The 230,686-nt window shown below is 58.1% G+C and carries 204 protein-coding genes, 1 tRNA gene, 1 pseudogene and 1 riboswitch (1 of these 207 cut by a window edge); of the genes and pseudogenes, 111 read left to right on the plus strand and 95 right to left on the minus strand.

The window, feature by feature from the left end:
• The 3 genes in view from spoT to gmk are tightly spaced (at most 54 nt apart) and all read right to left on the minus strand, a layout consistent with a single transcriptional unit that may run on beyond the window.
• Positions 1 to 351, minus strand: the 5' portion of a protein-coding gene (gene spoT, locus LGL98_RS00545) for a bifunctional GTP diphosphokinase/guanosine-3',5'-bis pyrophosphate 3'-pyrophosphohydrolase (RefSeq protein WP_004205080.1). 1,770 nt of this gene lie to the left of the window's left edge; only the first 351 of its 2,121 coding nucleotides appear in the window; its start codon is at positions 349 to 351; its stop codon lies off the left edge, out of view.
• An 18-nt stretch (positions 352 to 369) separates the two neighbouring features.
• A complete protein-coding gene (gene rpoZ, locus LGL98_RS00550) occupies positions 370 to 645 on the minus strand; it encodes a DNA-directed RNA polymerase subunit omega (protein ID WP_000135058.1) in 276 nt (91 codons plus the stop codon).
• A gap of 54 nt (positions 646 to 699) precedes the next feature.
• Positions 700 to 1,323, minus strand: coding sequence for a guanylate kinase (gene gmk, locus LGL98_RS00555; RefSeq protein WP_002922664.1), 624 nt, complete (start codon positions 1,321 to 1,323; stop codon positions 700 to 702).
• A 257-nt stretch (positions 1,324 to 1,580) separates the two neighbouring features.
• Between gmk and ligB the strand changes: the two genes are divergently transcribed.
• Entirely contained in the window at positions 1,581 to 3,257 is a 1,677-nt protein-coding gene (gene ligB, locus LGL98_RS00560; RefSeq protein ID WP_136033973.1) for an NAD-dependent DNA ligase LigB, read from the plus strand.
• A 5-nt stretch (positions 3,258 to 3,262) separates the two neighbouring features.
• On the opposite strand, the gene LGL98_RS00565 is transcribed toward ligB, so the two are convergent.
• Positions 3,263 to 3,880: a trimeric intracellular cation channel family protein gene (locus LGL98_RS00565; RefSeq protein WP_136033971.1), complete on the minus strand. Its 618-nt coding sequence runs from the start codon at positions 3,878 to 3,880 to the stop codon at positions 3,263 to 3,265.
• 275 nt (positions 3,881 to 4,155) lie between these two features.
• Here LGL98_RS00565 and LGL98_RS00570 point away from each other — a divergent pair, with 275 nt between their 5' ends.
• Positions 4,156 to 5,415 (plus strand): chloride channel protein, encoded by a 1,260-nt coding sequence (locus LGL98_RS00570; RefSeq protein ID WP_136033969.1) that lies wholly within the window; start codon positions 4,156 to 4,158, stop codon positions 5,413 to 5,415.
• A 49-nt stretch (positions 5,416 to 5,464) separates the two neighbouring features.
• Here LGL98_RS00570 and LGL98_RS00575 read toward each other — a convergent pair whose 3' ends face one another.
• On the minus strand, positions 5,465 to 6,328 hold the full coding sequence (locus LGL98_RS00575) for a YicC/YloC family endoribonuclease (protein ID WP_136033967.1): 864 nt from the start codon (positions 6,326 to 6,328) through the stop codon (positions 5,465 to 5,467).
• Between the two features lie 613 nt (positions 6,329 to 6,941).
• Between LGL98_RS00575 and LGL98_RS00580 the strand changes: the two genes are divergently transcribed.
• The 6 genes from LGL98_RS00580 (at position 6,942) to pyrE (ending at position 13,296) form a co-directional block, all read left to right on the plus strand.
• On the plus strand, positions 6,942 to 8,642 hold the full coding sequence (locus tag LGL98_RS00580) for a bifunctional lysophospholipid acyltransferase family protein/GNAT family N-acetyltransferase (RefSeq protein WP_136033964.1): 1,701 nt from the start codon (positions 6,942 to 6,944) through the stop codon (positions 8,640 to 8,642).
• A gap of 87 nt (positions 8,643 to 8,729) precedes the next feature.
• A complete protein-coding gene (locus tag LGL98_RS00585) occupies positions 8,730 to 9,695 on the plus strand; it encodes an HlyD family secretion protein (RefSeq protein WP_136034007.1) in 966 nt (321 codons plus the stop codon).
• Positions 9,688 to 10,605, plus strand: coding sequence for an ABC transporter ATP-binding protein (locus LGL98_RS00590; RefSeq protein ID WP_136033962.1), 918 nt, complete (start codon positions 9,688 to 9,690; stop codon positions 10,603 to 10,605). The genes LGL98_RS00585 and LGL98_RS00590 overlap by 8 nt, the downstream gene beginning before the upstream one ends.
• The gene (locus tag LGL98_RS00595; RefSeq protein WP_136033961.1) at positions 10,592 to 11,731 is read left to right on the plus strand and encodes an ABC transporter permease; all 1,140 of its coding nucleotides are present in this window, start codon (positions 10,592 to 10,594) and stop codon (positions 11,729 to 11,731) included. The genes LGL98_RS00590 and LGL98_RS00595 overlap by 14 nt, the downstream gene beginning before the upstream one ends.
• 96 nt (positions 11,732 to 11,827) lie before the next feature.
• Positions 11,828 to 12,544, plus strand: coding sequence for a ribonuclease PH (gene rph / locus LGL98_RS00600; protein WP_002922602.1), 717 nt, complete (start codon positions 11,828 to 11,830; stop codon positions 12,542 to 12,544).
• Positions 12,545 to 12,654: 110 nt separating this feature from the next.
• Positions 12,655 to 13,296, plus strand: a complete 642-nt coding sequence (gene pyrE / locus LGL98_RS00605) for an orotate phosphoribosyltransferase (RefSeq protein ID WP_025712203.1) — start codon at positions 12,655 to 12,657, stop codon at positions 13,294 to 13,296.
• A gap of 37 nt (positions 13,297 to 13,333) precedes the next feature.
• Here pyrE and LGL98_RS00610 read toward each other — a convergent pair whose 3' ends face one another.
• The 4 genes from LGL98_RS00610 to coaBC form a co-directional block, all read right to left on the minus strand.
• The gene (locus LGL98_RS00610; protein WP_136033958.1) at positions 13,334 to 14,350 is read right to left on the minus strand and encodes an SMP-30/gluconolactonase/LRE family protein; all 1,017 of its coding nucleotides are present in this window, start codon (positions 14,348 to 14,350) and stop codon (positions 13,334 to 13,336) included.
• 175 nt (positions 14,351 to 14,525) lie between these two features.
• A complete protein-coding gene (gene slmA / locus LGL98_RS00615) occupies positions 14,526 to 15,122 on the minus strand; it encodes a nucleoid occlusion factor SlmA (RefSeq protein ID WP_015369151.1) in 597 nt (198 codons plus the stop codon).
• A gap of 124 nt (positions 15,123 to 15,246) precedes the next feature.
• Positions 15,247 to 15,705: a dUTP diphosphatase gene (gene dut / locus LGL98_RS00620; RefSeq protein ID WP_017900056.1), complete on the minus strand. Its 459-nt coding sequence runs from the start codon at positions 15,703 to 15,705 to the stop codon at positions 15,247 to 15,249.
• On the minus strand, positions 15,683 to 16,897 hold the full coding sequence (gene coaBC, locus LGL98_RS00625) for a bifunctional phosphopantothenoylcysteine decarboxylase/phosphopantothenate--cysteine ligase CoaBC (RefSeq protein ID WP_136034006.1): 1,215 nt from the start codon (positions 16,895 to 16,897) through the stop codon (positions 15,683 to 15,685). The genes dut and coaBC overlap by 23 nt, the downstream gene beginning before the upstream one ends.
• Before the next feature lie 172 nt (positions 16,898 to 17,069).
• Here coaBC and radC point away from each other — a divergent pair, with 172 nt between their 5' ends.
• From radC to mutM, 8 genes are all read left to right on the plus strand, one after another.
• Positions 17,070 to 17,735, plus strand: coding sequence for a RadC family protein (gene radC / locus LGL98_RS00630; protein WP_025712198.1), 666 nt, complete (start codon positions 17,070 to 17,072; stop codon positions 17,733 to 17,735).
• Between the two features lie 216 nt (positions 17,736 to 17,951).
• On the plus strand, positions 17,952 to 18,188 hold the full coding sequence (gene rpmB / locus LGL98_RS00635; protein WP_000091955.1) for a 50S ribosomal protein L28: 237 nt from the start codon (positions 17,952 to 17,954) through the stop codon (positions 18,186 to 18,188).
• 20 nt (positions 18,189 to 18,208) lie between these two features.
• Positions 18,209 to 18,376: a 50S ribosomal protein L33 gene (gene rpmG, locus LGL98_RS00640; protein ID WP_002922510.1), complete on the plus strand. Its 168-nt coding sequence runs from the start codon at positions 18,209 to 18,211 to the stop codon at positions 18,374 to 18,376.
• A 204-nt stretch (positions 18,377 to 18,580) separates the two neighbouring features.
• The gene (locus LGL98_RS00645; protein WP_016529878.1) at positions 18,581 to 19,258 is read left to right on the plus strand and encodes a vWA domain-containing protein; all 678 of its coding nucleotides are present in this window, start codon (positions 18,581 to 18,583) and stop codon (positions 19,256 to 19,258) included.
• Positions 19,259 to 19,292: 34 nt separating this feature from the next.
• Complete coding sequence (locus LGL98_RS00650) at positions 19,293 to 19,988, plus strand: PP2C family serine/threonine-protein phosphatase (protein WP_042940972.1); 696 nt, start codon at positions 19,293 to 19,295, stop codon at positions 19,986 to 19,988.
• Complete coding sequence (locus tag LGL98_RS00655; protein WP_136033956.1) at positions 19,978 to 21,351, plus strand: DNA-binding protein; 1,374 nt, start codon at positions 19,978 to 19,980, stop codon at positions 21,349 to 21,351. The genes LGL98_RS00650 and LGL98_RS00655 overlap by 11 nt, the downstream gene beginning before the upstream one ends.
• Positions 21,352 to 23,685, plus strand: coding sequence for a TonB family protein (locus LGL98_RS00660; RefSeq protein WP_136033954.1), 2,334 nt, complete (start codon positions 21,352 to 21,354; stop codon positions 23,683 to 23,685).
• Positions 23,686 to 23,748: 63 nt separating this feature from the next.
• Positions 23,749 to 24,558, plus strand: coding sequence for a bifunctional DNA-formamidopyrimidine glycosylase/DNA-(apurinic or apyrimidinic site) lyase (gene mutM / locus LGL98_RS00665; protein ID WP_136033952.1), 810 nt, complete (start codon positions 23,749 to 23,751; stop codon positions 24,556 to 24,558).
• Between the two features lie 79 nt (positions 24,559 to 24,637).
• Here the strand turns inward: mutM and coaD are convergent, their stop codons facing one another.
• The 7 genes from coaD to rfaQ form a co-directional block, all read right to left on the minus strand.
• Positions 24,638 to 25,117 (minus strand): pantetheine-phosphate adenylyltransferase, encoded by a 480-nt coding sequence (gene coaD, locus LGL98_RS00670; protein ID WP_025712191.1) that lies wholly within the window; start codon positions 25,115 to 25,117, stop codon positions 24,638 to 24,640.
• Positions 25,114 to 25,890 carry a glycosyltransferase family 2 protein gene (locus LGL98_RS00675; RefSeq protein ID WP_136033950.1) on the minus strand — a complete coding sequence of 259 codons (777 nt, stop codon included), beginning with the start codon at positions 25,888 to 25,890 and terminating at the stop codon, positions 25,114 to 25,116. The genes coaD and LGL98_RS00675 overlap by 4 nt, the downstream gene beginning before the upstream one ends.
• On the minus strand, positions 25,890 to 27,164 hold the full coding sequence (gene waaA / locus LGL98_RS00680; RefSeq protein ID WP_136033948.1) for a lipid IV(A) 3-deoxy-D-manno-octulosonic acid transferase: 1,275 nt from the start codon (positions 27,162 to 27,164) through the stop codon (positions 25,890 to 25,892). Before waaA ends, LGL98_RS00675 begins: the two co-directional genes overlap by 1 nt.
• 91 nt (positions 27,165 to 27,255) lie before the next feature.
• Positions 27,256 to 28,245 (minus strand): glycosyltransferase, encoded by a 990-nt coding sequence (locus tag LGL98_RS00685; RefSeq protein WP_136033946.1) that lies wholly within the window; start codon positions 28,243 to 28,245, stop codon positions 27,256 to 27,258.
• 29 nt (positions 28,246 to 28,274) lie between these two features.
• Positions 28,275 to 29,369, minus strand: coding sequence for a glycosyltransferase (locus tag LGL98_RS00690; protein ID WP_136033944.1), 1,095 nt, complete (start codon positions 29,367 to 29,369; stop codon positions 28,275 to 28,277).
• A 2-nt stretch (positions 29,370 to 29,371) separates the two neighbouring features.
• The gene (locus LGL98_RS00695) at positions 29,372 to 30,499 is read right to left on the minus strand and encodes a glycosyltransferase family 4 protein (protein ID WP_136033942.1); all 1,128 of its coding nucleotides are present in this window, start codon (positions 30,497 to 30,499) and stop codon (positions 29,372 to 29,374) included.
• Positions 30,496 to 31,572: a putative lipopolysaccharide heptosyltransferase III gene (gene rfaQ, locus LGL98_RS00700; protein ID WP_136033941.1), complete on the minus strand. Its 1,077-nt coding sequence runs from the start codon at positions 31,570 to 31,572 to the stop codon at positions 30,496 to 30,498. The genes LGL98_RS00695 and rfaQ overlap by 4 nt, the downstream gene beginning before the upstream one ends.
• A gap of 111 nt (positions 31,573 to 31,683) precedes the next feature.
• On the opposite strand from rfaQ, the gene LGL98_RS00705 reads away from it, so the two are divergent.
• Entirely contained in the window at positions 31,684 to 32,646 is a 963-nt protein-coding gene (locus LGL98_RS00705; RefSeq protein WP_136033939.1) for a polysaccharide deacetylase family protein, read from the plus strand.
• A gap of 18 nt (positions 32,647 to 32,664) precedes the next feature.
• Positions 32,665 to 33,744, plus strand: coding sequence for a glycosyltransferase family 9 protein (locus LGL98_RS00710; RefSeq protein ID WP_025712182.1), 1,080 nt, complete (start codon positions 32,665 to 32,667; stop codon positions 33,742 to 33,744).
• A 41-nt stretch (positions 33,745 to 33,785) separates the two neighbouring features.
• Here the strand turns inward: LGL98_RS00710 and LGL98_RS00715 are convergent, their stop codons facing one another.
• From LGL98_RS00715 to rfaD, 5 genes are read right to left on the minus strand one after another with little or no spacing between them, the layout of a single operon-like run.
• Complete coding sequence (locus tag LGL98_RS00715; protein ID WP_168435390.1) at positions 33,786 to 34,955, minus strand: O-antigen ligase family protein; 1,170 nt, start codon at positions 34,953 to 34,955, stop codon at positions 33,786 to 33,788.
• The gene (locus tag LGL98_RS00720; RefSeq protein ID WP_136033937.1) at positions 34,933 to 35,841 is read right to left on the minus strand and encodes a WaaZ-like lipopolysaccharide core biosynthesis protein; all 909 of its coding nucleotides are present in this window, start codon (positions 35,839 to 35,841) and stop codon (positions 34,933 to 34,935) included. Before LGL98_RS00720 ends, LGL98_RS00715 begins: the two co-directional genes overlap by 23 nt.
• Positions 35,841 to 36,812, minus strand: a complete 972-nt coding sequence (gene rfaC / locus LGL98_RS00725; protein WP_136033935.1) for a lipopolysaccharide heptosyltransferase RfaC — start codon at positions 36,810 to 36,812, stop codon at positions 35,841 to 35,843. The genes LGL98_RS00720 and rfaC overlap by 1 nt, the downstream gene beginning before the upstream one ends.
• Before the next feature lie 3 nt (positions 36,813 to 36,815).
• Positions 36,816 to 37,874: an ADP-heptose--LPS heptosyltransferase RfaF gene (gene rfaF, locus LGL98_RS00730; protein WP_025712178.1), complete on the minus strand. Its 1,059-nt coding sequence runs from the start codon at positions 37,872 to 37,874 to the stop codon at positions 36,816 to 36,818.
• Positions 37,875 to 37,883: 9 nt separating this feature from the next.
• Positions 37,884 to 38,816 carry an ADP-glyceromanno-heptose 6-epimerase gene (gene rfaD, locus LGL98_RS00735; protein WP_023291355.1) on the minus strand — a complete coding sequence of 311 codons (933 nt, stop codon included), beginning with the start codon at positions 38,814 to 38,816 and terminating at the stop codon, positions 37,884 to 37,886.
• 213 nt (positions 38,817 to 39,029) lie between these two features.
• Here rfaD and kbl point away from each other — a divergent pair, with 213 nt between their 5' ends.
• The 3 genes from kbl (at position 39,030) to LGL98_RS00750 (ending at position 42,219) form a co-directional block, all read left to right on the plus strand.
• Positions 39,030 to 40,223, plus strand: coding sequence for a glycine C-acetyltransferase (gene kbl, locus LGL98_RS00740; protein ID WP_012967063.1), 1,194 nt, complete (start codon positions 39,030 to 39,032; stop codon positions 40,221 to 40,223).
• 12 nt (positions 40,224 to 40,235) lie between these two features.
• The gene (tdh, locus tag LGL98_RS00745) at positions 40,236 to 41,261 is read left to right on the plus strand and encodes an L-threonine 3-dehydrogenase (RefSeq protein ID WP_025712176.1); all 1,026 of its coding nucleotides are present in this window, start codon (positions 40,236 to 40,238) and stop codon (positions 41,259 to 41,261) included.
• A gap of 169 nt (positions 41,262 to 41,430) precedes the next feature.
• Complete coding sequence (locus tag LGL98_RS00750) at positions 41,431 to 42,219, plus strand: glycosyltransferase family 2 protein (RefSeq protein ID WP_136033933.1); 789 nt, start codon at positions 41,431 to 41,433, stop codon at positions 42,217 to 42,219.
• A gap of 5 nt (positions 42,220 to 42,224) precedes the next feature.
• On the opposite strand, the gene LGL98_RS00755 is transcribed toward LGL98_RS00750, so the two are convergent.
• From LGL98_RS00755 to gpmM, 3 genes are read right to left on the minus strand one after another with little or no spacing between them, the layout of a single operon-like run.
• A complete protein-coding gene (locus tag LGL98_RS00755) occupies positions 42,225 to 43,181 on the minus strand; it encodes a divergent polysaccharide deacetylase family protein (RefSeq protein WP_136033932.1) in 957 nt (318 codons plus the stop codon).
• A 3-nt stretch (positions 43,182 to 43,184) separates the two neighbouring features.
• Entirely contained in the window at positions 43,185 to 44,456 is a 1,272-nt protein-coding gene (envC, locus tag LGL98_RS00760; protein WP_025712172.1) for a murein hydrolase activator EnvC, read from the minus strand.
• Between the two features lie 9 nt (positions 44,457 to 44,465).
• A complete protein-coding gene (gpmM, locus tag LGL98_RS00765; protein ID WP_136033930.1) occupies positions 44,466 to 46,010 on the minus strand; it encodes a 2,3-bisphosphoglycerate-independent phosphoglycerate mutase in 1,545 nt (514 codons plus the stop codon).
• A 245-nt stretch (positions 46,011 to 46,255) separates the two neighbouring features.
• Here gpmM and LGL98_RS00770 point away from each other — a divergent pair, with 245 nt between their 5' ends.
• The 5 genes from LGL98_RS00770 to cysE all read left to right on the plus strand — a co-directional run bounded on the left by LGL98_RS00770 (position 46,256) and on the right by cysE (position 49,485).
• On the plus strand, positions 46,256 to 46,687 hold the full coding sequence (locus LGL98_RS00770; protein ID WP_136033929.1) for a rhodanese-like domain-containing protein: 432 nt from the start codon (positions 46,256 to 46,258) through the stop codon (positions 46,685 to 46,687).
• Positions 46,688 to 46,791: 104 nt separating this feature from the next.
• Positions 46,792 to 47,043: a glutaredoxin 3 gene (grxC, locus tag LGL98_RS00775; RefSeq protein ID WP_008806856.1), complete on the plus strand. Its 252-nt coding sequence runs from the start codon at positions 46,792 to 46,794 to the stop codon at positions 47,041 to 47,043.
• A gap of 60 nt (positions 47,044 to 47,103) precedes the next feature.
• Positions 47,104 to 47,571 carry a protein-export chaperone SecB gene (gene secB, locus LGL98_RS00780; protein ID WP_023291349.1) on the plus strand — a complete coding sequence of 156 codons (468 nt, stop codon included), beginning with the start codon at positions 47,104 to 47,106 and terminating at the stop codon, positions 47,569 to 47,571.
• A complete protein-coding gene (gene gpsA / locus LGL98_RS00785; RefSeq protein WP_004205045.1) occupies positions 47,571 to 48,590 on the plus strand; it encodes an NAD(P)H-dependent glycerol-3-phosphate dehydrogenase in 1,020 nt (339 codons plus the stop codon). Before secB ends, gpsA begins: the two co-directional genes overlap by 1 nt.
• Positions 48,591 to 48,663: 73 nt before the next feature.
• Entirely contained in the window at positions 48,664 to 49,485 is an 822-nt protein-coding gene (cysE, locus tag LGL98_RS00790; RefSeq protein WP_002922426.1) for a serine O-acetyltransferase, read from the plus strand.
• A gap of 81 nt (positions 49,486 to 49,566) precedes the next feature.
• Here cysE and trmL read toward each other — a convergent pair whose 3' ends face one another.
• The 5 genes from trmL to LGL98_RS00815 all read right to left on the minus strand — a co-directional run bounded on the left by trmL (position 49,567) and on the right by LGL98_RS00815 (position 54,623).
• Positions 49,567 to 50,040 (minus strand): tRNA (uridine(34)/cytosine(34)/5-carboxymethylaminomethyluridine(34)-2'-O)-methyltransferase TrmL, encoded by a 474-nt coding sequence (gene trmL / locus LGL98_RS00795; protein WP_002922423.1) that lies wholly within the window; start codon positions 50,038 to 50,040, stop codon positions 49,567 to 49,569.
• Between the two features lie 328 nt (positions 50,041 to 50,368).
• Complete coding sequence (gene lldD / locus LGL98_RS00800) at positions 50,369 to 51,553, minus strand: FMN-dependent L-lactate dehydrogenase LldD (protein ID WP_136034002.1); 1,185 nt, start codon at positions 51,551 to 51,553, stop codon at positions 50,369 to 50,371.
• Complete coding sequence (lldR, locus tag LGL98_RS00805) at positions 51,553 to 52,326, minus strand: transcriptional regulator LldR (protein ID WP_136033927.1); 774 nt, start codon at positions 52,324 to 52,326, stop codon at positions 51,553 to 51,555. The genes lldD and lldR overlap by 1 nt, the downstream gene beginning before the upstream one ends.
• Positions 52,323 to 53,978 (minus strand): L-lactate permease, encoded by a 1,656-nt coding sequence (lldP, locus tag LGL98_RS00810; RefSeq protein WP_032439039.1) that lies wholly within the window; start codon positions 53,976 to 53,978, stop codon positions 52,323 to 52,325. Before lldP ends, lldR begins: the two co-directional genes overlap by 4 nt.
• A gap of 282 nt (positions 53,979 to 54,260) precedes the next feature.
• Entirely contained in the window at positions 54,261 to 54,623 is a 363-nt protein-coding gene (locus LGL98_RS00815; RefSeq protein WP_002922410.1) for a YibL family ribosome-associated protein, read from the minus strand.
• 272 nt (positions 54,624 to 54,895) lie between these two features.
• Between LGL98_RS00815 and LGL98_RS00820 the strand changes: the two genes are divergently transcribed.
• Positions 54,896 to 55,120, plus strand: coding sequence for a hypothetical protein (locus tag LGL98_RS00820; protein WP_002922402.1), 225 nt, complete (start codon positions 54,896 to 54,898; stop codon positions 55,118 to 55,120).
• Here LGL98_RS00820 and mtlR read toward each other — a convergent pair.
• From mtlR to mtlA, 3 genes are all read right to left on the minus strand, one after another.
• On the minus strand, positions 55,109 to 55,705 hold the full coding sequence (gene mtlR / locus LGL98_RS00825) for a mannitol operon repressor MtlR (RefSeq protein WP_020801978.1): 597 nt from the start codon (positions 55,703 to 55,705) through the stop codon (positions 55,109 to 55,111). The genes LGL98_RS00820 and mtlR overlap by 12 nt on opposite strands.
• Positions 55,705 to 56,853, minus strand: a complete 1,149-nt coding sequence (gene mtlD / locus LGL98_RS00830; protein ID WP_136033925.1) for a mannitol-1-phosphate 5-dehydrogenase — start codon at positions 56,851 to 56,853, stop codon at positions 55,705 to 55,707. Before mtlD ends, mtlR begins: the two co-directional genes overlap by 1 nt.
• A gap of 100 nt (positions 56,854 to 56,953) precedes the next feature.
• Positions 56,954 to 58,861, minus strand: coding sequence for a PTS mannitol transporter subunit IICBA (gene mtlA / locus LGL98_RS00835; protein ID WP_136033923.1), 1,908 nt, complete (start codon positions 58,859 to 58,861; stop codon positions 56,954 to 56,956).
• Positions 58,862 to 59,397: 536 nt separating this feature from the next.
• Between mtlA and LGL98_RS00840 the strand changes: the two genes are divergently transcribed.
• The 5 genes from LGL98_RS00840 to selB all read left to right on the plus strand — a co-directional run bounded on the left by LGL98_RS00840 (position 59,398) and on the right by selB (position 64,953).
• Positions 59,398 to 59,766: a DUF3302 domain-containing protein gene (locus LGL98_RS00840; protein WP_136033921.1), complete on the plus strand. Its 369-nt coding sequence runs from the start codon at positions 59,398 to 59,400 to the stop codon at positions 59,764 to 59,766.
• A gap of 3 nt (positions 59,767 to 59,769) precedes the next feature.
• On the plus strand, positions 59,770 to 60,906 hold the full coding sequence (locus LGL98_RS00845; RefSeq protein WP_136033919.1) for an HlyD family secretion protein: 1,137 nt from the start codon (positions 59,770 to 59,772) through the stop codon (positions 60,904 to 60,906).
• A 106-nt stretch (positions 60,907 to 61,012) separates the two neighbouring features.
• On the plus strand, positions 61,013 to 61,621 hold the full coding sequence (locus LGL98_RS00850; protein ID WP_136033917.1) for a glutathione S-transferase: 609 nt from the start codon (positions 61,013 to 61,015) through the stop codon (positions 61,619 to 61,621).
• Between the two features lie 105 nt (positions 61,622 to 61,726).
• The gene (selA, locus tag LGL98_RS00855; protein ID WP_136033915.1) at positions 61,727 to 63,115 is read left to right on the plus strand and encodes an L-seryl-tRNA(Sec) selenium transferase; all 1,389 of its coding nucleotides are present in this window, start codon (positions 61,727 to 61,729) and stop codon (positions 63,113 to 63,115) included.
• The gene (selB, locus tag LGL98_RS00860) at positions 63,112 to 64,953 is read left to right on the plus strand and encodes a selenocysteine-specific translation elongation factor (RefSeq protein ID WP_136033913.1); all 1,842 of its coding nucleotides are present in this window, start codon (positions 63,112 to 63,114) and stop codon (positions 64,951 to 64,953) included. Before selA ends, selB begins: the two co-directional genes overlap by 4 nt.
• A gap of 51 nt (positions 64,954 to 65,004) precedes the next feature.
• Here selB and araD read toward each other — a convergent pair whose 3' ends face one another.
• The 8 genes from araD to yiaK form a co-directional block, all read right to left on the minus strand.
• Complete coding sequence (araD, locus tag LGL98_RS00865) at positions 65,005 to 65,703, minus strand: L-ribulose-5-phosphate 4-epimerase (protein WP_136033910.1); 699 nt, start codon at positions 65,701 to 65,703, stop codon at positions 65,005 to 65,007.
• Positions 65,697 to 66,557 (minus strand): L-ribulose-5-phosphate 3-epimerase, encoded by an 861-nt coding sequence (locus LGL98_RS00870; protein WP_136033908.1) that lies wholly within the window; start codon positions 66,555 to 66,557, stop codon positions 65,697 to 65,699. Before LGL98_RS00870 ends, araD begins: the two co-directional genes overlap by 7 nt.
• On the minus strand, positions 66,550 to 67,212 hold the full coding sequence (gene ulaD / locus LGL98_RS00875; protein WP_136033906.1) for a 3-keto-L-gulonate-6-phosphate decarboxylase UlaD: 663 nt from the start codon (positions 67,210 to 67,212) through the stop codon (positions 66,550 to 66,552). Before ulaD ends, LGL98_RS00870 begins: the two co-directional genes overlap by 8 nt.
• Entirely contained in the window at positions 67,209 to 68,714 is a 1,506-nt protein-coding gene (locus tag LGL98_RS00880; RefSeq protein WP_136033904.1) for an FGGY-family carbohydrate kinase, read from the minus strand. The genes ulaD and LGL98_RS00880 overlap by 4 nt, the downstream gene beginning before the upstream one ends.
• A 78-nt stretch (positions 68,715 to 68,792) precedes the next feature.
• Complete coding sequence (locus LGL98_RS00885) at positions 68,793 to 70,112, minus strand: MFS transporter (RefSeq protein WP_136033902.1); 1,320 nt, start codon at positions 70,110 to 70,112, stop codon at positions 68,793 to 68,795.
• A 37-nt stretch (positions 70,113 to 70,149) separates the two neighbouring features.
• Positions 70,150 to 71,079, minus strand: coding sequence for a DUF4862 family protein (locus tag LGL98_RS00890; RefSeq protein WP_136033900.1), 930 nt, complete (start codon positions 71,077 to 71,079; stop codon positions 70,150 to 70,152).
• A 24-nt stretch (positions 71,080 to 71,103) separates the two neighbouring features.
• A complete protein-coding gene (locus tag LGL98_RS00895; protein ID WP_136033898.1) occupies positions 71,104 to 71,568 on the minus strand; it encodes a YhcH/YjgK/YiaL family protein in 465 nt (154 codons plus the stop codon).
• A gap of 11 nt (positions 71,569 to 71,579) precedes the next feature.
• Positions 71,580 to 72,578, minus strand: a complete 999-nt coding sequence (gene yiaK / locus LGL98_RS00900) for a 3-dehydro-L-gulonate 2-dehydrogenase (protein WP_136033896.1) — start codon at positions 72,576 to 72,578, stop codon at positions 71,580 to 71,582.
• A gap of 218 nt (positions 72,579 to 72,796) precedes the next feature.
• Here yiaK and yiaJ point away from each other — a divergent pair, with 218 nt between their 5' ends.
• Positions 72,797 to 73,624: an IclR family transcriptional regulator YiaJ gene (yiaJ, locus tag LGL98_RS00905; protein ID WP_136033894.1), complete on the plus strand. Its 828-nt coding sequence runs from the start codon at positions 72,797 to 72,799 to the stop codon at positions 73,622 to 73,624.
• 109 nt (positions 73,625 to 73,733) lie between these two features.
• Positions 73,734 to 74,219, plus strand: a complete 486-nt coding sequence (locus tag LGL98_RS00910; protein ID WP_136033892.1) for a 4Fe-4S dicluster domain-containing protein — start codon at positions 73,734 to 73,736, stop codon at positions 74,217 to 74,219.
• Between the two features lie 42 nt (positions 74,220 to 74,261).
• Here the strand turns inward: LGL98_RS00910 and avtA are convergent, their stop codons facing one another.
• Together avtA and LGL98_RS00920 are read right to left on the minus strand one after the other, a co-directional pair.
• Positions 74,262 to 75,518: a valine--pyruvate transaminase gene (gene avtA / locus LGL98_RS00915; RefSeq protein WP_025714093.1), complete on the minus strand. Its 1,257-nt coding sequence runs from the start codon at positions 75,516 to 75,518 to the stop codon at positions 74,262 to 74,264.
• Between the two features lie 167 nt (positions 75,519 to 75,685).
• Entirely contained in the window at positions 75,686 to 77,719 is a 2,034-nt protein-coding gene (locus tag LGL98_RS00920; RefSeq protein ID WP_136033889.1) for an alpha-amylase, read from the minus strand.
• Between the two features lie 313 nt (positions 77,720 to 78,032).
• On the opposite strand from LGL98_RS00920, the gene LGL98_RS00925 reads away from it, so the two are divergent.
• Positions 78,033 to 78,851 carry a protein bax gene (locus LGL98_RS00925; protein WP_136033887.1) on the plus strand — a complete coding sequence of 273 codons (819 nt, stop codon included), beginning with the start codon at positions 78,033 to 78,035 and terminating at the stop codon, positions 78,849 to 78,851.
• Positions 78,852 to 78,889: 38 nt separating this feature from the next.
• On the opposite strand, the gene xylR is transcribed toward LGL98_RS00925, so the two are convergent.
• From xylR to xylF, 4 genes are all read right to left on the minus strand, one after another.
• A complete protein-coding gene (gene xylR / locus LGL98_RS00930) occupies positions 78,890 to 80,068 on the minus strand; it encodes a D-xylose utilization transcriptional activator XylR (RefSeq protein WP_004145231.1) in 1,179 nt (392 codons plus the stop codon).
• A 231-nt stretch (positions 80,069 to 80,299) separates the two neighbouring features.
• Positions 80,300 to 81,481, minus strand: a complete 1,182-nt coding sequence (xylH, locus tag LGL98_RS00935; RefSeq protein WP_136033885.1) for a xylose ABC transporter permease XylH — start codon at positions 81,479 to 81,481, stop codon at positions 80,300 to 80,302.
• Positions 81,459 to 83,000, minus strand: a complete 1,542-nt coding sequence (locus tag LGL98_RS00940; RefSeq protein ID WP_136033883.1) for a xylose ABC transporter ATP-binding protein — start codon at positions 82,998 to 83,000, stop codon at positions 81,459 to 81,461. The genes xylH and LGL98_RS00940 overlap by 23 nt, the downstream gene beginning before the upstream one ends.
• Before the next feature lie 64 nt (positions 83,001 to 83,064).
• Positions 83,065 to 84,060: a D-xylose ABC transporter substrate-binding protein gene (gene xylF / locus LGL98_RS00945; protein ID WP_004152040.1), complete on the minus strand. Its 996-nt coding sequence runs from the start codon at positions 84,058 to 84,060 to the stop codon at positions 83,065 to 83,067.
• Positions 84,061 to 84,553: 493 nt separating this feature from the next.
• Here xylF and xylA point away from each other — a divergent pair, with 493 nt between their 5' ends.
• The 3 genes from xylA to yiaB all read left to right on the plus strand — a co-directional run bounded on the left by xylA (position 84,554) and on the right by yiaB (position 87,961).
• A complete protein-coding gene (xylA, locus tag LGL98_RS00950; protein WP_087804723.1) occupies positions 84,554 to 85,876 on the plus strand; it encodes a xylose isomerase in 1,323 nt (440 codons plus the stop codon).
• A 92-nt stretch (positions 85,877 to 85,968) separates the two neighbouring features.
• A complete protein-coding gene (gene xylB / locus LGL98_RS00955) occupies positions 85,969 to 87,423 on the plus strand; it encodes a xylulokinase (RefSeq protein WP_136033881.1) in 1,455 nt (484 codons plus the stop codon).
• A gap of 166 nt (positions 87,424 to 87,589) precedes the next feature.
• Positions 87,590 to 87,961 carry an inner membrane protein YiaB gene (gene yiaB, locus LGL98_RS00960; protein WP_136033879.1) on the plus strand — a complete coding sequence of 124 codons (372 nt, stop codon included), beginning with the start codon at positions 87,590 to 87,592 and terminating at the stop codon, positions 87,959 to 87,961.
• Between the two features lie 35 nt (positions 87,962 to 87,996).
• Here the strand turns inward: yiaB and LGL98_RS00965 are convergent, their stop codons facing one another.
• Positions 87,997 to 88,992 carry an acyltransferase gene (locus LGL98_RS00965; RefSeq protein ID WP_136033878.1) on the minus strand — a complete coding sequence of 332 codons (996 nt, stop codon included), beginning with the start codon at positions 88,990 to 88,992 and terminating at the stop codon, positions 87,997 to 87,999.
• A 179-nt stretch (positions 88,993 to 89,171) separates the two neighbouring features.
• Here LGL98_RS00965 and LGL98_RS00970 point away from each other — a divergent pair, with 179 nt between their 5' ends.
• From LGL98_RS00970 to LGL98_RS00990, 5 genes are all read left to right on the plus strand, one after another.
• Positions 89,172 to 89,471, plus strand: a complete 300-nt coding sequence (locus LGL98_RS00970; RefSeq protein WP_136033876.1) for a YsaB family lipoprotein — start codon at positions 89,172 to 89,174, stop codon at positions 89,469 to 89,471.
• 127 nt (positions 89,472 to 89,598) lie between these two features.
• Positions 89,599 to 90,510: a glycine--tRNA ligase subunit alpha gene (gene glyQ, locus LGL98_RS00975; protein ID WP_136033874.1), complete on the plus strand. Its 912-nt coding sequence runs from the start codon at positions 89,599 to 89,601 to the stop codon at positions 90,508 to 90,510.
• 9 nt (positions 90,511 to 90,519) lie between these two features.
• Positions 90,520 to 92,589 (plus strand): glycine--tRNA ligase subunit beta, encoded by a 2,070-nt coding sequence (gene glyS, locus LGL98_RS00980; RefSeq protein ID WP_023291325.1) that lies wholly within the window; start codon positions 90,520 to 90,522, stop codon positions 92,587 to 92,589.
• A 326-nt stretch (positions 92,590 to 92,915) separates the two neighbouring features.
• Positions 92,916 to 93,068 carry a type I toxin-antitoxin system toxin HokA gene (gene hokA, locus LGL98_RS00985; RefSeq protein ID WP_012967075.1) on the plus strand — a complete coding sequence of 51 codons (153 nt, stop codon included), beginning with the start codon at positions 92,916 to 92,918 and terminating at the stop codon, positions 93,066 to 93,068.
• A 301-nt stretch (positions 93,069 to 93,369) separates the two neighbouring features.
• Positions 93,370 to 94,989, plus strand: a complete 1,620-nt coding sequence (locus LGL98_RS00990) for an ATP-binding cassette domain-containing protein (protein ID WP_136033872.1) — start codon at positions 93,370 to 93,372, stop codon at positions 94,987 to 94,989.
• A gap of 98 nt (positions 94,990 to 95,087) precedes the next feature.
• Here the strand turns inward: LGL98_RS00990 and cspE are convergent, their stop codons facing one another.
• From cspE to LGL98_RS01005, 3 genes are all read right to left on the minus strand, one after another.
• Positions 95,088 to 95,300, minus strand: a complete 213-nt coding sequence (gene cspE, locus LGL98_RS00995) for a transcription antiterminator/RNA stability regulator CspE (protein WP_000014594.1) — start codon at positions 95,298 to 95,300, stop codon at positions 95,088 to 95,090.
• A gap of 252 nt (positions 95,301 to 95,552) precedes the next feature.
• Positions 95,553 to 95,843, minus strand: a complete 291-nt coding sequence (locus LGL98_RS01000) for an HTH-type transcriptional regulator (protein ID WP_136033870.1) — start codon at positions 95,841 to 95,843, stop codon at positions 95,553 to 95,555.
• A gap of 245 nt (positions 95,844 to 96,088) precedes the next feature.
• Entirely contained in the window at positions 96,089 to 97,444 is a 1,356-nt protein-coding gene (locus tag LGL98_RS01005; protein WP_136033868.1) for an MFS transporter, read from the minus strand.
• A 440-nt stretch (positions 97,445 to 97,884) separates the two neighbouring features.
• Here LGL98_RS01005 and LGL98_RS01010 point away from each other — a divergent pair, with 440 nt between their 5' ends.
• Positions 97,885 to 98,595 carry a DUF3053 domain-containing protein gene (locus LGL98_RS01010; protein ID WP_002921929.1) on the plus strand — a complete coding sequence of 237 codons (711 nt, stop codon included), beginning with the start codon at positions 97,885 to 97,887 and terminating at the stop codon, positions 98,593 to 98,595.
• Positions 98,596 to 98,703: 108 nt separating this feature from the next.
• Here the strand turns inward: LGL98_RS01010 and ghrB are convergent, their stop codons facing one another.
• The 6 genes from ghrB to LGL98_RS01040 all read right to left on the minus strand — a co-directional run bounded on the left by ghrB (position 98,704) and on the right by LGL98_RS01040 (position 104,667).
• On the minus strand, positions 98,704 to 99,675 hold the full coding sequence (gene ghrB, locus LGL98_RS01015) for a glyoxylate/hydroxypyruvate reductase GhrB (RefSeq protein ID WP_136033864.1): 972 nt from the start codon (positions 99,673 to 99,675) through the stop codon (positions 98,704 to 98,706).
• 24 nt (positions 99,676 to 99,699) lie between these two features.
• A complete protein-coding gene (locus LGL98_RS01020) occupies positions 99,700 to 100,980 on the minus strand; it encodes an MFS transporter (protein ID WP_136033862.1) in 1,281 nt (426 codons plus the stop codon).
• A gap of 104 nt (positions 100,981 to 101,084) precedes the next feature.
• A complete protein-coding gene (locus tag LGL98_RS01025; RefSeq protein ID WP_136033860.1) occupies positions 101,085 to 102,020 on the minus strand; it encodes a sugar kinase in 936 nt (311 codons plus the stop codon).
• Positions 102,021 to 102,023: 3 nt separating this feature from the next.
• Entirely contained in the window at positions 102,024 to 102,773 is a 750-nt protein-coding gene (locus LGL98_RS01030; RefSeq protein ID WP_136033858.1) for a sugar phosphate isomerase/epimerase family protein, read from the minus strand.
• Positions 102,774 to 102,884: 111 nt separating this feature from the next.
• Positions 102,885 to 103,901 carry a LacI family DNA-binding transcriptional regulator gene (locus LGL98_RS01035; RefSeq protein ID WP_002921918.1) on the minus strand — a complete coding sequence of 339 codons (1,017 nt, stop codon included), beginning with the start codon at positions 103,899 to 103,901 and terminating at the stop codon, positions 102,885 to 102,887.
• A gap of 103 nt (positions 103,902 to 104,004) precedes the next feature.
• Complete coding sequence (locus LGL98_RS01040) at positions 104,005 to 104,667, minus strand: OmpA family lipoprotein (protein WP_130946469.1); 663 nt, start codon at positions 104,665 to 104,667, stop codon at positions 104,005 to 104,007.
• Between the two features lie 166 nt (positions 104,668 to 104,833).
• Between LGL98_RS01040 and LGL98_RS01045 the strand changes: the two genes are divergently transcribed.
• On the plus strand, positions 104,834 to 107,164 hold the full coding sequence (locus LGL98_RS01045; RefSeq protein WP_136033856.1) for a molybdopterin guanine dinucleotide-containing S/N-oxide reductase: 2,331 nt from the start codon (positions 104,834 to 104,836) through the stop codon (positions 107,162 to 107,164).
• Here LGL98_RS01045 and LGL98_RS01050 read toward each other — a convergent pair.
• Both LGL98_RS01050 and tag read right to left on the minus strand, forming a co-directional pair.
• Complete coding sequence (locus LGL98_RS01050; RefSeq protein WP_136033854.1) at positions 107,133 to 107,573, minus strand: N-acetyltransferase; 441 nt, start codon at positions 107,571 to 107,573, stop codon at positions 107,133 to 107,135. The two genes, LGL98_RS01045 and LGL98_RS01050, sit on opposite strands and share 32 nt — an antisense overlap.
• Positions 107,551 to 108,132 (minus strand): DNA-3-methyladenine glycosylase I, encoded by a 582-nt coding sequence (gene tag, locus LGL98_RS01055; protein ID WP_136033852.1) that lies wholly within the window; start codon positions 108,130 to 108,132, stop codon positions 107,551 to 107,553. The genes LGL98_RS01050 and tag overlap by 23 nt, the downstream gene beginning before the upstream one ends.
• 206 nt (positions 108,133 to 108,338) lie before the next feature.
• Between tag and LGL98_RS01060 the strand changes: the two genes are divergently transcribed.
• The 17 genes and pseudogenes from LGL98_RS01060 (at position 108,339) to LGL98_RS01145 (ending at position 132,416) form a co-directional block, all read left to right on the plus strand.
• Positions 108,339 to 108,920 (plus strand): autotransporter outer membrane beta-barrel domain-containing protein, encoded by a 582-nt coding sequence (locus tag LGL98_RS01060; protein WP_168435387.1) that lies wholly within the window; start codon positions 108,339 to 108,341, stop codon positions 108,918 to 108,920.
• A 241-nt stretch (positions 108,921 to 109,161) separates the two neighbouring features.
• Positions 109,162 to 110,367 carry an L-lactate MFS transporter gene (locus LGL98_RS01065; protein WP_136033850.1) on the plus strand — a complete coding sequence of 402 codons (1,206 nt, stop codon included), beginning with the start codon at positions 109,162 to 109,164 and terminating at the stop codon, positions 110,365 to 110,367.
• 243 nt (positions 110,368 to 110,610) lie between these two features.
• Positions 110,611 to 112,284, plus strand: coding sequence for a kdo(2)-lipid A phosphoethanolamine 7''-transferase (eptB, locus tag LGL98_RS01070; RefSeq protein ID WP_136033848.1), 1,674 nt, complete (start codon positions 110,611 to 110,613; stop codon positions 112,282 to 112,284).
• A 195-nt stretch (positions 112,285 to 112,479) separates the two neighbouring features.
• The gene (locus LGL98_RS01075) at positions 112,480 to 113,874 is read left to right on the plus strand and encodes an ankyrin repeat domain-containing protein (RefSeq protein ID WP_136033846.1); all 1,395 of its coding nucleotides are present in this window, start codon (positions 112,480 to 112,482) and stop codon (positions 113,872 to 113,874) included.
• 119 nt (positions 113,875 to 113,993) lie between these two features.
• Positions 113,994 to 114,070, plus strand: a tRNA-Pro gene (locus tag LGL98_RS01080).
• 715 nt (positions 114,071 to 114,785) lie between these two features.
• Complete coding sequence (gene dppA, locus LGL98_RS01085) at positions 114,786 to 116,393, plus strand: dipeptide ABC transporter periplasmic-binding protein DppA (RefSeq protein WP_136033844.1); 1,608 nt, start codon at positions 114,786 to 114,788, stop codon at positions 116,391 to 116,393.
• Positions 116,394 to 116,527: 134 nt separating this feature from the next.
• Positions 116,528 to 117,547, plus strand: coding sequence for a dipeptide ABC transporter permease DppB (gene dppB / locus LGL98_RS01090; protein ID WP_008806900.1), 1,020 nt, complete (start codon positions 116,528 to 116,530; stop codon positions 117,545 to 117,547).
• A gap of 9 nt (positions 117,548 to 117,556) precedes the next feature.
• Positions 117,557 to 118,459, plus strand: a complete 903-nt coding sequence (gene dppC, locus LGL98_RS01095) for a dipeptide ABC transporter permease DppC (protein WP_004145207.1) — start codon at positions 117,557 to 117,559, stop codon at positions 118,457 to 118,459.
• Positions 118,460 to 118,469: 10 nt separating this feature from the next.
• The gene (dppD, locus tag LGL98_RS01100) at positions 118,470 to 119,453 is read left to right on the plus strand and encodes a dipeptide ABC transporter ATP-binding protein (protein ID WP_136033842.1); all 984 of its coding nucleotides are present in this window, start codon (positions 118,470 to 118,472) and stop codon (positions 119,451 to 119,453) included.
• The gene (gene dppF, locus LGL98_RS01105) at positions 119,450 to 120,463 is read left to right on the plus strand and encodes a dipeptide ABC transporter ATP-binding subunit DppF (protein ID WP_087806108.1); all 1,014 of its coding nucleotides are present in this window, start codon (positions 119,450 to 119,452) and stop codon (positions 120,461 to 120,463) included. Before dppD ends, dppF begins: the two co-directional genes overlap by 4 nt.
• 512 nt (positions 120,464 to 120,975) lie before the next feature.
• Complete coding sequence (bcsO, locus tag LGL98_RS01115; RefSeq protein ID WP_136033840.1) at positions 120,976 to 121,521, plus strand: cellulose biosynthesis protein BcsO; 546 nt, start codon at positions 120,976 to 120,978, stop codon at positions 121,519 to 121,521.
• A gap of 1 nt (position 121,522) precedes the next feature.
• A pseudogene (locus LGL98_RS01120) lies at positions 121,523 to 122,315 on the plus strand (cellulose synthase operon protein YhjQ/BcsQ).
• A 19-nt stretch (positions 122,316 to 122,334) separates the two neighbouring features.
• On the plus strand, positions 122,335 to 124,446 hold the full coding sequence (gene bcsA, locus LGL98_RS01125; protein ID WP_136033838.1) for a UDP-forming cellulose synthase catalytic subunit: 2,112 nt from the start codon (positions 122,335 to 122,337) through the stop codon (positions 124,444 to 124,446).
• Positions 124,443 to 126,878, plus strand: a complete 2,436-nt coding sequence (gene bcsB / locus LGL98_RS01130) for a cellulose biosynthesis cyclic di-GMP-binding regulatory protein BcsB (RefSeq protein WP_136033836.1) — start codon at positions 124,443 to 124,445, stop codon at positions 126,876 to 126,878. The genes bcsA (LGL98_RS01125) and bcsB (LGL98_RS01130) overlap by 4 nt, the downstream gene beginning before the upstream one ends.
• Positions 126,875 to 130,927 carry a cellulose biosynthesis protein BcsC gene (locus LGL98_RS01135; RefSeq protein WP_136033834.1) on the plus strand — a complete coding sequence of 1,351 codons (4,053 nt, stop codon included), beginning with the start codon at positions 126,875 to 126,877 and terminating at the stop codon, positions 130,925 to 130,927. Before bcsB (LGL98_RS01130) ends, LGL98_RS01135 begins: the two co-directional genes overlap by 4 nt.
• The gene (gene bcsD, locus LGL98_RS01140; RefSeq protein ID WP_136033833.1) at positions 130,927 to 131,403 is read left to right on the plus strand and encodes a cellulose biosynthesis protein BcsD; all 477 of its coding nucleotides are present in this window, start codon (positions 130,927 to 130,929) and stop codon (positions 131,401 to 131,403) included. Before LGL98_RS01135 ends, bcsD begins: the two co-directional genes overlap by 1 nt.
• Positions 131,404 to 131,414: 11 nt before the next feature.
• Complete coding sequence (locus LGL98_RS01145; RefSeq protein ID WP_136033831.1) at positions 131,415 to 132,416, plus strand: family 8 glycosyl hydrolase; 1,002 nt, start codon at positions 131,415 to 131,417, stop codon at positions 132,414 to 132,416.
• 107 nt (positions 132,417 to 132,523) lie between these two features.
• Here LGL98_RS01145 and bcsG read toward each other — a convergent pair whose 3' ends face one another.
• Genes bcsG through bcsE form a run of 3 tightly spaced genes read right to left on the minus strand, consistent with a single transcriptional unit; the run spans position 132,524 to position 135,950 of the window.
• Entirely contained in the window at positions 132,524 to 134,203 is a 1,680-nt protein-coding gene (bcsG, locus tag LGL98_RS01150; protein WP_136033829.1) for a cellulose biosynthesis protein BcsG, read from the minus strand.
• Complete coding sequence (gene bcsF / locus LGL98_RS01155; RefSeq protein ID WP_136033827.1) at positions 134,200 to 134,397, minus strand: cellulose biosynthesis protein BcsF; 198 nt, start codon at positions 134,395 to 134,397, stop codon at positions 134,200 to 134,202. The genes bcsG and bcsF overlap by 4 nt, the downstream gene beginning before the upstream one ends.
• On the minus strand, positions 134,397 to 135,950 hold the full coding sequence (gene bcsE / locus LGL98_RS01160; RefSeq protein ID WP_136033826.1) for a cellulose biosynthesis protein BcsE: 1,554 nt from the start codon (positions 135,948 to 135,950) through the stop codon (positions 134,397 to 134,399). The genes bcsF and bcsE overlap by 1 nt, the downstream gene beginning before the upstream one ends.
• Before the next feature lie 168 nt (positions 135,951 to 136,118).
• Between bcsE and bcsR the strand changes: the two genes are divergently transcribed.
• From bcsR to LGL98_RS01205, 9 genes are all read left to right on the plus strand, one after another.
• A complete protein-coding gene (bcsR, locus tag LGL98_RS01165) occupies positions 136,119 to 136,307 on the plus strand; it encodes a cellulose biosynthesis protein BcsR (RefSeq protein WP_002921513.1) in 189 nt (62 codons plus the stop codon).
• An 11-nt stretch (positions 136,308 to 136,318) separates the two neighbouring features.
• Positions 136,319 to 137,050 (plus strand): cellulose biosynthesis protein BcsQ, encoded by a 732-nt coding sequence (bcsQ, locus tag LGL98_RS01170; RefSeq protein ID WP_136033825.1) that lies wholly within the window; start codon positions 136,319 to 136,321, stop codon positions 137,048 to 137,050.
• Entirely contained in the window at positions 137,047 to 139,665 is a 2,619-nt protein-coding gene (gene bcsA, locus LGL98_RS01175; RefSeq protein ID WP_136033823.1) for a UDP-forming cellulose synthase catalytic subunit, read from the plus strand. The genes bcsQ and bcsA (LGL98_RS01175) overlap by 4 nt, the downstream gene beginning before the upstream one ends.
• A gap of 10 nt (positions 139,666 to 139,675) precedes the next feature.
• A complete protein-coding gene (gene bcsB, locus LGL98_RS01180) occupies positions 139,676 to 142,021 on the plus strand; it encodes a cellulose biosynthesis cyclic di-GMP-binding regulatory protein BcsB (protein ID WP_136033821.1) in 2,346 nt (781 codons plus the stop codon).
• A 3-nt stretch (positions 142,022 to 142,024) separates the two neighbouring features.
• Entirely contained in the window at positions 142,025 to 143,134 is a 1,110-nt protein-coding gene (gene bcsZ / locus LGL98_RS01185; protein ID WP_168435386.1) for a cellulose synthase complex periplasmic endoglucanase BcsZ, read from the plus strand.
• Positions 143,116 to 146,595: a cellulose synthase complex outer membrane protein BcsC gene (bcsC, locus tag LGL98_RS01190; RefSeq protein ID WP_136033819.1), complete on the plus strand. Its 3,480-nt coding sequence runs from the start codon at positions 143,116 to 143,118 to the stop codon at positions 146,593 to 146,595. The genes bcsZ and bcsC overlap by 19 nt, the downstream gene beginning before the upstream one ends.
• A 243-nt stretch (positions 146,596 to 146,838) precedes the next feature.
• Entirely contained in the window at positions 146,839 to 148,845 is a 2,007-nt protein-coding gene (gene hmsP, locus LGL98_RS01195; RefSeq protein ID WP_136033818.1) for a biofilm formation regulator HmsP, read from the plus strand.
• A gap of 156 nt (positions 148,846 to 149,001) precedes the next feature.
• Positions 149,002 to 150,288: a dicarboxylate/amino acid:cation symporter gene (locus LGL98_RS01200; protein ID WP_002921438.1), complete on the plus strand. Its 1,287-nt coding sequence runs from the start codon at positions 149,002 to 149,004 to the stop codon at positions 150,286 to 150,288.
• A gap of 219 nt (positions 150,289 to 150,507) precedes the next feature.
• Positions 150,508 to 152,010, plus strand: coding sequence for a M16 family metallopeptidase (locus LGL98_RS01205; protein WP_136033816.1), 1,503 nt, complete (start codon positions 150,508 to 150,510; stop codon positions 152,008 to 152,010).
• A 55-nt stretch (positions 152,011 to 152,065) separates the two neighbouring features.
• Here LGL98_RS01205 and kdgK read toward each other — a convergent pair whose 3' ends face one another.
• Positions 152,066 to 152,995, minus strand: a complete 930-nt coding sequence (gene kdgK, locus LGL98_RS01210) for a 2-dehydro-3-deoxygluconokinase (RefSeq protein WP_136033813.1) — start codon at positions 152,993 to 152,995, stop codon at positions 152,066 to 152,068.
• Positions 152,996 to 153,189: 194 nt separating this feature from the next.
• On the opposite strand from kdgK, the gene LGL98_RS01215 reads away from it, so the two are divergent.
• Positions 153,190 to 155,241: an AsmA family protein gene (locus tag LGL98_RS01215; RefSeq protein ID WP_136033812.1), complete on the plus strand. Its 2,052-nt coding sequence runs from the start codon at positions 153,190 to 153,192 to the stop codon at positions 155,239 to 155,241.
• Positions 155,242 to 155,278: 37 nt separating this feature from the next.
• Here LGL98_RS01215 and LGL98_RS01220 read toward each other — a convergent pair whose 3' ends face one another.
• The 3 genes from LGL98_RS01220 to LGL98_RS01230 form a co-directional block, all read right to left on the minus strand.
• A complete protein-coding gene (locus tag LGL98_RS01220) occupies positions 155,279 to 156,601 on the minus strand; it encodes an MFS transporter (protein WP_017900001.1) in 1,323 nt (440 codons plus the stop codon).
• Between the two features lie 271 nt (positions 156,602 to 156,872).
• On the minus strand, positions 156,873 to 157,904 hold the full coding sequence (gene yhjD, locus LGL98_RS01225) for an inner membrane protein YhjD (protein ID WP_025710716.1): 1,032 nt from the start codon (positions 157,902 to 157,904) through the stop codon (positions 156,873 to 156,875).
• Positions 157,905 to 158,009: 105 nt separating this feature from the next.
• Positions 158,010 to 158,909 (minus strand): LysR family transcriptional regulator, encoded by a 900-nt coding sequence (locus tag LGL98_RS01230; protein ID WP_025710717.1) that lies wholly within the window; start codon positions 158,907 to 158,909, stop codon positions 158,010 to 158,012.
• Between the two features lie 119 nt (positions 158,910 to 159,028).
• On the opposite strand from LGL98_RS01230, the gene LGL98_RS01235 reads away from it, so the two are divergent.
• Positions 159,029 to 159,787 carry an SDR family NAD(P)-dependent oxidoreductase gene (locus LGL98_RS01235; RefSeq protein ID WP_136033811.1) on the plus strand — a complete coding sequence of 253 codons (759 nt, stop codon included), beginning with the start codon at positions 159,029 to 159,031 and terminating at the stop codon, positions 159,785 to 159,787.
• Positions 159,788 to 159,811: 24 nt separating this feature from the next.
• Here LGL98_RS01235 and LGL98_RS01240 read toward each other — a convergent pair whose 3' ends face one another.
• The 3 genes from LGL98_RS01240 to LGL98_RS01250 form a co-directional block, all read right to left on the minus strand.
• The gene (locus LGL98_RS01240) at positions 159,812 to 160,345 is read right to left on the minus strand and encodes a GNAT family N-acetyltransferase (protein WP_136033810.1); all 534 of its coding nucleotides are present in this window, start codon (positions 160,343 to 160,345) and stop codon (positions 159,812 to 159,814) included.
• A gap of 66 nt (positions 160,346 to 160,411) precedes the next feature.
• Positions 160,412 to 162,064, minus strand: a complete 1,653-nt coding sequence (locus LGL98_RS01245; RefSeq protein WP_136033809.1) for an alpha,alpha-trehalase — start codon at positions 162,062 to 162,064, stop codon at positions 160,412 to 160,414.
• 239 nt (positions 162,065 to 162,303) lie between these two features.
• Positions 162,304 to 163,452 carry an iron-containing alcohol dehydrogenase gene (locus LGL98_RS01250; RefSeq protein ID WP_136033808.1) on the minus strand — a complete coding sequence of 383 codons (1,149 nt, stop codon included), beginning with the start codon at positions 163,450 to 163,452 and terminating at the stop codon, positions 162,304 to 162,306.
• A 126-nt stretch (positions 163,453 to 163,578) separates the two neighbouring features.
• Between LGL98_RS01250 and LGL98_RS01255 the strand changes: the two genes are divergently transcribed.
• Positions 163,579 to 164,202 (plus strand): glutathione S-transferase family protein, encoded by a 624-nt coding sequence (locus LGL98_RS01255; protein ID WP_136033807.1) that lies wholly within the window; start codon positions 163,579 to 163,581, stop codon positions 164,200 to 164,202.
• 53 nt (positions 164,203 to 164,255) lie between these two features.
• Here LGL98_RS01255 and gorA read toward each other — a convergent pair whose 3' ends face one another.
• Complete coding sequence (gene gorA, locus LGL98_RS01260; RefSeq protein ID WP_136033806.1) at positions 164,256 to 165,608, minus strand: glutathione-disulfide reductase; 1,353 nt, start codon at positions 165,606 to 165,608, stop codon at positions 164,256 to 164,258.
• 72 nt (positions 165,609 to 165,680) lie between these two features.
• Positions 165,681 to 166,523, minus strand: a complete 843-nt coding sequence (locus LGL98_RS01265; RefSeq protein WP_136033805.1) for a 23S rRNA (adenine(2030)-N(6))-methyltransferase RlmJ — start codon at positions 166,521 to 166,523, stop codon at positions 165,681 to 165,683.
• 193 nt (positions 166,524 to 166,716) lie between these two features.
• Here LGL98_RS01265 and LGL98_RS01270 point away from each other — a divergent pair, with 193 nt between their 5' ends.
• The 3 genes from LGL98_RS01270 to rsmJ all read left to right on the plus strand — a co-directional run bounded on the left by LGL98_RS01270 (position 166,717) and on the right by rsmJ (position 170,973).
• Entirely contained in the window at positions 166,717 to 167,988 is a 1,272-nt protein-coding gene (locus LGL98_RS01270) for an acid phosphatase (protein WP_136033804.1), read from the plus strand.
• 182 nt (positions 167,989 to 168,170) lie between these two features.
• A complete protein-coding gene (gene prlC, locus LGL98_RS01275) occupies positions 168,171 to 170,213 on the plus strand; it encodes an oligopeptidase A (protein ID WP_136033803.1) in 2,043 nt (680 codons plus the stop codon).
• 7 nt (positions 170,214 to 170,220) lie between these two features.
• Positions 170,221 to 170,973, plus strand: coding sequence for a 16S rRNA (guanine(1516)-N(2))-methyltransferase RsmJ (gene rsmJ, locus LGL98_RS01280; protein WP_136033802.1), 753 nt, complete (start codon positions 170,221 to 170,223; stop codon positions 170,971 to 170,973).
• Positions 170,974 to 171,118: 145 nt separating this feature from the next.
• Here rsmJ and dtpB read toward each other — a convergent pair whose 3' ends face one another.
• Both dtpB and uspA read right to left on the minus strand, forming a co-directional pair.
• Positions 171,119 to 172,591 (minus strand): dipeptide/tripeptide permease DtpB, encoded by a 1,473-nt coding sequence (gene dtpB / locus LGL98_RS01285; protein WP_002921264.1) that lies wholly within the window; start codon positions 172,589 to 172,591, stop codon positions 171,119 to 171,121.
• Between the two features lie 257 nt (positions 172,592 to 172,848).
• Positions 172,849 to 173,286, minus strand: a complete 438-nt coding sequence (gene uspA, locus LGL98_RS01290) for a universal stress protein UspA (RefSeq protein WP_004145166.1) — start codon at positions 173,284 to 173,286, stop codon at positions 172,849 to 172,851.
• A 382-nt stretch (positions 173,287 to 173,668) separates the two neighbouring features.
• Here uspA and uspB point away from each other — a divergent pair, with 382 nt between their 5' ends.
• Complete coding sequence (uspB, locus tag LGL98_RS01295) at positions 173,669 to 174,004, plus strand: universal stress protein UspB (RefSeq protein WP_002921203.1); 336 nt, start codon at positions 173,669 to 173,671, stop codon at positions 174,002 to 174,004.
• A 59-nt stretch (positions 174,005 to 174,063) separates the two neighbouring features.
• On the opposite strand, the gene pitA is transcribed toward uspB, so the two are convergent.
• On the minus strand, positions 174,064 to 175,560 hold the full coding sequence (gene pitA, locus LGL98_RS01300; RefSeq protein WP_025710729.1) for an inorganic phosphate transporter PitA: 1,497 nt from the start codon (positions 175,558 to 175,560) through the stop codon (positions 174,064 to 174,066).
• 229 nt (positions 175,561 to 175,789) lie between these two features.
• Between pitA and LGL98_RS01305 the strand changes: the two genes are divergently transcribed.
• Positions 175,790 to 176,983: a BaiN/RdsA family NAD(P)/FAD-dependent oxidoreductase gene (locus LGL98_RS01305; protein WP_136033801.1), complete on the plus strand. Its 1,194-nt coding sequence runs from the start codon at positions 175,790 to 175,792 to the stop codon at positions 176,981 to 176,983.
• 39 nt (positions 176,984 to 177,022) lie between these two features.
• Here the strand turns inward: LGL98_RS01305 and LGL98_RS01310 are convergent, their stop codons facing one another.
• Positions 177,023 to 178,036: a magnesium transporter gene (locus tag LGL98_RS01310; RefSeq protein ID WP_136033799.1), complete on the minus strand. Its 1,014-nt coding sequence runs from the start codon at positions 178,034 to 178,036 to the stop codon at positions 177,023 to 177,025.
• 55 nt (positions 178,037 to 178,091) lie between these two features.
• A riboswitch (M-box (ykoK) riboswitch) is annotated at positions 178,092 to 178,273 on the minus strand.
• Between the two features lie 158 nt (positions 178,274 to 178,431).
• On the opposite strand from LGL98_RS01310, the gene LGL98_RS01315 reads away from it, so the two are divergent.
• Positions 178,432 to 178,707: a type II toxin-antitoxin system HicA family toxin gene (locus LGL98_RS01315; protein WP_136033797.1), complete on the plus strand. Its 276-nt coding sequence runs from the start codon at positions 178,432 to 178,434 to the stop codon at positions 178,705 to 178,707.
• A complete protein-coding gene (locus LGL98_RS01320) occupies positions 178,704 to 179,063 on the plus strand; it encodes a type II toxin-antitoxin system HicB family antitoxin (protein WP_004181489.1) in 360 nt (119 codons plus the stop codon). Before LGL98_RS01315 ends, LGL98_RS01320 begins: the two co-directional genes overlap by 4 nt.
• 27 nt (positions 179,064 to 179,090) lie before the next feature.
• Here LGL98_RS01320 and nikR read toward each other — a convergent pair whose 3' ends face one another.
• From nikR to LGL98_RS01355, 7 genes are all read right to left on the minus strand, one after another.
• Positions 179,091 to 179,492, minus strand: coding sequence for a nickel-responsive transcriptional regulator NikR (gene nikR / locus LGL98_RS01325; RefSeq protein WP_004181488.1), 402 nt, complete (start codon positions 179,490 to 179,492; stop codon positions 179,091 to 179,093).
• Positions 179,480 to 180,271, minus strand: a complete 792-nt coding sequence (gene nikE / locus LGL98_RS01330) for a nickel import ATP-binding protein NikE (protein WP_136033795.1) — start codon at positions 180,269 to 180,271, stop codon at positions 179,480 to 179,482. Before nikE ends, nikR begins: the two co-directional genes overlap by 13 nt.
• The gene (nikD, locus tag LGL98_RS01335; protein ID WP_136033793.1) at positions 180,268 to 181,032 is read right to left on the minus strand and encodes a nickel import ATP-binding protein NikD; all 765 of its coding nucleotides are present in this window, start codon (positions 181,030 to 181,032) and stop codon (positions 180,268 to 180,270) included. The genes nikE and nikD overlap by 4 nt, the downstream gene beginning before the upstream one ends.
• Positions 181,032 to 181,865 carry a nickel ABC transporter permease subunit NikC gene (nikC, locus tag LGL98_RS01340; RefSeq protein WP_136033791.1) on the minus strand — a complete coding sequence of 278 codons (834 nt, stop codon included), beginning with the start codon at positions 181,863 to 181,865 and terminating at the stop codon, positions 181,032 to 181,034. The genes nikD and nikC overlap by 1 nt, the downstream gene beginning before the upstream one ends.
• Complete coding sequence (gene nikB / locus LGL98_RS01345) at positions 181,862 to 182,806, minus strand: nickel ABC transporter permease subunit NikB (protein WP_136033789.1); 945 nt, start codon at positions 182,804 to 182,806, stop codon at positions 181,862 to 181,864. Before nikB ends, nikC begins: the two co-directional genes overlap by 4 nt.
• The gene (gene nikA / locus LGL98_RS01350) at positions 182,806 to 184,374 is read right to left on the minus strand and encodes a nickel ABC transporter substrate-binding protein (protein WP_136033787.1); all 1,569 of its coding nucleotides are present in this window, start codon (positions 184,372 to 184,374) and stop codon (positions 182,806 to 182,808) included. The genes nikB and nikA overlap by 1 nt, the downstream gene beginning before the upstream one ends.
• Before the next feature lie 138 nt (positions 184,375 to 184,512).
• Positions 184,513 to 185,373 carry a LysR family transcriptional regulator gene (locus LGL98_RS01355; RefSeq protein ID WP_136033783.1) on the minus strand — a complete coding sequence of 287 codons (861 nt, stop codon included), beginning with the start codon at positions 185,371 to 185,373 and terminating at the stop codon, positions 184,513 to 184,515.
• A 97-nt stretch (positions 185,374 to 185,470) separates the two neighbouring features.
• Here LGL98_RS01355 and LGL98_RS01360 point away from each other — a divergent pair, with 97 nt between their 5' ends.
• From LGL98_RS01360 to arnF, 8 genes are all read left to right on the plus strand, one after another.
• Positions 185,471 to 185,977: a phenolic acid decarboxylase gene (locus tag LGL98_RS01360; RefSeq protein WP_004181483.1), complete on the plus strand. Its 507-nt coding sequence runs from the start codon at positions 185,471 to 185,473 to the stop codon at positions 185,975 to 185,977.
• Positions 185,978 to 186,373: 396 nt separating this feature from the next.
• On the plus strand, positions 186,374 to 187,513 hold the full coding sequence (gene arnB / locus LGL98_RS01365; RefSeq protein WP_136033781.1) for a UDP-4-amino-4-deoxy-L-arabinose aminotransferase: 1,140 nt from the start codon (positions 186,374 to 186,376) through the stop codon (positions 187,511 to 187,513).
• 1 nt (position 187,514) lies between these two features.
• Positions 187,515 to 188,498, plus strand: coding sequence for an undecaprenyl-phosphate 4-deoxy-4-formamido-L-arabinose transferase (gene arnC / locus LGL98_RS01370; protein ID WP_002921035.1), 984 nt, complete (start codon positions 187,515 to 187,517; stop codon positions 188,496 to 188,498).
• Complete coding sequence (gene arnA, locus LGL98_RS01375) at positions 188,495 to 190,480, plus strand: bifunctional UDP-4-amino-4-deoxy-L-arabinose formyltransferase/UDP-glucuronic acid oxidase ArnA (RefSeq protein WP_136033779.1); 1,986 nt, start codon at positions 188,495 to 188,497, stop codon at positions 190,478 to 190,480. Before arnC ends, arnA begins: the two co-directional genes overlap by 4 nt.
• Entirely contained in the window at positions 190,477 to 191,379 is a 903-nt protein-coding gene (arnD, locus tag LGL98_RS01380) for a 4-deoxy-4-formamido-L-arabinose-phosphoundecaprenol deformylase (protein ID WP_136033777.1), read from the plus strand. The genes arnA and arnD overlap by 4 nt, the downstream gene beginning before the upstream one ends.
• Entirely contained in the window at positions 191,379 to 193,034 is a 1,656-nt protein-coding gene (gene arnT, locus LGL98_RS01385; protein WP_136033776.1) for a lipid IV(A) 4-amino-4-deoxy-L-arabinosyltransferase, read from the plus strand. The genes arnD and arnT overlap by 1 nt, the downstream gene beginning before the upstream one ends.
• Positions 193,031 to 193,369, plus strand: a complete 339-nt coding sequence (gene arnE / locus LGL98_RS01390) for a 4-amino-4-deoxy-L-arabinose-phosphoundecaprenol flippase subunit ArnE (protein ID WP_115188571.1) — start codon at positions 193,031 to 193,033, stop codon at positions 193,367 to 193,369. Before arnT ends, arnE begins: the two co-directional genes overlap by 4 nt.
• Complete coding sequence (gene arnF, locus LGL98_RS01395) at positions 193,369 to 193,749, plus strand: 4-amino-4-deoxy-L-arabinose-phosphoundecaprenol flippase subunit ArnF (RefSeq protein ID WP_136033774.1); 381 nt, start codon at positions 193,369 to 193,371, stop codon at positions 193,747 to 193,749. The genes arnE and arnF overlap by 1 nt, the downstream gene beginning before the upstream one ends.
• Here arnF and LGL98_RS01400 read toward each other — a convergent pair.
• A complete protein-coding gene (locus LGL98_RS01400; RefSeq protein ID WP_117126353.1) occupies positions 193,746 to 194,795 on the minus strand; it encodes an AI-2E family transporter in 1,050 nt (349 codons plus the stop codon). The two genes, arnF and LGL98_RS01400, sit on opposite strands and share 4 nt — an antisense overlap.
• A 133-nt stretch (positions 194,796 to 194,928) precedes the next feature.
• Between LGL98_RS01400 and LGL98_RS01405 the strand changes: the two genes are divergently transcribed.
• Positions 194,929 to 196,149, plus strand: a complete 1,221-nt coding sequence (locus LGL98_RS01405; protein WP_136033772.1) for an MFS transporter — start codon at positions 194,929 to 194,931, stop codon at positions 196,147 to 196,149.
• Here LGL98_RS01405 and LGL98_RS01410 read toward each other — a convergent pair whose 3' ends face one another.
• Entirely contained in the window at positions 196,150 to 196,707 is a 558-nt protein-coding gene (locus LGL98_RS01410) for a DcrB family lipoprotein (RefSeq protein WP_136033770.1), read from the minus strand.
• A gap of 73 nt (positions 196,708 to 196,780) precedes the next feature.
• On the minus strand, positions 196,781 to 197,446 hold the full coding sequence (locus LGL98_RS01415; RefSeq protein ID WP_136033768.1) for a 7-cyano-7-deazaguanine/7-aminomethyl-7-deazaguanine transporter: 666 nt from the start codon (positions 197,444 to 197,446) through the stop codon (positions 196,781 to 196,783).
• A 206-nt stretch (positions 197,447 to 197,652) separates the two neighbouring features.
• Between LGL98_RS01415 and tusA the strand changes: the two genes are divergently transcribed.
• A complete protein-coding gene (tusA, locus tag LGL98_RS01420) occupies positions 197,653 to 197,898 on the plus strand; it encodes a sulfurtransferase TusA (RefSeq protein WP_002920858.1) in 246 nt (81 codons plus the stop codon).
• A 190-nt stretch (positions 197,899 to 198,088) separates the two neighbouring features.
• Here tusA and zntA read toward each other — a convergent pair whose 3' ends face one another.
• Both zntA and LGL98_RS01430 read right to left on the minus strand, forming a co-directional pair.
• A complete protein-coding gene (zntA, locus tag LGL98_RS01425) occupies positions 198,089 to 200,299 on the minus strand; it encodes a Zn(II)/Cd(II)/Pb(II) translocating P-type ATPase ZntA (RefSeq protein WP_136033766.1) in 2,211 nt (736 codons plus the stop codon).
• 78 nt (positions 200,300 to 200,377) lie between these two features.
• Positions 200,378 to 201,004, minus strand: a complete 627-nt coding sequence (locus LGL98_RS01430) for a lysoplasmalogenase (protein ID WP_004173987.1) — start codon at positions 201,002 to 201,004, stop codon at positions 200,378 to 200,380.
• A gap of 150 nt (positions 201,005 to 201,154) precedes the next feature.
• Between LGL98_RS01430 and LGL98_RS01435 the strand changes: the two genes are divergently transcribed.
• Complete coding sequence (locus LGL98_RS01435) at positions 201,155 to 201,505, plus strand: DUF2500 domain-containing protein (RefSeq protein WP_168435394.1); 351 nt, start codon at positions 201,155 to 201,157, stop codon at positions 201,503 to 201,505.
• Positions 201,506 to 201,518: 13 nt separating this feature from the next.
• Here the strand turns inward: LGL98_RS01435 and LGL98_RS01440 are convergent, their stop codons facing one another.
• Both LGL98_RS01440 and rsmD read right to left on the minus strand, forming a co-directional pair.
• Positions 201,519 to 201,794, minus strand: a complete 276-nt coding sequence (locus LGL98_RS01440) for a DUF1145 family protein (protein WP_002920822.1) — start codon at positions 201,792 to 201,794, stop codon at positions 201,519 to 201,521.
• On the minus strand, positions 201,784 to 202,380 hold the full coding sequence (gene rsmD, locus LGL98_RS01445) for a 16S rRNA (guanine(966)-N(2))-methyltransferase (RefSeq protein ID WP_117261090.1): 597 nt from the start codon (positions 202,378 to 202,380) through the stop codon (positions 201,784 to 201,786). The genes LGL98_RS01440 and rsmD overlap by 11 nt, the downstream gene beginning before the upstream one ends.
• Before the next feature lie 182 nt (positions 202,381 to 202,562).
• On the opposite strand from rsmD, the gene ftsY reads away from it, so the two are divergent.
• The 4 genes from ftsY to rpoH all read left to right on the plus strand — a co-directional run bounded on the left by ftsY (position 202,563) and on the right by rpoH (position 206,932).
• Positions 202,563 to 204,086, plus strand: coding sequence for a signal recognition particle-docking protein FtsY (gene ftsY, locus LGL98_RS01450; RefSeq protein ID WP_136033994.1), 1,524 nt, complete (start codon positions 202,563 to 202,565; stop codon positions 204,084 to 204,086).
• Positions 204,087 to 204,088: 2 nt separating this feature from the next.
• On the plus strand, positions 204,089 to 204,757 hold the full coding sequence (gene ftsE, locus LGL98_RS01455) for a cell division ATP-binding protein FtsE (protein ID WP_002920817.1): 669 nt from the start codon (positions 204,089 to 204,091) through the stop codon (positions 204,755 to 204,757).
• Complete coding sequence (gene ftsX / locus LGL98_RS01460; protein WP_136033762.1) at positions 204,750 to 205,808, plus strand: permease-like cell division protein FtsX; 1,059 nt, start codon at positions 204,750 to 204,752, stop codon at positions 205,806 to 205,808. Before ftsE ends, ftsX begins: the two co-directional genes overlap by 8 nt.
• Positions 205,809 to 206,077: 269 nt before the next feature.
• A complete protein-coding gene (rpoH, locus tag LGL98_RS01465; protein WP_002920815.1) occupies positions 206,078 to 206,932 on the plus strand; it encodes an RNA polymerase sigma factor RpoH in 855 nt (284 codons plus the stop codon).
• 52 nt (positions 206,933 to 206,984) lie between these two features.
• Here the strand turns inward: rpoH and pdxR are convergent, their stop codons facing one another.
• Entirely contained in the window at positions 206,985 to 208,508 is a 1,524-nt protein-coding gene (gene pdxR / locus LGL98_RS01470; RefSeq protein ID WP_136033760.1) for a MocR-like pyridoxine biosynthesis transcription factor PdxR, read from the minus strand.
• 118 nt (positions 208,509 to 208,626) lie between these two features.
• Here pdxR and LGL98_RS01475 point away from each other — a divergent pair, with 118 nt between their 5' ends.
• The 3 genes from LGL98_RS01475 (at position 208,627) to livJ (ending at position 212,645) form a co-directional block, all read left to right on the plus strand.
• Positions 208,627 to 209,892, plus strand: a complete 1,266-nt coding sequence (locus tag LGL98_RS01475) for a 4-aminobutyrate--2-oxoglutarate transaminase (RefSeq protein ID WP_004181475.1) — start codon at positions 208,627 to 208,629, stop codon at positions 209,890 to 209,892.
• A gap of 147 nt (positions 209,893 to 210,039) precedes the next feature.
• Positions 210,040 to 211,284 (plus strand): aromatic amino acid transport family protein, encoded by a 1,245-nt coding sequence (locus LGL98_RS01480; protein ID WP_004150081.1) that lies wholly within the window; start codon positions 210,040 to 210,042, stop codon positions 211,282 to 211,284.
• A 257-nt stretch (positions 211,285 to 211,541) separates the two neighbouring features.
• A complete protein-coding gene (gene livJ, locus LGL98_RS01485; protein WP_136033758.1) occupies positions 211,542 to 212,645 on the plus strand; it encodes a branched chain amino acid ABC transporter substrate-binding protein LivJ in 1,104 nt (367 codons plus the stop codon).
• A gap of 424 nt (positions 212,646 to 213,069) precedes the next feature.
• Here livJ and LGL98_RS01490 read toward each other — a convergent pair whose 3' ends face one another.
• The 3 genes from LGL98_RS01490 to panM all read right to left on the minus strand — a co-directional run bounded on the left by LGL98_RS01490 (position 213,070) and on the right by panM (position 216,358).
• Complete coding sequence (locus LGL98_RS01490) at positions 213,070 to 215,115, minus strand: DUF2207 domain-containing protein (RefSeq protein ID WP_136033756.1); 2,046 nt, start codon at positions 215,113 to 215,115, stop codon at positions 213,070 to 213,072.
• Positions 215,116 to 215,119: 4 nt separating this feature from the next.
• Positions 215,120 to 215,662 (minus strand): LemA family protein, encoded by a 543-nt coding sequence (locus LGL98_RS01495; RefSeq protein WP_136033754.1) that lies wholly within the window; start codon positions 215,660 to 215,662, stop codon positions 215,120 to 215,122.
• Between the two features lie 312 nt (positions 215,663 to 215,974).
• Complete coding sequence (panM, locus tag LGL98_RS01500) at positions 215,975 to 216,358, minus strand: aspartate 1-decarboxylase autocleavage activator PanM (protein WP_136033752.1); 384 nt, start codon at positions 216,356 to 216,358, stop codon at positions 215,975 to 215,977.
• Positions 216,359 to 216,781: 423 nt separating this feature from the next.
• Here panM and livK point away from each other — a divergent pair, with 423 nt between their 5' ends.
• From livK to ugpQ, 10 genes are all read left to right on the plus strand, one after another.
• Entirely contained in the window at positions 216,782 to 217,891 is a 1,110-nt protein-coding gene (livK, locus tag LGL98_RS01505) for a high-affinity branched-chain amino acid ABC transporter substrate-binding protein LivK (protein WP_025710759.1), read from the plus strand.
• A 61-nt stretch (positions 217,892 to 217,952) separates the two neighbouring features.
• Positions 217,953 to 218,879 (plus strand): high-affinity branched-chain amino acid ABC transporter permease LivH, encoded by a 927-nt coding sequence (gene livH, locus LGL98_RS01510; protein WP_012540389.1) that lies wholly within the window; start codon positions 217,953 to 217,955, stop codon positions 218,877 to 218,879.
• Complete coding sequence (gene livM / locus LGL98_RS01515) at positions 218,876 to 220,153, plus strand: branched chain amino acid ABC transporter permease LivM (RefSeq protein WP_136033751.1); 1,278 nt, start codon at positions 218,876 to 218,878, stop codon at positions 220,151 to 220,153. Before livH ends, livM begins: the two co-directional genes overlap by 4 nt.
• Positions 220,150 to 220,917, plus strand: a complete 768-nt coding sequence (gene livG / locus LGL98_RS01520) for a high-affinity branched-chain amino acid ABC transporter ATP-binding protein LivG (RefSeq protein WP_002920803.1) — start codon at positions 220,150 to 220,152, stop codon at positions 220,915 to 220,917. The genes livM and livG overlap by 4 nt, the downstream gene beginning before the upstream one ends.
• A 1-nt stretch (position 220,918) precedes the next feature.
• Positions 220,919 to 221,632, plus strand: a complete 714-nt coding sequence (livF, locus tag LGL98_RS01525) for a high-affinity branched-chain amino acid ABC transporter ATP-binding protein LivF (protein WP_004145133.1) — start codon at positions 220,919 to 220,921, stop codon at positions 221,630 to 221,632.
• A 271-nt stretch (positions 221,633 to 221,903) separates the two neighbouring features.
• Entirely contained in the window at positions 221,904 to 223,220 is a 1,317-nt protein-coding gene (gene ugpB, locus LGL98_RS01530) for a sn-glycerol-3-phosphate ABC transporter substrate-binding protein UgpB (protein ID WP_136033748.1), read from the plus strand.
• Between the two features lie 106 nt (positions 223,221 to 223,326).
• A complete protein-coding gene (gene ugpA, locus LGL98_RS01535) occupies positions 223,327 to 224,214 on the plus strand; it encodes a sn-glycerol-3-phosphate ABC transporter permease UgpA (protein WP_015369328.1) in 888 nt (295 codons plus the stop codon).
• The gene (ugpE, locus tag LGL98_RS01540; RefSeq protein WP_004185988.1) at positions 224,211 to 225,056 is read left to right on the plus strand and encodes a sn-glycerol-3-phosphate ABC transporter permease UgpE; all 846 of its coding nucleotides are present in this window, start codon (positions 224,211 to 224,213) and stop codon (positions 225,054 to 225,056) included. The genes ugpA and ugpE overlap by 4 nt, the downstream gene beginning before the upstream one ends.
• Position 225,057: 1 nt before the next feature.
• Positions 225,058 to 226,128 (plus strand): sn-glycerol-3-phosphate import ATP-binding protein UgpC, encoded by a 1,071-nt coding sequence (locus LGL98_RS01545; protein WP_004150074.1) that lies wholly within the window; start codon positions 225,058 to 225,060, stop codon positions 226,126 to 226,128.
• Positions 226,125 to 226,865 carry a glycerophosphodiester phosphodiesterase gene (gene ugpQ / locus LGL98_RS01550; protein ID WP_136033746.1) on the plus strand — a complete coding sequence of 247 codons (741 nt, stop codon included), beginning with the start codon at positions 226,125 to 226,127 and terminating at the stop codon, positions 226,863 to 226,865. Before LGL98_RS01545 ends, ugpQ begins: the two co-directional genes overlap by 4 nt.
• Positions 226,866 to 226,888: 23 nt before the next feature.
• Here the strand turns inward: ugpQ and LGL98_RS01555 are convergent, their stop codons facing one another.
• Positions 226,889 to 227,209, minus strand: coding sequence for a DUF2756 family protein (locus LGL98_RS01555; protein WP_061153080.1), 321 nt, complete (start codon positions 227,207 to 227,209; stop codon positions 226,889 to 226,891).
• Between the two features lie 123 nt (positions 227,210 to 227,332).
• On the opposite strand from LGL98_RS01555, the gene ggt reads away from it, so the two are divergent.
• Positions 227,333 to 229,072, plus strand: coding sequence for a gamma-glutamyltransferase (gene ggt / locus LGL98_RS01560; protein WP_136033744.1), 1,740 nt, complete (start codon positions 227,333 to 227,335; stop codon positions 229,070 to 229,072).
• A gap of 83 nt (positions 229,073 to 229,155) precedes the next feature.
• Here the strand turns inward: ggt and LGL98_RS01565 are convergent, their stop codons facing one another.
• Positions 229,156 to 229,632 carry a GNAT family N-acetyltransferase gene (locus tag LGL98_RS01565; RefSeq protein WP_168435393.1) on the minus strand — a complete coding sequence of 159 codons (477 nt, stop codon included), beginning with the start codon at positions 229,630 to 229,632 and terminating at the stop codon, positions 229,156 to 229,158.
• Positions 229,633 to 229,871: 239 nt separating this feature from the next.
• Positions 229,872 to 230,504, minus strand: a complete 633-nt coding sequence (locus LGL98_RS01570) for a bactofilin family protein (RefSeq protein ID WP_226651874.1) — start codon at positions 230,502 to 230,504, stop codon at positions 229,872 to 229,874.
• Here LGL98_RS01570 and LGL98_RS01575 point away from each other — a divergent pair.
• Positions 230,394 to 230,636, plus strand: a complete 243-nt coding sequence (locus LGL98_RS01575) for a hypothetical protein (protein ID WP_226651875.1) — start codon at positions 230,394 to 230,396, stop codon at positions 230,634 to 230,636. The two genes, LGL98_RS01570 and LGL98_RS01575, sit on opposite strands and share 111 nt — an antisense overlap.
• Positions 230,637 to 230,686 lie beyond the last annotated feature (50 nt).

Here is a 230,686-nt window from a genome sequence, read left to right on the forward strand (position 1 = left end):
TTCGGCCTGCGCCTCTTTCTTATCGCGGAACTTGAGCTTATCAAGTTTCGACACCCCCTCTACCAGCTCGGCGACGCTTTTACCAAAAAGCTGTTCCATGTCCTGGTAGGTGGCGGGGGTATCTTCAATCACATCATGCAGCAGCGCGGCCATCAGCGTTTCATAGTCGAGCTTCATCTCGGCCAGAATGCAGGCTACCGCGACCGGGTGCGTGATATAGGGTTCACCGCTTGAACGTGTCTGACCCTCGTGAGCGTCACGTGCAACGAGATACGCCTGCCGCAGACGCTTAATCTGGTCTTCCGGCAGGTAGTTTTGAATCAGCTGATTCAGGCTTTCAAACAGATACAAGGGCGACCCGCTGTGTGATTAACGACGACCTTCAGCAATCGCGGTAACGGCTTGTAATTCAGCGGCTTCCTGCTCTTGCTGTTCCTGGCGCTCACGTACGTCGAGGATCTGGTTGTTGATCAGACCTTCTTCGATTTCGCGCAGTGCGATAACGGTGGTTTTATCGTTTTCTTCCGGTACCAGCGGATCCTTTCCGCCTACCTGCATCTGACGAGCGCGACGCGCGGCGACCAGTACCAGGTCAAAACGGTTACCAATTTTCTCTACAGCGTCCTGAACAGTTACGCGTGCCATACTTAAAATGCTCCACAGGTGAAGAAATGACTGGGCATGATACTGAATGTGGGTTCAGTCTGCCAATAGTTTGGTGATTAAAGCGCCATGTCGCTGCTTTTGGCGGCTCATGCGCAGACGTTCAGCGCGGATGATATTTTTCAGGTCGCTCAGGGCGGTGTCAAAATCATCGTTCACAATCAGGTAATCATATTCCGCGTAATGGCTCATTTCCGCAACGGCCTGGGCCATCCGTTTCGCGATCACCTCTTCGCTGTCCTGGCCGCGGCCGCGCAGGCGACGGTCCAGTTCATCTTTTGACGGCGGCAGAATAAAAATGCTGCGTGCGCCGGGCATGCTTTTACGGATCTGCTGCGCGCCTTGCCAGTCGATATCGAGGAAGACATCGACGCCGGTCGCCAGCACCTGCTCAATCGCTTTACGCGACGTGCCGTAATAGTTGCCAAAGACCTCTGCATGTTCCAGAAACGCGTTTTCGCCAATCATCGAGCGGAATTCGTCGTGATTCACGAAGAAATAGTGTTCGCCGTGCACTTCACCCGGACGCGGCGCCCGCGTGGTATGGGAAACCGATACCTGGGTGTCATACAACGGTTGGGTTTTTAATAAAGCCTGAATCAGGCTGGATTTACCCGCGCCGCTAGGGGCGGAAACAATATAAAGCGTGCCTTGAGCCATGAGTGTCTTTTGTATGTGGTTATCGAAAGAGGTCCTACATACGAGCCTATTATACACGTCGCCGCGGCGTGACGCAGTCATTGTCACACTTTTTGCCGCTGTTTCTTTCATTTTGCCTACCGTTTTCCTGAATTCGCCAGCCGTTGTTGCAATAGGGCGTAAATCCTGGAAGGCGCTTCGCAAACCGAAAAAGTACCTGTCGCGGTTCGCGGTGCGCTACAGCAGACTCTCCGCCAGGTGATGAAGGAGGGACTGCAATGCGTAAAGGAGGGTGGTGGCTGGCGCTAGGGATGTTCTCTGCCAGCGCGCTGGCGACGTGTCCGGACTGGCCGCCGGCCAAAGGAAGGCAAGAGATTTCACGCCTTCATCAGCAAATTGTCGCCTGGAAAGAGGCCTACTGGCGTCAGGGCGCCAGTGAGGTGAGCGATGACGTTTACGACCAGCTCAGCCTGCGTCTTGCGCAATGGCGGCACTGTTTTCCGGGCGCAACGCCTGAAGATGACGATCTGCCTCCGCCGACGGGGGATACGCGTCACCCGGTGGCCCATACCGGTGTGCGCAAGCTGGCGGATGAGGCCAGCGTTGCCCGCTGGATGAAAAATAAAACCGACCTGTGGATACAGCCTAAAGTGGACGGCGTGGCGGTCACGCTAGTCTATCGGCAGGGGCGTCTGGTTCAGGCCATTAGCCGCGGCGATGGTCTGCGCGGTGAGGCATGGACCGCCCGAGCGCGGCAGATCCCAGCGCTGGCGAAAGTGACGACCGGTGAACTGGCCAACAGCGTGCTGCAGGGGGAGCTGTTTCTGCGCCGGGACGGCCATGTTCAGCAGCAGGCTGGAGGGATGAACGCGCGGGCGAAAGTCGCCGGGTTGATGATGCGAGCCGACGCGGCGGCTGCGCTTAGCCAACTGGACGTTTTTATCTGGGCCTGGCCAGACGGCCCGTCGGATATGCGCCGTCGGCAGGCAATGCTGACGCAGGCGGGGTTTAAGTACAGCGGGCAATATACCTACCCGGTGACACGCGTCGAGCAGGTGGCGCAGTGGCGCCAGCGCTGGTATCGCTCACCGCTGCCCTTCGTGAGCGACGGTGTGATTGTGCGCGAAGGTCGTGAGCCGCCGGGTCGAGTCTGGTCGCCCGGAAAGGGAGAATGGCTGGCAGCCTGGAAATATCCTCCGGCATCGCGGGTGATGGAGGTGCGGGCGATCCATTTCAGTACCGGCCGCAGCGGCAGACTCAACGTGGTGGCCCAGCTTGAACCCCTTCGGCTGGATGACAAACGGGTGCAGCGGGTTAACGTTGGCTCTGTATCCCGCTGGCTGGCGCTGGATATTGGAGTTGGCGATCAGCTGCAGATCAGTCTGGCGGGGCAGGGTATTCCTCGGATCGACGCCGTCGTCTGGCGGACGGCCGAGCGCCATAAACCGGCGCCGCCGGCGGCTAAATTCAATGCGCTAAGCTGCTATTTCGCCACCCCTGAGTGCAGCGAACAGTTTCTTTCCCGGCTGATCTGGCTGTCATCAAAGTCCGCGCTGGATGTCGATGGCGTGGGGGAAAATTTATGGCGCGCCATTCAGCAGCAAAACCCGATGACCCATATTTTTTCCTGGCTGGCGCTTACGGTGGAGCAGCTGCAGGCGGTGCCAGGGATCTCCGCCGCCCGCGGGCAGCACCTCTGGCATCAATTTGATCTCGTTCGCAAACGGCCTTTTATCCGCTGGGTGCTGGCGATGGGGCTCCCGGTACCTCAGGGGGCGCTGGCTCAGCTCGAAAGCGAGAACTGGCATCGGCTGGCGGCAAAAAGTGAAGCGCAATGGCGCGCGCTGCCGGGCGTGGGGGAGATCAGAGCCCGCCAGCTGGTGGCTTTCCTGCATCACCCGGACGTGGTGGCGCTGGCGCAATGGCTTAGTGGGCAGCGCATCCCCGGGTTTTGAGACAACTAGTGGATATCATGAGTGTAGTGGAAGACCGGTAGCCCCAGTTTCCAGCGCAGCGCCAGCATGCGGGCGGTAAAACCGAACAGCAGCGTGGCCAGTACCACCACATCGTGGCTGCTGACGTAATGTTGCAGGGCAATATAGAGCACGGCTGCGGCAAATGAGATCCCGGCATATAGCTCTTTCTGGAAGACCAGCGGAATGCGTTTGCAGAACATATCGCGCAGTACGCCGCCAAAAACGCCGGTGATGACCGCGGCGATAGAGGCGATGATCGGGCCTTCGCCCATATCCAGGGCGATCTGCGCGCCGATGATGGAAAACACGATCAGCCCCAGCGCGTCCAGCACCAGAAACAGCCGACGAAGATGCGGCATCACCGGAGCGGCAATGGTGGTGAGGACGGCGGCGACAGCGACAATAATGACATATTCCGGATGTTTCACCCAGCCGAGAGGATAATGTCCCAGTAGGATATCGCGAACAGAACCCCCGCCCAGCGCGGTCGCGGTGGCGATAATGATGACGCCAAACGTGTCCATCCGCCGGCGCCCGGCAGCCAGTGCGCCGGTCATGGCTTCCGCGGTGATACCGATTAAATACAGAACATGAAGCAGCATAGATCCCCCCAGGTAATGGCGGGCAGGTTAACGATTCGTGCGCAGGATCACGATTGAGATTTTCTAAAGCGAATCATTTACGCCAGGAAAAATTAATGAACACGGCGACGGTGATGGCTTTGTCTAAAGGTTTAATACTTTCTTATTAATTTTTATCGATTAGAAAAAGTAATGCCAAATGAAGCGATCAGCATCACTGTCGAAAACACGATGAATACTCAATGTTTAAGTATCGTCCTTTATTCTTTTATTTTTCTTTTTCAAGGCCTGAGAAAATGAGCGTCGCCGCCGGGAATAAAAACAATCTGACCCGCCTGATAGCCGTGGTAGTAACCGGGATTCTGGCCGGTGTGTCCGGTATGGTGTTGGCACTGATTTTACACGCGATTCAGCACCTGGCTTTTGGCTACAGTTACGGGCAGATCGTCGGTTCGGTGTCATTTTTACAGGGCGTCACGGAGTCATCCTGGCCACGCCGCATCGCGGCAATCGTGGTCGGCGGCGGCGTCGCCGGATTTGGCTGGTGGCTGCTTGGTCGCTATGGGCAGAAGCGGGTTTCCATTGCCGCGGCGGTGGCCAACCCTTCCGTACCCATGCCAGCGGGCACTACGACGATCCATGCGCTGCTGCAGATAGTCACCGTAGCGCTGGGTTCCCCGCTTGGCCGTGAAGTGGCGCCCCGGGAAATGGGCGCGCTGGGGGCGGGGATGGTGGCGCGTAAGCTGGGCCTGCTGGAAGATGAAACCCGCACGCTGATCGCCTGTGGAGCGGGCGCCGGTCTGGCTGCGGTGTATAACGTCCCGCTGGCAGGGGCGTTGTTCAGCCTTGAGGTCATGCTGCTGTCGTTTAGCTGGGAAAAAACGCTGGCGGCGATAATGACCTCGGCGATTGCCGCCTGGACGGCCACTCTGGGGTTAGGGGATGAATCGCAATACCATTTTGTTTCAAGCACACTTCCGTACACCTTTCTTTGGTGGGCGATTCTGGCGGGCCCGATTCTTGGCACCGGCGCCTGGCTCTTTCGTAAAGCGACTAGCGCGGCGCGTTCACGCGTACGAAGTAACTGGCAGATGCCGGTGTTCTGTCTGCTGGGGTTTTCCCTTCTTGCCATCCTGAGCCTTTATTTCCCCGAGCTTCCGGGCAACGGTAAGGGGCCGATGCAGCTGGCGCTCAGCGACGGGCTGCCTCTCTCCATGGTCGCTGTCCTGTTAGTGTTGAAGATGGTGGTGATTCTGGCGGTGCTGCGCGGCGGCGCGGAGGGCGGGTTGTTAACCCCGGGGCTGGCGGTGGGCGGGCTGGCCAGCCTGCTGCTCTGCGCGCTCTGGCAATCAGGGTTCCCTGGCGGAGATGAAAGCAGCTTCGCTCTGGTGGGGGCGGCCGCATTTCTCGCCGCCTCCATGCAGATGCCGCTGACCGCGGTGGTGCTGGTGATGGAGTTCACCCACATGGATCACAGCTATCTGGCCCCCACGCTGCTGTGCGCGGCAGGGGCGTTTTTAACCTGCAGGATCCTGGATAAAAAATATTTCTTCTGAAATAAATGAAAAAAGGCCGGAAAACCGGCCTTTAGTAGTGTGTCTGAGCTTACTCGATATTCTGGATCTGCTCGCGCATTTGCTCGATCAGGACTTTCAGCTCAATCGCGGAGTTGGTGACCTCGGCGTTAATCGATTTTGACGCCAGGGTGTTCGACTCACGGTTGAACTCCTGCATCATAAAGTCGAGACGGCGGCCCACGGCCTCTTTCTTCTTCAGAATGTTATAGGTCTCTTTCACGTGCGCTTCGAGGCGGTCCAGTTCTTCGGCAACGTCGATACGTTGCGCCATTAGCACCAGCTCTTGCTCGAGACGGTTATTTTCCAGCTGCACTTCTGCGTCTTCCAGTTTGGCGACCAGACGCTCACGCTGCCACTGGAGTATTTCCGGCATATGGGCGCGGACTTTTGCCACTTCGCTGCTCACGCCTTCAAGACGCTGCTCGATAAGCGCTTTAAGCGCCTGGCCTTCCGTTTCGCGAGCGACGATGAAGTCGTCCAATGCGCCGTCAAGAGCCGCCAGAATGTCAGCGGCGATGGCATCAAGATCCTGCTCTTTAGCTGCCATCACGCCCGGCCAGCGCAGAATATCAACCGGATTAATTTCTCCTTCATCGCTCTGCATTTTCACCCAGTTGGCAGCGTTAACCAGCTGCTTAGCGAGGTTTTCGTTGAGGATGAGTTCGCCCTGAGCGCTGGGGTCTTGTTCAAAACGCAGGGTACATTCGACTTTGCCGCGAGTCAGGCGGGCGCGAATGCGCTCGCGCACCACGGGCTCCAGGCTACGAAACTGCTCCGGCAGGCGGAAGTATGTTTCCAGATAGCGCTGGTTTACCGAGCGCAGCTCCCATGCGGCGCTACCCCAGTCACCCTTGATTTCACGGCGGGCATAGGCGGTCATACTGCGGATCATAGACGTTCCTGTTTTCGTAATAATGATTGTAACGATTATAGCTTTGCAGGAGAGGACTTAACAGGAATAGTAACGAAATACTTAGATACTAATTGTGGAAAGGACATGGTGGTAATGGATTTAATGCGTTAACGATATCGAACTGCCTGTGTCGGGAAAAATAAAGTGTGATACATGAATAACTTTACTGCAACCTTTTAACTTCTTTTATTATTTCGTTTGTTAAATTAATTCAGTCCGGACGATCCGCAGGCGAGTATCATCATTGCTTTTTTTATTAATATTTTCTGGGGTGGTTCACCTGTCTATGTCATTTAGACGCGCCAGGTAAATCATATTGCTGTCTGAAAGACGGATCCTGAGCAACTTGATGGGAAGTATAATTTCTGAAAATGCTAAGGTGTCTTAGCTTTACGTATTATGTATGTTTTTTTTGAATTTATTACGACTAATGCATTAAAGCCACTATTGATTACATTATTGGTGTGAATATTATGATTTTAATTATATTTAATCGTTTTGTATTAGTGGTTTTTAATTTTAGGCGGTATTGCTCGCTTGAAAGAAGACTAGTATAGTCGCTTAGGATGAGTTCTATAAAAAGGATTTTAATATGGACGCTATCTTTGACAGAGTCATTAGAGAGTTTTTTCCTAATAAAAATATTCCATATTGGAAGAAATGGATTTTCGAGACCGCGTTTGGCAATAAAATATTTTCTCTCTTAATAAATAATGATAAGTTATTCAACAGGCATGGGGTTGATTGGGTCAACTCCGTTGTTGAGCTTCTTGAATTGCAATGTGAAACGAAAAATGATGATTTTAATAACATACCCCGACATGGGGCGACGGTTATTATTGCAAATCACCCAACAGTTATCGATGGGCTTACGTTAATACATACTGTCTCGCGAGTCAGAGAAGACATAAAGATCATTGCTAACCATATTTTACCGATTATATTTCCGGAGGTGTCTGGACTTACCATTGGTATTGAAAATATGGCGGGTAAAATGAGTCATAAAAAATTCAGAGAGATGAATGACCACCTGAAAAATGGCGGAGTATTGATTATTTGCCCTGCGGGAAAACTGGCAAACTGGTCTCTTTCTGGTTTACAGGAACATACATGGAATCCTGGATTTTTACAGTTGGCTATCAGAAATAATGCAGCGTTAGTACCTGTGCATATTACCGGGAGAAACAGTAAAAGATACTATCTTACTGCAACGCTCTGGCGGCAATTGTCAAATATTATGGTTATTCGAGAAGCTTTGCGTCATCGTGGTAACATCATGAAAATAAAAATAGGGGAGCAAATATCCTTAACTTCTTTTAATCGCGATAATAAAGATTTTTCTGCTGTAGCAAGTACATGCAGATTGCATCTCCAAAGTATCGGAAAGAATGGACCAGCACTGGTAGATACAGTTTCGTCTCAGGAAACTATAGCGAGTAGAAAAGCGCTATTAAGTGAAATAGATGCGTGTGAAGTATTAAGACACTTTAATGATGGTAGAAAATTATTGATATATCGTTGCAACACTGGCGGTACCTCACCCATTATTGATGAATTGGGACGCTTACGTGAGCGTTGTTATCGTGATATTGGTGCAGGATCGGGTACAGATAAAGACAATGATATTTTTGATGAAACTTATTACCATATCATTTTATGGGATCCTTCGGAGGTAGAAATTCTCGGGGCCTATCGTCTCATTCCTGTTGGTGAGCAACTAGCCCGCTATGGAATAACGGGCTTATACAGTAATACCTTATTTAAATATCATGAGAGCGCGTATTCCTGCTTAGAGAAATGTGTGGAAATAGGCCGTGGTTTTATCCAAAAGCCCTATCAAAAAAGCAATGTGCTTGATTATTTATGGCGAGGAATATTTGATTTTATCAAAAGATATCCAGACTATAAGTATTTGTTAGGTGTATTGACTATTCCCGGCTCTTTTCCTGAGGATGTGCAAAAACTCATTGTCGCCTTTTATAATATGTACTTTGCCACCTCAATGGATTTTTGTACGCCTATAGAATTATTCAGTGCAGAAGATAAACAGAACGATAGTCCCTTTTGCGGAAAAGATTTTAGACACGACTGGAGTGTACTCCATCATCTTTTGAGAGACAAAGGTTATGAACTACCCTGGCCTTTTAAGCAGAGCGCCAAATGGTTTTCTCCAGGCGGTTCGACGATTATGTCATTCACAAAAGATAATTCTTTTAATTCGATAGCAGGATTAAATTTGAGCGCTATTGATAAACTGAATGAAATATATTTTAAGCATTATTTAAAGGATTAAACTGATGATGACCATCTGGGTTGGAATGAGAGTGCCTCACTCCAGGTGTCAGTAATGAAAAAATTATATGCGTACGGATACGTTTTAATGCAAAAGCCAGTAAACTTCTTTTTCATTTTGATAGCAATATGTCTCCTGTCGGGGTGTGATAATAAACCGGATAACATTTTATCTGGTTATTCACATGGTGATTTTATTTATCTTTCTTATTCAGGTAGTGAAAAAATAGAACGGCTATTGATTAATAAGGGAGATAATGTCGCAACAGGGCAGGAGTTAGTGAAGATTGATTCCTTCGATGCGCAAAATACTCTTCTACGGGCTGAAGAAAAACTTTCAGCAGAGAGCGCATTATTACGCAATTTAGAGTCGGGAGAACGGCCTGAAGAGCTGGATATTATACGTTCGCAGATTAAAAAAGCACAATCGGCAGAATCCCAGGTAAAGCGCCAGCTTGGGCGATATCGTAAACTGTATGCCACTCATGCCATATCGCTAGCGGAATGGGAGGATATCAGGGATGAGTTAACGCAAAAAGGTGCGCAGGTCGAAGAGTTAATCAATCAACTCAAGGCGCGGCAGTTGCCTGCCCGTCAGGATGAGATTAGCCAACAGCTCTCGCTGGTGGCTGCGGCAAAACTCGAACGTGATAAGGCGCTTTGGGATGTTCAGCAAACGACGATTGTTTCTCCGGTAAATGCCCAGGTCTTTGATATTATTTATCGTCCCGGGGAGCGGACCTCTGCCGGTAAACCAATCATCAGTCTGTTGCCACCTGAAAATATAAAAGTACGCTTTTTTATTCCCGAAGCGATGCTCGGTAAATTTAAAGTCGGCGCAAAGGTGAGACTTTTATGCGATGGATGTTCAGAGCCCATTTCTGGCGTTATTAACTATATCAGTCCTGAAGCAGAATTTACCCCTCCGGTGATCTATAGTACGAAACGCCGTGAGAAGCTTATTTTTATGGCTGAGGCTGTCCCCGTCCCGCAACAGGCTGAGCGGATGAAAATCGGGCAACCGTTTGATGTGGAGATTATTGCGGATGAATAATCTTTGTATTGATGTGAAAAATCTCAATAAGCATTTTGGCGAGCATCATGTCGTTAAGGATTTCTCTCTACAGGTGGAAAAAGGAGAAATTTATGGTTTCCTCGGCCCGAACGGTAGCGGAAAAACAACCTCTATTCGGATGATGTGCGGTTTGATTACGCCAGATTCAGGTGAAGGCACCTGTCTGGGTATGGACATCTTTACTCAGCGGGAAAAAATAAAAACAAATATAGGTTACATGACCCAGTATTTCTCGATGTGGGGAAATCTAACCATCCGGGAAAACTTACTCTTTATTTCCCGATTGTACAGCCTCGACCAGCGTAAAGTTAGGGTTGAACGTGCGCTCTCAGAGTTAGGTCTCATTTCCCGACAGCACCAGCTGGCTAAGGAGCTTTCTGGCGGCTGGAAGCAAAGAATGGCCCTTGCCGCTTGCATGTTACATGAACCGGTTTTGTTGTTTCTGGATGAACCAACCGCTGGCGTGGATCCAAAGGCGCGGCGGGAGTTTTGGCAAATGTTGCATCAGCTCTCTGACAGAGGGATCTCAATCCTGGTGAGCACGCATTATATGGATGAGGCTGAGCGCTGCCATAAGGTTGCCTATCTGTCTTATGGCCGACTGCTGGCGAATGGCACTATTGCGTCTATTATCGCGTCCCAGAATCTGATCACCATGCGAACCAGCGGTGCCGGTCTGACGGTACTTGAAAGCCAGCTACAGCGCTTGCCGGATATTGAGCAAACGGTGATTTTTGGCAACCAGCTTTATATTACCTCCAGAGATGAAGAGAAGTTAAAATCCACGCTTTTTGCATTTACGCAACTGGGTTATGAGTTCTGTAAGGTTGATACCAATCTGGAAGATGCATTTACCTACTTGATGAAAAATGATCGTGAAAAAAATTAACCTAAGTTTCTCCTTTACGCGCTGGATTGGCGTGGTTATTAAGGAAATCCACGAATTACGTCGTGATAAAGTCAGCATTAGTATGGTGCTCCTTACTCCCATTTTTCAGCTGATCATTCTCGGCTATGCCATAAATATGGATCCGCATAATCTTCCGACTGCATTATTAAATTATGATGCCGAAAGAATGAGCCAAATTTTTGTGACGGAAGCGCAAAATACAGGGTATTTTTCGATGATTCCTGTCGATTCAGAAGAGGCCGCTCAGAAGGCGTTTGTGCGGGGAGATGTCACTTTTATTGTGACGATCCCTGAAGGGTTTACGCGCAAAATGCTGCGTGGAGAAAAACCTCAACTGTTAATTCAGGGAGATGCCATCGATCCGATCACCACGGGGAATGCGCTCAGCGCACTTGTGCAGGTGGCAAAATCGATGTTTCAACACGATTTACCGGGTGACATGCGTGTCGCACAAAAAGAGGATGACTTTGAACTTATTATCCATCGAATGTTCAACCCTGAGGGTATTACCCAGTTTAATACTATTCCCGGTATTATGGGGTCGATACTCAGCACAACGTTGATTCTGATGACCGCCCTGTCTATTACTCGTGAACGAGAAAACGGCGCATTAGAGAATTTACTGGTCTCTCCGTTATCCGGGCTTGAGGTTATTATTGGTAAGATAACGCCTTTTGTTATTATTGGGCTGTTTCAGGCGACATTAATTCTGATTGCCGCCGTTTTATTGTTCGATATTCCCCTGCAAGGTAGCGTTGTCCTGCTTTTTTTGGTGTTGTTAATTTATGTCTTTCTTTGCCTGTCGATCGGCATTGGTATTTCTGGCTTAGCACAAAACCAGCTGCAGGCGCTGCAAATGTCGTCATTTTATTTCATCCCTTCACTTATGCTGTCCGGATTTGTCAGCCCCTTTATTAGTATGCCAGACTGGGCGAAAGCCATTGGCTCCTGTTTACCGCTGACCTACTTCATCCGCCTGGTTAAGGGCATTATGCTCAAAGGATATTCTGCAACGGCATTATTACCCGATCTATTGCCGCTGATAGGCCTGGCGGTGATCGTCATTGGCGTGGGGTTGAAATCTTATCGTAAAACGCTGGACTGACATTATCTGCGCGTCCGGCAGGGGTGGGCATAGGCTTTTTGCCATGAAATTCGTATAATGCGCCCTCACATTCGTTTCAAGCCGGAGATTTCTATCATGCGTCCAGCAGGCCGTAGCGCTAATCAGGTGCGTCCCGTCACCCTGACCCGTAATTACACAAAACACGCTGAAGGCTCCGTGCTGGTCGAATTCGGTGATACCAAAGTGCTCTGCACCGCCTCCATTGACGAAGGCGTTCCTCGCTTCCTTAAAGGCCAGGGCCAGGGCTGGATCACCGCCGAATATGGCATGCTGCCTCGTTCAACGCATACGCGTAACGCGCGTGAAGCCGCTAAAGGTAAGCAGGGCGGCCGGACGATGGAAATTCAGCGCCTGATCGCCCGCGCGCTACGTGCGGCGGTTGATCTGAAAGCGCTGGGCGAATTCACCATCACTCTTGACTGCGATGTGCTGCAGGCCGATGGCGGTACCCGTACTGCGTCTATTACCGGTGCCTGTGTGGCGCTGGCCGACGCGTTGAATAAGCTGGTGGCCGCCGGCAAGCTGAAAACCAACCCGATGAAAGGGATGGTAGCTGCGGTCTCCGTTGGTATCGTGAATGGCGAAGCCATCTGCGATCTGGAGTACATCGAAGACTCCGCCGCGGAAACCGACATGAACGTGGTGATGACCGAAGATGGCCGCATTATTGAGGTACAGGGTACGGCAGAAGGCGAGCCGTTCACCCATGAAGAGCTCCTCACTCTCCTGGCGTTAGCCCGAGGGGGGATCGAGTCCATTATCACGACGCAGAAGGCGGCGTTAGAAAATTAATGATTAAGGCGACTGAGAAGTCGCCTTTTTTTTGCGCGCTATCCTTCATCACACCTGCGAAGGGGAAGCGCGAAGTCTGACAATGATGAAAGTACGAAAGGAGCGAATCCATGAAGCCGTATCAGCGCCAGTTTATTGAGTTTGCGCTTAGCAAGCAGGTTCTTAAGTTTGGCGAGTTCACGCTGAAATCCGGGCGCAAGAGCCCCTATTTCTTCAACGCCGGCCTGTTTAACACCGGGCGCGATCTGGCTCTGCTGGGCCGTTTTTATGCCGAGGCGCTGGTGGATTCCGGGATTGAGTTCGACCTGCTGTTTGGCCCGGCCTATAAAGGTATTCCGATCGCCACTACCACCGCGGTAGCATTAGCCGAGCACCATGACCGCGATCTGCCTTACTGCTTTAACCGCAAAGAGGCAAAAACCCACGGTGAAGGCGGTAATCTGGTCGGTAGCCCGCTACAGGGTCGGGTGATGCTGGTGGATGATGTCATCACCGCCGGCACGGCGATCCGTGAATCAATGGAGATCATCCAGGCCCAGGGCGCGCAGCTGGCGGGTGTACTGATCTCCCTGGATCGTCAGGAACGCGGCCGCGGCGACATCTCTGCCATTCAGGAAGTGGAACAGGATTACGGCTGCCAGGTTATCTCGATCGTTACTCTGAAAGAGCTGATCGCTTACCTGGAAGAAAAACCGGAGATGGCGGAACACCTGGCGGCAGTCCGCGCCTATCGCGAAGCCTACGGCGTCTGATGATGCATCCGGCAGCCTCGGCTGCCGGATATTTCCATTATACCAGCTTAGCGCCCTGCGCATTGACGTACAGCGAATAGATTGACGTACTGGACGCCATAAACAGCCGATTGCGCTGTTCGCCGCCAAAGCACAAGTTCGCGCAGCGCTCCGGTAGTTGAATGGTGCCGATATGCTTACCCTGAGGGTTAAAGATCCGCACGCCGTCGAGTTCTTCGTTTCCGCTTCCCCATCCGCACCACAGATTGCCGTCCGCGTCGCAGGCGATCCCATCGGCGGTACCGTTGCCACAGTCGAGATACACCCGTTTATTTTTCAGCGTATTGCCTTCCACGTCCCACGCCAGAATTAAGCGGTTCGGTGTCGCCCGGCTTTCCACCACGTACAAGGTCTTTTCGTCCGGCGAGAAACACAAACCATTTGGCCCTTTTACGTCGCCCAGGACCACGCTTAGTTTGCGGCTTTCCGGCTCCAGGCAATAGACGTTTTGCGGCAATTCTGGGGTTGCTTTGTGGCCTTCGTAAAAGCCGCTGATGCCAAATGGCGGGTCGGTAAACCAGATGGTACCGTCTGACTTCACAACGATATCGTTTGGGGAATTGAGGCGCTTACCCTGGTAGCTATCGGCCAGTACGGTGACAGAACCGTCGTATTCGGTACGCGTAATACGGCGGGTATCGTGCTCGCAACTGATTAAGCGCCCCTGTCTGTCGCGGGCATGGCCATTGCTATAATTGGCCGGGTAGCGAAAGATGCTGGTTTCTCCACTGACTTCATCCCAGCGCATGATGGCGTTATTCGGAATGTCGCTCCACAGCAGCATTCGCATGTCGCCGAACCAGACCGGGCCTTCCGCCCAACGGAAGCCGCTGGCGATGCGTTCAACCTTTGCGCTGGCAAGCATATAGCGACGAAAGCTGTCATCGACGGCCACGATGCGTGGGTCAGGATAGCGTTCAGAGGGGACCCATGCTGCGAAGCTTTTTTGACTGACTAGTAGCGATGCGGTTGCCAACCCGCCTATCTTCAATAAATCCCGCCGTGACGTCGCCATCAAATCTCTCCTTGTCGGGTGGTGTTGGGGGAGGGTGAAACGATCAGCAAGCTGGATAGTAGGAAAGGAAAGCGGAAACGCGCATTGGGCAATTCAACCAATGGCCCTGGGATTTGCGACAAACTTACGCAGATTGCGAGGAGAATCATGCAGCCTGGCGGCTGCATGTGAGGATTTACTGAAGCTGTGCGGCGACCAGCGGCCAGCGGGCGTCGAAATCATCCGTTGGACGATATTTAAACTCGCTGCGCACAAAGCGCGATAACATGCCCTCGCAGAAGGCCAGCAGCTGGCTGGCCAGCAGGGTTTCGTCGAGGGTGTAGCCTTCGCCTTCGCGCATTTTTTTCTCGCGCATCACCTGGCGTAGCTGCACTTCGATGCGTTCAAAAAGCTGGTTGATGCGGCCCTGAAGCCGGTCCTGTTCGAACATCAGCGCGTGCCCGGTAAGGATACGCGTCAGCCCAGGATTACGCTCGCCAAACCCAAGAATCAGCAGGACGATCAGGCGCAGGCGCGCGGTAGTGTCCTTTTCATCTTTCAAAATCAAATTGATGCGCGTAATCAGACTGTCTTCAATGAACTCGATCAGGCTGTCAAACATGCGGGTTTTGCTGGGAAAATGGCGATACAGCGCGGCTTCGGAGACGCCGACGGAAGCCGCCAGTTTCGCGGTGGTAATACGCTGACTACCATCGCTGGATTCCAGCATTAGCGCCAGAGATTGAAGTATTTCTTCGCGACGATTCCGTTTCGCAGTTTGCTTTTCTGCCATGTTTTAAAATACCCCTGAAAATAAGCACTTGTCAGGCAGACATCCACAACGCGACCGCAAACCAGGGTTTGCGGTGATGTTATTGCATTATGCGCGTTAGGATGCAGATTCCGTGTTGCTGGGCTTATTTACGCCCTGAGTGACCGAAGCCGCCTTCGCCGCGGTCGGTGGCATCGAAGGATTCCACCAGGTTAAATTCTGCCTGAACGACCGGCACAAAGACCATCTGTGCGATACGTTCACCCGGCTCGATAACAAAACTCTGCTGGCCGCGGTTCCAGACGGACACCATCAGTTGTCCCTGATAATCGGAGTCGATAAGGCCCACCAGGTTACCCAGTACCACCCCATGCTTATGACCGAGGCCGGAGCGTGGCAGGATCACCGCCGCCAGAGAGGGATCGGCGATATGAATTGCCAGGCCGGTCGGCAACAGCGTGGTTGCCCCCGGCGCCAGCTCTACGGCGTCGTCGAGACAGGCTCGCAGGTCAAGTCCGGCGGAGCCGGAGGTGGCATAGGTCGGCAGCGGAAATTGCTGGCCGACACGCGGGTCCAGAATCTTAACGTCGATTTTTTTCATCATAACGGGTCACGATCTCGTCGAGTAATAATTGGCCCAGGAGTTCCTTGCGCTCAAGTGGTAAGCGCTTTTCTCCATCCTGCCAGAAAAGGTGTAATGCGTTGCTATCGCTATTAAATCCCTGATTAGGCTGGGAAACATCGTTGGCACAAATCAGGTCGAGGTTTTTGCGGGCACGTTTTTGCCGCGCATATTCTTCCACATTATTCGTTTCGGCGGCAAACCCAACGACGTAGGGGCGATGCGATTTTAGCGCCGCGACCCCGGCCACGATATCCGGGTTTTTAACCATTTTTATTGTTAATTCATCACCTTGTTTTTTTATTTTATCTTCGGCGATGACAGCGGCGCGGTAATCCGCCACCGCGGCGCAGCCAATAAAAATGTGCTGCTGCTGAGCGCCAGCCTGGACGGCCGCTTCCATCTCCAGCGCGCTAGTGACATCAATGCGCTGCACAAACGGCGGTGTTGGTAGCGATACCGGGCCGCTGATCAGGGTCACGTTCGCGCCGCGCTGGGCGGCGGCGGCGGCAATCGCGAAGCCCATCTTGCCAGAGCTGTGGTTGCTGATATAACGCACCGGATCCAACGGCTCACGGGTCGGGCCCGCGGTAATCATGAGGTTGAGATGTTGCAAATCTTTGACAGGGGCGGCGAAATGCTGCGCGGCCATGTCTACGATAGTTAACGGATCGAGCATTCTTCCCGGGCCGACGTCGCCGCAGGCCTGGCTACCGCTGTCCGGTCCCCACAGCAGCAGCCCGCGTGAAGCGAGCGTCTGCAGATTATGCTGGGTGACCTGCGCGCGATACATCTGCTGGTTCATGGCGGGCACCACGGCAACCGGGGATGGGGTGGCAAGACAGATCGTCGACACCAGATCGTTGGCCATGCCGGCCGCCACGCGAGCGATTAAATCGGCAGTCGCCGGGGCGAGGATCACCAGGTCGGCCCATTTACCGAGCTCAATATGGCCCATTGCCGCTTCCGCTGCCGGATCGAGCAGGCTGTCGGAAACCGGATAGCCGGATACCGCCTGCAGGCTGAGTGGGGTGATGAACGCTTTTGCCGCCTCCGTCATCGCGACACGTACCTCTGCGCCGCGTTCACGCAGCCGGCGCACCAGTTCCGGGGTTTTATACGCCGCGATGCCGCCGCTGACGCCCAGGACGATTTTTTTACCCGCCAGAGTCATCATGATGTCTTCCTGTTGCCGTAGACCAGAATCCGCGCATCTTATCACAATCCTGTCGCCGTCGTGCCTCTGGTGGGCATTCACTTTGCGAGCGGCTACGCAGGGTGAAAAGTAGCGGGTCGGCAGTGCCGCCAGGCTGTGCCAGGATAGGCTGATTGACGCAGGAGGGCGTATGGACGGAATGGAAAATCTGATGCCACGGGAGAAGATGTTGCAGTACGGCATCGAAACGCTAACGGATGTTGAGCTGCTGGCACTGTTTCTGCGCATCGGCACACGTCATCAGGATGTACTGAGTTATGCCCAGGCGTTACTGCAGCGTTTTGGTTCGCTTTACGCCCTGCTTTCCGCTGATAAAGCGCAACTGGTTGCTGTAGACGGACTAGGGCTGGCGAAATATGCGCAACTGAAGGGGATTGCCGAACTGGCGCGACGTTATTTTAGCTCGCAGCTGGTCGAGGAAGCTGCGCTTATTTCTCCCTCAATGACGCGAGAGTTTTTGCAAAGCCAGCTGACGGAAGAGGAGCGGGAGATCTTTATGGTGATCTTTTTAGATAATCAGAACCGGGTGTTGAAACATAGTCGTCTTTTTTCTGGTACTCTTAGCCACGTTGAGGTGCATCCGCGAGAAATTGTACGCGAAGCCATCAAAGTGAACGCCGCCGCCGTGATCCTTGCGCATAATCACCCCTCCGGTAGTCCGGAGCCGAGCCAGGCTGACAGGCTGATTACCGAAAGAGTGGTAAAATCTTGTCGATTCATGGAGATACGTGTGCTTGACCATCTGGTTATCGGCCGCGGTGCGTATGTATCTTTTGCCGAACGCGGCTGGATTTAGCGCCGAACTGGCGATCCTTCGGGATCTTTGTCTGTTCGGGACTTGAGCACATCGCCGAGTCAGCGTATACTACGCCACCTTTGAGAATCTCGGGTTTGGCATTTGGGCCTGGCAGTCGAGAGTTCACATTGAACTGCGATGACCAGGCTGTAAAGCCTGACGAGGCGCCAATACCCCATACGAAGCTCGAGCTAATTTGATTTTTGGAGAATAGACATGTCCCGAGTCTGCCAAGTTACTGGCAAGCGTCCGGTGACCGGTAACAACCGTTCCCACGCACTGAACGCGACTAAACGCCGTTTCCTGCCGAACCTGCACTCTCACCGTTTCTGGGTTGAGAGCGAGAAGCGTTTTGTCACCCTGCGCGTATCTGCTAAAGGTATGCGTGTAATCGATAAGAAAGGCATCGATACAGTTCTGGCTGAACTGCGTGCCCGTGGCGAAAAGTACTAAGTACTTAGAGGAAATAAATCATGGCTAAAGGTATTCGTGAGAAAATCAAGCTGGTTTCTTCCGCTGGTACTGGTCACTTCTACACCACCACGAAGAACAAGCGTACCAAACCGGAAAAAATGGAACTGAAAAAGTACGATCCGGTTGTACGTCAGCACGTTATCTACAAAGAAGCTAAAATTAAATAATTTTCGCCTCCTTGTAATAAAAACCCCGCCCAGGCGGGGTTTTTTATTGCCTTTTCTCGCTACACATCTGTAAAACTAATTATATATCCCTCTTTTGATAGTCTCGCCGTTATCAATTAACTATATGAATAAAAAGGTTTTTCTTGTCTTGTTTGTAGAGTCTGTCTATTCTTCCGGTACAGAAAACCAGCGACAAGGATTGTTATGGCCTCTTTTATTCCAGATGTTTCATTTATCGATAACAGCGAACAGCGTACCCCGTTAATTTTGGTCCTCGATTGCTCTGGCAGTATGCAGGGCCAGCCAATCGCGCAGTTGAACGAAGGGTTAAAGCTGCTGGAGGAAGAACTTAAGCAGGATGTCATCGCCGCGAAACGCGTTCGCCTGCTGGTGATTAAGTATGGCGGGTATGATGAATGTGAACTCTACGGTGACTGGTGTGATGCGATGGACTTCACCGCTCCGGTGCTTGAAGCCAATGGCCTGACGCCCACCGGGCAGGCTGTTAGCCTGGCGCTGGACGAAATTGAAGCTGAAAAGCAGCGCCTGAAAGCGGCTGGCGTCCCCTATACCCGGCCGTGGCTGTTTTTAATGTCGGATGGCGAACCTACGGACAACTGGCAGGCGGCTGCACAGGCGTGCCGTGATGCGCAGGCGGCAAACAAAGTCGCTGTGTTTCCGATTAGCGTAGGACTCGAAGCAACAGAGTCGATGGGGCAGTTCAGCCGTAGCGGTATTAACGGTGTGAAGCAGTTGAAGGGATTACAGTTCCGCGAGCTATTCCTCTGGCTCAGCGCCAGTATGCAGGTGGTGTCGCAGTCGACACCGGGCGGTAAAGCGCAGCTGCCGCCGACGGATAGCTGGTCAGAAATTTCGGTCTGACGCCATGAACTGGCGCGTATACGCAGCGTCGGTCATGGGGAGCAGCCACCGACAAAATCAACTTCCCTGCCAGGATGCCTTTTGCTACCGCAATTTGGGCGATCGGCTTGTCGCCGTTGTCTGTGATGGGGCGGGCTCTGCCGCGTATAGCGAGCAGGGCGCAGCCATGGTCGCGCATGATCTGGCTAATCGACTGGCGACGTTCACCACTGCACCGGATGAAAAGCAGCTGGTGGCGCTGGTCGGGAGCGTGCGTGAGACTGTTCTGTTACAGGCGCAGGCACAGGATATTTCCCCGGGCGATTTCGCCTGTACCGTTCTGGCCGCGTGGCTGGGCGAGACTGCCTCTGTGATAGTGCATATTGGCGATGGTGCTGCGGCGCTAGGTCTGGATGCCGAACAGCACTTCTCCCTGCCTGAAAACGGCGAATACGCTAACCAAACCTGGTTCCTGACCAGCGACGACTGGCGAGAGCATTTACATATCAGCCCGTTTTCTGGCAGAGCCACGCGGTTGGTAATGATGACTGACGGCGTACAGCCGTTCGCACTCAATCGGCGTGGGGATGCGCTGTTCTCTCCGTTTATCGATCCGGTTTTGCGTTATCTACAGCAATCTTCGGAGGCAGAGGGAAGCGAAGCGCTACGCGCCACGCTGGATGACCCGCGCACCTGGGCGATAACCGGTGATGACAAGACGCTTCTGGTAGCCCTGCGTCATGAACCATAAAAAACTGCCAGTCTGCTATACGGAACAGCGTCGCGCCGTACGTCTGGGGAAATTGATCAAGAGCGGTGGCGCGGGTAGCGTTTACTTCCTGGCGGATGACCCTTCCCGCGTTGCCAAACTTTACCATCCACACACCGATACCGCTTACTACCAGCGCAAGCTCAGCGCCATGTTGGCGCAGCGGCCCGAGATCCCCGCCCCCGCGGAAAATGCGTCGATTGTCCAGCTGGCGTGGCCCGACTATTTGCTCTACGACGAGCGCAAGCGCGTTGTGGGTTTTGTCATGCCGGTTCTGGACACCCAGCGCACCATTGAGCTGGAGTATATTTTACAGGCACGGCAGGCGAAGGCGCACCATCTGCCGGAAGGCATCGGTGCGAAGGTGAGCCTGGCTTGCAACCTTGCTACCCTGGTCTCTACGCTGCATGCGCGACAGCACCGGGTTATCGACATGAAGCCGGTCAACCTGCGCTTCTATCGCGACAGCCTGTATATCGCGCTGCTGGACTGCGATGGCTTTAGCATTCAGGGCGAGGGAGAGCGTTTCCCCGCAGGGCAGTTTACGCCGGATTATCTGGCGCCGGAGTTTCAGCGTATTGGGCAGGTGCCCGGTGAGCAAGAGGAGGCGCAGGACCGCTTTTCGCTGGCGGTGATTATTTTCCAGCTACTCAATCACGGAATTCATCCCTTCAGCGGTCGCTCGATATCGGCGAAGGTGCCTGATGATTTACCCGGTCGTATCGCTGCCGGTTGTTACGCCTACGGTATCAATGCGGCAAAAAGCAGTGTTCCGGTGCCAGGCAGTACCCACCATTTGTTGCCGGTTGAGCTGCGTAAGCTGTTCGATCGCGCATTCAGCGACTCGCCCGCCCGACGTCCTTCCGCCGATGAGTGGGCGCAGGAGCTGCGTCCTTATGCGCTACGCAGCACGCAAAAAATTATTCTTTGTCATCAAAAACACCAGCATTTCGCCGGGATGCCGTGTCTGGTCTGCGCGCGGAAAAAACAGGTTGTTGCGGGAATAAAACAGGCAAAACAGCGTAAACAAGCGGAAACCGATCGCCCGCGGGTTGCGCCTGTTGTGCGGCAGCCTAGCAGAGCGCCAGCCGCTGCCGTAGCTCGTCAGCCTATCGGGCCAGGGCCGATAACCCTGCTGTGGCGCAGTATTCGTAGCAACGTTCCTTCGTTTGCCTGGCATGGCGCGCTGGCGCTGATGGGAACGCTGATTATGGGGGGGCTGGCGCGCAGTTTTGCCCGGCTCCACGACGCTGGTCCAGCATGGTTTGATATTGCGGCGTTACTGATTATTTTTATCTGGGGGACGGCGCTGGTACTCCGGTCCATTATTCGGAGTAAGCCATAAATGACGCTGAAATTAAGATATCTCATTCTCTTTTTCGCGTTGCTGATGGCTTTTGTGGCGCCGGATCTCGTCTCCTTGCTGTGGTCCGCGCCATTTCGCTTAATGGATAAGCTGCCGCTGTTACCTGTCGCGCTCAATGATCCCCAGCGTTTATATCTCTATGGCCTGTGGCTGGGGGGAACGATCTATTTTTCCGCCCTGATGTGGGTGGCGGTTACCCGACGCAATAAAGGTTATCTGATAGTTGCTGTGGCGCAGATTGTTTTTGTCATCGGCATGACCTTATGCAAGGTGCCGATTGGCGAGCAAAACCAGCGGCGCTGGCAGAGTATGAATCAGCTGGAAACGCCCGTCTGGAGCGATTTTCTCTATGATCGTCATGCCCGTTTTATTCAGATAGCGCTGCGTGGAGGGGCGTTGAATCAGCACAAGATCACCGAGCAATTTCTCGCACAGAAGAAACCGCTGGCGGCGCTACCGCTTGGCTGGAATGAAGAAGATGCCGCCGCCGCGGATGCGCTCTGGCAGCAGGCGCTGGGCTATCGTGAACGGGAAGCGAAAGCATTACCCAAAATGATGGACTATTTGGCCTGGATGCCGGACCGTGGCGATCTGACGCTGGCCACGGCCATCCTGACGCTGACGAGCGAGGCGGATAAAGCGCGAGCAGAAACGGCGTTTCGTCGGGCCATTGCCATTGCGCCGGAAAACCCGGATGCCTGGCTGGGCTGGGCAGTCGCGTTAATCCAGGCCCGCGATGATGCGCGGGTGCGAAATTCGCAGTTTCAGGCGCTCACGCAAAGCATTACAACCGGATTGTTGATGGCGGAGGGGCTGGAGGAGAGTCCACGTCAGCCTGCGCTACAGCAGCGGCTGGCAGCATACATCGCGCAAATGCCGGTGGACGATCGGCAAATCCTGCACATTTTGCAGGCGCGCATGCAGACGCGCGCCTGCGATTTGCCACTGGATAAGTATGCAACGGAGCAGAGTGAAGCGAGCAAGGTGCTGCCTTTGGCAAAATCAATCGTGTTTAAAACCGCTCCCGTGCGTAGCGTCAGCCCGATTAACGAACGCTTTCCCGGCCACGTCAGCATTGATACGGAGCGCTATGGCATCAGGAAAGAGAGTTTGCAGGCGATGCCGTATCCGGCGATACATAAATACATCAAGTCAGCGACAACCATCCTCTCGCTGGATACTGACGCCAGCGGCGAGCTGTTAAACGTGGTCGTTGAGTGCAGCAGCGGCATTCCCGAGTTCGACCAGGCGGCGCTGCACTATGCGCAGCAGTGGCGTTTGGGTTCTCACCGGCAGGGAAAACGTGTGTTGCTGCCGGTGAGCTTTATCAGCGATCGTGTACCGCCGGAGGAGTACTATGAGGAGATGGAGGCGCGGGCGATGCGCATCTCCCGGCTGGCCGCTCGTCATAATAAAACGGGGATGGAAAGCGCCAGCCAGGAGATGATCGCGCGATTTACGCGAATGAAAGCGCTGTTTCCGCAACAGAAACTAAGTGCGAAAGAGGCGCATCAATTACAGCTTATCTACCTTAAAAAGCGGGATAAAACGACCAAAGGCAGAATGGAAAGCTTTACTGAAATGACGGAGGCGATGGAAGCCCTGGTGGATACGCATCCGTACTACGCGCCGCTACTAAAAGATCTGGCGTTCAGAAAAAGTTACGCTTCCTTTGAGGAGAAGAGGGCAGCATGGGCGCAGCTGCTGGCGCTGGCGCCAGAGGATCCGCAGGTGTGGATGGCCTGGGGGAGCGTGTGGGCCGATCGCGATCCAGAGCTGTACATGGGCGCGATGATCGCTTCCATGCTGCTACAGCCGCTCATCGAGGATACCGAGCAGAAAATAGCGAATATCAAAACGAAGCTCCTGATGCGGGTTGGCATGGGGCCACGTAAGACGATTCTTTCGGCAAAGGTCTACGCCGACTATGGCGATATCCTTGGGGAAAGAGCTAAAGGGGAAGATACGGCGAAGGCCGCGGCGATCTTACCCGCCAGTCAAAAACTGGATCGTCAGGAAACCGTCGCCCCCCTGTATCCAGCGCAGCGCATGACGGTTGATATCGATCGTGATGAGGTGTTGAATGCTCCTCTCTTCAACGTAGTGTGGAAAGCGCCGCAGCGGCCAGACGAACGGCGGGCGGAACTGACCGTTGATATCGATGACACTGGCATGCCGACGCTGGTACTCATCAGCAAAAGCAGCGAAGTGGAACAGTATGATGCGCAGGCGGTCAATATGCTGTGGCGCTGGAAGTTTAAACCGCAGCCTGATGGCAGGCGGATGACCGTTGGCGTGAATTTTCTCCACTAATCGCGTCGCTGCCTCCTGAACGAGGTAAAATAGTGACGCCTGCCTATGTAGATGAGGAAAATCATGCCTGAATTACCAGAGGTTGAAACCAGCCGTCGCGGCATCGAGCCGCACCTGGTTGGTGCAACCATTCTGCACGCCGTCGTGCGCAACGGACGGCTGCGCTGGCCGGTTTCCGAAGAGATTTATCGCCTGAGCGACGTTCCGGTTCTCAGCGTGCGTCGCCGCGCCAAATACCTGCTTTTGGAACTCCCGGACGGCTGGATCATCGTCCATCTCGGGATGTCGGGTAGCTTGCGCATCCTGAGCGAAGAACTGCCGGCAGAAAAACACGATCACGTTGACCTGGTCATGAGTAACGGCAAGGTGCTGCGCTACACCGATCCGCGCCGCTTTGGCGCCTGGCTGTGGACCAAAGAGCTGGAAGGCCACCCGGTGCTGGCGCATCTTGGCCCGGAGCCGCTCAGCGATGAATTTAACGCCGACTATCTCCAGCAAAAATGCGCGAGGAAGAAAACCGCGATCAAACCCTGGCTGATGGATAACAAGCTGGTGGTGGGGGTCGGCAATATCTACGCCAGTGAATCGCTGTTCTCCGCCGGGATCCATCCTGACCGGTTGGCGTCCTCGCTGTCGCGGGACGAGTGCGAGCAACTGGTGAAGGTGATCAAGCTGGTCCTGCTGCGTTCGATAGAGCAGGGCGGCACCACGCTGAAGGATTTCCTGCAAAGCGATGGCAAGCCGGGCTATTTTGCCCAGGAGCTGCAGGTCTATGGCCGCAAGGGCGAGCCATGCCGGATCTGCGGTACGCCGGTCGTCGGGACCAAACATGCCCAGCGGGCGACTTTTTATTGCCGCCAGTGTCAGAAGTAGTCTCAGGAACACGAACGTTTGTAGGCCAGGTCAGCGTAGCGCCACCTGGCACACAGACCGGGACAGAGCAGCTGATAGGTTACTTCAGCTTATTCAGCAGCGCCTGATGGACGTTCGCTGGCAGGAAGTGAGAAACATCACCTTGATGGCGCGCCACTTCCTTCACCAGTGAGGAAGAGATAAACGACCACTCTTTGCACGGCATCAGAAACACGCTCTCCAGCGTTGGCATCAGGTGGCGGTTCATATGGGCCAGCTGCATCTCGTACTCAAAATCCGCCACCGCCCGCAGGCCGCGAATGAGAATATTGGCCTGCTGCGCGCGGGCGAAATTGGCCATCAGATCGCTAAAGCCGACCACCTGGACGTTCACCAGATGGGCCGTCGCCTGCTCCGCCAGCGCAATGCGTTCATCAAGGCTGAACATCGGCTTTTTGCTCGGGCTGGCGGCGATAGCCAGCACCACTTTATCGAACATGCTCGCCGCGCGGGTGACAATATCGATATGGCCGTTGGTGATGGGATCGAAGGTACCCGGATAGATCGCTTTTGTGCTCATGATGACTCTTTCTCCGAGTAGCCGTGGTTCAGCGCCCACAGCTCGGTATATTTTGTAAACGTATACTGGGCATTGACCATCGCCAGTAACCAGCCCTGCTTGCCGTCCAGCACCCCACCGCGCAGCAGCAGCGTCTTGAGAAACGCGCCCAGCGTATGGCTGAAAATCCCTGCCATCGAGGTCTTCTTGCCCTTGCGGTGGCGCTCAAGCGCCCACGCGGCGGCATACGCCAGCTGTTTTTGCTGGAAGCCCGCAAAGTCGCGGCAGGTCAAGTGCAGGAGATCGCCGGTCAGCGGAATAACCTCGGCGCCAAGGCTATCCAGCGATTCATGGACCAGATTATCGTTATAGCGGTAACGGGCGCGTTCGTACAGGCGCAGGACGTGATCGGGATACCAGCCGCTGTGGCGCATAAAGCGTCCCAGGAAATAGTTGCGGCGAGCGATGCTGTAGATGGCGCCGCGCTGCGGCGCTGCCAGCACCTTGAGAATAGCCTGCCTGAGTTCAGGCGTGACGCGCTCATCGGTATCGATCATCAACACCCAGTCGCCAGTGGCATAGTCCTGCGCGCGCTGGCGCTGAATGCCATAGCCTCGCCAGTCGGTATGGGTATAGACCTGGGCGCCGAGGCGGCGGGCCAGCTCGACGGTATTGTCGGTACTGCCGGAGTCGAGGACGATAATTTCATCCGCCCAGCTAACGGAGTCGAGACAATCCGGCAGTAGATCGGCTGCATTTTTGGCGATCATCACCACGGAAAGCCGGTTCGACATTAATGACTCCGCTGCGGCAGGTAGGGTTGCAGTAACTGTAGCAGACGCGACAGCGCGCCCTGGTTTTGATGCAATACTTCCACCGCGTGACGGCCATACCACAGACGGTAGTCTTCATCAGTGAGGAGCGTGGACACCTCTCTGACCAGCGAATCGGCGTCGGTAACGGTAATCAGGCCATCGTCCTGCTGCAGCTTGGCGCAGATATCTTTGAAGTTGAAGGTGTGCGGCCCCATCAGCACCGGAATGGCGTGCGCCGCCGGCTCGAGCGGGTTATGGCCGCCGCGCTCCACCAGGCTGCCGCCGACGAAGGCGAGGTCGGCAATGCCGTAGAGCAGCATCAGTTCGCCCATGGTATCGCCAATCACCACCTGGGTACTGGAAGAAGGGATCTCGCCGGTGCTGCGCAGGGTGAAGCTCATCCCGGCTTTTAGCACCATCTCGCGGGCGTCCGGGAAGCGCTCCGGATGGCGGGGCACAAGGATCAGCAGCAGGTTCGGGAAGGTCTCCAGCAGCTTTTTATGCGCCTGCAGGATGATTTGCTCTTCGCCGTCGTGGGTGCTGGTGGCGATCCAGACTTTACGATGCGGCGCCCATTGCCGGCGCAGCGTCACCGCCCGGGCCGCCAGCTCAGGCGTGACCGAGATATCGAATTTCAGGCTACCGGTGACCGCGAGCTGGTTGCGCTTCAGCCCCAGCGAGAGGAAGCGGTTACCATCTTCTTCGTTCTGCGCCGCGATAAGCGTAATGCGGCTTAACAGGCGGCGCATAAAGCCGCCCAGTTTGGCATAGCCTTTAGCGGAACGTTCGGACAGGCGCGCGTTGGCGATCACCAGCGGGATCTTACGCTTATGCAGCGCGGCCACCATATTTGGCCACAGCTCGGTCTCCATCACAATCACCAGCTTCGGCTGAACGGTGTTCAGGAAACGGTTCATGGCGCCGGGCAGATCGTAGGGCAGATAGACGTGATGAACATCTTTGCCGAACGCCGACATGGCGCGCTCGGAGCCGGTCGGCGTCATGGTGGTGACAGTGATCGGCAGAGAAGGGTAGCGGTGGCGCAGGGCGCGAACCAGCGGAATGGCGGCTAAGGTCTCGCCGACGGAAACGGAGTGCAGCAGAATGCCATCCGGCTCTACCTTGTTCTGACAGTAGCCATAGCGTTCCGCCCAGCGTTTACGGTAGGCAGGAGCCTTACGGCTACGCAGCAGCAGCCGCAGCCACACCAGCGGCTGAATAAGGTAAAGTAGGGTGGTATAAAGCAATTCCAAACTATTTATCCGTTCTCTGTTTTGGCGGGCAAATTCTAAGCATTTCGCCCGCGTAAAGCTATCTCTTTGGCGGAAACAGCGGGTTTTTGGTCTATCCCGCGTGGCGATAACGCTTAATACGCAGATAGCGGCGTCCCAGGCGCCAGCGTAAACGGAAAGTACAGGCGTTTTTCCAGATTAACCGCCAGATACCGCGATCGAAGAATTCGTTAATAATAACATGCTTTTTCGACTCATCTTTCATGCTGTCGAAGGTATGGATGATCCCCAGGCCTTCTTTGGCAATCTGCCAGCGACAGGCGGCGATATGGCGCACTTTATCCGGGTAGCGCTGGTTGATCGCCTCCAGCATCTCCAGAATTTTCATGTAATGGCGCGCCGAACGCATCAGCGTGTCGTCGTTGTCCGGCTTATGCGACACCGACTCAGAGTGAATGTAGTAATCATAGAACTGCTGACTGGTGTACTGCACGCGCTCCGCGGCCAGCAGGGCCTCGGTGGTCCAGGGGATATCCTGATGGCGCAGGCCAGGCTCGAAATGGAAGTGATGCTGGCGGATAAAGTCGTGACGATAAATATTAAGCCAGGTGACGTGCAGAAACTTCCGCGAGTCCAGGGCCTGCTTAAGCCAGACATGGCCCGGCAGCACGCCGGTTGAGGGCAGGCGATCCAGCGGGAAAATCGGGTGGCTCTCGCGGCGCTTTTCGTACACATAGGTGCCGTTGCAGGTGGCGATATCGAGATGTTCTTTCTCGGCCATCTCCAGCAGCGTGCGATACATGCCTGGATAGAGTTTGTCGTCGATATCCGGAAACGCCAGATATTTGCCGCGGGCGGCGGCGAGGCCAGTATTGCGCGCGACCGAGACGCCCTGGTTTTCCTGCTCCAGCACCTGGACGTTCTGTAGCCGCTCCCGCCATTCAGCGACCACCGCCAGGCTGTTGTCCGTCGAACCATCGTTCACCAGGATCAGTTCATAGCTGTCCAGCTGCTGCTGTTCAAGGCACTCAAAGAATTGCGCAAGAAATTTCTCACCGTTGTAGACGGCAGCCACGATGCTCAATAAAGGCGTTTGACTCATAAATCTTCGATCCTGGTTAACTAACGGCGTCAGGTGCGCTGCAGCTGACGGTACTGCTGACAAATGGACACGACGCTGAATTTTTCCAGCGCGGCATCGTCGATGGCCGGCGGGTTATGGTAAATGCTTTGCATCGTCTGAGCCAGCGCCGGACTGGTCAGATCCGCCAGACCGCGGGCAAGTTCGCCGGTGAGGATCTCGGTGACGCCGCCGGGGCAGCGGGTGCTGGCGACCGGCGTATGCAACAGCAGCGCCTCCACCACCACATTGCCGAATCCTTCGCTATCCGAGCTCAAAACCAGCATCCGCGCGCCTTTGATCCACGGTAAGGGGTTTTTCTGAAAGCCTTTGAACCACACCAGGTCCTCAATCTGCAGCGTTTTCGCCAGCTGGCGCAGGCGCTGCTCTTGCTCCGGTTTTCCCTGGCCTAACAGCACCAGCGGTGCGTCGATGCCGCTTTGCGCATAGGCTTCGAGCAGACGGTCGTGGCGTTTGCCCGGATGGAAGCGGCCGACGTGAATCAGATAGTCACCGGCCGGGCGCTCGCTGTCGGCTTCCGCCTCAGCTCGCAGGGCAGTGATATCGAAGGGGTTGTAGATAGTCTTCAGCTGCGCCGGACGCAGGGCGAAGGCTTCAACCAGATCGCGCCCCACGGCGTCGGAAACCGTCACCACGTTGCGACCCTGGTAAATTCGCTTAATCTTCTGCTGCTTCATCCAGCGGTCAAAGCCGGTGCGATGTCCGAGGTAGGAGGCAGAGAAGACGCCGTGCAGGCAGAACCAGACGTTACGCTCGCGCAGTGCCCGGCTGCGGGCGACGATGCGGTCGGTTTTGTGCAGGTTGGAGAGCACAAGGTCAAATTGCCCCTGCTGTTCGGCCCGGATGACCGCGGCGTCCAGCTGGCGGGCGCGGCGGGACAGCTCGGTCAGCTTGCGCCACGGTTTACGGCAACGATCGGTCACCACCTGGTAGTCGAGCCCCTCGGGCAACGGATACTCGCAGACGTCGCGCAGCGAAATGAGCGACACCCGATCGCCGTCGCGCAGGAACTGTGCCGCCAGGGTCAGGACCACTTTTTCCGCGCCGCCGCCGGGTAAACCGTCAATCACAAATAAGATGCGCATCGTTATTTCACCAGATCCTGATAAAGAGAAAGCAGCTGGGTTGAGAGGCGCTCGCTGGTGCAGTCCATAATGCGCTCGCGGGCGCGGCTGCCTTCCGCGGAGCCCAGCGCGCGCGGCGGCAGGGCCATCACCGCCTGCTGCAGCGCCGGGATATCCAGGGCATCGCAGACGTAACCGTTGTGCCCCTCGACGATAAACTCCGCCCCGCCGCAGCCGGTGGTGGTGATCACCGGCAGACCGCAGGCCATCGCTTCGAGGATGACGTTGGGGAACGGATCGTAGAGGGTCGGCAGCAGCAGACCATCGGCCATCTGATAGAAGGGCAGCGTTTCCGACTGCATGCCGAAGAAGCGCACCCGCGCTTCGCAGCCGAGGCTCTTCGCCAGCGCCTGATAGCGCGGTTGATCCTTATCTTTGCCGACCACCAGCAGATAGCGATCGGTGGGAGCGATGGCGCGGATTGCCGCCGCCAGCCCTTTACGCTCAAAGCCGGAGCCGACGTAAATCAGGCAGGTCGCCTGCAGCGGCAGCTGCCATTTGGCGCGTAAGGCGGCAAAAGTCTCTTCGTCCGGCGGCAGGAAGCGCTGGTTGTCAATGGCGTTGTAAATAACGTGGATCTTGTCCGCCGGCAGGCCAAAGTCTTCGATGATCTCGCGCTTGATCATCTCGGCGTTGCAGATCACCCCGCGCAGGTGTGAGTCTTCATACATCTCGCGCTCCGCCTGCATGACGTAGCGGTGGTAACGGTCGGCGAACAGCAGGCGGCTTTTCCAGGCCGGTAAAATGCGCGAGCGCTGCTGCAGCCAGCGGCGATGAACGCCGTCGCCAGCGCGGTAGAGATCGCAGCCGGGAATACGTTCATGGCTCTGCACCAGGTCGAAGGACTCGCGCTGCCACAGCGCACGCGCGGCGTTGGCAAAGCCGCGCTCGCGGCTGATGCGCCCCCATTTCCGTGGGTTACAGATATGGATCTGCCAGTCCGGTTTCACCGGCCCCTGCCATTCGCGGGTGATGACGTTCAGCTGCAGATGACTGCTGTCGAGGGCTTCCAGCGCGCGGGAGACAAACCGTTCTGCGCCGCCGTCCGGGCGGTACTTCTGCCGCACCAGAGCCAGCCTGAATTTACTCATGCCAGTACCTTTTTCGCCGCCGCGATCACGGCGTCGGTAGGAATTAAATCGAGATAACGTTCGTCGGTGTTGGTGTTGATGTCATCCGGGTCGGGCAGCGGACCGAAGTCGCCGGCCCAGATCACCTCGCCTTTCGCCTGCCACGGGCGCCAGAAGGTCAGCTTCGAGGGGCCGAACAGGGCGACCAGCGGAGTGCCAAGAGCCGCAGCCATATGCATTGGCACCGAGTCGACGCCGATAAACAACCGGGCATGATCGATCACCGCTGCCAGCTGGCGCAGCGTTAACTGGCCGGCTAAAGAGTGCAGTCGCGCCTGCGGGCAGCCGGCGATGATGGTATCCACCATCTTCTTCTCTCTATCGTCAGGGCCGGAGGTAAGCACCACCGCGTACCCCTCGGCGGACAGCGCGTTGATCAGCGCACTCATACGATCTTCGCGCCAGCATTTAAAGAACCAGCGCGACGTCGGCTGGATGACGATGTAGTTTTCCCGGAACTCCTCTGGCAGCAGGGCGCGGCTGGTGGCCCAGTCTGCTTCGCTGTAGCCCATTCGCGCCGGCGCGTCGTGCAACTGGATACCAAGCGGAGCGAGGATAGAGAGATTCTGCTGTACCGTATGCAGCTGGTTGTGCTGTTGGGTTGAGGCCAGCGCGGTGTGGCAGTAGCGCCATAACGGGTGGCGGCGCTTTGGGAAATCAAAACCGATCCGCGTGGCGGCGCCGGTCAGTTTGCTGATAATCGCGCTCGGCCACTGGTCGGCAAGGTTAAGCACCATATCGTATCGCTGCTGGCGCAGCGTCTGAATGAGCTGCCATTGCATCTTTAGCTGATGCCTTTTTCCCTGCTTTTTCCAGCGGCGGTCGAGACCATAAATATGATGGATATCGGGGTTGGCGGCGAGCATATCCCGGGTCTCTTCATACAGCAGGACATCCACGCGGGCGGCGGGATACTGCTGTTTCAGCGCGTGAATAAGCGGCGTGATCAGCAGCATGTCGCCATGATGGCGCAGCTTAATGACCAGGATCCGCGCCGGGTTCAACGGGCCGCGGGAGAGGGTTTCAGGCGTCATACTCTGTTCTTCATCCAGGATAAGGGTTCCGATTCTAGGGGATCAGACAGATTGAGAGAAGCGTTGTATTGCTCTACCATGACCCGATACGTATGGCCTGAGGACGTTTTCGTGCACAATCCCGCATTTCTCATCACGATTGATACAGAGGGCGATAACCTCTGGCAAAAACATGACAGTATCACCACCGAGAATGCGCGCTATCTCCCGCGTTTTCAGCAGCTTTGCGAAAAGTATGGCTTTAAACCGGTCTATTTGACCAATTATGAAATGGCCATCGACCCTTTTTATATCGAATTTGCCAGAGACGTGATTGCCCGCGGTACCGCGGAAATCGGCATGCATCTGCATGCGTGGAACAGCCCGCCGACCGAGCCGCTGACCGCCGATGACTGGCGACATAAGCCTTATCTTATTGAATACAGCGATGCCATGATGCGTGAGAAGGTCGACTATATGACGCGTCTGCTGGAGGACACCTTCCAGACCAAAATGGTCAGCCATCGCGCCGGGCGCTGGGCCTTTGACGAGCGCTATGCGCGTCTGCTGGTGGAGCACGGGTATCAGGTGGATTGCTCGGTGACCCCGCGGGTGAACTGGAAGACCGCCAAGGGGGCGCCGCAGGGCGATGGCGGGACCGATTATCGCCGCTTCCCGCAGCATGCCTATTTCCTCGATGAAAATGATATCAGCCGCGAAGGCCACTCTCCGCTGCTGGAAGTGCCGATGAGCATTCAGTACAAGCACTCAGCGTGGATGAACAGCGTGAAGCAGGGTTACGATCGGCTGCGTGGCAAAGTGCGTTCTCCCTCCGTGCACTGGCTGCGTCCGATGGGTGGCAACGTGGAGACGATGAAAAAAGTCGTCGAACAAACGTTGACGCAGGGCAATGACTACGTGGAATATATGCTCCACTCTTCAGAGTATATGCCCGGCGGCAGCCCCACGTTCCAGAATGAACGGGATATTGAGCGTTTATACGCTGACCTTGAAGCCTTTTTTAGCTGGCTGGCGCCGCAGGTGAAGGGAATGACGTTGGCAGAATATTACCAGCGGAAAATTACACAGCGCTAACACAGCTCAAGGTACCGTATGCGTATCCTTAAACAATTAACGCGGAAAAAGAATGCTTTTTTCCGCGGCATTAAATTTAATTTAATTAACTATCGATACAGAAATAAGCCGGCGCGTAAAGCCTTTGACCCGGCGCCTGTGCACCGCGTACTGCTATTGCGTCTGGACGATAAAGTCGGTGATATGGTGGTTACGACCGGCTGCGCCAGAATACTGGCTGAACGGGGATATCAGGTTTCGGTGTTAACCGGACCAATATGCTGCGAAATATTAGCAGGCTCAGAATTCATTCAACAAGTATATTTATATCGGCCGCGCATGTCCTTAAATGTTTTAAGGGCGGTGGGCTTTGATGCGGTTATCGATTTTGATGACGTCACCAGCTATGAACGCTTTAAATTACTCGCCGATTTACGCGCGACCAGCGTGATTGGCTTTAATAAAGATCAATATAAACTTTACGATCATTCGATCGCTTTTTTTGACAGCAACAGCCATATTTCCCAGCGCTATAAACAGGTAGTGAAGCTGTTTGGCATCGTTGACGACCACCCGTATCACTATCATCTCCCCGGCTGCCGCCATGAGCGGGAGAAAGTAGCCCGCTTGCTTTCCCAGGCCGGAGAGGTCGAACTGCGTATCGCCATTAACCCTTTTACCGCGTCCGAGGATAAAGACTTCTGTCGTCACCAGGTGGCGACCCTGGTTGAGCGGTTACATGCTCTGCCTTACCGGGTCTGTATCGTGATGGTGGGGCGCAGTGAAAAAATCCGTCAGCTGGGACTGGATATGGCACTGTACATCGCCGACAGCACCATCAATTCCGCTGTCGAAGTGATCCGCAGCTGTGATTTAGTCATTACGCCGGACACCTCGATCGTGCATATTGCCCGGGCCTTCGATAAGCCGATGGTGGCGGTCTATAACAAACGCAAACTCAAAGATACCGGCCTGCCCGGCTATCACATCTGGGCGCCGGGCTATGACAAGGCGAAACAGATCGTCTGTGAAGAGGCAAATGTCGCCGATGTGGCGATTGAGTCGGTGTGGCCCGTGATTCAGGAGGAGGCCGACCGGCTGGTCGCTGCCCGCAGTTAATAGATAAGTTAATAAAAAAGGGCCGCTGACGGCCCTTTTTGTTAGCGTTTTTCCGCCAACCCTTTGCTGAGCGCAATGCCCAGCGGCAGCCAGAACAGCACCCAGGTTTCCCGGGGATTGCTGATGATAAACATCCCCTGCGAGGCCATAAATACCAGCGCGTAAAACAGGATTGCCAGGCTGTAGCGGCTGTCGGTGCGGCGCTTGCGCCACGCCTGCCATAGCCCGCAGGCAATGACCGCCAGCAGCAGCAGTAAACCCACGATGCCGCCTTTCAGCAGGGCGCCCATATACACGCTGTGAGTAGTGGTGATGTGCTCGCCGCTGTAGTTGATGAAGTCCAGTTCATAGCTGAAGCCACGGCCCAGCCAGGGCTGACTGGCCATCTCCGAGAGCGTATGGTGCCAGATGCTCAGTCGCAGCCCGCTTTGGGTGCCCAGCTCTTCAAAACGGGCGAGCAGCATATCGCCCACCGGCGTCACGACCAGGAGCAGCGCTACCAGCACAGCCAGCGCTGCGGCGATCAGCAGGTTGCGGCGGGTAAAAACGTGCAGGTGCAACGTACAGCAGACCGCCAGCACCAGGGCGATGATCGGCCCACGGCTCTGGGTCAGCAGCATCATTACCAGCATGATGGTGAGCGGCAGATAGAGCCAGTGGCTGGCTTTTTCTTTCAGTAGCATGCCGCAGATTAAAATGCCGATACCGCAGTAACCGGCAAGGTCGATAACGTTCGTTGGCCCAGGGTTCTCGGGGGAGACCGCACGTTCGGTAAGCACCAGCGTGTGGTCGATAATTAGCGTCCACAGCGAGAGCACAGTGATCCCGCCGACCACCGCCAGCATGGCCAGACGGCGGGTTCGTTCGTCGCTGAGCAGCAACGCCATCAGTAACAAATACCCGGTCAGATACACGCCATGGGTGATCGGCGAGTCGATATGCTGCGGCGTATGGCCCCACAGATTACTGAGGGCGTAATAAATAAAGAAGACCGCGAGCAGTGCCCATGTCGGCCACTGCTCGCGCAACACCCCGGCCAGCGCCTGGCGGTTTTCCTGGCGAACCAGCGACAGCAACAGCAGCAGGATCGATAAATGCAGCAGGTTATTGGTCCGGGTGGACATGCAAAAAATCGCGCTGAAAAATAAAAACAAAGGAAAGACGATCGAGTAACCCTGTCTGGCGAAGTTACTCACTTTTAAAGTACTCATTAAACGCAACCTTTTCGAAGATAGTGTCCGGCACAGCGCTTTCTGGGGAAAAATTAATCACCCGAATCTGGCGTTGCTGCAGTACCTGCGCGGCATGCGCAAAAGAGGGCATGACGAGGGTATCTACTTTCGTTGCCAGGTAAGAAGGCAATTTTTCTTGTTGTGTTTCGTAGAACCGCGGCTGGTTAAAGTTGGTCATATCCAGGCCGCTCACCAGGATCGTATTGAAGCCCAGCCAGGCGAGAATTTGCAGCGCCCAGTAGACCACCGTTCCGGCATCGAAAACCCCCTGGCGGATATCGGTGCTAAAGCAGATATCCGGGCGCTGAGGATGAAGGCACATCGCTGGATTCTGCTGGTAAGTGCGCTTTATCGCTTCGCTGGCGACTTTCGGCTGGTAAATCTTATAGCAACCGTCCTCAATCAACGCCAAACGGCAGCGCAGCGCGTCCCCATAGCGATCGACGATTTTGGCGATCCCGTGCATGGTGGTGAACAGCAAAATATCCGGCTGGCTGACAATGGCGCGGATAATGTCCGGCTTCTTATCGAAAAATTCCATGTCGACGATGGTATAGAGCGAAAAGTGCAGCCGGTCGGCAAGATGCCAGGCGCCATTGACGCCCATCACCGGGATCGTTTTCGACAACAGGGAAAAATCGATATTGCGGGTTGAAGGGCCGGTGGCGGTCAGCAGGACTTCGCCCTGCATGCTGTTTTTCAGCGCGCTCAGGCTGACCAGCGGCACCGTTTTCCCTTTATAGCGTAACGCGCTAATTTCGCCGCTCGGCGCGCGCGTAATGCGGGTAAAAGGCCACAGATTTTCATTGTGACGATAAGCGCGAGGGCGCGTGTAACGATAGATCTGCTTAAACAGGGATCCCATCAGAGCAGCCCCTGATTTTGCAGAAGAAGATGAACCCGGCTGGCCGGAATATCGCCGGTGCTGGTGCTATTTTCCGGCCGTACGATGTGCTGGTTTTTACCGTATCCGCCAATCAGTCCCGGATCGGTCGGGCCGTAGAGCGTGAAGTTCGGTTTATCCAGCGCGGCGGTCAGATGGCTCAGTCCGGTATCGACCGAGACGACGGCCCGGGCGCCGGCCAGAACCTGCGCCACCTGCTCAAGGCTCATGCGCGGCAGTACTTCAACATACTCCCGTCCTTCCGCCAGTCGTTTTGCCCGCGCCTCTTCGTGTGGGGCGCCCCACGGTAGCTTAATACGAACGCCGCTGTCGGCAAGCAGATCGAGCAGCTCCTGCCAGCGGGGTTCCGGCCAGTGTTTATCGTCGCGGGTGGTGGCGTGCAGGAACACCAGATAGGGGGCGGCAGCGCTAGCCTCATGCTGCAGGAAATGGCGCGCAATGGCGTAATCTCCCTGCGTCTGGGGTTTCGCGTAGCCGAGGCTTTTGGCGAACAGCTCGCGGGTACGCTCCACCGCGTGCTGCTGTTTCGCGATATGGTGGCGGCGGTTGTAAAACAGGCTGGCCAGCGGCTCGCGGGCCGTTTGCCAGTCCATACCGTGCTTGACGCCGTGCGCCAGGCGAGTAACCAGCGCGGCGCTTTTCACCAGCCCCTGGGCGTCGATGATGGCGTCATACTTTACCGCCTGAACGGCCTCGCGGAAGGCTTGACGCTCCGCTTTAATCGGCGCGGAAAACCAGGCTTTACGCCAGCGGCGGATCGCCACCGGGATCACCCGCTCGACGCTTTCATGCCAGGAGGGGATCTGCGCGAAACCCTCTTCAACCACCCAGTCGAAGCGGATGCCGGGGATAGCCTGCGCGGCGTCGGTTAGCGCGGGCAGCGTGTGCAGCACGTCGCCCATGGACGAGGTTTTTACGATCAATACCCGCATCCGTTACGCTTCCTCGTGCTCGGTTTTTTCCGCTAACAGTTCGTTCAGCTCTTGCAGGACGCGTTCTGGGGTGATGTCGATCAGGCTCTGATGATAGCCTTCCGCGGCATCGCCTTTGCGCACCTTGTGGTAGCCGGTAATCAGGCGGATAACCCGCGCTTTATGCGACAGCGGCGGGGTGAAGTCCGGGCTGCTCGGGCCATACAGTGCCACCAGTGGGCGGTCCAGCGCGGCGGCGACGTGCATCAGCCCCGAATCGTTAGTCACTACAGCTTTACAGGCGGCGATCAGAATGACCGCCTGCTCCAGCTGGGTTTCACCCGCCAGATTGCGGCACCAGGCCTGCTGCTCGCTGCTGAGCGCGGCGATGATCTCTTTGCCGGCCTCGTTATCTTTTGCCGAGCCAAATAGCGCAATCTGGTAGCCATCGTCGATGAGCTTTTTCGCCAGCGCAGCATAGTGATAGTGCGGCCAGCGTTTGGCCGGGCCGAACTCCGCGCCGGGACAGAAGCCGATGATCGGCCGGTCGTTCGACAGATTAAAGGCGCTGCAGGTCTGTGATTTTTCGCCATCGTTGACCTGCAGCTGCGGCCATAGCAGAGGTTGCGGCAGATCTTTGGCGCAGCGCATGACGCCGTTGTCATAGGCGAGCGCCACGTAGCGTTCCACCATCAACGGCCAGGCGTCTTTATCCAGCACCCGGGCGTCGTTGAGCAACCCGTAGCGCATCTCGCCGCGCCAGCCGGTGCGCAGCGGGATGTTGGCAAAGAAGGGGACTAATGCCGATTTAAACGAGTTCGGCAGCACGTAAGCGCGATCGTAGCGACGCTCGCGCAGGCTATGGCCGAGCTTGCGGCGTTCGCCGATAGCCAGCGCGCCGTGGCCCAGCGGCATCGGGATCGCTTCGTTCACTTCCGGCATGCGCGATAGCAACGGACGGCACCAGGCTGGCGCCATCACGTCGATAATCGCCTGGGGATAGCGCGCCCTGAGCGTACGATAAAGACTTTGCGACATCATCATGTCGCCCACCCAAGACGGGCCTATCACCAATATTTTCATGCTTGTTTCTTATGCGTCGCGGTTTAGCCAGGCCATATATTCCGTTACGCCTTCGGCAACGGTTTTGAACGGTTTGTCATAGCCCGCTTTGCGCAGGTTAGTCAGATCCGCTTGGGTGAATGCCTGGTAGCGGCCTTTCAGTTTGTCCGGGAACGGGATGTACTCGATGCTGCCTTTTTTGTGGTATGCCAGGGTCGCATCGGCGACGGCCTGGAAGGATTCCGCGCGGCCGGTGCCAAGGTTGAAGATGCCGGAAACGCCGTTTTCCCAGAACCACAGATTGACGTCAGCTACGTCGCCCACGTAAACGAAGTCGCGCTTGAAGCCGTCGCTGCCTTCGAACAGTTTCGGACTTTCGCCATTATTCAGCTGGGTATTGAGGTGGAAAGCCACGCTCGCCATGCTGCCTTTATGGCCTTCACGCGGTCCGTAGACGTTGAAGTAGCGGAAGCCGACGATCTGCGAATTGGCTTCCGGCAGGATCTGGCGCACGTATTCGTCGAACAGGAATTTGGAGTAGCCGTAGACGTTCAGCGGCTGTTCGTACTCGCGAGATTCGATGAAGTCGCTGGTGCGTCCGCCGTAGGTGGCCGCTGAAGAGGCGTACAGGAACGGAATTTCGCGCTCCAGGCAGTAGTGCAGCAGCTCTTTGGAGTACTGATAGTTGTTGTCCATCATGTACTTGCCGTCCCACTCTGTGGTGGAAGAGCATGCGCCTTCGTGGAAGATAGCGTCGATGTCGCCGAACTCTTCGCCCGCCATAATCTGGATCAGAAAATCTTCTTTATCCATGTAGTCAGCGATGTTCAGGTCAACCAGGTTCACAAACTTGGTGCCGTCTTTCAGATTGTCGACAACCAGAATGTCGGTAATCCCTTTGTCATTCAGCGCTTTAACGATGTTGCTGCCGATAAAGCCTGCGCCGCCGGTAACGATGATCATAACTGTACCTTTGAAGTTGGGAGCCCGGAGACAATCCGGACATGAATGCTCATATCATATCACCACATGAGCAAGCCTACAGCCATTCGCAGAATAAGGTGCTGGGCTGACGTGATTTATGCTGCAAATAATTCATTCAGGCCTGCATCATCTCGTATCAGCGTATAGCTTTGGGTAATATGTGCCAAATTTTGCCGAATCTGGAGAGTTGCAATGCGTGGTGATTTCTACAAACAGTTAACTAGCAATCTGGAGACCGCTCGGGCCGAAGGTTTGTTTAAAGAAGAGCGCATCATCACCTCGGCGCAGCAGGCGGATATTACCGTCGGCGACAGCCACGTGATTAACTTCTGCGCCAATAACTATCTGGGCCTGGCGAACCACCCGGAACTGATTGCCGCGGCGAAATCCGGCATGGACAGCCACGGTTTCGGGATGGCCTCCGTCCGCTTTATCTGCGGCACTCAGGATACGCACAAGCAGCTGGAGAAGAAGCTGGCCGATTTCCTCGGTATGGAAGACGCGATCCTCTACTCCTCCTGTTTCGACGCCAACGGCGGCCTGTTTGAAACGCTGCTCGGCCCGGAAGATGCCATTATCTCCGACGCCCTGAACCATGCCTCGATCATCGATGGCGTGCGTCTGTGTAAAGCGAAGCGCTTCCGCTATGCCAACAACGACATGCAGGAACTGGAAGCGCGTCTGAAAGAAGCCCGCGAAGCCGGCGCGCGCCACGTGCTGATTGCTACCGACGGCGTCTTCTCCATGGACGGCGTGATCGCCAACCTGAAAGGCGTTTGCGACCTGGCGGACAAATACGATGCGCTGGTGATGGTCGATGACTCCCACGCCGTCGGCTTCGTCGGCGAAAACGGCCGCGGCTCCCACGAATACTGCGACGTGATGGGGCGCGTCGACATCATCACCGGCACCCTCGGTAAAGCGCTGGGCGGCGCCTCCGGTGGCTACACCGCCGCGCGCAAAGAGGTGGTCGAGTGGCTGCGCCAGCGCTCCCGCCCGTATCTCTTCTCCAACTCTCTGGCGCCGGCCATCGTGGCCGCCTCCATTAAAGTGCTGGAGATGGTCGAAGAGGGGGCAGACCTGCGCGATCGCCTGTGGGCTAACGCGCGTCTGTTCCGCGAAAAAATGACCGCGGCAGGCTTCACGCTGGCGGGCGCCGACCATGCCATCATTCCGGTGATGCTGGGTGAAGCGGTGGTGGCGCAGAACTTTGCCCGCGAGCTGCAAAAAGAAGGGATTTATGTTACCGGCTTCTTCTATCCGGTGGTTCCGAAAGGCCAGGCGCGTATTCGCACCCAAATGTCGGCGGCGCATACCCCTGAACAAATTGAGCGTGCGGTGGAAGCCTTTACCCGCATCGGCAAACAACTGGGCGTCATCGCCTAATAAGGGTGTGAGATGAAAGCGTTATCCAAACTGAAAGCGGAAGAAGGCATCTGGATGACCGACGTACCGGAACCGGAAGTCGGCCATAACGATCTGCTGATTAAAATCCGCAAGACCGCCATTTGCGGGACCGACGTGCACATCTACAACTGGGATGAGTGGTCGCAGAAGACCATTCCGGTGCCGATGGTAGTTGGTCACGAATACGTCGGCGAAGTGGTCGGGATTGGTCAGGAAGTGCGCGGCTTTAAGATTGGCGACCGCGTCTCCGGTGAAGGGCATATTACCTGTGGCCATTGCCGTAACTGCCGCGCGGGCCGTACCCACCTGTGTCGCAACACCATCGGCGTGGGCGTCAACCGCCCGGGCTGCTTTGCCGAGTATCTGGTGATCCCGGCCTTTAACGCCTTTAAGATTCCCGACAATATCTCTGATGACCTGGCGTCTATTTTCGACCCGTTCGGCAACGCCGTGCACACCGCGCTCTCCTTCGATCTGGTAGGGGAAGATGTGCTGGTCTCCGGCGCCGGCCCGATCGGCGTGATGGCGGCGGCGGTGGCGAAACATGTCGGCGCGCGTAATGTGGTGATCACTGACGTCAACGAGTACCGTCTGGAGCTGGCGCGCAAAATGGGCGTCACCCGCGCGGTGAACGTGGCCAAAGAGAGTCTCAACGACGTGATGGCTGAGCTGGGCATGACCGAAGGTTTCGATGTGGGTCTGGAGATGTCCGGTGCGCCGCCGGCGTTTCGCAGCATGCTCGATACCATGAACCACGGCGGCCGTATTGCGATGCTGGGTATCCCACCGTCGGATATGTCCATCGACTGGACCAAGGTCATCTTCAAGGGGCTGTTTATTAAAGGTATCTATGGTCGCGAAATGTTCGAAACCTGGTACAAGATGGCGGCGCTGATCCAGTCTGGTCTCGACCTTTCGCCGATCATTACCCACCGCTTCGGCATTGACGACTTCCAGAAGGGCTTCGATGCGATGCGATCCGGCCAGTCCGGAAAAGTGGTATTGAGCTGGGAATAATTCCCTGGTGCTGTCGTAAAAATCAGCCCAAAAGGCGCCTGCGGGCGCCTTAATTTAGATTTGGATAACATTTTTAGCCTGCTTAATATTAAGCGCACAATTTCTACATCGATTTTCCGGTTATTCGCTTATACAGTGTGTTTAGTCGCAGTTTAACTTTGTAACTATCATGCTTAAACTCTCCGTATGCTTACTGACCTGTAATTCTGCGCGCCTGCTCAGGGAGGTGCTGCCGCCGCTGCTGAAGGTGGCTGATGAATGTATCGTCGTCGACTCCGGCAGTACAGACGACACGGTCTCTATTTGTCAGCAGTTTGGTCTCACCGTCCATCACCATGCCTACAAAGCTCACGGCGCGCAGATGAACTATGCCATCGGGCTGGCCAGCCATGACTGGGTGCTGTGCATGGACAGCGACGAAATTCTTGATAATGACGTGGTAGCGGCCATTCAGGTGCTAAAAGCGGGGGAGGAGCCCGACCCAACCTGTGCCTGGCGTCTGCCGCGCTACTGGTTTGTGCTTGGCAAACAGGTGCGGACGATCTACCCCATTTCCTCACCGGATTACCCGGTGCGCCTCTTTAACCGCCAGCAGGCGCGGTTTAACGACCGGCCGGTGGATGACCAGGTGGTCGGGCACGCACGCTCCGTCAGGTTGCCGGGCTTCGTTCGCCATGACACCTTTTATTCGCTGCATGAAGTATTTAATAAGCTGAACAGCTATACCACCCGGCTGGTGAAGCACCAGCAGGTCAAACCTTCGCTGACGCGGGGGATCGTCAGCGCCATTGGCGCTTTCTTTAAGTGGTATCTGTTTAGCGGAGCGTGGCGCTATGGCAAGGTCGGCGTGGTCACCGGGCTGTACGCCACGTTTTACAGCTTTCTCAAATATTTTAAGGCGTGGTACGCCCACGAAGATAACCAGGCGCCCGTCGCGCAAAAGCGAACGGACCCCTGAGTGGTCTAGTTACCCGGATTATCCCAGCCCTGCCATTTGAGGCGATAGTACTGGACCAGCGCGCTCTGGCTAATGCTGTCGCTGAGGATAGTGAAGAAGCGGCTGGCGTTCACGGGTTCCAGCGGGCGCTTCGGCTTGCAATACTTCACGCCGTGGAACGGATTACGCGGCTTCTGCTGCTGCGGCGGCGTTTGTTGCGCGGGCGGCTGAGCGTAGTTGGGCGTCGAGTTGTCGACCTGCGGCTCGTTCAGCAGGCTGCTCGGGCGCACCAGCGTGATATCCGGCGGCAGGTTATAGACCATCTGCTGCAGCACCCGCACCGTCGTCGGATGCGGATGGCCAATGGCTATCGCCGAGCCGTTGCGTCGCGCCAGCGCGACAGCGCGATTGAACTGGTTACGGATATCGGCTTCGTTCTGCGTATCGTCAAGAAACACCTTGCGCTTAATCACCTTCACCCCGGTACCCTGTGCGGCGCGCATGGCCTGGGTGTTGCCGATGGTGACGCTGTCGAGAAAATAGAGATTGTAGCGCTCCAGAGCCTGCATCACCTTCTGCATGCCAAACAGGTTGGAGGTCATCGCGCTGCCCATATGGTTATTCAGCCCGACGGCGTAGGGGACTTTGCCGTAAGCCTCGCGAATGATGCGCTCGATCTCCTCGCTGCTCATCTCAGGACGCAGGGTGTCTTTTTCCAGCGGCTGTTTGCTGAGTGGCGCCATCGGCAGATGAATGAGCACTTCATGGCCCAGATTATGCGCTTTAGTGGCCATTTCCCGGGCGTGCGGCGCGTTCGGCAGCACGGCGACGGAGATAGTGGATGGCAGCGCCAGCACCTGATTCTCGGTTTGCGGGCGGTAGCCGAAATCGTCAATAACGATGGAGAGTTTGCCAGCGAACGCTGGCGCCGCCAGAGCCAGCGAACCGGCTACGGCAAGAGCAATTGCGCGAAATTGAAGCAAAACTTATCTTCCCAACCACGGCTGTGGATTGACCGCCTGACCCTGGCGGCGAATTTCGAAATAGAGCGACGGACGGCCCTGACCGCCGCTGCTGCCTACGAGCGCGATAGGCTGGCCGGCACGAACCTGCGTACCGACGCTGACCAGCGCGCTTTGGTTATAGCCATACAGGCTCATGTCGCCTTTGCCATGTTCGACCACCACCACCAGACCATAACCCTGCAGCCAGTCGGCCAGAATGACCCGACCATCGGCAATGGCTCTGACTTCGGTGCCTTCAGACGCGGCGATAACCATCCCTTTCCAACGTAGTTCACCTTGCAGCTGTTCGCCATATCGATGAAGGAGAGGACCGCGAACCGGCCAGAATGCCTGACCGCGCGGCGAGCCCAGCCCGCCGGTGCGTGACATCAGCGAACGCTCGCTTTCCGTTGGTTTATAGGTGGTGCCTTTGCGCGACGCTTCCTGCTGGCGGTCGCGCACCGCCTGCGCGTCGCGTGCTTCCCGATCGGCGCGGGCTTTGGCGGCAGCTTCCGCCTGGGCAATACGACCGCGTAGGCGCGATTCGTTAGCCCGCATTTCGCTTAGCTGTTGCTGACCCTGCTGAATGGAGGACTCGAGTCCGGAAAGGGTCTTTTTCCGTTCGTTACGTGCTTGCTCCAGCTTCGCCTGCTGGGCTTTTTGCTCGTAGACCAGCGTCTGCTGTTGGCTCTGCTTCTCTTCGAGCATCGACTTCTGGACCGCCATCTCTTCACGCGTTTTCTTCAGCTCCGCGATGGTCTCCTGACGGGCCTGGTTGAAGTAGCTGAAATAGACCTGCATCCGCTGGTTGCGCTGACCTTCTTCACCGCTGAGCACCATCTGGATACCGGTGTGTGGCCCCTGACGGAACGCGGCATCGAGCTGCGCGGCGAGATTACGCTCCTGAGACGCGCGCTGGCGCTCCAGCTTTGCGAGCGTGGCGTTCATCTCGTCAATCTGCTTATTGAGCTGGTTCAGGGTATCCTGGGTTTCGCGGAGTTTGCGGGTTGCGGCGGCGATCGCCTCTTCCTGCGCTTTGAGCTGGGCAAGCAGGCTCGCGCGCTGCTGCTGCTGTTGCTTAATCGCCCGCTGCTTCGCGGCGATATCGGCCTGAATAGACTTTAGCTGATCGCGATCGTCGGCGTGAGCAGATGACGCGCACAGCAATACGCCAGCGCTGAGCGCGCTGGCGTAAAGGACGGATCGAACTGCCGTTGCGATCCATGTAGTTGAATACGTCGCCTTTCCCCTCATGGGGAAGGATTATTCCACGATGAACAGCGGCTTGCCAGTCATCTCTTGCGGGATTTCCATTCCCATCAGCGACAGCATGGTCGGGGCGATGTCGGAAAGTTTACCGCCGTTGACCGCTTTAACCGCTTTATTACCGACGTAGATCAGCGGAACCGGCAGGTTGGTGTGCGCGGTATGCGCCTGGCCGGTAGCCGGGTCGCGCATCTGCTCGGCGTTGCCGTGGTCGGCAGTGATCAGCAGCTGGCCGCCAACGGATTCCACCGCCTGAGCGACCTGGTCGATGCAGTGATCCAGCGCTTCAACCGCTTTCACTGCCGCTTCCATCACCCCGGTATGGCCAACCATGTCGCCGTTCGGGTAGTTACAGATGATGGTGTCGTATTTGCCGCCCTTGATGGCCGCAACCAGTTTCTCGGTCAGCTCGGCGGAGCTCATTTCCGGCTGCAGATCGTAGGTCGCCACTTTCGGCGAGTTAATCAGGATCCGCTCTTCACCTTTAAACGGCTCTTCTACGCCGCCGTTGAAGAAGAAGGTGACGTGAGCGTATTTCTCGGTTTCGGAGATGCGCAGCTGGGTTTTATCGTGCTTCGCCATCCACTCGCCGAAGGTGTTGGCCAGCGAGGCTGGCGGATAAGCGCAGGCGACTTTGATGTCGGCGGCGTATTCGGTGAGCATCACGAAATCGAGATTAACCACTTTCTTACGCGCGAAGCCGTCAAAGTCAGCATTGACGAAGGCGCGGGTGATTTCACGCGCGCGGTCAGCACGGAAGTTCATGAAGATCAGCGCGTCGCCGTCTTCCATCGCCGCATCGGCCTGGCCGGCTGCGCGGATAACGGTCGCTTTCACGAACTCGTCGTTTTCGTCACGGGCGTAGGCGGCCTGCAGACCGGCGACGGCGGTATCGGCCTGGAATTCGCCTTTGGCCAGGGTCATCAGGTCATAGGCCTGCTCAACGCGATCCCAGCGGTTGTCGCGGTCCATGGCGTAATAGCGGCCGATGAGCGACGCGATGCGGCCTTTGCCCAGCGCGGCAAATTTGGCTTCGAATTTCGCCAGCGTTTTTTCCGCGCTGCGCGGCGGGGTATCGCGGCCGTCGAGGAAGGCGTGGAGGTAGATCTTCTCAGCGCCGCGCTCTGCCGCCAGCTCCACCATCGCCATGATGTGATCTTCGTGGCTGTGGACGCCGCCCGGCGACATCAGGCCCATGATGTGGACCGCTTTGCCGGCAGCAACCGCTTTGTCGACCGCGGCGGTGAGTACCGGGTTGGCGAAGAAGGTGCGTTCTTTAATTTCCACATCGAGACGGGTCAGGTCCTGATAGACGATACGACCGGCGCCCAGGTTGACGTGGCCCACTTCGGAGTTGCCCATCTGACGGTCCGGCAGGCCGACTTCCAGGCCGGATGCATCGATCAGGGTATGCGGACGTTTGGCCCACAGGGCGTCCATTACCGGCGTTTTAGCGCTGTAAATAGCGTTATCCTGATGCTCTTCACGATAGCCGTAGCCATCCAGAATCACCAGTACCATAGGTTTTTTAGAAACCGACATTGCGACAACCTCATGCTCAAAGACAGAAATTTTGCATAATTTTACTACAGCTGAATCGTTTAAATCCCCGTGAAAGATCAAAGAAAGGGAAGGGGCGGCGTCAGAGGCGATGACGAAGGCAGCTTTTTTTCGTGACCGTCCGCAGAAAATACATTACATCGCGCTCACTGGCTGTAATTGCCGCAAGGCACAGGTATACTCCTTTCCTGGTTTTTTTCTCACTTAGTCGGGAGTTGTAACCCCCCATGCAAGAAATTATGCAATTCATCGGCCGTCACCCGGTCCTGAGCATCGCGTGGATCGCGCTGCTGGGTGCGGTACTGTTCACCACCTTCAAGGGCCTGATGTCGAAAGTTAAAGTCATCACCCGTGGTGAAGCGACGCGTCTTATCAATAAAGAAGACGCTGTGGTGGTCGACCTGCGTCAGCGTGACGATTTCCGTAAAGGCCATATTGCCGGCGCTATCAACCTGTTGCCCAGCGATATCAAAGCCAATAACGTCGGCGAGTTGGAAAAACACAAATCGCAACCCATTATTGTGGTAGACGGTTCCGGCATGCAGGCGCAAGAGCCCGCCAGCACGCTGAACAAAGCCGGGTTTGAAAAAGTCTTTGTACTGAAAGAGGGTATCGCAGGCTGGAGCGGCGAAAACCTTCCTCTGGTACGCGGCAAATAACTTACCTCGCGTGGTGATGCCGCCGCGTTTTCCCTGCATGCCTGACGTGAAGGGAAGCGCAGTCCGCGGCGTAAAACCCTCAGGGTAACAACAGGAGTGAAGTCATGGCCAATATTGAGATCTACACCAAAGCGACCTGCCCGTTCTGCGTTCGCGCGAAAGCGCTGCTGAACAGCAAAGGCGTAACGTTCCATGAGTTGCCGATCGATGGCGATGCCGCTAAGCGTGAGGAGATGATCCAGCGCAGCGGACGGACGACGGTTCCGCAGATTTTTATTGATGCGCAGCACATTGGCGGCTGTGACGACTTGTATGCGCTTGATTCACGTGGTGGACTTGATCCCCTCTTGCGCTAATTTTTGCGCGCTTTCCCTGGCGGAAGCGCGTATTTAAGGACAACACGAAAGGGTTTTACTATGTCAGAACAAAACAGCACCGAAATGACCTTCCAGATCCAGCGTATCTATACCAAAGATATCTCTTTTGAAGCGCCGAATGCGCCGCAAGTTTTCCAGAAAGACTGGCAGCCGGAAGTTAAACTTGATCTGGATACCGCCTCCACCCAGCTGGCTGAAGGCGTTTATGAAGTGGTGCTGCGTGTGACCGTGACCGCCTCGCTGGGCGAAGAAACCGCGTTCCTCTGTGAAGTACAGCAGGGCGGTATTTTCTCCATCGACGGCATCGAAGGCACCCAGATGGCGCACTGCCTCGGCGCATACTGCCCGAACATTCTGTTCCCGTACGCGCGCGAGTGCATCACCAGCCTGGTTTCCCGCGGTACCTTCCCGCAACTTAACCTTGCGCCAGTGAACTTCGACGCGCTGTTTATGAACTATCTGCAGCAGCAGGCTGGCGAAGGTGCAGAACAACATCAGGATGCCTGATGAACGCACTTAATGCTGCAATGACTGTGATCGGTGCCGGCTCTTACGGCACCGCTCTTGCCATCACCCTGGCAAGAAATGGCCACCACGTTGTGCTGTGGGGCCATGACCCAAAACATATCGCGACGCTGCAACACGATCGCTGCAACGCCGCGTTCCTTCCCGATGTGCCTTTTCCGGATACGCTGCATCTTGAAAGCGACCTGGCCACCGCGCTGGCCGCCAGCCGCGACATCCTTGTCGTGGTGCCAAGCCATGTGTTCGGCCAGGTGTTACGCCAGATTAAACCGCTGATGCGCCCCGACGCGCGGCTGGTGTGGGCGACCAAAGGCCTGGAGGCCGAAACCGGCCGTCTGCTGCAGGACGTGGCGCGTGAAGCGCTGGGCGATGATATCCCGCTGGCGGTGATCTCGGGGCCAACCTTCGCCAAAGAGCTGGCCGCCGGGTTGCCGACGGCGATTTCGCTGGCGGCGACGGATCCGCAGTTTGCCGAGGATCTGCAGCACCTGCTGCACTGCGGCAAAAGTTTCCGCGTCTACATCAACCCGGACTTTATTGGCGTGCAGCTCGGCGGCGCGGTAAAAAACGTCATTGCTATCGGGGCGGGTATGTCGGACGGCATCGGCTTCGGCGCTAATGCGCGTACGGCACTGATTACTCGCGGCCTGGTGGAAATGTCCCGCCTCGGCGCGGCGCTGGGCGCCGACCCGGAAACCTTTATGGGCATGGCCGGCCTCGGTGACCTGGTGCTCACCTGCACCGACAACCAGTCCCGTAACCGCCGCTTCGGCATGATGCTCGGCCAGGGGATGGACGTGCAAAGCGCTCAGGAAAAGATTGGCCAGGTGGTTGAAGGCTACCGCAATACCAAGGAAGTTCGCGTTCTGGCACAGCGTTTAGGTGTCGAAATGCCAATAACCGAGGAAATTTATCAGGTATTGTATTGCGGAAAAATTGCGCGCGAGGCAGCATTGACCTTATTGGGTCGCGCCCGCAAGGACGAGCGCAGCAGCAATTAGCTTTCCTTTGTCACCTGAATGACCCTGCCAGCGCAGAACTGGCAGGTCATTACTATATCGCCTGGAGTATGCAATGCCGTGTGAAGAACTGGATATCGTCTGGAATAATATTAAAGCCGAAGCCCGGGCTCTGGCTGACTGTGAGCCGATGCTCGCCAGTTTTTACCACGCAACGCTACTCAAGCATGAAAATCTGGGCAGTGCGCTGAGCTATATGCTGGCCAACAAGCTGGCTTCCCCGATTATGCCCGCGATCGCCATTCGTGAAGTGGTGGAAGAGGCCTACGCCGCCGATCCGGAAATGATCGCCTCCGCCGCCTGCGATATTCAGGCGGTGCGTACGCGTGACCCAGCGGTGGATAAATACTCCACGCCGCTGCTTTACCTGAAGGGTTTCCATGCCCTGCAGGCGTATCGTATCGGCCACTGGTTGTGGACTCAGGGCCGGCGTGCGCTGGCGATTTTCCTGCAAAATCAGGTCTCGGTCTCCTTCCAGGTGGATATCCACCCGGCGGCGAAAATTGGCCGCGGGATCATGCTCGACCACGCCACCGGCATTGTGGTCGGCGAAACGGCGGTGATTGAAGATGACGTGTCTATCCTGCAGTCGGTCACCCTCGGCGGGACCGGTAAAACCAGCGGCGACCGTCACCCGAAAATTCGCGAAGGCGTGATGATTGGCGCCGGGGCGAAGATCCTTGGCAATATTGAAGTCGGGCGTGGAGCGAAGATTGGCGCTGGTTCGGTGGTATTGCAGCCGGTTCCGCCGCACACCACCGCGGCGGGCGTCCCGGCGCGTATCGTCGGCAAGCCAGAGAGCGACAAGCCGGCGATGGATATGGATCAGCATTTCAACGGCATCCACCACACCTTCGAGTACGGCGACGGGATTTGATTTATTGCCATTTGTCGCTGCTAAGCACAGAAATGTCGCCCGGATAAGGCGCAACGCGCCGTAATCCGGGAACCGCTCAGGTTAGCTGCGCAAGACCGCGCCAGGATACCCCAGCTGGCGCCAGGCTTCATACACCACCACCGACACCGCGTTTGACAGGTTCATACTGCGGCTGTCCGGCATCATCGGAATACGGATTTTCTGCTCCGGCGGTAGGGCATCGAGGATGCTGGCCGGCAGACCGCGGGTTTCCGGGCCAAACATCAAGAAATCGCCATCCTGATAGCTCACTGCGCTGTGCGCCGGCGTGCCTTTGGTGGTCAGGGCGAACAGACGCTGCGGCTGCGCGCTGGCGACAAACGCCGCATAATCCGCATGGCGCTGCACGGCAGTGAACTCGTGATAGTCAAGTCCGGCGCGTCTCAGGCGTTTATCGTCCCAGGTGAAGCCCATCGGCTCAATGATATGCAGACTGAAGCCCGTGTTAGCGCACAGGCGGATAATATTCCCGGTATTCGGCGGGATCTCTGGTTCGAATAACACGATGTTCAGCATACTGCCCCCTTAATTGCGGGGGGCAGAATAGCAGATATTTGGCGAACCCTCACCCCGGCCCTCTCCCAAAGGGAGAGGGGGAGACCGGCGCTGACTGGTGAGCCGGAGGGGGCTGGTAAAGGGAACTCCCTCACCCCGGCCCTCTCCCAAAGGGAGAGGGGGAAAATCGGTGCCGGTCGGTGGGCTGGCGGGGGCTGGTAAAGGACTACCCATCAGTCGATACTTCTCGTGGACAGAGGGTCAGGGAAACACCGCCGCTAACCTGTCTGCCGGACAGTCCCCTCTCCCTTTGGGAGAGGGTTAGGGTGAGGGGAGAGAATAACGCCTTCTACGCGGCGTTATTCTGCTTCAGCGCATCGAAGGTCTGCAGCGCTTCGGCATTCTGCACCAGCGAATCGCGGCTGATATCCGCGATGGTTTTTGCCCCGGTCAGGGTCATCGCCACTTTCATCTCTTTCTCGATAAGATTGAGTAGATTCGCCACCCCCTGCTTGCCGTGGGTCGCCAGGGCATACAGGTAAGCGCGGCCGAGCAGCACGCTGTCGGCGCCCAGGGCGATCATCCGCACCACGTCGAGCCCGTTGCGGATGCCGCTGTCGGCGAGAATAGTGATATCGCCTTTCACCGCGTCGGCAATCGCCGGCAGGGCGCGGGCCGAGGAGAGCACGCCATCGAGCTGGCGGCCACCGTGGTTGGAAACCACAATACCGTCGGCGCCGAAGCGCACCGCGTCGCGAGCGTCTTCTGGATCGAGGATCCCTTTGATCACCATCGGACCGTCCCAGAAATCGCGGATCCACTCCAGGTCTTTCCATGAAATCGACGGATCGAAGTTATTCGCCAGCCAGCCGATGTAATCCTCAAGCCCGGTCGGTTTGCCGAGATAGGTGGAGATATTCCCCAAATCGTGCGGACGGCCGTTGAGGCCGACGTCCCACGCCCACTGCGGATGGGTAACCGCCTGCCAGTAGCGGCGCAGGGCGGCGTTTGGGCCGCTCATGCCGGAATGGGCATCGCGGTAGCGGGCGCCAGGAGTCGGCATATCGACGGTAAAGACCAGCGTCGAGCAGCCGGCGGCTTTGGCGCGCTCCAGCGCATTGCGCATAAAGCCGCGGTCGCGCAGGACGTACAGCTGGAACCACATCGGGCGCTTGATGGTCGGGGCGACCTCTTCGATCGGGCAGACGGAAACGGTAGAGAGGGTGAACGGAATGCCTTTCTCATCCGCCGCGCCAGCGGCCTGCACTTCGCCGCGGCGGGCGTACATCCCGCACAGTCCGACCGGCGCCAGCGCCGTCGGCATCGCCAGCTTCTCGTTGAATAACGTCGTTTCCAGGCTCAGATCCGACATATTGCGCAAAATACGCTGGCGCAGAGCGACATCGGAGAGATCTTCCACGTTGCGGCGCAGGGTGTGTTCGGCATAAGCCCCGCCGTCGATATAGTGGAACAGAAACGGCGGCAGGATACGCTGGGCGGCGGCGCGATAGTCGCTGGCGGCGGAAATAATCATCACGAATTCTCCCTGGAATGTTCATTGTGGTCACCGGGCAGGCGGGTAATTCGCGCCTGGCGGGCCTGGTCTTCATCAAAACGTTTAATGGTGGCGTGGACAAAACCTAAGTGGCCCATCATCGCCTGGCGCGCCGCCTCGGCGTCACCGGCAACAATGGCCTCCATAACGGCCTGGTGTTGTTCGGTCAAACGGGCAAACACCGGCGGCACCAGATACATGCGCTGGCGGCTCTGCTTAACGGAGGAGTGCAGCAGGTCGAAAAAGCCGCGCATGGTTTGCAGGAGCACTACGTTATGCGAGGCTTCGGCGATCGCCAGATGGAAGCGAACATCCGCCTGCGAGGCAATATCCGGGTCTTCACTCTGGGTCGCTTCAAAGCACAGGCGAATTTTTTCTTTATCGGCGTCGGTGGCCCGCATCGCCGCGTGCCACGCGGTGCTGGCTTCGATGGCGTGACGGGCTTCGAGGATATCGAAGCTGTAGTCCGGGTCATCGGCCAGCAGCGTCTTCAGCGGCTGGACGATGTTTTGCTCTGACCACGGCTCATGCTGAAAGCGGACGAAGGTGCCGCCGCCGCGACGGCTCAGCAGCACTCCTTCATTGACCAGCATCGCCAGCGCTTCGCGCAGGGAATTGCGCGAGACGCCGAGCTGGGCGGCGAGCTGGCGCTCGGCGGGCAGTCGCATGCCCGCCTCCAGCTGTTGTTCTTCAATCAGCGCCCGGACGCGACGCGCTACGTCGTCGGCCAGGCGTTTAGGCATCACTATCACGGGATCATCCAGGTTAAAACGTAGGCCTGCAGCGTGGTGATCAGCCCCACCATGCAGGTGAAGATCAGGCTGTGTTTGACGGTAAAGCGGAACAGATCCGACTCTTTACCCACCAGGCCTACCGCGGCGCAGGCGATAGCGATCGACTGCGGGGAAATCATCTTGCCGGTAACGCCGCCGGTGGTATTGGCTGCGACCAGCAGGATATCGGAGACGCCAATCTGCTGCGCGGCCGTTGCCTGCAGCGCGGCGAACAGGGCGTTAGACGAGGTGTCCGATCCGGTCAGGAATACCCCCAGCCAGCCAAGGAACGGTGAGAAGAAGGTAAACGCGTGGCCGGTATGGGCCAGCGCCAGGGCCAGGGTCGACGACAGCCCGGAGTAGTTAGAGATAAAGGCGAACGCTAGTACCATCCCGATAGAATAGATCGGCAGCGCCAGATCCTTCAGCGTCCCGGCGAAGGTGGTCAGCGCGTCTTTCGGCTTCATGCGTAGCCAGACGATGGACAGCAGGGCTGCGAACAGAATGGCGGTGCCGGTTGCCGACAGCCAGTCGAATTTATACACCGCGGCGTATGGCGTCGCGGCGCTAACCACCGGCGGCATACGGGCAACCATTTTGTCGAGGAACGGCACTGAAATATTGATGACGAAGTCATACATTGCGCCGCCCGGTGCGAACAGCGCTTTAAACGGCGGTACGCTCCACAGGGTCACGGTGGCGGTCAGGAACAGGAACGGCGACCAGGCGCGGATCACTTGTCCCGCCGTGTAGCGTGTGCGGGCCAGCGTCATATCCACCTGCGAGGCGCCGATGTCGCCAAAGCGGAAGATGCGTACCGGCTGCCAGCGTTTGAGGAACAGGGTCAGACAGACCAGGGAGACCAGCGACGAGATGATGTCCGGCAGCTCCGGGCCAAGGAAGTTCGAGCTGAGGTACTGGGCAATAGCGAACGAGCCACCCGCCACTATCACCGCCGGCCAGGTCTCTTTAATGCCCCGCCAGCCGTCCATAATCGCCATGATCCAGAACAGTACGATAATGGTCAGGAACGGCAGCTGACGGCCCACCATCTGGCCGATGGCGAAGCTATCGATACCGGTCACCTGGCCGGCGACCAGAATCGGGATGCCCATCGCGCCGAAGGCCACCGGCGCGGTGTTGACGATCAGGCACAGGCCAGCCGCATACAGCGGGTTAAACCCGAGACCAACCAGCAGCGCGGCGGTAATGGCGACCGGCGCGCCGAAACCCGCCGCCCCTTCGAGAAAGGCGCCGAAGGAGAAGCCGACGATCAGCATCTGCAGGCGCTGGTCCGGCGTAATCGACAGAATCGATGAGCGGATGATGTCGAACTGCCCGGTCTTCACCGAGATTTTATAGACAAAGACCGCGGCGATAATAATCCACGCGATAGGCCACAGGCCGTAGAAGAAGCCGTAGACCACCGAGGCTAAGGCGCGGTCCACCGGCATTTTATAGAACAGCAAGGCGACGACCAGCGCGATTGCGACGGTCCAGGTAGCAGCGATATAGCCTTTCAGTTTGAGCTTAATCAGCGCAAAAAAGAAAAACAGAATCGGTAGCGATGCGATAAGACTGGATAACCAGATATTACCGGCGGGATCGTAGTTTTGTTGCCAGAGATTCATGCAGGGTCTCCATCGGGCCGCCAGGAGAGGAGGGCTGAGTCTGCGCTCATTGCCGCTCGCATCCTGGGTAAAATTGGCCCGGCCAATTAGGGGTAGCAGGATTGATGACAACGAATGGTTAATCAGATGTTGCTCTTAAGCAACGTGTTTGTGATAGATTTTGATGGATTTGTGAACTGTCGGGGGTAGATGAAATTATTGGTTGGACCAATCGGCCTGGCTGAAGATAAAAAGTGGGGAGTGAAGCTAGAATGGCCCTCTCCGCACGGAGAGGGCTGGGGATCAGAATTCGCTGCGGGCGAAACCGGTCATCTCTTTCAGACCCATTTCCCGGCCCAGGGCGGTCATCGGATGGACCACCACCAGACCGCGGACGCTTTTTTTCAGTTTGCCCATATCGGCCTGCTCTTTTTTGGTAATCGCGCGGCGGAACGGCAGACTCATCAGCTTCTGTGCCTCTTTGCTCAGCTTCTGGCTCTGGACGGAACGCAGACGTTCAATCTCCGTTTCCAGAGTGGCTTTTTCTTTTTCCAGCTCAGCGTATTTGTCGGCGGCTTCCACCAGCGACAGCTCGGCTTGCTGGTGGCGGATGGCGTCGAGACGATCGCTCAGACGCTTGATTTCATTCTTTTCGACTTCTTTCATGGTGATTTGATCTGTTAATAAAGGGGCTTCATTCGCCTATAGTATGTGCCGTGACCGCTATTGTTGATAGCTATTTATCAAAAATTCGCCGTTTGTCGCCCGCGGAATGCAATATCATTCATCGCTAATAATTTGAATTTTATTAATATTCTGCCTAATACCCCTTCTAATTTCATTTCTGTGAAGCCTGTCGGCGGATAAGCACGTTTTCCTTAACCCGCGCCGGTGAATTGGCTAATGCTTAATCAGATTATTCCCAAAAGGAGGACGTGATGGCAAAGATCGGCGACGGCGTACCACGTTTAATCGACAAAGCGGTTGATTTTATGGCTTCCAGTCAGGCGTTTATGGAGTATTTGAAAAAGTCTCCGCGTCTGCAGCATGTACCGCGAGACATCCCTCAGGATAAGGAAGCATTGTTTCTGCAGCGTCTGGAATATTATCGTCAGCTTTACCGGCCGACCTGCGACCAGACGGAGCCGGAATCAGAGCGTTGATTTCTGGAAGGCTTTTTTTAAGCTGATTCGTGAAATCAGCTCAGTCAGGGACAACACCATTGTTGAGCGCACCATCTGCTGGTAACGCAGCTTCTGCATTGCCAGCAGTTCTGCATCGCTGTCATCAAACTGCGGCGTTGGCGGCAGGGCGGTGACGCAGTGCAGCTCGCCGAACGGACCGATAATTTCGTCGTCGGTGAAGCTGTACTCATTGCCGTCGTGGTTAAGCTCTTCGCGCAGGGCCATCAGCAGTTCAGCGTCTTCATACTCGGCACGACTTATCACCCCAAGGCCATAAATCAGCTTCAGGCGTACAGAGAGATCGCCGAGCGGCCCGCTGCCCTCCAGCAAGGGCTCGACGGCGTATTTCACCGCGTAGTCGTCTTTACGGAACACCTGAAGCACCAGAATATTGACCGCTTCCGTTAACAGCTCGACGGTGGCGATCAGGAAGCTTCGTACGGTTTTGCCAGCATTCAGACGCTCAAGCACACGGTTTTCAAATGCTTGTGTTTCTTCCATCATTGCCTGCATATCTGACAGGAGTCGTAATGGGCGCGACGTTGGTCGCGCCAGGTTGTGCATCATTTTTCCGCGTTGTAGTCGTTAACGGCCTCCGCGACGACATCGCTTGCGGCGTCCAGGCCGGAAATCTGCGCCAGCGCGGCCTGCGGCCCCTTGTCGGCGATCAGCGCCGCCAGCTCCTGAGCCTGCGGATCGTCTTCGCTACGGAAATGCATCGCCGCCGCAATCCCTTTCACCAGGTTGCGATGCGGCAGACCGTATTCCAGTGTACCCAGCAGCGGCTTAATTAAACGGTCGCCGGCGCTCAGTTTGCGCAGCGGCTGACGGCCAACGCGCTCAACATCGTCTTTCAGGTACGGGTTCTCGAAACGGCCAAGAATTTTCTGGATATAAGCCGCGTGCTTCTGCGGGTCGAAGGCGTAACGTTTGATCAGCACCGCGCCGCTCTCCTCCATCGCGCCCTGCACGACGGCCCGAATTTTCTCGTCGAGGATCGCATCGCGAATCGTCTGGTGGCCCGCCAGTTTTCCGAGGTAGGCGGTTATAGCATGCCCGGTGTTCAAGGTGAAGAGCTTGCGCTCGACAAATGCCATCAGGTTATCAGTTAATTCCATTCCCGGGATAGTCGGCAGCGCGCCTTTGAACTGAGTCTTATCGACAATCCACTCGCTGAAGGTTTCCACGGTGACTTCCAGCGGGTCATGAGTGGCGGAAGCTGATGGCGGCACAATACGGTCAACGGCAGAGTCGACAAAGCCGATATGCGCTTCCACCCAGGCTTTATCTTCTTCCGCCAGCGCGTTAAAGACGTGGCCTTTTAACTGCGTGGTGCCGCGCACCATATTTTCGCAGGCGATGATGTTCAGCGGGCGTTCGGTGCCCTGCGCTTTGCGTTTCGCCAGCCCTTTGGCGATCGCTGGCGCGATGCGCTCGAGCACGACGGGACCGACGGCGGTGGTGACCAGATCCACCTCAGCGATCAGGTCCACAACCTCATCGCTGATGCTGCTGACGGCATTGACGCCGGAGACGGTGTCCACCTGCTCATTCTCACCGACGACGTGAACCTGATAGCTATGACGGGCATTCAGGGCATCAAGTACGGTCTGATTGACATCGGCAAACGTCAGTTCGATGCCCGCGTCGGCCAGCAATTTACCGATAAAGCCACGTCCGATATTACCTGCGCCAAAATGTAATGCTTTCATAGTATTAACCTTCAATTAATGTTTTTACCTGAGAGGGCTGGGGTGAGGCATTTCCCCTCACCCCAACCCTCTCCTAAAGGAGAGGGTTGGATAGCGCTGATTATTTATTTAGCAGTGCCAGAACTTCGTCGACGCTGGTGGTTTTCGCCAGGCGCTCAATCACGGTTTCGTCATCCAGGGCGTTAGTCAGACTGGTGATAACCTGAATGTGCTCGTTATTGCGAGCGGCGATGCCGATGACCAGACGCGCTACTTCATCTTCTTCTTCACCGAAGCGCACGCCTTCCGGGTACTGGCAGAAGACGACGCCGGTTTTCAGCACGCGGTCCTTCGCTTCGATGGTGCCATGCGGTACCGCAATGGACTCGCCGAGATAGGTCGAGGTCAGTTTTTCGCGGTCCAGCATCGCCTGCACATATTCCGGCTCAACGTAACCGCCTTTCACCAGCTGCTCACCGGCGAAGCGAATCGCTTCTTCCTTGGTGGCCGCTTTGCGTCCGAGGAAGATGTTATCCGCGCCCAGCTGGAACAGGTTTTTGTTAGTATCGTCAAAGCTGTCTTTCAGGCTATCGGTGACTTTGACTTCGTTGTCGATGTGGCGCTGGGCCGCGACCAGGCGCTCAGTCAGACTGGTGTACAGACCGCTGTCGAGGAAGTTGGTCAGCGAAATATGCTGCGCCTGCGGTACCTGGCGCATGGCGCGCTCGGTAAGGTCGCGGTGGGTGATGACCAGGTCAACATCCGGCGGCAGATTATTGATTGCGCTGTTGGTGACCGAAATCTGGCTCAGCCCGGCATCCTGCACTTTCTTGCGCAGTACCCCGGCGCCCATGGCGCTGGAACCCATCCCGGCGTCGCAGGCGACGATGATTTTACGCACATGGCTCAGGTCGTTGGTGACATTACCGGCCGCCAGCGGGCTGGCGCCTTTGGATTCCGCTTTCATGTCATGCATACGACGCGTTGCGGCTTCGATATCGTCTTCTTCTTTGACTTTACTGGTCTTGAGCAGAACCGCAGAGACCACAAAGGAGACCGCCATCGCTGCGATAATCGCTGCGATGTTAGCGAAGTAGGCGCCTTTCGGCGTCATCGCCAGTACCGCCAGAATGGAACCCGGGGAAGCCGGGGAAACCAGACCGCCATTGAGGATAGTCAGGGTGAAGACACCGGTCATCCCGCCGAGGATAACGGCCAGGATCAGGCGCGGGTTCATCAGCACGTACGGGAAGTAGATTTCATGGATACCGCCCAGGAAGTGGATGATAGCCGCCCCGCCTGCAGACTGTTTTGCGCTGCCGCGGCCAAAGAACATGTACGCCAGCAGAACGCCCATCCCCGGACCCGGGTTAGCTTCAATCAGGAAGAAGATGGATTTACCCAGCTCATGGGACTGCTGAATACCCAGCGGCGAGAAGATACCGTGGTTGATGGCGTTGTTAAGGAACAGGATTTTTGCCGGTTCGACGAAGATAGACGCCAGCGGCAGCATGTCGTGCGCCACCATAAAGTTAACGCCAGCCGCCAGAATTTTCGACAGAACTTCGACCGCCGGGCCAATGCCGAGGAAGGCCAGAATGGCGAGGATCATCCCGATGATGCCGGCGGAGAAGTTATTCACCAGCATTTCAAAACCGGATTTGATCTTACCGTCTACCCAGTTATCGAATTTCTTGATGCAGTAGCCGCCCAGCGGGCCGGCAATCATGGAGCCGAGGAACATCGGCATGTCCGCGCCGACGATAACGCCCATGGTGGTGATCGCCCCGACCACGCCGCCACGTTCGCCGCCGACTAATTTACCGCCGGTGTAACCGATCAGCAGCGGCAGCAGATAGGTGATCATCGGACCGACCAGCTTCGCCAGCGTTTCGTTTGGCAACCACCCTGTCGGAATGAAAAGTGCAGTGATGATACCCCACGCGATAAACGCGCCGATATTTGGCATCACCATATTGCTGAGGAAACGACCAAAGCTTTGCACCTTGATCTTGATATCGGATGACATAAAACACCCCTTCTTCTGTTTTGCGTAGCGCGCAGGCTAAAAGCCCGAGGTTTGTTGTTAATGTGGCGGCAGAGGTAGCCGGGCCCTGATTGATAGTGCGAAATCTGGCACTGAATCGTTAAGCTGTCCAGCGGGTGCCTTTTTATGTGACATGCATCACATGAATATAGGGGGCTGAGCGTGTTTTATAGTGACTTTGATCACATAATGCTTGTGTAAAAAAACAACACAGTGCCTTTTTAGCCGCTCATCCGCTTTTTTGTGTGATATTTGTCACAATTTCGTTTCGTGGTTTTGTTGTTTGTTTGTGATTTTGATCACAAAGAATTTCGCGAGCGATTTACCCGGCTGTGATCTCGGCCCGGTTTTGCTTCCAGGGCGCGGAGCTCTGTAACTAAGCAACCTTGGCTGCTGAATAACTTTTTTACGCCGGATGGCAAAAATGAAAGGCGTGAATTATGCTCAAAATAGCGGCCTGGATATCAGCGGGTTGTGAATAAAATCATATAAGTGATTAGCGTAAAGCCGAGGGAATTATGTTTCTCAATTATTTTGCGCTGGGCGTTCTGATCTTCGTATTCCTGGTCATTTTTTATGGGATTATCATTATTCACGATATTCCCTATATGATTGCTAAAAAACGCAACCATCCCCATGCCGATGCTATTCATGTTGCCGGATGGGTGAGTCTTTTTACGCTCCACGTCATCTGGCCGTTTTTATGGATTTGGGCCACATTGTACCAGCCTGAGCGCGGCTGGGGCATGCAGCATAAGGCGAACATGGACGCAGGCGAAACCGGAAAAGATCCAGATATACAGCAACTTCGCCAACGACTCAGCGATCTCGAACACCAGATGGCGGCTATCCAGCGGCCAGATCCCTCCTCTACGGCGGAGAAATAATCTATGGATCTGTTAATTATTTTGACCTACGTCGCGATAGCCTGGTCGATATTTAAAATCTTTAAGATACCAGTAAATAAATGGACAGTACCCACCGCCGCGCTGGGTGGCGTATTTATTGTTAGCGCGCTTATTTTATTAATGAACTATAACCACCCGTATACGTTTCTGGCGCAAAAGGCGGTGATATCTATTCCTATTACGCCGCAGGTTACCGGGGTGGTGAACAGCGTCACTGACAAAGCGAATCAGCGCGTCAAAAAGGGCGATATGCTTTTTACTATTGACCCGGCGCGCTATCAGGCGCGGGTTGACCGCCTGCAGGCCGACCTGGTGACGGCGCTGCACAGTATTAACACCCTCAAAGCACAGCTCTCTGAAGCCCAGGCCAACACCACCCGCGTGTCGGCGGAACGCGATCGTTTATACAAGGACTATCAGCGTTACCTGAAAGGCAGCCAGGCGCGAGTGAACCCGTTCTCGGAAAGCGACATCGATAACGCCAGGCAGAATTACCTTGCCCAGGATGCGCTGGTCAAGGCGTCGGTAGCGGAGCAGGCGCAGATCCAGAGCCAGCTGGACAGTATGATCAATGGCGAGCAGTCTCAGGTGGTGAGCCTGCGCGCCCAGCTGGCTGAGGCAAAATACAATCTCGACCAGACCACCGTACGGGCGCCCAGCGATGGGTATATCACCCAGGTGTTGATCCGTCCGGGGACGTACGCCGCCTCATTACCGCTGCGCCCGGTGATGGTATTTATTCCGGAGCAAAAGCGGCTGATCGTCGCCCAGTTTCGGCAAAATTCCCTGTTAAGGCTGGAGAAAGGCGATGACGCGGAAGCGGTGTTCAATGCTCTGCCAGGGCAGGTGTTCCACGGCAAACTGGTGAGCATTTTACCGGTGGTGCCGGGGGGAAGTTATCAGGCGCAAGGGGCGTTGCAGTCGCTAACCGTCACGCCGGGCAGCGATGGCGTGCTGGCGACCATCGAGCTTGATCCTAATGCCGAAATTGATGCGCTACCTGATGGCATCTATGCGCAGGTGGCGGTCTACTCAGACCATTTCACCCACGTCTCGGTGATGCGTAAAGTGCTGCTGCGGATGACCAGCTGGATGCACTACCTCTATCTCGATCATTAATGCGATCGGCGGCAGGTTGAGCGGGATGCTCACCTGCCTTTTGCCCTGCCCTGAGCCATACTCATATCTTTGTTGACGATAATTTGTTGGCGATAAGGAGCAGGCTATGAAACTGATCGGCAGCTACACCAGTCCCTTTGTGCGCAAAATCTCCGTGATCCTGCTGGAAAAGCGCATCCCTTTTGAGTTTGTCAACGAATCCCCTTACAGCGAAAGCAACGATGTGGCGCGCTATAACCCGCTGGGCAAAGTGCCGGCGCTGGTGACGGACGACGGTGAGTGCTGGTTTGATTCTCCGGTCATCGCCCAGTATCTGGAGCTGCTGGGCGTGGCGCCGCCGATGATCCCCTCCGATCCCAGAGCCGCTCTCAGGATGCGTCAGCTTGAAGCGCTGGCGGATGGGGTGATGGAGGCCGCCCAGGCGCTGGTGCGCGAAAAAGCCCGCCCGGGCGCGCAGCAGTCAGAGCAAGAGCTGCTTCGTCAGCGGGAGAAAGTGGCTCGCGGTCTCGACAGGCTGGAAGCCTGCGCGGCAGACGGAACGCTGCGCGGCGACGAGGTCAATCTGGCGACCATTTCCACGGCCTGCGCCATTGCCTACCTGAACTTTCGCCGGGTAGCGCCCGGCTGGTGCGCCACCCGGCCGCAGCTGGTAAAGCTGGTGGATGCCCTGTTCCAGCGCGCCAGCTTTGCGCGTACCGAACCGCCGCGGACTTGACCCAGGCAGGTAACAGTTTGTGCAAGGAGGCGTTACAATCGCCGCTGATTGTTGACTCCCTCTCCCGTCGGGAGGGGGGAAAATAACTTACCGCCAGGCCCATTCATGACTACCGAAATTCGTGCGCTTTATACCCGGCTTCCGGCCATTGACCGCTTACTACGCGACCCCGCTTTTTCCTCTCTGCTGGCGCAGCACGGCCATTCGCAGGTAGTGGCGCAACTGCGCCAGATGCTCGATGAGGCGCGGGAGCAAATCCGCCAGCATCAGACGCTGCCGGACTGGAGCCATGACTGGCTGAACGCCTGCGCGCAGCGGCTGACCGCCAGTCGGCAGAGCGCCCTGCGTCCGGTGTTTAATCTCACCGGTACGGTATTGCATACTAATCTGGGACGCGCCATCCAGGCAGAGTCGGCCGTGGAGGCAGTTGCCAGTGCGATGCGCACGCCGGTGACCCTCGAATATGATCTCGACGACGCCGGGCGTGGCCATCGCGATCGCGCCATTGCCGATCTGCTGTGCCAGATCACCGGCGCGGAAGATGCCTGCATTGTGAACAACAACGCGGCGGCCGTTCTGTTGATGCTGGCGGCCACCGCCAGCGGCCGCGAAGTGGTGGTCTCCCGCGGCGAACTGGTGGAGATCGGCGGGGCATTTCGCATCCCCGACGTGATGCGCCAGGCGGGTTGTCAGCTGCACGAAGTGGGCACCACCAACCGCACCCATGCTAAAGATTATCGCCAGGCGGTGAATGACAATACTGCGCTGCTGATGAAGGTTCACACCAGCAACTACAGCATTGAAGGCTTTACCAAAGCCGTCGACGAAGCGGAGCTGGCGGCCATTGGCCGCGAACTGGACGTCCCGGTAGTGGCCGACCTGGGCAGCGGGTCGCTGGTGGATCTCAGTCAGTATGGCCTGCCAAAGGAGCCGATGCCGCAGGAGATGATTGCCGCCGGGGTGAGCCTGGTCAGTTTCTCCGGCGACAAGCTGCTCGGCGGCCCGCAGGCCGGGATTATTGTCGGCAAACGTACGCTTATTGCCCAGCTGCAAAGCCACCCGCTGAAGCGGGCCCTGCGCGCGGATAAAATGACCCTCGCGGCGCTGGAAGCCACGCTGCGCCTCTATCAGCACCCGGAGGCGCTGAGGGAGAAATTGCCGACGCTGCGCCTGCTCACCCGTCCGGCGGAGGAGATCCGCCGGCTGGCTGAACGTCTGCAGCCTGCCCTGGCGGCACACTATGCTGATTTTGCCGTCAGCGTGGCAGCCTGTCAGTCGCAGATTGGCAGCGGCTCGTTACCCGTCGACCGCCTGCCCAGCGCGGCGTTGACCTTTACCCCGCATGACGGCCGCGGCAGCCGGCTGGAGGCGCTGGCGGCCTGCTGGCGCGCGCTGCCGTGTCCGGTGATTGGCCGCATTTATGACGGTCGGCTCTGGCTGGACTTGCGCTGTCTGGAAGATGAAACCCGGTTTATGGAGATGTTGTTACGATGATTATTGCCACCGCTGGACATGTTGACCACGGCAAAACGACGCTGCTGCAGGCGATAACCGGCGTGAATGCCGATCGTCTGCCGGAAGAGAAAGCGCGGGGAATGACGATCGATCTCGGCTATGCCTACTGGCCGCAGCCGGACGGGCGGGTGCTGGGATTTATTGACGTTCCCGGGCACGAAAAGTTTTTGTCCAACATGCTGGCGGGGGTGGGTGGGATCGACCATGCGCTGCTGGTGGTGGCCTGCGATGACGGGGTGATGGCGCAAACCCGCGAACACCTGGCGATCCTGCAGCTGACCGGAAAGCCGACGCTGACCGTGGCGCTCACTAAAACGGACCGCGTGGCGGCCGCCAGGGTGGCGGAAGTTCAGGCAGAGGTCGAGCAGACCCTGCGCGAGCTGGGCTTTGACGCCGTCGCTTTCTTTCCCACCGCGGCACCGGAAAATATCGGTATTGCCGAACTGCGCAGCCATCTGCTGCAGCTTGCGGAGCGTTCCCACCCGCAGCAGCAGCGGTTTCGCCTGGCGCTGGACCGCGCTTTTACCGTCAAGGGGGCGGGGCTGGTGGTCACCGGGACGGCGCTCTCCGGCGAAGTACGGGTCGGGGATACCCTGTGGCTCACCGGCGTGAACACGCCGATGCGCGTCCGCGGTCTGCATGCCCAGAATCAAGCGGTTGAGCAGGCGCACGCCGGGCAGCGCATTGCGCTAAATATTGTCGGCGATGCGCAAAAAGAGGCCGTGCACCGTGGCGACTGGCTGCTCTCCTCACCGCCGCCGGAGGCCGCAGAGCGGGTGATTGTCGAGCTACAGTGCCATACGCCGCTCAGCCAGTGGCAGCCGCTGCATATTCACCACGCTGCCAGCCACATTACTGGCCGGGTGTCGCTCCTTGAGGGCAACCTGGCGGAGCTGGTGCTGGATACCCCGCTGTGGCTGGCGGATAACGACCGGCTGGTGCTCCGCGATATCTCCGCTCGCTTGACGCTGGCCGGCGCACGGGTGGTGACGCTGGATCCCCCGCGTCGCGGCAAACGGAAACCGGAATATCTGCAGTGGCTGCACGCCCTGGCGGCAGCTGGCGCTGACGACGCGCAGGCGCTGGAGCTGCATCTGCAGCGGGACGCCGTCCGCCTTGAGCGCTTCGCCTGGGCGCGGCAGCTCAGCGAAGCCGGAATGACGGCTTTGATCCAGCGACCGGACTATCTGCAGGCCGGACAGCGCCTGCTCAGCGCGCCGCTTGCCGCCCGCTGGCAGCGAAAATTGCTGGATGCCCTGGCACGCTACCATGAGCAGCATCGCGACGAGCCCGGTCCAGGCCGGGAGCGCCTGCGCCGCATCGCGCTGCCGATGGAAGATGAAGCGCTGGTGCCGCTGCTGATTGAGCAGATGCGCGAGAGCGGCTTAGTCCACAGCCACCACGGCTGGCTGCATTTGCCGGAGCATAAAGCCGGATTTACCGACGAGCAGCAGGCGGTCTGGCAGAAGGTGGAGACCCTGTTCGGCGATGACCCCTGGTGGGTGCGCGATCTTGCGCGCGAAGTCCATGTTGAAGAGTCGCTGATGCGCGCGGTGCTGCGTCAGGCCGCGCAGCAGGGGATGATAACCGCGATCGTCAAGGATCGTTACTACCGCAACGATCGCATTGTGCAGTTCGCCCAGCGGGTGCGCGAGCTGGATCAACTGCGCGGATCAACCTGCGCCGCGGATTTCCGCGATACCTTAAACGTCGGGCGGAAGCTGGCGATTCAGATCCTGGAGTATTTCGATCGGATTGGCTTCACCCGCCGTCGCGGCAACGATCATATCCTGCGCGATAAGGCATTGTTTCTGTAATCATTAACGCCAGCTCCCCGGCGTCCTGCCGGGGAAGAGAGGTGGTTGGCGTCAGTTTTGCCCGTAATAGGCGTTGGCGCCGTGCTTGCGCAAATAGTGTTTATCCAGCAATACCGACTGCATCTCCGGCAACTGCGGCGCGAGCTGGCGCGAGAACAGCCCCATATACGCGCACTCCTCCAGCACCACGGCGTTATGTACGGCGTCGGCGGCGTCTTTTCCCCAGGCGAACGGACCGTGCGAATGGACAAGTACCGCCGGAACCTGTGCTGGATCGAGGCGTCGTTCTTCAAAGGTCTGAATAATCACTTCACCGGTCTGATACTCATATTCCCCGTTAATTTCCTCTTCGGTCATCAGGCGGGTACAGGGGATCGCGCCATAGAAGTAGTCGGCGTGGGTGGTGCCCCAGGCGGGTAGATCGAGGCCCGCCTGCGACCAGATCGTGGCGTGGCGGGAGTGGGTATGCACGATCCCGCCGATCTGTGGATAGCGGCGGTAAAGCGCCAGATGGGTCGGGGTATCCGATGACGGTTTTTTGCCGCCGGCCACCACCTTGCCGCTGGCGATCTCGACCACCACCATATCCTCGGCGGTCATCACGTCGTATTCCACGCCGGAAGGTTTGATCACCATCAGCGTGCGCGTGTCATCAACCGCGCTGACGTTGCCCCAGGTAAACGTCACTAACTGGTGCGCCGGAAGCGCCAGGTTGGCCGCCAGCACCTCGGCTTTTAACTGTTCTAACATGCGAATCCTCCTTCCTGCATCCGCGCTTCTATCCAGCGTCGGGCCTCGATAATTTCCAGTACCGGTTCTTTGGCTTTTTCCGTCCACATTTCAATCAGGAATGCGCCGCGATAGTTCAGCTCATGCAGCGTTTTGAAGATGCCGACAAAATCCACACAGCCTTCGCCAAACGGTACGTCGCGGAACTGGCCAGGGCTTTGCGCGGTCACCGGCTGGGTATCTTTTAAGTGAATGGCGGCGATGCGATCGATACCCAGCTTCAGCTCGGCGGTGACGTCGTTTCCCCAGGCGCTAAGGTTGCCCACGTCCGGGTAGACTGAGAACCACGGCGAGGCGAGCATCTCATCCCACTTTTTCCATTTGCTGATGGAGTTCATAAAAGCGGTATCCATGATCTCCACCGCCAGCATCACCTGCGCCGCGGCGGCCTGTTCCACCGCCCACGCCAGCCCTTCGGCAAAGCGTTGCTGCGTGCCGTCATCGTGTTCTTCGTAGTAGACGTCATAGCCTGCCAGCTGAATGGTGCGAATGCCGAGATCGCGAGCCAGCTGAATGGCTTTGGTCATGATCTCTCGCGCCCGCTGGCGCACGGCCGCATCGCGGCTGCCAAACGGGAAACGGCGATGCGCAGAGAGGCACATCGACGGAATCGCCACCCCGGTTTCCAGCATAGCGGTGACCAGCGAGGCGCGCTGCGCCGGGCTCCAGTCGAGACGCGACAGCCGCTCGTCGGTCTCATCCACCGACATCTCGACGAAATCAAAGCCGCAGCTTTTCGCCAGCACCAGCCGCTCCGGCCAGCTGAGATCTTTCGCCAGTGCCTTCTCATAGATCCCTAACGGATGGTTACGCATGCTTATCTCCCCAGATAGCGTCGATCTGTGCATGAAACGCCGCGGCGACCTGCGCCGGTTGCGGTGCTCCGGCCAGCGCGCGTCCGGCAATAAACGCTTTCACCTGAATATCTTTGAACAAGGGCAGATCGGCCGGGGTGATGCCGCCGGTGATCGACAGCTGAAGGCCGATATCAGAGAGCGCTTTCATCCGCGCCAGATCGGCGTCACTCCACTGTTGTCCGCTGGCCTGGGCGTCGCGGCCGCGATGGTAAATCGCCTGACGGACGCCAGTGCGGTACCAGGAACGGGCGTCATCCAGCGTCCAGTTGCCGAACAGCTCGATCTGAATTTCTCCGCCGCAGTCCTGCGCGACGGCGTGGCCCTTCTCAACGGTGGCGAGCGGCGCAGCGCAGATGATGGTCATCCAGTTAGCGCCGGCGGCAAAGGCCTGCTGGGCCAGCGTTTCTCCCGCATCGGCGACCTTCCAGTCGGCAACGATGATTTTATCCGGACACTGGGCGCGCAGGGCTTTCACCGCACTGAGGCCTTCGGTTAAACAGAGTATGGTGCCGGCTTCAACGATATCGACATGGTCCTGTAACAGGGCGACATCGCGGCTGGCCGCTTCCAGGCTGGTGTGGTCGAGCGCCAGTTGCAGTAATGGTCGGCTCATAATGCATGCTCCTTAATGCGGGCGTGGTAGCCCTGTAGTGCTTCAATCAGATTCTGGTAATGGTGATATTTGCGCTGGTAGCGCGCGTGGGCGCTCATGTCAGGCAGCAGCGTGCGCACCGGGTGCTGAAGGTGGCGGCAGGCATCGTTGAAATCGCGATAGACGCCGGTGCCGACGCGGGCGGCGAGCGCGGCGCCAAAGCAGCCGGTCTCCTCAACCTGCGGCAGCTCGACGCGCAGGCCGCTGACGTCCGCCAGCATCTGCATCCAGACGTCAGAGTGCGCCGGGCCGCCGGTGACGCGCAGGGCCTGCACGTGGGTAAAGCGTTCGCGCATGCGGTTGAGGTGGGTCATGTGGCTGAACACCACACCCTCATAGATCGCCTGCAGCAGATGCGCGCGGGTGTGGAGCGCCTGCATGCCATAGAAGCCGGAGGTCATCTCCAGCCCGGCGTTGCTGCCGTAGAGAAATGGCAGAAAAAAGAGGCCGCTACCGGCCTTCGGCAGGCTGGCGATGGCCTGATTGATCTCGTCAAAAGAGAGTTCACCCCACTGGGCAGCGAACCATTCGAGGTTACCCGATGAGGTAGGGCTGGCTTCGTGAACGATGTACTGCCCGTCGTTGACGTAGCGGCCGTAGACGTAAGGGTGTGCTTCATGGTCGCGCAGGCCGTGGGTGATCCCGCTGGTGACGGCCCAGGTGCCCATCACCGCGTTGAGCGTGTATTCATCTTCGATACCGGCGCAGAGTGCGGTGGAGACCACATCAAACAGGCCGCCGACGACGGGGGTTCCCGCCGCCAGACCGGTGATGGCGGCTGCCTGAGGGGTGATCTCCCCGCCTTTTTCTGCTGAACCGACGACAGGCGGCAGCGCACTGTCAATTTCGCTGATCCCCAGCCATTGAGAAAGGCGTGGATCGTACTGGCCGCTGGTCATGTTGTAGAGATTGGACTCGGAGATGTTGCTCTCTTCGCACCCTTTCACGCCGGTTAAGCACCAGCGCAGATAGTCATGGCCCATCATCACGCAGCCAATTTGCGCGTAGCGCTGTGGTTCATGCTCTTTCACCCAACGCAGCAGCGAGGCCGGATGTCCGGTCCACAGGGTCTGGCGGGTGACGGGATAGAGTTTTTCCGGGATCCCGTCCTGCTGCCAGCGCTGGACGATCGCCAGCGCCCGGCGGTCGGAAGAGAGCATGGCATGGCCCAGCGGGCGATCCTGTTTATCAAGCAGGAACAGCCCCTTGCCCTGAGCAGAGATGCCCACGCCTTTAATTTGTTCACCGTGGATACCGGTACGTTGTAGCAGCCCGGCGATGGTGGCGGCGCATTGCTGCCAGAGCTGGTCCATGTCGCGTTCGGCGTAACCCGGCAAGGGCGATAGCGTCTGCAGCGATTGCCGGTTTATGCCGTGTTCACGGCCTTGCGCGTCATATAATCCCGCTTTCAGATACGTTCCGCCGCAATCGATGCCCAGCCAGAAGCGTGCTTTCTCACTCATTTTTCATCTCTCAATGTTGCCGGATGGCGCTGCGCTTAGCCGGCCTGTGGGAGGATGCCCCACAGGCCAGGCGCTTTATTACGCGGCGTGCTTCCGCGGGTTCACCGTATTGACGGGGGTGGCGCCGGCATCGCATTTCGCCGGCAGCAGCAGAGCCATCAGCGCGGCCAGCGCCAGGGAGATGGCCAGGCAATACACGCCCGCATCTTTGCTGTAGAGGGTGATCAGTACGCCCACCGCGTAGGGACCGCAGAAACCGCCGAGGTTACCGAGGGCGTTGATGACCCCGCGTGCGCCGCCGGCCATTTCAGCGCTGAACAGGCGCGCCGGAATGGTCCAGAACACGCCCGCCGCCGACTGCAGGAAGAATCCGCAGCCAACCAGCGCGGCGTAGGCCAGCCAGATCTGGCTCTTCAACGCCACCGACAGGAACATGCACAGGGCAAAGCCAATCAGCGGCAGACAGACAAACAGCTTGCGTTTGCCGGTACGATCCGAGAGGGAAGAGAACAGGAACATCCCGGCAATGGCGCCAACGTAGGGCAGAATGGCGAGGACTCCGACCTGGCCCATGCTGCTGTGGGTCAGCTCCTTGAGGATGGTGGGCAGCCACAGGGTGTAGCCGTAAATCCCGGTCTGATAGAAGAAGTTCAGCGCGATAAGCTGCCACATGGTTTTATCGGAAAGCACCGCGCCGAGAGAGGCATTTTTCACCTCGGTGCCGGCAATCGCCTTTTGCTCGGCGGCCAGTGTTTCCACCAGATAGTGCTTTTCGGCATCGGAGATCCAGCGCGCCTCCTGCGGGCGGTCATAGACGGTATAGGCCCAGAGCAGCAGAACGAGCACCGAGAGCAACCCTTCAATAATAAACAGCCAGCGCCAGTCGAGAACGGTGATGATCCAACCGGAAAGCGGGGCGGTGATGATCCCGGCGATGGGGACAAACATAATGACAATGGCGTTGGCGCGTCCGCGTTCGGCGTCCGGGAACCAGTTGCTGATCATGGTCAGCACCACCGGCAACATCCCGCCTTCCGCCACCCCCAGCAGGAAGCGCAGCACCAGCAGCTGATACTGGTTGGTGATTAATCCCGTCAGGACGGAGATCACCGCCCAGGCGACCAGCGACCAGCCAATAAACTTCTTGCCGCTACCGTGAACGGCAATCTTGCCGCCAGGTACCTGTAAAAACAGATAACCAATAAAGAAAATACCGCCGGCCAGTCCCGCCATGGTGGCGGAAATACCCAGTTCAGCATCCATACCGCCCGGCATCGCAAAAGCAATATTGACGCGGTCCATATAAGAGATAATACAGGCGATCAGAATTGGCGGAATAATTCGCAGCCAACGCTGACGTGGGACATCGTTTAGTCCTGGTCGAGAGGTCATATTCATATTTATAGTCTCGTAGAGTAAGTGTTCTGTTTTATTATTATTGTTGTGCTTTATTTAAGGCAGCGATGCCGTCGCGTAATATCGCTATGCGGTGGTTAACGTCCGCATCCTGATTAATTTCCAGCAATTTAATACCAATAAATTTCAGGGGGGCGCTGCCCGCGCAGGCGAATAATTCGCGGGCATGCGCGCTGGTCATTAAACTTTGTGCACAGAACGGAGAGAAGGGCGCGTGTAAATCCTGCCATTCACCATATTCGCCATTGAGCGTGGTGCCAGAGAACATTAACGCGCCAAGTTTACCGGCCAGTTTTACCTGCCGGGTATGGGTCAGCGGCAGAGTGGTGTCCTGGCCTTCAATCGCGGAGCGCGCCCAGTTTATGGCAACGCTGATCTCATAACCGGCAAGAGCTTCCAGCACGTTGTCCAAAGGCAGAAATCCCTTGCGCGGCGCGGCGCCGGTCATGGCATCGCAATGTTCCAGCACCAGATCGCACGACCAGTCCCAGCTGGCCACCTCCTTCAGCGAACGGGCAAAGGCATCGGTAGCCTGGGCGACGTTAGGGTTGCTGGCGCAGGGGGCGGCCTGGAGTTCCAGCGCCACGATTTTCCCGGCGTTTACCGCATTGATCGCATTGATTTTGTGGTAAAGGTGGCGGTAGTAGTCCACGCAGGCTTTACGCTGTTCTTCGTCGCTGGAGGCCAGGCCAAAGCCGCCGTTACCCCCGCGGCGGCGCATGGTTTCCATAATCGCTGTAACGACGATTTGCCACTCTCCCGGCGTGTGGCGTAATAACCACTCATCGCCCAGCGGGTGAAGATGTTCCAGACAGGGCTGCTCCAGCCCGCGAATATCCGGGGTATCAGCCAGTTGTCGCCAGAATGCTTTTTCTTCGTCTTCACTTTTCTGGTGAAAAGAGGGTGCACAGGGATACGCACCGATAATATAACCGGTATTATTTTTCATAATGTGCTCCTGAAAATAATGCTTTTATAAAGCGTCGATGGCCACTTTAACCACAATTTTCCTGATCGGCGTGGCGGCCGATTTATGACATCCCGGGCGATGAACATCCTGCGGGAAAAATATGACATAGCTTCCCGGCATCATTTCGAGGAAAGATTCATCTTCGCAGCCGTGATAGAAAATAATATCGCGCTGCGCTAATAGCGATTCGCTGATGGCGTTATTACCGTTATCAATAGCGAAACCTATTTTCTCCTCGCCCCAGGCCAGAAACTGAATATCCAGATAGCGGCGATGCACTTCCGGACGGTTTTCGGCAACGTCGCGGGTGGTTAAGTCGATAATCTGCGCGAAGATATTTTTGCCGTCGATCTCCACTACGCCGGGGGCCAGTTTGCTGAAATCGGTACTGCGCAGGAAATCCAGGGCTCGCTCAATTGCCGCAGGCAAACGGCACGGATTAGGCTGCGTGATATGACCAAAGATCATGGTTTATCTCCTTACAGCGCCTGAATTTTCGCCCACACGCTGTCATCGACGGTGATACCGTTGCGACGATTTTCTTCCAGCAGGCGGGTAAACTCATGGCCAGGTAAACGAACCGCCACGTTTTCATCGGCGCGTTCGGCGGTGGTGATGAAATCCATAATCCGCTGCAGCTTGGCATCGCGGGTTGGGCCGTCGATGAGCTTATCGACCTCAATGGCGATGAAAATCTGCGAAACGCCATATTCATCGCTATTTTCCTGAGTGACTTCGGCAACAGAAGATCCATTGGAAAGCAGGGTGGCGATCATATCCAGCACGATCGACAGGCCGGAGCCTTTCCAGTAGCCCATCGGCAAAATGCGGCGATTTTTCTCAATCACGCCCGGTTCTTTGGTCAGATTGCCTTCATCGTCGAATCCGCCGTCCACCGGCAGTTCGCGGCCCGCCAGGCGGTTCACCTCCAGCATGCCGTAGGAGAACATCGACATCGACATATCCACCATGGTGATCGGTGTGGACGGGATGGCGACGATCAGCGGGTTGGTGCCGATGCGGCACTCTTTGGCGCCCCACGGTGGCATCACGGCGATGGAGTTGGTCCAGCAGATGCCGATGTAGCCTTTTTCCGCTGCCTGCCAGCCGTAACTGCCCCCGCGCATCCAGTGGTTGGCGTTACGCAGCGCCACCAGCCCAATACCGTGATCGGACGCCAGCTCAATGGCCCGGTCCATCATCTTTTTCGCCGTCAGATTGCCGATGGACCGCTGGGCGTCCCACTGTTCAATCGCGCCGAGGCTGGTAATACGCTGCGGTTTGGCCTCCGGGATGATATCGCCGTTGTCCAGTTGCTGGATAAAGCGGGGAAAGCGGTTCACGCCGTGCGAATAGACGCCAGATTCCGTGGTACGGGCGAACATGTCCGCGCAGGCCTCGGCGGTTTCCGCCGCCACGCCGCGTTTGAGCAGGACCTGGTTGAAGGCCTCTTTTAACTGCGAAAAAGTTACTTTCATACGTTTTTCCCTGGTGTGTTCTGATCGCTTTTTTATCGTTAAATTTCACAATGCGAAATCTGATTTCAAATATAACGATCAAAATTGGCCAGATCAACGGCAGGGGCGTTTTTTAAAAACAATAAAAATCAATGGATTATGTTTTTTGATCTCAGATCGTGAACTGACACACACTTTGCGCTACCATCAGAGCGCAACGAAATGGGGGAGCGGAAGCGATGGTGATGAAAGAGAGCGAGACAGGGCAAGATAAAGAGCGGCCGGCAGGAAGTCAGAGCCTGTTCCGTGGACTGATGTTGATTGAAATTCTGAGCAACTATCCAAACGGTTGCCCGCTGGCGCACCTGTCAGAGCTGGCGGGGCTCAATAAAAGCACCGTCCATCGGTTACTGCAGGGCTTGCAGTCCTGCGGATATGTCACACCTGCTCCGGCGGCGGGTAGCTACCGGCTCACCACCAAGTTCATCGCCGTTGGTCAGAAAGCGCTTTCCTCGCTGAATATCATCCATGTGGCAGCTCCCCACCTTGAAGCGCTTAACCTGGCGACGGGCGAAACCGTGAACTTTTCCAGTCGGGAAGACGATCATGCGATCCTGATTTACAAGCTTGAGCCGACCACCGGCATGCTGCGTACCCGCGCTTACATTGGCCAGCATATGCCGCTCTACTGCTCCGCGATGGGGAAGATTTATATGGCGTTCGGCCATCCTGATTATGTGGAGCATTACTGGAATACTCATCAGGATGTTATTCAGCCGCTGACCCGCAACACCATCACCGGCTTACCGGCCATGCATGATGAGCTGGCGCAGATCCGTGAGCGTAACATGGCCATGGATCGGGAAGAGAATGAGCTGGGGGTGTCCTGTCTGGCGGTGCCAGTTTTCGATATTCACCAGCGCGTGCCCTACGCCATCTCTATTTCCCTGTCGACCTCGCGCCTCAAGCAGATAGGTGAAAAGAACTTGTTAAAACCGCTACGTGAGACCGCCGAAGCAATTTCGCGTGAGCTGGGTTTCACGGTGCGTGAAGCGTCAGGCAAATGACCACATCTTCCTCATCATCTGACAAAAAACAGCGCTGATTCCATTCAGGATCAAAGCGCGGGCAGGGACTATTCTGGCACCCTGCGGTTTTATCCCCAGGGAGCAGAGGATGAACCGGTTTCTTATTGCCAGTGCCCAGCAGTGTATTGGCTGTCGTACCTGTGAAGTGGCCTGCGTGGTCGCGCACCAGCAGGCACAGGATGTCGCCGCCCTGTCGACGAACCATTTCGCGCCGCGTATCCGGGTGGTGAAAAGCGGTGACATATCGACGGCGACGGCCTGCCGGCAATGCGAGGATGCGCCCTGCGCCAGCGTTTGCCCGCAAGGGGCGATTCAGCGCGACAATGACGTCTGGTGGGTCGACCAGCGGCGCTGCATCGGCTGCAAAAGTTGCATGGTGGCCTGCCCGTACGGCGCGATGACCGTCACGGTAGTGAATCAGCAGGCGCAGGCGCTGAAATGCGATTTATGCCATCACCGCGCTGAAGGACCTGCCTGCGTGGCCGCCTGCCCGACGCAGGCGCTGCGGGTGATGGTTCCCGCAGAGCTGGAAGCGCTATGCGCGCAAAAACGCCAGCGGCTGGCGCTGGCGTGAGTGGGGGCGCTGACGGGCGTTACCCGCCCGCGGCGTCAGAGGCTATGCTTCCTGTTCGCGCCAGGCGAATTCAATCTCTTCGGCGAGAATTTTCACCCCAGCCTCAATTTTTTGCGGGTCTGGCACATAGTTCATGCGCATACACTGGTGGGTGTGCGGCCACGGCTTATCCAGACCCGGGAAGAAGTAATCCCCCGGCACCATCAGCACGCCGCGCTTTTTCAGCCGCTGATACAGCAGCTCGGTGGAGACCGGCAGATCCTTAAACCACAGCCAGAGGAAAATGGCCCCCTCCGGTTTGTGGATCAGGCAGCGCTCCTCCGGCAGATAGCGGCGAATAATGGCGATGGTTTCCTGCACCCGCTGGTAATAGAAGGGCTTGATCACCGTCTCTGACAGGCGCAGCAGATCCTGTCGTTTAATCATTTCGCACATCATTGCCGGCCCGATGCCGCCAGGGGCGAGGCTGATAATGCCGTTCATATTGCTGATGGCGGTGATGATTTTTTCGTTGGCGATAATAATCCCGCAACGGCTGCCCGGCAGGCCCAGCTTGGACAGGCTCATACACAGCACGATGTTCGGATTCCACAGCGGTCTGGCGTCGCTAAAGATAATGCCCGGGAACGGTACACCGTAGGCGTTATCAATCACCAGCGGGACCCCGTGCTGATTCGCCAGCGCATCCAGTTTGATCAGCTCTTCATCGGTGATGACGTTGCCGGTCGGATTGGTGGGGCGCGAGACGCAGATCATGCCGGTCTCTTCCGTCACCTGCAGATGCTCAAAATCAACGTGGTACTTAAACTGGCCTTCCGGCAGCAGTTCGATGTTCGGCCGGGTGGCAACGAACAGATCCTCTTCCAGACCGGCATCGGCGTAACCGATATATTCCGGCGTCAGCGGGAACAGTACCTTACGCGTGGTGCCATCTGCCCGACGGCCTGCAAACAGGTTAAATAAGTAGAAAAATGCACTCTGACTGCCGTTTGTTAGTGCAATATTCTGTGGTTCGATCTCCCAGCCCAGCTCGTCGCGCAGCATGTTCGCCAGCAGGTTCAGTAGCTCGCTTTTGCCCTGTGGACCATCATAATTACAAAGCGCATCAAGGGCTTTGCCATTATCCAGCATGTCGGACAGCAGCTGCTGGAAGTAGTCATTCATTTCCGGGATCTGAGCGGGGTTGCCGCCGCCCAGCATAATAGCGCCCGGCGTGCGCAGACCGTCATTTAGGTCTTCCATCAGGCGGGTGATGCCTGAATGACGGGTGAATTTGTCGCCGAAAAGGGAAAATGTCATCGCGAATAGTCTGTCGGTGGTTCTGGAAAGTGGCTAACCATAACGCCAGCGCTGGCATGGTGCAAATCGAAGGAAACGAGAGGGTTTTCGTTTTTATTCTGCTAAATATTATTTTATTAGCGTTTTATTCTGTATGGCTCCCCGCAGGGCGGAGAGCCATATGTGGATTACTGCTGTTGTCCTGCCCAGATGACCATCACTTTATCTTCACCGCTCTCACGCACGAAACCGTAACCATGCGGCATCGACAGCGTTGTCTGTTTGCCCATGCCGATTGCCGGGTGGCGCGCGCGGAACTGACCGATCTTCTGCCAGTGAGTGACGCTGCGGGCCGCTTTGCCGTTAACGTCCTGCCAGTTCATCTCCGACCGGGTGCCCTGCAGCGGGTCCGAGCCGGTGGGGCCGAACGGGCGCGATGATTCGTCGCCATAGAAAATCTGCACGGCACCAGGGGCCAGCAGCAACAGCTCCGCCGCGGTGGTGCCGCCTTCGCGGAACAGGCGCGTATCGTGTGAGGAGAGGTAGCTCAGGACGTTAAAGCTCTGCAGTTTGTCGGCCATTTGCTGCCAGGTGAGGTCAATATTGGCCATACAGGTTGCTGCTTTCGCCGCCTGGTCCTGGTAGTCGAAATTGATCATCGCATCAAAACCGTGGCGATAATAATCGCTCTGCATTACCCCATGTCCCCAGGCTTCGCCGGTCATCCAGAACGGCGCCGCATCCAGCGCTTTATCCGGATTGGCTTTCTTCCACTCTGCCAGCGCGGCGGTGGCCTGGGTTTTTAACTGCTGCCAGGCGTCCATCTCCACATGTTTGGCGGTATCGACGCGGAAGCCATCAATGCCGTAGTCACGTACCCACTGGCTCAACCAGTGCGTCAGATAGTCACGCGGCGTATAGCCCGGGATCGCTTTCGCTGCGGTGTCTGGTTTATGACTATAGAAGTTCGGCAGACCCGAGGCCTCCTTCGATTCGGTTTTCAGGTCCGGCAGGAAGGCCAGGGACATGGTGAGATCGTCATAGCCCGGGTTGTCGTAATCGCCGATATCGGTGCGGATCCACTTCTTACCCCACCATTTCTCCCACCCGGCCTTGTCGCTGAAGTTGATATAGTCGTTAAAGCTGTGCCAGGTCTGGCCCGCGCCCGGCTTCCAGTCCGTCCAGCGCTCGCCGAGGGTTTTTTTCAGCTCATCGCCTTGCAGATACAGGGCGCCGAACTGGAACTCCTGCATGTCGGCCAGGGTGGCGTAGCCGGCATGGTTCATCACCACGTCAAATAGGATGCGTATGCCGCGCTTATGCGCTTCATCCACCAGTCGGCGGAGATCCGCTTCGGTCCCCATATTGGCGTCCAGTTTCGACCAGTCCTGGGTGTAATAGCCGTGATAGGCGTAGTGAGGGAAATCGCCCTTCGTGCCGCCGCCGACCCAGCCGTGGATCTGCTCGAGCGGGGAACTGATCCACAGGGCGTTAACCCCCATCTGCTGCAGATAATCCAGTTTGCTGGTTAAACCCTGCAGGTCGCCGCCGTGGAAAGTACCGATCTCTTGCATGCCGTCTTTATGGCGACCATAGCTGTTGTCGTTGGCCGGGTTGCCGTTTACGAAGCGATCGGTCAGGACGAAGTAGATGGTGGCATTGTGCCAGTCAAACGGCGCCGGGGCGGCCGTCTCGGCACGCTCGAGCAACAGCAGGCCATTGCTGCCGATGGCGGGCTGCAGAGTGATTTTGCCGCCGCTGACGGTCGCGACGTTACCGCTGTAGAAATCGCGGACATGGCTGCCTTCGGCGAAGGTTTTGCTGACGTCGATGGTCAGGGGTTTTCCATCCCACTTCGGACACTGGCGGATCTGCGGCGCCGCGGCGCTGGTCTCTTTTTCCTCCAGCGAAATCATCATCGTTGGCGTGCCGGAGCGGGTATCCACCTCCAGGGTGTACAGACCCTGGCGGAAGATGCGCCATTGCGGCGGGGTGCCACGACAAGGCTCCATGGATAGCATCTGGTTGAGCTTAATGCCGCCGGATGGCTGCCAGCACTGTTGGTCAAAATTTAGCTGCAGGGGACGTGTACCCTTCTCAACCACTTTCTGGCTGATGAATCGGCCCGTCCCTTCTTCGGTGAAAGTCGGGAAGTCGGCGGTGGTCCAGGCGGCAAAGGCCATCCCAGGCACGAATAACGTAGCAAGCGCAGCGAGTTTCATTGCGGGATCCTTGAGCGGTTTTTAACGAGTGTGCCTTGTTGTCGCGTGCGTGAACTCCTCCTGACGGGGGTTTTACCAGGAGGATGAGAAGGGGTGAGTGATACCGCTCAAAAAATAGGCTAAAAATGAGACGAAGCTAGCATTTTCGTACTGGCGATGCGGTGCAGAAACCGATTTCAGATGACACCGATTCGGAATTGGACTATTTCTGTTGATGCTCTCATTGCGTATTTTTGATACTATTAGCGATTCAGCTATCGTTTTTTTGTGAAAAACAAGGTGTTGGAATGCATATATCCGACCAGGAGACCTGATGATATCGAATCCCATACGACGATATGGGGCCGCAATACTTATGTTACTAACCTGCATTTTTTCAGGTAGTGTGTTGGCCACAACGCACACAGCAACAAAGAGTCATAAAGCCCCAACGGTTAAGAAGATCAGTAGTACTAAGGTAAGCAGTAAACAAGAGTATTCTCGCAATAGTGTAAAGAGCAGTTCACTTCCTGACTTGCGAAAATACCCTTCCGGAACACCAAGGAAAAAAGCGTTTCTCCGGACGGTCATGCCTTATATTACTAAACAGAATCAGGCGATCACTGCGGATCGTAACTGGCTTGTTTCCAAGCAGTACGATGCTCGCTGGTCACCGTCAGAAAAGGCGCGCCTGAAGGATATCGCTGCCCGTTACAAGGTGAAGTGGTCAGGCAATACGCGTCATGTCCCCTGGAACGCGCTGCTTGAGCGTGTCGACATTATTCCGAACAGCATGGTGGCAACCATGGCGGCGGCGGAAAGTGGCTGGGGTACCTCCAGGCTGGCGCGTGAGAACAACAACCTGTTTGGCATGAAGTGCGGCGCCGGTCGCTGCCGCGGGGCGATGAAAGGCTACTCGCAGTTCGAATCAGTGGAGCAGTCGGTGCAGGCTTATGTCACCAACCTGAACACCCACCCGGCCTATTCTTCTTTCCGCAAGTCGCGCCTGCAGCTGCGCAAGGCAGATCAGGAAGTAACGGCCAGTACCATGATCCATAAGCTGAAGGGTTATTCGACCAAAGGGTCGAGCTACAACAACTATCTCTTCGCAATGTATCAGGACAACCAGCGGCTTATCGCTGCCCATCTGTAATCCCGATGCCCGGCCTTGTTGCCGGGCATTTTTTTGCCCTACAGCATCACCTCGCTGTGCCGGTCACGGTACTCTTTCGGCGTCACGTCGTACTCCTTCTTAAACACCGAATAGAAATATTGCAGCGACGGGTAGCCGCACATCTGTGAAATCTCATTGATCGACAGGCTGGTGGACACCAGCAGGCTGCGCGCCTTTTCCAGCTTCTCGCTGTGGATCACCGTGTGGATGGTCTCCCCGACCTCCTCTTTGAAGCGTTTCTCCAGATTGGAGCGAGAGATGCCGACAGCGTCGAGGACCTGTTCCACCTTGATGCCTTTGCAGGCATTGTTGCGTATGTAATGCATCGCCTGAATCACGGAGGGATCGTTTAACGACCGGTAGTCGGTGGAGCGCCGCTCAACGACGCGCATCGGCGGGATGAGCTGGCGCTGCAGCGGGAGGGCCTCGTTATTCAGCAGCCGGTGGAGTAATTTTGCCGCCTGATAACCCATCTGGCGGGTGCCCTGGGCGACGGAGGAGAGGGCGACGCGGGAGAGATAGCGGGTTAGCTCCTCGTTATCGATGCCAATAACGCACAGTTTCTCTGGCACCGGGATATGCAGCAGCTCGCAGGCCTGCAGGACGTGGCGGGCACGGGCGTCGGTGACGGCGATGATGCCGGTTTGCGGCGGCAGGGTTTGCAGCCAGTCGGCGAGCCGGTTTTGCGCGTGCTGCCAGTTTTCCGGCGCCGTCTCCAGCCCCTGGTAGACCACGCCGCGATACTTCTCTTTTGCGACCAGCTGGCAGAAGGCATACTCGCGCTCTACCGCCCAGCGTTTACCGCTGGAGGTGGGGAGTCCGTAAAACGCAAAGCGGTGTACCCCTTTTTCCTTCAAATGGAGAAAGGCGCTTTCCACCAGCGCAGCGTTGTCCGTGGCAATATAGTGGACCGGCGGGTACTGCTCTGGCTGATGATAAGAGCCGCCGACGCCGACGATGGGCACGTGGACATCGGCCAGCAGCTTTTCAATTTCGGGATCGTCATAGTCGGCGATAACGCCATCGCCCAACCACTCTTTGATGTTTTCGATTCGTGCCCGAAAATCCTCTTCAATAAAGATATCCCACTCCAGCTGGGAGGCCTGCAGATACTCGCCGACGCCCTCAACCACCTGGCGGTCATAAGCTTTGTTGGCGTTGAATAACAGCGTAATACGGTGACGCTTTTCAAACATAGATAATGTTCCTGCTCTAACCCCGGTCAGACCCCTTCATTCAAGATGTTGCCGATGGCCTGACTTACCACTCATCCCGGCCACGTACGCCGGTACGCGGCCGGAGCGCCGTCTGCAACCCGAATGATGTTGGGTATACACTACCGGCTAATGCCCGATATATTTCAAGCGCCTTATGGCGAAGTTTGGCGGTAGCGCAAAGAATTCAGACATTCTTCAGAGAGTCTCTCCTTATGCGCGCCGCTTGGTGGCGGAGTCCATCCACACCGCCAGCAGCAAAATGGCGCCTTTAACGATATATTGCCAGAAGGTGGCGACGTCCATCATGCTCATGCCGTTATCCAGGGCTGACATAATAAACGCCCCCATTACCGCTCCGGCGACGCTGCCGATGCCGCCCGCCAGGCTGGTGCCGCCGATCACGCAGGCGGCGATGGCGTCCAGTTCAGCGATATTGCCCGCCGAAGGCGACCCCGCGCCGAGGCGCGAGCTGAGGATCAGCCCGGCAATGGCGACCATCAGGCCGTTAATGGCAAACACCGCCAGCTTGGTACGCTCGACGTTAATCCCTGAGAGGCGGGCCGCCTCCAGATTGCCGCCGATGGCGTAGATGCGGCGACCAAAAGCAGTGCGGGTGGCCATAAACAGGCCAGCCAGCAGCAGGGCGGCGAGGATCAGCACCGGGGTCGGCACCCCACGATAGTCATTGAGCAGCCAGATTGCGCCCAGCACAATCACTGCGGTAATGGCCTGACGGCCAACGGCGGCGGTGGAGGATGAGGTCGCCAGACCTAACGCCTGACGACGCATCCGCCCGCGCCACTGCCAGACGATAAACGCCGCCATGCCGACAACGCCGATGGCGAAACCGATGCCGTCTGGCAGATAGCTTTGGCCGATCTGCGCCATCGCCGGGCTGGTGGGAGAGACGGTGGTCCCGTTGGTGATGCCAATCAGAATGCCGCGAAACGCCAGCATCCCGGCGAGGGTGACGATAAACGAGGGAACCTTGCGATAGGCCACCCACCATCCGTTCCACGCCCCGAGCAGCAGGCCCATCACCAGCGTCACCAGAATAGTGAGCGGCAGTGGCCAGCCGAGCCAGACGTCAAAGATTGCCGCGGCGCCGCCCAGTAGCCCCATCATCGAGCCGACGGACAGGTCGATTTCTGCCGAAATAATCACAAACACCATGCCGACGGCGAGGATGCCGGTGATGGCCGTCTGGCGCAGCAGGTTGGAGATATTGCGTGCGCTCAGATAGGCGCCATCGGTAACCCAGGTGAAAAACAGCATAATGACGATGATGGCGGCGATCATTACAAAGACCTGGAGATTCAGCCCCTTCAGCGCCGGCAAGGCGGTGGGGGCAGTTGGGGTGAGTTTGATTTCAGACGACGTGTTCTTCGACATGGCGTTCGCTCCTCAGCGCGGCTTCCATCACCTGTTCCTGGGTCAGATGTTGATTAACCAAATTGGCTTTTAGTCTGCCTTCGTGCATGACCAGCACCCGATCGCTGAGACCGAGCACCTCGGGCAGTTCGGATGAAATGACAATGACCGCGATGCCCTGCTGCACCAGCTGGTTAATCAGTTTATAAATTTCATACTTCGCCCCGATATCGATGCCACGGGTGGGTTCGTCGAGGATCAGAATGCGCGGATTGAGCAGCAGACAGCGCGCCAGAATAGCCTTTTGCTGGTTGCCGCCGCTCAGACGGCCAATCGCCAGCTCAGGCGAGGAGGTTTTAATTTTCAAACGCTGAATCGACTGCTGAATGCAGTGCTGCTCGGCGGCGTCGTCCAGGCTGCTCATCGCGCCGGTGAACTGGTTGAGCGCCGCCAGGGTAATGTTTTTGCCCACCGCCATTACCGGCACGATGCCGTCTTTTTTGCGGTCTTCCGGCACCATGGCGATGCCGTGGGCAATGGCCTGCTGGCAGTTAGAAATGCTCACTGGCTGGCCATCAATAAAGATCTCCCCTTGCCAGCGCCCCGGCCAGACGCCGAACAGGCACTGCACCGCCTCGGTGCGCCCGGCGCCGACCAGCCCGGCGATGCCGAGGATTTCCCCGCGATGCAGGGAAAACGAGACGTCATTGACCCGTTTAATATGACGGTTTACCGGGTGCCAGGCGGTTAAATGTTCGACCCGCAGGATCTCCTCGCCGTGGGCGTGCGGCTCGCTGGGATAGAGCGCGGTGAGCTCGCGGCCAACCATCATGGTGATGATGTCGTCTTCGCTCATGCCGCTGGCGTCGCGGGTGCCGATGTGCTGGCCGTCGCGGATCACGCAGATCGTATCGGAGATCGCTTTGACCTCATTGAGCTTGTGCGAAATATAAATGCAGGCGATATCGTGGTTTTGCAGATCGCGAACGATCGCCAGCAGCGTTGCGGTCTCTTGCTCGGTTAAGGAAGCGGTCGGCTCGTCGAGGATCAGCAGACGAACCTGTTTATTCAATGCCTTGGCGATCTCCACCAGTTGCTGCTGGCCAAGGCCGAGGTCGCCGACGCGGGTATCGGGCGAAATGGGCAGATTGACCTGCGCCAGCAGCTTCTGACAGCGCAACGTCATGGTTTCATAATCCAGCAGACCATGGCGGGAGATCTCGGCGCCGAGGAAAATATTCTCCAGCACGGTGAGATGTTTCACCAGCGCCAGCTCCTGATGAATGATGGCGATGCCTTTACGTTCGGTATCGCGAATATGGTTTGCCTGCAGCGTTTCGCCGGCAAAAATAATCTCGCCCTCATAGCTTCCGTGCGGATAGATACCGCACAGCACCTTCATCAGCGTCGATTTCCCCGACCCATTTTCACCGCATAACGAGACCACCTCACCCGCGTTCAGACGCAGGCTGACGTTATCTACGGCTTTAACAGCGCCGAAGGTTTTGGTGATGTTCTTCATTTCGAGTAGCCAGGCCATAAAGACTCCGCAAAAGTGATATCCGGCGGGATGAAAATGACGCCCCGCTGTGGGGCGTCAGCCATTACAGTTCACTCTTTTTATGGAAACCGTCTTTAATCACCGTGGCGTCGATATTCTCTTTATTCACTTCAATTGGCGTTAACAGGCGCGAAGGGACGTCTTTTAAGCCGTTATTCAGCGTAGTATCGGCCTTCGGCTGCTTATCGTTACCCAGCTCAACGGCGATTTCAGCGGCGTTGGTGGCCAGGGTGGTAATCGGTTTATAGACGGTCATCGTCTGGGTACCGGAAATAATGCGCTTCACGCCCGCCAGGTCAGCATCCTGACCGGAGATCGCCACTTTACCGGCCAGCCCCTGAGCGGTTAAGGCCTGGATAGCGCCGCCGGCGGTGGCGTCATTGGAGGCGACCACGGCATCGATCTTGTTATTATTTGCCGTCAGCGCGTTTTCCATTATTTTCAGCGCGTTCTCCGGCAGCCAGCCGTCAACCCACTGATCGCCGACAATCTTAATTTTGCCATCATCCACATACGGCTTGAGGACTTTCATTTGCCCGGCGCGGAACAGTTTGGCGTTATTATCCACCGGCGAGCCGCCCATCAGGAAATAATTACCCTGCGGCACTTTGTCGACCAGACTCTGCGCCTGCATTTCACCGACTTTTTCGTTATCGAAAGAAATATAGAAATCAATATCGGCATTATTAATCATGCGGTCATAGGCCAGGACTTTAATACCTTCCTGCTTGGCTTCTTTAATGACGTTGCTGAGTACCTGACCGTTATAAGGAATAATGACTAATACATCGACGCCGCGATTGATCATATTTTCAATTTGCGACATCTGTGTTTCTTCATTGCCATTGGCGGACTGGACAAAAACTTTGGCGCCTAAGGATTCCGCTTTATTGACGAAAATATCACGGTCTTTCTGCCAGCGCTCCAGACGCAGATCGTCGATGGCCATGCCAATCTTCACTTCTTTCGCCATCCCCGCCATGCTGGCGAGCAGGAGGGAGCTGGCGCAAAGCGTAAGGCAAAGGTTCTTTATCTTCATAATAATGATACCTTTTTTGTAAGGGTAGGTAAGACGAACGGAAAATAATGTTTGATACATGAGGTTGCGGATACGTTACAGATTCTTAACGCGGAAAGCAGGGCTGGCAATTACCGGTTCTTATTTTGCCGTTATGAAATTTCGTTTAATGTGCAAATTATGACGGCGATCGTATTTTATTCATGTACACACTTATTATTGCACTGGACTTCCCCGACAAGGCGTGGAGAAGCGGGAAGAATATTATTTTTTGCGAGCTGGCGCACGTTTGTGGATTCTCTCAATGGCGGTGTGAAATAACGTAATTGAGGAGAAGGAAAGTGAAATTCTATATTGGCTTAAACCCGTCATACTTCAAGTTGTAGGTGGGTTGGTGACATTCGTTGCTCCGCCCTGGTTACCGGGGACTTGCGCTCCTGCCGCCTTCCTGCAACTCGAATTATTTAGGGTATCTGATTGGTTATTCGCCGCATCTCTGAATATGGAGTTCTCTATGCAGACCTATTTCGATCAACTCGATCGCGTTCGTTACGAAGGCCCGAAATCCACTAACCCACTGGCTTTCCGTCACTACAACCCGGATGAACTGGTGCTGGGCAAACGGATGGAAGATCATCTGCGTTTTGCGGCCTGTTACTGGCACACCTTCTGCTGGAATGGCGCCGATATGTTTGGCGTGGGCTCCTTCGATCGTCCCTGGCAGCAGCCAGGCGACGCTCTGGAGATGGCCAAACGCAAAGCCGATGTGGCGTTCGAATTTTTCCACAAACTCAACGTACCTTACTACTGCTTCCACGACGTTGACGTCTCGCCGGAAGGCGCTTCGCTCAAGGAGTACAGCAATAACTTTGCCCAAATGGTCGAGGTGCTGGCGGAGAAACAGCAGCAGAGCGGCGTGAAGCTCCTGTGGGGGACCGCAAACTGCTTTACCAACCCGCGCTACGGCGCCGGCGCGGCCACCAATCCGGATCCGGAAGTGTTTAGCTGGGCGGCCACCCAGGTGGTTACCGCGATGAATGCCACCCATCAGCTGGGCGGCGAAAACTATGTGCTGTGGGGCGGGCGCGAGGGCTATGAAACCCTGTTGAATACCGACCTGCGCCAGGAGCGTGAGCAGATTGGCCGCTTCATGCAGCTGGTGGTGGAGCATAAGCACAAAATCGGCTTTAAAGGCACGCTGCTGATTGAGCCCAAACCGCAGGAGCCGACCAAGCATCAGTATGACTATGATGCCTCTACCGTGTATGGCTTCCTCAAACAGTTTGGTCTGGAAAAAGAGATTAAACTGAATATTGAAGCTAACCACGCGACGCTTGCTGGCCATTCGTTCCATCATGAAATCGCGACGGCCATCGCGCTGGGGCTGTTCGGCTCCGTCGATGCCAACCGCGGCGATCCGCAGCTGGGCTGGGATACCGACCAGTTCCCGAACAGCGTCGAAGAGAACGCACTGGTGATGTATGAAATTCTCAAAGCGGGCGGCTTCACCACCGGTGGCCTCAACTTTGATGCGAAAGTGCGCCGCCAGAGCACCGATAAATATGACCTGTTCTATGGCCATATCGGCGCGATGGATACCATGGCGCTGTCGCTGAAGGTCGCGGCGCGGATGATCGAGGACGGTGAGCTGGATAAACGTGTGGCCAGACGCTACGCCGGCTGGAACGGTGAGCTGGGGCAGCAGATCCTTAACGGGCAGATGACCCTGAGCGACATTGCCCAGTATGCCGCTCAGCATCAGCTGGCGCCGCAGCATCGCAGCGGCCAGCAGGAACAACTGGAAAACCTGGTCAACCATTATCTGTTTGACAAGTAATCATTCGGCGGCGCCCGGCATGACCGGCGTCGCAACCAGGATGCTCTGTTCGCGCCACGCTCAGCCGTGGCGCGCGTTTAAGGAGAGGGAGTATGTATATCGGCATCGATCTGGGCACATCGGGCGTCAAAGCCATTCTGCTCAATGAGCAGGGTGAGGTAGTGGCATCGCATACCGAAAAACTCACCGTCTCGCGTCCGCATCCGCTGTGGTCGGAGCAAGATCCCGAACAGTGGTGGCTGGCGACGGACACGGCGATGAAAGCTCTGGGCGCGCAGCATAGCCTGCGCGACGTGAAGGCGCTGGGCATCGCCGGGCAGATGCACGGCGCCACGTTGCTGGATAAATCGTTACAGGTGCTGCGTCCGGCCATTTTATGGAATGACGGCCGCTGCGCCGAAGAGTGCCAGCTGCTGGAGGAAAAAGTCAGCGCTTCCCGGCAGATCACCGGCAACCTGATGATGCCGGGCTTTACGGCGCCGAAGTTACTGTGGGTGCAGCGCCACGAGTCGGTGGTGTTCAACCAGGTCGATAAGGTGCTGCTGCCGAAGGATTATCTGCGCCTGCGCATGACTGGCGAGCTCGCCAGCGACATGTCTGACGCCGCCGGCACGATGTGGCTGGACGTCGCCCGGCGCGACTGGAGCGACGAGATGCTCGCCGCCTGCGATCTCAGTCGGGATGCGATGCCGGCGCTCTTCGAAGGCAGCGACGTCACCGGGCAACTGCGGCCTGAGGTGGCGCAAGCGTGGAATATGCCCCAGGCGCTGGTGGTGGGCGGCGGGGGCGACAACGCCGCGGGCGCGGTCGGGGTCGGCATGGCCGATGCCGGCCAGGCGATGCTGTCGCTGGGTACGTCAGGCGTCTACTTTGCCGTCAGCGAAGGGTTCCTCAGCAAACCCGAAAGCGCGGTGCACAGCTTCTGCCATGCCCTGCCGGGCCGCTGGCATTTGATGTCGGTGATGCTCAGCGCGGCCTCCTGCCTGGACTGGGCGGCAAAATTAACCGGTCTCACCAACGTGCCGGCGCTGATCGCGGCAGCGCAGACGGCGGATGAAAGCGCTGGTCCGGTGTGGTTCCTGCCCTATCTGTCAGGCGAACGCACGCCACACAACAACCCGCAGGCCAAGGGCGTCTTTTTTGGCCTGACGCATCAGCATGGGCCGGCAGAGCTGGCGCGGGCGGTGCTGGAGGGGGTGGGCTATGCGCTGGCGGATGGTATGGACGTGGTGCACGCCTGCGGCATCAAGCCGCAGAGCATCACGCTTATCGGCGGCGGGGCGCGCAGCGCTTACTGGCGGCAAATGCTGGCGGATATTAGCGGCCAGCAGCTCGACTACCGTACCGGGGGGGATGTCGGCCCGGCGTTGGGGGCGGCGAGGCTGGCACAGCTGGCGGTTCACGACGAGGCAGACCGCGCCGGGCTGCTGAAGCCGCTGCCGCTTGAACAAGCCCATCGCCCGGACGAACGCCGTGTGGCCTACTATGCGCCACAGCGGGAAACCTTCCGCCAGATTTATCAGCAACTGAAACCGCTGATGTCTTAGCCTCAGTCCGTCCGGCAGCGCCGGGCGGATTCACTTCCTGAATAGCTCTTTCGCACCCATCCAAAACACATATTTATTTTTTCCGAAATGTCGACGTTGCTGCAGGTAAGCAGCGGCATCGCCCGGCGACTCGGTCATAATCAGCCCTGTCGACCAGGGAGGTGAGATGATCACAAAACGCAACATTGCCAGGGGGATGATGGCGGCAGGATCGCTGGTTTATCTGCTCGGTATCTGGCGGACCTGCCCGCTGTTCAGTGGCAAAGGGTATTTTCTTGGCGTGCTGGTGATGGGGATGTTTGCTGTTCTCGCCCATCAGCGCGTCAGCCAGTGGCAGGAACAGGACGACGGCTTTATCTCGTTATGCCGGCTGGTACTGCTGCTGTCGGTTGGCCTGCTGCTGGTCGGCGCCTGGTATGTCCCGGCAAACTGGCATGAAAAAGCCGTCTATGTCGCGGCCTGGTTTGTCTGCTTATATGGCGCATCGGCAACCCCCGACCGGGCCCGCGTCGCCCGCGCGGTGCAGAAAACGGAATAAGCGCCCGGCTGTCCGGTGTGGCGGGAGCAGGGCCGTTAGCTGACCAGCCGGCGGCTATCAATCCGCTGCACCAGGCCTGACAGCAGCAGGCTGCCGAGCAGGGCGGCGCCAAATATCCACACAATGTCCAGTAGCGGCCAGCGGGATAGCTCCAGATGGCTGGCGCGCAGCGCGTGCACTATCAGGGCATGAAAGCCGTAGATCCCCAGCGAATGTCGCGCAATGCAGGCGATACCGGGCAGGGGGCGCGCGTTAAGCCAGTTTTTGGCCAGCGTCAGCAGGGTGACCGCGCAAACAAACACCGCCGGTCCGCAGTAGAGATACCAGGTGTCGCCGAAATCCCCGCGCCAGCGCAGCTCATGCAGCGTGCCGCGGGAAATAACCCACACGGCGGCGATAAACAGCGCGGCGCAGAGCGGGGTCAGCCATTTTTTATCGGTGTCCAGGGTGCCAATGGCTCTGCCCAGCACGCCGTAGAGCACGTAGTAGAAGGTGTCGCCGTTGATATAGAGGTTGACTGGCAGCCACTCAATCCCGGCGGCTTTGACGCTGACCATATTGGGGTTGGCCAGAATGCCGAGGATCGCCATCAGCGCCAGCAGCATTTTGCCGCTGACGGACTTAACCTGAATCAGCGGCGAGAGCAGATAGATGACGGCGATAGCAAAGAAAAACCACAGGTGGTAGAAGACGGGCTTCTGCAGCAAATGCTTTAACGACAGCTCGACGTTGATATGGGTAAACAGCGCGATATACAGCAGAGACAGCGCGCTATAGAACGCAATACACAGGCCAATCCGCCAGAAATGGCGCGGCTGGGCGCTGCGTTCCCCAAAAAAGAGGTATCCCGAGATCATAAAAAACAACGGCACGCTGACGCGGGAGGCGGAATTGAGCAGATTGGCGATATCCCATTGCACCAGAGTAATCGCATGGGGGTGAGTGATATACCAGCTGGTACTGTGGATCATCACCACCATCATGCAGGCGATGCCGCGCAGGTTGGTGATCCAGTGTATCTTTTCTTGCATCAGTCCCTCAAAGTCTGCTGGCGAAATAAGGTATGACCCGCCGGGTTTCCCGGTGTCGCAATAGATTAGTCTGAGTTTTCGGTCACAGACTTGTCGCAGTTTCATGATATTCGCAAAATACCTGTAATACTGAATCTTTAGGATAACAACTTGCTAACAAGGCGGTGGAGGAGAACGTGGTGAAAGGTGTCGTTTCCGTAATGCTGCTGCTGCTCCTCGCGGGCTGCAGCGAGACCGTCTCCCCGCCGGCGCAAAAAGCGCAGCGCGCCCGTATTACGCCGCAAACGACGCTCAATATGGCGCAGCTTTGCAGGGATCAGGCGGCTATTCGCTATAACACGCAAACGCAGCTCGTTGACGTGAACCATTTTGAGCAATTCCAGGCGAGCTATGAGCTGTCGGGCCGTACTGGCAAGAATGAGCGCTTCATCTGTTCCTTTGACCCGGACGGCCAGTTTATGCATCTTTCGATGCGCTGAATCGACCCCGCCTGGCGTAAATTTCGTCCGTTTTCCTGAAACAACGCCGTTTCGTACTGTATATCTCGCAGCCAGCGGGTATACTGACTCCTTCCTTTAAATCCACACGTATCCAGCACGAAATCATATGCAAAAGTTTGATACCAGGACCTTCCAGGGCCTGATCCTGACCTTACAGGATTACTGGGCTCGTCAGGGCTGCACCATTGTTCAACCACTGGACATGGAAGTCGGCGCCGGCACCTCTCACCCGATGACCTGCCTGCGCGCGTTAGGGCCGGAGCCGATGGCGACCGCTTACGTACAGCCTTCCCGTCGTCCAACCGATGGCCGCTATGGCGAAAACCCGAACCGTTTACAGCACTATTATCAGTTCCAGGTGGTGATTAAACCCTCTCCGGAGAACATCCAGGAGCTGTACCTCGGGTCGCTGAAAGAGCTGGGTATGGACCCGACCATCCACGACATTCGCTTTGTCGAAGACAACTGGGAAAACCCGACGCTGGGCGCCTGGGGGCTGGGCTGGGAAGTGTGGCTCAATGGCATGGAAGTGACGCAGTTCACCTACTTCCAGCAGGTGGGCGGCCTCGAGTGTAAGCCGGTGACCGGCGAGATCACCTACGGTCTGGAGCGTCTGGCGATGTACATCCAGGGCGTGGACAGCGTCTATGACCTGGTCTGGAGCGATGGCCCGCTGGGTAAAACCACCTACGGCGACGTGTTCCACCAGAATGAAGTGGAGCAGTCCACCTATAACTTCGAATACGCCGACGTCGACTTCCTGTTCACCTGCTTCGAGCAGTATGAGAAAGAAGCCCAGCAGCTGCTGGCGCTGGAAACCCCGCTGCCGCTGCCGGCCTACGAGCGTATTCTGAAAGCGGCTCACAGCTTCAACCTGCTGGATGCGCGTAAAGCCATCTCCGTCACCGAGCGTCAGCGCTATATCCTGCGCATTCGCACCCTGACCAAAGCAGTGGCGGAAGCGTACTACGCTTCCCGTGAAGCGCTCGGCTTCCCGATGTGCAACAAGAATAAATAAGAGGCGGCCATGTCTGAGAATACTTTTCTGGTGGAAATCGGCACTGAAGAGCTGCCACCAAAAGCGCTGCGCAGCCTGGCGGAGTCTTTTGCTGCGAACGTAACCGCGGAGCTGGATAACGCCGGCCTTGCGCACGGTAAAGTGGAATGGTTTGCCGCCCCGCGCCGCCTGGCGCTGAAGGTGGCTAACCTGGCGGCGGCGCAAGCCGATCGCGAAGTAGAAAAACGCGGCCCGGCCGTGGCCCAGGCGTTCGATGCCGAAGGCAAGCCAAGCAAAGCGGCCGAAGGCTGGGCGCGCGGCTGCGGTATCACCGTCGATCAGGCTGAACGTCTGACCACGGACAAAGGCGAGTGGCTGCTGTATCGCGCCCATGTGAAGGGCGAAAGCACCGAAGCACTGCTGCCGAACATGATTGCCAGCTCGCTGGCGAAGCTGCCGATCCCGAAACTGATGCGCTGGGGTGCGTCTGACGTCCACTTTGTGCGTCCGGTTCACACGGTGACTTTGCTGCTGGGTGACAAAGTGATCCCGGCCACTATCCTCGGTATTCCGTCCGATCGCGTCATCCGCGGCCATCGCTTTATGGGTGAGCCGGAGTTCACTATCGACCATGCCGACCAGTATCCGCAGATCCTGCTGGAGCGCGGTAAAGTCATCGCCGATTACGAACAGCGTAAAGCCAAAATTAAAGCCGATGCGGAAGAAGCGGCGCGTAAGATTGGCGGTCAAGCCGATCTGAGCGAAAGCCTGCTGGAAGAAGTCACCTCGCTGGTGGAGTGGCCGGTGGTGCTGACGGCGAAGTTCGAAGAAAAATTCCTCGCGGTGCCGTCCGAAGCGCTGGTTTACACCATGAAGGGCGACCAGAAGTACTTCCCGGTCTACGACAACGCCGGCAAACTGCTGCCGAACTTTATCTTCGTGGCCAACATCGAGTCCAAAGATCCGCAGCAGATCATCTCCGGTAACGAGAAGGTGGTTCGTCCGCGTCTGGCCGATGCCGAGTTCTTCTTCAACACTGACCGTAAAAAACGTCTGGAAGATAACCTGCCGCGTCTGGAAACCGTGCTGTTCCAGCAGCAGCTGGGCACCCTGCGCGACAAGACCGATCGCATTCAGGCGCTGGCGGGCTGGATTGCCGAACAGATTGGCGCTGACGTGAACCACGCAACCCGTGCGGGCCTGCTGTCCAAGTGCGATCTGATGACCAACATGGTCTTCGAGTTCACCGACACCCAGGGCGTGATGGGGATGCACTACGCGCGCCATGACGGCGAAGCGGAAGACGTGGCCGTGGCGCTGAACGAGCAGTATCAGCCGCGATTTGCCGGCGACGCGCTGCCGTCTAACCCGGTGGCCTGCGCGGTAGCGATTGCCGATAAGATGGACACCCTGGCGGGTATCTTTGGTATCGGTCAGCATCCGAAAGGCGATAAAGACCCGTTTGCGCTGCGTCGCGCCGCGCTGGGCGTGCTGCGTATCATCGTTGAGAAGAACCTAAATCTCGATCTGCAAACGCTGACCGAAGAAGCGGTGCGTCTGTACGGTGAGAAGCTGACCAACGCCAACGTGGTTGATGACGTGATCGACTTTATGCTGGGCCGCTTCCGCGCCTGGTATCAGGACGAAGGCTACGGTGTCGACACGATCCAGGCGGTACTGGCGCGTCGTCCAACCCGCCCGGCGGATTTCGATGCGCGTATGAAGGCGGTATCGCACTTCCGTACTCTGGAAGAGTCCTCCGCGCTGGCGGCGGCAAACAAACGTGTCTCCAACATCCTCGCGAAATCCGATGAGACGCTGAACGACATCGTTCACGCTTCGGTGCTGAAAGAAGCGGCGGAAATTAAGCTGGCGGGTAATCTGGTGGTGCTGCGCGACAAGCTGCAGCCGTATTTCGCCGCAGGCCGTTATCAGGATGCGCTGATTGAACTGGCCGCGCTGCGCGAGCCGGTGGATGAGTTCTTCGAGAACGTGATGGTTAACGCTGAAGACAAAGATGTTCGCATCAACCGTCTGACGCTGCTGTCCAAACTGCGTGAACTGTTCCTGCAGGTAGCGGATATTTCTCTGCTGCAGTAAGCGTATCGGTAATAATAAAAAACCTGCCTCAGGGCAGGTTTTTTTATACGTAAAATATAAGTAGCTGAACCGCTAATAATTCTGTCATTGATAACTTTATTATTTTCATTCATCGATAAGAAATATTTTAGGAATATATAAACATAATTCAGCCAGGTATTTACGCTAGAATGGCGGCGGGTGCTTGAGACTGTGTGTCTCAGGTATTCAGCGGGAGACACACAGAGAAAAGCCCCACCTGATAGTAATCAAAGTGAGGCTCCCCTATGCATCAACACCATAAGAGTAGCCTCTTACTTGTTGAAAATCAACACTGGAGGCGAGGAGTGCCGCAAAAGTATCTGTTGTTTGGCTTAGTAGTGATTTGCTTCACTATTTTATTATTGACCTGGATGGTTCGTGATTCGCTATGTGAATTACAGCTCAGGCAGGGAAATATTGAGCTGGTGGCATTCTTAGCCTGTGATATTAAACAGTAAGAGCATCTGGTGGGGATCTATCCCCACCATGCTTGCGGTGTCAGGCATTCTCAATGCACCCTTTTATTGTTCACTAAATAAATTATTTGCCTCCTGGTATCAGGAGGCCTTTTTATTTTTACACGATCGTTGAATAAAACAGGCTTGCAACGCATACCGGAGTGTGGCTATCCTATGTCCCGACGAATCCCTCGTCTCACCGGAGCGCGCCCCACAAATGAACAAACACGACTGATGAATTTCACGCCTTACCTCGCAGACGTTGCGGGTAGGGGAGTATTGATTTCATTCAGGAGTGCTTATGGCTCATTGCGCCCAATCCCCTTCTTTTATTTTGCATCAGGTCACCTGTCAGTTTGCGACGGGACAGACCCTGTTTGGTCCGCTGAATTTATCGCTGGAACCGTCCCTTTGCGGCCTGGTCGGCCGGAACGGCGTCGGCAAGACGCGTCTGCTACGCCTGTTAGCGGGCCTGGATTCTCCTGCCGGCGGCCATATCGAGCGCGCCGCCGCCGTTGCCTGGGTAGCGCAGCAGCCGGCGCTCACGCCGGAGACCACCCTCGCAACGCTGCTGGGCTATGCGTCGGTTTTTGCCGCCTTGTCTCGCCTTGAACAGGGTCAAGGGCTGGCCGACGATTTCGATCTGTTAGATGGTCACTGGGATCTCACCGATCGCCTGAGTTTAGCTTTCCGGGAAGCCGATCTCCCGCCGTTCTCTGCCGATCGCCCCGCATTTTCACTCAGCGGCGGCGAGCGGATGAAGGCTCTGCTGTGTGGCGCCTTCGTCTCGGGCGCCGATTATCTGCTGCTGGATGAGCCCACCAACCATCTGGACCGCCAGGGGCGGGAATGGCTCTATCACCAGCTGGAAAGCTGGCAGGGTGGGGCTCTGATCGCCAGCCACGACCGCGAACTGCTGACGCGGATGCCGAGGATCATTGAGCTGACGCCGACGGCGCTACGCAGCTACGGCGGCAACTATGATGAATATCAGCGCCAGCGTATGGCGGAGCAGCAGGCTGCGCGCGCGGCGCTGGAGCATGCCGTGACCGAGCGACGACGCACCCGCGCGCGAATGCAAAAGGAGCATGACGCCGCCCAGCGGCGCTCGGCTCAGACGCTGCGTACCGTTGATACACTGAATATCGCCTCCTTCGAACGCGTGAAGTACAAAGGCGCGGCAAAAGAGCGCCCGGGAACGCTGTGCCGTCAGCATCGTGAACAGAACAGTAGCCTGAATGCCACCGTGCAGCAGGCGCGGGAGCGGGTCGAGGAAGAGTCCCCGGTGATGTTTACCCTGCCGGGTAGCGAAGTGGCCGCCGGTAAGCAGGTGCTGGTGGTGGAAGCATTGCAGCTCGCCCATTCACCCGCTGCACCGCTGGACTGGCGCGTGGATGGTCCGATGCGCATTGCGCTTAAGGGGCCGAATGGCTGTGGCAAAACGACTTTGCTGAAAACACTATTGGGTCTGGAATCGGCTGTTTCAGGCGATGTCTGGCTGTCGGTGAGCGCGGCTTATCTGGATCAGCATCTGACGCAGCTGGATCTGTCGTTATCGGTCATGGCGCACCTGAGCCTGGACGATACCCCGCTGGATGAGGGCCTTCTGCGCACCCGCCTGGCGCAGCTCCAGCTGGGCGCGGATAAGGTCACTCTGCCGCTGACGGCGCTCAGCGGCGGCGAACGTCTGAAAGCGGCTTTGGCGTGTGTGCTCTGGCGACGCGAGCCTGCCCAGTTGCTATTGCTGGATGAGCCGACCAACCATCTCGATTTAGCATCGACGCAGGCTATTGAAAGCGCGCTGACGGCGTTTCCCGGCGCGATGGTAGTGGTGTCGCATGATGAGGCATTTTTACAAGGTCTGAGGCTGACCCATAGTCTGGCATGGCGGGATACGGGTTGGCATTTTTCCCTGCTCTGAATGCCCAGTAGCCGCCATCGTATGCTGGCGGCTACTGGCGACAGATAAAAAAAATCCCCGCCATCAGGCAGGGATTCTCGATTCTTAGCGGCTTGAACTTACAGAGAAGTTACGTTGCCAGCTGCCGGGCCTTTAGCGCCGCTTTCGATGGTGAAGGATACTTTCTGACCTTCGTCCAGGGATTTGTAGCCATCGTTCTGGATAGCAGAGAAGTGTACGAACACGTCTTTAGAGCCATCGTCAGGAGTGATGAAGCCGAAGCCTTTGTCAGCGTTGAACCATTTTACGATACCAGTCATTTTACCGGACATAGTGAATTACCTTTAAAAAAATAAGTGAGCCTTGCGGCGTAGCGGTCTGGACTACAGATTTAAAGCGATAAAGGGAAAGTTCACTACGGGGGTATCTTTGGATAACCTTAGAAGGACTGCTCTATTCGACTGCTCTGTGGTCTGTACATCAAACCTGCGAGCATTAACGCACGTTCAGCACCTGATAGCAAACTTTTTTTTACGGTGCAGCGGCAAAAGCTCCCTTACTGGCCCTTGCCGCTGCGCGCGAGATTAATCGAGTAACTGTCGTGAAAGCTGTGGATTGGCCTGAATCAGGCGCATCAATTTCAGCTCGGTGGGAGACGGTCTGACCCGTCTCGACTCCCACTCTCTTACCATGGCGACGCTCACACCCATGACGTTGGCAAAGTCGTCAATCTTAAGTCCAGTGCCTTTACGCAGCTGTTCAAATTCACTAAATACAGTGGACTTACGGGGTGAGGTAAGTTTCTGATTATCATCCTTAAAAACGATGTGTTCCAGGCTGCTCAGCAGTTCAAACACGGGATCTTTATATTCCATTGAGAACTCCTTTTATCACACAGCGGAAAAGATTTTTCTATAGCTCATTAAGAATAGTCAGAAAATAGCGCAAGGGATGGTAACGTCTGTGATTATTTGCCAACAGGCTTTCGAATCAGCCCGGACAGCCAAACGGCAGCGCCGCCTAAGAGAATGATTATTAACGCGATGAGGTGGCTTCGAAAATTTTTGTAAACGGATAAGAAAAAAGCGGCAAAGCCGGCGCGGGGCGCCGGCTTAAAAGATCAGGCTTTCTGCAGGCCGCTCGCCTTTTCTGTCGCCGCCGGCGCGGATTTACTGACCCGGTATTTAATCAGCAGCGCGATGGCGGACAGGAACGCCGGGATAGCCAACAGGGTGAAAATGGTCTCAAACGAGAGCTGGGCTTGCATCAGGAAGGCGCCGCTGAACGCGCCGAGGATCCCGCCGAAGCGGCCGATACCCAGCATCCAGGCGACGCCGGTGGCGCGCCCCTGCGTCGGATAGAAGCCAGCCGCCAGCGCCGGCATCGACGACTGCGCGCCGTTCATAATGCTGCCGGCGATAAAGACCATCACTCCCATTAGCGCCAGGCTGCTGGTGGAGAACCCCACCAGGCAGACAAAAACGCCGGTCAGCAGCCAGCCAACGGCCACCACCTTATTGGGGTTGATCTTGTCCATCAGCGCGCCGAGGATCAGCACGCCAATTCCGCCGCCCAGCGGGAACAAGGCGGTGATGATGGAGGCCTGGCTCATTGAGGCGCCGGTTTCGCGGATCAGCAGCGGCAGCCAGCTGGTCAGGAGGTAGAAAATCAGCAGGCCCATAAAGTAGGTCAGGCACAGCATCACGGTACCCACGGCGTAGCGAGGGGAGAAAATGACGCCGATCGCGGATTTCTCTTTCACCTGGCCTGCTTCGCGCAGCTCAAAGTCGACTGCATTCGGTAACGGCGCGATGCGTTTCAGGATTGCAGCAATGCGCTGCGCCGGCTGCTGCTTCACCACCAGATAGCGGGCAGACTCCGGCAGCAGAAATATCAATGCCACTGCCAGCAGGAGGGGCATCACGCCGCCCAGCACCAGCACACTCTGCCAGCCATAGTGCGGGATCATCCAGGCGGATAAAAAGCCGCCCAGCGATGATCCCATCGGAAAGCCGACGAACATCAGGTTCACCAGCAGCGCCCGACGGCGCTCCGGCGCATATTCGCTCATTAGCGTCGCGGCATTCGGCATCGCTGCGCCAAGGCCCAGACCGGTCAGAAAGCGCAGCAGCGTCAGCTGGTTAAGACTGGTGGCGAAGGCGGTGAGCAGGCTAAATCCACCGAATACCACGATCGACATAATCAGCACTTTTTTGCGCCCGATGCGGTCGGCCAGCGGTCCTGCGGTTAAAGCACCGACCGCCAGGCCCACCAGCGCGGCGCTCATCACCGGGCCGAGGGCTGATTTTTCCACGCCCCATTCCTGGACCAGATCAGAGGCGATGAACCCGATGATCGCGGTGTCGAACCCGTCCATCGCGACGGTGATAAAGCAGAGCGCGAGGATCATCCACTGGTAGCGGGTGAAGGGGTGCTCGTTGATAAAGGCCTGAATGTCGATGGTTGTCTTAGTCATACGGCTTTCCTGGCAGGCTGAGCGAGGGACAGAGGTTTATTATTATCGTCGCCTTCGCGTCGTTGAGTTTGATTTGTGCGATAATCGAACGTATCGCCGTTAATCGCTCATTCATCAAATCATTGAAGTGCGAGGCAGGCAATCCAGACGCGTGCCAAAGCGTGCGATTATCGTCCGCTTTAAGGCGCAGTGTCGGGTTGTGGCTTTTTATTTATATTAATATCAATGATTTATGAAATGCTGGCTCGACTGATCTTAAGACCATATTTGTGATGCGCATAACAGACGTTCTACACCGCGACGATGGCGTGCAAAATGGTGTTTTTCCTGCGTAAGATTAGCAGTAAAGGGTATCCTGCGAGGCCGAGCTGGACTATCCTTGTCAGCGTCTGGCACGTGTGTGTCGTTGTGCGCTTTTTTTGGCTGAAAGGAGTAAAAAAATGGCGACAGGAAAGTCCTGCTCTCGCTGGTTTGCGGCTATGGCGGCCTTATTGATGGTGGTTAGCCTGAGTGGGTGTTTTGATAAAGAGGGCGATCAGCGCAAAGCGTTTATCGACTTCCTGCAGAATACGGCGATGCGTAGCGGTGAACGTCTGCCGACGCTGACCGCCGATCAGAAAAAACAGTTTGGGCCTTTTGTTTCTGACTACGCGGTGATCTACGGTTACTCGCAGCAGGTAAGCCAGGCGATGGACGCCGGTCTGCGCCCGGTAGTGGACAGCGTCAATGCGATCCGCGTTCCGCAGGATTATATGACCCAGCGTGAGCCGCTGCGTCAGGCGAACGGCGCGCTGGGCGTGCTCAGCCAGCAGCTGCAGAATGCGAAAATGCAGGCCGATGCCGCGCATGGCGCGCTGAAGCAGGCTGACGATCTCAAGCCGGTCTTCGATCAGGTTTACGCCAAGGTGGTGACAGCGCCAGCCGACGCGCTGCAGCCGCTGATCCCGGCCGCGCAGATCTTTACCCAGCAGCTGGTTCAGGTGGGGGACTTTGTCGCCCAGCAGGGGACGCAGGTGAGCTTTGTCGCCAACGGCATTCAATTCCCGACCTCCCAGCAGGCCAGTCAGTATAATGCGCTGATTGGGCCGCTGGCGGCGCAGCATCAGGCGTTTAATCAGGCATGGACGGCAGCGGTCAACGCTACCCGTTAATGCTTCATCTGGCTGACGTTGGCTGCGGCGAACGGGCAGGATGATGGACAGGATGCAAAAAGAACCCGGGGAGGGCGATTGCCGCCGCCACCCGGGTTTTTTTATGGCTTATTTAACCTGCGGATTGACGCAGTTTTTCTCAACGGTACCGTTCAGGGCATCGATCAGGTTGTCCACCGCGCAGGCCGCCATGTTGTAGCGCGTCTCATGGGTGGCAGAGCCGATATGCGGCAGCGCGACAACGTTCGGTAAGCTCAGCAGCGGTGAGTCTTTGGCCAGCGGTTCGTGCTCGAACACATCAAGACCGGCAGCGTGAATCTCACCGGCCTGCAGGGCGGCGATCAGCGCCTGCTCGTCCACTACCGGACCACGCCCGGCGTTAATGAAGATGGCAGAAGATTTCATTTTGGCAAACTGCGCCTGACCGAACAGATGGTGGGTCTCTTCGCTCAGGGGCAGGATCAGGCAGACGAAATCGGCTTCCTGCAGCAGGGTATCGAGATCGCAATAGCGGGCGTTGAAGCGCTCTTCCGCCTGCGGATGCTGGCGGCGGGCGTTATACAGGATCGGCATGCCGAACCCGAAGTGGGCGCGCTGCGCCAGCGCCATACCGATGCGGCCCATGCCGACGATACCTAAGGTTTTATGGTGAACATCGGTGCCGAACCAGTCCGGGCCAATGCTCTTCGTCCACTCGCCCGCTTTGACGCGCTCCGCCACTTCCACCACCCGGCGCGCGGTGCTCAGCACCAGCGCCATGACCGTATCGGCGACGGTCTCGGTCAGTACGGTCGGGGTATGCATCAGCAGCACCCGGCGGGCGTTCAGCGCCTCGACGTCGAAGTTATCATAGCCAACAGAAACAGTGGAGGTCGCACGCAGCTTCGGCATTTTCTCCAGCAGCGCGGCGTCAACCTTTTCACTGGAGCCCAGGAGGCCTTCAGCCTGGGCAAAGGCCTCTGCGTGCTGCGAAACGGTCTCCGGCCGCAGGTTTTTCACCTGAGTGACGGAAAAGTGCTCCTCCAGACGCTGTAGCAGGTCGTCGGGAAGTGTTTTATAGAGAATGACAGACGGCTTCATGCGAATCTCCGTAGTGTGAGTCGTTCAGGCGTGATGAGCGCCAAGTGGAAGGTTTTGATTATTAGCAGGCTTAACAATCAAAGTCAGCCATACTGACGCGAAAAGCGCCACCCCCATGAATATATAGGAGGCTGCGGGGCTGCCGGTGGCACCGTTCAGGTAGCCGACAAACCACGAGCCGAAGAAGGAGCCCAGAGCACCCATACTGTTGATCAGCGCCATGGCCCCACCGGCGACGTTGCGCGGCAGCATTTCCGGAATAATGGCGAAGAAGGGGCCGTAAGGCGCATACATTGCCGCCCCGGCTATCACCAGCAGGGTGTAGGAGACCCAAAAGTGGTTAGCACCGACCGCCCAGGAGCCGATGAAGGCCAGCCCGCCAATCAGCAGCAGCGGCCAGACGAACAGTTTACGGTTCTGCAGTTTATCCGAGGCCCAGGAAACCACGATCATGGCGATAGTGGCCGCCAGGTACGGGACGGAAGAGAGCCAGCCCACTTCCACCATCCCCATATTCTCACCGCCGCTGCGGATAATCGACGGCAGCCACAGTACAAAGCCGTATACGCCGATACTCCAGGCAAAGTACTGGGCACAGAGCAGGATCACATTGCGGGAGCGGAAGGCCTCGCCATAGTTACGCACCGCTTTAATGCCCTGCTGTTCACGATCCAGTTGTTCCTGCAGCGCGGCTTTTTCACTCTCTGCCAGCCAGCCCACCTGTGATGGTTTGTCTTTTACCAACACCCACCAGCAGAAGGCCCAGATCACCGCCGGGATGCCTTCGAAGATGAACATTTCCCGCCAGCCAAAAGCCTGAATCAGATAGCCGGAGACCACCGACATCCACAGGACTGTCACCGGGTTACCGAGGATCAGGAAGGTGTTAGCGCGAGAGCGCTCTGATTTAGTGAACCAGTTGCTGATATAGATAAGCATCGCCGGCATCACCGCGGCTTCGACGACGCCGAGGATAAAGCGAATCGCCGCCAGCGCCGGGATATTATGCACAATACCGGTCAGGGAGGCGCAACCGCCCCACAGGATCAGGCAGATAAAGATCAGTTTGCGAACGCTGCGGCGCTCTGCATAGATAGCGCCGGGGATCTGGAAGAAGAAGTAGCCGAGGAAAAACAGGGCCCCCAGAAGGGAAGAGATCCCCTTGGTGATCCCCAAATCTTCGGTAATGCCAGCCGCGGAGGCGAAGCTGAAATTGGCACGATCGAGGTACGCCAGGCTGTACGTGATAAACACGATCGGCATGATGTACCACCAGCGTTTTGTTGCATTTGTTGAACTATTCATAGGCTTGCCTCTGTCAATGAGGTGACATACGTCCGCCGAAACGGACGCTGCTGTGCCGCGCTGCAGGTAGGGTACAGGACGGCTGTTATTGTTGCGTATAAACGTTATTCATCCAGCGCGTCGCGGGTGGGTAAACCTTCACTGTCGCCCTGGACCTGAATCGCCAGCGAACCGATTTTATTGCCGCGGTTCACCGCCTGAAGCAGGGTTTTGCCTTCCAGCAGGGCGCTGATCACCCCGACGGCAAAGCCGTCGCCGGCGCCGACGGTATCGACGACGTTATCGACTTTAATCGCATCAACCGTTCCCTGCTCGCCGCTGGCGCTCTTGAACCAGGCGCCGTCGCAACCCGTTTTAATGACTACCGCTTTGACGCCGCGGGAGAGATAGAAATCGGCAATTCCTTCCGGAGTCTGCTGGCCGGTAAGAATCACGCCCTCTTTTAAGCCTGGCAAAACCCAGTCAGCCTGGAAGGCGAGACGGTTGAGTTTCTCTACCATCTCGGCTTCGCTTTTCCACAGCACCGGGCGCAGATTGGGGTCAAAAGAGAGGGTTTTTCCCTCGGCTTTCATCACTCTTGCCGCGTGCTCCAGCAGCGCGTAAGAGCTTTCAGAGAGCGCAGCGGCCACACCGCTCAGGTGCAGATGGCGGGCGCTGGTAAAATAGTCTGCGCGGAAATCGTCCGGCGACAGGTGGCTGGCGGCAGAGCCTTTGCGGAAATACTCCACAATGGGATCGGTTCCATTCTCGACTTTCGATTTCATCTGAAAGCCGGTAGCGAAGCGGTTGTCGATGGCCACAGCGTGGCTATCGATCCCTTCTTTCGCCAGCGAATTGAGCACGAAGCGACCAAAGCTGTCGTTGCCGACGCGGCTCACCCAGCCGACCTTTAGCCCCAGGCGGGCGAGGCCGGTGGCGACGTTTAGCTCGGCCCCGGCAACGCGTTTCATGAAATGCTCCACCTCGGCCAGGTCGCCAGTCTCGGTGGCGACAAACATGGCCATGGCTTCGCCGATGGTGATGACATCTAAATTTTCCACGGCTTAATCCTCACGTAACAGGTTGACGTAGCGGCGGGTCACGGCCGTCAGGTCATGGCCAGTCAGCGGAAACTCGATCCCACGCGGCGCATCGGCGGGAAGATTATCGAGCAGGGCCAGCCAGCGTTCGGCAGCCTGATCCGGCGGTACCGCGCGGAATTTCTCATGATGAGGCTCCGCCGCTTTAACATGAATATAGCTGACCGCTGGCGCAAGATGGCGGGCCGCCTCTTCCGGCGAGTCGCCGACCCACAGCCAGTTGCCCATATCAAAGGTGAGGGTGATCGGCAGCTGATGGACCCGGCAGGCGGCTTTGAAGCGCTGCATCGGCGCCAGCTGGCCGCAGTCGGTCTGGTCATTCTCTACCACCAGCGCCATGCCGCTGTCGCTGAGGATCGCGCGCAGGGTGTCCAGCTGTTGATTGTGAAGGAAATGGCCGAGAGAGAGTTTCAGCCACAGAGCATTCAGGGTCTGTGCTTCCGCGAGCAGCGACGGGAGTTGCGGGTTAAGCTCGCCGTTGTCGCTGAACAGCGCCTGTGGCGCGGAGTAACAGACCAGCAGGCCGTGGCGCTCAATGGTGGCCGCCAGCGCTGGCAGGGCATTGAGCTCTTCCGCGCTGAACAGTTCGCGGCGGATTTCGACGCCGTCCGCGCCGGCGTCGGCGATAAACGGCAGGACGGCGGCCTGCCCGCCTAAGGATTTAACATGGTCGTTACCATATGCAGCGGTAACGACAATAATTTTTCTGGCCATCGCGCTCTTACTCCCGGCGTTTGTTGCTTAATCTCCTTATTACGCTAGATGGTATCGGTTCCATAAGAAAGGGCGAGATGTTTAATTTATGATCGGCATCACGAAGGAGCGTTAACGGGAGGTTGATCCGCGGACGATAAGCTCGCCGGAAAATACCCGCTCGCGGATAGGATCGTTAGTGCCGGCAATGCGCCGAATCACCTGTTCCACCGCCGCGTAGCCGATCTGCCACGTCGGTTGTTTGAGGGTAGTAATACCGACGCCGGCCAGCTCCGCCCACTCCAGTTCGTCGAAGCCCAGCAGGCCGATATCGCTGCCCCAGATCAGGCCGACGCGCTTCAGGGCGCGGGCCACCTGCAGCGTCAGTGCGCCGTTAGCGGAGATCACCGCTTTGCGCATCCCGCGGTGGCGGGCATGGAACTGGCGCAGGACATTATCCAGCATCGCGCCGTCGTTGAGCTGCACCTCGGCGTTTTCGGCCACCACGCCGTGATGGCGGGCGAGCGTGGCGCGGAAAGCGCTCAGGCGCTCGCGGCGGGTATTCACCGAGCCCAGCGGTTCGCTGAGAAACAGGATGGCCTCAAAACCTTTTTCCACCAGGTGTTCGGTGGCGGTGGTGGCCGCCTGGGCGTTATCAAGCCCGACCACATCGCAGGCGAAATCGGGGATTTTACGGTCAATCAGCACCATCGGCAGGGCCGACTGCTGCAGGCGATTCAGGCCATCCTCCCGCATGCCGACCGCGTTGACGACAATACCCTCCACCTGGTAGCTGCGCAGCAGGTCCAGGTAGTGCAGCTCCTGATCCAGCTCGTTATTGGTGTTACATACCAGCAGGGTGAAGCCTTTTTCCCGGCAGGCCGCTTCAATGCCGCTCATGACATTGACCGAGTAGGGATTGGTGATATCGGCGATGATCAGGCCAATAAGTCGGGTTCGGCCGTGCTTGAGACCGCGGGCCATCAGGCTGGGGCGATAGTCGAGTTCGGCAATGGCTTTTTCAATACGAGATAACAGGTCGTCGGAAAGCAGATGCTTTTCGCCGTTAAGATAACGTGAAATGCTGGTTTTGCCGGTCTTTGCGGCTTTCGCCACATCGCTAATGGTTGCACGCGCCGCTTTCGCCATGGTGGCTTCCTTTGCTGAAAATCTGCCAACACCTTAGCGCGAAAAATAGCGATATCAAGCATTTTGCCCGGCAGAGGCGCTGCCGGGCGATATGAAGATGCGCTTACTGCAGCGGGCTGAGGGTGATTTCCACGCGACGGTTCTGCGCTTTGCCTTCCGCCGTGCTGTTGCTGGCGATCGGATTCGCCGGGCCCATGCCGGTGGTGCGAATGCGGTTGGCCGCCACGCCCTGGGTGATCAGCGCGCTGGCGACGCTGTCCGCACGCTGCTGCGACAGACGCATGTTCAGATCCTTGCTGCCGGTGCTATCGGTGTAGCCGACGACGTTAACGGCGGTTTTTTCATACTCCTTCAGCACCATGGCCACGCCGGTCAGGGTGTTGGCGCCGGCCGGCTTCAGGTTGGCGCTGTTGCTGTCGAAGGTGACGTTATTCGGCATGTTCAGCACGATGTTGTCGCCATTTCGCGTCACGCTGACCCCGGTTCCCTGCATTTTTTCCCGCAGCTTCGCTTCCTGCACGTCCATGTAGTAACCGATGCCGCCGCCGAGCGCCGCGCCGGCCGCTGCGCCAATCAGCGCGCCTTTGCCGCGATCGTGTTTGGAAGAGGAAAGCGCGCCGACGCCTGCGCCCACTAAAGAGCCAATGCCTGCGCCAATACCGGATTTACCCGCTTCACGCTCACCGGTATAGGGGTTGGTGGTGCAGCCAGAAATCGCCAGGGTGCCGCTGACCAGCGCCGCAATCATAAGTACGCGTTTTTTCATTTAATGTCCTTAATCCTTTTTATTCTTTGTCACAGCGAACGTGACGGTTGATTATGACGCGCGATTACGGAGAAAATTCCCCGGATACCATCTCATTTTGTAAATAACATTGAACGGTGCCCATCACGCCGTCATCACACCTGCATTCGCTGACCAGGAGCCGCCCTTGCCAACCTCATCTGCAACTAAAACCATCTTAACCGCCGCCCACTGGGGGCCGATGCTGGTGGAAACGGACGGAGAAAACGTCCTCTCTTCCCGCGGCGCGTTGGCGACACCGTTTGCCAATTCGCTGCAAACGGCAGTACGCGATCAGGTGCACAGCAAAACCCGCGTGCGCTACCCGATGGTGCGCAAAGGCTTTCTCGCCTCCCCGGACCAACCCCAGGGGATCCGCGGCCAGGATGAATTTGTGCGGGTGAGCTGGGATCAGGCGCTGGATTTAATTGATGCCCAGCACCGCCGCATTCGTGACAGCTACGGTCCGGCTTCCATTTTTGCCGGTTCCTACGGCTGGCGCTCTAACGGCGTATTGCATAAGGCGGCGACGCTGCTGCAGCGCTATATGAGCCTGGCGGGCGGCTATACTGGCCATCTTGGCGATTATTCCACCGGCGCGGCGCAGGCGATCATGCCCTACGTCGTGGGCGGCAATGAGGTATATCAGCAGCAGACCAGCTGGCCGCTGGTGCTCGAGCATAGCGAGGTGGTGGTGCTGTGGAGCGCCAATCCGCTGAACACGCTGAAAATTGCCTGGAACGCCTCCGATGAGCAGGGGATCCCGTGGTTTGACCGGTTGCGTCAGAGCGGCAAGCGTCTGATCTGCATCGATCCCATGCGATCGGAAACCGTCGATTTCTTTGGCGACGCGATGGAGTGGATCGCCCCGCATATGGGCACCGACGTCGCGCTGATGCTGGGGATCGCCCATACGCTGGTGGAAAATGGCTGGCAGGATGATGCGTTTCTTACCCGCTGCACCAGCGGCTACGACATCTTTGCCCGCTATCTGACCGGTGAAAGCGACGGCGTAGCGAAAACCGCCGACTGGGCAGCGGCAATCTGTGGCGTTGAAGCAGATAAGATCCGTGAACTGGCGAAACTTTTCCACGAAAATACCACTATGCTGATGGCCGGCTGGGGTATGCAGCGTCAGCAGTATGGCGAGCAGAAACACTGGATGCTGGTCACCCTGGCCGCCATGCTGGGTCAGATTGGCACCCCCGGTGGCGGGTTTGGTCTTTCCTACCATTTCGCCAACGGCGGTAACCCAACGCGCCGCGCGGCGGTGCTGGGCTCGATGCAGGGGAGCGTGGCGGGCGGTGTGGATGCCGTGGAGAAGATCCCGGTCGCGCGGATCGTCGAGGCGCTGGAAAATCCGGGGGCGGAGTATCAGCACAACGGCATGGCGCGCCGCTTCCCCGATATTCGCTTTATCTGGTGGGCCGGCGGCGCCAACTTTACCCATCATCAGGACACCAACCGGCTGATTCAGGCGTGGCAGAAACCAGAGCTCATCGTCATTTCCGAATGCTTCTGGACCGCCGCCGCGCGCCATGCCGATATCGTCCTGCCGGCGACCACCTCGTTTGAGCGCAACGATCTGACCATGACCGGGGACTACAGTAATCAGCATCTGGTGCCGATGAAGCAGGTGGTTGCCCCGCGAGATGAAGCGCGCGACGATTTCGCGGTCTTTGCCGACCTCAGCGAACGCTGGGAAACGGGGGGCCGCGAACGCTTCACCGAAGGGAAGAGTGATTTGCAGTGGCTGGAGACCTTCTATCAGATGGCCTCCCGGCGCGGCGCCCAGCAGCAGGTGACGCTGCCGCCGTTTGCCGAATTCTGGCAGGCTAATCAGCTGATTGAGATGCCGGAGGAGCCGGAGAATGCCCGTTTTGCGCGTTTCGCGGCCTTCCGCGCCGATCCCCAGGCTAACCCACTGAAAACGGCGAGCGGTAAAATAGAGATCTACTCGCCGGCCATCGCCGCTTTTGGCTACGCTGACTGCCCGCCGCACCCGATGTGGCTGGAGCCCGACGAGTGGCACGGCAACGCTGAAGACGGGCAGCTGCAGCTGCTGTCAGCCCATCCGGCCCACCGTCTGCATAGTCAACTGAATCATACCGCGCTGCGCGAACGCTATGCCGTCGCCGGGCGCGAACCGTTGACTATTCATCCGCAGGATGCGCAGGCGCGCGGGATTGTCGATGGCGATCTGGTGCGGGTATGGAACGCCCGCGGTCAGGTGCTGGCCGGCGCCGTGGTGACGGAGGGGATCCGCCCGGGGGTGATTTGCCTGCATGAAGGGGCGTGGCCCGACCTGGATCCGCAGGTGGGCATCTGCAAAAACGGGGCGGTGAACGTCTTAACCAAAGATATCCCGACATCCCGGCTCGGCAACGGCTGTGCCGGGAACACCGCCCTGGCGTGGCTGGAGAAATATACCGGCCCGGCGCTGCCGCTTACAGCTTTTGAACCGCCGGCCAGCGCATAATCCACGTCGGGTGCTGAGTGTCGTCCTGCCATGCGCAGTCTTCAATCCGGAAGCCCTGCGCATGGTAGAAGCTGACCGCCGATTCGTTCTTCTGGTAAACCTCGAGGCTCAGCCAGGCGTAATGCTGTTTGACTTCATCCAGCAGCGCCCGGCCAATGCCCTGGCGGATGGCGTCCGGCGCGACAAACAGCGCGCCGACGAAGCGGGAGTCCAGCACGCTAACAAAGCCTTTTAATTCACCGTCTTGCTCCCAGACCCAGGTGCTGGCGGCGGGAAGATAGACATCCCTTACCACCGCGAGGCTGTCGCGCCAGTAGCTTTCGCTGATAAAAGGATGGGCATGAATCGTGCTTTCCAGCCACAGGGCCAGCAGCGGCGCGGTATCTTCAGTGTCCCACTTGCGGATCATCCTGACCTCCAGGGTGACAGAAGCAGCCGGTGACATGGTCGTTGACCAGCCCACAAGCCTGCATAAAGGAGTAACAGATTGTCGAGCCGACAAACTTAAAGCCGCGTTTTTTCAATGCTTTTGACAGCGCATCGGAGGCCGGCGTCGTGGTGGGGATTTCCGCCAGCGTCGCGGCGCGGGTCACCTGCGGCGCATTGTCGACGAAAGACCAGACAAAATCAGTGAACGACTCGCCATTTTCTTCCATCGCCAGATACGCCCGGGCGTTGCCGATAATGGCCTGAATTTTTCCCCGATGACGGATAATCCCGGCATTCTGCAGCAACTGCTCAACATCGTCTTCCCCCATTGCCGCCACGCGCACCGGATCGAACTGGTGAAAGGCCTGGCGGTAGTTCTGCCGTTTCTTTAACACCGTGATCCACGACAAACCGGCCTGCTGGCCCTCAAGGCAGATCATTTCAAACAATCGCCGGGATTCTCTTTGCGCGACGCCCCATTCGGTATCGTGATATTCAATATATAACGGATCCTGACTCACCCATCCGCAACGCTGCATAGCTATTTCTCCCTCTGCGCTAAAAAAGTGGACGCCCCGGCTTGACGGCTGAAAGATAAAGATAATAGTTAATACAGGGAAATCGTATCCCCAAAAAAAACACAGCAATATTGCCGATTCGGCTCTTTTCTGGAGTCGCATTAATGATAATAAAGAAATGCAATGGCCTCCGGGGGTTCTTGATCCCGGCGAGCGTATCCGTCTGGATGTCGTGTGTCTCTGGAGCGAATGCCTGGCAACAGGAATATATCGCTATCGATACAAAAAGTAATACGTCTGAACGCTATACCTGGGATAGCGATCACCAACCACGTTATGAAGATATTCTCGCCGAGCGGATGAAGTCCTCTGAGCCACCCGGCGGCCTGGCGCTAAACCAGGCCCTGGCACCGCCGGAGAGCAACCATGGTCTGAGCGTCGGCTGGAATTATCTGCTGGCGAATGGCATGACCTCCGGGCCGGTGGCCAGCCTGCGCAGCGACGCCACCACACCGACAGTGCGAAGCGTCGGCGAGACGGGGTATGTCAACACGCTCGGCTGGCGTATGGATTATCAGTCGCTGTGGGGCGTGCATCCCTGGGCGCAGGTGAGCTATAACCAGTCGCTCGCCAGCGATGGCTGGACGCCGTCTTCCCGTACCAGAGAGGGCGGCTGGGGCGATGTGACCTTAGGCGCCGATATGCGCTTAGGCTCCCATGTCGCGGCATGGGCGACGCTGTCACAGGCGGACAATGTTCCGTCGGGGGAAAATACGCTCTATCTGATGGGGGTCAGCGCTAACTTTTGACCGGAGATTGTTACGCGTTTGAAACGGTGTGGTTATTGTTAAATCTCAGTAATGGCGCATTTCTGTGAGATAGCGCACACTAACTTTTCCCCTGAAATTCGCGGAATGAATGTCATGCAATGCCATTCATTCCGCCATAAATGCATTTCATTCCTTGCTGAGGGCAGTTCATGCCTTTTTCCCCCACAGGAAGAGGGGCCTTCGCTATTGTGGCGGCAGTTAATTTATCAGGACAACTGCTATGAACGCTGCATACCGTCAATCAACCCGTTGGCTTACGCTAATCGGCACCATCATCACCCAATTCGCACTTGGTTCGGTTTATACCTGGAGCCTGTTTAACAGTTCGCTGTCTGACAAACTGGGCGAGCCGGTCAGCCAGGTGGCTTTCTCCTTTGGTCTGTTGAGTCTCGGGCTGGCGCTCTCTTCGTCGGTCGCCGGCAAGCTGCAGGAACGTTTTGGCGTGAAGCGCGTCACCATGGCCTCCGGGATCCTGCTCGGCCTGGGCTTCTTCCTGACCGCGCACTCCAGCAGCCTGATGATGCTGTGGCTGAGCGCGGGCGTGCTGGTGGGGCTGGCGGACGGTGCCGGTTATCTGCTGACCCTGTCGAACTGCGTGAAGTGGTTCCCGGAACGTAAAGGGCTGATCTCCGCCTTCTCCATTGGCTCCTATGGTCTCGGCAGCCTGGGGTTCAAATTTATTGATTCCCACCTGCTGGCCACCGTTGGCCTGGAAAAAACCTTCGTCATCTGGGGCGCTATCGTGCTGGTAATGATCGTCTTTGGCGCGACCCTGATGAAAGATGCCCCGAATCACCCGGCGACCACCGCGGCCAACGGCGTCGTGGAAAATGACTTCACGCTCGCCGAATCGATGCGTAAACCGCAGTACTGGATGTTGGCGGTGATGTTCCTGACGGCTTGCATGAGCGGCCTGTACGTGATTGGCGTAGCGAAAGATATTGCCCAGGGGATGGTCCACCTGGATGTTGCCACAGCGGCCAACGCGGTAACGGTTATCTCAATTGCGAATCTTAGCGGCCGCCTGGTGTTAGGCATCCTGTCCGATAAAATCTCCCGCATTCGCGTGATTACCATTGGTCAGGTGGTGTCGCTGGTGGGGATGGCCGCGCTGCTGTTCGCCCCGCTGAATGCCATGACCTTCTTCGCCGCTATCGCCTGCGTCGCCTTTAACTTCGGCGGCACCATCACCGTTTTCCCATCGTTGGTGAGCGAGTTCTTTGGCCTGAACAATCTGGCGAAAAACTACGGCGTGATTTATCTGGGCTTTGGTATCGGCAGCATCTGCGGCTCTCTTATCGCGTCGCTGTTCGGCGGCTTCTACGTGACCTTCTGCGTGATTTTCGCCCTGCTGATTCTCTCGCTGGCGCTGTCCACCACCATCCGTCAGCCAAAAAGCAGCGTATATAGCGAGGCGCATGCCTGAAACTGATAGCGTAAATCGAGCACCCTGGTTAACTCCCTAAGCAAATAGTGCCAATCCAGCCAAATCTTTTGTAAATGTTTGGCTGGATCACATTCCCTCCTGATACTTTTCCCGTTCCCTGTGGTCTACTTATCGCGCTTTGTAGAGGTTTCTGATAACCAACCCTAACGCACCCTATTAGCCTACTGACACGTGCCATAGCGTCAGGCGGTGTTTTATTCTTATTTTTCCAGGTTTGCTTGCATGAAATATATTAGAACGATGACGCAGCAGAAGCTTAGTTTTTGGCTGGCGCTGTACATCGGCTGGTTTATGAACGTCGCCGTTTTTTTTCGGCGTTTTGATGGTTATGCTCAAGAGTTCACTTTCTGGAAAGGGCTTTCCGGTGTCGTTGAACTGGTTGCCACGGTATTTGTCACCTTCTTCCTGTTACGTCTGCTGTCACTGTTTGGTCGCCGCATCTGGCGCATTCTGGCGACGCTGATTGTCCTCTTTTCCGCCGCAGCCAGTTATTACATGACGTTCCTCAATGTGGTGATTGGCTACGGGATTATCGCCTCGGTGATGACCACCGATATCGACCTGTCGAAAGAGGTCATCGGCTGGCACCTGATCCTCTGGCTGGTGGTGGTGAGCGCGCCGCCGCTGCTGTTCATCTGGAGCAACCGTTGCCGTCATACGCTGCTGCGCCAGCTGCGCACCCCGGGTCAGCGGGTTAAGAACGTATTGATCGTCGTACTCGCCGGGCTGATAGTCTGGGGGCCCATCCGCCTGCTTGAGCTACGTCAGCATGACGTTGAGCGCCATTCGGAAGTGGATATGCCGAGCTACGGTGGGGTGATCGCCAACTCCTATCTGCCATCAAACTGGCTGTCGGCGCTGGGGCTGTACGCCTGGGCGCAGGTTGATGAATCCTCAGATAATAAATCGCTGATTAATCCGGCGAAGAAGTTTACCTACGTCGCGCCGGAAGGCCTGGATGACACCTATGTGGTGTTTATCATTGGTGAAACGACCCGCTGGGACCATATGGGTATCCTCGGCTATAGCCGCAATACCACGCCAGAGCTGGCGAAAGAGAAGAATCTTGTCGCTTTCCGCGGCTACTCCTGCGATACCGCCACCAAGCTGTCGTTACGCTGTATGTTTGTGCGCGAGGGCGGGGCGGAGGATAACCCGCAGCGAACGCTCAAAGAGCAGAACGTCTTTGCCGTGCTCCATCAACTGGGCTTCAACGGCAATCTCTATGCCATGCAGAGCGAGATGTGGTTCTACAGCAACACGATGGCCAACAATATCGCCTACCGCGAGCAAATTGGCGCCGAGCCGCGCAACCGCGGTAAGAGCGTTGACGATATGCTGCTGGTGGAGGAGATGAAGCGTGGTATGGCGCAGGACAACGCCGCCGGTAAGCACCTGATCATTCTTCACACCAAAGGCTCTCACTTTAACTACACCCAACGCTACCCGCGCAGCTTCGCTCAGTGGAAGCCGGAGTGCGTCGGTGTCGACAACAAGTGCTCGAAAGCGGAGCTGATTAACTCCTACGACAATAGCGTGACCTATGTCGACCACTTTATCGTCAGCGTCCTCGACCAGCTGCGGGATAAGAAAGCGATTGTGTTCTATGCCGCCGACCACGGGGAGTCGATTAACGAGCGTGAACACCTGCACGGTACGCCGCGCAAGATGGCGCCGCCGGAGCAGTTCCGCGTGCCGATGATGGTGTGGATGTCGGATAAGTACCTGGAAAATCCCGATCACGCTGCCGCGTTTGCCCATCTGCAGCAGCAGGCGGCGATGAAGGTGCCGCGCCGTCACGTCGAACTGTACGACACCATTATGGGCTGCCTCGGCTATACCTCGCCGGATGGCGGGATCAATGAGAACAACAACTGGTGCCGCTGGAAAAAGTAAGGCACGGGGTTTATTTTCAGATTCTCGGGTCTGTTCTCCCTTCCTGAGCCCAGGATAAGCTAATCCCTCGCCGGCAACCGCCCGCGAGGGATTTTTTTCGCACAGTGGATGTGTCTGGCAGGTTGCCTCTTCTTCTTAGATTACCCTCCAGTTTTCTCGCTCCCCCTGTGCACGAACTTTTCATGGAGAGAAAGGATGAAGGTGATAAAGGGGTTGGCCTTACTGTGCTTGTTGATGCTCGCGGGCTGCCAGTCTGAGGAAGAGACCGGCCAGTTCCTGCTGGCCTGTAAATACGCTGCGCCAGCGACGATCGAAGCCATGCTGAATAACGGCCTGGATGTGGATGGTCAGGACAAAAGCGGCTTAAGCGGTTTGATGGTCGCCGCCGCGGAAAATCGTCGCGATGTGGTGGAATTGCTGCTTAAGCGTCAGGCGAAGCCAAATCTCCAGACGCGCCAGGGCGTTACGGCGCTGATGCTGGCGGCGGCGCGGGGTAGCGATACAGCGATTATCCGCGATCTTCTCCAGGCGGGAGCGTCTGTGAATCAGACCACTGTCGACAAGAGCACGGCATTGATGTCCGCCATCTCCGACGGCGGCGACGTCAGAAGCGACTATCAGCATATTCTGGCAATGAAAAAGCCCGATGCGCCTGTCGAAGAGAAAAGTACGCTGGACAAGATAGTCGGCGCAACGGCGGCGAAATCGCTGGCGGCGGGCAACCGTGCGTTAATGACCGAAGACATGGCGTTACAACTGGCGCCCGGCGCGTTTAAGAAAAACGTCGATGAGATCGTGGCGCTGCTCCTCAGGCACGGCGCGGACGTAAAGGCCGTCAATGCTACAGGGGAATCGGCCTTTTTCCTCGCGGTCGATCACGCGCGTTCGGCGAAAACCATCACGACGCTGGCCAACGCCGGGGCGGACACCAGCCTGGCGGATAAATCCGGCACCACACCGCTGATGCTGGCGGCCGCAGGAGATGATCCGAATCTGGTGCTGGCGCTCTCGGCCTCCGGGGTGGAAGTGGATAAGCCGAACCATGAAGGACTCACGGCGCTGCAGGTGGCGGCGGGACAGGGGTCGCCTGCGGTGATCGCGGCGCTGGTGCAGCGCGGTGCAAAGGTAGACCAGCTCTCCGCCAACGACCTGAGCCCGCTGATGCTGGCGGTCAAAATGAATAATAAAGCCAATGTCGAGGCGCTGCTTGCGGCTGGCGCCAGTGTCAATCTCAGCAATAAGGGCGGCTATACAGCGATCGGCTACAGCCGGGTCGGCGAGGTTCGCCAGCTGCTGCTGGCGCAGCATGCCGAGCTGAAAGGGCAGGCCGCGCATATGGCGCAAAGCGAACTCCAGTTTTGTGCTAATGCCTTTGCCGACAAGCTGGCATACAGCGACATCGCCCGCGCGGTGAATAACGATACCCGCCCGGATATTATGCGTCATCAACAATCCTGCGCGGAGCTGGGGGAACTGACGATGTTGCTGGGGGAGTTTAAATTCACCCCGGTGGGCGCGACCTATTTCGGTGAGCCGGTGACCTGTAAGGTATCCGAGTATCGCAAAACGTTTGAGGTCAACTGCCGCTAAAAACGATGAGCAACCGGCGATTCGCTGCTCAGGCTGCTGAGTTTCTCGCCGGTTGAGCGATTTTTTGAAAATAAGGCATTGACGGGTAGGCATCCCAGCAGTAAGATGCGCCCCGCATTCGGTGATTGGCGCAGCCTGGTAGCGCACTTCGTTCGGGACGAAGGGGTCGGAGGTTCGAATCCTCTATCACCGACCAAATTCGAAAAGCCTGCTCAACGAGCAGGCTTTTTTGCATCTGAGGCCTGGGAGGATGAGAACCTCCGGGGGCAGGAGGTTCGACTCGCGTTCCGTAGGCCCGCGCAAGCGCAGCGCCGCCGGGCATCAGCAGTATGCTACTGGCAAAAATCACATCAGAATCACAAAAATCGTCTTTACTTCGCTTTCCAGCCGTCTGTTCACTATTTTGTGACATCTTCCATTGCATTTTTTTATCGATGAACAGATCTTTTTTCGCGAAGCTTATGGCTCAAGGCAGCATTTTCCGCTGTGCGTTTTAACGTTCACGCTATTAATCGCTCACATATTGGTCACACAGCAAGAAATTTTTCTCATTTATTGGCATTGTTTACCACCAGGTGTCGTAAATTATTAAGCTGTTTATGCTGGTTATTTACCAGTAGCATAAATTTCTCTGCTGAAAATAGTGCTATCAAGTTTTTTTAATCTTTGCCTGCGGTTTCTCATGCCGGATGTAAAACCCGGCTGGCTGTATTGACGTTTCTCCATTCTGTTGACAGATTGTAGGGCATGAGGGGCATTTCATGGAGAATCCGTACTGCAACTCAGTCGTTTTAGCGAACGGAATCCCCATCTCTCTCAACGCCTTCGGGCACCACCGACCGGACCGGGTAAAAAATAAATAAAGGTCCGGCGGATATATGCAAACAACATCACAGTTTTGGAGCAGAATAATGAGTATTTCCTTGAAGAAATCAGGGATGCTGAAGCTTGGTCTGAGCCTGGTCGCCATGACCGTCGCCGCCAGCGTACAAGCGAAAACCCTGGTGTATTGTTCTGAAGGCTCGCCGGAAGGCTTTAACCCACAGCTCTTCACCTCAGGCACCACCTACGACGCCAGTTCCGTACCTATCTATAACCGCCTGGTCGAATTTAAAACCGGTACGACGGAAGTTATTCCAGGGCTTGCCGAGAAATGGGAAGTCAGTCCTGATGGCAAAACCTATACTTTCCATCTGCGTCAGGGCGTAAAGTGGCAGGATAATAAAGACTTTAAACCAACCCGTGACCTGAACGCCGATGACGTGGTGTTCTCTTTCGATCGCCAAAAGAATACCAATAACCCGTACCATAAAGTTTCTGGCGGCAGCTATGAATACTTTGAAGGGATGGGCTTACCGGACCTGATTAGCGAAGTGAAGAAAGTGGACGATAATACTGTCCAGTTCGTCCTGACCCGTCCGGAAGCGCCGTTCCTCGCTGACCTGGCGATGGACTTTGCTTCTATCCTGTCGAAAGAGTATGCCGACAACATGCTGAAAGCCGGCACGCCGGAAAAAGTGGACCTCAACCCTATCGGTACCGGCCCATTCCAGCTGCTGCAGTACCAGAAAGATTCCCGCATTCTGTATAAAGCCTTCCCGGGCTACTGGGGCACCAAGCCGAAGATCGATCGTCTGGTCTTCTCCATCACCCCGGACGCTTCCGTGCGCTACGCCAAGCTGCAGAAAAACGAGTGCCAGGTGATGCCGTACCCGAACCCGGCGGATATCGCGCGCATGAAGGAAGATAAAAACATTACCCTGCTGGAACAGCCGGGTCTGAACGTCGGTTATCTCTCCTTTAACACCGAGAAGAAACCGCTGGACGACGTCAAAGTTCGTCAGGCGCTGACCTACGCGGTCAACAAAGAAGCGATCATCAAAGCCGTTTACCAGGGTGCAGGCCAGGCGGCGAAGAACCTGATCCCGCCGACCATGTGGGGCTATAACGACGATGTTAAGGACTACACCTACGACCCTGAAAAGGCGAAGCAGCTGCTGAAAGAAGCGGGCCTGGAAAAAGGCTTCACCATCGACCTGTGGGCGATGCCGGTACAGCGTCCGTATAACCCGAACGCGCGCCGTATGGCTGAAATGATCCAGGCCGACTGGGCGAAAGTCGGCGTCCAGGCCAAGATCGTCACCTACGAGTGGGGCGAGTATCTGAAGCGGGCAAAAGCGGGTGAGCACCAGAGCGTGATGATGGGCTGGACCGGCGACAACGGGGATCCGGATAACTTCTTCGCGACCCTGTTCAGCTGCGCCGCGGCGAAAGACGGCTCCAACTACTCGCGCTGGTGCTATAAGCCGTTTGAAGATCTGATTCAGCCGGCCCGCGCTACCGACGACCACAACAAGCGTATTGAACTGTACAAACAGGCTCAGGTAGTGATGCATGACCAGGCTCCGGCGCTGATCATCGCTCACTCCACCGTCTATGAGCCGGTGCGTAAAGAAGTCAAAGGCTATGTGGTGGACCCGTTGGGCAAACACCACTTCGATAACGTCTCCGTCGAATAATAAGCACGATGCCTGACCCCCTCTCCCCGCGTGGGAGAGGCGGGGGGCGTATTCCCGCTATTCCGGGGAATGCTTTTGTGAGCAATACAGACGCCCTGTCGCCAGGCGGGGCGTCACTAGAGAGAATCCGGGTTATGTTGCAGTTTATTCTCCGACGTCTGGGACTTGTCATCCCGACATTTATCGGTATCACCCTTCTCACCTTTGCCTTCGTCCATATGATCCCCGGCGATCCGGTGATGATTATGGCGGGCGAACGTGGTATTTCCCCCGAACGTCACGCGCAGCTGCTGGCCGAAATGGGCCTTGATAAGCCGCTGTGGCAGCAATATGCCCACTATATCTGGGGCGTGCTGCACGGCGATTTAGGTATCTCGCTGAAAAGCCGCATTCCCGTGTGGCAGGAGTTTGTCCCACGCTTTAAAGCCACCCTTGAGCTGGGCGTCTGCGCGATGATTTTCGCCGTCGCCGTCGGTATTCCTGTGGGCGTGCTGGCTGCGGTAAAACGCGGCTCCATCTTTGACCACACCGCGGTGGGCCTGGCGCTGACCGGCTACTCGATGCCTATCTTCTGGTGGGGCATGATGCTGATTATGCTGGTTTCGGTGCAGCTGAACCTGACGCCGGTCTCCGGGCGCATCAGCGATACGGTATTCCTTGACGATACCCTGCCGCTGACCGGCTTTATGTTGATCGACACCGCCATCTGGGGCGAGCAGGGCGACTTTATTGACGCCTTAATGCATATGATCCTGCCCGCTATCGTGCTGGGCACCATCCCGCTGGCGGTGATTGTGCGTATGACGCGCTCGTCGATGCTGGAAGTGCTTGGCGAAGACTATATCCGTACCGCGCGCGCCAAAGGGCTGACCCGGATGCGGGTGATCGTGGTCCATGCGCTGCGCAACGCGATGCTGCCGGTGGTGACGGTCATTGGCCTGCAGGTGGGCACGCTGCTGGCGGGCGCCATCCTGACGGAAACCATTTTCTCATGGCCTGGTTTAGGCCGCTGGCTGATCGACGCGCTGCAGCGTCGCGATTACCCGGTGGTGCAGGGCGGGGTGCTGCTGGTGGCGACGATGATTATCCTCGTCAACCTGCTGGTCGACCTGCTGTATGGCGTGGTGAACCCGCGTATCCGGCATAAGAAGTAAGGGGCCATCATGTCACAAGTTACTGAAAATAAAGTTATCGCTGCGCCGGTACCCATGACTCCGCTGCAGGAGTTCTGGCACTATTTCAAACGCAACAAAGGGGCGGTTGTCGGGCTGGTATACGTGGTGGTGATGATCGTCATCGCGGTATTCGCCAACTTCCTCGCCCCCTATAACCCGGCGGATCAGTTCCGTGATTCGTTGCTGGCGCCGCCGTTCTGGCAGGACGGCGGCAGCATGGCGCATCTGCTCGGCACCGATGACGTGGGCCGCGATATTCTGTCGCGCCTGATGTACGGCGCCCGCCTGTCGCTGCTGGTGGGTTGTCTGGTAGTGGTCCTGTCGCTGATCCTTGGCGTGGTGCTCGGTCTGGTGGCGGGCTATTTCGGCGGGGTGGTGGACTCCATCATCATGCGCGTCGTCGATATTATGCTGGCGTTGCCGAGCTTGCTGCTGGCGCTGGTGCTGGTGGCTATCTTCGGGCCGTCGATCGTCAATGCTTCGCTGGCGCTGACCTTCGTGGCGCTCCCGCACTATGTGCGTCTGACGCGCGCCGCGGTGCTGGTGGAGGTCAACCGCGACTACGTGACCGCCTCCCGCGTGGCGGGCGCCGGCGCGATGCGCCAGATGTTCGTCAACATTCTGCCCAACTGTCTCGCGCCGCTGATCGTTCAGGCATCGCTGGGCTTTTCCAACGCCATTCTCGACATGGCAGCGCTGGGGTTCCTCGGCATGGGCGCGCAACCGCCGACGCCGGAATGGGGCACCATGCTTTCCGACGTATTGCAGTTCGCGCAGAGCGCCTGGTGGGTGGTGACCTTCCCGGGCGTGGCGATCCTGCTGACGGTGCTGGCATTTAACCTGATGGGTGACGGTCTGCGTGACGCGCTCGATCCCAAACTGAAGCAGTAAGAGGTTCGAGATGGCATTATTGAATGTAGATAAATTATCGGTGCATTTCGGCGATGAAAATGCGCCGTTCCGTGCCGTAGACCGCATCAGCTATAGCGTGAAGCAGGGTGAAGTGGTCGGTATCGTCGGGGAGTCCGGTTCCGGTAAATCCGTCAGCTCGCTGGCGATTATGGGCCTGATTGACTATCCCGGCCGGGTGATGGCGGACAAACTGGAGTTTAACGACCGCGATCTGCAGCGAATTTCGGAAAAAGAGCGGCGCCAGCTGGTGGGGGCGGAAGTGGCGATGATCTTCCAGGATCCGATGACCAGCCTCAATCCGTGCTACACCGTCGGCTACCAGATTATGGAAGCGATCAAGGTCCATCAGGGGGGCAATAAGCAAACCCGCCGCCAGCGGGCCATCGACCTGCTGAACCTGGTGGGCATTCCCGATCCGGCCTCGCGGCTGGACGTCTATCCGCATCAGCTTTCCGGCGGCATGAGCCAGCGCGTGATGATTGCAATGGCAATTGCCTGTCGGCCAAAACTGCTGATTGCCGATGAACCGACCACCGCGCTGGACGTGACCATTCAGGCGCAGATCATCGAGCTGCTGCTGGAGCTACAGCAGCAGGAGAATATGGCTCTGGTGCTGATTACTCACGATCTGGCGCTGGTGGCGGAAGCCGCGCACAAAATTATCGTGATGTACGCGGGTCAGGTGGTGGAGACCGGTGACGCGAAGGATATCTTCCGCGCGCCGCGTCATCCGTACACCCAGGCGCTGCTGCGCGCGCTGCCGGAGTTCGCCCAGGATAAAGCGCGTCTGGCCTCGCTGCCGGGCGTGGTGCCGGGAAAATATGACCGCCCTAACGGCTGCCTGCTGAACCCGCGCTGCCCCTATGCCACGGATAAATGCCGGAGCGAAGAACCCGCGCTCGCGGATCTTACCGGCGGCCGTCAGTCTAAATGCCACTACCCACTCGATGATGCCGGGAGGCCTGGATTATGAGTACGCAAAAGGCCGCCACGCCACAACCGCTGTTGCAGGCCATTGATCTGAAAAAACACTATCCGGTGAAGAAGGGGATATTCGCCCCGGAACGGCTGGTGAAAGCGCTGGACGGCGTCTCCTTTACTCTTGAGCGCGGTAAAACGCTGGCAGTGGTCGGAGAATCGGGCTGCGGCAAATCGACGCTGGGTCGTTTGCTGACGATGATTGAAATTCCCACCGGCGGCGAGCTGTATTATCAGGGGCAGGATTTGCTCAAGCACGACCCGCAGGCGCAGAAGCTGCGGCGGCAAAAAATCCAGATTGTGTTCCAGAATCCGTATGGTTCGCTGAACCCGCGTAAAAAAGTGGGACAGATTCTGGAAGAGCCGCTGTTGATTAACAGCAGCCTGAGTAAAGAGCAGCGGCGTGAAAAAGCGCTGGCGATGATGGCGAAGGTCGGCCTGAAAACCGAGCATTACGATCGCTACCCGCATATGTTCTCCGGCGGTCAGCGTCAGCGTATCGCTATTGCCCGTGGGCTGATGCTGGATCCGGATGTGGTGATTGCCGATGAGCCGGTCTCCGCGCTGGACGTTTCGGTACGTGCCCAGGTGCTGAACCTGATGATGGATCTGCAGCAGGATTTAGGCCTGTCCTACGTGTTTATCTCCCACGACCTGTCGGTCGTCGAGCATATCGCCGATGAAGTGATGGTGATGTATCTCGGCCGCTGTGTGGAGAAGGGCACCAAGGACCAGATCTTCAACAATCCGCGTCATCCGTACACCCAGGCGCTGTTGTCGGCGACGCCGCGACTGAACCCGGACGATCGGCGCGAGCGCATCAAGCTCACCGGCGAACTGCCGAGCCCGCTGAACCCGCCGCCGGGGTGCGCCTTCAATGCGCGCTGCCGCCGTCGCTTCGGCCCCTGCACCCAGCTTCAGCCGCAGCTGAAGGATTACGGTGGCCAGCTGGTGGCCTGCTTTGCCGTCGATCAGGATGAGAACCCGCAAAAAAATCTCGCCTGATATTGCGCTCCCGGTCGCCTGACCGGGAGCGTCTCTTCCTGCGTGAATGAACCCACCCCGCCCGCATATTGCCGCCGTTTAAGCCATACTCTCGAAGCATTCTTCGTAGATTATCTGAAAAAATACGCTTTTCAGCCCATTTTTTTAGAATTAAAGAGAAATTAAAATGGTTGAGGTTTATTCTTTCGCTAATCTGACGCTATGCTTTCGTCGTCGCTTAATACATTTATATTGAACGGGATGGGAAGTCTGGTGGTGCGCGGAGATTAAGGATGTACGTATACCTAAAAAATGGGGCTATCATTCTGAAAGAGAAGTGTTAGTGTAGCGATACTTCTGCCGTGGAATCACACCGAAAATTAAATTCTAAACTATTATATCCCTGTCAATCGTGTGTATTGGTACGTCTGCACCGGCGTGTTATCTGCCATACCAGAAACGTCACGATATTTTTAATATATCAAGAATAACAAAAAATTTAATATGAAATATTTAAAATCATGAGGTTATCAATGAACCATTATGATGATCTGCAGCGCTTTCAAGAAAAAACGCGGACCCAAAACCTCAAATTTCAGGATCTTTCTTCGCAGGCCGCCACGCGCGAACATGGCGATTGGGCGATCCTCAATCAGCTTCATCCCGATGCCGGAAAACCCGCTTCTCTGGCCCTGGGAGGATCGGTTTCCGCGCCGTTACCGCAGCCCGTGCCTGCGGATCTGTTTCATCGGGTAGACGCGGCGACCGTGGCGACGCCAGCCTCCGCACCGCTTACCCCTGCCGCTCAGGTTGCGCCTGCGACCCCGCTACCGGTTGTGGAGTCCGTTGCGGCAGCCCCGGAGCCTGTTACTCCGGCCCCCGAGATGACCCCGGCACCGTCGTCTGCGATCCCGGCACCTGAACCGACAATGGCTCCGCCGCCGAGAATGGCCCCCCGACCCGCGCCCGCCGCCGAGAACTATGCCCACCTGTTCGCCGCGAAAAGCGCAGAGCCGGTGGCGAAAAATAAAGACCAGCCTTTGAAATCACTTCTGGAAAGGATTGCGACATGCCGTTGATTTGTGTCTGTTCACCGAAAGGCGGTGTAGGGAAAACGACCCTGGCGGCCAATTTAGCCTATTCGCTGGCGCGAACCGGCAGCAAAGTGCTGGCGCTGGATTTTGATGTTCAGAACGCCCTGCGTTTGCATTTTGGCGTGCCGCTAAGTGATGAGCGGGGCTACGTGGCGAAGGCGCTGGAGCTGCATGACTGGAGCCAGTGCGTGCTGAGCGCCGGCAGCAATATTTTCGTCCTGCCGTATGGCGAAGTGGACGAAGCGCAGCGTCAGGCGTTTGATGACCAGTTGATTCATAACGAGCATTTTCTGACGCGCGGTCTGTCGGCGCTGCTCAACTATCCCGGGCTTATCACTATCGCCGATATGCCGCCGGGGCCTTCACCGGCGCTCAACGCGCTGACGGGGCTGGCGGACCTGCATCTGATCCCGTTGCTGGCGGATACCGCGTCGATGTCGACCCTGGCGCACGTGGAAAAGCAGCGCCTGACCGGCGCGGCGCTGAATCATAAGCATGGGCACTATTTCGTCATTAACCAAAGCGATAGCCGTCGTCAGGTCAGCCGGGACGTCACCAGCCTGATGGAAGAGAAACTGGGCGAGCGCCTGCTTGGCGTGATCCATCGTGATGAAAGCGTGGTGGAGGCCAATGCCTCGCAGAAGTCGATTCTGGACTTTAATGCCTCCTCCGCAGCGGCCTTTGATATTGAAATTATTGCTAAAAAAATATCTTCGCTGTTGGGTATCCATATTGGCGATGGCACGGTGCACAGCCAGCCACGCATGTCAGGGCGTTAACTTACTGCAGGGCTGCTGAATGAAAAAATCTCTTTTTTGGTTGCTGGCGCTGGTGCTGTCTCCCGTCGCCGCGCTGGTGGTGATCACGCCGATGGACAGCCAAAAGCAGTATATTTTTGGTCTGCTGAGCATCGGTATTCTCTTTCTGATGGGCTTCAGCAAGCGCCGCAGCGTATCGGTCATTATGGTCGTTACATCGCTGCTGATGTCCACCCGTTACATGTATTTTCGCCTCACGCAGACCCTGCACTTCAACTCAGCCATTGAAACCATCCTCGGCATGGGGCTCTTTCTGGCGGAAGTCTATATCTGGGTGATGCTGCTGCTTAACTATCTGCAGACGGTCTGGCCGCTGAAGCGCGGTATTGTTCCGCTGCCGGATGATATGAGCAAGTGGCCGACGGTCGATATCTATATTCCGAGTTATAACGAACCGCTGGAGGTGGTGCGTGACACCGTCCTCGCAGCGCAATGTATTGATTATCCAAAAGATAAAATGAAAATCTATCTTCTGGATGATGGTAAGCGCAGCGAGTTTGCCGTGTTCGCCGCCGACGTCGGGGTGGGCTATATCACCCGCAATGACAACAAGCATGCCAAGGCGGGGAACCTTAACCATGCGCTGACCCTGACCCACGGAGAGCTTATCTGCGTCTTCGACTGCGACCACGTCGCCACACGCGTGTTCCTGCAGGCCACCGTCGGCGGTTTCCTGAAAGACCCGATGCTGGCTCTGGTGCAGACGCCGCACTATTTCTATTCCCCGGACCCGTTTGAACGTAACCTCTCCGTCGGGCGTAACATCCCGAATGAGGGGATGTTGTTCTATGGCCCGATTCAGCAGGGGAACGACAACTGGAACGCCACCTTTTTCTGCGGCTCCTGCGCCGTGATCCGCCGTGAGGCGCTGGCGCAGATCGGCGGTTTCGCCGTCGAAACGGTGACAGAAGATGCTCATACGGCGCTGAAGTTCCAGCGTCTGGGATGGAAGTCGGCCTTTCTCGATATTCCGCTGGCGGCGGGGCTCGCCACTGAACGTCTGGTGGTGCACGTTATCCAGCGTACCCGCTGGGCGCGCGGGATGACGCAGATCTTTCGCGTCGATAATCCCCTGTTTGGCCGCGGGCTGACCTTCCAGCAGCGCTTGTGCTATCTCAGCGCCATGCTCTACTACCAGTTCGCGCTGCCGAGGGTGGTATTTGTCACCGCCCCGCTGGCTTACCTGCTGTTTAACCTGAATATCATTTACTCGTCGGCGAGCCTGATTGTCTCCTATGCGCTGCCGCACCTGTTCCTCGCCATTTACGTCGGTTCGCGAATGAATGGCCGCTATCGCTACAGCTTCTGGGGGGAAATTTACGATATTGTGCTGGCCTTCCACCTGGTGTTGCCGACCCTGGTGACGATGATTTTCCCTAAACGCGGCAAGTTCAACGTCACCGATAAGGGCGGCCTGCTGGACGTCGGCTACTTCGATTTCACCGTGGTGCGCCCGCACCTGGTGGTAGCCTGCCTGCTGGCCCTGGGGGTGGTGGTCGGCATCGTCCGGGCGATTGGCCATGACTACTTTGGCTCGGACCCCAACGTTATCGCCCTCAACGTCGGGTGGGGGATCTACAGTCTGATCTTCCTGCTGGCGGCGATAGCCGTGGCGCGCGAAACGCGGCAGGTGCGGAAAACTATTCGTATCGATGTCGATATCCCAGTGGTGATCCATTACGCCAGCGGTATCGTCTCGCGCAGCCATACCGAGGACCTGTCGATGGGCGGCTGCCGCGTGGTCGCGCCGGATAAGCGCCATCTGGAGGATGACATCGAAGAGATTGAGCTGATCCTGCAGTCCGGGGCTATCTCCATTCCGGCTCAGCTGGTCACCTCTGACGAGCGCTTCCTGCGCCTCAAGTTTGATGAAGATATTCCGCTTTCGCGCCGCCGTGAACTGGTGCGCGTGGTGTTGGCCCGCGCGGATGCCTGGATAAATCCGCCGCGCCCGCAGGATAACCCGTTCCGCTCCTTCTTCACCATTTTGCGCTGCGTGTTCGAACTGTTCTGGCTGACGTGGAAAACCCGTCGCAGCCAGCGCAAGCGGACGGCCGTGGCGAAAACGGCGCAGGAGGATGGCACGTTATGAAGCGATTAACCACGCTGGCGCTGCTGGCAGGGATGCTCTCTGCGCCTGCGCTACACAGTGAAGAACCAGGCTCCGGCGCCGCTACCCCGCTGAGCTTTCCGCAGCTCAACGGCGCGGCGGACAGCGAGCCAGGCGACGAACCTCCGGCGGCCTCGCCGGAAGAGAGCGCCTCTCCGGCAGCCCCCGCCACCGCTGGTGATGCGGCGGCGACGGCCCCTGCGTCCGAGATGCCCGCCTTGCCTGCGCCGGTGAGCGGCACGGCCGCGCCGGAGGTCATTCCCGTCGCTCCGGTCTGGGGAGGCGATCTGAATCTGGCGCAGATGGGAATGCCGGACGGCATTATCCTTAGCGGCGGCCAGCGGCAGGGGGGCGTCAGCTTTACCCTGCCTGCCGATCAGGTAGTGATCCATTCCCAGCTCAGCCTTGCCGTTCGCGTATCGCCGGAGATGGCGAGCCGCAACGCCACCCTGCAGCTGATGCTCAACGGTCAGCCCTTGGGCACCCTGCCGCTGGGCGCCGATGGCGAAGATGTCTCCCATTATCAGCTGGATATTCCGCCCGCGCTGATGGTCTCCAGCAATAATTTGAGCGTGAAGATCAACGATGGCGATACCCTGCAGTGCCAGCGTGACATCCATGATTCGTCGCGGGTGACGGTGCTGCCCACGTCGCATTTCAGCTGGGAAAGCCAGCAGCTGAACATCAGCGACGACCTGAGCCACTTTCCGCGCCCCTTCTTTGACAGCATGCAGATGACGCCCGCGGACATCGCCGTTTCCTATGGGGCCAAGCCGTCGGCGGACGTCTTCAGCGCCGCGGCGCTGGTCTCTTCCTGGCTGGGGATCCAGGCGGACTATCGCGGCATCGCTTTCAGCGCCCTGCGCGACCGCCTGCCGGAGCGCCATGGCATTGTGATTGGCCATCCGGGCGAGCAGGTGGGCGGCATGACGCTGCCGGAAAGCGATAAGCCGCTGCTGCGCATCATCCCCAACCCCGCTAATCCGGCCTATAAATTGCTGCTGATTGTCGGTAAAAACGATACGGCGCTGCGCATGGCCGCCTGGCGTCTGACCCGCGGCAATTTCGCGCCGCAAACCGCGACGCTGGATGTTGAACCGCAGACCATCCCGGTTGGCAAAGCCTATGATGCCCCGCGCTGGATCCCCACCGATCGTCCGGTCAAGCTCAGCGAGCTGCTGCGTAAGGATCAAAGCCCGACCGTCAGCGGCGTCTGGCACGAACCTTTACGTATCGCCTTCCGCGCCGCGCCCGATCTCTATCTGTGGGATGGAGAGACCATTCCGCTACAGGTTGGCTACCGCTTCCCGTCGGAAAGCTGGATTAATGAGGACAAGTCCTTGCTGAGCGTGACGCTCAACGGCACCTTCCTCAACAACCTGCCGATGAACAAGCAGGGGCCGCTGGAGAAAGTCTGGCGCCACCTCGGGGGCGATGCGCGTCAGGAGCAATTTACCATCCCGCTGGCGCCGTACCTGATCTATGGCGATAACCAGCTGTCGATGTACTTCAATGTGGTGCCGAAAGACGATGTTCCGTGTTCGGTGCTGCTGAATAACAATATCAAGAGCCGGATCACTGACGACTCCTGGATTGATTTGAGCAAGACGCGGCACTTCTCTTTGCTGCCAAACCTCTCCTACTTCGTCGGCGCTTCGTTCCCGTTCTCGCGGCTGGCGGACTATTCGCAGACGACGCTTCTGCTGCCGGCGGAGCCGTCTGAAACCCAGGTGGCGACCCTGCTGAATCTGGCGGCGCGCTCCGGGAACGCGACCGGCACCGCGCTGGCGAATAACCGCGTCGTGCTTGGGATGCCCACCGGCGGCGGAGATTTACAGTCGCTGCGCGAACGTGACGTGCTGGCGGTCACCGCTCTCGATCAGCAGGCCTTTAACCAGAGCCTGCTGGCCGACTCACCCTACCGCCCGGTGGACAATGTGCTGAGCGTCCGCGAGCCCGACCTGTGGCAAAAAGTCCAGCGCCGGCTGACGGGTGACTGGACTTCCGCCAGTCTCGACGCCGATCGCTACTTCTCGTCAAGCAGCGCCTGGCGCGGGTTCATCAGCTATCGTTCGCCATGGAACCCGACCCGCCTGGTAGTGGTGGCGATGGCCAGCAATGATGACCAGCTGGCGCGACTGAAGACCGATCTGGACTCGCCGCGTATCAACGCCGGGATCCGCGGCGATACCGCAGTGATCACCAGCGATAACGGAGTGCGCAGCTTCCAGGTGAGTACGCCGTTCCCCAGCGGTCAGATGCCGTGGTACATGATGGCCGTCTGGTATGCCAGCCAGCATTCCGGTTTCCTGGCGGTGCTGGGGCTGATTGCCACCTCGATAATGGGGCTGGCGCTGACCGCGATGTTTAAACGTCACGCCCGTAAGCGTCTGGGTTCGGGGGATAACCAATGAAAAGAAAGATAATAATAACGATGAAAACCTCCCGTCGGCTCACCACGTTCTGCCTCACCGGCGCGTTGACTCTCGCTGCCTCTGGCGGCGCGCTGGCGGCGGGGAACGACGCGGCGCTGCAGGCGCTGTTCGCCCAGGCCAACTACTGGCATGAGAAATCCCATGACGAACTGGCGATGGAGTCCCTGCAGAAGGTGCTTTCGGTCGACGCCAATAACACCCAGGCGCTGTATCTGATGGCGCTCTGGTCGCAGCAGGGTGGCGATATGCAGGCGGCGGCGCAGTGGCGCGCGCGGCTGGCGAAAGCGGCGCCGGACAGTCCGGGACTGCAGGAATTAGACAATGCCAAAAAGATGTCGCAGGTACCGCAGGGGCAGCTCAGCCTGGCCCGCCAGCAGGCGCGCGGCGGCAATATCCCTGGGGCGCTGGCGACCTGGCGCAGCATGTTCAATGGCAATACGCCGCCTGCCGGGCTGGCGGCGGAATATTACCTGACCATGGCCAGCGACAAATCGCTCTATCCGCAGGCTATCAGCGAACTGCGCCAGTACGTGGCGCAGCATCCGCAGGATAACGCCCCGCGGGTGGCGCTGGGTAAAGCCTTAACCTGGCGGGAAGAGACCCGCCGGGAAGGGATCGCCCTGCTCGAGCCGATGGCCAGCGGCAATAAAGAGGCGGACAGCGGCTTGCGTCAGGCGCTGCTCTGGCTGGGCCCGCAGGCCGGCGATGAGCAATATTACGACACCTGGATGCAGCGGCATCCCCAGGACAGCGAAGTTCAGAATTACTTTCGCGAACGGCGCAGCGGTCAGGCGCGCGGCCAGGGCTATGCCAATCTCAACAGCGGCAATACCGCCGCCGCAAAGCAGCAGTTTGAAGAGGTATTGCAGACTAACCCCCAGGATGCTGATGCGCTGGCGGGCATGGGCTATATCGCGCAGCGCAGCGGCGACTACCAGGCCGCGTCGCAATATCTGAGTCGGGCGGCGGATCTCGGCGGCGACGCCTCGGCGACCCGCCGTCAGCAGGCGGCCGATGCGCTGTTCTACGGCCAGCTAGCGCAGGCCCAGCAGGCCTATAAGCAGGGCAACATTAGCCAGGCGCTGGCGCTCTCCGCGCCGCTGGCGCAGCAGAGCGGGACGCGGGGCGCCTCGGCGAAGCTGTTCCGCGCCGATGTGCTGCGGCACAACAAAGATTTGCCCCAGGCGGAGCAAACGCTGCGCTCGCTGTTAAACGACGATCCGCAGAACGCAGCGGCGCGGGAAAACCTCTATTACGTGCTGCGCGAACAGAATAAATCCGCCGAGGCGCAGGCGATGCTGCAGACGCTCCCGCAGAGCCTGCAGCAAAAACTGCAGCCGCGGGTGGTGGCCGGTATGCCGGGCGATGCCCTGCGCCGTCAGGCCCAGGCGCAGGTCAGCAGCGGTAACCCAGCCGGCGCGATAGCCACCCTGCGCGAAGGTGTTGCCCGCTATCCGGACGATCCCTGGCTGCGTCTCGATCTGGCCCGGCTGCTGCAAAAATCGGGTAACGGCAGTGAGGCCTCTTCGCTGATGTCGGCGGCCTATCGCCCCGGCGCCAGCAACAGTGCGCTGTATGCCGCTGCGCTGTTCGCCAGCGAAAACGGCGCCTGGCAGCAGGCGCAGACATTGCTGGCGCGCATTCCCGGCGGCAGCCAGACCAGCGACATGCGCGATTTACGCCAGCGGGTGAACTACAACCTGCAGCTGGTGACGGCCGAAAACTATCTGGCGCAGGGCAATACTATCGCCGCCAGCAATACCCTGCGGGCGATGGCCTCCACGCCGCCGAAAGCCCCGGCGGACGCCGGCAAGCTGGCGCGGCTGCTGGCCGAGAGCGGCGACCTGACTACCGCGGTCTCGCTGGTGCGCAACAATATCAGCAGCGGTGTATCCGGCAATGCCGGGGATTACGCCGATCAGATCGCCGTCCTGAATCAGGCCGGGCTAACCGGCGAGGCGCAGAACCTGATCAGCAATCCGCAGCTGCAGGCCAGCAGTACGCCGACGCAGCTGGCGAGCATTCGCAATGGCTATGTGATCAACGAAGCCGACCGCCTGCGCGAGCAGGGCAATTACGCCGCGGCGTATGACAAGCTGATCCGCGCTATGCAAAGCGATCCGCAAAATACCGATCTGATGTTCGCCATGGCGCGGCTGTACCAGAGCGGCAAAATGAACAAAGAGGCCGGGGTGGTCTATGACTATCTGATGACGCGCGATACGCCGAACCAGGATGCGCGCGCCGGGGCCATCGACGTGGCGCTGTCGGCGGGGAACAACGATCGCGCTGAACAGCTGGCTGGCGGCTTGCGCCAGGATAACTCCCCGGATCGCCTGCTGCTGCTGGCGAGAGTAGCGGAGGCCCAGGGACATCATCAGCAGGCGATGACCTATCTGCGCAGCGCCCGCGGCAAACTGCTGGGCATGCAAAGCACTAACAGCAGCGAAACGCCGACCGTCGGCGGGGTACTGGCGGCGGATAACCCCTTCATCGGCGTGTCGCAAACGTCGGCGCCGACGCGGACGGCCTCCGCCTACGGACAGTATATGCCGTGGCAGGTTGCCCAGTCGGCCGCCGCGCCCGGCACCTCGCTACCGGGGATCCAGCGCACCGATCTGCCGGTGGACACCGCCCAGACGCGGATGCTGCGTCAGGTGGACACTATGATGGAGTCGTTGCAGGAGAAAACCGGCAGCTGGCTGCAGGGGGGAATGGACGTGCGCGGACGCGACGGCGAATCGGGCACCAGCAAGCTGACGGAGCTCCGGACGCCGCTGACCTGGTCCTCATCGCCGTTTGGCGACTCGCGCTTTGACTTTACCGTCACCCCGGTGTCGTTGAACGCCGGAACCGCCAGCGGCGACGCCTGGCGTCGCTACGGCGCTAACCCGCTGGCCAACGCGGTCTCCAATATGGTGAGTACCGCCACCAGCGAGCAGGCGGCGATCGCTTCGATGACCGAGGCGGAGCGGACGGCCTATTTTGCCAGCAATCCGGGGGCCGAGGCGTTAAGCGGCCTGGGCACCCTGAATGCGGCGGATTTCAATCCGACCACCAGCAGCGGGATGGAAAACCTGGCGAAGCTCGGGAGCTATGATTCGGGACAGGTGGCCAGCTATCTGGCCTCTTCCAGCCGTAAGCCGAACGTTGACCAGACCAGCGGCTCGACCGATTCGCAGAAGGCCAACGGCGTCGAACTGGCGCTGGCGTTAAGTGGTGACGATTACCGGGTCGATATCGGCAGCACGCCGCTGGGCCAGGATCTTAATACCGTTGTCGGTGGAGTGAAATGGTCGCCCAAGCTGACCAACTACCTGTCGCTGATCCTCACCGGCGAACGCCGCTCGCTAACCGACAGCCTGCTTTCTTACGTTGGTCTGAAAGACGCCTATTCCGGGAAAACCTGGGGGCAGGTGACGAAAAACGGCGGCACCCTGCAGCTGAGCTATGACGACGGCGACGCGGGCTTCTATGTTGGCGGCGGCGGATACAGCTATTTGGGGCAGAACGTCGCCAGCAACACCAGTATCAACGCCAATGCCGGGGTCTATCTTCGTCCCTACCATGACGAATACCGCCAGCTGCAGGCCGGGTTGAGCATGAGCTATATGGATTACTCCAAAAACCTCAGCTACTTCACCTATGGTCAGGGCGGCTATTTTAGCCCGCAAAACTACGTCAGCGTGTCGCTGCCGGTCAGTCTGACGGAGAAATATGATAACTGGACCATGAAGCTCGGCGGCTCGGTGGGCTACCAGTCTTACAGCCAGGATAAGAGCGCCTATTTCCCGACCAATTCGGAGTGGCAGCAGACCCTGGAGACGGCGGTGAGCAACGGGTTTGCCAAGGAAGCCTACTATTCCGCAACCTCGAAGAGCGGCATAGGGTACACCCTACGCGCCGGGGCGGATTACAAGGTCAACAAACAGATGACGCTGGGGGGCCAGATTGGCTATGACACCTTTGGGGATTATAACGAAAGCACCGCCGGGCTCTATATTCGCTATATGTTAGGAGATCATTGATGATGACGGAGAACAATAACCCGGTGGTGATGACCTGGTTTCAGCAGCAGCAGACGCCTGCCGGATGGTTCGATCTGTTGATTATTATGGTCGAAGGTATGCTAAATAATGCCGGTGAGCTGGAAAGCCAGCCCTTCCTGCGTCAGATGGGCGCCTCGCTGGCGGAGACTCATCCGCTGCCGGCGTCGGAGACGGTGGGGGAGCTGGAGGCAAATATCAACCGGCTGCTGACCCATTTCCACTGGGGTGTGGTGACCATCGACGTCGGTGAGGACGGCCTGCGCCTGCGCCATCAGGCGTTGCCGGTCAGCCGGGACGACGCGGGACGCGTGCGCTGGTGCAACGCGTTCTGTGCCATACTGGAGGGGTTATATTCTCGCTGGCTGCAGAGTCAGGGAGGCAGTGCTCATGTCGTTTTACAACGTGAGCGGGTGTTCTCTGTCTCTGACGTTCAGTTTCTTTACTACCATCCATAATGAGTGAATGTATGGCCCTGCGTGCTTTAGTGGCGGTGATAGTGACAACGGCAGTGATGCTGGTGCCCCGGGCGTGGGCGGATACGGCCTGGGAGCGTTATAAGGCCCGTTTTATGATGCCGGACGGCCGTATCATTGATACCGCCAATGGCAATGTGTCGCATACGGAAGGCCAGGGCTTCGCCATGCTCCTGGCGGTGGCGAATAACGATCGTCCGGCGTTCGACAAGCTGTGGCAGTGGACGGACAACACCCTGCGCAACAAGTCTAACGGGCTGTTTTACTGGCGCTATAACCCGGTGGCGCCGGACCCTATCGCCGATAAAAACAACGCCTCCGATGGCGATACCCTGATCGCCTGGGCGCTGCTGCGCGCGCAAAAGCAGTGGCAGGATAAGCGCTACGCGACGGCCTCTGACACCATCACCGCCGCCCTGCTGAAATATACGGTGGTGACCTTCGCCGGCCGCCAGGTGATGCTCCCGGGCGTGAAAGGGTTCAACCTCAATGATCACCTCAACCTTAACCCTTCCTATTTCATCTTCCCAGCCTGGCGCGCCTTCGCGGAGCGGACGCATCTCACCGCCTGGCGGACATTGCAGAGCGACGGACAGGCGCTGCTGGGGCAGATGGGCTGGGGTAAATCACACCTGCCCAGCGACTGGGTCGCACTGCGGGCGGATGGCAAGATGCTGCCAGCTAAAGAGTGGCCGCCGCGGATGAGTTTCGATGCGATCCGTATCCCGCTGTATCTCTCGTGGGCCGATCCGCACAGCGCCTTGCTCGCGCCGTGGAAGGCCTGGATGCAGAGCTACCCGCGCCTGCAAACCCCGGCGTGGATCAACGTTAGCACCAACGAGGTGGCCCCCTGGTATATGGCCGGCGGCCTGCTGGCGGTGCGCGATCTGACGCTGGGTGAACCGCAGGAGGCGCCGCAGATTGACGACAAGGATGATTATTATTCTGCCAGCCTCAAGCTGTTGGTCTGGCTGGCGAAACAGGATCAGCGCTAAATATGGTGAGTGATTTGCCGCCTTCTCAGGCCGTATGCGTACGGGCTGAGAAGGGAGGATGGAAACGTCTCACGATGTAAGGCCGCCAACACAGGCGGCCTTGTCGCTTATTGCGGATAAGGCACCCAGCTACCGCCATTCAGCTGGACATAAGGCTTGCCCTGATACTGGATGACGATGGCGTTGGCGTTCTCGGACACCGCCGCGCTCTGCGGCAGGTTGGCGACATACTGCTGCCAGTTGACGCTGTCCTCGCTGAACATTTTGCCGTCGAGGGCGCGCACCACCAGCTCCGACACCGCCAGATAACTGCTGGGCTGATCGATGATAATCGGCGCCCCTTCATGCGGCGCCTTCATGCCGAAGAATTTCACCGCCGTCGGGACGTTAGTGATCGACGGGCTGGGAATATCGCGCAGGCCGGATACCTGCATCTTATCGCCCTTCAGCGCGCCGCCGTGTTCCGGCACCACCACCACCATCACTTTCCGCCCCGATTTCTCCAGCTCGGTGAAGAAGTTATCCAGGTCATCAAACAGCTTCTGCGCCCGCACTTTGTAGTCTGCGGTTTTGCTTTGTCCCGGGAAATGGTTGCCGTCATGCAGCGGCAGGGTGTTATAGAAGGTGGCGCTCCGCGGATTGCTGCTGGCTTCTTCGGTTTTCAGCCAGCGGTTGAGGACCGCCAGATCCTCATACACCGGGGAGCCGTCAAACGCCTGCAGGCTGACCGGCAGACCGCTCTGGTCCATCAGCGGGCTCTGCATACCGCCCAGCGAACGCAGCTCTTTCAGGAAGTCGCCGAACAGACCGTTATGGCCGAGCATCAGCTGCTGGTTGAAGCCAAGTTTCGCCAGGTTTTCAAACAGGTAGCAATCGGCGCCGGACGGCTGATACAGGTTGGTATGCGACAGCTGGCCACAGCTGGCGCGCAGCAGGCGCACCGCCGCCGGGCCGCTGTAGGAGGTCGCGGAGTTGAAGTTCTTGAAGACAATATCAAAATGCTTCCACAGCGGATGGTCCATCAGACCGGCGGCTTCAATATCCGACCAGGAGAGGGAGCAGATATTGATCACTAGCAGGTCAAACGGCTGCGCATCCGCCGGCAGCTGGTCCGGGAACGGCGTCTTGCGCTTCTGCTCGGCGGCATAGAAAGCGTTCAGCCAGTTGGTCAGGTTGGCTGAGGTCGGCGGCTCGGTCTGCGGCGGAATATCGCTGTTGGCGGGGCTGGACGCGGCGCCAGCGGCGGCGTTGGCCCCGGTATTGGCCTGCGCGGTCGTGGCGGCGGCCGTGGTGGGCTGACCGGCGGGCCATAAGGTAAAGGCCGGCAGCAGCGGGCTGACTGCCAGCCAGACGATCATCGCCGAGACAAACACGGTGACGCGCAGCCACTGGCTGATAAACAACCATAGCACCAGTAAGACAAAGAAGGCGCCGACCATGCTCCAGTTGATAAACCGGACGATCAGATCCCAGATATAGCTGGCGCTGAAGCCGGCGATTTGCGACCCCTGGCTAAGAAGCGACTCCGGGCCGGGCAGCCAGGTATCGTGCCAGAACAGCGCGAAGCCGAGCGGAATAGCGATCCAGTGGCGAATGCGATGCAGCTTTTCCCGCGGGATCGGCACCAGCAGAAAGGCGAGGAACACCAGGTTCAGCATTGGGTGGAAATTGAGATACCCGGCCCACAGCAGGGCAAACTTGACCAGAAAGTAGAAGTTCCAGCCGCCAAGTCCGCGCCAGTACTGCCAGAGCGGAAGCGGCGCCGCGGTCGTTTTTTTATTTGTCATTTGTTCGCTTTGCCTTGCTTAACCGTGGTTCCCCGGCGTAATACCCCTGCCGGTTTCACGTAACGGGGTTTAAAGAACATCAGTCTTAGCGTCGTGCGAATACGACGCTGATAGTGGCGCGTCAGGTAGCCCAGCGGAAAAAACAGCAGAGCGCAGAGCACAACCAGTTGCAGAATATCGGTGATAGACATCATCAGGCTTGTTCCTCACGGGGAGTTAACCGGTGTGGCTCGGGGTAGCGTCGCCAGTGGCGCCCATCGTGGGTGGCGTTGATGGTCTCATTTTTCCCTACCGACAGGGGCAGCGGCGTGTTCCAGCGCGCCGGTTCGACGCCGCGCATGATCACGATTTCCGAGAGGATCTGCTTGTCTTCAAACCACACCATACGGTTAGAAAAAATATCGCCGGTCGGCAGCGGGAAAATGTGGTTTAGCGCGGTATCAAGGTCATTGATTCGGCAAAACGACAAAAACAGCACCAGCCGGTTATTGCCGATGGTCATGATGTCGCCCATCCGGTTAGGTTTGCATAACGTCAGCGCCTGCTCAACGCGCAGCCCCGGCGCCGGTCGCAGCGCCACCATCACGCCTTTGCTGTCGGGTGGAAGCAGGGTATTGGTCATCACGTTGTGCACCGCTTCGCAGAAGGCATCCCACTTCTGGTAGCCGCGCAGCTTTAATGGCTGGCTCCAGGTCAGCAGGGTGGCAAAATCTTCCGGGATATGGCGGGAGAACTTTTGGTTCTGCACGCTTTCGATCAGCGTCAGGCAGCGGGAGAGCGACGCGCTGCTGGGGATCACCAGGCTGGCACCGCTGCTGAGCAGCAGCCGCTCGTCGGTTGCGCGCAGGCTCGGGGTTTGCTCACGAACAATAATCTTCAGTGCGGTACCGCGCTGGCGACGCAGGGTATGAATATAACGGCCCAGCTGTTCAATTTGCGTATTCTGGGTGATGGAAAAGAGTACCGTGGCCGCTTGCGCGGTGCGCCCGGCGTTGAAGACCTCGTCGTTAGTATCAAACAGCGTCCAGTATTCCGACAGCGGCGGGGCGCCTTCCAGCACGCGCATATTGCTCAGGATCACCTTCTCATCGCTGCGCGGCTGAACGCTGGTTTCTGCCTCCTGCGCCAGCCGCCAGCCGGCATCATCCCGTTGTACCACCAGCTGCTGCTGGGCGCTGATGCCTTTATCGCTTCCCCACCAGGCAATATCAAAGAGATGCCGGTCGCCCTGGTAACGAATACTTGCCAGTCCGGAAAGGGAGCGGTACTCACGTAATAAGGGAGTCAGCTGACGATCGATATCCTGGGCGGAATTGATCGCTAAGAACGTGCAGTGATGATATTGCGCCCAGCGGCTGGTCTTTTCCACCCAGGCGCATAGCTTTTCCTTATTTATATTTTGCCAGGCATTCTCAGCGCATAGCAGAATAAACAAATAATTGCCAGGTTCGAGGGAGCAGACTAAATCGCGATGTATTTCTTCCAGCGCCTGCGGGCGATTCGGCAGGGTGAACAACGCGATATTATCCGGGCCGTGAATACTATCTAATAAAATGATCTCATTGGGATTTTTTCCCATAACCAGCGCGGCAACCTTGCTGTTTTTCGCCTGCGCGGCCAGTGTCTGATTAAACAGGCTGACGGCATCGGTATAACGGTCAACGTTGAGCCACCATACCCCGCCGACCGGCATATGGCACACTTCATCCCATAATGATGAAATACCCAAAGTAAATACACTATCCACGGCATCCCTCGTGCGCCCTGATTGACACTGAATAAGTTTACTAGCGAAACCGACAGAGTAAACCTAACATTGAAATTAAAGGTCATCAGTTTTAGCATGTACACCTGCTTTTAAGGATGAGCTGTATACGTCCTCTGGTTTAATAATAAATTTCGAACGGACAGAGATATGCCAGCAAAAGATCCTGCGGTACCCACGGACGCCACGCTGGGGTACACCTTTCAAAATGATTTTCTGGCGTTAAGCCGGGCATTTTCCCTGCCGGATATTGATTATCATGATATTTCCCGACGTGAACAGCTGAACGCGGCGCTGAAGCGCTGGCCACTGCTGGCAGAGTTTGCAGAGAAAAAATAAGGAAGCCGGAGATGGCTATTCTGGGTTTACAGGGGGTGCGCGGGGGAACTGGCGTCACGTCCATTACGGCTGCACTCGCCTGGGCGCTGCAATTGCTCGGTGAAAGCGTGCTGGCGATCGACGCCAGCCCGGATAATATGCTGCGCTTTTTCTTTAATACCGATATCCATCATCAGGACGGCTGGGCGCGCGCGCTGCTCGACGGCCGGGACTGGCGCGACGCGGGCTTGCGCTATACGCAGCATATCGATCTGCTGCCGTTTGGCCAGCTCAGCGCCGGCGAAAGAGAAAATGTCGACCAACTGCAGCCCACGCTGGGGGCGATAGCGGAGGCCGTTCAGCAGCTGCAGGGCCAGTACCGCTGGCTGCTGCTGGATCTGCCGGCGGGTTATTCGCCGTTGACTCGCGAGCTGCTGACGCTCTGCGATCGCTCGCTGATGGTGGTCCATCCCGACGCCAATAGCCATATCCGTCTGCACCAGCAGCCCTTCCCGGCCAACAGCGATATTCTGATTAACGATCTGCGGGTCGGTAGTTTGCTGCAGGAAGATCTCTATCAGCTATGGCTCGAGAGCCAGCCGCGCATCCTGCCGGTGACGATTCACCGCGACGAGGCGATGGCCGAGTGCCTGGCGGCGAAGCAGCCTCTTGGTGAGTATCGTCAGGATTCGCTGGCGGCGGAAGAGGTCCTGACTCTGGCGAACTGGTGCCTGATCCACTATTCCGGCGGGAGGGCGGCATGATCCGCCTCAGCGCGCTGCTGCTGGCCCCGCCGGTGGGGGAACGGCTGCGCGCGCGCTATGACGACTATCGGCAGCACGGCGCTTCGTGGCTGTCGGCGTCGCTTGGCTGTCTGTGGGCGTCGCTGGTCTGGGCGCTGATGCCGCTGGAGACGCCGCGCTGGCAGGCGATTCTCGCCCACCATGAAACCTATTTTCCCCATATTAATCCGCATCGGCCGCGTCCACTGGACCCGCTGCGCTACCTGTTGCAATCCCTGTGGTTACTGACGACGCGCGTGCCGGAGCCGGACAAAAAGGTTAACTGGCGCTCGCTGGCGGCGCTGGAGGGGGTGCACGGTCGCTATACGCAATGGCTGGAAAAATTGCCTGAGCAGATGAACGCCCGCACCGGCCATCTGGATAAACAGAAAGAGCTGGCGCACCTCAATCCTAAACTGCGCCGGGCGATCCTTGGGGTGGTGACCTTCTGCTCGCTGGTGCTGGCGCTGATGTGTATTACGCAGCCCTTTAACCCGCTGTCGCAGTTTATCTTCCTGATGCTGCTGTGGGGCGTGGCGCTGCTGGTGCGGCGCATCCCTGGCCGTTTCTCGGCGCTGATGCTTATCGTGCTGTCGCTGACGGTGTCGTGCCGTTATATCTGGTGGCGCTATACCTCGACGCTGAACTGGAACGACCCGGTAAGCCTGGTGTGCGGGATCATTCTGCTGTTCGCAGAGACCTACGCCTGGGTGGTGCTGGTGCTGGGCTACTTCCAGGTGGTCTGGCCGCTGAATCGCCAGCCGGTACCGCTGCCGGAGAACATGGATCTGTGGCCAACCGTGGACATCTTCGTTCCCACCTATAACGAAGATCTCAACGTGGTGAAAAACACCATTTATGCCTCGCAGGGCATCGACTGGCCGAAGGACAAGCTGAACATCTGGATCCTCGACGATGGCGGACGGGAAGCGTTTCGCCAGTTTGCCAAAGATGTCGGGGTGCACTATATCGCCCGTACCAGCCACGAGCACGCCAAGGCCGGCAATATCAATAATGCGCTGAAATACGCTAAAGGGGAGTTCGTCTCGATCTTTGACTGCGACCATGTGCCGACGCGCTCGTTTCTGCAGATGACCATGGGCTGGTTCCTGAAAGAGAAAGAGCTGGCGATGATGCAGACCCCGCACCACTTCTTCTCGCCCGATCCCTTTGAGCGCAACCTTGGCCGTTTTCGCAAAACGCCAAACGAAGGGACGCTGTTCTACGGCCTGGTGCAGGACGGGAACGACATGTGGGACGCCACCTTCTTCTGCGGCTCCTGCGCCGTTATCCGCCGCGGCCCGCTGGATGAAATTGGCGGGATAGCCGTCGAAACGGTGACCGAAGATGCCCATACCTCCCTGCGTCTGCACCGGCGGGGATATACCTCCGCCTATATGCGTATTCCGCAGGCGGCGGGGCTGGCGACGGAGAGTTTATCCGCGCATATCGGCCAGCGCATCCGCTGGGCGCGCGGGATGGTGCAGATATTCCGCCTCGATAATCCGCTGTTTGGCAAAGGCCTGAAGCTGGTGCAGCGCGTCTGCTACGCCAACGCCATGCTTCACTTTCTCTCCGGTATTCCGCGCCTCATCTTCCTCACGGCGCCGCTGGCCTTTTTGCTGCTCCATGCCTATATCATTTATGCGCCAGCGCTGATGATCGCGCTGTTCGTGTTGCCGCACATGATCCACGCCAGCCTGACCAACTCGAAGATTCAGGGCAAATATCGCCATTCGTTCTGGAGTGAAATCTACGAGACGGTGCTGGCCTGGTATATCGCGCCGCCCACCTTTGTGGCGCTGATCAACCCGCATAAAGGCAAGTTCAACGTCACCGCGAAGGGTGGGCTGGTGGAAGAAGAGTATGTCGACTGGGTGATCTCCCGGCCCTATATCTACCTGGTGCTGCTCAATCTGGTCGGCGTCGCGGTGGGGATCTGGCGCTTTATGTATGGCCCGGAAAACGAAATCCTCACCGTCTGGGTGAGTATTGTCTGGGTGTTCTACAACCTGATTATTCTTGGCGGCGCGGTGGCGGTCTCGGTCGAAAGCAAGCAGGTCCGCCGTTCCCATCGTGTCGAAATGAGCATGCCGGCGGCCATCGCCCGTGAAGATGGCCATCTGTTCTCCTGCACGGTTCACGACTATTCCGACGGCGGGCTGGGGATCAAAATTCACGGCGACGCGCAGGTGCTGGAGGGGCAGCACGCCAGGCTGCTGCTCAAACGGGGACAGCAGGAGTATGCCTTCCCGGTCAGGGTCGCGCGGGTCAACGGCAGCGAAGTGGGACTCCAGCTGCTGCCGTTGACCAACCAGCAGCATATCGATTTTGTGCAGTGTACGTTTGCCCGCGCTGATACGTGGGCGCTTTGGCAGGATAGCTTCCCGGAAGATAAGCCGATGGAAAGCCTGCTGGATATCCTCAAGCTGGGCTTCCGTGGCTATCGTCACCTGGCGGAGTTTTCGCCGCCGTCGGTGAAGGTGGTTTTCCGCGCGCTCACTTCGCTGGTGGCCTGGATAGCGTCGTTTGTACCCCGACGCCCTGAACGCGCCGCGCCGACGCTCTCCGCAGACCCGGCAATGGCTCAACAATGATGATAATGCGATGAAAAGAAAACTTTCCTGGATGTGTGCAGTAGCGGTGGGCATGTGCAGCTGGTATCCACTGGCCTCTTATGCGGCGCCGGCCGCGGTGGCGAACGCCGCCCCTGGCGTTCAGCCGCAGGCCGCGATCCCGGCCGCGCCGCTCGTGGTGGGCGAGCCGACGGCGACCCTCGCCGAACCGACCGCTCCGGCGGCGGTGGCCGAGAACGTCCCGCAGCGGGAGGTGAAGCTGAGCTTTGCCACCATCGCGCCGCCGCCCGGCAGCATCGTGCTGCGCGGCTCACGGCCTGACGCCTCGGTCGAATTCGGCATGCGCAGCGATGAGCTGGTCGCCAACGCGCTGCTCAATCTGGAATATACTCCGTCGCCCTCGCTGCTGCCCGTGCAGTCGCAGCTGAAAGTCTATCTCAACGATGAGCTGATGGGCGTCCTGCCCGTCACCAAAGAGCAGCTGGGGAAAAAAATCCGCGCGCAGTTGCCGATTGACCCGCTGTACATCACCGACTTCAACCGCGTGCGGCTGGAGTTTGTCGGCCACTACCGCGATGTCTGTGAAAACCCGGCCAGCAGTACGCTATGGCTGGACGTCGGGCGCGAAAGCTATCTGGATCTCACCTACCAGTCGCTGAAGGTGCATAACGATCTGTCACACTTCCCGGTGCCGTTCTACGATCCGCGCGATAACCGCCCGCTGACGCTGCCGATGATTTTCCCGGGCTCGCCAGCGGTTGTTCAGCAGCAGGCGGCAGCGATTGTCGCCTCCTGGTTCGGCAGCAAGGCTGGCTGGCGCGGCCAGCAGTTCCCGGTCTATTTCAATGAACTGCCGGATCGTAACGCCATTGTCTTCGCCACCAACGACAAGCGTCCGGACTTCCTGCGCGATCATCCGCCGGTCAAGGCGCCGACCATCGAAATGATCGACAACCCGAACGATCCTTACGTCAAGCTGCTGGTGATTTTCGGCCGCGATGATAACGACCTGCTGCTGGCGGCGAAGGGGATTGCCCAAGGCAATATTCTGTTCCGCGGCAGCAGCGTTACCGTGGACGGCATCAAAACCCTGCAGCCGCGTCAGCCTTACGACGCGCCAAACTGGGTGCGCACCGACCGCTCGGTCACCTTTGCTGAGCTGAAAACCTATGAGCAACAGCTGCAGTCCAGCGGCCTGGTGCCGGATGCCATCACCGTGGCGCTTAACCTGCCGCCGGATCTCTATCTGCTGCGGGCCAACGGCATCGATATGGATCTGAAATACCGCTACACCATGCCGCCGGTGAAGGACAGCTCGCGGATGGATATCAGCCTCAACGACCAGTTCCTGCAGTCGTTCAGCCTTAACAGCTCCCAGGACGTGAACAAACTGATCCTGCGCCTGCCGGTGCTGCAGGGGCTGCTGGACGGCAAATCGGAGGTCACCATCCCCGCGCTGCGTCTTGGGGCGGTGAACCAGCTGCGCTTTGACTTCCAGTATATGAACCCGATGCCAGGCGGCTCCATCGACAACTGCATTACCTTCCAGCCGGTGCAGAACCATGTGGTGATCGGCGACGATTCGACCATCGACTTCTCGAAGTATTATCACTTTATTGCTCTGCCGGACCTGCGCGTTTTCGCCAATGCGGGCTTCCCTTACAGCCGTATGGCCGACCTCGCCGACACCCTGGTGGTGGTGCCGAAGGCGCCGACCCAGGGGCAGGTGGCGACGCTGCTGCAGGCGCTGGGCGGCATCGGTTCGCAGACCGGTCTGGCGGCGATTAATCTGCAGATGACCGACGATGGCAACCAGATCAAGAATAAAGACGCGGATCTGCTGCTGATCGGCGCGATCCCCTCGTCCCTCAAGGACGACACCAAAATCAATCTGCTGGTCGAAGCGACCAAAAGCTGGGTGAAAATGCCGATGCGCCACTATGACCTGGCGAGCATTTATCCCGACGACGAGGCCCGCACGCCCAATACCCGTACCGATATCACCTCTTCCGGACCGATGGCGGCGGTGATTGGCTTCCAGTCGCCCTACAACGATCAGCGCAGCGTGGTGGCCCTGCTGGCCGACAGCCCGCGCGGTAATGAATTACTGACCAACGCCCTCAACGACAGCGGTAAGCGGGCGGCAATGTTTGGCTCGGTGGCGGTGATCCGTGAATCCGGCGTCAACAGCCTGCGGGTGGGCGATGTTTACTACGTGGGTCATCTGCCCTGGTTCGAGCGCATCTGGTTCGCGCTCTCTAACCACCCGATACTGCTGGCGATCTTCGCCGCTATCAGTATTGTGCTGCTGGCGTGGGTGCTGTGGCGCATGCTGCGCATCATCAGTCGCCGCCGTCTTAGCCTGGATGATGAGTAAACCATGATGAAAGTACTTCGTGGCGCGGTGCTCTCGGCGCTGCTGCTGGCGGCGGGCCAGGTGAGCGCCGCCTGCCAGTGGCCCGCCTGGGAGCAGTTTAAAAAAGCCTACGTCAGCCCCGAGGGACGGGTGATTGACCCCAGCGATGCGCGCAAAATCTCTACCTCCGAAGGGCAGAGCTATGGCCTGTTTTTCGCCCTGGCGGCCAACGATCGGGAGGGGTTCGACAAGCTGCTGACCTGGACGCAGAACAACCTGGCGGAAGGCGATCTGAAACAACATCTGCCGGGCTGGCTGTGGGGCAAAAAGGACGATGAGCAGTGGACCCTGCTGGACAGCAACTCGGCGTCCGACTCGGATCTGTGGATAGCCTGGGCGCTGCTGGAGGCGGGGCGCCTGTGGCAACAGCCGCAGTACACCGAGACCGGAAAAGCGCTGCTGGCGCGGATTGTCGCTGAAGAGACAGTGGCGGTGCCGGGCCTCGGCACGATGTTGCTGCCGGGAAAAGTCGGTTTTGCCGATGACAGCGGCTGGCGGTTTAACCCCAGCTATCTTCCGCCGCAGCTGGCCACTTACTTTGTGCGTTTTGGCGCGCCGTGGCCCGCTCTGCGCGACAGTAATCTGCGCCTGCTGCTGGAGACCGCGCCGAAAGGCTTTACCCCGGACTGGGTGCGCTATGAGAAAGGGAAAGGCTGGCAGCTGAAAACCGAAAAGCCGCTGATCGGCAGCTATGACGCGATTCGCGTCTACCTGTGGGTGGGTATGCTCCATAATGGCGATAAGCAGAAAGCGCGCCTGCTGCAACGCTTCGCGCCGATGGCGGCGCAGACCACGGAGCAGGGGGTACCCCCGGAGAAAGTAAATATCGCCACCGGCAAAACCAGCGGCCAGGGGCCAGTGGGTTTCTCCGCGGCGATGCTGCCGTTTTTACAGAATGATGAGGCCCGGTCGGTGCAACGCCAGCGCGTCGCCGATAACTATCCCGGCGCAGATGCCTACTACAGCGCGGTTCTGACGCTGTTCGGCCAGGGTTGGGATCAACACCGTTTTCGTTTCACTGCGGGTGGCGAATTACAACCGGACTGGAACCAGGAATGCGCAAGCTCTCACTAAGTTTACTCACGCTGTCCCTCGGCGTTGCGCTGTTGCCGTTAGCGCAGGCAGCGACGACGCCTGCCCAGGAGCATCTGCTGGAGCAGGTGCGCCTCGGCGAGGCCAGCAATCGTGAAGACCTGGTGCGCCAGTCGCTGTACCGTCTGGAGCTGATTGATCCCAACAACCCGGACCTGATTGCCGCGCGGATGCGCTATCTGCTGCGTCAGGGGGATGCCGCCGGGGCGCAAAAAGAGCTGGAACGACTGACGAAGCTGGCGCCGGACTCCCCGGAGCTGAAGGCGTCGCGTAATGAGATGAAAAGCAACACCGGCGAAGGCCGCCAGGCGCTGCAGCAGGCGCGACTGCTGGGCGTGGCCGGGAAGGTCGATGAAGCCATCGCCGCCTATGAAAAACTGTACGGCGGTGTACCGGATGACGTTGACGTCGCCATTGAATACTGGACGCTGGTGGCGCGCCTGCCGGCCCGCCATAGCGAAGGCGTCAGCCAGCTGAAAAAACTGAACGCCAGCGCGCCGGGCAACGTCAGCCTGCTGACTTCGCTGGCGAAGCAGATGTTCGCCGATAACAAACCGCAGGAGGGGTTCGCCTATCTGGCGGAAATGGCCCGCTCAGCCTCAGGACGCGGCATCGCCGCCGATATGTGGTTCAGTGAGGTGAAAAGCATGCCGGTGAGCAAGGCCAGCGTGCAGGCGTTGCAGCAATTTCTTCTGCAGTTTCCCACCGGCTCGGTGGCGGCGAACGCCCGCGTTCTGCTCGACCAACAGCAGGCGCAGCTGCAGGATCCGGCTTTTCGCGCCCGCTCGGAAGGGCTGGCGGCGGTCAAGTCGGGGAATACCTCGCAGGCGGTCGCGGATCTGCAGAAAGCCGTTCAGGCCGACAGCCGCGACAGCGATGCGGTGGGCGCCCTCGGCCAGGCCTATTCCCAACGTGGCGACCGCGCGCGGGCAGTGGCGCAGCTCAGTAAAGCGATTGCCATGGACCCCGACAGTCCGAACCGCGGCAAATGGGACAGCCTGCTGCAAACTAACCGCTACTGGCTGCTGATCAAGCAGGGGGATAACGCCCTGAAGGCCGGCCAGCTTTCGCAGGCGCAGAACTATTATGCCCAGGCGCAGCGGGTCGATCGCACCGACAGCTATGCTGTGCTGGGGCTGGGGGACGTCGCGGCGGCGCGCAAAGAGGCCGCGGCGGCGGAGCGCTATTACCAGCAGGCGTTGCGCCTGGATCGCGGCAATAACCTGGCGGTGCGTGGCCTGGCCAACCTCTATCGCGCCGAATCGCCGGAGAAAGCCAGCGCCTGGATCGCCGGCCTTCCTCCCGCTCAGCGGCGGAGCATCGATGATATCGAGCGCAGCCTGACTAACGACCGGCTGGAGAAACAGGCGCAGGCTCTGGAGAGCCAGGGCAACTGGGCGCAGGCGGCGGAAGTTCAGCGTCGGCGCCTGGCGCTGGATCCGGACAGCGTCTGGATAACCTACCGTCTGGCGCGGGATCTGGTCAGCGCCGGTGAACGGCAGGAGGCCGACGCGCTGATGCGGGCGATGGTCAACCGCCAGCCGCAGGACGCCGAACGGGTCTACGCCTCGGGACTCTACCTGTCGGGGAACGACCAGGACGATCTGGCCCTGGCGCAAATTGCCGCCCTGCCGCGCAGCGCGTGGACGGATAACATTCGTGAACTGGAGGCGCGGCTGCAAAGCGACCGGGTGCTGCGCCAGGCCAACCAGCTGCGCGACAGCGGTGACGAAGCCCAGGCGATCGCCCTCATCAAACAGCAGCCGTCCTCGGTGCGCTATGACCTGACGTTGGCCGACTGGGCACAGCAGCGCGGCGACAGCCAGACAGCGATTGCCGACTATCAGCGGGTGCTGCGTCAGGAGGCCGATAACGGCGATGCGCGCCTCGGCCTTGCGGAAGTCTATTTGGCGGAGGGCGATAAACCGGCCGCCCGGGCGCAGGTCATGCAGCTGAAAGGCGCAGAGACCGAATCCATGAATATGCAGCGGCGGGTTGCGCTGGCGCGAGCTGGCCTTGGCGATACCGTCGACGCTCAACACATTTTTAACCAGATTGTGCCGCAGGCGAAGGCGCAGCCGCCCTCCATGGAGAGCGCGCTGGTGCTGCGCGACGCCGCGCGCTTTGCCACCCAGAGCGGGGCGCCGCAGCAGGCGCTGACGCACTACCGGGAAGCGATGGTGGCCTCCGGCATCACCCCTGTGCAGCCGCAGGATAACGATACTTTTACGCGGCTGACGCGTAACGACAGCCATGATGACTGGCTGAAGCGTGGGATCCGCAGCGATGCCGCCGACCTTTATCGCCAGCAGGATTTGAACGTCACCCTGGAACATGACTTCTGGGGTTCCAGCGGCACCGGCGGCTATTCCGACCTGAAGGCGCATACCACCATGCTGCAGGTGGATGCCCCGCTGGCGGATGGCCGGATGTTCTTCCGTACCGACCTGGTCAATATGGATGCCGGCAGCTTCTCTACCCACAGCGACGGGAGCTACTCGCCCAGCTGGGGTACCTGCGGGGAGATCGCCTGCACCAGCGGCAGTAAAAACCAGACCGACAGCGGGGCCAGCGTGGCGGTCGGCTGGAAGAATGATACCTGGAGCGGCGATATCGGCACCACGCCGATGGGCTTCAATGTCGTCGATGTCGTAGGCGGCCTGAGCTACAGCAGCGACGTCGGGCCGGTAGGGTACACGGTCAACGTCCACCGGCGGCCCATCTCCAGCTCACTGCTCTCCTTTGGTGGACAGAAAGACAGTGACAGCCATACCGGCACCACCTGGGGCGGCGTCCGCGCCGACGGCGGCGGCCTGAGCCTCAGCTATGACCGGGGCGAAGCGCACGGCATCTGGTCCTCGCTAGGAGCCGACTCGCTGACTGGTAAAAATGTGGCGGATAACTGGCGCGTACGCTGGATGACCGGCTACTACTACAAGGTGATTAACGAAAATAATCGTCGCGTCACCGTCGGCCTCAACAATATGATCTGGCACTACGACAAAGATCTCAGCGGCTATACTCTCGGCCAGGGCGGCTATTACAGCCCGCAGGAGTATCTCTCGTTCGCCGTGCCGGTGACCTGGCGTCAGCGTACCGAGAACTGGTCCTGGGAACTCGGCGGGTCGGTGTCATGGTCTCATTCGCGCACCCAGACGCAAGCCCGCTACCCGCTGCTGAACCTGATCCCGTCCGACTACCGCCAGCGCGCCAGCGAACTGACGGAGCAGGGCAGTAGCAGCCAGGGATTTGGTTACACCGCCAGAGCGCTGGTGGAGCGGCGAGTGACCAGTAACTGGTTCGTTGGCGCCGCGGTCGATATTCAGCAGGCGAAGGATTACACCCCGAGCCATGCGCTGCTTTACGTCCGCTACTCGGCGGCCGGCTGGCAGGGGGATCTGGATATGCCGCCCCAGCCGCTGGTACCCTACGCCGACTGGTAGCAGAATAGGCTGAATTACGTCACAGAGCGCCACTCCACGACGCGCTTCGCGTATACTCGTGAGGCGTTGCCCACCGTTGGCTGCCGGGGCGATTTTCCCGGCGTCCGCGCCACCGTGCGGAAATATCCCGTCACTTCATCCCTCGCGGGCGTGGGCGAAGGATTTAAGTATATAATCAGCCTGAAACAACCGGGATTGAAGGATTGATACCGGGTATGCATTCAGTCTTAGTGGAGAACACCGTTGCGCGTCAGCCGTTCACTTACAATCAAACAGATGGCGATGGTCGCGAGCGTGTCCATGGCCTTTGTATTGGTTTTTTGCACTATTTTGCTGTTCCACTTTGTGCAACAGAGTCGTTTTACCACGGCCACGCAGTTAGAAAGTATCGCGCGATCCGTTCGCGAACCGCTGTCCGCGGCTATTCTGAAAGCCGATATTCCGGAAGCGGAAGCCATTTTAAGCCGTATCCAGCCTGCTGGCATCGTCAGCCGGGCGGATGTGGTATTGCCGAACCAGTTCCAGGCGCTGCGGATGCGGTTTATCCCCGAGCGACCGGTGCCGGTGACCGTCACCCGGCTGTTTGAGCTGCCGGTGCAGATTTCGCTGCCTATTTATTCGCTGGAGCGGCCGGCCAACCCGCAGCCGCTGGCCTACCTGGTGCTGCAGGCCGACTCTTATCGCATGTATAAGTTTGTGATGAGCGCCCTTGCAACATTAGTGACCGCTTACTTACTTTTGGTGCTGATGCTGACGGTGGCGCTCACCTGGTGCATCAACCGGCTGATGGTTCGCCCGTTGCGTCGTATCGCTCGTGAACTGAACGATCTTTCCCAGCAGGATCGTCTCGGCCATCAGCTGACCCTCCCGCGCCTGCACCATGACGACGAGATCGGTATGCTGGTGCGTAGCTATAACCGCAACCAGCAGAGCCTGGTGCGCCAGCATGATGAGCTGTCTATCCAGTCGACCCGCTTCCCGGTCTCCGAGCTGCCGAATAAAGCCTTTTTGCTGGCGATGCTGGAGCAGACCGTGGCCCGCCCGCAGGGCGCCGCGCTGATCGTCGTCGCCTGCGAAACCCTCCAGGATGCCGCCGGGGTGCTCAAGGAGAGTCAGCGCGAAATGCTGCTCCTGACGCTGGTGGAGAAGCTGCGGGCCGCCATTCCGCCGCAAATGGTGCTGGCTCAGGTGAGCGGGTATGACTTCGCGATCCTCGCCGATGGGCTCGCCGAACCTTGGCAGGCGGTAACGTTAAGTAAGCAAGTGCTCACTATTATTAATGAACGTTTACCGCTGCATGGTCTGCAGTTGCGGCCCTACGCCAGCGTCGGGATCGCCATGTTCCACGCCGGGCTCAGCGCCGAGCAGTTTTACCGGCGCGCGGTGTCGGCCGCCGTCACCGCACGACGTAAAGGCAAAAACCAGATCGAGTTCTTCGATCCCGAGCAGATGGAAAAGGCTCAGCGTCGCCTGATGGAAGAGCATGACATTATGACCGCCCTCGACAACCAGCAGTTCGCTATCTGGCTGCAGCCGCAGGTGGCCTGCGCCAGCGGCGAGATCTGCGGTGCCGAAGTGCTACTGCGCCAGCGGCAGGCGGATGGCAGCTGGTCGCTACCGCCGGCGCTGATTGAGCGTATTGAATCCTGCGGGCTGATTATCCCGGTCGGTTACTGGGTGATGGAAGAGGCCTGCCGCCAGCTGGCAGCCTGGCAAAGCCAGGGGATTATGCTGCCGCTGTCGGTCAATGTTTCGCTGCTTCAGCTGCTGGAGCATGATCGTGGCGAGGAGATGCTGAAGCTGATCGCTCGCTACCGCATCGCGCCTGGCACCCTCATCCTTGAGGTGACGGAGAGCTGCCGGATGGACGATCCGCAGGACGTGATGTCCCGGTTGCGCCCGCTGCGCGAGGCCGGGGTGCAGATTGCGCTGGATGATTTTGGCATGGGTTATGCCGGGTTGCACCAGCTGCAGCAGATGAAGGCCCTGCCGGTGGATATCCTGAAAATTGATAAGGTATTCATCGATATGCTGCCGGAGGATGTCAGCATGGTGCCGGCGATGATCCAGCTCGCGCGCGGCCTGTCGCTACGTATCGTGGCGGAAGGGGTGGAGAACGAGGCCCAGTACCGCTGGTTGCAAACCGCCGGCGTCGAGGTGCTCCAGGGCCACCTGTTCGGTTGCGCTTTACCGCAGGAGGCATTCAGCGTTCGCTATCTCTCCCCGGTCCGGGAGGATGCAAATTTGTAAATATTTTGTTGACTTGTGCGAGTCAGCTCAAAGATTTTAACAATTGCGTTGCACTTTCGGCGTTAGTTATTTCTGAAATGTTTCCAGGGTGTTATTTTTAAGCCACAGACGTCAAATATCCCTTCTTGCTCTGTGGTTATTCCCAAAGGACACCCTATGAAAACCTCTATCTTTAAAAGCCTCTATGTCCAGGTGCTGACGGCCATAGCGATCGGTATTCTGCTGGGCCATTTTTACCCGGAACTGGGCGCGCAAATGAAACCCTTCGGCGACGCCTTCGTTAAGCTGATTAAAATGGTGATTGCTCCGGTTATCTTCTGTACCGTCGTGACGGGGATCGCCGGGATGGAAAGCATGAAAGCCGTTGGTCGTACCGGGGCAGTGGCGTTGCTCTATTTCGAAGTGGTCAGCACCATCGCGCTGATTATCGGTCTGATTATCGTCAACGTGGTGCAGCCGGGCGCCGGGATGAACGTTGATCCGTCAACGCTCGATGCGAAAGCGGTGGCGGTGTACGCTGAGCAGGCGAAAGATCAAGGGGTAGTGGCCTTTTTACTGGATGTGATCCCGGGCAGCGTCATCGGCGCCTTCGCCAGCGGCAATATTCTGCAGGTGCTGCTGTTCGCCGTCCTGTTTGGTTTTGCCCTGCACCGTCTGGGCAGCAAGGGCCAGCTGATTTTCAACGTCATTGAAAGTTTCTCCCAGGTCATCTTCGGCATCATCAATATGATCATGCGCCTGGCGCCGATCGGCGCCTTCGGGGCCATGGCCTTTACCATCGGTAAATATGGCGTCGGCACCCTGGTGCAGCTGGGGCAGCTGATTATCTGCTTCTATATCACCTGTATCCTGTTCGTGGTGGTGGTGCTGGGGAGCATCGCCCGGGCCACCGGCTTCAGCATCTTCAAATTTATCCGCTATATCCGGGAAGAGCTGCTGATTGTGCTGGGAACCTCCTCATCAGAATCGGCGCTGCCGAGAATGCTCGACAAGATGGAGAAGCTGGGCTGCCGTAAATCGGTGGTGGGCCTGGTGATCCCGACCGGCTATTCGTTCAACCTCGATGGCACCTCTATCTATCTGACGATGGCCGCAGTCTTTATCGCCCAGGCGACCAACAGCCATATGGATATTTTCCATCAGATTACCCTGCTGGTAGTGCTGCTGTTGTCCTCGAAAGGGGCGGCAGGGGTGACCGGCAGCGGCTTCATCGTGCTGGCGGCGACCATCTCAGCCGTCGGACATTTACCGGTGGCTGGCCTGGCGCTGATCCTCGGTATCGACCGCTTTATGTCCGAAGCCCGCGCGCTGACTAATCTGGTGGGTAACGGTGTTGCCACGGTGGTAGTGGCCAAATGGGTGAAAGAACTGGATGCCAAACAGATGGATGACGTTCTGAATAACCGTGTTCCGGCGAACAAAACGCACGAATTATCCTCTTAAATCCTCCTCTTAGGCCCGTACTCCCTTGCTGGAGCACGGGCTCCTGCGCATAATTAGAGGTCATTCCCGCCCGGCGGGAATGACACGAAATGATTATTTTACGTTGTCATGCGACATTTTCGTCTCCGTGTGGTCTAACCGACGTATTTCACTCTCACTTTTTTCGGCAGCCCGTCAGTGGGGTGCTGTTGTAACCAGGAATGTTCATCAGGGGTTCACATGCAGGGCACAACAATTAAACTCTTAACGGGCGGTTTGCTGATGGTAGCGGCGGCCGGTTATGTGCAGGCAGAAGCGCTCCAGCCTGATCCGGCCTGGCAACAAGGGACCTTAGCGAATGGTTTGTCGTGGCAGGTATTGGCCACGCCGCAACGTCCCAGCGACCGTATCGAAGTCCGTCTGTCCGTCAATATTGGCTCGCTGAGCGAAAGCACTCAGCAGAGTGGTTTCAGCCGCTTTATTCCCCGCCTGGCGTTGACGCAAAGCGGCAGCCTGCCGACGATGCAGGCGCGCTCTTTATGGCAGCAGAGTATTGACCCGAAGCGTCCTCTGCCGCCGGCCATCGTCTCCTACGATTACACGATGTTTAATCTCAGCCTGCCCAATAACCGCAACGATCTGCTGAAAGAGGCGCTGAGCTGGCTGGCCGACGCCAGCGGTAAACTGACCATTACGCCTGAATCGATCAACCATGCGCTGCAGGGCAGCGACATGGTGGCGACCTGGCCGCTGGATACCAAAGAGGGCTGGTGGCGCTATCGCCTGAAAGGGTCAACCATGCTAGGCCATGACCCCGCCGCGCCGCTGAAACAGCCGATCGACGTGGCGCAGCTGAAAGACTTTTATCAAAAATGGTATACCCCCGACGCCATGACGCTGATCGTAGTGGGGAACGTCGACAGCCGCAGCGTTGCCGAGCAAATCAATAAGACCTTCGGCGATCTGAAGGGCAAGCGGGAAACCCCCGCGGCGGTGCCGACCTTATCGCCACTGCCTACCGTGCCGGTCAGCATCATGACCAATGCAGTGCGTCAGGACAAACTGTCCATCATGTGGGATGCGCCCTGGCAGCCGATCCGCGACTCCGCGGCGCTGCAGCGCTACTGGCGTGACGATCTCGCCCGCGAAGCGCTGTTCTGGCACGTGCAGCAGAGCCTGAGCAAAAATAACGTGAAGGATATTGGCCTGGGCTTTGACTGCCGGGTGCTCTATCAGCGCGCGCAGTGCGCCATTAACATCGAATCGCCGGGCGAGCGTCTGAATAACAACCTGAGCGTGGTTTCGCGCGAGCTGGCAAAAGTGCGGGATAACGGCCTGCCGCAGGAAGAGTTTGACGCGCTTATCGCTCAGAAAAGCCTTGAGCTGCAGAAGCTGTTTGCCACCTATGCGCGCACTGACACCGACATTCTGATGAGCCAGCGCATGCGCTCCCTGCAAAATCAGGTGGTGGATATCGCGCCGGAGCAGTACCAGAAGCTGCGTCAGGAGTTCCTTAACTCCCTGACGGTGGACATGCTGAACCAGTACCTGCGCCAGCAGCTCTCGCAGGACATGGCGCTGGTGCTGCAGCAGCCGAAAGGCGAACCGGAATACAATATGAAGGAGCTGCAGGCCACGTGGGAAAAACTGATGGCGCCAAATCCGGCGGCGACGACGACCGGCGGCAGCGCCGATACGGTTGACGCCCACAGCGAGGCCAGCGACATCCCGCCGGGGCAGTAACTGAACGACCTCTCCGGCACGCCAGCGGCGGCCGGAGAGCGCTTCCTGCGGAGAATTACTGCGGCATCGCTTCCCGCGGGATGATCGCCCCGCGATACTGGATCACCGTGCTGGCGGTCAGATGCCCGCGTCTGGCGGCGGATTCAGCATCACCGCCGGTCAGGCGCACGGCCAGGTAGCCAGCGCTGAAGGAATCTCCGGCGGCGGTGGTATCCACCACCTTCTCTTTGGCCAGCCTGACGGCCGGCACTTCCCGCAGCGGCTGCCCGCTAACAGACACCAGGCAGGCATCCGCGCCACGCTTCACCACCACCTCTTCCACGCCGGCGGCGTGGGTGCGGGCGATCACCTCAGCAACCGGTTTTTCTCCCCACAGCGCGTCTTCATCATCGAGGGTCAGAAACGCGATATCGGTGCAAGCGAGCATCTCCTGATAGACCTGCTGCGTCTCCGCCTGGCTGGCCCACAGGCGCGGGCGATAGTTGTTGTCGAAGATCACCTTGCCGCCGTTGGCGCGGCACTCACGCAGCAGCGTGAACAGCTTGTCGCGGCTGTCTGGGCTGAGAATGGCGAGACTGATGCCGCTCAGATAGAGATAGTCGAAAGTGGCCAACTCTTCGCAAATCGCCGCTGCGCGATCGCTCTCCAGCCAGAACTTTGCCGCCGCCTCGTTGCGCCAGTAGTAGAAGGTGCGCTCGCCGGTGTCATCGGTTTCAATGTAATACAGCCCCGGCAGGCGGTCGGCCATCCGCTGGATAAGAGCGGTGTTGACGTTTTCCTGCTGCCAGCTGTCGAGCATTTGCTGGCTGAACGCATCGGTTCCCAGGGCGGTGACGTAGTGGACGCTCAATGCGCTGGCATTGGTCTGCCGCGCGATATAGACCGAGGTGTTTAAGGTATCGCCGCCAAAGCCGCGGTTAACGGCCCCGTTCTTCTCTGACAGCTCAATCATGCATTCGCCAATAACGGCAATTTTTTTAGACATAGCCAGAACCTGCAATGGAATCGATTTAAGCGCTAGTGTGCGCTGCGCTGTTTTGCTGGTCAATCATATTAAAACATCGTTCCATTATTTTTTTGACCTGACGCGCGTAATGTGACGAAAAGCGCATTTCCAGGAGAAACGCTGCTTTTTGACTATATTCAGGACTGACGTGATGCAAAAGGAGCGCACTAGGGATGAGCAGAACCCGTAAAACGTTGGTGATCATCGCAGGAACGATACTGTTGCTGATCGTTCTTTTCTTTATCGTGCTGGCCACCTTTGACTGGAACCGGTTGAAGCCGACGATCAATCAGAAAGTCTCCGCCGAACTTAACCGCCCGTTCGCCATCCGCGGCGATCTCGGCGTAGTCTGGGAGCGGCAGCCGGAAGAACGCGGCTGGCGCAGCTGGATCCCGTGGCCGCACGTGCACGCGGAAGATATCGTGTTGGGCAACCCGCCGGCCATTCCCCAGGTGACTATGATCCACCTGCCGCGGGTGGAGGCGACGCTTGCCCCGCTGGCGCTGCTGAGCAAAACGGTGTACCTGCCATGGATCAAGCTGGAACAGCCCGACGTGCGGCTGATCCGCCTGGCGGAAGATAACAATAACTGGACCTTTCAGCTGGCTGGCGATCAGCGTACGTCGGGCGACAGCACCCCCTCCAGCTGGTCCTTTCGCCTCGATAATATTCTCTTTGACCGCGGGACTATCGCCATTGACGACAAGATCACCCGCAGCGATATCACCATCCTCGTCGATCCCCTCGGCAAACCGCTGCCGTTCAGCGAAGTGACCGGCACGAAGGATCGGCATAGCGCGGCAAAACCAGGCGACTACGTCTTTGGCCTGTCGCTGAAGGGCCGCTACAAGGACCAGCCGGTCACCGGCGACGGTAAAATCGGCGGCATGCTGGCCCTGCGTAGCGCAAGCACGCCTTTCCCATTGCAGGGCGACTTTCATTCCGGCAACACCCGGGTGGCGTTCAGCGGCACGGTCAGCGACCCGCTCAACGTCGGCGGCATTGACCTGCGGCTAAAATTCGCCGGCGACTCGCTGCGCGATCTCTACGACCTGACCGGCGTGCTGCTGCCGGAGACGCCATCGTTTTCTACCGACGGCCGCCTGCGCGCCGACTTTACGCAGAAAAAACGCATGCGCTTCGACTATCAGGATTTTAATGGTCGGATCGGCGATAGCGACATCCATGGCTCCCTGACATACACCACCGGCAAACCGCGGCCGAAACTCAGCGGCGATATGGAGTCGAAGCAGCTGCGGCTGGCGGACCTCGGGCCGTTAATCGGCGTCGACTCCGGCAAAGGGACGAAAAAAAGCGCTTCGCGTCAGGCGGGCGACCGGCCGCAGCCGGCGGGTAAAGTGTTGCCGGCGGACCGCTTTGAAACCGACAAATGGCAGGTGATGGATGCCGATGTGCGCTTTAAGGGCCGGAGAATTGAGCACGGCGGTACCCTGCCGATCAGCGATCTGTCGACCCATGTAATTCTGGAGGGTGGCGACCTGCGCCTGCAGCCGGTGCGCTTTGGCCTGGCCAACGGGTCGATTGCCGGCAGCGTACACTTGCAGGGTGATAAAAAGCCGCTGCAGGGTGAGGCCAATCTGCAGGCGCGACGCCTGAAGCTGAAGGCGCTGATGCCGAACGTCGAGATGATGCAGAAAACCCTCGGCGAGATGAATGGCGATGTCCAGCTGCGCGGCAGCGGCAACTCGGTGGCGGCCCTGCTCGGCAACAGCAACGGTAACCTGAAGCTGCTGATGAACGACGGCCTGATCAGTCGCAACCTGATGGAAATCCTCGGTCTTAACGTCGGTAACTACCTGATCGGCCAGATTTTTGGCGATGAGGAGGTGCGGGTGAACTGCGCGGCGGCCAATATCGACGTGACCAACGGCGTCGCCCGGCCGCAGATTTTTGCCTTCGATACGGAAAACGCGCTGATCAATGTGACCGGGACCGCCAGCTTCGCCTCCGAGCAGCTGGACCTGACCATCGATCCGGAAAGCAAAGGCTTCCGGGTGATCACCCTGCGTTCCCCGCTGTATGTCCGGGGTACCTTTAAATCGCCGCAGGCGGGAGTGAAGGCCGGGCCGCTGATTGTCCGCGGCGCGGTAGCGGCGGCGCTGGCCACCCTGGTGACCCCAGCTGCCGCGCTGCTGGCGCTGGTCTCCCCGGCGGAGGGCGATAGCAACCAGTGCCGGACCATTTTGTCGCAAATGAAAAAGTAGGGGAGAGCCCTGACGCCAGCGGCGTCAGGGCAAAGGATCACAACGACTGGTGGCGGGTCTCGTGGGTCAGCAGCAGGGCGATCAGCGTCAGCGCCGCCATCGCCGCCAGATAGGTGCCGACTGCCGCGAGGCCGTAGTTGCCCTGCAGCCAGGCGGCAATGTACGGGGCGACCGAAGCGCCGAGGATCGACGACACGTTATAGGAGAACGACGCCCCGGTGTAGCGCACTTCCGTGGGGAACAGCTCAGGGAGCAGCGCGCCCATCGGGCCAAAGGTCAGTCCCATCAGGCTTAAACCCAGCAACAGGAAGGCAAACACCAGCAGCGGATTGCCGGAACCCAGCAGCGGTTTAAACGCGAACAGGGCGAACAAAATAATCATCGTGGTGATGATAATCATGCTCTTGCGACGGCCAAAAGCGTCCGCCAGCAGGCCGGCGATCGGCACCATCACGCCAAAGCCAATCACCGCCATCATCAGCATCCACAGCACTTCGTTACGCGGCAGGCCCAGGCCATTCGGCGCGGCGCCGGTGCTGAAGGTCATCGAGTAGACGGTCATGATATAGAACAGGGTGTAGGTGGCCAGCATGATGAAGGTGCCCAGCACCGTCACGCGGACGTGTTTGGTTAACAGGGTACCCAGCGGGATTTTGACCTGTTTTTTCGCCGCCGCTACTTTGGCGAAGACCGGTGTTTCATGCAGCGAGACGCGAACGTACAGACCGATGATCACCAGTACCGCGGAGAAGATAAACGGCACGCGCCAGCCCCACTCCATAAACTGCTGGTCGGTCAACAGCCAGGAGAGCAGCAGGAAGGTGCCGTTGGCGAAGAAGAAGCCGATCGGCGCACCCAGCTGTGGGAAGGAGCCGTACAGCGCCCGCTTGCGCGCCGGGGCGTTTTCCGTTGCCAGCAGCGCTGCGCCGCCCCATTCTCCCCCGAGGCCAAGGCCCTGGCCGAAGCGCGCCAGCGCCAGCAGCATCGGCGCGACAATGCCAATGCTTTCATAGCCGGGCAGCAGGCCGATCACCACGGTGGAGATCCCCATGGTTAACAGCGAGGCGACCAGGGTGACCTTCCGGCCAACGCGATCGCCGAAGTGGCCAAACAGGGCGGAGCCGATCGGCCGGGCGACGAAGGCGATGGCGAAGGTGGCCAGCGACTGCAGGGTGGCCGCAGCGGCATCGCCCTGCGGGAAAAAGATATGCGGGAAGACGATGACCGCGGCGGTCGCATAAATATAGAAGTCGAAAAACTCAATGGCAGTACCAATGAGCGAGGCGACAACGACTTTATTGCGCGAGTTGACCGGGGCAGTTTCCTGCGTGTTTTCGAGTGTGGTGGCTGTGGCTTGCATAGATCTTTCTTATTTTTGCGCGAACGAAAAGCCATATAGCCACAGCCACAGGGACATTTCAATCTGTAACAAACGCTGATAATGGCCAAAAAATAGACAATAAGCGGATAATTTTTACGCCAGAAAAAATAGTTCTATGAAATGCTTCACACAATTAAAAGGATAGAGGATAAAACCAGTTTCGGGTTAAATAAAAGTTAAGAAGCGGATTTATCTTCTGAAATATTGTGCGAGGATGAATTTTGCCGCTCCAATTCATCCTCGCAATACGTTAACGGTGGGTTTTGCCCGGCATCCGCCGGTCGTCTTTATACTCCGCGGTGGCGATCCACGCGGCGCAGAACAGCGTCAGGCGGGCAAAGAAATAGAAAAAGGCCATCAGCCCCAGCACCGATCCAAATGCCGCCCCGGAGGGGGATTTCACCAGCGCCGGCAGCGTCCAGGTCATGACAATTTTGATGATTTCAAAACCAATCGCCGCGATAAGCGTGCCGCGAAACAGCGCTTTGCGGCGCGGACGATGGCGTGGCAGACGCCAGAAGATCCAGAAAAAGAGCAGGTAGTTGGCAAAAATCGAGATCGCGAGGCCGATTAGCCGCCAGGCGGGTTTCAGCCATTCAATGTTATCGAGATACAGTGCGGAAATAATCATCTGCTGGGCGGAGCCGGCGACGGAGGTGATCGACAGCGTAATAATCAGCGCCACCAGCAGACCGATCAGCGAGATAAAATCGCGGAAGTATTTTATCCAGATTTTCTCTTCGTCCTGCGGCCGGCGCTCCCAGACGTCGCGCGACTGGGCGCGGATCGCTTCACGCAGGTTACCCATCCAGTTAATCCCGGAATAGAGGGCGACCAGCAGACCGACCAGACCAACGGTGGTGCGCTGCTGCACCGCGGTATTGATGGTGTTTTTCAAGGTTGCCGCCAGCGTTGGGTCGCTGACGTTTTGCAGGATTTTGTCAAAAATGTCCTGCAACAGCGTCGGATGCCAGGCCAGCACGAAGCCGGCGGCGGCGAAGGAGACCATCAGGATCGGGATCATCGACAGGAACGAGAAATAGGTGATAGCCGCGCCAAACTGATTGCCCAACCGGTCATTGAAGCGCTCAGCGGCGCGCAGCAGATGGGCGACCACTGGATTGCGCTGCACTTTGGCCGCCGTTCCGGTGACGGTCTTCAGCGCGTGACTGGCTTTTTGCCCGACGGCTGTATCATTGAGGGCATCGAGCGTGCTTTTGCTTTTCTCCGGCTGCGGGTCCGGTTCCTGTGGCGGGCGTCGATCGTCGTTTTCCGGCGTCATACGTGTTTTCTTCCTTTTTTACAGCGAGATTCAGCAAAAAGTATACCTTAAATGGCGTATCCTGCAGGAATGCCTCTCCCGCCGCCCGTTTACCGCCCACGCGGATCAATCGACATACGCTTTCATCAGTCCACCCAGCCACTCCATAAACAGATGCACGCGACGGGAGAGATTGCGCCGGTGCGGGTAGATAAGCGAGACCGGCAGCGGTTCGGCGCGGTACTGGGGCAGGATCTCCGTCAGGTCGCCGGCGCGTAACGCCTCGCGCACGCCGGTGCGCGGCACCTGAATAATCCCCAGCCCGGCAATACAGGCCGCCTGATAGGTTTCCGTGCTATTAACCGTCAATATGCCGCCAGTTTTTACCCAGCGCACCGCACCGTCGATCGCGACCTCAAAGCCGGGGGGACGGACCCCGAGGGTGCTGGCGTAGTGGATCAGGGCATGATCCGCCAGATCCTCCAGGGTTTGCGGGTAGCCAAATCGCGCAAGGTAGTCCGGGCTGGCGCAGTTAATTTGCGTCAGCTTGCCCAGCGGGCGGGCAATCAGCCCTGAGTCTTTGAGCGCGCCGACGCGCACCACGCAGTCAAACCCCTCGCGGATCACGTCCACCAGCCGATCGCTGCTGCTCAGCTCCAGTTCGATGCCCGGATACTGCTGTAAAAAAGTCGGCAGGTGCGGGATCACCAGCTTTTTGGCAAAACCGACCGGCATATCCACCCGCAGCCGGCCGCTGATGCTCGCCGGATCGTGCTGGAACATACCGTCCAGCTCGTCGAGATTGCTCAGCAGATCCTTTGCCCGCTCGTAGTAGACCATCCCATCCTGGGTGAGCTGGACCCGGCGGGTGGTGCGGTGCAGGAGCCGTACGCCAAGATGGCTTTCCAGGGCCTGAATCTGTCGTGAGACGCTACCTTTAGGTAGCGCCAGGGTCTCGGCGGCGCGGGAGAAACTCTCCAGATCCGCTACGCGAATGAATAACTGCATTGCATGAATTTTATCCATGCCGATCGCCTATTGTTGTTGTTAATGAAACAGTAAAACGCAATGTAGCGTATTTATTGTTGAATGAGCAGTTAATAAGCTACAACACAATCACAACGCAACCTGAAAGGGGTCTTCTGATGACACAACGTATCGCTTTAGTGACCGGCGGCAGCCGCGGTTTGGGCAAAAACGCCGCGTTGAAGCTGGCGGCGAAGGGAACCGATATTCTCCTGACCTATCACAGCAACCGCCAGGCGGCCCTCGAGGTGGTGGCGGAAATAGAGAAAAAAGGGGTTAAAGCAGCAGCATTAGCGCTGAACGTCGGCGATACCTCAAGTTTTGATGCTTTCGCCAGCGAGGTAGCGCAGGTGCTGACGCAGCAGTGGGGGCGCACCACCTTTGATTATTTACTGAACAACGCCGGGATCGGTCTCAACGTACCCTTCGCCGAGACCAGCGAAGCGCAGTTTGACGAACTGATGAATATTCAGTTCAAAGGGCCGTTTTTCCTGACCCAGCGGCTGCTGCCCCTCCTGCAGGACGGGGGGCGTATCCTCAACGTCTCCAGCGGCCTGGCGCGCTTTGCTCTGCCTGGCTATGCGGCCTACGCCGCGATGAAGGGGGCGATGGAGGTCCTGACCCGTTATCAGGCGAAAGAGCTGGGCGGACGGGGAATATCGGTGAACATCATCGCGCCGGGGGCCATTGAGACCGACTTTGGCGGCGGGGTGGTGCGCGATAACGCTGAGGTGAATCGGCATATCGCCGCCCAGACCGCGCTGGGGCGCGTCGGGCTGCCGGATGATATCGGCGACGCCATCGCCGCCCTGCTCAGCGATGAGCTGGCGTGGATGAACGCGCAGCGCGTGGAAGTCTCGGGCGGGATGTTCCTCTGAGCCAGAGCGACGACAGGCGGTGCGCTACGGCGCATCGCCCTCCCCACGCAGACGACCGAACAGCCAGTCGTTGTGCCAGCGTCCGTTGAGCCAGTAGTTTTCCCGCAGCTCCCCCTCCAGCCGGAAGCCGGCTTTGAGCAATAACTGCTTAGACGCCTCGTTGCCGGCGGTGACGCTGGCGGTCAGGCGGCGGACGCCGCCGGTGGTAAAGGCGTAGTCGCACAGCGCGCGCAGCGATTCGTAGCCGTAGCCCCGACCCTGCGCCGCCGGGGCGAAGAGAAAGCCAACCTCGGCAATGTCGCGCTGATGATGCTGGTAACCGGTCAGGCCGAGCGGGGTATGGGTCAGCCTGTCGCGCACCACCAGACACAGCCAGTGCTCATCCCCCGGCGCCCACGGCGGCAGCCGCGAGTCGAACGCCTCGCGGATGGCCGCCTGCGGCCGGGGATCGGCGACGTAGAGCATGACCTGCGGATCCTGCTGCAGGGCGAGAAAAAACGACCAGTCGTCCAGCTGCAGCGGTGAGCAGCGCAGGCGCGGCGTCAGGAGTTCAGGCATAAGCGTCATTCCAGGCAGGGCGAATCCTCTGAACATAGCAGGAGAAAGCCGCCGGGAACAGCCCGACTAGGTTGGCTCACCGTACAGGCCAATCAGCCGGCGCACCACGCCGTTGGTCCAGCCAAAGCCATCCTGCAGGGGATACTCGCCGCCGCCGCCCTCATGAGGGACGCCGGTGGCAATATGGTATTTCTCAATCAGCTTGTGATGCTGCTTGTAAAAGTGGTTGACCGTCTGCAGCCAGCTCCAGGCAATCTCATCTCCCAGCGGATCCTGGCCGTAACGTTTAAATCCCTGGATCGCCATCCACTGCAGCGGCGCCCAGCCGTTGGGTTTATCCCACTGCTCACCGCTCTCGTATTCGGTGGCCATGATCCCCCCCGGGGTGAGCAGGCGGGCCCGCACCGCATCGGCAAGGCGTTCTGCCTGTTCGTGGGTCGCCAGACCGACGTAAAGGGTGACGATACTGGCGGCGGAAAACAGTGCCAGCTGTTCACGGCGCCAGTCATAATCGCGGAAACAGCCGTTCTCATCATCCCACAGATAGCGGTTGACCGCCGCCCGTCGATCCTGGGCCTTCTGGCGGAAGGCCGCCTCCGTCTCGCGATCGCCCTTCAGGCCGGAGAGGTTGGCGATGGTCGTCTCCAGCTTGAACAGGAAGGCGTTCAGGTCGATGGGGATAAACTGCGTCGTGCGGATGCTGGCCAGCCGCGTGATATCCCGCAGCCAGCGGCTGGAGTAGTCCCAGCCGGACGCGGCGCCTGCCCGCAGGTCGCGGTACACTTCATTGGCGGGCCGCCCGGAGTGTCGGGCGGTCTCCACGTCTTCGCGCCACGACTCATCCCGCGGCGTGTCACGGTCGTCCCAGTAGCGATTGAGCAGGGAGCCATCCGGCATGCGCACCACGTGGCGATACGCCTGGTGCGGGATTAACGACTCGGCGCCGTCCATCCAGAAGGCGTGCTCCATCTTCAGATGATCCAGATAGCGTTTCGCGCCGCGCACGCCATCCTCTTCAAAGAGTTCGACCATCAGGGCGAAGACCGGCGGCTGCGAGCGGCTGAGGTAGTAGGTGCGGTTGCCGTTCGGAATGTGGCCGTAGGTTTCAATCAGCCAGGCGAAGTTATCGGCCATGCATTTCAGAAGATCTTCCCGGCCGCTCTCTGCCAGCCCCAGCATGGTGAAATAAGAGTCCCAGTAATAGGTTTCGCTAAAGCGGCCGCCGGGCACGATGTAGGCTTGCGGCAGCGCCAGTAGCGATGACCACGGGATATGATCCTGGGGCTCGCGGGTCAGCACCGGCCACAGCTTATCGATGTGCTCTTTCAGCGTCAGGCTGGGGTCGGAGGTGTAGACGTCGCTCTGGCTCTCCGGCAGCCAGAAGTTGTCCTCAACGAACTGCCGCAGATCGAAGTCGGGCTGGCGTTTGACCTTACGGTAGTTCCGCAGGATGTCCAGCGGATCGTGTTTCGGCGCGCAGTCGGGGAAGGTTTTGCTGTCAGCGAAAATGCGTGATTTCTGCACGTTGGTAAACAGCTCAAGATAGCGATCCGCCGGGGTGAGGGCATCGGACGCCGGAAGCCCCTCGATCACCTCAGGCTCCGGTTCAGCGTCTATCATCTCATCCAGCTTTAATTCGTACGGATCGGCTTCGTAGCAGGGATCGATGTCGATCCTTAACTCGTCGTCTTCAACGTGGCGTAATTTCTGGCTGAACATAGCGATACGGACCTCCGGATAGCGTGAGTTCGGGGCCGGGAATACCCGGCCTTGTCTATTAAGCGTAGACAGTCGCTTCGGTGAGTGTGAAGCAAACTGTGCGTTAGATCACGCTTTCCCACCAAGAAGAAAAACGGTTATCTTAAAGTAACTAATTGATAAAAAAATAAAATCTATCTATTCGAGCGCAGATGAAATTCGGAGCATTCATTATGCAACAAAATTTTATCCCGGCGCGCTCACTCCCACGCCGCCTCCAGCATCTCCAGCAGTTGTTCGCCGCTCAGGCTGACCGGGTTGGCCTTCATCGACGAGGAGGTGCTGGCCGCCAGCGCCGCCGGTTCCAGCGCATCGCGCGCCACGCCGAGGTCGCGCAGGGTGCCAAGACCGGCGCGATGGCTCCATTCCCGCAGACTGTCCCAGACCTGTTCCACAGGCACGTCCAGCCCGTCGGCCAGCCAGCGGCGAACGTCGTTGAAGCGCTGGCGCAGGGCAGGGTCGCTTATCTGTGACTCATTGAGCGCCAAGCCAAACGGCAGCAGGCTGCCGCATAAGGCGCCGTGCGAGGCGCGGCTCATGCCGCCCAGCGGGCCGGCGAGGCCGTGGATCACCCCCAGCCCGGCGTTCGCCAGCGCCAGGCCGCCGCACAGGCTGACCCAGGCCATCTCGTCGCGGCTGGCCGGACACTCTTTTTCCATCAGGATTTTTAGCGCGCGGATGCCCCGCGGGATCGCCTGCTGGCAGAGAGCATCGGTGAAGGGAGTGGCCCGGCTGCAGAGCCAGGGCTCGATCACCTGGGTCAGGGCGTCGAGGCCGGAGCTCAGGGTGATGCTCCGCGGCGCGTTGTCGGTTAGCGCCGGGTCGACAATCGCCAGGTCAGGCAGCATTCGGTCGTCGCGCAGGCTCACTTTCCGCTGCTGTTCCGGAACGTTGATCACCGCATTTTTGGTGACTTCCGCGCCCGTGCCCGCGGTGGTGGGGATCGCCACGAACGGCAGCGGGCTGGCTTCCAGCTGACGGCCCGTTCCCACGACTTCCAGATAGTCGATCAGCGGGCCGGCGGCGGGGACCAGCGCCGCAATCGCCTTACCGGCGTCAATCACCGCACCGCCGCCGAGGCTGACCACTGCTCTGATCCCCTTCTCGCGCGCCAGCTGGACGCCCTGCTCAATATCGCTAAGCCAGGGTTCGCGACTTATCGCCAGCGTCGTGACCGCCAGCTGCAGCGCCTCCAGCCGCTGGCGGAGAAACGCCGCCCGCTGCGGGTTGGCGCCATGCACCAGCAGGATAGGGCCGCCCTGTTGCGCCAGCCAGGGGGCGGCGCTCTCGGCCTGACCACGGCCAAAGCGAATATTTGCAGGCATCAAAACGGTAAAAGGGGTCAACATGTCGGGTTCCTTTTCGGCAAACAGGCTGGAATCAACTATACACATTATCCAGCGCTCTGCCTTGTTGCTGGCTGGCAATAGAGTAGAGTGAATGAACTGTCTTTTATGGCTGAGGAATCGCTGACGATGCTAACAATTCTGGGCAAACGCTCTTCAATCAATGTACGGAAAGTGCTGTGGACCTGCGAGGAAGCCGGGCTGGCGTACCAGCAGGAAGATTACGGCAGCGGATTTAAGCCCCTGGATACGCCTGAGTTTCAGCGTCTGAATCCTAACAGCCTGGTGCCGGTACTGCTGGACGACGACTTCGTGCTCTGGGAGTCGAACAGTATCTGCCGCTATCTGGCGCGCAAAGCGGAGCGCTGGGATCTGCTGCCCGCCGAGCCGCAGCCCGCCGCCGAGGTGGAGCACTGGATGGACTGGCAGGCGACCGAGTTCAATACAGCCTGGCGCCATGCCTTTATGGGGCTGGTGCGTAAAGATCCGCGCTTTCAGGATCCGGCGGCGATTAAAGAGAGTATTACCACCTGGACCCACTGCGTGCGCATTGTCGAAGCGCAGCTGCAGCGTACCGGGGCGTGGATAGCCGGCGAGCGCTTCACCCTGGCCGATATCGTGCTGGGGCTGTCGGTACATCGCTGGAAGATGACCCCTTTTGCCCATCCGGAGATGCCGGCCGTGGAGCGCTGGTATATGGCGCTTAATCAGCGCCCGGCGTTTATGCGCCATGGCAATAACGGCGTGGCCTGAGCATAAAAAAAGAAGCCCCTGGGGGCTTCTTTTTATCATCCGGCGATCGCGTCTTAGCGCATGGTGACGAACTCTTCTGCCGCCGTCGGGTGAATGGCGACGGTGTTGTCGAAGTCTTTTTTGGTGGCGCCCATCTTCAGAGCCACCGCAAAGCCCTGCAGCATCTCATCCATCCCGAAGCCGATGCCGTGGATGCCGACAATCTTCTCTTCCGGGCCGACGCACACCAGCTTCATGCGGCACGGCTGGCGGTGAGAGGTGACGGCGGTGTACATCGCGGTAAAGGACGATTTGTAGACCTTCACGGCGTCGTCGCCGTACTGCTCGCGCGCCTGCGGCTCGGTTAAGCCGACGGTGCCGATAGGCGGGTGGCTGAAGACCACGGTCGGGATGTTGCTATAGTCCAGGTGCTCTTCCGGCTTGTTGTTAAACAGGCGTTCGGAGAGACGACGGCCTGCGGCCACGGCGACCGGGGTCAGCTCGACGGCGCCGGTATTATCGCCCACCGCGTAGATGCCCGGCACGTTGGTGTTCTGGAACTTATCAACGATGATGTAGCCTTTATCGTTGGTTTTTACGCCGGTAGCCGCCAGGTTGAAGTTATCGGTCGCCGGTTCGCGGCCAATCGCCCAGATCAGGCAATCAACGGTCTGGCTGCGGCCATCTTCCAGCTCCAGCGTCAGGCTGCCATCAGCATTCTTGACCACCGCTTTTGGTATCGCGTTAGTGTGCAGCTGCGGACCTTCGGCGTCCATCACTTCCACCAGGGTCTCCACGATCAGCGGATCGAAGCTGCGCAGCGGCGCGTGTTTACGCACGAACAGGTGCGTTTCGGCGCCGAGGCCGTTAATCACGCCGGCCAGTTCAACGGCAATATAGCCCGCGCCAACTACCGCCACGCGCTTCGGCAGCGCCGGCAGTTCGAAGAAACCGTCGGAATCAATACCGTATTCCACACCCGGAATGTTCGGGTGGCTCGGGCGGCCGCCGGTGGCGATCAGGATATGATCGGCGGTAATGGTTTCGCCGTTCACTTCCACGGTATGGGCATCGACAAAGCGCGCGAACCCTTTGATAACATCAACTTTATTCTTACCCAGTACGTTGTCGTAGGAGGTATGGATGCGGTCGATATAGGCGCTGCGGCTGGCGACCAGCTTATTCCAGTCGAAATGATTGATGGTGGTATCGAAACCATAATCCGGGCCATACAGGTGGATTGCTTCGCGGATCTGCGCCGCATGCCACATCACTTTTTTCGGCACGCAGCCGACGTTGACGCAGGTGCCGCCCAGCTCTTTGGCTTCAATCAGCGCGCACTTCTGGCCGTACATCGCTGCACGGTTAATTGAGGCGATACCGCCGCTGCCGCCGCCGATGGCGAGGTAATCATAATGTTTGCTCATGCCCATATGTCCTTAATCGTTGATTGCCGCGATTGTAGCGCGAGGCTTAAAAGGTTCCACCGATGGTTGCGATTACTCCGGTACGATCCAGCTGACGGTGGCGTGGCCGGTGCCGGCCGGAACCAGCTTGCTGTGCAGCCACGGCAGCACATTGTTCATCTGCTGCTCCAGCTTCCACGGCGGGTTGATGACGATCATCCCGGAGGCGGTCATACCGCGCTGGTCGCTGTCCGGACGCACCGCCAGCTCAATCTGCAGGATTTTGCGAATGCCGGTGGCTTCTAACTCTTTGATCATGCGCTTGATCTGCGCGCGCAGCACCACCGGGTACCACAGGGCGTAGGTGCCGGTGGCGAAGCGTTTGTAGCCTTCGTTAATCCCGGTCACCACCGCCTGATAGTCGGTTTTAATTTCATACGGCGGGTCGATCAGAATCAACCCGCGGCGCGATACCGGCGGCAGCTTGGCTTTCAGCTGCTGGTAGCCATCGGCTTTATCGACGCGCGCGCGGCTGTCTTTCTGGAATTCGGCGCGCAGCAGCGGGAAGTCGCTCGGGTGCAGCTCGGTCATCTGCAGGCTGTCCTGCTCGCGCAGCAGCTGACGGGCAATCAGCGGCGAGCCCGGGTAGTAGCGCAGCTGGCCATTACGGTTGAAGTGTTCGACCACCGAAATATACGGCTCCAGCTCTGCCGGCAGGTCGTCCTGCTGCCAGATGCGGGCGATGCCTTCGAGATACTCGCCGGTACGCTCGGCGTGCTCGCCGCTCAGCTGATAGCGGCCCGCGCCAGCGTGGGTGTCCAGGTAGAGAAACGGTTTTTCTTTCTCTTTCAGCGCTTCGATGATCAGGCTCTGAACGGTGTGTTTGAGGACGTCGGCGTGGTTGCCTGCGTGAAAGCTGTGGCGATAACTGAGCATGGATACAGAGATTCCGGGAAGTAAACAAGTTAACCGATAGTTTACCGCAGATCGGCCGAGATTACCGCTGCGCCGCCGCGCTGTTTCATTTCTACCAAAAGCGTTGCAAAACATAACGCTGTCATAAAAACGTCAAACGGCCGCGCTAGCGTCGGGTACAGGCAAGGTAATTATTTGAATAAAAGGAAAAATAATGAAAAGGCAACTCTCGCTGCTGGCCGTCGCGCTACTGCTGGCGCAACCGGTTCTGGCTAAAGACATCCCGCTGAACAGGGCGGCGGCCCTCGCCAATAGCGTGACGCCGGCTGCCTCCAGCCAGGCGTATGACGATCTTGAACAACAGGCGCTGGCCCAGCTACGCCACGCTTTGCAGGGGGATGCCGCCACGCTGACCCGCGATCGGTTAGCGCACACCAAACAAAACCAAACTCAGGCCGATACCGCCTGGCTGAAGGCCAGCGGCTATGACTTCCAGACCCGGGCCAACCAGCAGGCGGGCATTGCGCTGCTGTCGGCATTCAGCACCCTGCCGGAGACCGTCGTGAAGCAGAATCTGGCGACAGTGACTAGCATCAATCGCGATGCCGTGCAGACCACGCGCCGTCAGGCGCTGGCCGATGCGGAAGGGATTAGCTACCTCTACTTCCTCAGCGATGCGCTGGGGCCGCGGCTGGGCAAAGCGTTTCTGACCGCCTATGACCAGGGCGCGCTGGGGAAAGCGGCAGCATTGATCAAAGCCTCGGAGGTCAGCACCGGCGTGGCGAAAAAGCACTTCAACAATCCGCGGCCGTTTCTGGTTCAGGGCAACACCATTCACCTGGTGCCTGACGATGTGGTGGTGAAGGATAACCAGCCCTACACCGCTGACGGCGGCTCGTTCCCCAGCGGCCACACCAACACCGGCTATACCGATGCGCTGCTGCTGGCGGCGATGATCCCGGAGCGCTACGACGCGCTGGTAACCCGCGGCGCCCGCTATGGCTACTCGCGCATCGTGCTGGGCGTCCACTACCCGCTGGACGTGATTGGCTCGCGGATGGTAGCCGAGCGCAACGTGGCCCATTATCTTAACGATCCGCACTACCGGGTATTATTTAACGAAGCCCGCGATCAGCTGCGCGCCGCGCTGGCGAAAGCCTGCGGCACATCGCTTGCCGAGTGCGCGAAGAGCAGCGTGAAAGACGATCCCTGGCGCGATCCGGCGATGCGTGATTTTTCTCGCTTCACCATGACTTACGATCTACCGCAGCAGAAGGGGTCGCAGCCGCGTCTGCAGGTGCCGGAGGGGGCGGAAGTGCTGCTGGAAGATGCCCTGCCGCAGTTGTCAGCGGCCCAGCGTCGGGCATTGATGGTCAACACCGCGCTGCCGGCGGGTTACCCGCTATCCGGCGCCACCCCCGAACAGCAGTTCTGGCAGCGGCTGAATCTGTCGGCGGCCTGGGAGATGGCGCAAAAAAGGCATTAATGCGGTTTCCGGCACGCTGCACTACGTGTCGTGCTTTTCCGGCAACGGGCGGACTTATCGCAGCAATACCCAGGCTGACGCACCGCCCGTCATTGAAATTCCCCCAACTATCCCCCATTCTAGATCTCATGCATAAGCGCCGGACGCGCGCTTCATTCACCCTTTTCAACAGGACAGCGCATATGACCAATCCATTACTGACGCCTTTTTCCCTGCCGCCTTTTTCTGCGATCAAACCAGAGCACGTGGTCCCTGCGGTCACCAAAGCGCTGGAGGATTGCCGGGCCGCGGTGGAAAGCGCGGTGGCGCACGGCGCGCCGTATAGCTGGGAAAATCTTTGCCAGCCGCTGGCGGAAGTGGACGATGTGCTGGGACGCATCTTCTCGCCAGTCAGCCATCTGAATTCGGTAAAAAACAGCCCGGAACTGCGCGAAGCTTACGAACAGACCCTGCCGCTGCTCTCTGAGTACAGCACCTGGGTCGGCCAGCATGAAGGCCTGTATAAAGCCTATCGTGACCTGCGCGATGGCGATAACTACGCCACGCTGAACACCGCGCAGAAAAAAGCGGTTGATAACGCGCTGCGTGATTTTGAATTATCCGGGATTGGCCTGCCGCCGGAGGCACAGAAGCGCTACGGTGAAATCGCAGCGCGCCTCTCTGAGCTGGGTAACCAGTACAGCAACAATGTCCTCGACGCCACCATGGGCTGGAACAAGCTGGTGACCGATGTCGCCGATCTGGCCGGTATGCCGGAAAGCGCGCTGGCCGCCGCTCAGGCTCAGGCGCAGGCCAAAGAGCAGGAAGGGTATCTGCTGACCCTGGATATTCCGAGCTATCTGCCGGTGATGACCTACTGCGACAACCAGGCGCTGCGCGAAGAGATGTACCGCGCTTACTCCACCCGCGCGTCCGATCAGGGGCCGAACGCCGGGAAATGGGATAACAGCCCGGTGATGGCGGAGATCCTCGCGCTGCGCCATGAGCTGGCGCAGCTGCTGGGTTTTGACAGCTATGCCTTTAAATCCCTCGCCACCAAAATGGCGGAGGATCCACAGCAGGTGCTCGACTTCCTCACCGACCTTGCAAAACGCGCGCGTCCGCAGGGCGAAAAAGAGCTGGCTCAGCTGCGCGCCTTCGCTAAAACCGAGTTTGGCGTCGATGAACTGCAGCCGTGGGACATCGCTTACTACAGCGAAAAACAGAAACAGCATCTCTACAGCATCAGCGATGAGCAGCTGCGCCCCTATTTCCCGGAAAACAAAGCCGTTAACGGCCTGTTTGAAGTGGTTAAGCGTATTTATGGCATTACCGCCAAAGAGCGTACCGATGTCGATGTGTGGCATCCGGAAGTGCGCTTCTTCGAGCTGTATGATGAAAACAATGAGCTGCGCGGCAGCTTCTATCTCGACCTGTATGCCCGCGAGCATAAGCGCGGCGGGGCGTGGATGGACGACTGCGTCGGTCAGATGCGTAAACTGGATGGTTCCCTGCAGAAGCCGGTCGCCTACCTGACCTGTAACTTCAACCGCCCGGTCAACGGCAAGCCGGCGCTGTTCACCCATGACGAAGTGATCACCCTGTTCCACGAGTTCGGCCACGGTCTGCACCATATGCTGACCCGCATCGATACCGCCGGCGTTTCCGGCATCAGTGGGGTGCCGTGGGATGCGGTCGAGCTACCGAGCCAGTTTATGGAAAACTGGTGCTGGGAGCCGGAAGCGCTGGCCTTTATCTCCGGCCATTATGAAACCGGTGAACCGCTGCCGCAGGAGCTGCTGGAGAAAATGCTGGCGGCGAAAAACTACCAGGCGGCGATGTTTATTCTGCGCCAGCTGGAGTTCGGCCTGTTCGACTTCCGCCTGCACGCGGAGTACAAACCGGAGCAGGGGGCGAAAATCCTTGAGACGCTGGCCGAGATTAAAAAACAGGTCGCCGTGGTGCCGGGCCCGACCTGGGGCCGCTTCCCGCACGCGTTCAGCCACATCTTCGCCGGCGGCTATGCGGCAGGTTACTACAGCTACCTGTGGGCCGACGTGCTGGCGGCGGACGCCTTCTCGCGCTTCGAAGAAGAGGGGATTTTCAACCGCGAAACCGGTCAGTCGTTCCTCGACAATATCCTGAGCCGCGGCGGTTCCGAAGAGCCGATGGAGCTGTTCAAACGCTTCCGCGGGCGCGAGCCGCAGCTGGACGCGATGCTGGAGCACTACGGGATCAAAGGCTGATTGCTACGTGAAGATCTGCTTACTTGATGAAACAGGCGCCGGTGACGGCGCCTTATCTGTTTTAGCCGCCCGCTGGGGGCTGGAGCAGGATGACGATAACCTGATGGCGCTGGTGCTGACGGCGGAGCATCTGGAGCTGCGCAAGCGCGATGAGCCCAAGCTTGGCGGCATCTTTGTCGATTTCGTCGGCGGGGCGATGGCCCACCGGCGCAAGTTTGGCGGCGGTCGTGGTGAAGCGGTGGCAAAAGCGGTGGGCATCAAAGGCGATTACCTGCCCGATGTGGTTGACGCCACCGCCGGGCTGGGACGCGATGCCTTTGTGCTGGCGTCGGTCGGCTGTCGCGTGCGGATGCTGGAGCGCAATCCGGTGGTCGCCGCGCTGCTCGATGATGGCCTGGCGCGCGGCTATGCTGACGCGGAAATCGGCGGCTGGCTGCAGGAACGGCTGCAGCTGATCCATGCCTCCAGCCTGACGGCGCTGACCGATATCACCCCGCGCCCGCAGGTGGTGTATCTCGATCCGATGTTCCCGCATAAGCAGAAAAGCGCGCTGGTGAAGAAAGAGATGCGCGTCTTTCAGTCGCTGGTGGGGCCGGATTTAGACGCCGATGGCCTGCTGGCCCCGGCGCGCCAGCTGGCAACTAAGCGGGTGGTGGTGAAGCGCCCGGATTATGCGCCGCCGCTGGGGGAAGTCGCCACGCCGAATGCGGTGGTGACCAAAGGACATCGGTTTGATATTTACGCCGGTACGCCGGAGTAATATTAGGCCGTGATGGTATCTCCCGGATAGCGGCGCAACGCGCCTTATCCGGGCTACCGAATTGTCGCCCGGCTCAGTGCAGCGTAAGCCGGGAATCTCAATATCTGAACAAACGGCGCCAGCGCGGATCGGCCATCTTAAATGGTTACTCGGCGCTGGCCGGGGTATTAATCATCCGGTTCAGCCACGGCACCATCAGCGCCATCACCACCGTGACGCCCAGCGTCACCAGGCCAATTTTACTGAACACATTGGTATAGACCGGCAAGGTCTGCAGCGGGTCGGTGATGTTTTCCGGCACCGCGGTGAAGGTTGCTACGTAGCCGCCCAGCAGGAACGCGGCGGCCTGGGTCAGGAACCACATCCCCAGAATAAAGCCCATCAGATGCTGCGGCACCAGCGCAGCGACCATCGCCAGCCCCAGGGCGCTGATCAACAGTTCGCCCAGACTCTGGAACAGATAAACCAGCACAATAAACCACGGCGAGGTTAACCCCTGGGCGTCGGCGAACCACATCCCGGCGGCCGCGGCGGTGAGAAAGCCCAGCGCGCAGAGGAACATCCCGAGGGTAAATTTCACCGGCATGGTCAGGTCTTTGCCTTTGTGGCCGAGATGGGTGTAGATCGCCGCCAGCACCGGGCTGGCGACCACTACCCAGAAGGGATTCAGCGCCTGGAAGCTGACCGGGTTGATGGTAAAGCCAAGGATCTCATGATGGACGTTGTTGATGGCGAAGAAGTTCAGCGAGGTCGGCATCTGGGCATACAGAATGTAGAACAGTACCGCCTCGATCATCAGGATAAAGGCGACGAACATTTTGTTGCGTCCGGTTTTATCGAGGCGAAACGCCTCACGGAAAAAGAACGCAATAACCACGACCGACAGGACAATCAGCACCAGGTTGGCAATCATCACGTTATGCATCAGCCAGGCGCAGAGAAAAATCATTACCACCGTCCCGGCCAGCACCAGCGCCAGATTGCGCAGGCTGAGGGGGCGATGATCCGGCTCAGAACCAATATCTTTCACCATCCCGCGACAGGCGAAGTAGACCAGCAGCGCGATAATCAGCCCCGCGCCGCACAGGTTATAGGTTACCGCGTAGCCAAACTTTTCGGCGATCACCGGCGCCAGCGAGAGCGACAGCAGTGAACCGATGTTTATCGACATATAGAACAGGGTAAATGCCCCGTCGAGACGGGCATCCTTCGGCGGATAGCATTTGGAGAGCAGGCTCGCCGGATTGGCTTTAAACAAACCGTTGCCGACGGCGATGGTGCCGAGAGCGATAAAGATCAATTGCGGTTTCAGCAGCGACATCCCGGTCATAAAGTAGCCGATAGCCAGCACAATCGCGCCGAGCACCAGCGTGCGTTTGGTCCCCAGCAGATGGTCGCCAACGTAGCCGCCGATGGAGATCAGCCCGTAAACCAGCGCTGCGAAGGCGCCGAAGGTGATAAAGGCCTGTTCCTGAGAGAAGCCCAGCTGTTTAACAAAGAAGACCGCCAGGATCCCCTGAACGCCGTAATAGCCAAAACGTTCCCAGAGCTCCACAAAGAAGATCATGAAGAACGGACGAGGTTGCTGCAGCAAGCCCGTAGGTGCAGTTGTATTCATATTCCTTCGCCTTGTTTTACTTTCCCAAAAAGTATGAACGCGTATGCCAGAACGCGCTGAAAATGTCTGATCACTCGCCATGCTGCGGTTATTGGCTTAATGAATAGATTATTATATAGATATTTTGCTGAATAACTGGTTTATCACACTAATTGAATGGCTTATTTGCGGATTGAAGTTCTGTTACGCGTCGGCGGAGGGCAGAAATAAAAAACGCCCGCATCGGGCGGGCGTCTGGCGCGTGGAAAAAGCGAAAATTATTCGTCTTCTTCGTCACGCAGCGGAACGATCAGCATGTCGACATGAACGGTGTTGATCAGCTGGCGGGCAGAGGACATCAGCTTGCTCCAGAAGTCCTGATGGTGGCCGCAGACCACCAGGTCCATATCGTATTTTTTAATCGCATCGACCAGCACCTGGCCGAGGTCGCCGCTGCCGCTCAGGGTCTCGGTGATCGGGTAGCCCGCGTTGGTTGAGAGCTCGGTCAGCGCGTGATGGGTCTCTTCGGAGATGCGTTTTTGCATATCGCCGAGGTTCACGTCAATCAGCCCGGTATAGAGGTCGGAGTAGTTCACATCCACGTGGATCAGGGAGACTTTCGCGTTATATGGACGGGCCATAGAAACGGCTTTTTCAACCAGTACTTTACTCTCCGGGGACAGGTCTACTGCAATAAGAATATGTTTGTAAGCCATAGTGTTACTCCTTCCATAAGTTTGTCGATGACCATTGGACCTGACAGCTGGCGCTGCCGTTTCGCCCGCGTCCTGCGTGCTACATTCGCGGGAGGGTAGCCTTTAAGGACTTCATTGTTGAAGATATTTCTTACCTTATAGCGCCCCCCGCACTCCGTCAATGCACTGGGTTCACCTAAAAGTTAAACAAATTTATCCGTCTTACGTATTGATAACGAATAACCTTGTGGTAAAAAAATTAATGGATCTCCTACACTATTTAATGAGCCGGTCGGGAAAATAAATGTGATCGGAATCGCACTCTTTACGGTATGGTCGTGGGTTATTTGGGGAGCGGTAGCCGCGGAGGGGTTCTCCGTGGGCGGGTCGCCGGGGAGGAGGTATGATCAGCACTATTGCGCTGTTTTGGGCCCTGTGTGTCGTTTGTGTGGTGAATATGGCACGCTACTTCTCATCGTTGCGTGCATTATTGGTTGTGCTACGTGGTTGCGATCCCTTGCTCTATCAGTACGTTGATGGCGGCGGCTTTTTTACCTCGCACGGGCAGCCCAGCAAACAGATGCGGCTGGTGTGGTATATCTATGCCCAGCGCTACCGTGATCATCACGATGATGAATTTATTCGTCGCTGCGAACGCGTCCGTCGGCAGTTTATCCTGACCAGCGCCCTGTGCGGTCTGGTGGTGGTGAGCCTGATTGCGCTAATGATCTGGCACTAACGACATCTTCGGGATAAAAAAACGGGCCAGCAAGCTGGCCCGTGTTGAACGAATAACGCTTAAATCAGTTTCAGGGAGAGCCAGTAAAGGACGCCTGAAAGGATAATCGCTGCCGGCAGGGTCAGCACCCAGGCCATCAGAATGCTGGTCACCGTCTTTTTCTGCAGACCACCGCCATCCACCAGCATCGTCCCCGCTACCGAGGAGGAGAGTACGTGGGTGGTGGAAACCGGCATCCCGGTGTAGCTCGCCAGACCGATAGAAACCGCCGCGGTCATCTGAGCCGACATCCCCTGAGCGTAGGTCATGCCTTTCTTACCAATCTTCTCACCGATGGTGGTCGCCACGCGGCGCCAGCCGATCATGGTGCCGATACCCAGTGCCAGCGCGACAGCCATGATAATCCAGATTGGCGCGTACTCGATGGTGCTCAGCATATCGGTTTTCAGTTTCTTCAGCAGACGCTGGTCGTCAGCGCTCACATCCGGCAGCTTCGCTACTTTGTCGGTGGTGTCGGAGATGCAGAGCATGATGCGACGCAGCTGGCCGCGCTGTTCCGGTTTTAGCGACTCGTAGTTCTCAACGCCGGTCAGCATGATTTTAACACGGTCAAGGGCGTTGATGGTGTTCGCCGGATGGCAGTGGAACTCGCCATTGGCCGCGGTGTTGGTATCCGGAGAAGGCACCAGCTGATCAACGCCGGTGGCTTTTTTCAGCAGTTCAGGACGCTGCTGGAAGAAGGTTTCCACGTTGTTGACCGCATCGCGGGTACGGGTGATTTCGTAACCAGAGGCATTCATATTCACCACGAAACCCGCCGGGGCAACGCCAATCAGCACCAGCATCACCAGACCAATGCCTTTCTGCCCATCGTTAGCGCCGTGAGAGAACGACACGCCAATAGCAGACAGGATCAGCGCGATACGGGTCCAGAACGGCGGCTTTTTCTTGCCGTCTTTCTTTTCACGTTCCGCGGGGGTCAGGTGGATACGCGCCCGTTTTTTGGTTCCGCTCCAGTAGCGACGCAACAGGAAAATCAGGCCGCCCGCAATCACCAGGCCGACGATGGGCGAGATGATAAGCGAAGCAAAAATCCCGATGACTTTCGGGATATTCAGCGCGTCAACCACGGAGGTACCGGTCATCAGCGCGTTGGTTAAACCAATACCGATGATGGCGCCAATCAGGGTGTGAGAACTGGAGGCCGGAAGACCGAAGTACCAGGTGCCGAGGTTCCAGATGATCGCCGCCAGCAGCATAGAGAACACCATGGCGAGGCCATGCGCGGAACCCATGTTAAGCAGCAGATCGGTCGGCAGCATATGCACGATGGCATAGGCTACGCTGAGACCGCCCAGCAGAACGCCGAAGAAGTTGAAGAGCGCTGCCATCGCCACCGCGAGCTGCGACCGCATGGCGCGAGTGTAGATAACCGTAGCCACCGCGTTTGCGGTATCATGGAAACCGTTAATCGCTTCGTAGAACAGTACAAAAGCTAAAGCAAGCAATAATAATAGTCCGGTATGTAAATCCAGACCGGCAAATAAATGTAGCATAGGACGTTACGCCATTTTGAGGACATGAACGCGGCGCATTATCAGTGACTTTAGCGGCGCGGGCAAAGTGAAATATAGACTTTTTTTGATTTTCTTCCTGTTTAGGTTTTACCCTGTTGGGAGTAATCCTATATCTTTCAATGATGTATCTAATGCGGGATTTTTCCCGCTGGTGTGACCAGAGTGAAATATTTACAAAACCCGACAATTGGGGAACGAGGAACGCGGTGTGGAAAGGTTTGATGCCATTGTCGTTGGCGCCGGAGCGGCGGGAATGTTTTGCGCAGCGCAGGCGGGCCAGCTCGGCTGCCGCGTCCTGCTGCTCGATAACGGCAAAAAGCCGGGGCGAAAAATTCTGATGTCCGGCGGCGGCCGCTGCAACTTTACCAACATGTATGTTGAGCCGGCGGCCTATTTGAGCCAAAACCCGCATTTTTGCAAATCTGCCCTGGCGCGCTACACCCAGTGGGACTTTATCGAGCTGGTCGGCAAATATGGCATCGCCTGGCATGAGAAGACGCTCGGCCAGCTGTTTTGTGATGATTCGGCGAAGCAGATCGTCAATCTGCTGCTCGCGGAATGCGAAAAGGGTGACGTGCAGATCCGCCTGCGCAGCGAAATTCTCAGCGTCGAGCGAGATGAACAAGGCTACCGGCTACAGGTGAACGGCGAAACGCTGTTGACCAAAAAGCTGGTGATTGCCTCCGGCGGTCTGTCGATGCCGGGGCTCGGCGCCTCGCCGTTTGGCTATAAAGTCGCCGAGCAGTTCGGCCTGAAGGTGCTGCCGACCCGCGCCGGGCTGGTGCCTTTTACCCTCCACAAACCGCTGCTTGAGCAGCTGCAGGTCCTCTCCGGCGTGTCGGTGCCGTCGACCATTACCGCCGAGAACGGCACCCTGTTCCGCGAAAATCTGCTATTCACCCACCGCGGCCTTTCCGGCCCGGCGGTGCTGCAGATTTCCAGCTACTGGCAGCCCGGCGAGTTCGTCACCGTCAATCTGCTGCCGGACTGCGATCTTGAGGACTTCCTTAACGAGCAGCGCAGCGCGCATCCCAACCAGAGCCTGAAGAACACCCTGGCGATGCAGCTGCCGAAGCGGCTGGTGGAGTGTCTGCAGCAGCTGGGACAAATACCTGATGTGACGCTCAAACAACTTAACGTTCGCGATCAGCAGACGCTGGTGGATACGTTAACCGCCTGGCGCGTACAGCCGAACGGCACCGAAGGCTACCGGACGGCGGAGGTGACCCTCGGCGGCGTCGACACCAACGAACTCTCGTCGCGTACCATGGAGGCACGTAAGGCGCCGGGTCTCTACTTTATCGGCGAAGTGATGGACGTCACCGGCTGGCTCGGTGGGTATAACTTCCAGTGGGCGTGGTCAAGCGCCTGGGCCTGCGCGCAGGCGCTGGTGGAAGAGTAATCTACGCGTCCGGGCGCCCTGGTGCCCGGACGTCTATGATCAGTTCAACCCAAGAAAATACTGGGCGATTTTGAAATAGATAATCAGCCCGGTGCCATCAATCAGCGTGGCGATAAACGGCGCGGAAACTACCGCCGGGTCAATGCCGATCCGCTTAAGCACCATCGGAATGACCGAGGAGACGATCGCGCTCCACAGGGTAATGCACACCAGCGTCAGGCTGACGATCAGCGTGATTTCCATGCCAATCCCCATCATCCAGGCGCGCAGGCAGCCCGCCAGGCCCAGGGTCAGGGCAATCAGAAACGAGGTCGACACCTCTTTGCGGATCACCCGTCCCATATCGCGCAGCCGCACTTCCCCCAACGCCATCGAGCGCACCAGCGTCGAGGTGATCTGCGTTCCGCTGTTGCCGCCGGTGCCGATCAGCAGCGGAATAAAGAAGGCCAGCGCAATGGCCGATTCCAGGGCTTCTTCGAAATGCTGTAGCACGCTGCTGGTATAGGCTTCGGCCACGAACAGCAGCAGCAGCCACACCGAGCGTTTTTTCCATAGCGTCCAGGGGCTGATCTCGAGGTACGGTTTTTCCAGCGGCAGCGTCGCCCCCTGCAGCTGGGCGTCCTCGGTGACGTCATCCTCCAGCAGATGGGCAATTTCTTTTTCCATCAGGCAACCGACTAGCTCGCCTTTATCGACGACGGGTACCAGGTCGAGGCCGCGCTCGCTGAGCTCGGCAATCACCTGCGGGCGCTCGTCGTCAGGTTTGACGCGAAACAGGCAGCTGTCCATCAGGTAGCGGATAGACTGCCCGACATCCCCTTCCTGCAGGAGCTTTTTGACCGACAGGCTGCCGCGCAGTTTCCTGCCGGCGACGACAAACACCTGGCCGGGAATATCATCGCTGGCCAGCTGGGAGATAAAGTGCTCTCGCGCCTCATGGACGCTGAGATGTTCCTGCAGCGTAATAAAATCGGTACGCATGTACTGGGCGATTGCATCGCCGTCGAAGCCAGAGGTCGCCTGATGGGCGGCGCAGAGTTGAATGGAAGACATGATAAAATCCCTATAAAAAATCACTCATAGGGGCGAACAAGACAGGGTTAGCGCAGGCAGATCCCTACGTCCTGGTTTTAGCACTGCATAACGTATCTGAACGGTCATGACCGCCAGAAGTTACCTTGGCAACACCTTGATTCGATGGAAGCCTGTATTTCCCTGAGTGGTCTCTCTCGATACCAACAGGGCGGTAACTTGTATTTATGCAGGAGCCTCGCCATAACGAGATCGTTAAATGAGGCGCCATTATTGGCGAAGCGGGATAATTCACAAAGCATATAATTTATATGGTTTATCAACTGTTGATAAACAAACTTCATCAGGATTTGGCTTGACTTCATCTTGTGCTATCATTAGCTTGACTTCAATGGATGAAGTCATGGGGCAGGGCGATGGAGCAGCAGGTTTTATCTTTACGTAATAAACAGCGCCAGACGCTGGAGCAACTGTTTAAAATCCCTGTGCCACAGGGCATTAAATGGGCCGACATTGAATCGCTAATTAAAGCGTTAGGCGGGGAGATTAAAGAAGGACGCGGCTCGCGCTGTAAATTTTTGTTGAACCACAGCATTGCCAGCTTTCACAGGCCTCATCCTTCGCCGGATACCGACAAAGGCGCCGTGGAGAGCGTGCGCGATTGGTTAATCACTATAGGGGTAAAACCATGATCAAACCTAAAACGCCAAACTCAATGGAGATTGCCGGCCAGCCTGCCGTTATCAATTACGTGCCTGAGCTCAATGCATTCCGCGGTAAGTTCCTTGGATTATCAGGATATTGCGATTTTGTTTCCGATAGTATTCAAGGGTTACAACAGGAGGGCGAGATATCATTACAAGAGTATCTCGCAGATTGTCATGAAGCGGGGATTGAGCCTTATGCTCACCCGGAAAAGATGAAAACCTTCACGCTGCGCTATCCTGAGTCATTTGGCGAGCGTCTTAGCTCCGCCGCTGCGGAGGAGCAGGTTTCCGTAAATACCTGGATCCTTGAGACGCTCAATGAACGTCTCAAACAGGCTTAAAACAGCCTGCAGCAGCTCGCTATCGTTTTAATTTTCATCCGCTAAACACTGCAAATGCCCATGGCGCACGCCGCGCTGGGCAATCACGTCGTCGGCAAAATGCTGTACCTCGGCCATGTCTCCTTTCAGCACCGCAATCTCCAGGCAGTCGTCATGACTGATATGCACATGTAGCGTGGCGACGGAGAGATCGTGATGATGATGCTGGGTGGCCACCAGCCGGCTCGCCAGTTCGCGTTTCTCATGTTCATACACATACGACAGAACGGCATACCCGCGCCGTGATTCCGGCGACGGCGGATCCTGGTTGAGGGCGTCGCGCAGAATATCGCGTACCGCCTCCGAACGGTTGTGGTAGCCGCGGCGGGCGCTGAGCGCATCGAGGGCGGCCAGCAGGTCATCATCAAGGGTCAGGGTTACGCGCTGCATGGTATGGCCTCGTTAAGCAGAGTGGCAGGAAAAGGGGGGAGCACCGCTTGCTGGAGCGCCTGTCCGGCAGGGGAGCGCAGGCGTAGCGGTAGACTCACCGTTGCGGTTTCGACAATGCGTCCATGCTCCATCACCAGCACTCGCTGGCAAAAGCGTTCGACCAGCCGCAGGTCATGGGTGATGAACAGGCAGGCGGTGTCAAACTGTGCCTGCAGTCGTTTCAGTAGGGCAATAATCTCCGCTTGCAGCAGCAGATCGAGATTCGAAACCGCTTCATCAAGGATCAACAGCTGCGGCCGTACCGCCAGAGCGCGTGCCAGGCAGACGCGCTGCAGCTGTCCGCCGCTGAGCTGCGCCGGGCGCTTATCGAGCAGCGACGGCGCGAGGTCGACGGCCAGCAGCATCTCTTCCACCCGCCGCGCACGCTCCTCACGCGACAAGCGCAACAGATGGCGCAGCGGCTCGCTGACGATCTCGCGTACCGTTTTACGCGGATTCACCGCGCTGAAGGCATCCTGAAACACCAGCTGAATATCGCGGCGGAAGGCGCCGATGGCTTCGCCCTTGAGGGCGGTCAGCGGCGTGCCGCGCCAGGCAATATCGCCGTGCTGCGGCGTTTCCAGACCCACCAGCATCCGTGCCAGAGTGCTTTTCCCACAACCGCTGCGTCCGAGCAGGGCCACCGTTTCGCCGGGGGCGATGGCGAGTTGTATCTCGTGCAGGACTCTGCCGTGGTGAGGGTAATCGTGACTTACCCTGGTAGCGCTGAGTAGATTCATGCTGTTTTCTCCAGGCCGTACAGCGCCAGATGCGCGGCCAGCAGGCGCTGGCTCAGCGGGTGCTGTGGGGCGCTAAATAGCGTATTCACATCGCAGTGTTCAACGAGACGACCGTTCTCCATGACCGTCACGTGATGCGCCAGCCGCGCCACGACGCCCATGTCATGCGTCACCAGCAGCAGACCCAGACCGCGTCTGGCGACAATATCCGCCAGCAGATCGAGGATGCGCGCCTGGGCGATGGCATCGAGATCGGTCGTCGGCTCGTCGGCGATGATAAAGGGCGCGCGGCTGAGCAGGGCGAGAGCGACCATCATCCGTTGCAGCATGCCCCCGCTCATTTCAAAAGGGTAGCGCTTCAGTAGCGCCCGCGGATTGTCCAGACCGACCTCCTCCATCGCTGCCAGCAGCACGGCGTCATTCGTTTCACGACCCGCTGCCCGGCAGGTTTCCCGGGCGTGCGCGGCCATGGTATGCAGCGGGTTAAAGGCGCTACGCGGGTTCTGCATGATGGTGGCGATGGTCGCCCCGCGCAGCTGTTCGCCGTGCACCGGAATGCCGTCGAGAAGCACCCGGCCGGCGGTTTGCCTGACGCCGGGCGGTAGCAGGCCCAGCGCGGCGGCGCAGGTCAGCGATTTTCCGCAACCACTGCTGCCGAGCAGCGCCAGCACCTGGCCGCGGCGCAGGGTGAAGGAGACGTCGCTGACCAGCGGTCGGTCAGCGGCAAGCGAGATCTGTTCCAGTTGGATCTTCTGCGGCATCAGTGACTATGCTCCGCGATCAGGTGGGGATCGAGACGATCGCGCAGCGCGTCGCCCAGCAGGTTAAAAGCCATCACGCTGATGAACAGCGCCAGTCCCGGCCAGACCATTTGCAGCGGCTGGGTCCAGATATACTGCCGGGCGTCGTTGATCATCACCCCCCATTCCGCCGTCGGCGCGCTGACGCCGAGGCCGAGGAACGACATGCCGGCCACGTGAAGCATCATATGGCCAATATCCAGCGAGGCGAGCACCAGCAGCGAGGGGATCACCGCCCCGGCCAGATGGTCGCTGAACAGCCGCCATTGGCTGGCGCCGCTCAGACGGGCGGCGAGGATAAATTCGCGCTGGCGCAGGGAAACCACCAGGTTACGCACCATTCTGGCGTACCAGGCCCAGTGCGACAGCGCAATGGCGAGGATCACGTTGGTCAACCCGGTACCCAGCACCCCCACCATAAAGAACGACAGGATCGAGGTTGGAAAGGTCATAAACAGCTCGGCGAGGCGCATCAGGCCGCGGTCGGCGCGGCCGCCCAGCAGTCCGCCGCAGCCGCCGACCGCCAGGCCGATCAGCAACACCAGCAGCAGACAAGCCATCACCGCCCCCAGCGAAACGCGAGTGGCGGCCAGCAGGCGTGAGAAAATATCCCGACCGAGATGATCGGTGCCAAGCCAGTGCGCTGCGCCCGGCGGCAGCAGCCGCTGTTGCAGGTCAATCGCCGCTGGATCCCAGGGCAGCCACCAGCCGCTGCCGATGGCGATGACCGCCAGTAGCGCGATAACCAGGATGGCCAGTTTTACCGGCCAGCGAAAGCCATGTAGCCATCTCATGCGCTCACCTCCTCGTGGCGGCGCAGGCGCGGGTCGAGCGCCGCGTTAAGCACATCCACCGCCAGATTAGCCAGCACGAAGACCGTCACCATCATCAGGGTAAAGCACTGGATCACCGGGTAATCACGATTGAAGATCGCGGAAACCGCGTAGCGGCCGACCCCGGGCCAGGCAAAGATATTTTCGATAATCATGGTGCCGCCGATCAGTTCGCCAATATGCATACCCATGGCGGTCACCACCGGCAGGGTGGCGTTGCGCAGGATATGTCGGCGCTCCACCTGGCGCGCGCTCAATCCGCGCAGGCGCGCCCACACCACGTGACGCTGGCTGGCGGCGTCCAGCATGCTGGCGCGCAGCAGGCGGGCGTTAATCGCCAGCGACATAAAGGCGATGGAGACGGCGGGCAATATCAGGTGCTGCCAGTCGCCATACCCCATCGCCGGGAGCCACTGCAGATGCACGGAAAAGAGCATCACCAGCAGAAAAGCCAGCCAGAAGTTGGGCATCGAGACGCCGAGGAAGGCAATCAGCCGTACGACATAGTCCGGCAGGCGATCGCGATGGCGCGCCGCCCAGATGCCCAACGGCAGGGAGGTGACGAGGATCAGCGCCAGCGCCGCGCCGGTGAGCAGCAGGGTGGCCGGCAGGAAGTGCAGCAGGTCGTCCAGCACCGGGCGCTGGGTGGCATAGGAGAGACCGAAATCCAGGTGCAGCGCCCGCCATAGCCAGTGCAGATACTGCATTGCCAGCGGCTGGTTGAGCCCCAACAGCTCGCGGGTCGAGGTAACCATCTCTTCAGTGGGCGGCAGGTTCGACAGGCGTAAATAATCCAGCGCCGGGTCGCCGGTGCCGAGCCGCAGCAGCAGAAAGATGATAGCGGAGGCGGCGAGCAGCAGCGGGATCAGCAGCAGCAGGCGACGTAAAATATAGCGTAGCATTATGGCGTTACCGGGGTAATCTGGTCGAAAGGGATCTCGGTGGTCACCGGGGCGAACGGGATCTCCCCGACCTCCTGGTGCGCAACCGACATCAGCGAGACATAGCTGATGGGCAGATACACTGCGTCCTGATGCAGACGGGTCAGCACATCGTGGTACAGTTTTCTCCGCAGCGCCTCGTCCCCGGTGGTCAGCACTTCACTAATCTCTTTATCAATCAGGGCTTTGTCCGGCAGGCCTCGCTGGGCCTGGTAATCCGCATGCGACGGCACGCGCATCGAGCTTAAAAAGGCATGCGGATCGTAAGGCGCGCCCCAGGTGCGATTGAAGATCATGCCGAAGCGGCCTTCGCGCTGGCGCGCGTAAATGCTGCTCTCCTCCTCGCCCACCAGGGTGACCTGCACGCCGACCTGCCGCAGATTGGCCTGAATAATTTCGGCCATCGATTTAGCCAACGCGTCGGTGCCGATAAACGCCAGCTCAATCGCCAGCGGTTGCCCGGCTTTTTGTCGCCAGGGCTGGCCCTCCAGCTGCTGCCAGCCGGCCTGCTCCAGCAGGGCGCGGGCTTTTGCCGGGTCGTAACGACGCGGCGTCAGATCCTGCGGGGCGTAAGGGACGGAGGGGGCAAACAGGGTGTCGGCAACCTGTTGGGTGCCATACAACACGCTATCGACAAGGGTCTGTTTATCGACGGCGTAGTTGAGCGCCTCGCGAACCGCCAGCTCGCGGGTCGGGCCCTGGCTGGCGTTTAGCGCCAGCATCACGGTTTCCACCGGGGCAGACAGACGAGCCACGTAGCCGGGGTGATGGCGAAAACGTTCGAAGGTATCCAGCGGCAGTAGCCCTTCATCGCCGTAGAGCATATCGATTTCCCCGGTTTCGAACGCTACTGCCCGGCTGGTGGCGTCAGGGATCACGTTGATGGTGATTTGCTGTAGCGCGGGTTTGCGACCCCAGTAGTGCTCATTGCGTACCAGCACATCGCGCTGATTGAGCTGCGAGCTTGCCAGCCGCCACGGGCCGGTGCCGATCGGGGCTTTAATGCCCCTGGCGGTGCCACCATCGATAAACTGCGAGGGGGCGATAAAGCGGAACGGGCGGGGCAGGGCCAGCTCTTGTAGTAAAGGAGCGTAGGCGCTTTTCAGGGTGATCTGCAGCTCAGTGGCGCTGAGCGCCCGCACGTCGGTTATTTGGTTGGCGAGCTCAAGCCAGGCGTGGCGTTGGCGATTGGCCAGCACCGCCTGAAAATTGGCCGCCGCGGCCTGGGCGTTAAACGGTTCGCCATTGGAGAAGGTCACATCGTCGCGCAGGGTGAACCACCAGGTTTTACCATCGGCGGTGTGACGCCAGCGGATTGCCAGCCAGGGCTGGACACTGCCGTCAGCCTGATACTTCACCAGCGGTTCATAGACCATGCTTTGGGCAAACATCTGGTTGGGCGTATAGAGATGGGGATTCAGTGGGCCGACGTTAACCGGCCAGGCAGTGGTGAGCTGGTGCTGCGCGGCCTGAGCCAGCAGAGGGACGCAGGCGACCAGCGCCAGCAGGGTGAGGCGGATAATAGACAAGACGGCGATCTCAACGACAGGAAAGTATGACGATTTTAATGATTCATCATACTTTGCGCGTAATCTGGATCAATATTGCGCCGGAAAATATAAGAAAATCGTATTGTTACGCGCAGGCGATAGTCGCCTCCCTGTCCCTCAGGGCGCCCGGAACAGCCCCAGCAGCGTGGCCACCTGTTCGTCGATCGGCGCCAGATCCCGCTTGACGATCAGATGCAGCGGCGTCGCACGGCGCGCGCCGTGGCTGAGGGGCAGTCGCTTCAGCACGCCCTGGTCGAGATGGGGGCGAATGCGCTCTTCCGGCAGCCAGCCGAACCCGACTTGATACATCACCGCATCAATGGCGGCGTCAATGGTGGAGAAGGTCCAGGCGTCACGCGTCGCCTGGCCATCGCCGGTCTGGTCGGCAATGCGCACCAGCGGCCACGGCGCCAGCGCGCTATCCTCCAGCGGCCCCTCCAGCGCGGCGAGAGGATGATCGCGATGGGCGACGGCGATGAAATCAATATTCATCAGCCACTCTCCGCGGCCGGTAATATCCTGGCGGCGGGTCAGCACCATCACATCAGCTTCCGTCCGCGCCGCGCTCTCGTCATCAACGTTTTCCAGCACTTCGGTGAGTCTGACCTGGGTCTGCGGATAGCGCTGCTGAAACTGGCGTAAAATGGCGAACAGCCGCTGGCGCGGGAAAATGCTGTCGACCACCAGATCCAGGCGGGTGCGCGCCCCGTTGCGTAAGGTGGCGGCGTGCGTCTCGACGTAGGCGAAGGCCTGCAGCAGCGGCTTGACCTGATTCAGCAGTAATTCACCCGCGGGAGTGAGCACAGCCCGCCGGCCGGACGGCGCCAGCAGCGCCACGCCTAAGCGCTCCTGCAGCAGCGCGAGGTTATAGCTCACCGATGACTGACTGCGGTTGGTCTCCTCCGCCGCTCTGGCAAAGCTCCCCAATTCCACTACCTTTTCGAGTAACGCCCACTGCTCCAGGGTTGTCTTGTGCATAATCAATCTAAAATTTGGATGTATTTAATCCAAACATAGCGTTATTCATTCATTTTTTAAAGACGTATGCTGTCCTCAACAAAACAGAGGAGAATAAATAATGAGCACTTTCGACAAACATGACCTCAGCGGCTTTATCGGTAAACATCTGGTCTACACCTACGACAACGGCTGGAACTACGAGATTTACGTCAAAAATGGCCACACCCTCGACTACCGTATTCACAGCGGCATCGTCGGCAATCGCTGGGTGAAAGATCAGGAAGCGTACATTGTGCGGGTGGGGGAAAGTATCTACAAAATCTCCTGGACCGAACCGACCGGCACCGACGTCAGCCTGATCGTCAACCTGGGCGACAAACTGTTCCACGGTACAATCTTCTTCCCGCGCTGGATCATGAATAACCCGGAAAAAACCATCTGCTTCCAGAACGATCACATTCCGCTGATGAATTCGTATCGCGATGCCGGCCCGGCCTACCCGACAGAAGTAATTGACGAGTTCGCCACTATCACCTTCATTCGCGACTGTGGCGCGGATAATGACGAGGTCATTAATTGCCCGGCGAGTGAATTGCCTGCGGATTTCCCTGCAAATTTGTAATTCAACAGCAATAAATTTGTGATCTGCGCGAACATTTTGTCATTAAGCGTAACGATCGCTAATTAGAGTATTGTGTATTGGTTTAATTCCCGTTTACTTTCTGCTATTGCGTTCCTGTTTATTTCCACTTAACAGGAACGCTTTCCTGTCATATCCCTGCCATAAAAAATTCCTATCATACTGTTTAGTAATGAGTTATTTCTTATTCTGAGAAAATATTAATTTCTTAATATTATCCTAAGCAAGGTCGACTACATTAATAGTGGTCGAAATACCCTGAAATGGAATGCCGCGCTGAACTCACTTCATTTTAATTTCGTTTAAGTCCGCAGGCGCAGGATATTTTATTCTAACGACCCTGATTTGTGCGTGGGTCAACTACAGAACAGGATGATGATGAGCGATTTTTTGCCTTTTTCGCGCCCGTCGATGGGCGACGCAGAGCTGGCAGCCCTGCGTGAAGTTTTAGCGTCGGGCTGGATCACTACCGGACCGAAGAATCAGGCACTTGAAGCGGCATTCTGCCAGCTGACCGGCAACCGCCACGCGATTGCCGTCAGTTCAGCGACCGGCGGGATGCATGTGACCCTGATGGCGCTGGGTATTGGCCCCGGCGATGAAGTCATTACGCCGTCCCAGACCTGGGTCTCCACTCTCAATATGATCTGCCTGCTGGGCGCCACGCCGGTGATGATCGATGTCGATAACGACAATCTGATGATTACCTCTGCAGCGGTGGAGGCAGCGATCACCTCGCGTACCAAAGCGATAATTCCCGTGCACTACGCCGGGGCGCCAGCCGACATCGACGCCATTCGCGCGGTGGGCGAGCGCCATGGCATTCCGGTGATCGAAGATGCCGCCCATGCGGCCGGTACCCATTATAAAGGCCGCCACGTAGGCTGGCAGGGGACCGCGATTTTCTCGTTCCACGCGATCAAAAACATGACCTGCGCCGAAGGCGGGCTGATTGTCACCGACGACGACGAGCTGGCCTCCCGTATCCGCAGTCTGAAATTTCATGGTCTGGGCGTGGACGCTTATGATCGTCAGACCCACGGTCGCGCGCCGCAGGCGGAGGTGATCACCCCGGGCTTCAAGTACAACCTTGCCGATATCAACGCCGCGCTGGCGCTGGTCCAGCTGGAAAAACTGAGCCACGCCAATCAGCGCCGGACGGAGATTGCCCAGCGCTACCTGCGCGAGCTGGCGGACACGCCGTTTAAACCGCTGAGCGTCCCGACATGGGATCACCAGCACGCCTGGCACTTGTTTATCATCCGCGTCGATGAGGCCGCGTGCGGCATCAGCCGCGACGCGCTGATGGAAAAGCTGAAGGCGATGGGCATCGGCACCGGCCTGCACTTCCGTGCGGCTCATACGCAAAAATATTACCGCGAACGCTTCCCTGAGGTTTCCCTGCCGAATACCGAATGGAACAGCGCCCGCATCTGTTCTCTCCCGTTGTTCCCGGACATGACCGATGACGATGTCACTCGCGTTATCTCCGCACTGCGCCAGTTGTCAGGACGTTGATATGCTTACTTACCCTCCCGTGAAGAAGGTCTCGGTGGTTATCCCGGTTTATAACGAACAGGATAGCCTGCCGGAACTGCTTCGTCGTACGGATGCCGCCTGCGCCACGCTGGGGCGGCAATATGAAATTCTGCTGATCGACGATGGCAGCAGTGACGATTCTGCGCGCATGCTGACCGAAGCCGCCGAGGCGGAAGGCAGCCACGTCGTCGCCGTGTTGTTAAACCGTAACTACGGCCAGCACTCGGCGATCATGGCCGGCTTCAGCCATGTGACTGGCGACTTAATCATTACCCTCGACGCCGACCTGCAAAACCCGCCGGAAGAGATCCCGCGGCTGGTGGCGAAGGCTGATGAAGGTTACGACGTGGTGGGTACTGTTCGCCAGAACCGTCAGGACAGCATCTTCCGTAAAACCGCGTCGAAGATGATCAACCGCCTGATCCAGCGCACCACCGGCAAAGCGATGGGCGATTACGGCTGCATGCTGCGCGCTTACCGCCGCCATATCATCGACGCCATGCTCAACTGCCATGAGCGCAGCACCTTTATCCCGATCCTGGCGAATACCTTCGCCCGTCGCGCGGTGGAGATCCCGGTGATGCATGCCGAGCGCGAATTCGGCGACTCCAAATACAGTTTCATGCGTCTGATTAACCTGATGTATGACCTGGTGACCTGTCTGACCACCACGCCGCTGCGTCTGCTCAGCATTTTCGGCAGCGTGATTGCCCTGCTGGGCTTCGCCTTCGGCCTGCTGCTGGTGGTACTGCGTCTGGCCTTCGGCCCACAGTGGGCGGCGGAAGGGGTGTTCATGCTCTTCGCCGTGCTGTTCATGTTCATCGGCGCCCAGTTTGTCGGGATGGGCCTGCTCGGGGAGTATATCGGACGCATCTATAACGACGTGCGCGCCCGCCCCCGCTACTTTATTCAACGTGTTGTTCGCCAGCCGGAAACGGCATCTAAAGAGGAAGATCGTTCATGAAAGCCGTAGTCTTCGCTTATCACGATATGGGCTGCACCGGTATCCAGGCCCTGCTGGACGCCGGGTATGATATCGCTGCTATTTTCACCCACCCGGATAACCCTGGCGAAAACCATTTCTTTGGCTCTGTGGCGCGCCTTGCCGCCGAGCAGGGCATTCCAGTGTGGGCGCCGGAAGACGTGAACCATCCGCTGTGGATTGAGCGTATCCGCGAGATGAAGCCGGATGTGCTGTTCTCCTTCTACTACCGCAACCTGCTGGGCGATGAGATCCTCAATCTGGCGCCGAAAGGGGCATTTAACCTGCACGGTTCGCTGCTGCCGAAATATCGTGGCCGTGCGCCGCTGAACTGGGTGCTGGTCAATGGCGAAAGCGAAACCGGCGTCACCCTGCACCGCATGGTGAACCGCGCGGATGCCGGTGATATCGTCGCCCAGCAAACCGTGGCGATTGGCCCGGATGACGCGGCCCTGACGCTGCATCGTAAGCTGTGCGCCGCCGCCACTGAGCTGCTGAGCCAGGCGCTGCCCGCCATCCTCGCCGGCACCACGGATGAGCGTCCGCAGGATCACAGCCAGGCAACCTATGTGGGGCGTCGAACCCCGGAAGATGGCCGTCTCGACTGGGAGCAGCCGGCGCAGACCCTGCACAATCTGGTGCGTGCTGTCTCGGATCCGTGGCCGGGCGCCTTCGGCTACGCGGGCGCGAACAAGTTTATCGTCTGGAAATCCCGCGTCCGCCACGATTTGCCGGCAGCTAAACCGGGCACCGTGATCTCCGTTACGCCGCTGATCGTCGCGTGCCAGGACGGGGCGCTGGAGATTGTCACCGGCCAGACCGAACGCGGCGTGTATATGCAGGGCGCTCAGCTGGCGCAGGCGCTGGGCCTGGTGTCCGGGGCGGTGATCAGCAGTAAACCGGTGGTGGCGATTAAGCGCCGCACCCGGGTGCTGATCCTTGGCGTCAACGGCTTTATCGGTAACCACCTGACCGAGCGCCTGCTGCAGGACGACAACTATGAGATTTACGGTCTGGATATCGGCTCCGACGCCATTAGCCGTTTCCTTGACTGCCCGCGTTTCCACTTCGTGGAAGGCGATATCAGCATTCACTCTGAGTGGATCGAATATCACATTAAGAAATGCGACGTGGTGCTGCCGCTGGTGGCCATCGCCACGCCTATCGAATACACCCGCAATCCGCTGCGCGTGTTCGAGCTGGATTTCGAAGAGAACCTGAAGATCATCCGCGATTGCGTGAAATACAATAAGCGCATCATCTTCCCGTCGACCTCGGAAGTGTACGGCATGTGCACCGATAAAAACTTCGACGAAGATAGCTCCAACCTGGTGGTCGGGCCGATCAACAAACAGCGCTGGATCTACTCGGTCTCCAAGCAGCTGCTGGATCGCGTGATCTGGGCCTATGGCGATAAGAACGGCCTGAAGTTCACCCTGTTCCGTCCGTTCAACTGGATGGGGCCGCGCCTGGATAACCTCAACGCCGCGCGTATCGGCAGCTCCCGCGCTATCACCCAGCTGATCCTCAACCTGGTGGAAGGGTCGCCGATCAAGCTCATCGAAGGCGGCAAGCAGAAGCGCTGCTTCACCGATATCAGCGACGGTATCGAAGCGCTATTCCGCATCATCGAGAACAAAGACGGCCGCTGCGACGGGCAGATCATCAACATCGGCAACCCGGATAACGAAGCGAGCATCAAAGAGCTGGCCGAAATGCTGCTCGCCTGCTTCGAACGCCATCCGCTGCGCGATCGCTTCCCGCCGTTCGCCGGCTTCCGTGAAGTGGAAAGCAGCGATTACTACGGGAAGGGCTACCAGGACGTTGAGCATCGTAAGCCGAGCATTCGCAACGCCAAACGCTGCCTGAACTGGGAGCCGAAGGTGGAGATGGAAGAAACTGTCGAACACACGCTGGACTTCTTCCTGCGCACGGTTGAACTGGTGGACGATAAAAATCCATGAAACAGGTCGGCTTACGCATAGATGTCGATACCTTTCGCGGCACGCGGGACGGCGTTCCGCGGTTGCTGGAGCTGCTGGGTCAGCACGGGATCCAGGCAAGCTTCTTCTTCAGCGTCGGGCCGGACAATATGGGGCGCCATCTGTGGCGCCTGATAAAACCGAAGTTTCTGTGGAAGATGCTGCGTTCCAGAGCTGCCTCGCTGTACGGCTGGGATATTCTGCTGGCCGGCACCGCCTGGCCGGGGCGCCGCATCGGCGCAGGGAACGAAGCGGTGATCCGCGCCGCCGCCGAATCTCATGAAGTCGGCCTGCACGCCTGGGACCACTACAGCTGGCAGGCGTGGAGTGGCGTCTGGCCGCAGGAAAGGCTGGCGCTGGAAGTTGAGCGCGGCCTGCTGGAGCTCGAGCGCATCATCGGCCGCCCGGTGACCTGCTCGGCCGTCGCCGGCTGGCGCGCCGATCAGCGAGTGGTTAAAGCCAAAGAATCCTTCGATTTTCTCTACAACAGCGACTGTCGCGGCACGCGGCCGTTTCTGCCCCAGCTCGGCAGCGGCGTCTCTGGTACCGTGCAGATCCCGGTCACGTTGCCAACCTGGGACGAGGCGGTGGGCACGGCGGTGGATATCGCCGGCTTTAACCGCTACCTGCTGGATTGCATCCATCGCGATGCGGGCGTGCCGGTCTATACCATTCACGCTGAAGTGGAAGGCATTGCCTACGCGGATCAGTTCAATGAACTACTGACCATGGCGGCGGAAGAGGAAATTCAGTTTTGCCCACTGAGCCAGCTGCTGCCCGCTGACTTTAGCGAGCTGCCCTCAGGCAAAGTGGTTCGTGGTGAACTGGCTGGCCGGGAAGGCTGGCTCGGACGTGAACAATTACTGACTTCGGGTGTTTGATGAAAAGCATTCGCTATGGCGTCTCTCTGATTGCGCTGTTTGCGCTGTATTATCTGCTGCCGCTCAATTTCCGTTTGCTCTGGCAACCCGACGAAACCCGCTACGCGGAGATCAGCCGTGAAATGCTGGCCACCGGCGACTGGGTGGTGCCGCATTTTCTCGGCCTGCGCTACTTCGAAAAGCCGATTGCCGGTTACTGGATCAACAGTATCGGTCAGTGGCTGTTTGGTCATAATAACTTCGGCGTACGCTTCGGGTCGGTCTTCGCCATCACCATGACCGCCCTGCTGGTGGCCTGGCTGGCGTGGCGCGTCTTTCGCGACAAAAAGGTCGCGGTCCTGTCGCCGGTGATTTTCCTTACCGCGATGCTGGTGTATGCGATTGGCACCTATGCGGTGCTGGACCCGATGATCACCCTGTGGCTGGCGTTGGCGATGTGTAGCTTCTGGGGCGCGGCGCAGGCGCAGCGCCCCAGCGGCAAAATACTGGGCTACGTGCTGCTGGGCGTCGCCTGCGGGATGGGGGTGATGACCAAAGGCTTCCTGGCGCTGGCGGTGCCGGTGGTGGGCGTTCTGCCGTGGGTGATCGCCCGTAAACGCTGGCGTGAAGTGCTGACCTACGGTTGGCTGGCAGTGGCGGTCTGTACGCTGGTGGTGCTGCCCTGGGGGCTGGCTATCGCCCAGCGCGAGCCGGACTTCTGGCGCTACTTCTTCTGGGTCGAGCATATTCAGCGTTTTGCTGAAAAAGACGCCCAGCACAAAGCGCCGTTCTGGTACTACATCCCGTTCCTGATTGCCGGCAGCCTGCCGTGGCTGGCCCTGCTGCCGGGGGCGCTGAAGCGCGGCTGGCTTGAGCGCGATGAGGCCCGCGGCGCGCTGTATCTGTTAGGTTGGGTGGCGATGCCGTTCCTGTTCTTCAGTATCGCCAAAGGCAAACTGCCGACCTATATCCTGCCGTGCTTTGCGCCGCTGTCGATCCTGATGGCCCGCTACGCGCTGGAGGCCGCAAAGACCGGCGCGAAAGCGCTGCGCATCAACGGGATGATCAACCTGGGCGTTGGCCTGCTGGGGCTTATCGCCGTGCTGGTGGTCTCGCCGTGGGGCTTCATGCACAAGCCGGTGTGGAGCAAGATTGAGCTGTATAAATGTCTGCTGGCGGCCATCGCTTTTGCCGTCTGGGCGCTGATGGGCTGGCTGGCGATGAAAGACGCTGGTCGCCGTTGGAGCCTGGCCGCGCTCTGTCCGCTCGGCCTGGCGCTGCTGGTGGGCTTCGCCATCCCGGACCGGGTTATCGACAGCAAACAGCCGCAGTTCCTCGTGGATATCGTCAGCGAATCCCTGCAGCCCAGCCGCTACGTCCTGACCAACAACGTCGGGATCGCCGGCGGCCTGGCCTGGGAGCTGAAGCGAAGCGATATTATTATGTTCGACAAACAGGGTGAGCTGAAGTACGGTCTCGACTGGCCGGATGCTCAGGGAAGCTTTGTCAGCCAGGCCGGTTTTGCCGACTGGCTGGCCGTGCACCGTCAGCAGGGGCCGGTATCGCTGGTGCTGTTGATGGATAAAGGAGAGAGTATGGTCGACTTACCGTTACCGAAACCAGATAACGCCTACGAGCTGGGTCGGGTGGTCTTCCTTCAGTACCTGCCGCAATGAGCGTCTGGATCTGTCTGGTGTTCGCCAGCCTGCTGAGCTGCGCCGGACAGCTCTGCCAGAAACAGGCGACCCGCCCGTCCCGTCGCGGACGGCGGAGTCGCCATATACTCTTCTGGTTGGGGATGGCGCTGTTATGTCTGGGCTGCGGCATGCTGCTGTGGCTGAGCGTCCTGCAGTCTATTCCGGTCAGCATCGCCTATCCGATGCTGAGTCTGAATTTCGCCTGGGTTACCCTCGCGGGCTGGGGCATCTGGCATGAGCCGGTCGCCCGTCGCCACTGGCTTGGCGTCGGGTTGATCGTCGTGGGCATTGTCATTCTGGGGACCAGCGTCTGATGGGCTTTTTCTGGGCATTACTCAGCGTCGGCCTCGTCAGCGCCGCGCAGTTGCTGCTGCGCAGCGCCATGGTGGCCTTGCCGCCGCTGACCGATATTGTGGCATTTCTCCAGCATCTGCTGCATTTCCAGCCCGGGACTTTCGGCCTGTTTTTCGGCCTGCTGGGCTACCTGCTGTCGATGGTCTGCTGGTACTTTGCCCTCCATCGCCTGCCGCTGTCGAAAGCGTATGCCCTGCTGAGCCTGAGCTATATCCTCGTGTGGGCCGCCGCCATCTGGCTGCCCGGCTGGCATGAGCCATTCTACTGGCAATCGCTGCTGGGCGTGGCGATCATCGTCGTCGGCGTATTGACCATCTTCTGGCCGGTGAAACGCCGCTAGCCGGGGAGCCGGCTTTTGGGACGGCCCGGGCCGAGCAGGATCGCCAGCTTGCTGCCCCCGACGGTGGTTTCCATCCAGATTTTACAGACGCTGGTTAACGGCACCGAGAGCAGCATTCCCACCGGCCCCAGCAGCCAGCCCCAGACCAACAACGACAGGAACACCACCAGGGTCGACATCCCCAGCCGGTGGCCCATCATGCGCGGCTCCACCATGTTGCCCAGCACCATATGCACCACCAGAAACAGCGCTCCTACCAACAGGCACTCATAGATGCCGCTGAACAGCAGCGCCTGCAGCATGGGGGGGATAGCGGAGATGGCGGAGCCAATGTTCGGCACATAGTTCAGCAAAAACGCCAGCACCCCCCACATCAGGGCGAACTGTACCCCCATCGCCAGCAGCCCCAGCCAGACAATCAGCCCGGTCCACAGGCTAATCAGCGTCTTCAGCGCCAGATAATGGGTGACGCCTTTCAGCGCCCGGTGCAATCCGGCGATATGCAGGCGCGGGTTATTGAGGGCAAAACGCAGTTTGTAGGGCAGGTGGCGAACCTCAAACAGCATAAAGATCACCGTCATCACCAGCAGCACGATGCTGGCCATCGCCCCGGAAAGCTGGGTCATCAGCGTCGTGGCCCAGGTCATCAGCCGTTCTGAATCCATGCGTCGCAGCATGCGCTCCGGATTGATATGCAGATTGAGAAAGGGGAGATACTCCTGGAGCTGGAGGATCTTGCGCGTCAGGGCGCGGTTGAAATCGGGCAGCATGGCGACAAAGTCATTGAGCGACGCCGCCAGCACGCCAAGTAGCGCGGTAAGCATCACCAGCATCGCCGTCACCACCAGGGTTATAGCGAACGGGCGGCGCACGCCGCGGCGAATGCACCAGGTCACCAGCGGGTTGAGGACAATAGCGAAAAACAGCGCCAGTAGCAGCTGCACCAGGATATCGGCGGCGGCGTGGATCCCGGCGAGGATAATCACCAGCGCCGCCAGCTTAAGTAAAATATGAAGCCCGGCTTTATCAGCCTGCGGAGGGGACATAGGTATTCCTTTTATGAGTCGTGCCAGATAAGTGTAGCGGTTCGCCGACTGCCAATATTCCGAAAGGAGGGCTGCTTTTACGCCGACAGCGTGGTAATAGTGAAAGCTGGTTGTTGAAATCTGGTGGAACCTGATGCCCGAACCCGTCGCCGAACCGGCGCTCAATGGACTGCGCCTCAATCTGCGGATTGTCTCTGTCGTTATCTTTAACTTTGCCAGCTACCTCACCATCGGCCTGCCGCTGGCGGTGCTGCCCGGCTATGTTCATGATGTCATGGGCTTTAGCGCTTTCTGGGCCGGGCTGGTGATTAGCCTGCAATATTTCGCCACGCTGCTCAGCCGCCCGCATGCCGGGCGCTATGCCGACCTGTTGGGACCGAAAAAGATTGTCGTCTTCGGCCTCTGTGGCTGCCTTTTGAGCGGCCTGAGCTATCTGCTGGCCGCCTGGGGCAGCGGCTGGCCACTGATTAGCCTGCTGCTGTTATGCCTCGGACGGGTGATCCTCGGTATCGGCCAGAGCTTTGCCGGCACCGGGTCGACGCTGTGGGGCGTTGGTGTGGTCGGTTCACTGCATATCGGGCGGGTGATCTCGTGGAACGGGATTGTGACCTATGGGGCGATGGCGATGGGGGCGCCGCTCGGCGTGCTCTGTTACTCACGGATTGGCCTCAGCGGCCTGGCGGTGGTCATTATGGCGGTGGCCCTGGTGGCTATCCTCTGTGCGCTGCCGCGCGCGGCAGTGAAGGCCGCCAAAGGGAAAGCGATGTCGTTTCGCGCGGTGCTCGGCCGCGTCTGGCCCTACGGCATGGCGCTGGCGTTGGCCTCCGCCGGCTTCGGGGTGATCGCCACCTTTATCACGCTGTTTTATGATGCCAAAGGCTGGGACGGCGCGGCTTTCGCGCTGACGTTATTCAGCTGCGCGTTCGTTGGCACGCGGCTGGTGTTTCCCAACGGCATTAACCGCCTCGGCGGGCTGAACGTGGCGATGCTCTGCTTTAGCGTGGAGATTATCGGTCTGCTGCTGGTTGGCATTGCCGATACGCCGCTGCTGGCGAAAATCGGTACCTTCCTTACCGGAGCTGGGTTTTCGCTGGTCTTCCCGGCGCTGGGCGTGGTGGCGGTCAAAGCGGTGCCGCAGCACAATCAGGGGGCGGCGCTGGCGACCTATACCGTGTTTATGGACCTGTCGTTGGGCGTCACCGGACCGCTGGCCGGATTGCTGATGGCGTGGATCGGGATCTCGATGATTTATCTCGCCGCGGCGGGGCTGGTGATGGCGGCGCTGCTGTTGGGCTGGCGGCTAAAAAAACGGCCCCCGGTTAGCGAACCGGAGGCCATCGCACCAGGCCAGTAATTACTGGATGGTGAGGGTGTTGATGATGCTTTCCGCTTCGGTCTGCGCCTGCTGCTGGTTGTCCGCCGGCAGGGTAACCTGCAGGGTCAGCAGTTTGTCATCCACTTTGCCAAGCAGTACGGAAGACCAGGCGGTCTGCCCCTTGGCAGAGATGATGCTGTCCAGCTGCTGCAGGGTATGGCCTTTAATCTCCAGTGGTTTATTGCTCACCACCTGCAGCTGCGGGTCGCGGCTGCGCTGCTGATCTTCCAGGCGTTTCGCCAGCACTGCCAGATCTTCATTGGTGCTGTCACCGACGATGACGATGACCGCTTTCTGGCCGGTAGCGTCAGAGTAGACGTGCATATTGTTCGCCTGGGTACCCAGTTTGCCGCTCTGGTCGGCCATGCCCGCAGGCAGGGTGAAGCTCAGCTTGCCATCCAGCAGGCTGATTGCCTGGCCGCTGGCATTGCTCTCCGCTGCTGCGCCAACGGTTGGCGCTTTTGAATCGCTGTTATCGCAGGCGGCAAGCCCCATCACCAGCAGGCCAATACCGACATATTTAACCAAATTGCGCATTGACATCTTCCTTTCGATAAACGGCCACTAATGGCTCATCCGGCTATCTTAACACATCAGCCCGCGAGTACCTTTAACTCGGCTGTAATGCCGACAAATCAGATTTATCCGCCAGTCTTTTCAACAGCATATTTAACAGCACGCCATACATCGGCAGGAAGAAAATAATGCTGATAAGCACTTTAAAGCTGTAGTCGACGAGGGCGATTTCCCCCCAGTGGGCGGCCATAAACGGGTCCGGGCTGCGCCAGAAAGCGATAAAGAAGAACGCTACGGTATCGCTGATGTTGCCGAACAGCGTCGAGGCGGTGGGGGCCAGCCACCAGCGGCGGCTCTGCCGCAGACGGTTGAAGACATGAACGTCAAGGATCTGCCCCAGCGCATAGGCCATAAAGCTGGCGACGGCGATGCGCGCGACGAAGAGATTAAAGGTGCCCAGCGCGGCAAAGCCCTGCCATTCGCCCATGTAGAACAGCGCGGAGATGCCATAAGAGATGGCCAGCGCCGGGACCATCACCGCGAAAATGATGCGTCGCGCCAGCGGGGCGCCAAAAATGCGCACCGTCAGGTCGGTGGCGAGAAAGATAAACGGAAAACTAAACGCGCCCCAGGTGGTATGGAAACCAAAAATGGAGATCGGCAGTTGAACCAGATAGTTGCTGGAGGTGATCACCAGCAGATGAAATAGCGAAAGCCAGACGAGCGCTTTTTTGCGCTGTACGGTAGAAAACGGATTCATATTGTGACCTTTTTATGCCCGTCATGCTTCAGATGAATGAGCAATCGGCAGCGGAACGTTGGGGTGAGGGAACCCAATAAAAAACGGCTGCATAATACTGCGTTACCGGCGTAATGCAATGGTTGTTTTTCGCGCAAACGTTAACCTGGCTTGCGTGCTGGCAAAGTGGGGGTAAACTAGGGCCGTTTTGTTGATGTGAGACTAAAATGAGCGAACTTTTCTCCACTCCTGACCACACCCTGGATGCCCTGGGGCTCCGTTGCCCAGAGCCGGTCATGATGGTGCGTAAAACCGTGCGGACGATGCCGGTCGGCGAGACGCTGCTGATTATTGCTGACGATCCGGCCACCACCCGCGATATCCCGGGATTCTGTCGCTTTATGGAGCATGAGCTGGTGGCCCAGGAAACTGAAGCCTTGCCGTACCGCTATCTGATCCGCAAAAGCCACTGAACCTTTCCCGGATAGCGGCGCGTAGCGCCTTATCCGGGCTACCGAATGTTACGAAATCGTAGCCCTGCTAAGCGCAGCGCGAGCAGGGAATGCCCCGGATGGCGGCGCGTTGCGCCTTATCCGGGCTACCGAATGTTACGAAACCGTAGCCCTGCTAAGCGCAGCGCGAGCAGGGAAGACGGAGTCTATGCTACAACTTCTTACGCAATAACCGCAGCGCGTTAGCCGTTACCAGCACCGTGGCGCCGGTATCCGCCAGCACCGCCAGCCATAACCCGGTCAGGCCAAGCAGGGTGGTGACGAGGAAAATCCCCTTCAGCCCTAAGGCAATCGCGATGTTCTGGCGGATATTGGCGTGGGTGGCGCGCGCCAGGGAAATCATCTGCGCCAGGCCAGTCAGACGGTTATGGGTCAGCGCGGCGTCCGCCGTCTCCAGCGCCACGTCGGTGCCGCTGCCCATGGCGATGCCGATGGTGGCCGCTTTCATCGCCGGGGCGTCGTTGATGCCGTCGCCGACCATCGCCAGCGGCGCATCGGCATTCAGCGCCATGACGGCTTTCACTTTGTCTGCCGGCAGCAGACCAGCGCGGAATTCCAGCCCCAGTTCGCTGGCGATGGCCGCCGCAGCGCGCGGGTTATCCCCGGTAAGGATCACCCCCTGAACGCCCAGCTGATGCAAGGCATCCACTGCCTGACGCGCGTCGTCGCGCAGGGTGTCGCGCAGCGCCAGAATGCCGAACAGCGTCTCGCCGCGCCTCACCAGCACTACCGTTTGCCCGGCGCTCTCCAGTTGCTGGATCTGTGCCTCATGCTCTGCCGGAGCGGCTTTGCTGGCGGCGCAGATCAGGATGCGGCTGCCGTTGACTTCGGCTTCGATACCAGAGCCCGCCAGCGCCCGCTGGCCGCTGGCCTGCGGAATGCTCAGCTGACGCCGCTGCGCTTCACGGACGATGGCCTGCGCCAGCGGGTGGCTGGAGCCTTGCTCCACCGCCGCCGCCAGCGCCAGCAGCGCATTGTCGTCAACTTCGGCCGTGGCAATAACCGAAGTCACCTGCGGCTGGCCGACGGTCAGGGTGCCGGTTTTATCGAACGCCACCTGGCGCACCTGGCCCAGCTGTTCCAGCGCCGCGCCGCCTTTGATTAGCGCTCCGCGGCGGGCGGCGACTGCCAGGCCGGAGGTGATGGCCGCCGGCGTGGAGATGACCAGCGCGCATGGACAGCCGATCAGCAGCAGCGTCAGTCCTTTATAAATCCACGGTAGCCAGGCGCTGGTGAAGAACAGCGGCGGGACAATGGCGACCAACAAGGCGACCACCATAATCGCCGGGGTGTAGATCCGGCTGAAACGGTCGATGAAGCGCTCGATCGGCGCCCGACGCTCCTCTGCCTCTTCAATCAGCTTCAGGATGCGGTCGATGGCGCTGTCGCCCGGTTCGGATATCACGGTAAGCTGCACCAGGCGATCGACGCTGGTGGCGCCCGCCGCTACCCGTTCCCCGGCCTGACGCTCCACCGGCACCGACTCGCCGGTCAGGGCGCTTTCATCAAAGCTGGCAAAGGGCGACAGCAGCTGGCCATCCGCCGGCAGACGCCCACCGGCAGCCACTTCAATCACATCTCCAGGCCGCAGATCGCGCTGGGCGACGGTTTCCCGCACGCCGTTGCGCAGGCGAATGGCGGTGTCGGGCTTCAGCGCCATCAGCGCGCTCACCCCCTGCCGCGCGCGGCTGGCGGCCCAGCCTTCGAGACGCTCGCCGATCAGGAACAGCAGCAGCACCATCGCCGCCTCTGCGGTGGCGCCGATAAACAGCGCTCCGATGGCGGCAATGCTCATCAGCGTTTCAATGGCGAACCAGCTCCCGCTCTTGATCAGGCGCAGCGCCTGGCGGGCAACCGGCCACAGGCCGACAAGAGTGGTGGCAATGAAGGCCAACTGGCCGGCAGGGTGGTTGGCCTGCTCCAGCCCCCAGCTCAGAGCCATCATGATAACCAGCGTCAGCAACGACAGATTGTCGCGCAGCAGTGACCCTCGGGTTTGCTCTACTGCGGGGGCATTGGCATCGCGCAGTGTATAGCCCGCCTGGCGGACCGCGTTCTCAACCTGAGCGCGGACATCGCCCTCGGCGTTAACCAGCAGCTTTTCTGTGGCGAACAGCACCTGGACCTGACTGACCCCAGGCACCTGACGAACCGCGGTTTCCACCTTGCGGGCGCAGGCGGCGCAGTCCATGCCATCTACCTGCCAGCGGTAGCGAGCGTCGTTAAGCGCTTCGGCGACAGGGGCGGAGTCTGTAGTGCAGGCATGGTCTGTGCAGCAGCTCTCCGCCGGGGCGGTTGCTCGCCGTATGGTGAAAGACGAGAATTGTGGGACTTTTTTATCCTGCGCGTCTGGAGTCGACATGGCACCCTCCGGGAAATGATAATTTTCTCATTAGCCGTAGGATACACTCTGGAGTCGACTCCAGAGTCAAGGACTAAATTACAGGTACAGCGCGCGCACGATCAGGAAGTGGCCGGCAAAGTAGAATGCGGCGGCGATGGCGTTATCGGCGCGGAAGCGGCGACGATAATGGCTTACCAGCCACACAGCATTGCTCAGCAGCAGCAGGGCGGCGCCGGCGAAACCAGACAGTGCGGTGTTAGTGGGACGGGCAAACCACAGCTCACCGGCCAGCCAGACCATCACCAGCGTCATCCCGATAAAGGTCAGCACCGGCATTTTCATCTCTTCCAGTCGGCTCCAGATCACCGCCATCAGCAGCGCACCGAATACCAGCAACACCAGCGGCAGCGGCCAGAAGAACGACAGCGTCAGCTGGCTGGCGAACCAGATGGTATACAGCAGATGCGACAGAAAGAAGGCGCCTACTGCATACATCACTCGCTGACGCGGCAGCAGGGTCAGGGCGTCGCCGAGCAGCGAAGCGCACAGGCCGGCCAGCACCAGATAGCTGATGGCATTGAACATTGGCGCCTGCCAGGCCAGTAACAGCAACAGAATCAGGGTGACAGGTTTAAATACCCAGCGTCGCCAGGCCGGCCCGCGATAGGATGCATCGACATAAAGCCATGCGGAGAAACAGACAGCAATAAATGACCAAAGCATAGTAAGTCCCTGTATCTGTTATCATAAAGAAAGTTACGGATGCGAGATGCTACTACTCAGTGTAGTGGTTTGGCGTAGCAGATGACAATGTTATTCCCGACGCAGTATGCTTATTCCTGATGTTTTTTATGGGTAACCTTGATGAGTAAAATGCCCCTCTTTTTTGTTCTGGTCGTCGCGGTGATTGTGGTGGCGGCTTCGTTTCGCTATGTTCAGCAGCGCCGTGAGAAACAGGCGAATGACGCCGCCCCGTTGCTACAAAAGCGGGTTATTGTCAGTAATAAGCGGGAAAAAGTGATTAACGATCGACGCTCGCGGCAGCAGACGGTGACGCCCGCGGGTAGTGAAATGCGCTATGAGGCGAGCTTTCGCCCTGAAACCGGTGGGCTGGAGGTAGTGTTTCGCCTTGACGCGCCGCAATATCACGCGCTGAGCGTCGGCGATCGCGGGATGTTGAGTTATAAGGGCACAGCGTTCGTGGCGTTTACGCCCGATCCCTGAGCCCTTTTCAGGACTACTTTTTCAGCGTCGCCTTCAGTTTTTTCTGCCAGGCGACGAGCTCAAACACGCCGAAAATAAAAATGCGGATTTGCTCAAAGCGGCTCAGCGGCGGCGCCTCTTTCGGCTGCGTCGCCTTGAGCAGTGTCAGCTGCAGACCGTGCATCAGGATCATGAAAATCAGCGCGACGTTGACGAAGATATTCAGCGGCTTCGGAAAGGGCTGAAACAGATTCAATAGCAGAAAGGCCCAGACGCACAGCATCAGCAGGCGGCCTAAATTAATCAGCATGGTGCTCTCCTTGGGCCTCACGTTGGTAAAGACGGTAGGCGACCTGTCCGGCCACTTTTTCACGATACAACTGCCAGTTAGCTGGCACCGGCGGTAAGCCGTTTTCGACTTCGCTTTCGACGTACACCAGGGCCTCATCGGCCAGCCAGCCTTGTGTCTCCAGCAGATGTAGCGTCTCCTCCAGCAGCCCCTGACGAAACGGCGGGTCGACGAACACGATCTGGTGCGGGGTACCCGGCTGGCTCAGGAAGCTGAGGGTATTGGTGGTGATCACTTTGCCGCGATCTGCTTTCAGGGTGGCGAGATTTTTTTGCAGCTGCTGGGCTACGCCGCGCTCCATCTCCAGAAGCGTGGTGCTGGCCGCATAGCGGGACAGTGCTTCCAGCCCCAGCGCGCCGCTGCCGGCAAAGCAATCGAGGCAGTGCGCGTCAACAATAGACGGCGCCAGCCAGTTAAAAAGGGTTTCGCGAACCCGGTCGGTGGTCGGCCGCAGGCCCGGGCTCTCCGGCACCGGTAATTTACGGCCGCGCCATTGCCCGCCGATGATGCGGATCTGGCCGCTGCCCGCGTGGTTTGGTTTTTTCATCTCTCTGCTCAAGTCTCAACTTCCGGCCTGCTATTCTAGCGATGGACGGCGGTTGACGAAACCTTAATCCGGGGGCGGTGATGCGAGTTAAGTTAAGTGATAGACTATCCAACTAATTTCATCATTTTTTCAGCTTCAGATGAAGCTGTGCCATGAATAAACAGCGAGGAGTGTGGTCGCAAATGGCAAAAGAGAAAAAACGTGGCTTCTTTTCCTGGCTGGGCTTTGGACAGAAAGAACAGGCACAGGAAACCGAGACTGAACAAAAAGTAGAAGAACAACAAGCGGTTGTCGAAGAGACTCCGGCGGTTGAAACCCCTGCTGAGCCGAGCGCGCCGAAAGCAGATCCGGAAGCGTTTGCTGAAGACGTCGTCGAAGTGACCGAGACGGTTGTCGAAAACGAAAAAGCGCACCTCGCGGAGCCTGTCAGCGTGCAGGAAGAAGAGTGGGTGGAGACGCCTGCTCTGACCGAAGAAGCGCCTGTTGTTGAACCGGAGCCCGCGGTCAGCGAACGGCCTGAACAGCCTGCGGTGGTTGAGCCGCTGGCGGAAGAGGTGATCGCCGAACCGGTGGTGGCGGAAGCCGTAGCTGAGCAGCCTGTGGAAGACATCGTCGTCCAGCCGCAGGAGACAGAAGCGCCCGAAGAGGACGCGCCGTTAAGCGATGAAGAGCTGGAAGCGCAGGCGCTGGCGGCCGAGGCGGCCGAAGAGGCGGCGGTGGTGGTGCCGGAGCCCGAGGACGAGGCGCCGGTGGAAGCGCTGGCTCAGGAGCAGGAAAAACCGACGAAAGAAGGCTTTTTCGCCCGCCTCAAGCGTAGCCTGCTGAAAACCAAACAAAATCTCGGTTCCGGATTTATCAGCCTGTTCCGTGGCAAAAAGATCGACGATGATCTGTTTGAAGAGCTGGAAGAGCAACTGCTGATCGCCGACGTCGGGGTGGAGACCACCCGCAAGATCATTACCAACCTCACGGAAGGCGCCAGCCGTAAGCAGCTGCGCGATGCGGAAGCGCTGTACGGCCTGCTGAAAGAAGAGATGGGCGAGATTCTCGCCAAAGTAGACGAGCCGCTGAACGTTGAAGGCAAAACGCCCTTTGTTATCCTGATGGTTGGCGTGAACGGGGTGGGGAAAACCACCACCATCGGCAAGCTGGCGCGTCAGTTTGAGCAGCAGGGTAAATCGGTGATGCTGGCGGCGGGGGATACCTTCCGTGCGGCGGCGGTGGAACAGCTGCAGGTCTGGGGTCAGCGTAACAATATCCCGGTGATTGCCCAGCATACCGGCGCGGACTCCGCCTCGGTGATTTTTGACGCCATTCAGGCGGCGAAGGCGCGCCATGTTGACGTACTGATTGCCGATACTGCCGGTCGTCTGCAGAATAAATCGCATCTGATGGAAGAGCTGAAGAAGATTGTCCGGGTGATGAAAAAACTGGATGTCGATGCACCGCATGAGGTGATGTTAACCATCGACGCCAGCACCGGGCAGAATGCCATTAGCCAGGCCAAACTGTTCCATGAAGCGGTAGGTTTGACCGGGATCACCCTGACCAAGCTGGACGGCACCGCCAAAGGCGGCGTGATCTTCTCGGTGGCCGATCAGTTCGGCATTCCGATTCGCTATATTGGCGTCGGCGAGCGTATTGAGGATCTGCGTCCGTTTAATGCGGGCGACTTTATTGAGGCACTTTTTGCCCGAGAGGATTAAGAATGATTCGCTTTGAACAAGTCAGCAAAGCCTATCTCGGTGGGAGACAAGCGCTGCAGGGGGTGACCTTCCACCTGCAGCCGGGCGAGATGGCGTTTCTGACCGGCCATTCCGGCGCAGGGAAGAGTACCCTGCTGAAGCTTATCTGTGGTATCGAACGGCCCAGCGCCGGGAAAATCTTCTTCAGCGGTCATGAAATCAGCCGTCTGAAGAGCCGTGAGGTGCCGTTCCTGCGCCGCCAGATCGGTATGATTTTCCAGGACCACCATTTGCTGATGGATCGTACCGTGTATGACAACGTGGCGATCCCGCTGATTATCGCCGGCGCCAGCGGCGATGACATTCGTCGTCGCGTCTCGGCGGCGCTGGATAAGGTCGGCCTGCTGGACAAAGCGAAGAATTTTCCCATTCAGCTCTCCGGCGGTGAGCAGCAGCGCGTGGGGATTGCCCGTGCGGTGGTCAACAAGCCGGCGGTGCTGCTGGCGGATGAACCGACCGGTAACCTCGACGAGGCGCTCTCGGAGGGGATTTTACGTCTGTTTGAAGAATTTAACCGCGTTGGGGTGACGGTACTGATGGCCACGCACGATCTGGGGCTTATCTCCAGTCGTCCGTACCGCGTGCTGACGCTTAGCGACGGCCATCTGCATGGAGGCATTCGGGGTGAATAAGCGCGACGCAATGAACCAGATTCGCCAGTTCGGCAGCAAGTTCGATCGCCTGCGCAACGCGGCGGGCGGTGGCGGTGGCGGCGGGCGCAATGCGCCAAAACGGCCGAAAGCGGCGCCTAACCCGGCCTCGCGTAAGAGCAACGTGTTCAACGAGCAGGTGCGCTATGCCTGGCACGGCGCGCTGCAGGATTTAAAAAGCACGCCGCTGGCGACCTTCCTGACGGTAATGGTCATCGCCATATCGTTGACCCTGCCAAGCGTCTGCTACATGGTTTACAAAAACGTCAGCAGCGCGGCGTCCCAGTATTACCCCTCGCCGCAGATCACCGTTTATCTGGAAAAAACGCTGGATGACGATGCCGCGGCGCGGGTGGTGGGCCAGCTGCAGGCGGAGCAGGGCGTCGACAAGGTAAACTATTTGTCCCGTGACGAGGCGCTGGGGGAGTTCCGTAACTGGTCAGGCTTTGGCGGCGCCCTGGATATGCTGGAGGAGAACCCGCTGCCGGCGGTCGCCATCGTGGTGCCGAAGCTGGATTTCCAGAGCACCGAGGCGCTGAATACCCTGCGCGATCGGGTCTCGCGGATCCAGGGGGTGGATGAGGTGCGGATGGACGATAGCTGGTTTGCTCGTCTCTCCTCGCTGACCGGGCTGGTAGGCCGCGTGTCGGCGATGATCGGCGTGCTGATGGTGGCGGCGGTGTTCCTGGTGATTGGCAACAGCGTGCGCCTGAGCATCTTCGCCCGCCGCGATACCATTAACGTGCAGAAGCTTATCGGCGCCACCGACGGGTTTATCCTGCGTCCGTTCCTCTACGGCGGGGCGCTGCTGGGTTTCTCCGGCGCGTTTTTATCGCTGATCCTGTCGGAGATTCTGGTAATGCGCCTTTCGTCGGCGGTGACCGAAGTGGCGAAGGTGTTTGGCACCCAGTTTGAGCTGAGCGGCTTAGGCTTTGACGAGTGCCTGTTGATGCTGATTGTCTGCTCGATGATCGGTTGGGTCGCCGCCTGGCTGGCGACAGTGCAACATTTACGTCACTTTACTCCCGATTAATAAAAGCGTGATATAATCTTTCCCTGCTGCAATGAGTTCCTGTTCGCAGGGAAAGATACCGCAAGCTTGTTCTCCTTTTCCTGCCCTCACTTTTTCATCGTGGTGTCACATTTTGTGCGTAATTTATTCACACCGTTGCATGGAACTTGTGGATAAAATCACTGTCTGATACTAATGTGAGTGATATTCTCGTTGCTCATGAATGCTGGCATGCTTGTTGCCTGATGGGGACAAGACCGCGTCAGAAGATATCAATTGAGAGGATTTGAATGACCAAAGAAATGCAAACTTTAGCTTTAGCCCCCGTTGGTAACCTGGAATCGTATATCCGGGCCGCTAACACTTGGCCGATGCTGTCGGCTGATGAAGAGCGGGAGCTTGCTGAAAAGCTGCATTACCAGGGCGATCTGGAAGCAGCGAAAAAGCTGATTCTGTCTCACCTGCGCTTTGTTGTTCACATTGCTCGTAACTACTCGGGCTATGGCCTGCCGCAGGCGGATCTGATCCAGGAAGGCAATATCGGCCTGATGAAAGCCGTGCGTCGCTTCAACCCGGAAGTGGGTGTGCGCCTGGTCTCCTTCGCCGTGCACTGGATTAAAGCCGAAATTCACGAATACGTGCTGCGCAACTGGCGTATTGTGAAGGTCGCTACCACCAAAGCACAACGTAAGCTGTTCTTTAACCTGCGTAAAACCAAACAGCGTCTGGGTTGGTTCAACCAGGATGAAGTGGAAATGGTGGCCCGTGAGCTGGGCGTGTCGAGCAAAGACGTCCGCGAGATGGAATCCCGTATGGCGGCCCAGGACATGACGTTTGACATGTCGTCCGACGATGAGTCCGACAGCCAGCCGATGGCGCCGGTCCTGTATCTGCAGGACAAAACGTCTAACTTTGCCGACGGCATCGAAGATGACAACTGGGAAGAGCAGGCGGCGAATAAGCTGACTGACGCGATGCAGGGCCTGGACGAGCGTAGCCAGGACATCATCCGCGCCCGCTGGCTGGACGAAGACAACAAGTCCACGCTGCAGGAACTGGCCGACCGCTACGGCGTCTCTGCAGAGCGCGTGCGTCAGCTGGAAAAGAACGCCATGAAAAAACTGCGTGCCGCTATCGAAGCCTGATACGCCACGCCTGCCTGATACCTGATATCAGGCTCCCCGATAACGCCCCGCCTCAGGTTGGGGCGTTTTGTTTTTCTGCGTCCTCCCGGGGCAGGAGCATCTGCGGGCAGTGCGTCTGCAGGCAGCCGAGTAAGACGCTGAACGCCGGCGCCATCTGCTCTTCGGGCTGGCTGGCAAATCCCATCAGTAATCCTTTCTTCCGCGCCGCCGTCAGGTAGTAGCGCGACAGCGGCCGCACCAGAATGTGCTGCGCATTGGCCTCTCTGGCGATCGCCACATCGTCCGCCTCCGCGGGCAAATTGAGGATCAAATGCAGCCCGGCATTATCGCTGAAGTCAGACAGGGCGTACGGCATGCAATGCCGCTGGATAAGCTCGGTTAAAAAGGCGCGGCGACGGCTGTAGAGCAGCCGCATGCGGCGGATATGGGCCGAATAGTGGCCGGCGGTAATAAACTCCGCCAGCGCCATCTGGATCAGCGAATGGCCGCCGCGGTAAAGCTCGGCGTGGGCGTGCTTCAGGTCGCTGACCAGCGGCCGCGGGATCACCACGTAGCCCAGGCGCAGGCCGGGATAGAGCGTCTTGCTGAAGGTGCCGATATAGACCACCGGGGCGTCGGCGACCAGACCCTGCAGGGCGGGGATCGGCTGACCGGAAAAGCGAAACTCGCTGTCATAATCATCTTCGACGATCCAGCTTCCCTGCTGGCGGGCGAGCGCCAGCAGCCGCTGGCGGCGCTCAAGGCTCATCACCGCGCCCAGCGGATACTGGTGGGAAGGCGTAACGAAGATCAGCCTCGGCGCATCATCAACTGTCTCCGGCGGGCACAGGCCGTTGGCATCGACGGTCAGGGGCTCTGCCCGAACATCGTTCATCGCCAGCACGTGGCGGATCCCCCAGTAGGAAGGCTCCTCCACCCACGCCAGATCGCCGTTATCACACAGCATGCGTGTGACCAGATCGATCGCCTGGTGGATCCCCTCGGTGATAAGAATTTGATCTGACTGACAGTGGACGCCGCGCGACACCCGCAGATAATCCACCAGCGCCTGCTGCAGCTCCGGTGTTCCGCCGTTGCAGCTGTAGCTGAGCCGCTCCGGTTTTGGTCGACGGCTGATGCGGGCCTGGATCTTGCTGAACAGCGGGTGGGGAAAGGCGTTAACGTCCGGCACGCCGGGTATAAACGCTCCCCACTGGCGCGGGCTGGCGCTGACCTGGCCGAGCAGGTGCTGGCCGCGGCGAGAAATATACGCTGTCGACGCCGCGTGGTTGCTGTTTTCCTGCTGGCCTTTAGTCGTTAATGAACTCTCCGGGGCGGTTTGGGCAACGAATGTTCCGCTTCCCCGGCGGGAAACCACATATCCTTCCGCCAGCAATTGTTCATAAGTTGTTAATATGGTGTTTCTTGATACGCCGAGCTCGCCCGCCAGATCGCGCGACGGCGGCAGGCGGCTTTGCGGCGCCAGCGAGCCGTCGAGGATCGCGCGGCGCAGCGCGTTATATAAGCGTTTGTGCAGAAGAGGATCCCGCTCTTCCTGCAGACGGACCAGCACCAGGTCACCCACCAGCGAACGCAATTGGATCCCTCAGATATTCTAAATTGGTACTCGATTATAGGGCCAACTCCTGTGTAAATAAACGACATCGTTTCTAATTTGTTGCGATAACGTGACATACACGACAGGAGATTCGCAGGTGAAAAGCTCAGAACTGAATCAACGTCGCCAGCAGGCGACGCCGCGCGGCGTAGGCGTAATGTGTAACTACTTTGTCGAGAAGGCGGAAAACGCCACGCTGTGGGATATCGAAGGCAATGAGGTGATCGATTTCGCCGCCGGGATCGCCGTGTTAAATACCGGTCACCGCCATCCGAAAGTGGTCGCCGCAGTCGCCGATCAGCTGCAGGCGTTCACCCATACCGCCTATCAGATTGTGCCGTACGAAAGCTATGTTTCGCTGGCGGAGCGTATCAACGATCTGGCGCCAATTGACGGGCCGGCAAAAACGGCTTTCTTCACCACCGGCGCGGAAGCGGTCGAGAACGCAGTGAAAATCGCCCGCGCTTACACCGGTCGTCCGGGCCTGATTACCTTCGGCGGCGGCTTCCACGGCCGTACCTTTATGACCATGGCCCTCACCGGTAAGGTCGCGCCTTACAAAATCGGCTTCGGGCCGTTCCCGGGCTCGGTGTATCACGGCGTTTACCCTAATGCGGCCCACGGCGTGACCACCGCGGATGCGCTGAAAAGCCTGGAGCGCATTTTCAAAGCGGATATTGCGCCGGATCAGGTAGCGGCCATTATCCTCGAGCCGATCCAGGGGGAAGGCGGCTTTAACGTCGCGCCGGCCGATTTTATGCAGGCGCTGCGCGACCTGTGCGATACCCACGGTATTCTGCTGATCGCTGATGAAGTGCAGACCGGTTTCGCCCGCACCGGCAAGCTGTTCGCTATGCAGCACTATGAGGTGAAACCGGATCTGATGACGATGGCGAAAAGCCTCGCCGGCGGTTTCCCGCTGTCGGGCGTTGTCGGTCGCGCCGAGGTGATGGATGCGCCAGCCCCAGGCGGGCTGGGTGGAACCTATGCCGGTAACCCGCTGGCGGTGGCCGCGGCGCACGCGGTGCTGGATGTCATTGCCGAAGAGCAGCTGTGCCAGCGTGCTGAACAGCTGGGTAGCCATCTGCAGGAAGTGCTCAACCAGGCGCGCGCCACCTGCCCGGCGATCGTTGATGTCCGCGGCCGGGGGTCAATGGTGGCGGTGGAGTTTAACGATCCGCAAACAGGCGAACCGTCGCCGGAATTCACCCGTCAGGTGCAACAGAAAGCGCAGGAGAACGGCCTGCTGCTGCTGAGCTGTGGCGTCTACGGCAACGTGATCCGCTTCCTGTATCCGTTGACCATCCCGGACGCCCAGTTCTCGAAAGCGCTGGATATTCTGGCGCGTGTACTGAAGAGCTAACGTCTCCCCGGCGGGCTGCGGCGGCAGGGAAGCCAAACAGAAACAGGACGCCGCAGCCGGCTGTTTATGCTCAGCGTGAGTGGTTTATCACCCTGATATCACCTTTTTTCCGGCGGTGACAACCGCCGGAGTAAAACGGAAAGTATTATGTCTGAAAACTCCACCTTTTCTCCCGTCCTCACCGGCCGGGAACGTACGGCTGTCCCTGCAAAATCTCTGAGCTTCGTCGAAGGGGTATCGATGATTGTCGGTACCAATATTGGCGCGGGTGTCCTCTCTATCGCCTATGCGTCAAGCAAAGCGGGCTTTTTACCACTGCTGTTCTGGTTGGTGCTGGTGGGTAGTCTGACCACGGTGACCATGCTCTATGTCGCGGAATCCACGCTGCGCACGCGTAAACATCTGCAGCTCAGTGGATTATCGAAGCGCTACGTCGGCGGCTTTGGCGCGCTGATGATGTTTCTCTCCGTCTGCGTCAACAGCGTCGGTGCATTGACGGCGTATATGACCGGCAGCGGTAAGCTGCTGCACTCCCTGTTTGGCATCTCGCCAGCGCTGGGCAGCGTGCTGTTTTTTGTTCCGGCGGCAGGGGTGCTCTACCTGGGCCTGAAGGCGATCGGTCGCGGTGAGAAATTTATCAGCATCGGCATGGTAGTGATGATCTCGGTGCTGGTGATTGCCACGCTGTTGAAAGAGACCACCCGCGTCGGCTATCTGCTCGACGGCAACTGGCTGTATATGGTTCCGGTCTTCAACGTCGTGGCATTCTGCTTCTCGGCACAGTATATCGTGCCGGAGATGGCGCGGGGCTTCGCCGACAAACCGGAAAAATTACCTAAAGCCATTATGGTCGGCATGGCGCTGACCTTTACCCTGCTGGCGCTGGTGCCGTTGTCGGTGATCTCGCTTAATGGCCTGGACAATATCTCGGATGTGGCCACTATCTCCTGGGGCCGGGCGCTTGGCGAATGGGCCTTCTTCTCAGCCAATCTGTTTGCGCTGTGCGCGATGCTGACCTCCTACTGGGGACTGGGCGGCAGCTTCCTGACCAATATCTTCGATCAGTTCCGCCTGGGGAATGATGAACAGCCCGCCCGTCGCTTGATGGTGCTGCTGGTGGTGGCGATCCCGCCGTTCGTGCTGGCCTATAGCGGCATGGTCTCCTTCGTCAACGCGCTCTATTTTGCCGGGGTGTTCAGCGGCGTCATTTTATCGATTATGCCGATCCTGATGCTGAAGGGCGCCCGCCAGCGTGGCGACCTGACCCCGGGCTGGACCTGTCCGGCCTGGATGACCCATCCGCTTATCCAATGCTTCATTGTGTTGTTGTATCTTTGCAGCGCCGCCTACGCGATAGCATCCGCGGTAGGCTACCTGCCCGCTGGCTGGTAATCAGGCTCTGTTTTGCACCGCGTCCGGTTCATGCTGGCGCGGTTTTTTTATTTGTCACTTATCTGTTACATAGCCCGCAATTTAGTCGTTTCAAATTCCTCAGAATGACGGTATGTTTAGCATAGTGTGCTGCAAAAGCGCGGGCAGCCCCTGGTGGATTAGCTATCATATGCTTTTCCTATCGGTATAAACAAAATAATGCGCTAATAAACAACATCACAACAAATGCAAAAACCATAATAATGGGGAGCCTCAGGATGAATATGAAGGGTAAAGCGTTACTGGCAGGATGTATTGCCTTAGTTATGAGCAGCGCGGCGCTGGCGGAAGATATCAAAATCGCGGTAGTTGGGGCGATGTCCGGCCCGGTGGCCCAGTACGGCGACCAGGAATTTACCGGCGCAGAGCAGGCGGTAGCGGATATCAACGCTAAGGGCGGCATCAAGGGCAATAAGCTGCAGATCGTCAAATATGATGACGCTTGCGACCCGAAACAGGCGGTAGCGGTAGCCAACAAAGTGGTCAACGACGGCATCAAATACGTTATTGGTCACCTGTGTTCCTCTTCCACTCAGCCGGCGTCTGATATCTATGAAGATGAAGGCATTCTGATGATTACCCCGGCAGCGACTGCTCCGGAGCTGACGGCGCGTGGCTATAAGCTGATCCTGCGCACCACCGGTCTGGACTCCGATCAGGGGCCAACCGCGGCGAAATACATTCTCGACAAAGTGAAGCCGCAGCGTATCGCAGTGGTACATGACAAACAGCAGTACGGCGAAGGTTTGGCCCGTGCGGTGCAGGATGGCCTGAAAAAAGGCGGGGCGAACGTGGTCTTCTTCGACGGGATCACCGCCGGTGAGAAAGATTTCTCCACCCTGGTGGCGCGCCTGAAGAAAGAGAATATCGATTTCGTCTACTACGGCGGCTATCACCCGGAAATGGGCCAGATCCTGCGCCAGGCGCGTGCCGCCGGTCTGAAAACCCAGTTTATGGGCCCGGAAGGCGTAGCGAACGTCTCCCTGTCTAACATCGCCGGCGAGTCGGCGGAAGGCCTGCTGGTAACCAAGCCGAAGAACTACGACCAGGTGCCGGCGAACAAACCGATCGTGGATGCGATCAGGGCCAAGAAACAGGATCCGAGCGGCGCCTTCGTCTGGACCACCTACGCGGCGCTGCAGTCGCTGCAGGCAGGCCTGAATCAGTCTGACGATCCGGCGGAAATCGCTAAATACCTGAAAGGCGCGACGGTAGACACCGTGATGGGGCCGCTGTCGTGGGATCAGAAAGGCGACCTGAAAGGGTTCGAGTTCGGGGTCTTTACCTGGCATGCGAACGGTACGGCGACCGACGCCAAATAATTTAACCGGCGCCTTTCACGCTGCAAATGCGTTGTCTGCGGCCCTCAACCCCGGTCACTTGCTGATGTAAGCTCCCGGGGATTTCGGGTCTTGACGCCTTTTTGCCACGCAAAATGCTGGGTTAAATGGGGGCCTTTCACGCTGTAAATGCGTAGTCTGCGGCCCTCAACCCCGGTCACTTACTGATGTAAGCTCCCGGGGATTTCGGGTCTTGACGCCTTTTTGCAACGCGAAATGCTGGGTTAAATGGGTGGGGGCCTTTCACGCTGCAAATGCGTTGTCTGCGGCCCTCACCCCCGGTCACTTACTGATGTAAGCTCCCGGGGATTTCGGGTCTTGACGCCTTGTTGCCACGCGTAATGCTGGGTTAAATGGGGGGCCTTTCACGCTGCAAATGCGTTGTCTGCGGCCCTCAACCCCGGTCTTACCAGCCACCGCCACCACCACCACCGGAACCGCCTCCTGACGATCCGCCACCGGAAGAGCCGGAACCGCTATAGCCCGACCCTGACGAGCCACCCTCTGAACGCTGCACCGGCTTGTCGCTGGCCGCGAAATGACAGCTCTGGCAGAAATGATGCATGTCCTGCCAGTCTGCCTGCGCTAATACTTCCGACATCGCGCCGGTGCTGCTTAAGTATCGGGCAAAGGTATTTGCCCAGGTTTTTCCTACGCCGAGCGCCAGGGCGACCGGCAGCAGACTTTCAAAATGCGCGATCCTCTCGTCGGGCGGATACAGTGTTTGATAGCGCTTCTCTTCGGCCGTTTTAATATACAGTTTCAGCCCTTTGGCGACGGCCAGATCGTTTAACCCCTTCTGCGTATAGCGAGGTGTTTTCCAGGCGACGAACGTGCACAGTGCGATGGCGGTTAACAAGGCGCCAGGATAGCCGGCAGGAAGTTGGGTGAGGGGTAGCATGCCAAGCAGGAAAACACCGCCCGCCACGGTGGCGACAGGGCTAAATACCAGCGCCATCAGGATCATAACTGGTCCCAAACTACGCAGGGTTTTCATCGGGTTGCGTAAAAACCTCAGGCACAAATACGTCATCACCCCGCCGACCGATACAAACAGCAGACTGGGAACGGTGAGCGCCGCCGCCGCCGGGCTAAATCCGATGCCGCAAACGATCGGGATCAGCAGAGCAATATAGAAACAATGACGCAGCGGTTTACCCCATGTCCGGCACAGCTGCGGTTTCTGCTCTTCACAACATTTTTCCAGCCATCTGCGCGCGTTTTGCATCAACGTTTGATGGGGCGTACTGAGATTGATGTTCTTACGTTTAGCGCTGAAAAGCAGGCTCATCAACTGCTTTTCATTGGGGGTCAGCGGTTTATGTTTTTCGTCTGGCTGGCGGGAAAGCCACTGCTCATCAACAGGGGATGAAGACCATGCGCCTTTAGTTTGGCTTTTTTTACTCGTCAATCTGATTGCTCGTTTGGCAACCAGCCCTAGTAAATCGCTACTGAATGCCACATCATCATACTTACGTTGCGTAATAAAGCGCAGATAGCCTGGCGACATCGCGGCGGGCAGAGAAAATAGTGGCGTCACCGGCGGCATTTTTAACCCCGCCGCCGTGACGTTTTTGCGCCACCACAGCCAGTAGTAGCCAACGAGCAGTAGCAGGGGAAGCCAGATAAGGCTGGTGGCCAGCGTCGGCACCAGTAAATGGACCAACGGCCAGACCGCTTCGGGCGCGGCGGCGCCTGCCAGAATATCTCGAGGCCAGGTATAGACCACGGTTAGCCCTTCGCCGGTGGCAAGGGGGCGGGAAGTTTGTATGCTGCCATCAGGCAGGATGATCGCATGGTGGTCTTTCGCCCCCTGACGACCAGTGTAAACATCAATGGTGCGCAACCTTGCATCTCTGCCATCCGCATTCAGCTGCCCGGCGGCGTCAGGCAGTACAAGCTGGAAACGGGCTTTCCCGATTGGCCAGATCCAGTCGTTGCCCGTCACGTTCCAGTACAGCTCATCCCAGTCATGGAAGCGGCTGAAATGGTTGCTAACCTGATAGCGAATTTCATAGTTATAAATACCTGGCTTCAGGATGCGATCGGCGCTGCCAATGCGCACGGTCAGCGCTTTTGTCGTGCGATCGAGGCTGTAGGGTTCTGGGAGTCCATTGCGTGAGACCGATTTGATGACGTAATCAACGCTAAAAATTTTGCCGTCCTGCCGGTGCCAGGAGAGAGGTAGCGTGCGGAAAATGCCTCGACGAATCTCCTTTCCCAGGGACAGCACGGTGATATTTTCCCGCATCTCCATGCTGCCGTTTGGCTGAAAACGCGCCAGGGAATCGAAAAAGAGAATATGTTCATACGCGGGAACCCGGCGGGCATTGGCCGGGAGTGGCGACGCCTCGGTGATAGTTTTATCGTCGCTGACGGCTAAACCAGAGATGCTCAACAGCAGCAGCAACAGGCCAACACTGCGCAGTATCCGGGTGGACAACGTTGGCATGAGGTCACTCCATTCGGGGCAATTTGGCTTCTTCAGGGGACTCCAGTTCAAAGAAAAGTTCCGACCTGAAGCTAAACAGGCGGGCCAGCAGCAGGCTGGGGAAAGACTCCACCAAAATATTAAACTCGCGGACTGTGGCGTTGAAGTAACGGCGGGCCATTTGCAGTTGTTCTTCTATTTCACCAAGGGATTCCTGCAGCGAGAGGAAGTTTTCGCTAGCTTTGAGTTCCGGATAGGCTTCCGCCAGGGCGAATACACGGCTCAACGTTCCGGCATAGTGCTGCTCGCTGGCGGCCACCTGTTGGGGATTACCAATCAGGAGGCTGCGCTGGCGGCCGATCTCTTCCAGCAGCTCCTTTTCGTGCTGCGCATAGCGTTTGACCAGGCTGAACAGATTGGGCGCCAGATCGTGACGGCGCTTGAGCTGGACGGCAATCCCACTCCAGGCTTCGTCTTTGAAACGGCGTAACGAGATAAAACGGTTATAGGTGAAGATCGCCCAGATAAGGATCACGGCGACAATAGCCAGCCCGATATACATTTCCATATGTTTATTCCATGTTGACTGCTGATGATCGCGTTGCGCTGAATACTTTCTGCGCAATTTTACGCGTCAGCGAATCTTACCTCACGTGAAGCACAGGGGAAACGTGCATTTGCGCGTTAAATTCTGAAATATCATGCGGGCCTTTGCCCTGGCGAATATCTGACAGGTCAATCCGCAGCTTCGCGTTCGGGGCACCATGACATTATCGTCGCAGTATGAAATAAACAAGCCCAGCCGTTTACCCACTGCTGGGCTTTATTCCGTTGCCGGGAGGCAACAAACAAGCGCTGTTTTACCCAACGAACGCTTTTCTTAATGCTTTTCCCAACCATTCTGCTGGGCACTAAAGCCGAGCGCCTGCATAAAGGCCGCCATCACGCCGCGGTCCTCCACCCCCTGGTCAGCGACGCGCCAGCTATTGATCGCCGGGTTATCACGCAATGTCTCTTCCACTAAGTATTGCCCGACGCCGCGGCGGCGGGTTACTTCACGCACGCACAGATCGCTAAGCTCACCTTCGACGCCGCGCAGGGTAACGCGCACGGCGCCCAGCAGGCGCTCGTTAAAGCGGGCGGCGTAGAGACGATGATTCTCATCGAGGGTCAGCGTCGACAGATCCGGCGACGGCCAGATTTTCCCCAGGTCGATGCGATCCTGATCGCTGAAGTGCTGTAAACGGATAATGGTCAGTTTCATGGGCGGCAAGTCCAGTGCAAAACAGAGGCGCCAGTGTACCCAAAATTGCTGTCTGGCGGAGCGCTGTTTTTTGCGCATACATCAGGGGATTCGTTTTCCTGGCGTTGTCAGGGTAGCGCAATCCGTCATGGATCGAAAAATAAGCAGAATTTTAACCTAATGTGCAGCGTTTTATTCCGCCTTATGTATCGTTATTTTATGCTGCAGGATGGACTTTTTTTTGTTTATCTTCAGCAAAATACAGAATATTATCTTTGCTTAATCGACTGAAAAATAGAGATTTTAATCTGTTTTTTAGTGAAAAGCTGCGCTAAACCATTAAACTCAATGGTAAAAATGGCGTTGTTTAATAAAAGCACAGAATGCTTTTTAACCATAAAAATACAAAACATTTACACCACATCACGAACGGGGTTCTGCAGCATGAAAAGGAACGCGAAAACCATCGTCGCGGGCATCGTCGCATTAGCGATGTCGCACGCGGCGATGGCCAAGGATATTAAGGTCGCCGTGGTCGGCGCGATGTCGGGCCCGGTGGCCCAGTGGGGCGACATGGAGTTCAACGGCGCGCGTCAGGCGATTAAAGACATCAACGCCAGCGGCGGCATTAAGGGCGACAAGCTGGTGGCCGTGGAATACGACGACGCCTGCGATCCGAAGCAAGCGGTCGCGGTGGCCAACAAAATCGTCAACGACGGCATTCAGTACGTTATCGGCCACCTGTGCTCCTCTTCCACTCAGCCGGCTTCCGACATCTATGAGGATGAAGGCATCCTGATGATCTCCCCCGGGGCGACTAATCCGGAGCTGACTCAGCGCGGCTATCAGTACATCATGCGTACCGCCGGCCTTGACTCCTCGCAGGGGCCGACCGCGGCGAAATATATCGTCGAGACGGTGAAACCGCAGCGTATCGCCATCATTCATGACAAGCAGCAGTACGGCGAAGGTCTGGCGCGTTCGGTGCAGGAGAACCTAAAAAAAGCCGGGGCCAACATCGTCTTCTTTGACGGCATCACCGCCGGTGAGAAAGATTTCTCCGCCCTGCTGGCGCGCCTGAAGAAAGAGAACATCGACTTTGTTTACTACGGCGGCTACTACCCGGAAATGGGCCAGATGCTGCGCCAGGCGCGCTCCGTCGGGTTGAAAACCGTGTTTATGGGGCCGGAAGGGGTCGGCAACGCCTCGCTGTCCAATATCGCGGGCGCCGCGGCGGAAGGCATGCTGGTGACGATGCCAAAACGCTACGATCAGGATCCTGCCAACAGCGCCATCGTTAACGCGCTGAAAGCGGAGAAGAAAGATCCGAGCGGGCCGTATGTCTGGATCACCTATGCCGCCGTTCAGTCGTTGGCGCAGGCGATGGACAGAACCGGCAGCCAGCAGCCGCTGGATTTAATCAAAGATTTGAAAGCGCACGGGGCGAAAACCGTGATTGGGCCGCTGACCTGGGATGAAAAAGGCGATCTGAAGGGATTTGAGTTTGGTGTCTTCCAGTGGCACGCCGACGGCTCTTCGAGCGCGGCGAAATAAGCGCTGAAGACGAGTTATCCCTCCGCCCGCGATCCGCGGGCGGTTTGAAAAAGGTTACCTTATGTCCGAGCAGTTTCTCTATTTTCTGCAGCAGATGTTTAACGGCGTCACGCTGGGCAGTACCTACGCGCTGATCGCCATCGGCTATACGATGGTGTATGGCATTATCGGCATGATCAACTTCGCCCACGGCGAGGTCTACATGATTGGCAGCTATGTCTCCTTCATGATCATCGCCGCGCTGATGATGATGGGCATCGACACCAGCTGGCTGCTGGTCGCCGCCGGATTTGTGGGCGCCATTGTGATTGCCAGCGCTTACGGCTGGAGTATCGAGCGCGTGGCCTATCGGCCGGTGCGTAATTCCAAGCGTCTGATTGCGCTGATCTCCGCTATCGGGATGTCTATCTTCCTGCAGAACTACGTCAGCCTGACCCAGGGCTCCCGCGACGTGGCGCTGCCGAGCCTGTTTAACGGCCAGTGGATCGTCGGCCACAGCGACAGCTTCTCCGCGACAATCACCACCATGCAGTTGGTGATCTGGGTGGTGACCTTTATCGCTATGCTGGCCCTGACGCTGTTCATTCGCTACTCGCGGATGGGGCGCGCCTGCCGCGCCTGTGCCGAAGATCTGAAAATGGCCAGCCTGCTCGGGATTAACACCGACCGCGTCATCGCCCTGACTTTTGTCATCGGCGCCGCGATGGCGGCGGTAGCGGGTGTGCTGCTCGGCCAGTTCTACGGCGTGATTAACCCCTATATCGGTTTTATGGCCGGGATGAAGGCCTTCACCGCCGCCGTGCTCGGCGGGATCGGCAGTATTCCTGGCGCAATGATCGGCGGCCTGATCCTGGGTATTGCCGAGGCGCTCTCTTCTGCCTATCTCAGCACCGAATATAAGGACGTGGTCTCCTTCGCGCTGCTGATTCTGGTGCTGTTAGTGATGCCGACCGGCATTCTGGGCCGCCCGGAGGTGGAAAAAGTATGAAACCGATGCAAATTGCAATGGCGCTGCTGTCTGCCGTGATGTTCTTCATTCTGGCGGGCGTCTTTATGGGCGTGCAGCTGGAGCTGGACGGCACCAAACTGGTGGTCGATACCGCCGCCGATATTCGCTGGCAGTGGATCTTCATCGGCACCGCGGTGGTCTTTTTCTTCCAGCTGCTGCGGCCACTGTTCCAGAAAGCGGTTAAGAACGTCTCCGGGCCGAAGTTTATTATGCCGGCGATTGACGGCTCAACGGTGAAGCAGAAGCTGTTCCTGATAGCCCTGCTGGTGATTGCCGTAGCCTGGCCGTTTATGGTGTCGCGCGGCACGGTGGATATCGCCACCCTGACGATGATCTATATCATCCTCGGCCTCGGGTTGAACGTAGTAGTCGGCCTTTCCGGCCTGCTGGTGCTGGGCTACGGCGGGTTCTACGCCATCGGCGCCTATACCTTCGCGCTGCTGAACCACTATTACGGTCTCGGCTTCTGGACCTGTCTGCCGCTGGCCGGCCTGGTCTCCGCGGCGGCCGGTTTCCTGCTGGGCTTCCCGGTGCTGCGTCTGCGCGGTGATTACCTGGCGATTGTGACCTTAGGCTTCGGCGAGATCGTGCGCATTCTGCTGCTCAACAATACCGAGATCACCGGCGGGCCGAACGGCATCAGCCAGATCCCGAAACCAACCTTCTTTGGCCTCGAATTTAGCCGCAGCGCCCGCGAAGGCGGCTGGGATACCTTCAGCAACTTCTTCGGCGTCAAATACGATCCCTCCGACCGGGTGATTTTCCTCTACCTGGTGGCGCTGCTGCTGGTCGTGCTCAGCCTGTTCGTCATCAACCGCCTGCTGCGAATGCCGCTGGGGCGGGCGTGGGAAGCGCTGCGTGAAGATGAGATCGCCTGTCGTTCGCTGGGCCTGAGCCCGACGCGCATCAAGCTGACCGCCTTTACCATCAGCGCCGCGTTTGCTGGCTTCGCCGGGACGCTGTTCGCTGCGCGCCAGGGCTTCGTCAGCCCGGAATCCTTCACCTTCGCCGAGTCGGCCTTCGTGCTGGCGATCGTGGTGCTGGGCGGGATGGGCTCGCAGTTCGCGGTGATCCTCGCGGCTATTCTGCTGGTGGTCTCACGCGAGCTGATGCGTGACTTCAACGAATACAGCATGTTAATGCTCGGCGGCCTGATGGTGCTGATGATGATCTGGCGTCCGCAGGGGCTTCTGCCAATGACGCGCGTGCAGTTGAAGCTGAAAAACGGTCAGGCGAAAGGAGAGCAGGCATGAGTCAGCCATTATTATCCGTTAGCGGCCTGATGATGCGTTTCGGCGGACTGCTGGCCGTCAACAATGTGTCGCTGGAGCTCAGAGAGCGCGAGATTGTCTCGCTGATCGGCCCCAACGGCGCCGGGAAGACCACCGTCTTTAACTGCCTGACCGGTTTTTACAAGCCCACTGGCGGCACCATTCTGCTGCGTGACCAGCACCTGGAAGGGCTGCCGGGTCAGCAGATTGCGCGGATGGGCGTGGTGCGGACCTTCCAGCACGTGCGTCTGTTCCGCGAAATGACGGTGATTGAAAACCTGCTGGTGGCGCAGCATCAGCAGCTGAAAACCGGGCTCTTCTCCGGCCTGCTGAAAACGCCGGCCTTCCGTCGGGCGCAGAGCGAAGCGCTGGACCGGGCCGCCACCTGGCTGGAGCGTATCGGCCTGCTGGAGCACGCCAACCGTCAGGCCAGCAACCTGGCCTACGGCGACCAGCGCCGGCTGGAGATTGCCCGCTGCATGGTGACCCAGCCGGAAATTCTGATGCTCGATGAACCGGCGGCAGGGCTGAACCCGAAAGAGACCAAAGAGCTGGACGAGCTTATCGCCGAGCTGCGTAACCATCACAACACCACCATCCTGCTTATCGAACACGATATGAAGCTGGTGATGGGCATTTCCGATCGTATCTACGTCGTGAACCAGGGGACACCGCTGGCCAACGGGACGCCGGAAGAGATTCGTAATAACCCGGACGTGATCCGCGCATACCTTGGTGAGGCATAAGATGGAAAACGCGATGTTAACTTTTGACAACGTCAGCGCCCACTACGGCAAGATTCAGGCGCTGCACAATGTCAGCCTGCATATCAAACAGGGCGAAATCGTCACGCTGATCGGCGCCAACGGCGCGGGGAAAACCACCCTGCTCGGCACGCTGTGCGGCGACCCGCGGGCCTCCAGCGGGCGCATTGTCTTTGACGGTAAGGATATTACCGACTGGCAAACCGCGAAGATCATGCGCGAGGCGGTGGCGATCGTCCCGGAAGGGCGACGCGTCTTTTCGCGTATGACGGTGGAAGAGAACCTGGCGATGGGCGGTTTTTTTGCCGACCGCGATCAGTTCCAGACCCGTATCAAGTGGGTGTATGAACTGTTCCCGCGTCTGCATGAACGCCGAATTCAGCGCGCCGGCACCATGTCCGGCGGCGAGCAGCAGATGCTGGCGATCGGTCGCGCCCTGATGAGCCAGCCGCGCCTGCTGCTGCTGGATGAACCGTCGCTGGGGCTGGCGCCGATTATCATTCAGCAGATTTTCGACACCATCGAGCAGCTGCGCGAGCAGGGGATGACGATCTTCCTCGTCGAGCAGAACGCCAACCAGGCGCTGAAGCTGGCCGACCGCGGCTATGTGCTGGAGAACGGTCACGTGGTGCTGGAGGATACCGGCGACGCGCTGCTGGCCAACGAGGCGGTGCGCAGCGCCTATCTCGGCGGTTAATTCATCGCAACCCGGCGTCGTTCACTTCGCCGGTTTGTACCCCGGGCGAGGCGCTTGCGCCGACCTCGGGAGCCGATAGCACAACTATTATCCGTGTCTCAGCTCCCACTTTACTTCCCCCGTCCTTTCACCGGCTTGTCATCTCCCTGACCCGTTACTATCTTTTTTTTGTAATAAAAAAGTTATTTTTCTGTAATTCGAACATGTCATGTTACCCCGCGAGCATAAAACGCGTGAAATCGCGCATCCGGCACAACAAGAGAGATAACCGATGATATCGTTACGACATACAGCTTTAGGACTGGCGCTGAGCCTGACTTTTGCCGGTCAGGCCCTGGCGGTTACCACCATCCCATTCTGGCACTCAATGGAAGGCGAGCTGGGTAAAGAAGTGGATTCTCTGGCGCAACGCTTTAACGCGGCCAATCCTGATTACAAAATCGTTCCGGTATACAAAGGCAACTACGAGCAGAGCCTGAGCGCCGGTATCGCCGCCTTCCGTACCGGCAACGCGCCAGCTATCCTGCAAGTGTATGAAGTCGGCACCGCCACCATGATGGCGTCAAAAGCCATTAAGCCGGTCTACCAGGTGTTTAGCGAGGCGGGCATCAAGTTTGATGAATCGCAGTTCGTACCGACGGTGGCCGGGTATTACACCGATTCGAAAACCGGCCATCTGCTCTCCCAGCCGTTTAACAGCTCTACCCCGGTGCTCTACTACAACAAAGACGCCTTCAAAAAAGCCGGCTTAGATCCGGAGCAGCCGCCGAAAACCTGGCAGGATCTGGCGGCCTATACCGCGAAGCTGAAAGCCGCCGGGATGAAGTGCGGCTACGCCAGCGGCTGGCAGGGCTGGATCCAGATTGAAAACTTCAGCGCCTGGCACGGTCTGCCGGTGGCCACGAAGAATAACGGCTTCGACGGTACCGACGCGGTGCTGGAGTTCAACAAGCCGGAGCAGGTGAAGCATATCGCGCTGCTCGAAGAGATGAACAAGAAGGGCGATTTCAGCTACTTCGGGCGTAAGGACGAGTCCACTGAAAAGTTCTATAACGGCGACTGCGCCATTACCACTGCCTCGTCCGGCTCGCTGGCTGATATCCGCCAGTACGCCAAATTTAACTACGGCGTCGGCATGATGCCTTACGATGCCGATGTGAAAGGTGCGCCGCAGAACGCCATCATCGGCGGGGCCAGCCTGTGGGTGATGCAGGGCAAAGATAAAGAGACCTACACCGGTGTGGCGAAGTTCCTCGACTTCCTGACCAAACCGGAAAACGCCGCCGAGTGGCACCAGAAAACCGGCTACCTGCCGATCACTACCGCGGCCTACGATCTGACGCGTCAGCAGGGCTTCTATGATAAGAACCCGGGCGCCGATATCGCCACCCGCCAGATGCTGAACAAGCCGCCGTTGCCGTTCACCAAAGGCCTGCGTCTGGGCAACATGCCGCAAATCCGCACCATCGTCGATGAAGAGCTGGAAAGCGTGTGGACCGGCAAGAAAACCCCGCAACAGGCGCTGGACTCCGCCGTTCAGCGTGGGAATCAGCTGCTGCGTCGCTTCGAGCAAGCAACCAAATCGTAATCTGTAACTTGCCCGGTGGCGCTGCGCTTACCGGGCCTACGATGTGCCCTATGTAGGCCGGGTAAGGCGTAGCCGCCACCCGGCATTGTTCAGGAACCCAATCGCAATGTCCTCATCCCGTCCGGTATTCCGCTCGCGCTGGCTGCCCTATGTGCTGGTCGCGCCGCAGCTGATTATCACGCTGATTTTCTTTATCTGGCCAGCGGGCGAAGCGCTGTGGTACTCGCTGCAGAGCGTCGATCCGTTTGGCCTTTCCAGCCAGTTTGTCGGCCTGGATAACTTCGTCACGCTGTTCCACGACCCGTACTATCTGGACTCGTTCTGGACCACTATAAAATTCAGCACCCTGGTGACCGTCAGCGGCCTGCTCATTTCGCTGTTTTTTGCCGCGCTGGTCGACTACGTGGTGCGCGGCAGCCGCTTTTATCAAACGCTGATGCTGCTGCCGTATGCCGTGGCCCCCGCCGTCGCGGCGGTGCTGTGGATCTTCCTCTTCAATCCCGGACGTGGGCTGATCACCCATTTCCTCGGCGAATTGGGTTACGACTGGAACCACGCGCAAAACAGCGGCCAGGCGATGTTTCTGGTGGTCTTTGCCTCGGTCTGGAAGCAGATAAGCTACAACTTCCTGTTCTTTTTTGCCGCGCTGCAGTCGATCCCGCGTTCGCTGGTTGAGGCCGCCGCCATCGACGGCGCCGGGCCGATTCGCCGCTTCTTCAAGCTGGCGCTGCCGCTGATTGCGCCGGTGAGTTTCTTCCTGCTGGTGGTCAACCTGGTTTACGCCTTCTTTGATACCTTCCCGGTGATCGATGCCGCCACCGCCGGTGGCCCGGTGCAGGCGACCACCACTCTGATCTACAAAATTTATCGCGAAGGTTTCGCCGGGCTCGATCTTTCCGCTTCCGCCGCGCAGTCGGTGGTGCTGATGTTCCTCGTCATTATCCTGACGGTGGTGCAGTTCCGTTACGTTGAAAGTAAGGTGCGTTACCAATGATTGAGAACCGTCGCGGGCTGACGATTTTTAGCCACACCATGCTGATTCTGGGTATCGCCGTCATTTTATTCCCACTGTACGTCGCTTTTGTGGCGGCGACGCTGGATAACAAATCGGTATTTGAAACGCCGATGACGCTGCTCCCCGGCGGCCATCTGCTGGAAAACATGAAGACCATTTGGGTGAACGGCGTCGGCGTCAACAGCGCGCCGTTCTGGCTGATGATGCTCAACAGCTTCATCATGGCGTTCGCCATTACGGTGGGCAAAATCGTGGTGTCGATGCTGTCGGCGTTCGCCATCGTGTGGTTCCGCTTTCCGCTGCGTAACCTGTTCTTCTGGATGATCTTTATCACCCTGATGCTGCCGGTCGAGGTGCGTATTTTCCCGACGGTGGAAGTGATCGCCAACCTCAACATGCTCGACAGCTATGCCGGATTAACGCTGCCGTTAATGGCTTCGGCTACCGCCACCTTCTTGTTCCGCCAGTTCTTTATGACCCTGCCGGACGAGCTGATTGAAGCGGCGCGTATCGATGGCGCTTCGCCGATGCGCTTCTTCCGCGACATCGTGCTGCCGCTGTCGAAAACCAACCTCGCCGCGCTGTTCGTCATCACCTTTATCTACGGCTGGAACCAGTATCTGTGGCCGTTGCTGATTATTCAGGATGTGAATCTTGGCACCGCCGTCGCCGGTATCAAAGGCATGATCGCCACCGGCGAAGGTACTACCCAGTGGAATCAGGTGATGGCGGCGATGCTGCTGACTCTGATCCCACCGGTCGTCATCGTTTTAGCCATGCAGCGCGCCTTTGTGCGTGGCCTGGTCGATAGTGAGAAATAAAATGGCTGGTTTAAAACTACAGGCAGTAAGCAAAAGCTGGGATGGCAAAACCCAGGTGATTCAACCGCTGACGCTGGACGTGGCGGACGGGGAATTCATCGTCATGGTCGGCCCGTCGGGCTGCGGGAAATCAACGCTGCTGCGGATGGTCGCCGGACTGGAGCGGGTGACCAGCGGCGATATCTGGATTGATCGCAAACGGGTGACTGAGATGGAGCCGAAGGATCGCGGCATCGCGATGGTGTTCCAGAACTATGCCCTTTATCCGCATATGAGCGTGGAAGAGAACATGGCGTGGGGGCTGAAGATCCGCGGCATGGGGAAGGGACTGATCGCCGAGCGGGTGCAGGAGGCTGCGCGTATTCTTGAGCTGGATGGCCTGCTCAAGCGCCGCCCGCGGGAACTGTCCGGCGGCCAGCGCCAGCGCGTGGCGATGGGCCGCGCCATCGTGCGTGACCCGGCGGTGTTCCTGTTCGACGAACCGTTGTCAAACCTCGACGCCAAGCTGCGTGTGCAGATGCGTCTTGAGCTACAGCAACTGCATCGTCGCCTGAAAACCACTTCGCTGTATGTCACCCACGATCAGGTGGAGGCGATGACCCTCGCCCAGCGGGTGATGGTGATGAATAAAGGCGTTGCCGAGCAGATCGGCACCCCGGTTGAGGTGTATGAAAAACCCGCCAGCCGCTTTGTGGCGAGCTTTATCGGCAGCCCGGCCATGAACCTGCTGGAAGGGCGCATCAGCGATGACGGCGGCCGCTTTGAGCTGGCGGGCGGCATGCAGCTGCCGACGAATCATGAGCACCGGCGCCACGCCGGGCGTAAAATGACCCTCGGTATCCGCCCGGAGCATTTTATTTTAAGCTCGCAGGCGCAAGGCGGCATTCCGCTGCTGATGGACACCCTGGAAATTTTAGGTGCCGATAACCTCGCCCACGGGCGCTGGGGCGAACAGAAGCTGGTAGTCAGACTGCCGCACCAGCAGCGCCCGGCGGCAGGCAGCACGCTATGGCTGCATCTGCCATTGGAACATCTGCACCTCTTTGATGGTGAAACAGGACAACGCGCATGAGTAACTGGCCTTATCCCCGCATCGTCGCCCATCGCGGCGGCGGTAAACTGGCGCCGGAGAACACCCTGGCGGCTATCGACGTCGGCGCCCGCTACGGGCACACGATGATTGAGTTTGACGCCAAGCTGTCGAAGGACGGGCAGATCTTTCTGCTGCATGACGATAATCTCGAACGTACCAGCAATGGCTGGGGCGTGGCGGGCGAGCTGGCGTGGGACGATCTGCTGAAGGTCGATGCCGGCAGCTGGTTCAGCCGTGAATTTAAGGGCGAACCGCTGCCGCTGCTCTCCCAGGTGGCGGAGCGCTGCCGCCGTCACGGCATGATGGCGAATATCGAAATTAAGCCGACCACCGGGCTGGGGCCGCAGACCGGCAACGTGGTGGCGCTGGCTGCGCGCGATCTGTGGCAAGGCATGACCGCGCCGCTGCTCTCATCCTTTGAAATCGACGCGCTGGAAGCGGCGCAGGAAGCCGCGCCCGAGCTACCGCGCGGGCTGCTGCTGGATGAGTGGCGCGATGACTGGCGCGAATTGACCGCCCGGCTGGGCTGCGTCTCAATTCATCTCAACCACAAGCTGCTGGATGCGGCGCGGGTAGCAAGCCTGAAACAGGCCGGCCTGCATATTCTGGTGTATACGGTCAATAAACCCCAGCGCGCCGCCGAGCTGCTGCACTGGGGCGTAGACTGCATCTGCACCGATGCTATTGATGTCATCGGGCCGAATTTCCAGCCTTAAGACGGATTTGCGGCGGCTGTCCTTTACGGGTTGGTCTGCCGCAGCATTCCACCATTGTTGTTCGGTAGCACCTGCTGCGGCGGATTGAGATTACCGCCCTGGGCCGCGCGCTGCTGATTAGTCTGCAGCTGGTTTTGCAAATGCTGCTGTTGCGAGCGGGTCTGATTGTTCAGATCCTGCTTCAGCATGCTTTGCTGCTGCTGTTGCTGCACCTTCATCTCATTTTGCATACGCTGCTGGCTGGGCACCACGTAACCCGGCTGGTTAGGGTTGTTATTAACATTGATCGGCTGGGCTAATACGCCAAGCGGCATCAGCGCCGCCAGAAACAGAATCGCTTTCATGGTTTTCTCCTCCCGTGCGTGGGATCACTTAAGTGTACCTCAAATCCGCCATAACAATGATTTTTTAGGAGTTATCAACCAGGCTTAAGCGGGGAATGAAACCTACCTTTCTGGAGTAAGACAATGATAAAAACAATATGGCGTCTGGTGGTCATCGCTGCGTTGCTGGCGGGGGGCAGTTTTACCGTCGCCGCCAATCCGCCACCGCCGCCGGTCTCTTATGGCGTAGAGGAAGATGTGTTCCACCCGGTACGCGCCCGGCAGGGGATGGTGGCGTCGGTGGACGCGCTAGCGACCCGTGTCGGCGTGGATATTCTGCGCCAGGGCGGCAACGCCGTCGATGCGGCAGTGGCGGTTGGCTACGCGCTGGCGGTCACCCATCCGCAGGCCGGGAATATCGGCGGCGGCGGTTTTATGATGCTGCGGACTAAAGACGGCAAGACCACAGCGATCGATTTCCGCGAAATGGCGCCGGAGCAGGCCACCCGCGACATGTTCCTGGACGACCAGGGCAACCCGGATAGTAAAAAATCACTGACTTCGCATCTCGCCTCCGGCACGCCAGGCAGCGTCGCCGGTTTCTCTCTCGCGCTGGAAAAATACGGCACCATGCCGCTGAACAAAGTGATCCGCCCGGCGATTAAGCTGGCAGAAGAGGGCTTTATCGTTAACGATGCGCTGGCGGACGATCTGAAGACCTACGGCAGCGAAGTGATCCCGCAGCATGAAAACAGTAAAGCGATCTTCTGGAAGAACGGCGAGCCGCTGAAGAAGGGCGATCGGCTGGTGCAAAAGAATCTGGGGAAAAGCCTGGAGCTAATTGCCGAGCATGGCCCGGACGCTTTTTATAAAGGGGCCATCGCCGACCAGATCGCTGACGAGATGAAAAAGCACGGCGGACTTATCACCAAAGCCGATCTCGCCGGCTATAAGGCTGTGGAGCGTACGCCGGTTAGCGGCGAGTATCGCGGGTATGAGGTTTACTCTATGCCGCCGCCGTCCTCCGGCGGGATCCACATCGTGCAGATCCTGAATATCCTCGAAAACTTCGATATGCAGAAATATGGCTTTGGCAGCGCCGACGCTATGCAGGTGATGGCGGAGGCAGAGAAACACGCCTATGCCGACCGCTCTGAATATCTCGGCGATCCAGACTTCGTCAACGTGCCGTGGCAGGCGCTGACCAGCAAAGCTTACGCCAAAACGATAGCCGCCGAAATTGATGTGAATAAGGCGAAGCCTTCCAGCCAGATCCGTCCGGGCAAGCTGGCGCCGTATGAAAGCAACCAGACCACCCACTTTTCGGTGGTCGATAAAGACGGCAATGCGGTGGCGGTGACCTATACGCTGAATACCACCTTCGGTACCGGCATTGTGGCCGGTGATTCCGGTATTTTGCTCAATAACCAGATGGATGATTTCTCGGCGAAGCCCGGCGTGCCTAACGTCTATGGTCTGGTGGGCGGCGACGCCAATGCGGTGGAGCCGAAAAAACGCCCGCTGTCGTCGATGTCGCCGACCATTGTGGTGAAAGACGGCAAAACCTGGCTGGTGACCGGCAGCCCGGGCGGCAGTCGGATTATCACCACCGTACTGCAGATGGTGGTCAATACCATCGATTTCGGGATGAACGTTGCGGAAGCCACCAACGCACCGCGTTTTCACCATCAATGGCTGCCGGATGAGCTGCGGGTGGAGAAAGGCTTTAGCCCGGATACCCTGAAGCTGCTGGAGGCGAAGGGGCAGAAAGTGGCGCTAAAAGAGGCGATGGGCAGTACCCAGAGCATCATGGTGGGGCCGGAAGGCATGCTGTATGGCGCCTCCGATCCGCGTTCACCGGATGATTTTACGGCGGGATATTAAGGGATGTGCCGGGCAGCGCGACGTTTGCCCGGCAGGGATACCCGTAGGCCCGGTAAGCGTCGCGCCACCGGGCGATATATGGATTACTTCAGCCGCGCCATAAAACAGGCATCCACGTATTCGCCGTTGCGCAGCGCGAAGCGCTTGCCGGTTCCTTCGATGACAAAGCCGTGTTTCTGGTACACCGCGATGGCCCGGGCGTTATCGGCGAACACCGTCAGCTCAATACGCTCGACCCGCAGCCAGTTATCGCACAGGTCGATCATCTCGCGCATCAGCGCGCTGCCGATGCCGCAACCTTGATGGCCGGCGGCAACCGCCATGCCAAAGGTTGCGACGTGGCTGCGCCGAGGGCGCGGCTCAACATGGAGCGACAGATGTCCGGCGACCTGCTCGCCCAGCGTCGCCACCAGATGGAAGGTATGGGGTTTGGGTTGTAGCTTCTCCTGCCAGGCTTCCATCGAGGGATAGGGGATCTGTAGCGTGTCATGATAGACCTCCGGGTGCGCCATCAGCATACGTAAAGGTTCAGCATCGCGCGGTTCGGCATGGCGTATCACTATGTCACTCATTCCCTTATCCTCTTTTTGGTTGTCGATTCCTCTCCACCATCTCTGACGGCAGCCGGGGAGTCAATGTTGTTTTTTGCAAAAAAAAGTAGACAACTGCGAATGAGAATGATTATTATTGTCCTGCATTCAGGAAGACCCCTGCGGAAAGCCTGAAAGCACGACATTGCTCACATTGCTTCCAGTATTACTTTAGCCAGCCGGGTGCTGGCTTTTTTTTTGCCGCTATCTCAGGCGCTCTGCGGCCTGTCGGGCTCCGCGTCGGCTTTGGAGGGGGCGTCTGCTACCAGACCGAGAATATGACTTTTGTTCTCCGCGGCGGCCAGCATTTCAGCGCGACCGGAAAAAACGCCACCTTTCTTGATCGCCAGCGCGCAATAGGCGAGGGTACCCTCCAGATTGCCATGTTCCTCGATGGTGATGCTGTCGCCATGACACTGGCCCTGCACCCTGCCGTCGATTATCAACTCCCGGCAGCTGACGTTGCCCTCCACCTGGCCTTCACGCATTACCTTAATCAAATGCTCTTTGGCCTCAATGTTGCCGGTGACCTGGCCGTGGATATAGACATGGCCGCTGGCGACTATGTTGCCGACGAAATGCACCCCGCTGGCGATGACCGTAGTCTCGTGTTTTTTGCTGGCGACCGCTTCGGGCTCTGGGTTTATTGCCGGAGGCGTGGCTGCTTCTGATATCTGAGGTTCCGTTTTATTTTTTTTAATAAACATCGCGTTAATCTTGTTCCGTTGGCTATGGAGGAGGAAAGCGACAAGCGCGCAGGCGGCCGCCAGGCGCGCCAGCGCGATTACATCGACAGACCAGGCGATCAGCGCGAGAAGCCAGAAAAAAAGGGCGCCGTTTATGGCGAGATACTGTTTGTCCATCTGCAGCGGCTGGCTACTCCGTTAGTCATCAGCAACGTCCTGGTTTGCCCTCCACTTATCCGCAGTTTTGCCATGACGATCAAGGTTTTTTGCCGAAAACTGATGATTTAATCACTTATTAATCAGATAGTTATTAATAATTACGTATAGGTGATACTGGA

This window comes from Klebsiella africana, assembly GCF_020526085.1.
GTDB lineage: Bacteria > Pseudomonadota > Gammaproteobacteria > Enterobacterales > Enterobacteriaceae > Klebsiella > Klebsiella africana.

Coding starts and splice junctions, on each gene's coding strand:
- rpoZ (WP_000135058.1), bottom strand. CDS start 645: ATGGCACGCGTAACTGTTCAGGACGCTGTAGAGAAAATTGGTAACCGT.
- gmk (WP_002922664.1), bottom strand. CDS start 1,323: ATGGCTCAAGGCACGCTTTATATTGTTTCCGCCCCTAGCGGCGCGGGT.
- ligB (WP_136033973.1), top strand. CDS start 1,581: ATGCGTAAAGGAGGGTGGTGGCTGGCGCTAGGGATGTTCTCTGCCAGC.
- LGL98_RS00565 (WP_136033971.1), bottom strand. CDS start 3,880: ATGCTGCTTCATGTTCTGTATTTAATCGGTATCACCGCGGAAGCCATG.
- LGL98_RS00570 (WP_136033969.1), top strand. CDS start 4,156: ATGAGCGTCGCCGCCGGGAATAAAAACAATCTGACCCGCCTGATAGCC.
- LGL98_RS00575 (WP_136033967.1), bottom strand. CDS start 6,328: ATGATCCGCAGTATGACCGCCTATGCCCGCCGTGAAATCAAGGGTGAC.
- LGL98_RS00580 (WP_136033964.1), top strand. CDS start 6,942: ATGGACGCTATCTTTGACAGAGTCATTAGAGAGTTTTTTCCTAATAAA.
- LGL98_RS00585 (WP_136034007.1), top strand. CDS start 8,730: ATGCAAAAGCCAGTAAACTTCTTTTTCATTTTGATAGCAATATGTCTC.
- LGL98_RS00590 (WP_136033962.1), top strand. CDS start 9,688: ATGAATAATCTTTGTATTGATGTGAAAAATCTCAATAAGCATTTTGGC.
- rph (WP_002922602.1), top strand. CDS start 11,828: ATGCGTCCAGCAGGCCGTAGCGCTAATCAGGTGCGTCCCGTCACCCTG.
- pyrE (WP_025712203.1), top strand. CDS start 12,655: ATGAAGCCGTATCAGCGCCAGTTTATTGAGTTTGCGCTTAGCAAGCAG.
- LGL98_RS00610 (WP_136033958.1), bottom strand. CDS start 14,350: ATGGCGACGTCACGGCGGGATTTATTGAAGATAGGCGGGTTGGCAACC.
- slmA (WP_015369151.1), bottom strand. CDS start 15,122: ATGGCAGAAAAGCAAACTGCGAAACGGAATCGTCGCGAAGAAATACTT.
- dut (WP_017900056.1), bottom strand. CDS start 15,705: ATGATGAAAAAAATCGACGTTAAGATTCTGGACCCGCGTGTCGGCCAG.
- coaBC (WP_136034006.1), bottom strand. CDS start 16,897: ATGACTCTGGCGGGTAAAAAAATCGTCCTGGGCGTCAGCGGCGGCATC.
- radC (WP_025712198.1), top strand. CDS start 17,070: ATGGACGGAATGGAAAATCTGATGCCACGGGAGAAGATGTTGCAGTAC.
- rpmB (WP_000091955.1), top strand. CDS start 17,952: ATGTCCCGAGTCTGCCAAGTTACTGGCAAGCGTCCGGTGACCGGTAAC.
- rpmG (WP_002922510.1), top strand. CDS start 18,209: ATGGCTAAAGGTATTCGTGAGAAAATCAAGCTGGTTTCTTCCGCTGGT.
- LGL98_RS00645 (WP_016529878.1), top strand. CDS start 18,581: ATGGCCTCTTTTATTCCAGATGTTTCATTTATCGATAACAGCGAACAG.
- LGL98_RS00650 (WP_042940972.1), top strand. CDS start 19,293: ATGGGGAGCAGCCACCGACAAAATCAACTTCCCTGCCAGGATGCCTTT.
- LGL98_RS00655 (WP_136033956.1), top strand. CDS start 19,978: ATGAACCATAAAAAACTGCCAGTCTGCTATACGGAACAGCGTCGCGCC.
- LGL98_RS00660 (WP_136033954.1), top strand. CDS start 21,352: ATGACGCTGAAATTAAGATATCTCATTCTCTTTTTCGCGTTGCTGATG.
- mutM (WP_136033952.1), top strand. CDS start 23,749: ATGCCTGAATTACCAGAGGTTGAAACCAGCCGTCGCGGCATCGAGCCG.
- coaD (WP_025712191.1), bottom strand. CDS start 25,117: ATGAGCACAAAAGCGATCTATCCGGGTACCTTCGATCCCATCACCAAC.
- LGL98_RS00675 (WP_136033950.1), bottom strand. CDS start 25,890: ATGTCGAACCGGCTTTCCGTGGTGATGATCGCCAAAAATGCAGCCGAT.
- LGL98_RS00685 (WP_136033946.1), bottom strand. CDS start 28,245: ATGAGTCAAACGCCTTTATTGAGCATCGTGGCTGCCGTCTACAACGGT.
- LGL98_RS00690 (WP_136033944.1), bottom strand. CDS start 29,369: ATGCGCATCTTATTTGTGATTGACGGTTTACCCGGCGGCGGCGCGGAA.
- LGL98_RS00695 (WP_136033942.1), bottom strand. CDS start 30,499: ATGAGTAAATTCAGGCTGGCTCTGGTGCGGCAGAAGTACCGCCCGGAC.
- rfaQ (WP_136033941.1), bottom strand. CDS start 31,572: ATGACGCCTGAAACCCTCTCCCGCGGCCCGTTGAACCCGGCGCGGATC.
- LGL98_RS00710 (WP_025712182.1), top strand. CDS start 32,665: ATGCGTATCCTTAAACAATTAACGCGGAAAAAGAATGCTTTTTTCCGC.
- LGL98_RS00715 (WP_168435390.1), bottom strand. CDS start 34,955: ATGAGTACTTTAAAAGTGAGTAACTTCGCCAGACAGGGTTACTCGATC.
- LGL98_RS00720 (WP_136033937.1), bottom strand. CDS start 35,841: ATGGGATCCCTGTTTAAGCAGATCTATCGTTACACGCGCCCTCGCGCT.
- rfaC (WP_136033935.1), bottom strand. CDS start 36,812: ATGCGGGTATTGATCGTAAAAACCTCGTCCATGGGCGACGTGCTGCAC.
- rfaF (WP_025712178.1), bottom strand. CDS start 37,874: ATGAAAATATTGGTGATAGGCCCGTCTTGGGTGGGCGACATGATGATG.
- rfaD (WP_023291355.1), bottom strand. CDS start 38,816: ATGATCATCGTTACCGGCGGCGCAGGCTTTATCGGCAGCAACATCGTT.
- kbl (WP_012967063.1), top strand. CDS start 39,030: ATGCGTGGTGATTTCTACAAACAGTTAACTAGCAATCTGGAGACCGCT.
- tdh (WP_025712176.1), top strand. CDS start 40,236: ATGAAAGCGTTATCCAAACTGAAAGCGGAAGAAGGCATCTGGATGACC.
- LGL98_RS00750 (WP_136033933.1), top strand. CDS start 41,431: ATGCTTAAACTCTCCGTATGCTTACTGACCTGTAATTCTGCGCGCCTG.
- envC (WP_025712172.1), bottom strand. CDS start 44,456: ATGAGGGGAAAGGCGACGTATTCAACTACATGGATCGCAACGGCAGTT.
- gpmM (WP_136033930.1), bottom strand. CDS start 46,010: ATGTCGGTTTCTAAAAAACCTATGGTACTGGTGATTCTGGATGGCTAC.
- LGL98_RS00770 (WP_136033929.1), top strand. CDS start 46,256: ATGCAAGAAATTATGCAATTCATCGGCCGTCACCCGGTCCTGAGCATC.
- grxC (WP_008806856.1), top strand. CDS start 46,792: ATGGCCAATATTGAGATCTACACCAAAGCGACCTGCCCGTTCTGCGTT.
- secB (WP_023291349.1), top strand. CDS start 47,104: ATGTCAGAACAAAACAGCACCGAAATGACCTTCCAGATCCAGCGTATC.
- gpsA (WP_004205045.1), top strand. CDS start 47,571: ATGAACGCACTTAATGCTGCAATGACTGTGATCGGTGCCGGCTCTTAC.
- cysE (WP_002922426.1), top strand. CDS start 48,664: ATGCCGTGTGAAGAACTGGATATCGTCTGGAATAATATTAAAGCCGAA.
- trmL (WP_002922423.1), bottom strand. CDS start 50,040: ATGCTGAACATCGTGTTATTCGAACCAGAGATCCCGCCGAATACCGGG.
- lldD (WP_136034002.1), bottom strand. CDS start 51,553: ATGATTATTTCCGCCGCCAGCGACTATCGCGCCGCCGCCCAGCGTATC.
- lldP (WP_032439039.1), bottom strand. CDS start 53,978: ATGAATCTCTGGCAACAAAACTACGATCCCGCCGGTAATATCTGGTTA.
- LGL98_RS00815 (WP_002922410.1), bottom strand. CDS start 54,623: ATGAAAGAAGTCGAAAAGAATGAAATCAAGCGTCTGAGCGATCGTCTC.
- LGL98_RS00820 (WP_002922402.1), top strand. CDS start 54,896: ATGGCAAAGATCGGCGACGGCGTACCACGTTTAATCGACAAAGCGGTT.
- mtlR (WP_020801978.1), bottom strand. CDS start 55,705: ATGCACAACCTGGCGCGACCAACGTCGCGCCCATTACGACTCCTGTCA.
- mtlD (WP_136033925.1), bottom strand. CDS start 56,853: ATGAAAGCATTACATTTTGGCGCAGGTAATATCGGACGTGGCTTTATC.
- mtlA (WP_136033923.1), bottom strand. CDS start 58,861: ATGTCATCCGATATCAAGATCAAGGTGCAAAGCTTTGGTCGTTTCCTC.
- LGL98_RS00840 (WP_136033921.1), top strand. CDS start 59,398: ATGTTTCTCAATTATTTTGCGCTGGGCGTTCTGATCTTCGTATTCCTG.
- LGL98_RS00845 (WP_136033919.1), top strand. CDS start 59,770: ATGGATCTGTTAATTATTTTGACCTACGTCGCGATAGCCTGGTCGATA.
- LGL98_RS00850 (WP_136033917.1), top strand. CDS start 61,013: ATGAAACTGATCGGCAGCTACACCAGTCCCTTTGTGCGCAAAATCTCC.
- selA (WP_136033915.1), top strand. CDS start 61,727: ATGACTACCGAAATTCGTGCGCTTTATACCCGGCTTCCGGCCATTGAC.
- selB (WP_136033913.1), top strand. CDS start 63,112: ATGATTATTGCCACCGCTGGACATGTTGACCACGGCAAAACGACGCTG.
- araD (WP_136033910.1), bottom strand. CDS start 65,703: ATGTTAGAACAGTTAAAAGCCGAGGTGCTGGCGGCCAACCTGGCGCTT.
- LGL98_RS00870 (WP_136033908.1), bottom strand. CDS start 66,557: ATGCGTAACCATCCGTTAGGGATCTATGAGAAGGCACTGGCGAAAGAT.
- ulaD (WP_136033906.1), bottom strand. CDS start 67,212: ATGAGCCGACCATTACTGCAACTGGCGCTCGACCACACCAGCCTGGAA.
- LGL98_RS00880 (WP_136033904.1), bottom strand. CDS start 68,714: ATGAGTGAGAAAGCACGCTTCTGGCTGGGCATCGATTGCGGCGGAACG.
- LGL98_RS00885 (WP_136033902.1), bottom strand. CDS start 70,112: ATGAATATGACCTCTCGACCAGGACTAAACGATGTCCCACGTCAGCGT.
- LGL98_RS00890 (WP_136033900.1), bottom strand. CDS start 71,079: ATGAAAAATAATACCGGTTATATTATCGGTGCGTATCCCTGTGCACCC.
- LGL98_RS00895 (WP_136033898.1), bottom strand. CDS start 71,568: ATGATCTTTGGTCATATCACGCAGCCTAATCCGTGCCGTTTGCCTGCG.
- yiaK (WP_136033896.1), bottom strand. CDS start 72,578: ATGAAAGTAACTTTTTCGCAGTTAAAAGAGGCCTTCAACCAGGTCCTG.
- yiaJ (WP_136033894.1), top strand. CDS start 72,797: ATGGTGATGAAAGAGAGCGAGACAGGGCAAGATAAAGAGCGGCCGGCA.
- LGL98_RS00910 (WP_136033892.1), top strand. CDS start 73,734: ATGAACCGGTTTCTTATTGCCAGTGCCCAGCAGTGTATTGGCTGTCGT.
- avtA (WP_025714093.1), bottom strand. CDS start 75,518: ATGACATTTTCCCTTTTCGGCGACAAATTCACCCGTCATTCAGGCATC.
- LGL98_RS00920 (WP_136033889.1), bottom strand. CDS start 77,719: ATGAAACTCGCTGCGCTTGCTACGTTATTCGTGCCTGGGATGGCCTTT.
- LGL98_RS00925 (WP_136033887.1), top strand. CDS start 78,033: ATGATATCGAATCCCATACGACGATATGGGGCCGCAATACTTATGTTA.
- xylR (WP_004145231.1), bottom strand. CDS start 80,068: ATGTTTGAAAAGCGTCACCGTATTACGCTGTTATTCAACGCCAACAAA.
- xylH (WP_136033885.1), bottom strand. CDS start 81,481: ATGTCGAAGAACACGTCGTCTGAAATCAAACTCACCCCAACTGCCCCC.
- LGL98_RS00940 (WP_136033883.1), bottom strand. CDS start 83,000: ATGGCCTGGCTACTCGAAATGAAGAACATCACCAAAACCTTCGGCGCT.
- xylF (WP_004152040.1), bottom strand. CDS start 84,060: ATGAAGATAAAGAACCTTTGCCTTACGCTTTGCGCCAGCTCCCTCCTG.
- xylA (WP_087804723.1), top strand. CDS start 84,554: ATGCAGACCTATTTCGATCAACTCGATCGCGTTCGTTACGAAGGCCCG.
- xylB (WP_136033881.1), top strand. CDS start 85,969: ATGTATATCGGCATCGATCTGGGCACATCGGGCGTCAAAGCCATTCTG.
- yiaB (WP_136033879.1), top strand. CDS start 87,590: ATGATCACAAAACGCAACATTGCCAGGGGGATGATGGCGGCAGGATCG.
- LGL98_RS00965 (WP_136033878.1), bottom strand. CDS start 88,992: ATGCAAGAAAAGATACACTGGATCACCAACCTGCGCGGCATCGCCTGC.
- glyQ (WP_136033874.1), top strand. CDS start 89,599: ATGCAAAAGTTTGATACCAGGACCTTCCAGGGCCTGATCCTGACCTTA.
- glyS (WP_023291325.1), top strand. CDS start 90,520: ATGTCTGAGAATACTTTTCTGGTGGAAATCGGCACTGAAGAGCTGCCA.
- LGL98_RS00990 (WP_136033872.1), top strand. CDS start 93,370: ATGGCTCATTGCGCCCAATCCCCTTCTTTTATTTTGCATCAGGTCACC.
- cspE (WP_000014594.1), bottom strand. CDS start 95,300: ATGTCCGGTAAAATGACTGGTATCGTAAAATGGTTCAACGCTGACAAA.
- LGL98_RS01000 (WP_136033870.1), bottom strand. CDS start 95,843: ATGGAATATAAAGATCCCGTGTTTGAACTGCTGAGCAGCCTGGAACAC.
- LGL98_RS01005 (WP_136033868.1), bottom strand. CDS start 97,444: ATGACTAAGACAACCATCGACATTCAGGCCTTTATCAACGAGCACCCC.
- LGL98_RS01010 (WP_002921929.1), top strand. CDS start 97,885: ATGGCGACAGGAAAGTCCTGCTCTCGCTGGTTTGCGGCTATGGCGGCC.
- ghrB (WP_136033864.1), bottom strand. CDS start 99,675: ATGAAGCCGTCTGTCATTCTCTATAAAACACTTCCCGACGACCTGCTA.
- LGL98_RS01020 (WP_136033862.1), bottom strand. CDS start 100,980: ATGAATAGTTCAACAAATGCAACAAAACGCTGGTGGTACATCATGCCG.
- LGL98_RS01030 (WP_136033858.1), bottom strand. CDS start 102,773: ATGGCCAGAAAAATTATTGTCGTTACCGCTGCATATGGTAACGACCAT.
- LGL98_RS01035 (WP_002921918.1), bottom strand. CDS start 103,901: ATGGCGAAAGCGGCGCGTGCAACCATTAGCGATGTGGCGAAAGCCGCA.
- LGL98_RS01040 (WP_130946469.1), bottom strand. CDS start 104,667: ATGAAAAAACGCGTACTTATGATTGCGGCGCTGGTCAGCGGCACCCTG.
- LGL98_RS01050 (WP_136033854.1), bottom strand. CDS start 107,573: ATGATCCGCAAGTGGGACACTGAAGATACCGCGCCGCTGCTGGCCCTG.
- tag (WP_136033852.1), bottom strand. CDS start 108,132: ATGCAGCGTTGCGGATGGGTGAGTCAGGATCCGTTATATATTGAATAT.
- LGL98_RS01060 (WP_168435387.1), top strand. CDS start 108,339: ATGTCGTGTGTCTCTGGAGCGAATGCCTGGCAACAGGAATATATCGCT.
- LGL98_RS01065 (WP_136033850.1), top strand. CDS start 109,162: ATGAACGCTGCATACCGTCAATCAACCCGTTGGCTTACGCTAATCGGC.
- eptB (WP_136033848.1), top strand. CDS start 110,611: ATGAAATATATTAGAACGATGACGCAGCAGAAGCTTAGTTTTTGGCTG.
- LGL98_RS01075 (WP_136033846.1), top strand. CDS start 112,480: ATGAAGGTGATAAAGGGGTTGGCCTTACTGTGCTTGTTGATGCTCGCG.
- dppA (WP_136033844.1), top strand. CDS start 114,786: ATGAGTATTTCCTTGAAGAAATCAGGGATGCTGAAGCTTGGTCTGAGC.
- dppB (WP_008806900.1), top strand. CDS start 116,528: ATGTTGCAGTTTATTCTCCGACGTCTGGGACTTGTCATCCCGACATTT.
- dppC (WP_004145207.1), top strand. CDS start 117,557: ATGTCACAAGTTACTGAAAATAAAGTTATCGCTGCGCCGGTACCCATG.
- dppD (WP_136033842.1), top strand. CDS start 118,470: ATGGCATTATTGAATGTAGATAAATTATCGGTGCATTTCGGCGATGAA.
- dppF (WP_087806108.1), top strand. CDS start 119,450: ATGAGTACGCAAAAGGCCGCCACGCCACAACCGCTGTTGCAGGCCATT.
- bcsO (WP_136033840.1), top strand. CDS start 120,976: ATGAACCATTATGATGATCTGCAGCGCTTTCAAGAAAAAACGCGGACC.
- bcsA (WP_136033838.1), top strand. CDS start 122,335: ATGAAAAAATCTCTTTTTTGGTTGCTGGCGCTGGTGCTGTCTCCCGTC.
- bcsB (WP_136033836.1), top strand. CDS start 124,443: ATGAAGCGATTAACCACGCTGGCGCTGCTGGCAGGGATGCTCTCTGCG.
- LGL98_RS01135 (WP_136033834.1), top strand. CDS start 126,875: ATGAAAAGAAAGATAATAATAACGATGAAAACCTCCCGTCGGCTCACC.
- bcsD (WP_136033833.1), top strand. CDS start 130,927: ATGATGACGGAGAACAATAACCCGGTGGTGATGACCTGGTTTCAGCAG.
- LGL98_RS01145 (WP_136033831.1), top strand. CDS start 131,415: ATGGCCCTGCGTGCTTTAGTGGCGGTGATAGTGACAACGGCAGTGATG.
- bcsG (WP_136033829.1), bottom strand. CDS start 134,203: ATGACAAATAAAAAAACGACCGCGGCGCCGCTTCCGCTCTGGCAGTAC.
- bcsF (WP_136033827.1), bottom strand. CDS start 134,397: ATGATGTCTATCACCGATATTCTGCAACTGGTTGTGCTCTGCGCTCTG.
- bcsR (WP_002921513.1), top strand. CDS start 136,119: ATGCCAGCAAAAGATCCTGCGGTACCCACGGACGCCACGCTGGGGTAC.
- bcsQ (WP_136033825.1), top strand. CDS start 136,319: ATGGCTATTCTGGGTTTACAGGGGGTGCGCGGGGGAACTGGCGTCACG.
- bcsA (WP_136033823.1), top strand. CDS start 137,047: ATGATCCGCCTCAGCGCGCTGCTGCTGGCCCCGCCGGTGGGGGAACGG.
- bcsB (WP_136033821.1), top strand. CDS start 139,676: ATGAAAAGAAAACTTTCCTGGATGTGTGCAGTAGCGGTGGGCATGTGC.
- bcsZ (WP_168435386.1), top strand. CDS start 142,025: ATGATGAAAGTACTTCGTGGCGCGGTGCTCTCGGCGCTGCTGCTGGCG.
- bcsC (WP_136033819.1), top strand. CDS start 143,116: ATGCGCAAGCTCTCACTAAGTTTACTCACGCTGTCCCTCGGCGTTGCG.
- LGL98_RS01200 (WP_002921438.1), top strand. CDS start 149,002: ATGAAAACCTCTATCTTTAAAAGCCTCTATGTCCAGGTGCTGACGGCC.
- LGL98_RS01205 (WP_136033816.1), top strand. CDS start 150,508: ATGCAGGGCACAACAATTAAACTCTTAACGGGCGGTTTGCTGATGGTA.
- kdgK (WP_136033813.1), bottom strand. CDS start 152,995: ATGTCTAAAAAAATTGCCGTTATTGGCGAATGCATGATTGAGCTGTCA.
- LGL98_RS01215 (WP_136033812.1), top strand. CDS start 153,190: ATGAGCAGAACCCGTAAAACGTTGGTGATCATCGCAGGAACGATACTG.
- LGL98_RS01220 (WP_017900001.1), bottom strand. CDS start 156,601: ATGCAAGCCACAGCCACCACACTCGAAAACACGCAGGAAACTGCCCCG.
- yhjD (WP_025710716.1), bottom strand. CDS start 157,904: ATGACGCCGGAAAACGACGATCGACGCCCGCCACAGGAACCGGACCCG.
- LGL98_RS01230 (WP_025710717.1), bottom strand. CDS start 158,909: ATGGATAAAATTCATGCAATGCAGTTATTCATTCGCGTAGCGGATCTG.
- LGL98_RS01235 (WP_136033811.1), top strand. CDS start 159,029: ATGACACAACGTATCGCTTTAGTGACCGGCGGCAGCCGCGGTTTGGGC.
- LGL98_RS01240 (WP_136033810.1), bottom strand. CDS start 160,345: ATGCCTGAACTCCTGACGCCGCGCCTGCGCTGCTCACCGCTGCAGCTG.
- LGL98_RS01245 (WP_136033809.1), bottom strand. CDS start 162,064: ATGTTCAGCCAGAAATTACGCCACGTTGAAGACGACGAGTTAAGGATC.
- LGL98_RS01250 (WP_136033808.1), bottom strand. CDS start 163,452: ATGTTGACCCCTTTTACCGTTTTGATGCCTGCAAATATTCGCTTTGGC.
- LGL98_RS01255 (WP_136033807.1), top strand. CDS start 163,579: ATGCTAACAATTCTGGGCAAACGCTCTTCAATCAATGTACGGAAAGTG.
- gorA (WP_136033806.1), bottom strand. CDS start 165,608: ATGAGCAAACATTATGATTACCTCGCCATCGGCGGCGGCAGCGGCGGT.
- LGL98_RS01265 (WP_136033805.1), bottom strand. CDS start 166,523: ATGCTCAGTTATCGCCACAGCTTTCACGCAGGCAACCACGCCGACGTC.
- LGL98_RS01270 (WP_136033804.1), top strand. CDS start 166,717: ATGAAAAGGCAACTCTCGCTGCTGGCCGTCGCGCTACTGCTGGCGCAA.
- prlC (WP_136033803.1), top strand. CDS start 168,171: ATGACCAATCCATTACTGACGCCTTTTTCCCTGCCGCCTTTTTCTGCG.
- dtpB (WP_002921264.1), bottom strand. CDS start 172,591: ATGAATACAACTGCACCTACGGGCTTGCTGCAGCAACCTCGTCCGTTC.
- uspA (WP_004145166.1), bottom strand. CDS start 173,286: ATGGCTTACAAACATATTCTTATTGCAGTAGACCTGTCCCCGGAGAGT.
- uspB (WP_002921203.1), top strand. CDS start 173,669: ATGATCAGCACTATTGCGCTGTTTTGGGCCCTGTGTGTCGTTTGTGTG.
- pitA (WP_025710729.1), bottom strand. CDS start 175,560: ATGCTACATTTATTTGCCGGTCTGGATTTACATACCGGACTATTATTA.
- LGL98_RS01310 (WP_136033799.1), bottom strand. CDS start 178,036: ATGTCTTCCATTCAACTCTGCGCCGCCCATCAGGCGACCTCTGGCTTC.
- LGL98_RS01315 (WP_136033797.1), top strand. CDS start 178,432: ATGGAGCAGCAGGTTTTATCTTTACGTAATAAACAGCGCCAGACGCTG.
- LGL98_RS01320 (WP_004181489.1), top strand. CDS start 178,704: ATGATCAAACCTAAAACGCCAAACTCAATGGAGATTGCCGGCCAGCCT.
- nikR (WP_004181488.1), bottom strand. CDS start 179,492: ATGCAGCGCGTAACCCTGACCCTTGATGATGACCTGCTGGCCGCCCTC.
- nikE (WP_136033795.1), bottom strand. CDS start 180,271: ATGAATCTACTCAGCGCTACCAGGGTAAGTCACGATTACCCTCACCAC.
- nikD (WP_136033793.1), bottom strand. CDS start 181,032: ATGCCGCAGAAGATCCAACTGGAACAGATCTCGCTTGCCGCTGACCGA.
- nikC (WP_136033791.1), bottom strand. CDS start 181,865: ATGAGATGGCTACATGGCTTTCGCTGGCCGGTAAAACTGGCCATCCTG.
- nikB (WP_136033789.1), bottom strand. CDS start 182,806: ATGCTACGCTATATTTTACGTCGCCTGCTGCTGCTGATCCCGCTGCTG.
- LGL98_RS01355 (WP_136033783.1), bottom strand. CDS start 185,373: ATGCACAAGACAACCCTGGAGCAGTGGGCGTTACTCGAAAAGGTAGTG.
- arnB (WP_136033781.1), top strand. CDS start 186,374: ATGAGCGATTTTTTGCCTTTTTCGCGCCCGTCGATGGGCGACGCAGAG.
- arnC (WP_002921035.1), top strand. CDS start 187,515: ATGCTTACTTACCCTCCCGTGAAGAAGGTCTCGGTGGTTATCCCGGTT.
- arnA (WP_136033779.1), top strand. CDS start 188,495: ATGAAAGCCGTAGTCTTCGCTTATCACGATATGGGCTGCACCGGTATC.
- arnD (WP_136033777.1), top strand. CDS start 190,477: ATGAAACAGGTCGGCTTACGCATAGATGTCGATACCTTTCGCGGCACG.
- arnT (WP_136033776.1), top strand. CDS start 191,379: ATGAAAAGCATTCGCTATGGCGTCTCTCTGATTGCGCTGTTTGCGCTG.
- arnE (WP_115188571.1), top strand. CDS start 193,031: ATGAGCGTCTGGATCTGTCTGGTGTTCGCCAGCCTGCTGAGCTGCGCC.
- arnF (WP_136033774.1), top strand. CDS start 193,369: ATGGGCTTTTTCTGGGCATTACTCAGCGTCGGCCTCGTCAGCGCCGCG.
- LGL98_RS01400 (WP_117126353.1), bottom strand. CDS start 194,795: ATGTCCCCTCCGCAGGCTGATAAAGCCGGGCTTCATATTTTACTTAAG.
- LGL98_RS01405 (WP_136033772.1), top strand. CDS start 194,929: ATGCCCGAACCCGTCGCCGAACCGGCGCTCAATGGACTGCGCCTCAAT.
- LGL98_RS01410 (WP_136033770.1), bottom strand. CDS start 196,707: ATGCGCAATTTGGTTAAATATGTCGGTATTGGCCTGCTGGTGATGGGG.
- LGL98_RS01415 (WP_136033768.1), bottom strand. CDS start 197,446: ATGAATCCGTTTTCTACCGTACAGCGCAAAAAAGCGCTCGTCTGGCTT.
- tusA (WP_002920858.1), top strand. CDS start 197,653: ATGAGCGAACTTTTCTCCACTCCTGACCACACCCTGGATGCCCTGGGG.
- zntA (WP_136033766.1), bottom strand. CDS start 200,299: ATGTCGACTCCAGACGCGCAGGATAAAAAAGTCCCACAATTCTCGTCT.
- LGL98_RS01430 (WP_004173987.1), bottom strand. CDS start 201,004: ATGCTTTGGTCATTTATTGCTGTCTGTTTCTCCGCATGGCTTTATGTC.
- LGL98_RS01435 (WP_168435394.1), top strand. CDS start 201,155: ATGCCCCTCTTTTTTGTTCTGGTCGTCGCGGTGATTGTGGTGGCGGCT.
- LGL98_RS01440 (WP_002920822.1), bottom strand. CDS start 201,794: ATGCTGATTAATTTAGGCCGCCTGCTGATGCTGTGCGTCTGGGCCTTT.
- rsmD (WP_117261090.1), bottom strand. CDS start 202,380: ATGAAAAAACCAAACCACGCGGGCAGCGGCCAGATCCGCATCATCGGC.
- ftsY (WP_136033994.1), top strand. CDS start 202,563: ATGGCAAAAGAGAAAAAACGTGGCTTCTTTTCCTGGCTGGGCTTTGGA.
- ftsE (WP_002920817.1), top strand. CDS start 204,089: ATGATTCGCTTTGAACAAGTCAGCAAAGCCTATCTCGGTGGGAGACAA.
- rpoH (WP_002920815.1), top strand. CDS start 206,078: ATGACCAAAGAAATGCAAACTTTAGCTTTAGCCCCCGTTGGTAACCTG.
- LGL98_RS01480 (WP_004150081.1), top strand. CDS start 210,040: ATGTCTGAAAACTCCACCTTTTCTCCCGTCCTCACCGGCCGGGAACGT.
- livJ (WP_136033758.1), top strand. CDS start 211,542: ATGAATATGAAGGGTAAAGCGTTACTGGCAGGATGTATTGCCTTAGTT.
- LGL98_RS01490 (WP_136033756.1), bottom strand. CDS start 215,115: ATGCCAACGTTGTCCACCCGGATACTGCGCAGTGTTGGCCTGTTGCTG.
- LGL98_RS01495 (WP_136033754.1), bottom strand. CDS start 215,662: ATGGAAATGTATATCGGGCTGGCTATTGTCGCCGTGATCCTTATCTGG.
- panM (WP_136033752.1), bottom strand. CDS start 216,358: ATGAAACTGACCATTATCCGTTTACAGCACTTCAGCGATCAGGATCGC.
- livK (WP_025710759.1), top strand. CDS start 216,782: ATGAAAAGGAACGCGAAAACCATCGTCGCGGGCATCGTCGCATTAGCG.
- livH (WP_012540389.1), top strand. CDS start 217,953: ATGTCCGAGCAGTTTCTCTATTTTCTGCAGCAGATGTTTAACGGCGTC.
- livM (WP_136033751.1), top strand. CDS start 218,876: ATGAAACCGATGCAAATTGCAATGGCGCTGCTGTCTGCCGTGATGTTC.
- livG (WP_002920803.1), top strand. CDS start 220,150: ATGAGTCAGCCATTATTATCCGTTAGCGGCCTGATGATGCGTTTCGGC.
- livF (WP_004145133.1), top strand. CDS start 220,919: ATGGAAAACGCGATGTTAACTTTTGACAACGTCAGCGCCCACTACGGC.
- ugpB (WP_136033748.1), top strand. CDS start 221,904: ATGATATCGTTACGACATACAGCTTTAGGACTGGCGCTGAGCCTGACT.
- ugpA (WP_015369328.1), top strand. CDS start 223,327: ATGTCCTCATCCCGTCCGGTATTCCGCTCGCGCTGGCTGCCCTATGTG.
- ugpE (WP_004185988.1), top strand. CDS start 224,211: ATGATTGAGAACCGTCGCGGGCTGACGATTTTTAGCCACACCATGCTG.
- LGL98_RS01545 (WP_004150074.1), top strand. CDS start 225,058: ATGGCTGGTTTAAAACTACAGGCAGTAAGCAAAAGCTGGGATGGCAAA.
- ugpQ (WP_136033746.1), top strand. CDS start 226,125: ATGAGTAACTGGCCTTATCCCCGCATCGTCGCCCATCGCGGCGGCGGT.
- LGL98_RS01555 (WP_061153080.1), bottom strand. CDS start 227,209: ATGAAAGCGATTCTGTTTCTGGCGGCGCTGATGCCGCTTGGCGTATTA.
- ggt (WP_136033744.1), top strand. CDS start 227,333: ATGATAAAAACAATATGGCGTCTGGTGGTCATCGCTGCGTTGCTGGCG.
- LGL98_RS01575 (WP_226651875.1), top strand. CDS start 230,394: ATGGAGGAGGAAAGCGACAAGCGCGCAGGCGGCCGCCAGGCGCGCCAG.